This is a genomic window from Brevibacillus humidisoli (assembly GCF_020923435.1).
Taxonomy (GTDB): Bacteria; Bacillota; Bacilli; order Brevibacillales; family Brevibacillaceae; genus Brevibacillus_E; species Brevibacillus_E humidisoli.
In genome coordinates this window covers 229030-459715 of record NZ_CP087263.1, presented here as the reverse complement: position 1 = coordinate 459715, position 230686 = coordinate 229030, and the positions used below count along the sequence as shown (strand labels likewise).

227 protein-coding genes, 13 tRNA genes, 3 rRNA genes, 6 pseudogenes and 2 riboswitches (1 of these 251 cut by a window edge) are annotated in these 230686 nt (G+C 49.7%); of the genes and pseudogenes, 82 read left to right on the top strand and 167 right to left on the bottom strand.

Annotation, left to right across the window (positions count from 1 at the left end):
• Window positions 1-75: the beginning of a hypothetical protein gene (locus tag LOK74_RS02375; protein ID WP_230045033.1), read on the bottom strand. The gene continues 1092 nt to the left of window position 1, outside the view; only the first 75 of its 1167 coding nucleotides appear in the window; the start codon lies at window positions 73-75; its stop codon lies off the left edge, out of view.
• Window positions 76-294: 219 nt separating this feature from the next.
• Here LOK74_RS02375 and LOK74_RS02370 point away from each other — a divergent pair, with 219 nt between their 5' ends.
• Window positions 295-1770 carry a potassium/proton antiporter gene (locus LOK74_RS02370; RefSeq protein WP_230045032.1) on the top strand — a complete coding sequence of 492 codons (1476 nt, stop codon included), beginning with the start codon at window positions 295-297 and terminating at the stop codon, window positions 1768-1770.
• A 109-nt stretch (window positions 1771-1879) separates the two neighbouring features.
• Here the strand turns inward: LOK74_RS02370 and LOK74_RS02365 are convergent, their stop codons facing one another.
• The 12 genes from LOK74_RS02365 to LOK74_RS02310 all read right to left on the bottom strand — a co-directional run bounded on the left by LOK74_RS02365 (window position 1880) and on the right by LOK74_RS02310 (window position 12396).
• Window positions 1880-3157, bottom strand: a complete 1278-nt coding sequence (locus LOK74_RS02365) for a TRAP transporter large permease (RefSeq protein ID WP_230045031.1) — start codon at window positions 3155-3157, stop codon at window positions 1880-1882.
• Window positions 3154-3651, bottom strand: coding sequence for a TRAP transporter small permease (locus LOK74_RS02360; protein ID WP_230045030.1), 498 nt, complete (start codon window positions 3649-3651; stop codon window positions 3154-3156). The genes LOK74_RS02365 and LOK74_RS02360 overlap by 4 nt, the downstream gene beginning before the upstream one ends.
• 8 nt (window positions 3652-3659) lie before the next feature.
• Window positions 3660-4727, bottom strand: a complete 1068-nt coding sequence (locus tag LOK74_RS02355) for a TRAP transporter substrate-binding protein (RefSeq protein WP_230045029.1) — start codon at window positions 4725-4727, stop codon at window positions 3660-3662.
• 90 nt (window positions 4728-4817) lie between these two features.
• Entirely contained in the window at window positions 4818-5162 is a 345-nt protein-coding gene (locus LOK74_RS02350) for a cupin domain-containing protein (RefSeq protein WP_230045028.1), read from the bottom strand.
• Between the two features lie 2 nt (window positions 5163-5164).
• On the bottom strand, window positions 5165-5842 hold the full coding sequence (locus LOK74_RS02345; RefSeq protein ID WP_230045027.1) for a DUF2848 domain-containing protein: 678 nt from the start codon (window positions 5840-5842) through the stop codon (window positions 5165-5167).
• 28 nt (window positions 5843-5870) lie between these two features.
• Window positions 5871-6641, bottom strand: a complete 771-nt coding sequence (locus tag LOK74_RS02340; protein ID WP_230045026.1) for a carbon-nitrogen family hydrolase — start codon at window positions 6639-6641, stop codon at window positions 5871-5873.
• 53 nt (window positions 6642-6694) lie between these two features.
• On the bottom strand, window positions 6695-8182 hold the full coding sequence (locus tag LOK74_RS02335; RefSeq protein ID WP_230045025.1) for a 4-hydroxyphenylacetate 3-hydroxylase family protein: 1488 nt from the start codon (window positions 8180-8182) through the stop codon (window positions 6695-6697).
• Window positions 8183-8351: 169 nt separating this feature from the next.
• On the bottom strand, window positions 8352-8804 hold the full coding sequence (locus LOK74_RS02330) for a PNPOx family protein (RefSeq protein WP_230045024.1): 453 nt from the start codon (window positions 8802-8804) through the stop codon (window positions 8352-8354).
• Complete coding sequence (locus LOK74_RS02325; RefSeq protein ID WP_230045023.1) at window positions 8804-9481, bottom strand: GntR family transcriptional regulator; 678 nt, start codon at window positions 9479-9481, stop codon at window positions 8804-8806. The genes LOK74_RS02330 and LOK74_RS02325 overlap by 1 nt, the downstream gene beginning before the upstream one ends.
• 355 nt (window positions 9482-9836) lie before the next feature.
• Window positions 9837-10739: a fumarylacetoacetate hydrolase family protein gene (locus tag LOK74_RS02320; protein ID WP_230045022.1), complete on the bottom strand. Its 903-nt coding sequence runs from the start codon at window positions 10737-10739 to the stop codon at window positions 9837-9839.
• 90 nt (window positions 10740-10829) lie between these two features.
• Window positions 10830-11603 carry an SDR family NAD(P)-dependent oxidoreductase gene (locus LOK74_RS02315; RefSeq protein ID WP_230045021.1) on the bottom strand — a complete coding sequence of 258 codons (774 nt, stop codon included), beginning with the start codon at window positions 11601-11603 and terminating at the stop codon, window positions 10830-10832.
• A gap of 31 nt (window positions 11604-11634) precedes the next feature.
• Window positions 11635-12396, bottom strand: coding sequence for an IclR family transcriptional regulator (locus LOK74_RS02310; protein WP_230045020.1), 762 nt, complete (start codon window positions 12394-12396; stop codon window positions 11635-11637).
• Window positions 12397-12765: 369 nt separating this feature from the next.
• Between LOK74_RS02310 and LOK74_RS02305 the strand changes: the two genes are divergently transcribed.
• From LOK74_RS02305 to LOK74_RS02265, 9 genes are all read left to right on the top strand, one after another.
• Window positions 12766-13668 (top strand): fumarylacetoacetate hydrolase family protein, encoded by a 903-nt coding sequence (locus tag LOK74_RS02305; protein ID WP_230045019.1) that lies wholly within the window; start codon window positions 12766-12768, stop codon window positions 13666-13668.
• A 72-nt stretch (window positions 13669-13740) separates the two neighbouring features.
• Window positions 13741-14049, top strand: a complete 309-nt coding sequence (locus LOK74_RS02300) for a UxaA family hydrolase (RefSeq protein WP_230045018.1) — start codon at window positions 13741-13743, stop codon at window positions 14047-14049.
• Window positions 14039-15208 carry a UxaA family hydrolase gene (locus LOK74_RS02295; protein ID WP_230045017.1) on the top strand — a complete coding sequence of 390 codons (1170 nt, stop codon included), beginning with the start codon at window positions 14039-14041 and terminating at the stop codon, window positions 15206-15208. The genes LOK74_RS02300 and LOK74_RS02295 overlap by 11 nt, the downstream gene beginning before the upstream one ends.
• Before the next feature lie 51 nt (window positions 15209-15259).
• Complete coding sequence (gene gucD, locus LOK74_RS02290; RefSeq protein ID WP_230045016.1) at window positions 15260-16726, top strand: alpha-ketoglutaric semialdehyde dehydrogenase GucD; 1467 nt, start codon at window positions 15260-15262, stop codon at window positions 16724-16726.
• Window positions 16727-16896: 170 nt separating this feature from the next.
• On the top strand, window positions 16897-18198 hold the full coding sequence (locus LOK74_RS02285; RefSeq protein WP_230045015.1) for an ABC transporter substrate-binding protein: 1302 nt from the start codon (window positions 16897-16899) through the stop codon (window positions 18196-18198).
• Between the two features lie 136 nt (window positions 18199-18334).
• Window positions 18335-19294 (top strand): carbohydrate ABC transporter permease, encoded by a 960-nt coding sequence (locus tag LOK74_RS02280; RefSeq protein WP_420908715.1) that lies wholly within the window; start codon window positions 18335-18337, stop codon window positions 19292-19294.
• Window positions 19295-19307: 13 nt separating this feature from the next.
• Window positions 19308-20129, top strand: a complete 822-nt coding sequence (locus LOK74_RS02275; protein WP_230045014.1) for a carbohydrate ABC transporter permease — start codon at window positions 19308-19310, stop codon at window positions 20127-20129.
• Window positions 20129-20896 carry an HAD family hydrolase gene (locus LOK74_RS02270; RefSeq protein ID WP_230045013.1) on the top strand — a complete coding sequence of 256 codons (768 nt, stop codon included), beginning with the start codon at window positions 20129-20131 and terminating at the stop codon, window positions 20894-20896. Before LOK74_RS02275 ends, LOK74_RS02270 begins: the two co-directional genes overlap by 1 nt.
• Window positions 20897-21067: 171 nt before the next feature.
• Complete coding sequence (locus LOK74_RS02265; protein ID WP_230045012.1) at window positions 21068-21448, top strand: VOC family protein; 381 nt, start codon at window positions 21068-21070, stop codon at window positions 21446-21448.
• A gap of 228 nt (window positions 21449-21676) precedes the next feature.
• Here the strand turns inward: LOK74_RS02265 and LOK74_RS02260 are convergent, their stop codons facing one another.
• The gene (locus tag LOK74_RS02260) at window positions 21677-22240 is read right to left on the bottom strand and encodes a CGNR zinc finger domain-containing protein (RefSeq protein ID WP_230045011.1); all 564 of its coding nucleotides are present in this window, start codon (window positions 22238-22240) and stop codon (window positions 21677-21679) included.
• Window positions 22241-22402: 162 nt separating this feature from the next.
• On the opposite strand from LOK74_RS02260, the gene LOK74_RS02255 reads away from it, so the two are divergent.
• The 3 genes from LOK74_RS02255 to LOK74_RS02245 all read left to right on the top strand — a co-directional run bounded on the left by LOK74_RS02255 (window position 22403) and on the right by LOK74_RS02245 (window position 26816).
• On the top strand, window positions 22403-22897 hold the full coding sequence (locus tag LOK74_RS02255) for a DinB family protein (RefSeq protein ID WP_230045010.1): 495 nt from the start codon (window positions 22403-22405) through the stop codon (window positions 22895-22897).
• Window positions 22898-23078: 181 nt separating this feature from the next.
• Window positions 23079-24614 carry a Ppx/GppA phosphatase family protein gene (locus LOK74_RS02250; protein ID WP_230045009.1) on the top strand — a complete coding sequence of 512 codons (1536 nt, stop codon included), beginning with the start codon at window positions 23079-23081 and terminating at the stop codon, window positions 24612-24614.
• A 78-nt stretch (window positions 24615-24692) separates the two neighbouring features.
• Window positions 24693-26816, top strand: coding sequence for an RNA degradosome polyphosphate kinase (locus LOK74_RS02245; RefSeq protein WP_230045008.1), 2124 nt, complete (start codon window positions 24693-24695; stop codon window positions 26814-26816).
• A gap of 195 nt (window positions 26817-27011) precedes the next feature.
• On the opposite strand, the gene LOK74_RS02240 is transcribed toward LOK74_RS02245, so the two are convergent.
• The 4 genes from LOK74_RS02240 to LOK74_RS02225 all read right to left on the bottom strand — a co-directional run bounded on the left by LOK74_RS02240 (window position 27012) and on the right by LOK74_RS02225 (window position 28456).
• The gene (locus LOK74_RS02240; protein ID WP_230045007.1) at window positions 27012-27242 is read right to left on the bottom strand and encodes a YozQ family protein; all 231 of its coding nucleotides are present in this window, start codon (window positions 27240-27242) and stop codon (window positions 27012-27014) included.
• A gap of 133 nt (window positions 27243-27375) precedes the next feature.
• The gene (locus tag LOK74_RS02235; RefSeq protein ID WP_230045006.1) at window positions 27376-27945 is read right to left on the bottom strand and encodes a manganese catalase family protein; all 570 of its coding nucleotides are present in this window, start codon (window positions 27943-27945) and stop codon (window positions 27376-27378) included.
• 15 nt (window positions 27946-27960) lie between these two features.
• Window positions 27961-28230, bottom strand: a complete 270-nt coding sequence (locus LOK74_RS02230) for a spore coat protein CotJB (RefSeq protein ID WP_230045005.1) — start codon at window positions 28228-28230, stop codon at window positions 27961-27963.
• Entirely contained in the window at window positions 28223-28456 is a 234-nt protein-coding gene (locus LOK74_RS02225; RefSeq protein ID WP_277613416.1) for a spore coat associated protein CotJA, read from the bottom strand. The genes LOK74_RS02230 and LOK74_RS02225 overlap by 8 nt, the downstream gene beginning before the upstream one ends.
• A 212-nt stretch (window positions 28457-28668) precedes the next feature.
• Here LOK74_RS02225 and LOK74_RS02220 point away from each other — a divergent pair, with 212 nt between their 5' ends.
• Complete coding sequence (locus LOK74_RS02220) at window positions 28669-29820, top strand: hypothetical protein (RefSeq protein ID WP_230045004.1); 1152 nt, start codon at window positions 28669-28671, stop codon at window positions 29818-29820.
• 68 nt (window positions 29821-29888) lie between these two features.
• On the opposite strand, the gene LOK74_RS02215 is transcribed toward LOK74_RS02220, so the two are convergent.
• On the bottom strand, window positions 29889-30485 hold the full coding sequence (locus LOK74_RS02215; RefSeq protein ID WP_230045003.1) for a TetR/AcrR family transcriptional regulator: 597 nt from the start codon (window positions 30483-30485) through the stop codon (window positions 29889-29891).
• A gap of 142 nt (window positions 30486-30627) precedes the next feature.
• Between LOK74_RS02215 and LOK74_RS02210 the strand changes: the two genes are divergently transcribed.
• From LOK74_RS02210 to LOK74_RS02195, 4 genes are all read left to right on the top strand, one after another.
• On the top strand, window positions 30628-31482 hold the full coding sequence (locus LOK74_RS02210) for an ABC transporter ATP-binding protein (protein WP_230045002.1): 855 nt from the start codon (window positions 30628-30630) through the stop codon (window positions 31480-31482).
• Window positions 31479-32195: a hypothetical protein gene (locus LOK74_RS02205; RefSeq protein WP_230045001.1), complete on the top strand. Its 717-nt coding sequence runs from the start codon at window positions 31479-31481 to the stop codon at window positions 32193-32195. Before LOK74_RS02210 ends, LOK74_RS02205 begins: the two co-directional genes overlap by 4 nt.
• Window positions 32196-32210: 15 nt before the next feature.
• On the top strand, window positions 32211-33155 hold the full coding sequence (locus tag LOK74_RS02200; protein WP_230045000.1) for an ABC transporter permease: 945 nt from the start codon (window positions 32211-32213) through the stop codon (window positions 33153-33155).
• A gap of 72 nt (window positions 33156-33227) precedes the next feature.
• The gene (locus LOK74_RS02195; protein ID WP_230044999.1) at window positions 33228-33440 is read left to right on the top strand and encodes a PLDc N-terminal domain-containing protein; all 213 of its coding nucleotides are present in this window, start codon (window positions 33228-33230) and stop codon (window positions 33438-33440) included.
• A gap of 92 nt (window positions 33441-33532) precedes the next feature.
• Here LOK74_RS02195 and LOK74_RS02190 read toward each other — a convergent pair whose 3' ends face one another.
• From LOK74_RS02190 to LOK74_RS24335, 5 genes and pseudogenes are all read right to left on the bottom strand, one after another.
• Window positions 33533-33736, bottom strand: a complete 204-nt coding sequence (locus LOK74_RS02190) for a hypothetical protein (protein WP_230044998.1) — start codon at window positions 33734-33736, stop codon at window positions 33533-33535.
• Between the two features lie 484 nt (window positions 33737-34220).
• A pseudogene (locus tag LOK74_RS02185) lies at window positions 34221-34598 on the bottom strand (AraC family transcriptional regulator); the annotation flags it as partial.
• 35 nt (window positions 34599-34633) lie between these two features.
• Window positions 34634-35545 carry a DUF4355 domain-containing protein gene (locus tag LOK74_RS02180; RefSeq protein WP_230044997.1) on the bottom strand — a complete coding sequence of 304 codons (912 nt, stop codon included), beginning with the start codon at window positions 35543-35545 and terminating at the stop codon, window positions 34634-34636.
• 480 nt (window positions 35546-36025) lie between these two features.
• Window positions 36026-36817 (bottom strand): helix-turn-helix domain-containing protein, encoded by a 792-nt coding sequence (locus LOK74_RS02175; RefSeq protein WP_420908772.1) that lies wholly within the window; start codon window positions 36815-36817, stop codon window positions 36026-36028.
• A 104-nt stretch (window positions 36818-36921) separates the two neighbouring features.
• Window positions 36922-37029, bottom strand: coding sequence for a helix-turn-helix domain-containing protein (locus LOK74_RS24335; protein WP_420908771.1), 108 nt, complete (start codon window positions 37027-37029; stop codon window positions 36922-36924).
• Between the two features lie 381 nt (window positions 37030-37410).
• Here LOK74_RS24335 and LOK74_RS02170 point away from each other — a divergent pair, with 381 nt between their 5' ends.
• On the top strand, window positions 37411-38319 hold the full coding sequence (locus tag LOK74_RS02170; RefSeq protein WP_230044995.1) for a class I SAM-dependent methyltransferase: 909 nt from the start codon (window positions 37411-37413) through the stop codon (window positions 38317-38319).
• A 77-nt stretch (window positions 38320-38396) separates the two neighbouring features.
• Here LOK74_RS02170 and LOK74_RS24330 read toward each other — a convergent pair whose 3' ends face one another.
• The 5 genes and pseudogenes from LOK74_RS24330 to LOK74_RS02155 form a co-directional block, all read right to left on the bottom strand.
• On the bottom strand, window positions 38397-38534 hold the full coding sequence (locus LOK74_RS24330) for an IS3 family transposase (protein WP_420908714.1): 138 nt from the start codon (window positions 38532-38534) through the stop codon (window positions 38397-38399).
• Between the two features lie 269 nt (window positions 38535-38803).
• Window positions 38804-41419 carry a phosphoenolpyruvate synthase gene (gene ppsA, locus LOK74_RS02165; RefSeq protein WP_230044994.1) on the bottom strand — a complete coding sequence of 872 codons (2616 nt, stop codon included), beginning with the start codon at window positions 41417-41419 and terminating at the stop codon, window positions 38804-38806.
• Window positions 41420-41747: 328 nt separating this feature from the next.
• Window positions 41748-42560: a DUF4367 domain-containing protein gene (locus tag LOK74_RS02160; protein WP_230044993.1), complete on the bottom strand. Its 813-nt coding sequence runs from the start codon at window positions 42558-42560 to the stop codon at window positions 41748-41750.
• A gap of 268 nt (window positions 42561-42828) precedes the next feature.
• Window positions 42829-42949: pseudogene (locus LOK74_RS24150) on the bottom strand (VOC family protein); the annotation flags it as partial.
• A 240-nt stretch (window positions 42950-43189) separates the two neighbouring features.
• Window positions 43190-43339 (bottom strand): annotated as a pseudogene (locus LOK74_RS02155) (sporulation protein YhbH); the annotation flags it as partial.
• Window positions 43340-44293: 954 nt separating this feature from the next.
• Here LOK74_RS02155 and LOK74_RS02150 point away from each other — a divergent pair.
• On the top strand, window positions 44294-45514 hold the full coding sequence (locus LOK74_RS02150) for an IS256 family transposase (RefSeq protein WP_230042332.1): 1221 nt from the start codon (window positions 44294-44296) through the stop codon (window positions 45512-45514).
• A gap of 224 nt (window positions 45515-45738) precedes the next feature.
• On the opposite strand, the gene LOK74_RS02145 is transcribed toward LOK74_RS02150, so the two are convergent.
• Both LOK74_RS02145 and LOK74_RS02140 read right to left on the bottom strand, forming a co-directional pair.
• Entirely contained in the window at window positions 45739-46401 is a 663-nt protein-coding gene (locus LOK74_RS02145; RefSeq protein WP_230044992.1) for a DUF2290 domain-containing protein, read from the bottom strand.
• On the bottom strand, window positions 46394-48487 hold the full coding sequence (locus LOK74_RS02140) for a DEAD/DEAH box helicase (protein ID WP_230044991.1): 2094 nt from the start codon (window positions 48485-48487) through the stop codon (window positions 46394-46396). The genes LOK74_RS02145 and LOK74_RS02140 overlap by 8 nt, the downstream gene beginning before the upstream one ends.
• A gap of 533 nt (window positions 48488-49020) precedes the next feature.
• Here LOK74_RS02140 and LOK74_RS02135 point away from each other — a divergent pair.
• The 4 genes from LOK74_RS02135 to LOK74_RS02120 all read left to right on the top strand — a co-directional run bounded on the left by LOK74_RS02135 (window position 49021) and on the right by LOK74_RS02120 (window position 52034).
• Window positions 49021-49242, top strand: coding sequence for a hypothetical protein (locus LOK74_RS02135; RefSeq protein WP_230044990.1), 222 nt, complete (start codon window positions 49021-49023; stop codon window positions 49240-49242).
• Window positions 49243-49261: 19 nt separating this feature from the next.
• The gene (locus LOK74_RS02130; RefSeq protein ID WP_230044989.1) at window positions 49262-49771 is read left to right on the top strand and encodes a type II toxin-antitoxin system PemK/MazF family toxin; all 510 of its coding nucleotides are present in this window, start codon (window positions 49262-49264) and stop codon (window positions 49769-49771) included.
• A 117-nt stretch (window positions 49772-49888) separates the two neighbouring features.
• Window positions 49889-50059, top strand: coding sequence for a hypothetical protein (locus LOK74_RS02125; protein WP_230044988.1), 171 nt, complete (start codon window positions 49889-49891; stop codon window positions 50057-50059).
• Window positions 50060-50369: 310 nt separating this feature from the next.
• Complete coding sequence (locus LOK74_RS02120; RefSeq protein ID WP_230044987.1) at window positions 50370-52034, top strand: IS1634 family transposase; 1665 nt, start codon at window positions 50370-50372, stop codon at window positions 52032-52034.
• A 116-nt stretch (window positions 52035-52150) separates the two neighbouring features.
• Here the strand turns inward: LOK74_RS02120 and LOK74_RS02115 are convergent, their stop codons facing one another.
• The 38 genes from LOK74_RS02115 to LOK74_RS01930 form a co-directional block, all read right to left on the bottom strand.
• Window positions 52151-53029, bottom strand: a complete 879-nt coding sequence (locus LOK74_RS02115) for a DUF3991 domain-containing protein (RefSeq protein WP_230044986.1) — start codon at window positions 53027-53029, stop codon at window positions 52151-52153.
• A gap of 43 nt (window positions 53030-53072) precedes the next feature.
• Entirely contained in the window at window positions 53073-53450 is a 378-nt protein-coding gene (locus LOK74_RS02110) for a hypothetical protein (RefSeq protein ID WP_230044985.1), read from the bottom strand.
• The gene (locus LOK74_RS02105) at window positions 53447-54595 is read right to left on the bottom strand and encodes a hypothetical protein (protein WP_230044984.1); all 1149 of its coding nucleotides are present in this window, start codon (window positions 54593-54595) and stop codon (window positions 53447-53449) included. Before LOK74_RS02105 ends, LOK74_RS02110 begins: the two co-directional genes overlap by 4 nt.
• An 18-nt stretch (window positions 54596-54613) precedes the next feature.
• On the bottom strand, window positions 54614-55531 hold the full coding sequence (locus LOK74_RS02100; protein WP_230044983.1) for a M23 family metallopeptidase: 918 nt from the start codon (window positions 55529-55531) through the stop codon (window positions 54614-54616).
• Entirely contained in the window at window positions 55531-57213 is a 1683-nt protein-coding gene (locus tag LOK74_RS02095; RefSeq protein WP_230044982.1) for a VirB4 family type IV secretion system protein, read from the bottom strand. Before LOK74_RS02095 ends, LOK74_RS02100 begins: the two co-directional genes overlap by 1 nt.
• A 115-nt stretch (window positions 57214-57328) precedes the next feature.
• Window positions 57329-57967: a TraC-like domain-containing protein gene (locus LOK74_RS02090; protein ID WP_230044981.1), complete on the bottom strand. Its 639-nt coding sequence runs from the start codon at window positions 57965-57967 to the stop codon at window positions 57329-57331.
• 2 nt (window positions 57968-57969) lie between these two features.
• On the bottom strand, window positions 57970-58200 hold the full coding sequence (locus tag LOK74_RS02085) for a hypothetical protein (RefSeq protein WP_478213053.1): 231 nt from the start codon (window positions 58198-58200) through the stop codon (window positions 57970-57972).
• 81 nt (window positions 58201-58281) lie between these two features.
• Complete coding sequence (locus LOK74_RS02080) at window positions 58282-59133, bottom strand: conjugal transfer protein TrbL family protein (RefSeq protein ID WP_230044979.1); 852 nt, start codon at window positions 59131-59133, stop codon at window positions 58282-58284.
• A gap of 16 nt (window positions 59134-59149) precedes the next feature.
• A complete protein-coding gene (locus LOK74_RS02075) occupies window positions 59150-59479 on the bottom strand; it encodes a hypothetical protein (protein WP_230044978.1) in 330 nt (109 codons plus the stop codon).
• Window positions 59480-59482: 3 nt separating this feature from the next.
• Window positions 59483-61384, bottom strand: coding sequence for a VirD4-like conjugal transfer protein, CD1115 family (locus tag LOK74_RS02070; RefSeq protein ID WP_230044977.1), 1902 nt, complete (start codon window positions 61382-61384; stop codon window positions 59483-59485).
• Between the two features lie 3 nt (window positions 61385-61387).
• Window positions 61388-62650 (bottom strand): MobP3 family relaxase, encoded by a 1263-nt coding sequence (mobP3, locus tag LOK74_RS02065; RefSeq protein ID WP_230044976.1) that lies wholly within the window; start codon window positions 62648-62650, stop codon window positions 61388-61390.
• Window positions 62647-63033, bottom strand: a complete 387-nt coding sequence (locus LOK74_RS02060; protein ID WP_230044975.1) for a hypothetical protein — start codon at window positions 63031-63033, stop codon at window positions 62647-62649. The genes mobP3 and LOK74_RS02060 overlap by 4 nt, the downstream gene beginning before the upstream one ends.
• A 321-nt stretch (window positions 63034-63354) precedes the next feature.
• Window positions 63355-64119: a helix-turn-helix domain-containing protein gene (locus LOK74_RS02055; RefSeq protein WP_230044974.1), complete on the bottom strand. Its 765-nt coding sequence runs from the start codon at window positions 64117-64119 to the stop codon at window positions 63355-63357.
• A 511-nt stretch (window positions 64120-64630) separates the two neighbouring features.
• Window positions 64631-65008 (bottom strand): hypothetical protein, encoded by a 378-nt coding sequence (locus LOK74_RS02050; RefSeq protein WP_230044973.1) that lies wholly within the window; start codon window positions 65006-65008, stop codon window positions 64631-64633.
• Window positions 65009-65020: 12 nt separating this feature from the next.
• Window positions 65021-66076, bottom strand: a complete 1056-nt coding sequence (locus LOK74_RS02045; protein ID WP_230044972.1) for a ParM/StbA family protein — start codon at window positions 66074-66076, stop codon at window positions 65021-65023.
• A gap of 237 nt (window positions 66077-66313) precedes the next feature.
• On the bottom strand, window positions 66314-66772 hold the full coding sequence (locus LOK74_RS02040; protein WP_230044971.1) for a JAB domain-containing protein: 459 nt from the start codon (window positions 66770-66772) through the stop codon (window positions 66314-66316).
• Between the two features lie 17 nt (window positions 66773-66789).
• Entirely contained in the window at window positions 66790-67326 is a 537-nt protein-coding gene (locus LOK74_RS02035; protein ID WP_230044970.1) for a JAB domain-containing protein, read from the bottom strand.
• 87 nt (window positions 67327-67413) lie between these two features.
• A complete protein-coding gene (locus tag LOK74_RS02030; RefSeq protein ID WP_230044969.1) occupies window positions 67414-69030 on the bottom strand; it encodes a hypothetical protein in 1617 nt (538 codons plus the stop codon).
• Between the two features lie 20 nt (window positions 69031-69050).
• Window positions 69051-69551 carry a restriction endonuclease gene (locus LOK74_RS02025; protein ID WP_230044968.1) on the bottom strand — a complete coding sequence of 167 codons (501 nt, stop codon included), beginning with the start codon at window positions 69549-69551 and terminating at the stop codon, window positions 69051-69053.
• A 295-nt stretch (window positions 69552-69846) separates the two neighbouring features.
• Window positions 69847-70377, bottom strand: coding sequence for a hypothetical protein (locus LOK74_RS02020; protein ID WP_230044967.1), 531 nt, complete (start codon window positions 70375-70377; stop codon window positions 69847-69849).
• A gap of 258 nt (window positions 70378-70635) precedes the next feature.
• On the bottom strand, window positions 70636-71034 hold the full coding sequence (locus LOK74_RS02015) for a prepilin peptidase (RefSeq protein ID WP_230044966.1): 399 nt from the start codon (window positions 71032-71034) through the stop codon (window positions 70636-70638).
• 8 nt (window positions 71035-71042) lie between these two features.
• Entirely contained in the window at window positions 71043-71435 is a 393-nt protein-coding gene (locus tag LOK74_RS02010; protein WP_230044965.1) for a hypothetical protein, read from the bottom strand.
• Window positions 71436-71712: 277 nt separating this feature from the next.
• Complete coding sequence (locus tag LOK74_RS02005) at window positions 71713-71925, bottom strand: hypothetical protein (protein ID WP_230044964.1); 213 nt, start codon at window positions 71923-71925, stop codon at window positions 71713-71715.
• Between the two features lie 94 nt (window positions 71926-72019).
• Window positions 72020-72721 (bottom strand): hypothetical protein, encoded by a 702-nt coding sequence (locus tag LOK74_RS02000; RefSeq protein WP_230044963.1) that lies wholly within the window; start codon window positions 72719-72721, stop codon window positions 72020-72022.
• Between the two features lie 195 nt (window positions 72722-72916).
• On the bottom strand, window positions 72917-73777 hold the full coding sequence (locus LOK74_RS01995; RefSeq protein WP_230044962.1) for a type II secretion system F family protein: 861 nt from the start codon (window positions 73775-73777) through the stop codon (window positions 72917-72919).
• 17 nt (window positions 73778-73794) lie between these two features.
• The gene (locus LOK74_RS01990; protein ID WP_230044961.1) at window positions 73795-75162 is read right to left on the bottom strand and encodes an ATPase, T2SS/T4P/T4SS family; all 1368 of its coding nucleotides are present in this window, start codon (window positions 75160-75162) and stop codon (window positions 73795-73797) included.
• Window positions 75159-76379 carry a CpaE/TadZ family protein gene (locus LOK74_RS01985; RefSeq protein ID WP_230044960.1) on the bottom strand — a complete coding sequence of 407 codons (1221 nt, stop codon included), beginning with the start codon at window positions 76377-76379 and terminating at the stop codon, window positions 75159-75161. Before LOK74_RS01985 ends, LOK74_RS01990 begins: the two co-directional genes overlap by 4 nt.
• Entirely contained in the window at window positions 76379-77194 is an 816-nt protein-coding gene (gene cpaB / locus LOK74_RS01980) for a Flp pilus assembly protein CpaB (RefSeq protein ID WP_230044959.1), read from the bottom strand. Before cpaB ends, LOK74_RS01985 begins: the two co-directional genes overlap by 1 nt.
• Before the next feature lie 39 nt (window positions 77195-77233).
• Complete coding sequence (locus LOK74_RS01975; protein WP_230044958.1) at window positions 77234-77665, bottom strand: hypothetical protein; 432 nt, start codon at window positions 77663-77665, stop codon at window positions 77234-77236.
• 24 nt (window positions 77666-77689) lie between these two features.
• Window positions 77690-79489 carry a hypothetical protein gene (locus tag LOK74_RS01970; RefSeq protein ID WP_230044957.1) on the bottom strand — a complete coding sequence of 600 codons (1800 nt, stop codon included), beginning with the start codon at window positions 79487-79489 and terminating at the stop codon, window positions 77690-77692.
• 468 nt (window positions 79490-79957) lie between these two features.
• Window positions 79958-81436 carry a hypothetical protein gene (locus LOK74_RS01965; protein WP_230044956.1) on the bottom strand — a complete coding sequence of 493 codons (1479 nt, stop codon included), beginning with the start codon at window positions 81434-81436 and terminating at the stop codon, window positions 79958-79960.
• Window positions 81436-82389, bottom strand: a complete 954-nt coding sequence (locus tag LOK74_RS01960; protein WP_230044955.1) for a copper amine oxidase N-terminal domain-containing protein — start codon at window positions 82387-82389, stop codon at window positions 81436-81438. The genes LOK74_RS01965 and LOK74_RS01960 overlap by 1 nt, the downstream gene beginning before the upstream one ends.
• Window positions 82390-82658: 269 nt before the next feature.
• Entirely contained in the window at window positions 82659-86078 is a 3420-nt protein-coding gene (locus LOK74_RS01955; RefSeq protein WP_230044954.1) for a hypothetical protein, read from the bottom strand.
• A gap of 57 nt (window positions 86079-86135) precedes the next feature.
• Window positions 86136-87083, bottom strand: coding sequence for an S-layer homology domain-containing protein (locus tag LOK74_RS01950; protein ID WP_230044953.1), 948 nt, complete (start codon window positions 87081-87083; stop codon window positions 86136-86138).
• A gap of 60 nt (window positions 87084-87143) precedes the next feature.
• Window positions 87144-88175, bottom strand: coding sequence for a CpaE/TadZ family protein (locus LOK74_RS01945; protein WP_230044952.1), 1032 nt, complete (start codon window positions 88173-88175; stop codon window positions 87144-87146).
• Entirely contained in the window at window positions 88090-88737 is a 648-nt protein-coding gene (locus LOK74_RS01940; protein ID WP_230044951.1) for a hypothetical protein, read from the bottom strand. Before LOK74_RS01940 ends, LOK74_RS01945 begins: the two co-directional genes overlap by 86 nt.
• A 1017-nt stretch (window positions 88738-89754) precedes the next feature.
• Window positions 89755-89970 carry a hypothetical protein gene (locus LOK74_RS01935; RefSeq protein ID WP_230044950.1) on the bottom strand — a complete coding sequence of 72 codons (216 nt, stop codon included), beginning with the start codon at window positions 89968-89970 and terminating at the stop codon, window positions 89755-89757.
• Window positions 89971-90065: 95 nt separating this feature from the next.
• Entirely contained in the window at window positions 90066-90320 is a 255-nt protein-coding gene (locus tag LOK74_RS01930) for a helix-turn-helix domain-containing protein (RefSeq protein ID WP_230044949.1), read from the bottom strand.
• A 155-nt stretch (window positions 90321-90475) separates the two neighbouring features.
• Between LOK74_RS01930 and rghR the strand changes: the two are divergent.
• A pseudogene (gene rghR / locus LOK74_RS01925) lies at window positions 90476-90691 on the top strand (transcriptional repressor RghR); the annotation flags it as partial.
• Window positions 90692-91708: 1017 nt separating this feature from the next.
• Here the strand turns inward: rghR and LOK74_RS01920 are convergent.
• On the bottom strand, window positions 91709-92944 hold the full coding sequence (locus tag LOK74_RS01920; protein WP_230044948.1) for a helix-turn-helix domain-containing protein: 1236 nt from the start codon (window positions 92942-92944) through the stop codon (window positions 91709-91711).
• 328 nt (window positions 92945-93272) lie between these two features.
• On the opposite strand from LOK74_RS01920, the gene LOK74_RS01915 reads away from it, so the two are divergent.
• The 3 genes from LOK74_RS01915 to LOK74_RS01905 all read left to right on the top strand — a co-directional run bounded on the left by LOK74_RS01915 (window position 93273) and on the right by LOK74_RS01905 (window position 96547).
• On the top strand, window positions 93273-94835 hold the full coding sequence (locus tag LOK74_RS01915; protein ID WP_230044947.1) for a recombinase family protein: 1563 nt from the start codon (window positions 93273-93275) through the stop codon (window positions 94833-94835).
• Between the two features lie 86 nt (window positions 94836-94921).
• A protein-coding gene (locus LOK74_RS01910) for an IS3 family transposase (RefSeq protein WP_230044946.1) occupies window positions 94922-96045 on the top strand; the annotation gives its coding sequence in 2 pieces (ribosomal slippage) (window positions 94922-95174 and window positions 95174-96045; 1125 coding nt in all).
• 196 nt (window positions 96046-96241) lie between these two features.
• Window positions 96242-96547 carry a hypothetical protein gene (locus LOK74_RS01905; protein WP_230044945.1) on the top strand — a complete coding sequence of 102 codons (306 nt, stop codon included), beginning with the start codon at window positions 96242-96244 and terminating at the stop codon, window positions 96545-96547.
• A gap of 119 nt (window positions 96548-96666) precedes the next feature.
• Here the strand turns inward: LOK74_RS01905 and yhbH are convergent, their stop codons facing one another.
• From yhbH to rnhA, 10 genes are all read right to left on the bottom strand, one after another.
• Complete coding sequence (yhbH, locus tag LOK74_RS01900; protein ID WP_230044944.1) at window positions 96667-97686, bottom strand: sporulation protein YhbH; 1020 nt, start codon at window positions 97684-97686, stop codon at window positions 96667-96669.
• Between the two features lie 89 nt (window positions 97687-97775).
• The gene (locus tag LOK74_RS01895) at window positions 97776-99674 is read right to left on the bottom strand and encodes a PrkA family serine protein kinase (RefSeq protein WP_230044943.1); all 1899 of its coding nucleotides are present in this window, start codon (window positions 99672-99674) and stop codon (window positions 97776-97778) included.
• 832 nt (window positions 99675-100506) lie between these two features.
• On the bottom strand, window positions 100507-101238 hold the full coding sequence (locus LOK74_RS01890; protein ID WP_230044942.1) for an HAD family hydrolase: 732 nt from the start codon (window positions 101236-101238) through the stop codon (window positions 100507-100509).
• A 79-nt stretch (window positions 101239-101317) separates the two neighbouring features.
• On the bottom strand, window positions 101318-101788 hold the full coding sequence (trmL, locus tag LOK74_RS01885) for a tRNA (uridine(34)/cytosine(34)/5-carboxymethylaminomethyluridine(34)-2'-O)-methyltransferase TrmL (RefSeq protein WP_230044941.1): 471 nt from the start codon (window positions 101786-101788) through the stop codon (window positions 101318-101320).
• A 34-nt stretch (window positions 101789-101822) separates the two neighbouring features.
• Window positions 101823-102107 (bottom strand): hypothetical protein, encoded by a 285-nt coding sequence (locus LOK74_RS01880; protein WP_230044940.1) that lies wholly within the window; start codon window positions 102105-102107, stop codon window positions 101823-101825.
• A 109-nt stretch (window positions 102108-102216) separates the two neighbouring features.
• A complete protein-coding gene (locus LOK74_RS01875; protein WP_230044939.1) occupies window positions 102217-102924 on the bottom strand; it encodes a DNA alkylation repair protein in 708 nt (235 codons plus the stop codon).
• 575 nt (window positions 102925-103499) lie between these two features.
• Window positions 103500-104465: an amidase domain-containing protein gene (locus LOK74_RS01870; RefSeq protein ID WP_230044938.1), complete on the bottom strand. Its 966-nt coding sequence runs from the start codon at window positions 104463-104465 to the stop codon at window positions 103500-103502.
• 80 nt (window positions 104466-104545) lie between these two features.
• A complete protein-coding gene (locus LOK74_RS01865; protein ID WP_230044937.1) occupies window positions 104546-105085 on the bottom strand; it encodes a methylated-DNA--[protein]-cysteine S-methyltransferase in 540 nt (179 codons plus the stop codon).
• A 29-nt stretch (window positions 105086-105114) separates the two neighbouring features.
• Window positions 105115-106275, bottom strand: a complete 1161-nt coding sequence (queG, locus tag LOK74_RS01860; protein ID WP_230044936.1) for a tRNA epoxyqueuosine(34) reductase QueG — start codon at window positions 106273-106275, stop codon at window positions 105115-105117.
• Complete coding sequence (gene rnhA / locus LOK74_RS01855) at window positions 106272-106706, bottom strand: ribonuclease HI (RefSeq protein ID WP_230044935.1); 435 nt, start codon at window positions 106704-106706, stop codon at window positions 106272-106274. Before rnhA ends, queG begins: the two co-directional genes overlap by 4 nt.
• Before the next feature lie 131 nt (window positions 106707-106837).
• Between rnhA and LOK74_RS01850 the strand changes: the two genes are divergently transcribed.
• Window positions 106838-107512: a B3/B4 domain-containing protein gene (locus tag LOK74_RS01850; protein WP_230044934.1), complete on the top strand. Its 675-nt coding sequence runs from the start codon at window positions 106838-106840 to the stop codon at window positions 107510-107512.
• A gap of 36 nt (window positions 107513-107548) precedes the next feature.
• Here the strand turns inward: LOK74_RS01850 and LOK74_RS01845 are convergent, their stop codons facing one another.
• The 4 genes from LOK74_RS01845 to LOK74_RS01835 form a co-directional block, all read right to left on the bottom strand.
• Window positions 107549-108889, bottom strand: coding sequence for a purine/pyrimidine permease (locus LOK74_RS01845; protein WP_230044933.1), 1341 nt, complete (start codon window positions 108887-108889; stop codon window positions 107549-107551).
• Between the two features lie 161 nt (window positions 108890-109050).
• Window positions 109051-110016 (bottom strand): alpha/beta fold hydrolase, encoded by a 966-nt coding sequence (locus LOK74_RS01840; protein ID WP_230044932.1) that lies wholly within the window; start codon window positions 110014-110016, stop codon window positions 109051-109053.
• 169 nt (window positions 110017-110185) lie between these two features.
• On the bottom strand, window positions 110186-110440 hold the full coding sequence (locus LOK74_RS24325; RefSeq protein WP_420908713.1) for a class I SAM-dependent methyltransferase: 255 nt from the start codon (window positions 110438-110440) through the stop codon (window positions 110186-110188).
• A gap of 350 nt (window positions 110441-110790) precedes the next feature.
• Window positions 110791-111972 (bottom strand): aminotransferase-like domain-containing protein, encoded by a 1182-nt coding sequence (locus LOK74_RS01835; RefSeq protein ID WP_230044931.1) that lies wholly within the window; start codon window positions 111970-111972, stop codon window positions 110791-110793.
• A gap of 425 nt (window positions 111973-112397) precedes the next feature.
• On the opposite strand from LOK74_RS01835, the pseudogene LOK74_RS01830 reads away from it, so the two are divergent.
• Window positions 112398-113589, top strand: a pseudogene (locus tag LOK74_RS01830) (IS3 family transposase).
• A 64-nt stretch (window positions 113590-113653) separates the two neighbouring features.
• On the opposite strand, the gene LOK74_RS01825 reads toward LOK74_RS01830, so the two are convergent.
• The 17 genes from LOK74_RS01825 to LOK74_RS01745 form a co-directional block, all read right to left on the bottom strand.
• Window positions 113654-113740: transfer RNA gene (locus LOK74_RS01825), tRNA-Leu, on the bottom strand.
• A 25-nt stretch (window positions 113741-113765) separates the two neighbouring features.
• Window positions 113766-113840, bottom strand: a tRNA-Cys gene (locus LOK74_RS01820).
• Window positions 113841-113851: 11 nt separating this feature from the next.
• A tRNA-Gly gene (locus tag LOK74_RS01815) sits at window positions 113852-113927 on the bottom strand.
• Between the two features lie 6 nt (window positions 113928-113933).
• A tRNA-Gln gene (locus LOK74_RS01810) sits at window positions 113934-114008 on the bottom strand.
• 22 nt (window positions 114009-114030) lie between these two features.
• Window positions 114031-114106, bottom strand: a tRNA-His gene (locus LOK74_RS01805).
• A 29-nt stretch (window positions 114107-114135) separates the two neighbouring features.
• Window positions 114136-114209 (bottom strand) — tRNA-Trp (locus tag LOK74_RS01800).
• Between the two features lie 11 nt (window positions 114210-114220).
• Window positions 114221-114296: transfer RNA gene (locus tag LOK74_RS01795), tRNA-Phe, on the bottom strand.
• Between the two features lie 15 nt (window positions 114297-114311).
• Window positions 114312-114388 (bottom strand) — tRNA-Asp (locus tag LOK74_RS01790).
• A 90-nt stretch (window positions 114389-114478) separates the two neighbouring features.
• Window positions 114479-114555: transfer RNA gene (locus LOK74_RS01785), tRNA-Met, on the bottom strand.
• A gap of 27 nt (window positions 114556-114582) precedes the next feature.
• Window positions 114583-114658 (bottom strand) — tRNA-Val (locus LOK74_RS01780).
• 71 nt (window positions 114659-114729) lie between these two features.
• A tRNA-Glu gene (locus LOK74_RS01775) sits at window positions 114730-114806 on the bottom strand.
• Between the two features lie 7 nt (window positions 114807-114813).
• A tRNA-Ser gene (locus LOK74_RS01770) sits at window positions 114814-114906 on the bottom strand.
• An 8-nt stretch (window positions 114907-114914) separates the two neighbouring features.
• Window positions 114915-114989 (bottom strand) — tRNA-Asn (locus tag LOK74_RS01765).
• A 93-nt stretch (window positions 114990-115082) separates the two neighbouring features.
• Window positions 115083-118143: ribosomal RNA gene (locus tag LOK74_RS01760) — 23S ribosomal RNA — on the bottom strand.
• A 121-nt stretch (window positions 118144-118264) separates the two neighbouring features.
• A 5S ribosomal RNA gene (rrf, locus tag LOK74_RS01755) occupies window positions 118265-118381 on the bottom strand.
• A 184-nt stretch (window positions 118382-118565) separates the two neighbouring features.
• Window positions 118566-120115, bottom strand: a 16S ribosomal RNA gene (locus LOK74_RS01750).
• The 16S, 23S and 5S rRNA genes sit together here with 13 tRNA genes alongside, the layout of an rRNA operon.
• 329 nt (window positions 120116-120444) lie before the next feature.
• Window positions 120445-121314 carry a nucleotidyltransferase-like protein gene (locus LOK74_RS01745; protein WP_230044930.1) on the bottom strand — a complete coding sequence of 290 codons (870 nt, stop codon included), beginning with the start codon at window positions 121312-121314 and terminating at the stop codon, window positions 120445-120447.
• A 148-nt stretch (window positions 121315-121462) separates the two neighbouring features.
• Here LOK74_RS01745 and LOK74_RS01740 point away from each other — a divergent pair, with 148 nt between their 5' ends.
• On the top strand, window positions 121463-121819 hold the full coding sequence (locus LOK74_RS01740) for a DUF2614 family zinc ribbon-containing protein (RefSeq protein WP_230044929.1): 357 nt from the start codon (window positions 121463-121465) through the stop codon (window positions 121817-121819).
• Between the two features lie 80 nt (window positions 121820-121899).
• Here LOK74_RS01740 and LOK74_RS01735 read toward each other — a convergent pair whose 3' ends face one another.
• The 3 genes from LOK74_RS01735 to nth form a co-directional block, all read right to left on the bottom strand.
• Window positions 121900-123591, bottom strand: coding sequence for a glycosyl hydrolase family 18 protein (locus LOK74_RS01735; RefSeq protein ID WP_230046884.1), 1692 nt, complete (start codon window positions 123589-123591; stop codon window positions 121900-121902).
• A gap of 345 nt (window positions 123592-123936) precedes the next feature.
• Window positions 123937-124374 carry a Fur family transcriptional regulator gene (locus LOK74_RS01730; RefSeq protein ID WP_230044928.1) on the bottom strand — a complete coding sequence of 146 codons (438 nt, stop codon included), beginning with the start codon at window positions 124372-124374 and terminating at the stop codon, window positions 123937-123939.
• Between the two features lie 181 nt (window positions 124375-124555).
• Entirely contained in the window at window positions 124556-125254 is a 699-nt protein-coding gene (gene nth, locus LOK74_RS01725) for an endonuclease III (RefSeq protein ID WP_230044927.1), read from the bottom strand.
• A gap of 143 nt (window positions 125255-125397) precedes the next feature.
• On the opposite strand from nth, the gene LOK74_RS01720 reads away from it, so the two are divergent.
• Window positions 125398-126303: a complex I NDUFA9 subunit family protein gene (locus LOK74_RS01720; RefSeq protein ID WP_230044926.1), complete on the top strand. Its 906-nt coding sequence runs from the start codon at window positions 125398-125400 to the stop codon at window positions 126301-126303.
• A 79-nt stretch (window positions 126304-126382) separates the two neighbouring features.
• Here the strand turns inward: LOK74_RS01720 and LOK74_RS01715 are convergent, their stop codons facing one another.
• Genes LOK74_RS01715 through bcp form a run of 4 tightly spaced genes read right to left on the bottom strand, consistent with a single transcriptional unit; the run spans window position 126383 to window position 129330 of the window.
• Window positions 126383-126952 (bottom strand): cob(I)yrinic acid a,c-diamide adenosyltransferase, encoded by a 570-nt coding sequence (locus tag LOK74_RS01715; RefSeq protein ID WP_230044925.1) that lies wholly within the window; start codon window positions 126950-126952, stop codon window positions 126383-126385.
• Between the two features lie 43 nt (window positions 126953-126995).
• Window positions 126996-127763: a class I SAM-dependent methyltransferase gene (locus LOK74_RS01710; RefSeq protein WP_230044924.1), complete on the bottom strand. Its 768-nt coding sequence runs from the start codon at window positions 127761-127763 to the stop codon at window positions 126996-126998.
• Entirely contained in the window at window positions 127760-128827 is a 1068-nt protein-coding gene (locus LOK74_RS01705; protein WP_230044923.1) for a M42 family metallopeptidase, read from the bottom strand. The genes LOK74_RS01710 and LOK74_RS01705 overlap by 4 nt, the downstream gene beginning before the upstream one ends.
• A 35-nt stretch (window positions 128828-128862) precedes the next feature.
• Window positions 128863-129330 carry a thioredoxin-dependent thiol peroxidase gene (gene bcp, locus LOK74_RS01700; protein WP_230044922.1) on the bottom strand — a complete coding sequence of 156 codons (468 nt, stop codon included), beginning with the start codon at window positions 129328-129330 and terminating at the stop codon, window positions 128863-128865.
• A gap of 202 nt (window positions 129331-129532) precedes the next feature.
• On the opposite strand from bcp, the gene LOK74_RS01695 reads away from it, so the two are divergent.
• Window positions 129533-130168: a winged helix-turn-helix domain-containing protein gene (locus LOK74_RS01695; protein ID WP_230046883.1), complete on the top strand. Its 636-nt coding sequence runs from the start codon at window positions 129533-129535 to the stop codon at window positions 130166-130168.
• 177 nt (window positions 130169-130345) lie between these two features.
• On the opposite strand, the gene LOK74_RS01690 is transcribed toward LOK74_RS01695, so the two are convergent.
• From LOK74_RS01690 to LOK74_RS01675, 4 genes are all read right to left on the bottom strand, one after another.
• On the bottom strand, window positions 130346-130948 hold the full coding sequence (locus LOK74_RS01690) for an ECF transporter S component (protein WP_230044921.1): 603 nt from the start codon (window positions 130946-130948) through the stop codon (window positions 130346-130348).
• 306 nt (window positions 130949-131254) lie between these two features.
• Window positions 131255-131400, bottom strand: a riboswitch (FMN riboswitch).
• An 82-nt stretch (window positions 131401-131482) separates the two neighbouring features.
• The gene (locus tag LOK74_RS01685; RefSeq protein WP_230044920.1) at window positions 131483-132271 is read right to left on the bottom strand and encodes an ABC transporter permease; all 789 of its coding nucleotides are present in this window, start codon (window positions 132269-132271) and stop codon (window positions 131483-131485) included.
• A 4-nt stretch (window positions 132272-132275) separates the two neighbouring features.
• The gene (locus tag LOK74_RS01680; RefSeq protein ID WP_230044919.1) at window positions 132276-133070 is read right to left on the bottom strand and encodes an ABC transporter permease; all 795 of its coding nucleotides are present in this window, start codon (window positions 133068-133070) and stop codon (window positions 132276-132278) included.
• On the bottom strand, window positions 133063-134073 hold the full coding sequence (locus LOK74_RS01675) for an ABC transporter ATP-binding protein (RefSeq protein WP_230044918.1): 1011 nt from the start codon (window positions 134071-134073) through the stop codon (window positions 133063-133065). Before LOK74_RS01675 ends, LOK74_RS01680 begins: the two co-directional genes overlap by 8 nt.
• A 172-nt stretch (window positions 134074-134245) precedes the next feature.
• Here LOK74_RS01675 and LOK74_RS01670 point away from each other — a divergent pair, with 172 nt between their 5' ends.
• Window positions 134246-135538 carry a glutamate-1-semialdehyde 2,1-aminomutase gene (locus LOK74_RS01670; RefSeq protein ID WP_230044917.1) on the top strand — a complete coding sequence of 431 codons (1293 nt, stop codon included), beginning with the start codon at window positions 134246-134248 and terminating at the stop codon, window positions 135536-135538.
• Between the two features lie 223 nt (window positions 135539-135761).
• Entirely contained in the window at window positions 135762-135920 is a 159-nt protein-coding gene (locus tag LOK74_RS01665) for a hypothetical protein (RefSeq protein WP_230044916.1), read from the top strand.
• A gap of 68 nt (window positions 135921-135988) precedes the next feature.
• Here LOK74_RS01665 and LOK74_RS01660 read toward each other — a convergent pair whose 3' ends face one another.
• From LOK74_RS01660 to fabL, 7 genes are all read right to left on the bottom strand, one after another.
• A complete protein-coding gene (locus LOK74_RS01660; protein WP_230044915.1) occupies window positions 135989-136966 on the bottom strand; it encodes a sporulation protein in 978 nt (325 codons plus the stop codon).
• Window positions 136967-137049: 83 nt separating this feature from the next.
• Complete coding sequence (locus tag LOK74_RS01655) at window positions 137050-137781, bottom strand: DL-endopeptidase inhibitor IseA family protein (RefSeq protein ID WP_230044914.1); 732 nt, start codon at window positions 137779-137781, stop codon at window positions 137050-137052.
• Window positions 137782-137862: 81 nt separating this feature from the next.
• Complete coding sequence (locus tag LOK74_RS01650; RefSeq protein ID WP_230044913.1) at window positions 137863-139077, bottom strand: MFS transporter; 1215 nt, start codon at window positions 139075-139077, stop codon at window positions 137863-137865.
• A 58-nt stretch (window positions 139078-139135) separates the two neighbouring features.
• Window positions 139136-140923, bottom strand: coding sequence for an ABC transporter ATP-binding protein (locus LOK74_RS01645; RefSeq protein ID WP_230044912.1), 1788 nt, complete (start codon window positions 140921-140923; stop codon window positions 139136-139138).
• A 162-nt stretch (window positions 140924-141085) separates the two neighbouring features.
• Window positions 141086-141622 (bottom strand): DUF402 domain-containing protein, encoded by a 537-nt coding sequence (locus tag LOK74_RS01640; protein ID WP_230044911.1) that lies wholly within the window; start codon window positions 141620-141622, stop codon window positions 141086-141088.
• Window positions 141623-141706: 84 nt separating this feature from the next.
• Window positions 141707-142120 (bottom strand): GNAT family N-acetyltransferase, encoded by a 414-nt coding sequence (locus tag LOK74_RS01635; RefSeq protein ID WP_230044910.1) that lies wholly within the window; start codon window positions 142118-142120, stop codon window positions 141707-141709.
• Window positions 142121-142205: 85 nt separating this feature from the next.
• Window positions 142206-142964: an enoyl-[acyl-carrier-protein] reductase FabL gene (fabL, locus tag LOK74_RS01630; protein WP_230044909.1), complete on the bottom strand. Its 759-nt coding sequence runs from the start codon at window positions 142962-142964 to the stop codon at window positions 142206-142208.
• Window positions 142965-143181: 217 nt separating this feature from the next.
• On the opposite strand from fabL, the gene LOK74_RS01625 reads away from it, so the two are divergent.
• The 4 genes from LOK74_RS01625 to LOK74_RS01615 all read left to right on the top strand — a co-directional run bounded on the left by LOK74_RS01625 (window position 143182) and on the right by LOK74_RS01615 (window position 144563).
• A complete protein-coding gene (locus LOK74_RS01625) occupies window positions 143182-143403 on the top strand; it encodes a hypothetical protein (RefSeq protein ID WP_230044908.1) in 222 nt (73 codons plus the stop codon).
• Between the two features lie 247 nt (window positions 143404-143650).
• Window positions 143651-143785 (top strand): hypothetical protein, encoded by a 135-nt coding sequence (locus LOK74_RS24015; RefSeq protein ID WP_255679487.1) that lies wholly within the window; start codon window positions 143651-143653, stop codon window positions 143783-143785.
• A 282-nt stretch (window positions 143786-144067) separates the two neighbouring features.
• The gene (locus tag LOK74_RS01620; RefSeq protein WP_230044907.1) at window positions 144068-144220 is read left to right on the top strand and encodes a YrzI family small protein; all 153 of its coding nucleotides are present in this window, start codon (window positions 144068-144070) and stop codon (window positions 144218-144220) included.
• 181 nt (window positions 144221-144401) lie between these two features.
• Window positions 144402-144563 (top strand): YrzI family small protein, encoded by a 162-nt coding sequence (locus tag LOK74_RS01615; RefSeq protein ID WP_230044906.1) that lies wholly within the window; start codon window positions 144402-144404, stop codon window positions 144561-144563.
• A gap of 158 nt (window positions 144564-144721) precedes the next feature.
• Here the strand turns inward: LOK74_RS01615 and mutY are convergent, their stop codons facing one another.
• On the bottom strand, window positions 144722-145843 hold the full coding sequence (gene mutY / locus LOK74_RS01610; protein WP_230044905.1) for an A/G-specific adenine glycosylase: 1122 nt from the start codon (window positions 145841-145843) through the stop codon (window positions 144722-144724).
• A 5-nt stretch (window positions 145844-145848) separates the two neighbouring features.
• Window positions 145849-146151 carry a hypothetical protein gene (locus tag LOK74_RS01605; RefSeq protein WP_230044904.1) on the bottom strand — a complete coding sequence of 101 codons (303 nt, stop codon included), beginning with the start codon at window positions 146149-146151 and terminating at the stop codon, window positions 145849-145851.
• A gap of 242 nt (window positions 146152-146393) precedes the next feature.
• On the opposite strand from LOK74_RS01605, the gene LOK74_RS01600 reads away from it, so the two are divergent.
• Window positions 146394-147395 (top strand): metal-dependent hydrolase, encoded by a 1002-nt coding sequence (locus LOK74_RS01600; protein WP_230044903.1) that lies wholly within the window; start codon window positions 146394-146396, stop codon window positions 147393-147395.
• A gap of 440 nt (window positions 147396-147835) precedes the next feature.
• On the opposite strand, the gene LOK74_RS01595 is transcribed toward LOK74_RS01600, so the two are convergent.
• Window positions 147836-148735 carry a cation diffusion facilitator family transporter gene (locus tag LOK74_RS01595; RefSeq protein WP_230044902.1) on the bottom strand — a complete coding sequence of 300 codons (900 nt, stop codon included), beginning with the start codon at window positions 148733-148735 and terminating at the stop codon, window positions 147836-147838.
• 336 nt (window positions 148736-149071) lie between these two features.
• Between LOK74_RS01595 and LOK74_RS01590 the strand changes: the two genes are divergently transcribed.
• From LOK74_RS01590 to LOK74_RS01580, 3 genes are all read left to right on the top strand, one after another.
• Window positions 149072-149695, top strand: coding sequence for a TetR/AcrR family transcriptional regulator (locus LOK74_RS01590; RefSeq protein WP_230044901.1), 624 nt, complete (start codon window positions 149072-149074; stop codon window positions 149693-149695).
• Between the two features lie 35 nt (window positions 149696-149730).
• Entirely contained in the window at window positions 149731-150390 is a 660-nt protein-coding gene (locus LOK74_RS01585; RefSeq protein ID WP_230044900.1) for a DUF2306 domain-containing protein, read from the top strand.
• Between the two features lie 73 nt (window positions 150391-150463).
• Complete coding sequence (locus LOK74_RS01580; protein ID WP_230044899.1) at window positions 150464-151258, top strand: class I SAM-dependent methyltransferase; 795 nt, start codon at window positions 150464-150466, stop codon at window positions 151256-151258.
• A gap of 102 nt (window positions 151259-151360) precedes the next feature.
• Here the strand turns inward: LOK74_RS01580 and LOK74_RS01575 are convergent, their stop codons facing one another.
• The 3 genes from LOK74_RS01575 to LOK74_RS01565 form a co-directional block, all read right to left on the bottom strand.
• On the bottom strand, window positions 151361-151753 hold the full coding sequence (locus LOK74_RS01575) for a RidA family protein (protein ID WP_230044898.1): 393 nt from the start codon (window positions 151751-151753) through the stop codon (window positions 151361-151363).
• Between the two features lie 113 nt (window positions 151754-151866).
• Window positions 151867-153243, bottom strand: a complete 1377-nt coding sequence (locus tag LOK74_RS01570; protein WP_230044897.1) for a PepSY-associated TM helix domain-containing protein — start codon at window positions 153241-153243, stop codon at window positions 151867-151869.
• Between the two features lie 248 nt (window positions 153244-153491).
• The gene (locus LOK74_RS01565) at window positions 153492-154100 is read right to left on the bottom strand and encodes a superoxide dismutase (protein ID WP_230044896.1); all 609 of its coding nucleotides are present in this window, start codon (window positions 154098-154100) and stop codon (window positions 153492-153494) included.
• Window positions 154101-154351: 251 nt separating this feature from the next.
• Between LOK74_RS01565 and LOK74_RS01560 the strand changes: the two genes are divergently transcribed.
• Entirely contained in the window at window positions 154352-155119 is a 768-nt protein-coding gene (locus LOK74_RS01560) for a TSUP family transporter (RefSeq protein ID WP_230044895.1), read from the top strand.
• A gap of 8 nt (window positions 155120-155127) precedes the next feature.
• Here the strand turns inward: LOK74_RS01560 and LOK74_RS01555 are convergent, their stop codons facing one another.
• The 3 genes from LOK74_RS01555 to LOK74_RS01545 form a co-directional block, all read right to left on the bottom strand.
• Window positions 155128-155745 (bottom strand): LysE family translocator, encoded by a 618-nt coding sequence (locus LOK74_RS01555; protein ID WP_230044889.1) that lies wholly within the window; start codon window positions 155743-155745, stop codon window positions 155128-155130.
• A gap of 255 nt (window positions 155746-156000) precedes the next feature.
• Complete coding sequence (locus LOK74_RS01550; RefSeq protein ID WP_230044888.1) at window positions 156001-156180, bottom strand: hypothetical protein; 180 nt, start codon at window positions 156178-156180, stop codon at window positions 156001-156003.
• Between the two features lie 15 nt (window positions 156181-156195).
• Window positions 156196-156417, bottom strand: a complete 222-nt coding sequence (locus tag LOK74_RS01545; RefSeq protein ID WP_230046882.1) for a YneF family protein — start codon at window positions 156415-156417, stop codon at window positions 156196-156198.
• Window positions 156418-156599: 182 nt separating this feature from the next.
• Here LOK74_RS01545 and LOK74_RS01540 point away from each other — a divergent pair, with 182 nt between their 5' ends.
• The gene (locus tag LOK74_RS01540; RefSeq protein WP_230044887.1) at window positions 156600-157373 is read left to right on the top strand and encodes an N-acetylmuramoyl-L-alanine amidase family protein; all 774 of its coding nucleotides are present in this window, start codon (window positions 156600-156602) and stop codon (window positions 157371-157373) included.
• 20 nt (window positions 157374-157393) lie between these two features.
• Window positions 157394-157774 carry a hypothetical protein gene (locus LOK74_RS01535; protein ID WP_230044885.1) on the top strand — a complete coding sequence of 127 codons (381 nt, stop codon included), beginning with the start codon at window positions 157394-157396 and terminating at the stop codon, window positions 157772-157774.
• Here the strand turns inward: LOK74_RS01535 and prpE are convergent.
• From prpE to LOK74_RS01500, 7 genes are all read right to left on the bottom strand, one after another.
• Window positions 157765-158622, bottom strand: a complete 858-nt coding sequence (gene prpE, locus LOK74_RS01530; protein ID WP_230044883.1) for a bis(5'-nucleosyl)-tetraphosphatase PrpE — start codon at window positions 158620-158622, stop codon at window positions 157765-157767. The two genes, LOK74_RS01535 and prpE, sit on opposite strands and share 10 nt — an antisense overlap.
• A 73-nt stretch (window positions 158623-158695) precedes the next feature.
• Window positions 158696-159325, bottom strand: coding sequence for a response regulator (locus tag LOK74_RS01525; RefSeq protein WP_230046881.1), 630 nt, complete (start codon window positions 159323-159325; stop codon window positions 158696-158698).
• Window positions 159300-160451 carry a sensor histidine kinase gene (locus LOK74_RS01520; protein ID WP_230044881.1) on the bottom strand — a complete coding sequence of 384 codons (1152 nt, stop codon included), beginning with the start codon at window positions 160449-160451 and terminating at the stop codon, window positions 159300-159302. The genes LOK74_RS01525 and LOK74_RS01520 overlap by 26 nt, the downstream gene beginning before the upstream one ends.
• Before the next feature lie 15 nt (window positions 160452-160466).
• On the bottom strand, window positions 160467-161417 hold the full coding sequence (gene liaF / locus LOK74_RS01515; RefSeq protein ID WP_230044880.1) for a cell wall-active antibiotics response protein LiaF: 951 nt from the start codon (window positions 161415-161417) through the stop codon (window positions 160467-160469).
• Between the two features lie 35 nt (window positions 161418-161452).
• Entirely contained in the window at window positions 161453-162007 is a 555-nt protein-coding gene (locus LOK74_RS01510; RefSeq protein ID WP_230044877.1) for a class I SAM-dependent methyltransferase, read from the bottom strand.
• A gap of 94 nt (window positions 162008-162101) precedes the next feature.
• A complete protein-coding gene (locus LOK74_RS01505; protein WP_230044876.1) occupies window positions 162102-162791 on the bottom strand; it encodes a PspA/IM30 family protein in 690 nt (229 codons plus the stop codon).
• 58 nt (window positions 162792-162849) lie between these two features.
• Window positions 162850-163257: a LiaF transmembrane domain-containing protein gene (locus LOK74_RS01500; protein WP_230044875.1), complete on the bottom strand. Its 408-nt coding sequence runs from the start codon at window positions 163255-163257 to the stop codon at window positions 162850-162852.
• Window positions 163258-163546: 289 nt separating this feature from the next.
• Window positions 163547-163685: riboswitch (cyclic di-AMP (ydaO/yuaA leader) on the top strand.
• Window positions 163686-163688: 3 nt separating this feature from the next.
• On the opposite strand from LOK74_RS01500, the pseudogene LOK74_RS01495 reads away from it, so the two are divergent.
• From LOK74_RS01495 to map, 5 genes and pseudogenes are all read left to right on the top strand, one after another.
• A pseudogene (locus LOK74_RS01495) lies at window positions 163689-164114 on the top strand (C40 family peptidase); the annotation flags it as partial.
• A 411-nt stretch (window positions 164115-164525) separates the two neighbouring features.
• Window positions 164526-165245, top strand: coding sequence for a response regulator transcription factor (locus LOK74_RS01490; protein WP_230044873.1), 720 nt, complete (start codon window positions 164526-164528; stop codon window positions 165243-165245).
• Complete coding sequence (locus tag LOK74_RS01485; RefSeq protein ID WP_230044871.1) at window positions 165246-166586, top strand: sensor histidine kinase; 1341 nt, start codon at window positions 165246-165248, stop codon at window positions 166584-166586.
• A 265-nt stretch (window positions 166587-166851) separates the two neighbouring features.
• Window positions 166852-167520, top strand: coding sequence for a TetR/AcrR family transcriptional regulator (locus LOK74_RS01480; protein ID WP_230044870.1), 669 nt, complete (start codon window positions 166852-166854; stop codon window positions 167518-167520).
• Between the two features lie 16 nt (window positions 167521-167536).
• Entirely contained in the window at window positions 167537-168253 is a 717-nt protein-coding gene (map, locus tag LOK74_RS01475; protein ID WP_420908769.1) for a type I methionyl aminopeptidase, read from the top strand.
• A gap of 13 nt (window positions 168254-168266) precedes the next feature.
• On the opposite strand, the gene LOK74_RS01470 is transcribed toward map, so the two are convergent.
• Both LOK74_RS01470 and yhfH read right to left on the bottom strand, forming a co-directional pair.
• Complete coding sequence (locus LOK74_RS01470; protein ID WP_338148638.1) at window positions 168267-168845, bottom strand: hypothetical protein; 579 nt, start codon at window positions 168843-168845, stop codon at window positions 168267-168269.
• Between the two features lie 157 nt (window positions 168846-169002).
• Window positions 169003-169155, bottom strand: coding sequence for a protein YhfH (yhfH, locus tag LOK74_RS01465; protein WP_230044867.1), 153 nt, complete (start codon window positions 169153-169155; stop codon window positions 169003-169005).
• Between the two features lie 289 nt (window positions 169156-169444).
• Between yhfH and LOK74_RS01460 the strand changes: the two genes are divergently transcribed.
• Complete coding sequence (locus tag LOK74_RS01460; protein WP_230044866.1) at window positions 169445-170050, top strand: YdcF family protein; 606 nt, start codon at window positions 169445-169447, stop codon at window positions 170048-170050.
• A gap of 104 nt (window positions 170051-170154) precedes the next feature.
• Here LOK74_RS01460 and LOK74_RS01455 read toward each other — a convergent pair whose 3' ends face one another.
• Complete coding sequence (locus LOK74_RS01455) at window positions 170155-170496, bottom strand: hypothetical protein (RefSeq protein ID WP_230044864.1); 342 nt, start codon at window positions 170494-170496, stop codon at window positions 170155-170157.
• 214 nt (window positions 170497-170710) lie between these two features.
• Between LOK74_RS01455 and rlmD the strand changes: the two genes are divergently transcribed.
• Entirely contained in the window at window positions 170711-172105 is a 1395-nt protein-coding gene (rlmD, locus tag LOK74_RS01450) for a 23S rRNA (uracil(1939)-C(5))-methyltransferase RlmD (RefSeq protein ID WP_230044862.1), read from the top strand.
• On the opposite strand, the gene LOK74_RS01445 is transcribed toward rlmD, so the two are convergent.
• Window positions 172102-173640, bottom strand: coding sequence for a recombinase family protein (locus LOK74_RS01445; RefSeq protein ID WP_230044860.1), 1539 nt, complete (start codon window positions 173638-173640; stop codon window positions 172102-172104). The genes rlmD and LOK74_RS01445 overlap by 4 nt on opposite strands.
• Before the next feature lie 240 nt (window positions 173641-173880).
• Here LOK74_RS01445 and LOK74_RS01440 point away from each other — a divergent pair, with 240 nt between their 5' ends.
• The 5 genes from LOK74_RS01440 to LOK74_RS01420 all read left to right on the top strand — a co-directional run bounded on the left by LOK74_RS01440 (window position 173881) and on the right by LOK74_RS01420 (window position 177426).
• Entirely contained in the window at window positions 173881-174063 is a 183-nt protein-coding gene (locus tag LOK74_RS01440) for a hypothetical protein (RefSeq protein WP_230044852.1), read from the top strand.
• Window positions 174060-175010 carry a hypothetical protein gene (locus LOK74_RS01435; protein ID WP_230044850.1) on the top strand — a complete coding sequence of 317 codons (951 nt, stop codon included), beginning with the start codon at window positions 174060-174062 and terminating at the stop codon, window positions 175008-175010. The genes LOK74_RS01440 and LOK74_RS01435 overlap by 4 nt, the downstream gene beginning before the upstream one ends.
• Window positions 175011-175163: 153 nt before the next feature.
• The gene (locus LOK74_RS01430; RefSeq protein ID WP_230044847.1) at window positions 175164-175802 is read left to right on the top strand and encodes an HNH endonuclease; all 639 of its coding nucleotides are present in this window, start codon (window positions 175164-175166) and stop codon (window positions 175800-175802) included.
• Window positions 175803-175807: 5 nt separating this feature from the next.
• Window positions 175808-176650, top strand: a complete 843-nt coding sequence (locus tag LOK74_RS01425; protein WP_230044846.1) for an abortive infection family protein — start codon at window positions 175808-175810, stop codon at window positions 176648-176650.
• A gap of 236 nt (window positions 176651-176886) precedes the next feature.
• Window positions 176887-177426, top strand: coding sequence for a cupin domain-containing protein (locus LOK74_RS01420; protein ID WP_230044845.1), 540 nt, complete (start codon window positions 176887-176889; stop codon window positions 177424-177426).
• 229 nt (window positions 177427-177655) lie between these two features.
• Here LOK74_RS01420 and LOK74_RS01415 read toward each other — a convergent pair whose 3' ends face one another.
• From LOK74_RS01415 to LOK74_RS01410, 3 genes are all read right to left on the bottom strand, one after another.
• The gene (locus tag LOK74_RS01415) at window positions 177656-178513 is read right to left on the bottom strand and encodes an MFS transporter (RefSeq protein ID WP_338148637.1); all 858 of its coding nucleotides are present in this window, start codon (window positions 178511-178513) and stop codon (window positions 177656-177658) included.
• Between the two features lie 68 nt (window positions 178514-178581).
• A complete protein-coding gene (locus LOK74_RS24145) occupies window positions 178582-178872 on the bottom strand; it encodes an MFS transporter (protein WP_338148636.1) in 291 nt (96 codons plus the stop codon).
• Window positions 178873-179078: 206 nt separating this feature from the next.
• Entirely contained in the window at window positions 179079-180062 is a 984-nt protein-coding gene (locus LOK74_RS01410; RefSeq protein WP_230044843.1) for a helix-turn-helix transcriptional regulator, read from the bottom strand.
• 218 nt (window positions 180063-180280) lie between these two features.
• Between LOK74_RS01410 and LOK74_RS01405 the strand changes: the two genes are divergently transcribed.
• The gene (locus tag LOK74_RS01405; protein WP_230044841.1) at window positions 180281-181108 is read left to right on the top strand and encodes a MerR family transcriptional regulator; all 828 of its coding nucleotides are present in this window, start codon (window positions 180281-180283) and stop codon (window positions 181106-181108) included.
• A gap of 25 nt (window positions 181109-181133) precedes the next feature.
• A complete protein-coding gene (locus LOK74_RS01400) occupies window positions 181134-182156 on the top strand; it encodes a serine hydrolase domain-containing protein (RefSeq protein ID WP_230044840.1) in 1023 nt (340 codons plus the stop codon).
• Between the two features lie 46 nt (window positions 182157-182202).
• On the opposite strand, the gene LOK74_RS01395 is transcribed toward LOK74_RS01400, so the two are convergent.
• Window positions 182203-183324: an NAD(P)/FAD-dependent oxidoreductase gene (locus LOK74_RS01395; RefSeq protein WP_230044838.1), complete on the bottom strand. Its 1122-nt coding sequence runs from the start codon at window positions 183322-183324 to the stop codon at window positions 182203-182205.
• 228 nt (window positions 183325-183552) lie between these two features.
• Here LOK74_RS01395 and LOK74_RS01390 point away from each other — a divergent pair, with 228 nt between their 5' ends.
• The 6 genes from LOK74_RS01390 to LOK74_RS01365 all read left to right on the top strand — a co-directional run bounded on the left by LOK74_RS01390 (window position 183553) and on the right by LOK74_RS01365 (window position 189764).
• Window positions 183553-184224 carry an Imm41 family immunity protein gene (locus LOK74_RS01390; protein WP_230044836.1) on the top strand — a complete coding sequence of 224 codons (672 nt, stop codon included), beginning with the start codon at window positions 183553-183555 and terminating at the stop codon, window positions 184222-184224.
• Complete coding sequence (locus LOK74_RS01385; protein ID WP_230044834.1) at window positions 184224-184784, top strand: delta-aminolevulinic acid dehydratase; 561 nt, start codon at window positions 184224-184226, stop codon at window positions 184782-184784. The genes LOK74_RS01390 and LOK74_RS01385 overlap by 1 nt, the downstream gene beginning before the upstream one ends.
• A gap of 161 nt (window positions 184785-184945) precedes the next feature.
• Complete coding sequence (gene cyoE / locus LOK74_RS01380; protein ID WP_230046879.1) at window positions 184946-185860, top strand: heme o synthase; 915 nt, start codon at window positions 184946-184948, stop codon at window positions 185858-185860.
• 188 nt (window positions 185861-186048) lie between these two features.
• Window positions 186049-186864, top strand: a complete 816-nt coding sequence (gene speD / locus LOK74_RS01375) for an adenosylmethionine decarboxylase (protein ID WP_230044832.1) — start codon at window positions 186049-186051, stop codon at window positions 186862-186864.
• Window positions 186865-187286: 422 nt separating this feature from the next.
• Window positions 187287-188825: an ABC-F family ATP-binding cassette domain-containing protein gene (locus LOK74_RS01370; protein ID WP_230044830.1), complete on the top strand. Its 1539-nt coding sequence runs from the start codon at window positions 187287-187289 to the stop codon at window positions 188823-188825.
• A gap of 111 nt (window positions 188826-188936) precedes the next feature.
• On the top strand, window positions 188937-189764 hold the full coding sequence (locus LOK74_RS01365) for a pirin family protein (protein WP_230044828.1): 828 nt from the start codon (window positions 188937-188939) through the stop codon (window positions 189762-189764).
• 62 nt (window positions 189765-189826) lie between these two features.
• Here the strand turns inward: LOK74_RS01365 and LOK74_RS01360 are convergent, their stop codons facing one another.
• Window positions 189827-191050: a dicarboxylate/amino acid:cation symporter gene (locus tag LOK74_RS01360; protein WP_230044826.1), complete on the bottom strand. Its 1224-nt coding sequence runs from the start codon at window positions 191048-191050 to the stop codon at window positions 189827-189829.
• 285 nt (window positions 191051-191335) lie between these two features.
• Here LOK74_RS01360 and LOK74_RS01355 point away from each other — a divergent pair, with 285 nt between their 5' ends.
• The gene (locus LOK74_RS01355) at window positions 191336-192577 is read left to right on the top strand and encodes a branched-chain amino acid ABC transporter substrate-binding protein (protein ID WP_230044825.1); all 1242 of its coding nucleotides are present in this window, start codon (window positions 191336-191338) and stop codon (window positions 192575-192577) included.
• 165 nt (window positions 192578-192742) lie between these two features.
• On the top strand, window positions 192743-194269 hold the full coding sequence (locus LOK74_RS01350) for a LysM peptidoglycan-binding domain-containing protein (RefSeq protein WP_230044823.1): 1527 nt from the start codon (window positions 192743-192745) through the stop codon (window positions 194267-194269).
• Window positions 194270-194337: 68 nt separating this feature from the next.
• Here LOK74_RS01350 and LOK74_RS01345 read toward each other — a convergent pair whose 3' ends face one another.
• From LOK74_RS01345 to LOK74_RS01330, 4 genes are all read right to left on the bottom strand, one after another.
• Window positions 194338-194565: a hypothetical protein gene (locus tag LOK74_RS01345; protein ID WP_230044822.1), complete on the bottom strand. Its 228-nt coding sequence runs from the start codon at window positions 194563-194565 to the stop codon at window positions 194338-194340.
• A gap of 166 nt (window positions 194566-194731) precedes the next feature.
• Entirely contained in the window at window positions 194732-195478 is a 747-nt protein-coding gene (locus tag LOK74_RS01340) for an SDR family NAD(P)-dependent oxidoreductase (protein WP_230044820.1), read from the bottom strand.
• A 26-nt stretch (window positions 195479-195504) separates the two neighbouring features.
• Window positions 195505-196899 carry an MDR family MFS transporter gene (locus LOK74_RS01335; RefSeq protein WP_230044819.1) on the bottom strand — a complete coding sequence of 465 codons (1395 nt, stop codon included), beginning with the start codon at window positions 196897-196899 and terminating at the stop codon, window positions 195505-195507.
• 209 nt (window positions 196900-197108) lie between these two features.
• Window positions 197109-197534 carry an acyl-CoA thioesterase gene (locus LOK74_RS01330; RefSeq protein ID WP_230044817.1) on the bottom strand — a complete coding sequence of 142 codons (426 nt, stop codon included), beginning with the start codon at window positions 197532-197534 and terminating at the stop codon, window positions 197109-197111.
• Window positions 197535-197705: 171 nt separating this feature from the next.
• Here LOK74_RS01330 and LOK74_RS01325 point away from each other — a divergent pair, with 171 nt between their 5' ends.
• Together LOK74_RS01325 and LOK74_RS01320 are read left to right on the top strand one after the other, a co-directional pair.
• The gene (locus tag LOK74_RS01325) at window positions 197706-198155 is read left to right on the top strand and encodes a DinB family protein (RefSeq protein ID WP_230046878.1); all 450 of its coding nucleotides are present in this window, start codon (window positions 197706-197708) and stop codon (window positions 198153-198155) included.
• A gap of 173 nt (window positions 198156-198328) precedes the next feature.
• On the top strand, window positions 198329-199249 hold the full coding sequence (locus LOK74_RS01320; protein ID WP_230044815.1) for a DMT family transporter: 921 nt from the start codon (window positions 198329-198331) through the stop codon (window positions 199247-199249).
• Window positions 199250-199360: 111 nt separating this feature from the next.
• Here LOK74_RS01320 and nrdJ read toward each other — a convergent pair whose 3' ends face one another.
• The 4 genes from nrdJ to LOK74_RS01300 form a co-directional block, all read right to left on the bottom strand.
• Window positions 199361-201616: a ribonucleoside-triphosphate reductase, adenosylcobalamin-dependent gene (gene nrdJ / locus LOK74_RS01315; RefSeq protein ID WP_230044813.1), complete on the bottom strand. Its 2256-nt coding sequence runs from the start codon at window positions 201614-201616 to the stop codon at window positions 199361-199363.
• A gap of 280 nt (window positions 201617-201896) precedes the next feature.
• A complete protein-coding gene (locus tag LOK74_RS01310; protein WP_230044811.1) occupies window positions 201897-202829 on the bottom strand; it encodes a DNA-3-methyladenine glycosylase family protein in 933 nt (310 codons plus the stop codon).
• Window positions 202830-202846: 17 nt separating this feature from the next.
• Window positions 202847-203791 carry an S-layer homology domain-containing protein gene (locus tag LOK74_RS01305; RefSeq protein WP_230044809.1) on the bottom strand — a complete coding sequence of 315 codons (945 nt, stop codon included), beginning with the start codon at window positions 203789-203791 and terminating at the stop codon, window positions 202847-202849.
• A 236-nt stretch (window positions 203792-204027) separates the two neighbouring features.
• A complete protein-coding gene (locus LOK74_RS01300) occupies window positions 204028-204948 on the bottom strand; it encodes a proline dehydrogenase family protein (RefSeq protein ID WP_230044807.1) in 921 nt (306 codons plus the stop codon).
• Window positions 204949-205506: 558 nt separating this feature from the next.
• On the opposite strand from LOK74_RS01300, the gene LOK74_RS01295 reads away from it, so the two are divergent.
• From LOK74_RS01295 to LOK74_RS01285, 3 genes are read left to right on the top strand one after another with little or no spacing between them, the layout of a single operon-like run.
• Complete coding sequence (locus LOK74_RS01295) at window positions 205507-206916, top strand: sigma-54 interaction domain-containing protein (RefSeq protein WP_420908768.1); 1410 nt, start codon at window positions 205507-205509, stop codon at window positions 206914-206916.
• A gap of 5 nt (window positions 206917-206921) precedes the next feature.
• Window positions 206922-208070 (top strand): winged helix-turn-helix domain-containing protein, encoded by a 1149-nt coding sequence (locus LOK74_RS01290; RefSeq protein WP_230044803.1) that lies wholly within the window; start codon window positions 206922-206924, stop codon window positions 208068-208070.
• A gap of 57 nt (window positions 208071-208127) precedes the next feature.
• The gene (locus tag LOK74_RS01285; protein WP_230044801.1) at window positions 208128-209408 is read left to right on the top strand and encodes an MFS transporter; all 1281 of its coding nucleotides are present in this window, start codon (window positions 208128-208130) and stop codon (window positions 209406-209408) included.
• A gap of 12 nt (window positions 209409-209420) precedes the next feature.
• Here LOK74_RS01285 and LOK74_RS01280 read toward each other — a convergent pair whose 3' ends face one another.
• Window positions 209421-210524, bottom strand: coding sequence for a PQQ-dependent sugar dehydrogenase (locus tag LOK74_RS01280; RefSeq protein ID WP_230044799.1), 1104 nt, complete (start codon window positions 210522-210524; stop codon window positions 209421-209423).
• A gap of 184 nt (window positions 210525-210708) precedes the next feature.
• Between LOK74_RS01280 and LOK74_RS01275 the strand changes: the two genes are divergently transcribed.
• Window positions 210709-210882 (top strand): DUF5325 family protein, encoded by a 174-nt coding sequence (locus LOK74_RS01275; protein ID WP_230044797.1) that lies wholly within the window; start codon window positions 210709-210711, stop codon window positions 210880-210882.
• Here LOK74_RS01275 and LOK74_RS01270 read toward each other — a convergent pair.
• Window positions 210879-211976 (bottom strand): tetraprenyl-beta-curcumene synthase family protein, encoded by a 1098-nt coding sequence (locus LOK74_RS01270; RefSeq protein ID WP_230044795.1) that lies wholly within the window; start codon window positions 211974-211976, stop codon window positions 210879-210881. The two genes, LOK74_RS01275 and LOK74_RS01270, sit on opposite strands and share 4 nt — an antisense overlap.
• 163 nt (window positions 211977-212139) lie before the next feature.
• On the opposite strand from LOK74_RS01270, the gene LOK74_RS01265 reads away from it, so the two are divergent.
• From LOK74_RS01265 to LOK74_RS01255, 3 genes are read left to right on the top strand one after another with little or no spacing between them, the layout of a single operon-like run.
• Window positions 212140-213138, top strand: coding sequence for a TAXI family TRAP transporter solute-binding subunit (locus LOK74_RS01265; protein WP_230044793.1), 999 nt, complete (start codon window positions 212140-212142; stop codon window positions 213136-213138).
• Between the two features lie 18 nt (window positions 213139-213156).
• Entirely contained in the window at window positions 213157-213693 is a 537-nt protein-coding gene (locus LOK74_RS01260; protein ID WP_230044791.1) for a DUF1850 domain-containing protein, read from the top strand.
• Window positions 213694-213728: 35 nt separating this feature from the next.
• Window positions 213729-215630 carry a TRAP transporter permease gene (locus LOK74_RS01255; protein ID WP_230046877.1) on the top strand — a complete coding sequence of 634 codons (1902 nt, stop codon included), beginning with the start codon at window positions 213729-213731 and terminating at the stop codon, window positions 215628-215630.
• 60 nt (window positions 215631-215690) lie between these two features.
• On the opposite strand, the gene LOK74_RS01250 is transcribed toward LOK74_RS01255, so the two are convergent.
• From LOK74_RS01250 to ribD, 6 genes are all read right to left on the bottom strand, one after another.
• A complete protein-coding gene (locus LOK74_RS01250) occupies window positions 215691-216464 on the bottom strand; it encodes a YobA family protein (protein WP_230044789.1) in 774 nt (257 codons plus the stop codon).
• A gap of 164 nt (window positions 216465-216628) precedes the next feature.
• Window positions 216629-217543: a CvfB family protein gene (locus LOK74_RS01245; RefSeq protein ID WP_230044787.1), complete on the bottom strand. Its 915-nt coding sequence runs from the start codon at window positions 217541-217543 to the stop codon at window positions 216629-216631.
• Between the two features lie 125 nt (window positions 217544-217668).
• Entirely contained in the window at window positions 217669-218136 is a 468-nt protein-coding gene (gene ribH / locus LOK74_RS01240) for a 6,7-dimethyl-8-ribityllumazine synthase (protein WP_230044785.1), read from the bottom strand.
• A 5-nt stretch (window positions 218137-218141) separates the two neighbouring features.
• Window positions 218142-219344, bottom strand: coding sequence for a bifunctional 3,4-dihydroxy-2-butanone-4-phosphate synthase/GTP cyclohydrolase II (locus LOK74_RS01235; protein WP_230044778.1), 1203 nt, complete (start codon window positions 219342-219344; stop codon window positions 218142-218144).
• Window positions 219345-219379: 35 nt separating this feature from the next.
• Window positions 219380-220039, bottom strand: a complete 660-nt coding sequence (locus LOK74_RS01230) for a riboflavin synthase (protein WP_230044776.1) — start codon at window positions 220037-220039, stop codon at window positions 219380-219382.
• Between the two features lie 3 nt (window positions 220040-220042).
• On the bottom strand, window positions 220043-221155 hold the full coding sequence (gene ribD, locus LOK74_RS01225; RefSeq protein WP_230046876.1) for a bifunctional diaminohydroxyphosphoribosylaminopyrimidine deaminase/5-amino-6-(5-phosphoribosylamino)uracil reductase RibD: 1113 nt from the start codon (window positions 221153-221155) through the stop codon (window positions 220043-220045).
• 242 nt (window positions 221156-221397) lie between these two features.
• Between ribD and LOK74_RS01220 the strand changes: the two genes are divergently transcribed.
• Window positions 221398-222180: an undecaprenyl-diphosphate phosphatase gene (locus LOK74_RS01220; protein ID WP_230044768.1), complete on the top strand. Its 783-nt coding sequence runs from the start codon at window positions 221398-221400 to the stop codon at window positions 222178-222180.
• 83 nt (window positions 222181-222263) lie between these two features.
• Here the strand turns inward: LOK74_RS01220 and safA are convergent, their stop codons facing one another.
• The 7 genes from safA to LOK74_RS01185 all read right to left on the bottom strand — a co-directional run bounded on the left by safA (window position 222264) and on the right by LOK74_RS01185 (window position 226389).
• Complete coding sequence (safA, locus tag LOK74_RS01215; protein WP_230046875.1) at window positions 222264-222851, bottom strand: SafA/ExsA family spore coat assembly protein; 588 nt, start codon at window positions 222849-222851, stop codon at window positions 222264-222266.
• A 70-nt stretch (window positions 222852-222921) separates the two neighbouring features.
• Window positions 222922-223137, bottom strand: coding sequence for a hypothetical protein (locus LOK74_RS01210; RefSeq protein ID WP_230044756.1), 216 nt, complete (start codon window positions 223135-223137; stop codon window positions 222922-222924).
• A gap of 231 nt (window positions 223138-223368) precedes the next feature.
• A complete protein-coding gene (gene spoVAE / locus LOK74_RS01205) occupies window positions 223369-223719 on the bottom strand; it encodes a stage V sporulation protein AE (protein WP_230044754.1) in 351 nt (116 codons plus the stop codon).
• 13 nt (window positions 223720-223732) lie between these two features.
• Entirely contained in the window at window positions 223733-224737 is a 1005-nt protein-coding gene (gene spoVAD, locus LOK74_RS01200; RefSeq protein ID WP_230044752.1) for a stage V sporulation protein AD, read from the bottom strand.
• A gap of 3 nt (window positions 224738-224740) precedes the next feature.
• The gene (gene spoVAC / locus LOK74_RS01195) at window positions 224741-225214 is read right to left on the bottom strand and encodes a stage V sporulation protein AC (RefSeq protein WP_230044750.1); all 474 of its coding nucleotides are present in this window, start codon (window positions 225212-225214) and stop codon (window positions 224741-224743) included.
• Between the two features lie 20 nt (window positions 225215-225234).
• Window positions 225235-226095, bottom strand: coding sequence for a DUF421 domain-containing protein (locus LOK74_RS01190; RefSeq protein ID WP_230046874.1), 861 nt, complete (start codon window positions 226093-226095; stop codon window positions 225235-225237).
• Window positions 226096-226182: 87 nt separating this feature from the next.
• Window positions 226183-226389, bottom strand: coding sequence for a DUF1657 domain-containing protein (locus LOK74_RS01185; RefSeq protein ID WP_230044742.1), 207 nt, complete (start codon window positions 226387-226389; stop codon window positions 226183-226185).
• A 312-nt stretch (window positions 226390-226701) separates the two neighbouring features.
• Here LOK74_RS01185 and LOK74_RS01180 point away from each other — a divergent pair, with 312 nt between their 5' ends.
• The 4 genes from LOK74_RS01180 (at window position 226702) to LOK74_RS01165 (ending at window position 230605) form a co-directional block, all read left to right on the top strand.
• On the top strand, window positions 226702-228090 hold the full coding sequence (locus LOK74_RS01180) for an ammonium transporter (RefSeq protein ID WP_230046873.1): 1389 nt from the start codon (window positions 226702-226704) through the stop codon (window positions 228088-228090).
• Window positions 228068-229165 carry a DUF294 nucleotidyltransferase-like domain-containing protein gene (locus LOK74_RS01175; RefSeq protein WP_230044741.1) on the top strand — a complete coding sequence of 366 codons (1098 nt, stop codon included), beginning with the start codon at window positions 228068-228070 and terminating at the stop codon, window positions 229163-229165. The genes LOK74_RS01180 and LOK74_RS01175 overlap by 23 nt, the downstream gene beginning before the upstream one ends.
• Complete coding sequence (locus LOK74_RS01170; RefSeq protein WP_230044739.1) at window positions 229162-229893, top strand: exonuclease domain-containing protein; 732 nt, start codon at window positions 229162-229164, stop codon at window positions 229891-229893. The genes LOK74_RS01175 and LOK74_RS01170 overlap by 4 nt, the downstream gene beginning before the upstream one ends.
• 145 nt (window positions 229894-230038) lie before the next feature.
• Entirely contained in the window at window positions 230039-230605 is a 567-nt protein-coding gene (locus tag LOK74_RS01165) for a thioredoxin family protein (protein WP_230044737.1), read from the top strand.
• Window positions 230606-230686 lie beyond the last annotated feature (81 nt).

The window sequence follows — 230686 nt, the reverse complement described above, 5'->3', positions numbered from 1 at the left end:
ACTACTCGTTATTCCACATCTCCCGTCAAAGGGACTCGGATTGCTGGCACCCCATCTCTCACTGGTCATGCTCATGCGCACACCCTACCTTTTCTGCTATACTCTTAGGAAGAGGAGAATATTTGTCACCTTGCTAAGATTGTACTTTAGTAGGGAATATTCTGTAAACAGGGGGCTGTGAGGTCCGATAGCGGATCAGACGGTTGACAAACCTTGCCTACTGGCGGAACAAAATTGTTTTATAATAAAGACATTGGTTCGTACCGAAGATGCGACGGAAAAGAGGGTGAAGCGTTGTTGTTCACAGTTAATGATGCCATATTATTGTTCTCCATGCTTCTCATCATCGGTGTTCTCACTACCAAGTTCTCCTCCCGCATCGGGCTGCCGTCGCTTGTGTTCTTCATCGCGGTCGGTATGGTCTTAAGCGAGTTTATTTATTATGACAATGCCTATTTGACCCAGCTTTTCGGTACGCTTGCGCTGATCGTTATTTTGTTTGAAGGTGGATTGCAAACCAAGTGGGGTTATGTTCGTAAAGTGATAGCTCCCTCTCTCTCATTGGCCACCATCGGCGTTTTTCTTACAACGGTGATCATCGGCGCATTTGCGAAGTTTATTTTGGATGTTTCCTGGTTGGAAGGCATGCTGTTTGGAGCGATTGTTGGTTCTACCGACGCTGCGGCAGTGTTTGCTGTTCTCGGCAACAAGAACATCCAACGAAAACTGACCTCAACGCTGGAAGCAGAGTCCGGAACCAACGACCCGATGGCCATCTTTCTAACCGTTGCGCTGATCGAGCTGATCCAGTATCCTGAGACAAATTATCTCCATCTGCTTTTGGATTTTGGCTGGCAGATGGGCTTTGGGCTTGCGATGGGCTGGTTGATGGGAAAATTATCGGTGTGGAGCATAAACAAAATCAACCTGGATTCCTCTGGGCTCTATCCTGTTTTATCGATGGCATTTGCCATCTTAACCTACAGCAGCACATCGGTTCTTGGCGGCAGCGGCCTGCTTGCCGTTTACGTGATGGCGGTCATGGTAGGAAACTCCGACTTGACCTATCGACATTCGATCTTCCGTTTTAATGAAGGATTCGCCTGGATGATGCAGATCTTGATGTTTGTCCTGCTGGGGCTGCTGGTGTTCCCGGCGCAGCTGCTGGACATCATCTGGGAGGGCATTGCGTTATCGCTGCTGCTGATGCTGATCGCCAGGCCGATCGGTGTTTTCGTCAGCATGATGTGGATGCGCTACAGTACAAAAGAGAAAATGTTTATCTCATGGGCCGGATTGAGGGGGGCAGTCCCGATTGTTTTGGCCACCTATCCCATGCTCGCTGGTCTGGAGCACAGCCAACTCCTGTTTAATGTTGTATTTTTCGTCGTGTTGACCTCCGCTTTGATTCAAGGAGCGACGATTTCCCCGCTGGCCAACAAACTGGGACTCTCAGGGGAAAAGAAAACCCCAGTTCCCCACAGTCTGGAACTGGTTTCGATCGGCAAGACCAATGCAGAAATTATCGAAATCGAGATTGTGGAAGGAGCCAAGATTGCAGGTGAAGAGCTTCGCCTACTGCGCCTGCCGCAAGATGCGCTTGTGACTGCGGTGATACGAGGGGATAAGTTGATTACCCCTCGAGGGAAAACGAAGATCCACACAGGCGATGTCTTGTATGTCCTTGTCCCCCAAAACAAACGGCAGCAGGTGAAAAATATCATCCTGGAGATGGCCGATCCAGAGCAACAGCAGGAGAGTGACGTGTAGAGGAAAAAGGGGCAGCAATGAAAAACAGTTGCTGAGCACATGGCGCACATGGCTCAGCAACTGTTTTGTTATGCAGACGAGGTAGTGCAGGAATTCTGTCATCCTGCTCCTACTGCGGATTGAACATACCGGGAATCCACTGGGTGAGCCACGGTACGTAAGTGATCAGGATCAAGATGGCAAACGAGATCGCCAGGAAGGGAACCAGGCGGCGAACCAGATGCTCAATCTTGACCTGGGCAATGGCTGATGCAATAAACAACACCGTCCCCACCGGGGGCGTCAACAGTCCCAGCGTCAGGTTGATCACGATGATCACCCCGAGGTGTACAGGATCGACACCAAAGCTGGCAGCAGCCGGCAGTAGAATCGGTGTCAGCAGGATCAGCGCCGCCACGCCTTCCAGGAACATTCCTACAACCAGCAGCAGGATGTTCACCAACAACAGAAAGACGATCGCATTATCGGCCACAAACAGAAAGGCATCAGTGATCAACTGCGGGATCCGCTGGAAGTTGAGCACCCAACCAAAGATATTGGATGTAGCCAACAAAAAAGTGACGGTGGATGTCGTAATAATCGTCCGCAGCAGGATTTGCGGCAGATGCTGCCACTTCAGTTCCCGATAAAAGAAGGCTCCCACGATCAGCGCGAAGAAGGCAGCAATTGCCGCTGACTCAGTGGCCGTAAAAGCTCCCGTCGTAATACCGGCCATGATCAGAATCGGGATGCTCAAGGCAGGCAGCACATACAGAGTTGACTTTACCGCCTTGTTCCAGCCGACTCGTTCCGACTGTGGAAAGTTTTCCTTCTTGGCGATCAAGTAGATATACAATCCGAATCCGATGGCAAACAGGACACCTGGCAAAATACCGGCCAAAAACAGACTGCCAATCGAGACGCCTGCTGTCACCCCGTAAATGATAAACGGCATGCTTGGCGGTATCAGCGGACCCATGATCGATGATCCGGCCGTCAACGCCGTACTAAAATCGCGTTTGTATCCCTCTTTCTCCATCGATGGCACAACCACTTGGCTCATCACTGCGGTCTGGGCGTTGGCCGATCCGATAATCGAGGCGAGAAACATGTTGGCGACAACGTTAACATAGGCAAGCCCGCCTCGCAAATGCCCGAAGATCACCTTGGAAAATTCGATCAGCCGATTGGTAATTCCCCCTCGGTTCATGATCTCTCCCAACAGGATAAACATGGGGATGGCCACCAGCCCAAAGTTTTGCAGTCCGTTAAACATCTTGGACGGCATCGACTGCAGGATGGCGATGTTGCCGGTAGAGTAGACGTACAGTAGTGCGGTGATGCCGAGTACAAATGCAATCGGCACCCCGATGATCATCAGCAGAAAAAATCCGACGCCTGAAATCATTTCTGATTCTCCCCTTCCCCAGACTTCCTGTTTTTCACCAAATCCACGATATGTTCCAATGCAAACACCATCATGCAGAACATTCCGACAGGAAGGATGGAATACAGCATGGACAACTTGATCGGGATGGTCGGGGAGTACTGATCGACACTTGGACTCATCACCCAGATGATCGAGTAATAACCGATCACTGCTGCGAACAACAGGACACAGACGTGAATCACCAGTTGAACGACAAAGCGAGCTGCAGGAGGCAGGCGGTCAAGCAAAACCGTGACCGCCGCCATATCGGAACGCTTTACGGCGAGACAAGCTCCCAGGAATGTCGCCCAGCAAAAGAGATAGAGCGAGAGTTCGTCCGCCCAAAAAATGGCGTGATTGATCACGTAGCGGAAAAATACCGCTACAACCATGTTGATTGTCAGTGCAGCTCCGGTTGCGATACTTAACCAGACCAGCAGCTTATCCAAAAGGCCAGCGATGATGGAGATCACATTACCACCTACTCAGCTGCGATTTGTTTTGCCTTCTCCAGGAACTTCCCGATTTCCGGTGCCTTTTGCACCCAAGCGTCGATAACAGGTTGGACTTGCTGTTGCAGTTGTTCCTTATCTTTCAATTCGTACACGTTGGTAATGCCGTATTTTTGTTCGTAGTTGGCCAACAGGTCGGCTTCACTCGTTTCCAGGTATTCAATGTTTTCTTGCATCGCCGTATCGACCGCTTCTTCAATCAGCTTCTTGTCTTCATCGGACAAACCGCTCCAGCGATCCTTGTTGATCAACACGCCGCCAGCCCAGTACATATGCTTGTCCGGCGTCATATGCTTGGCGATTTCTGTCAGCTTCTCATTAACCAGTGAGTCAGAATCGATGTCGATCGCATCAATCACACCTGTTTGCAAGGAGGTGTAGACTTCGGTCAGCGGCATCGGAGTTGGGCTTGCCTTTAACGCTGTCCAGTAATCAAGGATCGTTGGGCTTGGAGTAGTCCGCAACTTCAGCCCTTCCAACTGCTGTTTACTTTCAATCGGCTTGGTGGACAACATGTAGCGGAAGCCGGTTGTCAGGTAGCCTAATCCATGGACGTTTTCTTTGGTCAGCGTGTCAAACAAGGCATTGGCCTCGTCACTTTTCATCAGCTTGTAAGCCTGCTGGTGGGTATCAACGACAAACGGCATCAACCATGCTCCAAATGCCTCAGAAGAACTGCTCAGCTGAGCTGTCGTAATAATTCCCATATCAACACTTCCTGTGTTGATCTGCTGCATCATGTCCGTTTCGTTCCCCAGCTGTCCACCCGGGAATAGTTCGACAGTAATGCGACCGTTCGACTTTTCCTTGAGAATGGAGTTGATCCGCTCAGCGGCCAGATGCCAGGCACTATTTTCCTTGGTGATATAAGCCATCTTCAACTTCAGTGTCTCTTGTGCCGCTTCTCCGCTTCCGGAATCAGTCGGCCCTCCTTGCGTGGAGTCAGCCGGTGCTCCACCGCCTCCGCAAGCCGTCAAGAGCGCAGCGGAGAGCAGACCAGTCGCAATTGCTTGAAACATCTTCTTTGCCTTGTTCATGTTTTTTTACCCCCTACGGAACCTGTTAGTTAGATGATCTATGGAAAGGCAGGAGTGCAGCATGGCTCCCCTGTCCGGTTCCCTAAACGGTCACTTGGCGTAGTAACGAACTTCAAAAATTTTGCAGCCATTCGGCGATTTCCACGGGCCGTGTTTCATGCCCGGAGGGCGACATGCCACCATTCCCGCAGAGAATTCTTCATTGAGGTTAAGGTCGATGATAGAGCCTTCGATGATGTACAGCTCCTCCCAGAAGTCGTGTATCTGAACGCCGTTTGGTGAGGTATCGGTTCCTGGTTCAAACTGCAGGATGCGAGTCGCTACTTTTGTCTCGGGATCGGCAGCGATCACTCTCTCCGACAACCCCTCCACTTTGCTGAACGGTTTTGCCTCAAACTTGCGGTAGTCGGTAAATTCCAGTTCCGGTTTTGCCATGATTATTCGTCCTCCTCTGCATTTTTCAGCTGTTTTACCTCGTAGGAAAGGCTGATTGAGCGGTTGGTTTTGTTGTCTAGCAACTCGGCGCGAAACGCCTCGCCATATTGGAATTGCCCATCGATCAAGGCCAGTGTGCCACAAAACAAGGCCATGTTAGGCGCCGCATAGTCACGCTGCCGGACGATATCGAGCAGATCCTGCGGTGCCAGAAAAGCGTCCAGCCTGCCAGATTGGTAAAGCTGCTCTTCACCGTTGATGGTGACCCAACTACGGAGTTCAATCTCGTCCCAGTGATCAGCAATCGAATCAAGGGGCCATACTTCTCTGGCCATCGGCTTGGCGCAAACCTGTTTTGATTTTTGGACCGAGACAGCCTCCAATACGCGATCGGTGTGGTCGCTGCCTAGCCCCACATACCAACTCCCGTCGACATCCAGCAGGACGACTTCCGCTTCGCCGCTGGAATCATTGCAGACCACGGAAATCTCCTCTGATGTCCGCAGCAGTTCCGGGGAGAGATCGTAGATCATCGGAACCCGTCTGGGCGCCGGCACGCCAAGTTCCAATAATTCATCGATGTGTTTTTTGACAGCCTCTTGGTCTCTTCCCGTATACCCGGCAATTACAAGCCGCTGTGGTTTCCAGTCCAGTGTAAAATCGGCCGTGTAGAGCTTCATCTGCTTCCCTCCCTGGTGTGTTCTCTGGTCATAGGACACGGTGCTTCAATTGTGGGAAGACCTCCCGAATCCGCTTGATTTGTTCCGTGTCGATCTCCGTCCTCACGATGGTCTCGTGCTCTCCACCCGATGCAACCGTGATCCCCCACGGATCGACAACCTGACTGTGACCGCCCAGAAGTACATTTCTCGTAGTTCCGACACAGTTGCTGGAGATCAAAAAGCACTGGTTTTCCAAGGCGCGCACAGAATTGAACAGGTTCCAGTGAGCGAGTCGCTGATGCGGCCAGGCAGAGGTGATCAGCAGGATTTCTGCCCCGAGATCCACTTGCTTGCGAAACAGTTCCGGGAAACGCAAATCATAACAAGTGGCCAGCCCTACTTTGCCAAAAGGCGTGTCAAATACGGAGATCTCCTCCCCTCGCGTCAGCAGCTCACCCTCGGCAGAACCATAGCGGAACAGGTGGATCTTGCGGTATGTCCCGACTATGCCACCCTCAGGGTTAAACAAGACACTGGTGTTGTAGTAACGATCCCCTTGCCGCTCTACAAAACTGCCAGCGAACAGGTAGGTATGCAGTTCTTTTGCTTTGGCCGACATCCGCTGGACAAACGGACCGTCCAGCTCTTCTGCTTCTTCATGATAGCGATCAAAGGAGAAGTATCCGGTGGCCCAGATTTCCGGCAGAACAACCAAATCACAGCCTGCCACTTCTCCAAGCATCGATTCGACGCGAGCAATCCGCTGCTCTTTCGACTCCTGATCTTTGATTTCCAACTGAATGGATGCTACCTTCATTTCCTATTGCCTCTCTTTCTCTGTTTGAAACTTCTTTTTTTGTTTTTTTGTGGTTACATCTGCTCTACCTTGTCCGAAGTTTCGGAGTTTTCTTTCCCTGGCAGTCCGTAGCTGGCCAAGAAAGCATCGACCAACTCAACTGTCTCCTGGTATCCGTAGTTGCGGAACGAATATCCTTTCACAACAAACGGAGCCCCGTTGTAAAACAGCTCGTATTGCTGGTGTCGACCGCCAAACTCTGAGCCGATCACATCCCATGCCAGTTTAAACAATTGGATCCGCTGTTCGGAATCTCCGTTGGATGAGCGAATGTAGCGGCGGATATCGTCTTTGGTCTCCGGATTCACCATCTCCTTGTACGACGAAGGGACCTGGAGTACGCCGCCACCGGCCAGCTCACGCAAGATCTTGATAACGGTCGGATACAGGTAGTCCTGCATTCCTACCACACCATACAGGAAGCGAGGATTGGGTCGAACCATGCCATTCTTGTCGGTGATGCAGCTGTATTCCGAAGCGAGCAGTGCTGCTTCTACGGAAGAAGCAAGTGAAGCCAATTCCCCCAGCTTTTCCTGAACTTGCGGAAATCTGTCCGTTCCGTTCATCTCCGTGATTTTACGCGCGATCCCCAGCAAGAACTTTAGCTTGGTCGTAAAGCGCGTCTGCGCTTGATTGTTCCCCCAGATGTGGGCTGGCGTCTCATGGAATTGAGCGCGGCACAAATCGATATTTTTATAGACAAACACGTTTTCCCAAGGGATAAATACGTCGTCAAACACCAGCAGCGAGTCACTTTCATCAAAGCGGGTAGACAGCGGATAGTCAAAGGTACTCGGCTTGTCTGCTGCAAAGCTGGGACGAGCATACATCTTCAACCCTGGTGCGTCCATCGGTACGACAAAGGAAACGGCATAATCTTCATCCCCCGGACGGAGCGGGGTGATACAGCTGACGAACAGGTAATTGCTGACCGCTGAACTGGTTCCCAACATCTGTGAGCCGCGCACGACAATTCCGTCCTGCTTTTCTTCATACACACCTACAGGCAGATATTTCTCCTCTTGTTCATGAGCCGCTTTGCTGCGATCGATCTGTGGCGGAATGATGACGTAGGTGACAAACAGGTCGTTGTCACGAGCATATTTGTAGAAACGCTGGACATTCTCCTGATACCGTTCTCCACCACGCGCAAACACTTCCGGATGGCTGGCGAATCCGGCAAGAAAACTGGCGACGTGGTCAGGACTTCTACCAGCAAAGCCACACGTCTGCCTCGCCCATTTGGCAATTGCTTCTCGGCGTACCGCCAGGTCTTCCCTGCTTTTCGGCATCATGTAGATCTTGTTGGCGACCGTTCCATCCTCCGTAATGTAGGTCATGTCGTTCTCAGGGTTTGCAGCGTAATCGTACAGACCGGCGAAGCTCTGTGCAATACCGGCAAAAGCGGGATGGGTGGTCACATCTTCGACCCGTTCCCCGCCGATGTACACACATCTGTTGTCCTTCAGAGAGTCCAAGTACTGTTTTCCGGTTCTTGTCATAGCCAATCCCCTTCCTCGGTGTTTCCCGGATACCGGGAATATTGAATATTGTATTGTGTATACACAAACTGGCCAAAAAAAACGACAATTCACAGTAATGCCAGTTTTCTGCCTCGTGCACTTGCGGGCGACCGGCGCTGATGGCCGGCCGCTGCTGTTCCCTGATCGGTTACAGGGCGTACAGCGCCTCTTTCATTTCGTTATCCAGCTTCTTGGCCAAATCGGCATTATAGGTCTTGATAAAGCTAGGCTCCTGTACGATTTTCCCACCATAGAACATGATGTTACGCACTTCTTCCACCGCAACTTCGAGCAGCGCCATTTTTAGCGTCAAGTCCTCCGTCTTGCGTACTTTGACCGTCGCATTTCCGTAGACAGCGTAAGCGCTCTCATCTGCAATAAAGCTGAGTGTAATTTTCGGGTCTTTTTCCAGGATGGCAACCATTTCCGACTTAGTGTCGATCGCAAAGCGGATCGTCTTGTCGTCAGTGGCAAACACCCAGGAAAGCGCTGACGTGTACACCTTTTTCGACTCAGGCTCAATGACATTGACGAAAACGACGGTCTGTCCCTGCAGTGCTTCAATCAGTTGCGGCGAAAGCTCGTTGGTTGGTTTGCTCATTACGATGTCTCTCCTTTTTCCTGTAGTTTGATCGACTTGTTCGTCAGTCTGAGATGCTCAATCATGCGGCGGGCAGCCTGTTCAGGATCCTGTGTCTCCATCGCTTCGATGATGGCCAGATGTTCCTGCAGGACTTCATTCATGCGGTTTTTCCGCTTTACCGCCTGCAACCCAATCAGCGTGCTCAGATCATGCAGGTTGAGCAAGACCTGCTCGACCAGTTCATAGCTGGCAAATCGGGTTAAAGTTAGATGGAAGTTCTGATCGAGGTTGATAAACACGGCTCCTTCGTCGTTGTTCATCGCCTCTTCCTGGTCTTGGCAGATCTGTTTCAGCTCTTCCAACTGCTTTTGGCTGATCATGCCGGTCAGCTTCTTGATCACTTCACTTTCAATGGAGATGCGCAGCATAAAGATCTGCTCCAGCTCATTTTCCGTGATCTTTCTGACCGTCAATCCTTTGCGGGGGATGGCGATCACCAATCCCTCCTTGATCAAATCCTGAACCGCTTCCCGAATCGGCGTTCGAGACGTATTCAGCGATTCTGCGAGCTGCACTTCCGTAAAAATCTCGTCATAGGAAATATAGCCATTGAGAATGGCGCTCTTGATTTCCTTGTACGCTCGCTCTTTCGTTGTCTCTTCTTTTACAATCGGTTTTAAGTTATATTTCGGCATTGTTTAACACCTTTTATGATTTGAATGTGCTTTATGTATACACAATACTATACACATTACTCTCCCGTCAATCGTTCCATTGCTTTTTTGATAGAATTTTCTTTCGTTTTCATTCTTTCTCTTATATCATACCTTATTTACCAAGATTTTAATATCATTGTGCATCTCTTCCAACAGCCCTTTCCCTTTTCTCCTGCACCTATTCGTGTTGTTTCTTATATTAATGAAGAAATACATATGCCAATACGAAGCGGGGGTCTTGCCGCCGCATCTTAAAAAACGACGCAGCGACACTTTCTCGTCCGCTTCGCATTGGCTTTTTGAACAAGTCTGTTTTCTTGGAGGTCGGCTATGTCTACAGCCGCTCTTCTCTCATCCGATTGGTCAGCTTCCCCAGCTTTTCAATCTCAATTGTCACTTCATCTCCGTCTTTGAGCCAGACCTGTTTCTCTTTTGGGTATCCCATGATGACGCCTTCTGGTGTTCCGGTCAGGATGACATCCCCTGGTTCAAGCGTCATGTAATGAGAGAGATAGCTGACGATCTGATCGCAGTGGAAGATCATATCCGAAGTATGGGAGTGCTGTCTCAGCTCGCCATTTACGAACGTCTTGATTTCAAGCTGGTTGGGATCTCCCACTTCGTCTGCGGTCACCAGGTAGGGACCGATGGGACTAAACCCGTCACAGCACTTGCCAAGCAGCCACTGGTTGGTGCGGAACTGCAAGTCGCGGGCCGACAAATCATTGGCATTGCAGTATCCTGCCACATAGTTCAGGGCAGCTTCTCGCGCCACCCGCTTTGCCTGTCTGCCGATCACGATCGCCAGCTCCGCTTCGTAATCGACCTGTTTTGCATCAGGCGGCAGGAAAATCTCCTCTCCGTGTCCCGCCAGTGTGTTGATATATTTGTTGAACAGCACCGGGTATGGGGGAACGGGCATGTTGGATTCTTCCGCATGCTTTCGGTAGTTTAAGCCGACACAGATGATTTTGCCTGGATCAGGGACACAAGGTCCAAAATGCAGACTCGCTTCCTGCAGAAACAGTTCATCTTCGCCGGTCTTCTCGGCGGCCTGGATGTAGTTGGCCAACTGGCGGTGGGCAGCTTCTCCTCCGTCAAGATACTGGCGGACAGTCTGCGGCAACTTGGGATGGTCAGTGTCCCCCACTGTTGTGTTTGCAGTGGATAAGACCCCTCGCTCTGTTTTTACTCCTAACTGCCAATCAGATCCTGTGTGAAATGTTACGATTTTCATTGTAGAACCCCTCCGATTCGCTATGTAAGCCTGGCTTATGCTGAAACTGATGAAGGAATCAGAGCCGGTCGCTGGATGTGACCGGCTCCTTCATGCCATCTTTCCAAACGTCGCGCCGCCATCAATGTACAGCGGTGAGCCCATCATAAATCTCGACTCATCGGAAGCGAGGTAAAGCGCTGCTTGCGCTACGTCTTCCGGGCGTCCCAGATCACCGCTCAGTTGGCGCTGCTTCAGGCTCTCCATCGCTTCCTCTGGATTATCGTAGGACTTTCGCAGATATTCCTCGACAAACGGGGTGAGAATCGTCCCCGGCAACAGCGCATTGACTCTGATGTTGTAGGTGGCGTAATCCACCTGCATCGACTTGGTCAGGGCCAGAACGGCTCCCTTGCTGGCCGAGTAGACCGCTCTGCGCTGCAAGCCGATCTCAGCGATACAGGAGGACATGTTGATGATGCTTCCTGTTCGGCGTGCCATCATGTGGGGCAGGACGGCTTTGCTGACCAGAAAGACCCCCTTGATGTTCACATTGACTACCCGATCCCAGAGGTCTTCCGCCGTTTCATGGACGGCGCCTACTCCGGAGATGCCAGCGTTATTGAACAAGACGTCAATCTGCCGGTATCGCTCAATCGCTCGTCTCGCAATCGCCTCCACTTCTTCCGCCTTTGTGACATCCCCCTTGAGAAAGAGCCCCTCCCCTCCCTGCCGTACAATCTCCGCGACGGTGTCGCTACCTTGTGCATCGGAGATATCGTTGACGATCACTTTCGCCCCTTGGCTGGCGAACAGGAGGGCGGTGCTTCTGCCGATGCCCGAGCCCGCCCCGGTAATCAAGGCAACTTTCCCCTTTAATCTCATCTGCCTCCCCCTCTTTTCCTTACTGCACCACTTATCTTGTGTGTCCCGCATGAGTGGAGAGCCGTCTGGCCAGATCGATGATCTCCGTCGTGGCTAGTTCCGATTTTTCCAGCCATCTGTTCTCCAGCATCGTGAAACTGACGGCAGCGATGATGCGGTTTTCGTGATTAAAAATCGGCGCGGCGACACAGTAAAACCCTGGCGTCGCTTCCTGCTGTTCGCTCCCGTATCCTTGTCCCCGAATCTGCTCCAGCTGCTGCCACAATTGATCCACATCTTTTACGGTAAAAGGGGTTTTCGCCTCCAGCTTCGGCTCAGGATAAAGCGTTTTTAGCTGGTCATAGCTGAACTGCGACAACTGTACTTTGCCCATCGCAGTCGCATAGGCAGGGTAGCGCATACCGGGATCGGTCACCACTCGTACCGGACCGGCGCATTCCCGTTTGGCCAGATAGATGATGTCTCGCCCATCCAGGATTGATAACTGCACCGTCTCATCGACGCGTTTTACAGAAGAGACCGCTTCCAAATAAAAAGACTCCAAAATACTAAACTGTCTGAAATACGAAGCGCTTAACGCGCCAAGAGACGGTCCCAGCGAATAGGTATCCCCTTTTTCCTTTACGATCCACCCCAGCGTTTCCATGGTGTGAAGAAGCGAAAACATCGAGCTCTTGTGTATCCCCAGACGGTTGGACAAATCCATCAATCGGAGTTGGGAAGGTTCTGCGGCCAAAAGGTGGAGAATCGCATCTGCCCGCTCAACCGCCGGCACCCAATACTTTTTTTGCATGAACACACCAACGCCTTTCCGGTTTCTTGCTGCTGAATGGAATAGATCATACGGAGTGGTTTAGTATAATAAACCAAGTTTTACATATTAGGTAAACCCACTATAACACGCGGGCATAAACCTAGACAACAGCAAATTTTCTGAACAGTTTTTATTAAAAAAATCGTTGATCATTTCTTGATCTGTATACTATAGTAAGATTATCCATCCGAATGTCGTAATAGTAATACTAAGTTTTATAATGTAAAACAATTGCAAGAAACGTCGTCCAATAGCGGAAACAGATCGGCGGCCATCGTCACGGGACTAGCTGCCGCTTCTCCACCGCTGTGGGATAAACTGCAAAAACATGTATGAAGGAGGCTGGCGATGCGCGTCATTCGATTTGTTGATTCAGATGAGAAACCGAGATGTGCCGCACTTACAGATGACGGACAGGTATATCCCCTGCCGTATCAGGAGTTTATGGAGCTGATCCGAGAGGCTGACCGGCTCAAGACCACTCCGCTTACATTGGTAAAGCGGATGATCAGCGATGTGGAGCCGTTAGCGCAATCTCTGGAGCAGCTGCGATTGTTGGTGCCGATCGTGGCTCCAGAGATCTGGGCATGCGGCGTCACCTACGAGAAGAGCAAGGAAGCGAGGAATTACGAGGCAACTGCCGGGAAGCTGGATGTGACCACATTTTACGACAAGGTGTACGATGCCTGGCGGCCAGAGATTTTTTTCAAGTCGACGTCGGCCAGGACAGTGGGGCCCGATGCTCCTCTCTCCCTGCGCAGTGATTCCAACTGGCAGATCCCGGAGCCGGAACTGGGACTCGTCCTCGATCAGCACGGGACGATTGTTGGCTACACGATCGGCAATGACATGAGCTGCCGCGATATCGAAGGAGAAAACCCGCTCTATTTGCCACAGGCAAAAATCTGGAAAGACTCCTGCTCGATCGGCCCCGCCATCCGCTTGGCCGAAACGGTACCCGATCCCTACAGCCTGGAGATCATCTGCCGCATCTATCGCGACCAGCAACAAGTGGTCGAAGGCTCGGCCAGTACCCGTCAATTAAAACGACGACTGGATGAGCTGGTTTCGTTTTTGATACAGGACAATCAAATCTTTGACGGTACGGTTCTCTTGACCGGTACCAGCATTGTTCCTCCTAACGACTTTACCCTGGCAGACGGCGACCGGATCGAGATTCAGATTCCAGGGATCGGCATTTTGCGCAATCCCGTTCGCGCCTTGCGCAAGACGATGACAGCGCTTTCGTAGCCGTCTCTTCTCTATCAATCGTATGCCGCTGTCATTGCCGCATTAGAAACTGCTAGCCCAGGAGGTGGTTCCATGAGTACGGAATACCGTTCGATTATGATGAAGCCGCAGGACCAGGTGGCGGTGGCGCTGATGGAGATCCCGGCAGGCAGTGTCGTCCACATCACCTGTCAGGATACCCACTACACGGTTGAACTGAAGGAAACGATTCCGTTTGGACACAAGTTCGCCGTCGTGCCGATCCGACAAGCGGATGACATTTTCAAGTACGGGGAAGTGATCGGCGCAGCCTCGCGGGACATACAGCCGGGAGAACACGTCCACGTCCACAATCTAGAAGGAAAACGCGGGAGAGGAGATAGGGCTGTCCATGAAAACTGAGCGTACATTTTGGGGTTATCGACGTCCAGACGGCCGCGTCGGCATCCGTAATCACGTCCTGATTCTGCCTACCATCACCTGCGCCACACAAGCGGCTAAGCAGATTACGGAACTGGTGCAGGGAACCGTTTCGTTCATTCACCAGCATGGCTGTGCCCAAGTGGGCGTTGACTATGAGCAAACGTTTCGCACCTACGTCGGGATGGGCACCAATCCCAATGTATACGGAGTGGTCGTCCTCGGGCTGGGCTGCGAGACACACCAGGCCAGAAGCGTTGCCGGCGAGATCGCCAAGAGCGGCAAACCTGTCGAAGTCGTATCGATTCAAGATCACGGCGGTACACTGATGGCCATCGCCCAAGGAGCCAGACTGGCCGCCAAGCTGGTCCAAGATGCTTCGGCCCAACAGCGGGAGTTGTGCGGTTTCAGCGAACTGATCGTCGGGACAGAGTGCGGCGGTTCCGACGCCTGCTCCGGTCTCTCCGCCAATCCGGCGGTCGGGGTGGTCAGCGATATGATCGTCGATTGCGGTGGCACCTCCATCTTGGCCGAGACGACCGAGTTGATTGGGGCGGAGCACCTGTTGGCCAACCGGGCTGCCGACGAAAAGGTAGCCAAACGCGTCTACGAGGTGATCCAGGCGATGGAAAACCGTTCGATCATGATGGGCGTTGACATCCGTACCGGCAATCCGAGCCCAGGCAATATCGCAGGAGGGATCAGTTCGCTTGAGGAAAAATCACTCGGGGCAGCCAACAAAGCGGGTACCCGACCGCTGCAGGAATTGATCGACTACGCCCAAATGCCAAGCAAAAAGGGGCTAGTCTGGATGGATACGCCTGGACATGACATTGAGCAGTTGACCGGAATGGTCGCCGGCGGTGCACAAATCGTACTCTTCACCACTGGGCGCGGCACACCGACTGGTTCGCCGATTGCACCCGTGATCAAGATCGCCACCAATACGACGATCTATGAAAAGATGGGCGATAATATCGATGTCAACGCAGGCACGATTATCGAAGGCAAGGAGTCGATCGAAAGCGTCGGGCAGCGTATCTTTGACGAAATCGAGCAGGTGTGCTCCGGCAAGCTGACCAAGGCGGAGATTTTAAAACAGTTTGACTTTGGCATTTGGCGCGTTGGTCCAACCTTCTAAGAGCCGCAATCAGAGCGCCACGTCCTATTTCTATAAAGGGGTGAATCGATGATGAGTGTGGAAACAACCGCTAAAACGTATCTCAACTATATCAATGGCGAATGGAAGGAGTCTGCAAGCCGCGAGGCAGAGGCAAGCATCAATCCCGCCAACAAGCAGGAGATCGTCGGGTACGTACAAAAATCTGTACGCGAAGACCTGAACCAAGCTGTGCAAGCAGCCTGCCAGGCACAGCGACAGTGGCGCAAACTGTCTGCCCCGGCCAGGGGGGAGTACCTCTATCGGATGGCCGACGTACTGGAGCGCAACCTCTCCCAAATCGCTGAAACGATGACCAGGGAAATGGGTAAAACGCTGCCTGAAGCAAAAGGAGAAACCGCCCGCGGCGTCGCGATCCTCCGCTACTATGCGGGCGAAGGCATGCGCAAGACGGGTGACGTGATCCCCTCTACCGACGCGGAGGCCCTTATGTTTACCAGCCGGGTCCCCCTTGGCGTCGTCGGTGTGATCACGCCCTGGAACTTCCCGGTTGCCATCCCGATTTGGAAAATCGCACCGGCGATCATTTACGGCAACACCGTCGTGTTTAAACCTGCACAGGAGACAGCTGTAACAGCAGCTAAAATCGTCGAATGCTTCGCCGAAGCGGGTCTGCCCGCCGGGGTTGTAAACATGGTCACGGGTGCCGGTTCGGTGATCGGACAGGGAATCGTTGAGCATCCTGACATCGCCGCCATCACATTTACCGGTTCTGACCAGGTGGGCAAGGCAGTTGGCCAAGGGGCGCTGGCTCGCGGCGCCAAATACCAGTTGGAGATGGGCGGCAAAAACCCGGTGATTGTGACCAATGATGCCGACCTGGATCAGGCAGTCGAGGCGACGATCAGCGGCGGACTCCGCTCCACCGGCCAGAAGTGTACCGCCACCAGCCGGGTGATCGTGCAAAGTGGAGTGTACGAGGCGTTTAAGGAAAAACTGCTGGCTAAGGTAAAAGAACTGCAGATTGGAGACGGATTGGCAACGGGAACCTGGATGGGGCCATGCGCCAGCGACAAGCAGCTCAACACCGTCCTCTCCTACATCGAAAAAGGGCGCTCAGAGGGAGCTACTCTGCTCTACGGCGGACAGCGGCTGACAGATGGGGAGTGGAAAAACGGTTTTTACGTCCAACCCACCATCTTTGAAAACGTCTCTCCGCAGATGACGATCGCGCAAGAAGAGATTTTCGGCCCTGTCCTCGCTTTGATCAAAGTGGAGACGCTGGATCAAGCGCTAGAGATCGCCAACGATTCCCAGTTTGGCCTCTCTGCCTCGATCTTTACCAAGAATATTGGCAGCATGCTCTCCTTTATCCAGAAGATGGACGCCGGTCTGGTCCGGGTCAACGCCGAAAGCGCAGGCGTCGAACTGCAGGCGCCGTTCGGTGGGATGAAACAGTCCAGTTCCCATTCACGCGAGCAAGGCCAAGCCGCAATCGAGTTTTTTACCGCCATCAAGACCGTCTTCGTCAAGCCATAAACAGAGCCCGGGGCAACCGCCTCGGGCTCCTCTTTTTAAAATTTCAAAAACTTCTTGAATTAATATTTCATAAAAATTATAATAAATCTGAAATAAAATTACATAAATATTCCTTTTTTCAAAGGGACGCAGGTTCATCATTCAACGAATCGCAGGGAGGAGAAACAGAAATGAAAAAGATGGGAATGCAGCTACTCTGCGGGATGTTTGCCGCAGCTCTGCTTTTGTCCGGATGCAGCAGTTCGCAATCCGGTCAAAGCGGCAGTGGCTCCGGTGGCGAAGGAGTAGGCAATACGCAAGGAGAACAGGTTGAGCTGATCATGTACAGTTGGCGGCCTGAAGACAAGAAAGCGTATGAAAAGTTTATCGCAGCGTTTGAGAAAGAGAACCCAACGATCAAGGTTACGTTTAAGCCGTTTAAGTCCACAGAGTACAACACGATTCTGACCAATACGCTCACCTCGGGCACCGGGGCCGATATCGTACAGCTTCGTCCGTATCAAGGGACCAAAACAATGGCCGACGCCGGCTACCTGGTTCCGCTGGACGATGTAAAAGGGGTGAGCGACATTCAACAAGCTTACCTGGATGCGGCACGCGGCAGCGACGGCAACGTATACGGTGTCCCGCTGTTTCTCAATAACGGCGTGATCTTCTATAACAAACAGGTGTTTGAAGAGAACAATGTACAAGTACCACAGACCTGGGACGAGTTCCTCGACGTCTCCAAGCAGCTGCAGAGCAAAGGGATAGTTCCCGTCGCTCAGTCCGGCAAAGCCGCCTACCTGCTGTCGATGACCCATAGCGTGATCGGCACAACCGCTTACGGCGGCAACGATTTTGTCGAAAAAGCACTCAAAGGGGAAGTCAATCTGAAAGATCCTGCCTTTATCCAATCCATCCAGCGGATGGCCGATATGGAGTCCTTCTTCCCCAAAGATTTCATCGGCATTGATGATAAAGATGCCCAAGCGTTGTTCCTGACTGGCAAAGCGGCCATGTACATTAACGGCAGCCACCGTTTGCAGACATTTGAGAAAAACAATCCAGACCTGCCCTTGGACGTCATTCCGACATTTGCCGCTGAAAAAGGCGGTACTACGCCGATGACGACATGGGTTGACGGTTCGTTCGGCGTGGTAAAATCCTCCAAACATCAGGAAGAAGCCAAGAAGTTCATGGAGTTCCTCGCCTCCAAAGAATTCGGGCAGATGTACAGTGACGAACTAAACCGCGTCAGTGCGATCAGCGGTGTTGTACCGAAACACCCGCTGGTCAAAAAGATGACGGAGCTGACCGAAAAAAGCAATACTCCTTATCTGATGCTGGTCCATTTTGGCGATGGAACCCCAACTACCAAAACTACGTTTGAAAACGCTCTGCAGGGTATGTACATCGATCAGCTCACTGTCGAGCAGGTGGCAGACGAAGCACAAAAATCAGCTGACAAGTGGTTTACTCCACAAAAATAGAATGGGATGACAAACATACAGTCAAGTGAGTGATCTCTTGGCTGTATCCTGTTTTTCCCGCTTATTCCGATCGTTCTTTCATGTTGAATGTTTCTGTCCGTATGACTTAGCACAGTTCAGATAGGAGATTTTCGTCATGACAACCTTGGAAAAAGGAACCGAAGTAAAAATGACCCGACCCGCCGCAAGAAAGCGCGGTTACAAAAAGCATCTGGTTCATCTCTTTTTACTGCCAGCGATGATTTTCTACGTCGGTTTTCAGGTGTATCCGATCTTTACGGCTTTCCTGAACAGTTTTTACTCTTGGGACGGCATGCAGCGCGATCAGTTTGTTGGTCTGGAGAATTTTGTGCGGCTGTTTACAGAATCACCGTTTCAGGAGATGTTCGCCAATGCATTCGGTCACAACGTAATCTTTTTTATCGGCACAGTCGTGTCCAAGATGGTGATTGCCTTTTTGCTGGCGTTGTTAATCAACAGCAAGATTCGCGGCAAAGAGTTTTTCAAAACAGTGATTTTCCTGCCGAAGCTGTTGTCTGTGATCGTGGTTGGCTTCCTGTTCAGCTTGATTCTCAATCCTACCTACGGTGCATTAAATACGTTCCTCAGCTTCATCGGGCTGGAGTCGCTGACGCGACCGTGGTTGGGCAGCCCGGATACAGCCTTGTACACAATCATTCTGGTCAACAGTTGGTACGGATTGGGCTTTGCCGTACTGATCTTTTTGGCGGGATTGCAGGCCATCCCGTCCGAGATATACGAAGCGGCGAAGATCGATGGCGCCTCCGGCCTGCGCATGCTGTTTCGCATTACAATCCCGATGGCGATGCCGTCGATCATGGTGATGACCATCCTCACCTTTATCGGTTCCTTTGAGACGTTTGAGTTGATCTTTGCGATGCAGGGCTCAGCAGCAGGGCCTTACTACTCTACCGATGTGCTGGCCACCTATTTTTACCGGCTGGCTTTCGGAACCGTAGAGGGAGGCGAGTCGATCGGTCTTGGCTCGGCACTGGCCATTGTCCTGGTCCTGATCATCGCCAGTGCCACCGCAGCCATGCTCTTCTTCTTCAAACGCAAGGAATTCGAACAATAAGGTGGGATCGTACATGACTATGCGAGCCGGACAATGGCTGAAGTATCTGGTGCTAGGTCTCTTTGCCTTTCTGGCCCTGTACCCGATCTTTTTGATGATTGCCTCTTCGTTCAAAACCAATATGGAGATTTTGACTTCGCCGCTGGGGCTGCCCAGCCAAATCTCACTAGACAACTACTTTCAGGTCTGGGACGAGGTGAACTTTAAACAATACGTCTGGAACAGCATCTACGTAAGCGCCATGTCTGTCTTCCTGATCCTGTTCGTCTCTTCACTGGCCGCCTTTTATCTGTCGCGCTACAGCTTCCGGTGGAACATGTTTATTCTGTTCTTTTTCATGCTGGGACTGATGCTGCCGATGAAGCTGGCTATCTTGCCGCTGTACATGTTAATGTTAAAACTGAACTTGCTGGATACGCTTCATTCGCTCGTGATCATCTATGTGGCCGGGAACATTCCGTTTGCTGTTTTCGTCTTTTACGGCTTTTTCCGCACGCTGCCGAAAGATCTCGACCTGTCGGCGCGAATCGACGGCTGCAACGGGTTTCAGGTGTACTACAAGATTATCCTGCCGCTGATGAAACCGGCGCTGGCTACCGTGGGGATCGTCAACCTGATCGGCGTGTGGAACGATTTCTTCTACCCGCTGATTTTCCTGAAGAGTACCGAGTTGAGCACGATCCCGCTTGGCGTGCTTACCTTCTTTGGCGAGTACGATACGGAGTGGAACCTGTTGTTTGCCAGTCTGGCCATCTCTTCGCTGCCGATGATTATCGCGTTTTTGTTTGCTTCCAAGCAGTTTATTGAGGGATTAACCTCAGGGGCGGTGAAGTGATGAAAAAGTGGATCAGCTTTGACCTGGACGGTACCCTGATGCAGAATCCGTTTGGCAAAGCGGTATTTCCGGAAGTAGCAGCCATCGCTGCCAAGCACCTCGGTCGACCGTATGACACCACAGCGGCGCTGGTAGCGGAGCATGAGCGGCGGTTCGCCGCCCGTCAATGGGTGGCCGCTTACGACTGGGATGACATCGTCCGACAATTGTTCAGGCGTCTCGGTCTGTCCGTAGAGATTGACATCGCGGCACTGGTTACAGCATATGCTGTGCATCCGTATAGCTATCTGCTGGAAGAAACAGTGATTCATGTGTTGGAACAGCTTCGGGAGCGCGGCTACTCGCTGGCAGCGGTAACCAACGGATTCCGCAAATACCAGTTCCCCGTGATGGAAGCGTTAGGATTGGCGGAACAGTTTGAACGAATCATTACACCGGAAATGGTGGGCTGCGCCAAACCGGAAACGGAGATCCTGCGGCCGTTGCAGTTAGAGGGAGAGATCGTGGCCCATATCGGTGATCGCCTGGACCACGATGTTCAGTTGGCCAATCGGGTCGATACGCTGTCTGTCTGGATTTACCGCAGATTGCCGAAGGAGGCTGTCTCGTTGGCACCACAGACCCGCGCCAGCCATCCAACGGTGATCGCGGCCTGTGAGCAAAAGTGGGCCGCAGAAAACAGGAGGAACGAGTTCACCGCACTTTCGCCGGAATGGACTCCGAAGATTGTCATTCACTCTCTGCAGGAATTGCTGCTTTGTTTGTAGGGTACATGATCCCATGCAAGGGCTCTTCATTACCTACGTAGGAAGACAGACCCTTTCTCCGTTGCACAAAAAAAGCTTTGAATGTCCGAAAATGCGCAATTGAAAAGAAATCATTACGGATTTCACTTGTTATAATATAGAGAAACACCTATCGAAGGAGTGTAAAAGTCTATGATCAGCAAAGTCGGTCAAATCATGTTATATGTAAGTAACCAAGATGAGGCTGTAACATTTTGGACAGAAAAAGTAGGATTTTCTGTCATTTCTGATGAAAACAACGGTCAAGGAATGAGATGGATTGAAATCGCTCCTAGACAGGGCGCAGAGACAAGCATCGTTCTGCACAATAAGGAATTGGTTGCTAAGATGCAACCTGAGTTACATCTTGGTACGCCTTCTTTACTGTTTTTTACGGAGCATCTCGACGAACTACATAGCGACTTATCCAATAAAAATGTCAAAGTCGGAGAAATTGTACAAATGCCTTCCGGCAGGGTATTTAACTTTGCAGATCATGAAGAAAATTACTTTGCTGTAATAGAAAAAAAATAAATCCTCGATATACGCAACAATGTTCAACCATGGCTTAACGTACCTTTGTGGAGCTTGAGCACCGAACATATCCTTTATAGGCGGCTGACCGGAATAGGCAGCCGCCTTTTCAGCGAATAGTCCCGCTTCCTTGCCTTGAAGGGTGGCCTTGAGCGACCGCAGGAAAAGGATTGTTCTCCCCCGCGCGCCTCTGTCTGTTATTCTGCACTCGGCGATTGCCCGGCTTGGTTAACCATCCTTCGTCCCCTTCGCCTTCTGCCGCTCCCGAAACCGGCGTACTTTCATCAAGTTGCCGCACATCCGGTCATCACACCATCTAGCTGTGCGATTCCGGCTCTGATCAAAAAACACCCAACGGCAGTCCTCGTTTGCACAGATCTTCAATCGGCGAAGATCTTCTCCCGCCAGCATATCGGCAAAGGAAGCAGCGATCCGCCCCATCACAAGAGGCCACCCCCGGGCTAACGCAACCTGTTCTTGGGAATACGCTTCACCGCTGCGGATCAGCCGAGAGTAGGTCGGCACCTGCTCCAGCAGCAGATTGATTGCCTCCAGATCCGCATCCTCAACAGGCCCCCCCTCGACGATCGCTTCCACCATGCCGAGCATCCTCTGCCGCAGTTCACCCAGACGGCTCCGCATCTCGGGATCTGGCGGCAGTGGTGCTTCCAATCCCCACTTCCCCAGAAACTGTGTAAGCCAGCCAAGCTGGTCCAGCCGATCTTCCTGGCGGCCCGAGCCCCGCCAGTCGCGCCACTCACTATTGAGAAAATCGAGACATAACCACTCCACGATGTAACCTCCTAAAATGCCGTTGACCATTACCACGAGAGATGATATTCTTTTTTTGTAACCACTATATACGATTTAGATCGTTACTCAAAACATTTGTGTTACTGCTATTATAACTCTCCTGCCAACCGGTGGGTAACAAAGAGATAAGGAGGCATTGCCATGAATCGGATGGAATTGCTGCTGCATCAACTGGAGATTACATACGACAAGGAGGACTGGTACCCGCCGTTGGTTCCTGCTCTGGCAGGCGTGACAGCGGAACAGGCCAGTTGGCGACCACCCGGAGCAGCCGTCAACACGATCGGGGAGACGGTGAATCATCTGCTATTTTATAAAGAACGTGTGCTCCAGCGACTAAGAGGAAGCGAACCGACATCCACGGCAGCAAACAACGATGAGACGTTTTCCGCTGGGGCAGCAGCCGACGCCGAACAGAGCTGGCAGGAGACGCTTAACCGCTTGCAAGACGTGCATCAACAGATTCGCGAGACTTTGGCGGGAATGGATGATAACAGTTTTGACCAACCTATACCGCAAACACCAATGGGAATCTTGATGACCAGTATTTTATTGCATGATGCGTATCACACTGGTCAAATCATTCAGCTTCGCAAGCTGCAAGGCTCATGGCCGACCAGTCGAACCTTTGCGTAATCAGACGATCTCCAGAACACCGACCCTAACGTGGTCGGTGTTGCTTTTTCCCACCGTGGATTCCCCCTCTCCCCTCTTTTCATCGGCAGAACTGTCGGGTATGCTGGTAAGAAAGCTATCAGGACATACTGGTACAGTCACCGTTTTTCCTTTTCGATCTAGAAACAAAGTAGGGATAGGCATGGAGAGCTACATCGGAATGATTGACCTGGGTTCCAATACGGCCAGGCTGGTGGTATATCATCAGGATAACCAAGGGTTGTTGTATGAGATCGACAATATGAAGCGTACTCTGCGTCTGAGCAATTACCTGCACGATGGGTACCTGGCCAAAGAAGGGATCGATCAAACCCTGTCTGTGATGCGTCAGTTTCGATCACTGCTGGAAGCCCGGCAGGTGAAGCATGTTGTGGGAGTAGCCACAGCCGCCGTCAGACAGGCCCGCAATGGATTAACACTTTTGAAAGAGATTGAACACGAGACCGGTATCAGCATCCGTCTGTTAAGCGGGGAACAAGAAGCCCGCTACGGTTTCCTCGCGGTTGCAAGCAGTATGAACCTGGAGGAAGGGATTACCATCGACATCGGAGGCGGCAGTACCGAGATCACCTATTTTACTGACCGGCGGCTGCAAGAATGTATCAGTTTGCCGTTTGGGGTGGTCACGCTAAGCAAGCAGTTCCTGCAGCACGATCCTCCTACATCAGAAGAGCTGGAGCAGTTGAGGGCATATGTGGCCGAGCAGTTGGCTGCCTGTCCATGGATATGGAGTAAACGCTGCCCGGTCGTCGCCATCGGTGGAACCGCTAGGAATCTGGCCAAGATTCATCAGCGTCAGATCCATTACTCGATGGCCAGCTTGCATCATTACACAATGTCCGCCGCGCAAGTTGACGAGATGTTGGAGTTGACCGGCAGCCTGCCGCTGGAGCAGCGGAAACAGCTCCCCGGATTGTCAAAGGATCGGGCCGATGTGATCATCCCAGGCATCATTGTTTTTGAGCAGCTGTTGAAGAGTGCTGCTGGTACGCGGTTGTTGATCAGCAACAAGGGACTGCGCGACGGATTGTTGCATGAAAAAGCGGGGCACAATGAACATGTTCCGGCAGCACGGACCGTCCGACAGACCAGTATCGAGCAGTTTATGACGCGCTACCAGATGAACCGATTGCATGCTTTTCACGTTCGTCATCTGGCATCCAGCCTGTTTGACCATCTGAACCAACTAAATCTGATTGATCTGGGGTCAGAAGAGAAAGACTGGCTGGAGGCGGCTGCCCTTCTGCACGATATCGGTCGATCGATCAATGTATACGAGTCTTCGCAACATACGTTTTATTTGCTGTCACACGTACTCTTGCCAGGATTCAGCCACCGGGAGCGCCTGCTGATCGCGATGATTTCGTCCTACAAGAACAGCAAACAACTGCAAGCCCAGCTTAGCCGCCATTCGGACATTGTGGACAAGTCCGACAAAAAGATGATCGAGCTGCTAGGATATATTATCCTGCTGGCCCGTGCATTGGATCGATCGATGACACAACAGATTCAAAACGTTCTCCTGCGCATGAACGGGGAAAACCTGGTACTGGAATGTGTGGGAACGAAAAAGGAGCTTATTGAGTATTCGCTGCTGCAAGAAGTGCTGGTCAAAATGTCAAAACTACTGAAGCGTCCTGTTACCTATTTGGCGATACAGAATCCTGCCAAAGATTAACACAAGCTTAATAATAGATTGGTATACTGTTGCATATTTGAACGACATTCCACTTTACAAGGAAAAGGTTGAGTCAGAATGAATGATTTCAGTCTTCCGCAATACTATATCAATCGGGAGTTAAGTTGGGTTGCTTTTAATGAGCGCGTGTTAGAGGAAGCGGCCAATCCTGACAACCCGCTGCTGGAGCGACTAAAGTTTGTCGCAATCGTCAACAGCAACTTTGATGAATTCTTCATGGTTCGGGTAGCCGGGCTGAAAGATCAGGTCAAAGCAGGGTTTGAGGGGCCTGACAACAAATCAGGGATGACGCCAAAAGAACAGCTGGCTGCGGTCTGGGAGCAGACGCATGCCGTAACCAACAGGATGTACGAGATACTGCGGGATGAGATTTATCCCGAACTGGAACGAGTAGGGATTCGTTTTTTGACCGCAGATCAATTGAATGCAGAGCAGGCCGCTTTTGTCACGGATTTCTTCGATTACCACCTCTATCCTGTACTAACTCCGATGGCCGTCGATGCTAGCCGTCCATTTCCGATGCTGCTGAATAAAAGCTTGAATCTGGCAGTCCTGCTAGATAACGAGGAAGATGAAGACCCGTTGTTTGCGGTCGTTCAGGTGCCTGCCGTCGTCCCTCGCTTCCTGCCGCTTCCGTCTCCTGAAGGCGAGTCTCACTTTATCTTGCTGGAAGACGTGATACGCAAGCATATGGAACGTCTGTTTGAAGGGTACAGCATCCTGGAATCGAGTCCGTTTCGCATCACCCGCAACGCAGACTTAACCATTGATGAGGACGAAACAGAAGACCTGCTGGAAGCGATTGAACAAGAGCTGAAAAAGCGGCGAATGGGAGAACCGGTCTGCTTTGCCGTAGACGCAGCCATGAGCGATTTTTTGACCAACACACTGCAAGACTGGCTGGAGTTGGAGGATTGGGAGGTGTACCGGATCGACGGTCCGCTTGATCCCACTTTTTTCTTCAAGTTTTCCACTCTGCCCGGGTATGAACACCTGCGTTTTGAGCAGCATGTTCCCCAGACGCCGAAAGATCTGCTGGGTGTGAAAAACATCTTTGATGCGGTGAAAAAAAGCGATATCCTGCTCCACCACCCGTACGAATCATTTGATCCGGTTATCGATTTTGTCCGGGAGGCGGCGGAAGATCCAAAAGTGCTGGCCATCAAGCAGACATTGTACCGGGTGAGCGGCGATTCCCCTGTCGTCAACGCTCTTTTGCGGGCGGCCGATAATGGAAAACAGGTGACGGTGCTGCTGGAGCTAAAGGCCCGCTTTGACGAAGAGAACAATATTGTCTGGGCCAAGAAACTGGAGCAGGCCGGCTGTCACGTCATCTACGGGCTGGTTGGGTTAAAAACACACAGCAAGATTACCTTGATCGTCCGTTCGGAAGGCGACGGCATTCGCCGCTATGTTCACTTGGGCACAGGCAACTACAACGATACGACTGCTCGAATCTACACAGACATTGGGATGTTGACAGCGAGAGAAGATTTTGGGATCGATGCGAGCCATTTCTTCAACCACCTGTCCGGCTATTCCCGTCCTCCGGCCTGGAAGGCGATCGCTACGGCTCCGGTGGAACTGCGCAAGACATTTCTCAACCTGATCGAAACAGAGATCATCAACAGTCGAGCGGGTAAACCAGCCCGCATCATTGCCAAGATGAACTCGCTGACGGACAAGCAGATTATCGAGGCCTTGTATCAAGCTTCATGTGCTGGGGTCGAGATTGACCTGATCATTCGTGGAATCTGCTGTCTACGTCCTGGCATCACAGGTGTTAGCGAAAACATCCGGGTCATCAGCATTGTGGGACGTTTTCTCGAACACAGCAGGATTTACTACTTTCTCCATGGCGGGGAGGAAAAAATTTATCTCTCCAGCGCCGACTGGATGACGCGAAACATGATTGCGCGGGTGGAGATTCTCTTTCCCGTCCTGCAAAACAACTTAAAAGACCGGTTGATGACCATCCTCGATATCATGCTGCAAGACAACGTCAAGGCTAGCATCCTGCAGTCCGACGGTACCTACAGGAGAGCCGCGTCCAGTGATGCGGCACCGCTGGACAGCCAGATGTTTTTCCTCGACGAAGCGTTCCGAACCGTCCAGGAGCAAGAACCAGATGCGGCTCCTTATCGTCTGCAGCCGATTATCAGTCCTCCAGAGGACTTTTAAAAGCATGACCACTCTCCCCCACACAGATCACACTTGGGAGAGAGTGGCTTTTTTGTCACTCCTGCATACACAAAAAACAGCCACACTTCTTTTAGAAGCTGGCTGCCTCTTATGGCACCGTTGTTTTCGCAACTTAAAATCCCCCGATCGAGAAACGGGAGGTGCACCATCAACGTGGAGCATACAGGACCCCTGTTATGACTTAAACATGCCTTGATACCCTTTTCGAGGAATCTCCACGTTATCCTCCCCGGCATACTGATCAATATGTCCGTCGTTTGTCCCCTCCATGTAATCGTCAGCTACCTGCTCATGTGTGGTGGCAAGACCACGAGATACGGGATTCTTGCTTTGGTTGTCGGATGGATCATACGACTCGCTTGCAATCCGTTCTGCTGCTCGTTGATCGACGTTGGTCTGACGCATATTCTCCTCCGTACGTTTATTTTCCGCTGTGAAAGCTCTTGTGATCACGCTTGTGGTCAGTTCAGACATAGTATGTTCATCTTGCCTCTGTTGCATGCAATCCCATGTGATCCATCATCTCATCGACACAGACCTAGAATACTTTTTTCCTGTCCTGTTCTTCCTTGAGGATCTCAACAGCTTCCCGAAACCGTAGTGAATGGACAACTTCTCTCTCTCGCAGGAAACGGAGACCGTCTTTCAAATCAGGATCATCTGTCATATCGATCAGCCATTGATAGGTTGCACGAGCTTTCTCTTCAGCAGCGATGTCTTCATACAGGTCAGCGATTGGATCTCCTTTTGCTTGAATGTAGGTTGCCGTCCAAGGTACACCTGCTGCGTTATTGTAAAAGAGTGCCTTGTCGTGGTTGGCATAGTGTGCTCCTAAGCCGGCGGCCTCCAATTGCTCGGGGGTTGCGTCTTTGGTTAGCTTGTAGACCATGGTCGCAATCATCTCCAAGTGGGCAAACTCCTCTGTTCCGATATCAGTAAGAAGGCCAATCACTTTGTTGGGGATGGTGTATCGTTGATTCAGATAGCGCAGGGCTGCTGCCAACTCTCCGTCGGCTCCTCCATACTGCTCCATCAAAAATTTAGCCATTTGAGGATCACACTTGCTGACGCGAACCGGGTATTGCAGTTTTTTCTCATAGATCCACATAATTATCCTCCTGTACTAAACCTGCCATGGCCAGGGTAGATCATCCCACTGCCAGGGGTATCCAGAGTAGCTGTGTCCAAAGTGCATCAGAGGACCATACCGTGACTCGTACTCATGGGCCAACTGCCATCGCTGCTTCACCAGTTGGTTGTACTGGTGGAGTGCATCCGCATCCTTATTGTGGGTGTCGAGGTACAGATTGAGCTCTACCAAGGCAAAATCAAGCGCCTGCAGTTGGTGCAGCAATTCATAATACCTCTCGTCAACCTGTCGCGTATCACTCATAGCAATCCTCCAATCCTTCTTGATCTCCTCGACCTTCATAAGGACTGTACAGGGCTGGCCATAACACTCCACGTCTCAATGCTTTATGTGGAGAATACTGGGCCAGATTCTCCGGTTGGAAGCCAAGGAACAGCTGAGGCGGAACGACATACGTTTTGACTCGCATCGGCGGGCAAGGATCAAACGGACTGACATAAGGGTAGTAGATCCTGATTTGGGAGTGCAAAACTTGAAACCTCCTAACCATTGGGTTTTTGACCAGACACAATGTAGCCTATGATAAGAACCCATGTTAGGTAATGGATAACCGCCTATTTTGCGAAAATTTGTTTTGCGTCTGCTATACGGCTCACTACCCTAAACAGCGGAAAAAAATATGAAAAGCGATGTATAGGGGAATCGCGGAATGACCATTTTAATCGGTAGGAGGTGAGGAAAATGTCTGCAAACTATCAGCAAGCAAATGGAGTTCAGGCCGTATTTCAACCTGGGTTTGCCGGTACCAACCCGCAACAGGTAAGACAGGACATCGCACAAGAAGGTGGCTTTGCCAGCAACGCTTTCGCGCAAGCTCCTCAAGCCGCTTTTGGCGGGGCGCAAGCTTCCCAGGCTGCCTTTGGTGGAGGAGCACAAGCTGTGTTCCAACCTGGTTTTGCCGGTACCAATCCGCAGCAAGTGAGACAGGACATCGCTCGTGAAGGCGGATTTGCCAGCAACGCTTTCGCGCAAGCTCCTCAAGCTGCTTTTGGCGGCGCTCAAGCTTCCCAGGCTGCCTTTGGTGGAGGAGCACAAGCTGTGTTCCAACCTGGTTTTGCCGGTACCAATCCGCAGCAAGTGAGACAGGACATCGCTCGTGAAGGCGGATTTGCCAGCAACGCTTTCGCGCAAGCTCCTCAAGCTGCTTTTGGCGGCGCTCAAGCTTCCCAGGCTGCCTTTGGTGGAGGAGCACAAGCTGTGTTCCAACCTGGTTTTGCCGGTACCAATCCGCAGCAAGTGAGACAGGACATCGCTCGTGAAGGCGGATTTGCCAGCAACGCTTTCGCGCAAGCTCCTCAAGCTGCTTTTGGCGGCGCTCAAGCTTCCCAGGCTGCCTTTGGTGGAGGAGCACAAGCTGTGTTCCAACCTGGTTTTGCCGGTACCAATCCACAGCAAGTGAGACAGGACATCGCTCGCGAAGGCGGATTTGCCAGCAACGCTTTCGCGCAAGCTCCTCAAGCTGCTTTTGGCGGCGCTCAAGCTTCCCGGGCTGCCTTTGGTGGAGGAGCACAAGCTGTGTTCCAACCTGGTTTTGCCGGTACCAATCCGCAGCAAGTGAGACAGGACATCGCTCGCGAAGGCGGATTTGCCAGCAACGCTTTCGCGCAAGCTCCTCAAGCTGCTTTTGGCGGCGCTCAAGCTTCCCAGGCTGCCTTTGGTGGAGGAGCACAAGCTGTGTTCCAACCTGGATTTGCCGGTACCAACCCGCAGCAGGTGAGACAGCAGATCGCTCAAGAGGGCGGATTCGCCAGCAATGCTGCTCAAGCAGCCAACAGAGCTGGTCAAGCAGCCTTCGGCGGCGCCCAAGCTTACCAAGCAGGGTTTATCCAGTAACGCTTCATTCGATGAGTAAAGGGAAAGGCTTCTCCGCGGAGAAGCCTTTTTTGCTGACCAGCCAATGCTCAATCGTTTCGTTTTCCAGAAATGCCGTAAAACAAAATATCAAAAATTTTTTCATGATCTTGTGAGAGATCGACAGTGGATAACAGCAGGCTGTCTTTCGAGGCAAGATCTTGGCGAAACAGTTCAAAAACACTCATGATCAAAGAGACATTCAGCTCCGGATTGATGTAACCGGCTCTCTGTCCTTGTTCGATCAACCGCTGAATCATCCCAGAGCTGCTCACTTGATGGACCGCAGTCAGATAGTCCCGAATGTCAGGCTGCAGCATCATAAAGTTGGCAAACTCGGGATGAAAGTCGGCTAGGGTCTCTGTCTTGTTGAAAAGCAACGCTTTCCATTTCTCTGGAAAGGGATCGTCACTCTGCAAAATGGTCTCGAAACATGCTAATTGTTCCTCTACTACTTGTCGCACGATTTCCAAAATCAAGCGATCTTTGCTCCCGAAATGATTGTAGATCGTTACGACAGAAACATCCGCCTCCTCTGCAACGTCCCGAATGCTCACTTTGTTGGGAGGATACTGCCGCAATAATCGCTTCGTCGCCATGAGAATAGCGGTTTTTTTCTTTTCTGTCCGCTCTTGGAACCCATCCATGTACGCAGCCCCTTTTTTGAAACAAATGATTCTTTTTGTTTTATATATTGCATTTTACTTTTGCATAGTATACCATATACTCACGAAATGAAACAAATATAATATTACGTTTCAAAAATTATAAAAGAAGGTGATCAGTTACATGGACGCCATTCAGGTAAATGACCTTGCGTTTTCCTATGATCGGAAAACCAACGCCGTCGATCATCTCAGTTTTTCCGTGACAGAAGGTGAAATTTTCGGGTTTCTAGGGCCGAGTGGAGCCGGCAAGTCTACAACCATCAAGCTGCTGACCCGACTTTTGGTCCCGCCGGTCCAAAGCGTATTTCTGTTGGGTCAAGATATGGCCAAGGCGGACCATCATTTCTTCCGAAACATCGGCATTGCCTTTGAAAATGATGTTCTGTACCCCACGTTGACCGGTTTTGAAAATCTCTACTTTCATGCCAAGCTCTATGGCATAGGCAGAGCAGAAATCGAGCAGATCCTAAAAACGATGGACATCTACGACGCAAAGGATAAACGAGTCTCCGACTACTCCAAAGGAATGAAGACCAGACTGGTCCTGGCCAGAGCGATCGTGACCAAACCACGTATCCTCTTTTTGGATGAGCCGACGTCAGGGATGGACCCGGAAATCGCCGCCTATGTCCGGGAAGTCCTGCTTTCCTTGAACCAAGAGGGTACAACCATGTTTCTGACGACCCATGACATGCATGAAGCGGAAACCCTTTGCGATCGCATCGCTTTCTTTCACAACGGCCGGATCGTGGACATCGACTCTCCCGAGCATTACCGCAAGAAATACGGTCAGCAGCAGGTCATCGTGGAGTTGGCAGGCGAACAACTTTGTTTGGATCGTTACCGCGATTGGGATCGATTAAACAAGATTTGGACAGAGCAAAAGTGGAGCAGCATCCGCTCCAAAGAGGCAACACTGGAGGAAATATTTATCAAGGTCGTCGGACGTGGTTTGCGAGGAGGCGAATCGGAATGAGTATGCTGCGGATGGAGCTGCTGCGGCTCCTCAGAAACAACTTGTCTTCCCTTATCTTTGGATATATCGCGACAATGGTTGCCGCCTTCAACCTGCTTACCATCATCTTCGGTCAAACCGATTGGATGGAGCAATGGAACGGAAGGATCGCCATCTTTCTCGTCACGATTATGCTGGACATGATTTTCTGGTTGACAGCCCTCCCTATCGCAGAAGATGCGCAAACACAGATGATTCAGGTGATGCGCACAAGCAGAAGCATCGTTCAGTATTTCATCGGCAAACACGCACTCTTGCTTCTGCTCGCAACCATGTTTGCCTTTGGTTTGATGGCGTTGCGCCTCCATGACCCCGGGGTTGTTTTCCGGTTTGTCCACCTCACAATCCTGATCTCGCTTACGATGATCGGGTTCGGCGTGGCGATCACCACTCTCTTTAAACAGCAGACGGCGATTCTGACGATCGGCAGCTTTGTCAATGTATTGGCCTTGGCTGTTTTACTGCGTATGATCCTGCCAACCTGGAACATTCCGCCGATCCCGTTTAATCCGTTTGAGTATCTGATCCAACCCTTTTATGATCTGCTCGATCCGCCGCTTGGGATCGCGGCGCCGCTGCCACTACTGCAGCTCAGCCTGTTTGCCGTCGTTTTCTATTTGACCTGCCTGACTTTGTTTTACCATCTCACCTACCGTCAAGGGTATCGGTTGTGAGGAGGAGGGATCATATTGTTTCTCACGTATTTGAGAAAAGAATGGCATCTGTCGGTCCGCAACTTCTTTATTGTCATGATAGCTTTGTTTCCCCTGCTCTTTTCCTGGGCAACACTGGCGCTCACTACAGCCTATTCACCTTATCCCAAAATCGTCGTGCTCGCCGGGCAAGCACCGGTTGTGAACTTTCCGGAACAAGTAAGCGTGGAGGTTGCAGCTACGGCTGAATCGCTGCGCGCGAGAGTGAGCGACATCGATACTGCCATAGGGGTACTGCCGAACAAACAATTGGTCATCGACGGTCGGGAAGGGAAAGAAGCGGTGGAGCAGGCCAAAGCATTAGTCCAAGGGAAGCTGCACCCGGCAACGGAAGAGGCCAGGCAAACCAGAGCCGTCCCATTTTTCGCTTTTGCCCTGTACAGTTCATTTCTGGCTGGCGGCATCCTCTTGTTCAAACTGGTCGAGGAACGAGAGTATCAGACGATCGATCTGCTGAAAACCCAACCCGTCCCGCAAATCGTGCCGCTGGCAGCGAAGATGGCCATCGTCAGTTTGCTGGCGATCTCAGGGTTTCTATTTAGTCTGCTCATCTTGGGCGGACCGCTGCGGGTGGGGGATGCCGCCCTCCTGCTGCTCGTTGGGGTCCCCCTGTGTCTGCTGCTCGGACTATGTACGGCTTACTATGCCACAAATCAAGCGCAGGCGATCGCTCTGTTGAAGCCGGTTATCACGGTCGTGATCATTCTCCTGCCTCTGCTGGGACTGCTCTTGGGCGGCATCATGCACACGATTGCCTTGTTTAATCCTTTCTACTGGCTGCTGCAAGCGATTTACGGCTACTATCTCAATCAACCGATCACTGCTTATCTGCTCGCCATCTCCGGTTTTGTGATCATCTCCAGCATCTTGATCGTATTCACCTGGCACAAATCACCCTATGCCATACAACAAGCGGAATAAAAACGTTGCATTGAAACTCTAGCCCGGTTTAAACGTATGATAATGAAAGAGCCGTAGTCAGGAGGGTGTATGATGATAGATTTTATGGTCCCTTTTGGATTTGCCCTAATTCCGCTTTTGATCATCCTTTTCTTGTATCTGCTAAACATCATTACCAGCATATGGGCCTACCGTGATGCGCGACGTCGCGGGAACAGCAAGGAGTACGCACTGATTGTCCTCGTCGGCACTCTGATCTTTCCGATTGCAGGATTGATTGTATACCTCGTCATCCGCAATGATTAGCCACCATGTTTGGGCGTTGAACGTACTTCATGAAAAGAGACCTTCAGCCGGGAAGGTCTCTTTTCGTATGTTTGATTCAACTGCCGGTTACGTCAGCTTTGCTTTCCTTGATGCTGTTTGTCCGGCAGGCGTTTATACATCTCAAACAAGTCATGCATCGTCTTCTCAACAACTTGGATGCCCCCGGTTCCGTTTATGGCCGTGTCAAGTCTTGCATAAATGATCATCAACAAGCTTTTGGCATCTGTTTCGCCCAGGTTTTCGATTTTTTTCCTGACCTGTTCAATCTGCAACATCAATGCATCCTCCTATCGCTTTGCGATGACGCAAGAACGTCCGTACGTCTCATTTCGTGATCAAGTTTTACTATGTGTCTCCTCTCTAATATAGAACATTTGTTCGGTATTTTCAACTGCCGCTGATCCCTCTCTCATCATCAATATTAGAAAACTTGGTTTTTCCATGCCTCTGAGCAAGCAAAGCCTTAGTGTCACTTATGCTTTCACCGATAAGAAATTTTCTTTCTGATAACAAAAAAAGGCCCCTCTCTGAGAGGAGCAAATACAGGATAGGAGTGGAGAGAAACCTCATATGTTAATTATACTAACACAAAGACAAGTGTAGTCAAGCAAAAATAATAATTATCCTATTTTTGTGTTATATTATATGACATATCCTCGCGGTGAAAATGAAGAATCAAGCCTACACACCCGGTCTGCTCTTAATATCCTTTTTTGTTAACGCAACCACCTTCCGTCCAACTATTCCCTTTTGTCACACCTAACGTACACTACTTTGCATCACTCGACTGAGAAATCTATGCATCAGCAAAGGAAGAGAGATCAGGATTGGCGGATCATCGATACGCGGAGGATAGAGCATCACCTGTCGAGGCGGGACAGAGGCGTAGGGCTCGACGATGATCGGCTCCTTCGAACGAGTGCGCAAGGTTTTGTGCGGCAGCAGGATGTCGACGGCCTGCATTCCCCACGGAACCGACGTAGCCATCAAGTAGTAAGTGCCAGGTTTGACGTCGGTAAAACAGAAGGGCCCCAGAGATGGAAGCAGGGTACAGTATAGAGGAAGCCCTTCTGGGATCGGTTTGGCAAACAGCCCGATCAGAATCACACCATGGAAAGGAGCAGCCGCGTGGACGGTGGAAATCTTAGCTGTTGGGTAGCCAAAAGGCGGCATTAGTTATAGTTACTGTACCTTACCTCAAAATGATCCTCTACCTGAGATCCACGGCGGAAAAGTTCACTTGTGATCATATGTCTATTATAGGGACCACCCTCACTATATAGAGCATCCCAATCCGTATAGTTACCATTAAATTTATATGTGTAGGTATTACTGCTATCTTTCCAACTCGGAGTAAACACCGTACTATAGGATTCATATTCTCCACGATCATTACTACATAGCTCATTTGCAACAAGATAGAATTGAAATTCTGCATTTTTCACTGTGTATTCGGTATTCGTTCTCCACCATTTCGCAGTACTTTCTACTGGGTGATGGACATATCTAAACCAACCATCTGAATACTCATCAATTGTAAATGTTAAATATACTTTCGCCTCTAAAACGGAGCCAGCAAAATAGTTAGAGCTGATAGTTGTCGTTCCCCCGCCAGTAGGATTATTACAGATAGCACATGCTTCGGGTAGTAATATATTGTTTATTTTTTTCGTGAAGGAAGTTGCATTTTTTCTTTTCGTATACTCATCGTTATACTTCCAATATTTTAAATCCTCTACTTGGATCACTATTTTTTTGTTGTCCTGTAATTTGACTTCTTTTTTTAAATCTTCTCCAAATTGTTTGATTAGCTTTTTCCCAAAGTCGGTTTTTTTGGGATCTTCAACTAATTCTGCACCCTTTGGTATCTTTTTTGCCTCCTCCATGGGGTCTATTTCAACAATTTCAATATTCACATCAGTTGGCAATTGATTTTTATCTTTTAGTACATTGTATTCTTCTTGCGTCAAGGCAACACTTGGTTTCTGGACAGTCTGAGAATTATCATTTTCTGCGAAGGACACCATTGGTAGAATAAACAGTACGATCGACATCATGATTGTCACAAACAACTTAAGTTTCATTTTGCTCACCTCTTTTTCTAAGTTTATACAAGAGAAAAACAACACTAAGTCCAACAAAAAAGTGAACGACTAACTTACTCTGCACACCAAAAAAGAATACACTAAACCTTCCGAATATTTCACTTGCAGGAGTCGTCAGAAGAAGCAGAGGTAATGTAAAGCCAATTAAGACCGATACAGTGGAAGCCTTCATTGTTAAGACATAAAGCAGGAGTACTAGAATGGCAACGAGGTACGGACATAGATAAAGCAAAATAACCCAGATCCATGTTAATGACTGGAACTTTAATCCTACATTAAATAAATACTGCCAAAGAACAACCAAAAAACAAACTAAGATGGAGAGTGCGAACGGGTAAAAGTGCCTTATCTTGAACGCTCATACACCCCTCTCAACCTTTTTTAATTCATGGAATATTTTACTATTTATATCCTTTTTTGTCAATACAACCACTGCTTAGCCTTTCCCTTTTGTCACACCTAACGTACACTACTTTGCATCACTCGACTGAGAAATCTATGCATCAGCAAAGGAAGAGAGATCAGGATTGGCGGATCATCGATACGCGGAGGATAGAGCATCACCTGTCGAGGCGGGACAGAGGCGTAGGGCTCGACGATGATCGGCTCCTTCGAACGAGTGCGCAAGGTTTTGTACGGCAGCAGGATGTCCACGGCCTGCATTCCCCATGGAACCGACGCAGCCATCAAGTAGTAAGTGCCAGGTTTGACGTCGGTAAAACAGAAGGGCCCCAGAGATGGAAGCAGGGTACCGTATAGAGGAAGCCCTTCTGGGATCGGTTTGGCAAACAGCCCGATCAGAATCACACCATGGAAAGGAGCAGCCGCGTGGACGCTCCCTTCTATTGTCGCGTTGCGGTGATACGAAGGTTGCGACGGACGCCAGTCGTTGAGCTGCTGGAGAGAGCGAAAAAGGTCGTCCGCATGCAGCATGGAGTTGCGAAAGGCAGACGGCGTCACGCCTACCCGCTCGGTAAAGCGAGTGGTAAAGGTTCCAAGACTCTGCTGCCCAATCTCCAAGCCAATATCGCGAATACTCAGGTTTGTCTGCAACAACAAGTCCTTTGCCTTTTGCAGCCGGAGAGAAGACACATAATACTGAGGCGAGAGTCCCATTCGGTCTTTGAACAAGCGCGCAAAATGATACGGACTATAGCCTGCATATCGGGCCAATTGAGCCAATGAAAGCGGCTCATCGATATGCTGATGAATATATGTAATCACCGCGTCGATCGCTGCATAACGATCCATCGTCATCCCTATCCCCTCCTTGCCGCTGCGTTTTCGTGAGATGGGAAAAGCTTTCTTCAAGACAGGAAGCTGCGTGGCATCAGTACGGTACGCCAAGCCCTTCCCTACTGCTGGGCAGACTGATTTCTCTCTTTCCAAAAGTAATGAAACACCGGGCGACAGCATCCAAACGTTTGCCAGGAAAGCTGCTTTTGTCCATCGTTGGGACAGATGCAAAACGAAACGCTTTATAGTGCAACACGCGAAATTGATCCACCACCGATTGACAATTGCTTCTTTCATTGTAGCACATATGTTCGTGATATTGCACCATGTCAATTCATCTCCCTCTCCCGGAAGAGGGCATCTCTTCCGGGAACTATGCTAAAATGCACTTAAAAATGGGTCAGTTATGGAACAGCAAGCAAATAAACCGCGAGTTATAGATCGGAGAATTCCACTCCACACGTTCATAAAACAAAATCCTTGACAAAATTTTATTTTTATGGTAATATTAAATTTTAATTGTTTGAAATTAGTGGTGTGTTTGGTATACTCTTTTTAGGTCGCCTCTCAGTCGCTGAGAAGATTGGATCGAAAAGGAGGATATCCATATGAATGAAAGTCAAGTTAGTCTTACTGCCATCATGACTGCCTACTTACGTGCCCACCATGCCATAGGCGATACCCCCAAAATTTTTGATGACTTTCTCGCCCATCGTTTGATCCCAGAGGAAAGACGTGCACTGATTGAACAAGGATTTTCCCAGGCTCAGCAGATGAATGTTCCTGCAAGCAGCATACAAAACGCAGACCAGACCACGAATCCAAATGCCTTGCTCTCTTTTTTGCAATCCATCGGGTTGCCCAATGTCCTTAGCCGTTCCCGGTATACCGAAGACAATCTTGAGCAGGCTGTAAAGCAAGGGGTGGAGCAGTACGTAATACTTGGAGCCGGACTGGACACCTTTGCTTTTCGTCGTCCGGATCTCCTCAGCAAGATTCGGGTATTTGAAGTGGATCACCCGGCCACACAAGCTTTCAAACGCGATCGACTGGCCGAGTTAAAGTGGGACATCCCTGCAAACCTTCACTTTGTACCTGTTGATTTCACACAGGAGAGCCTGGCTGATGCTCTCAAAAGAACGCCGTATGACGAACAGCTGAAAAGCTTCTTTAGTTGGCTTGGCGTCACCATGTACTTAACCAGTGACGAAGTGTTCGCTACCCTGCGATCGATTACCGATATTGCCTGTGCAGGCAGCTCAGTTATTTACGATTACTTTTTGCCTGAAGAAGGTACGCCGCATATGAAAGAGATACGAGAGGAGTTACGCAAGATCGGCGAGCCGATGAAAACGACCTTTGATCCGTCAACACTGGCTTCTGAACTGGAACGGATAGGGCTCCGCCTCCAAGAGAACCTGAGTCCGTCCGATATTCAAGAACGCTATTTTCAAGGTCGAACCGACGGGTATCATGCGAATGAAAATGTGTGCCTGGCGTGGGCGGTAGTAGAGTGAAGGATATGTGCTTCCGCGTTGGAAAATAATTGAAGTCGGGTTGAGTGGTCTGAACCCCTTTAGCGGGACACAGAAAATCAACTAGACGAGTTTACCTGTTGCCTGTGTTCTGCAGGCGACAGGTGATTCAATTCACTCTGATTACGTTCATTGTTGTAATAATCCGTAAAGCCCCCAAAAGTCCAGAATTGAGTTATAGACTTTTTGAGGGGCATCCTTCAACTCATTTTTCGCATTAAGTTAACGGGGTATCATCATACTATCTACGAATTCCCCCAGTTCATGTCACAACGAGGACAAATGAGTGCATAGGAAGTGGTTCGAGTGGATCAAATTTTCGAGGACTCTTGGTGGAATGATAAGGAGAACAGAGACAGGTTAAAAATTGCAATGTATGGCGTCGCTGATGTGGCTAAGTATCTATGACAAGTTGCATACAATGCCTACCATTATGACAGAGGCTCTTACTAGACGTATTCAGCCCTTACAATATTTCGATATACCCTTCTGTTCCATGCACGCGAATTCGTTGCCCATCTTTTATCAGTTTGGTAGCATTTTCTACTCCGACAACTGCTGGCAAGCCATATTCACGTGCGATAACTGCTCCATGAGTCATTAGTCCACCAACTTCAGTGACCAGACCTTTTATGGATACAAACAACGGTGTCCAGCTAGGATCAGTAAAGGAAGTGACTAATATATCTCCATCTCCCAGATCAGCATCTTCCATGTTTAAGATGACACGTGCTCGCCCCTCTACAACTCCGGAAGAAACAGGCAGACCTACAATAGCTTCGGCTGGGAGATTTTCTCGTTTGTACTCACCTACAATGATTTCACCATCAGACGTCATAACACGTGGCGGAGTTAGTTTTTCATATAATTTGTACTCGTCTTTTCGTTTGCTGATGATTTGGTAATCCAGTGTATTTGTGCGTACGACTTCGTGAAGTTCTTCAAAAGTGAGATAGTATATATCTTCTTTTTCATGAATAACGCCGGCTTGTACGAGTGGTTCGGCTTCTTTCAGTAAAGCCTGCTTATAAACGAAGTAGCGATGAACCATGCCGTATTTGGGATATTCCCTATACCCGCTGAAATTCCGGATCAGGTCGATCATTCGTTTTGTTTCTTTGGCTTTTTGTTCACCATCCGGCAATTGCTTCAATCGATCTAATATCTCTTGTTCTTTTTTCAAAGCTTCCTGTCGCCCTTGCTCAAATTTCCGATTGCTGGCATTAGGCTCAAAGTTTTTGATGTTACCCAGAATCATCGGGACAAGTGTAATTGGTTTTTCACTCCATCGAGCTCTAGTAATGTCGATTTCTCCGGCACAACGCATACCGTATTTGTTGAGATAAGCATAGATAGCGTCTTGGGCTTCCTTTCCACCATCAAACTTAACCAGATCATCCAAAAAGTTATCGTCTTTTACATGTTGTAAATATTCAATTACTCCCGGATAAGGACGAATCACATCTGCGACATCCAGTAACGCAAGACCCATTTCCGAAGTAATATTGTTTGGTACAGATTGAGAAAGCGTGTCTGCTACATTTTTTTCACCTAACCACTCGTTCATCTTTTCATTGACCCATGATGAAGCATTCATAGCAGTCATAATCACAGCCGAACTTTGTGGATCAAATAAAATCTTCTTTAATTGTTGGATATCTTCTAGAATAAAATCAAATAAATCCGATCCTGATTTCGTTTGGATGTTATGCTTCAACTCTTCTATCGATGTTTGACTGCGCTTCATCAAATCAGAAACGATTGTCGGATCGTTTTCGAGTTGTACTTGAAAACCGGGGAACGACATGTCTTTATTGCTTTTACCGAGACTCGGTTCTTTTTTATCATTCGGTAACGATTTTATAAAATCTCCCCGCTCTATTATGGTCATGAGTGCGTCTTTTATGAGCGGATCGGATTGTCCCAGGGTATCTAATAAAATTTCTCTGCTGACAGGGGAAGCCAGATTATTTGTAACATCAACAAACAACCTTCCACCAGCTTTACGCATGGGTGCAGGAGTCGTTAACAGGTAAAAAGACAATCCCAATGGTTTCATGGGATCGGTCATCATTTGTTGGTGACCAACAGATACATAAACGCGATTTCCCTGATCATTTGCTTCAGGAATGGGGTATACAGTAGTGATTGGCCGACTCTGGACAATATAAAATGTATCATCAACCAAACACCATTCGATATCTTGTGGGCAACCAAAAGAAGTTTCGATCTGCCTTCCAATACGTGCCAGTTGTAAAATTTGTTGTTCAGTAAGTGTTTGAGTCTTTTGCTGATCAGGATCGATCTGCCGCGTCTTTGTTCCGCCTTCTTTTCGTCCATAGATAGCCATTTTTTTGGTTGCTATCCTCTTTTCGACGATTTGCCCTTCCTGTACTTTATAACAATCGGCAGATACCAAGCCAGAGACCAGTGCTTCACCAAGTCCAAAACTGGCATCGATTGATAGCAACTTTCGGTTAGAAGTAATTGGGTCAGCGGTAAATAAAATCCCTGAAGCCTGCGGGAAAACCATCCTTTGAACGATAACGGATAAATAAACTTGACGGTGGTCGAAGCCGTTTTGCATACGGTAGATTACCGCGCGATCCGTAAATAGAGAAGCCCAACATTTGCTGATATGCTGCAAGATCGCTTCTTTACCGATGATATTTAAATAGGTGTCTTGTTGACCGGCAAAAGAGGCATGTGGTAAATCTTCAGCAGTCGCACTTGAACGCACTGCATAAGCATGTTCATCGCCATACCGGGACAGATAGTCGGTAACTGCACTCTCAACATCGGAAGGAATTTCTACCTCCATAAGGATTTGCCGAATCTTCCTGCTGATTTCACCAATTTGGTCTCGATCTTCTACTTTTAGCATGGTTAGTCGATCCAACAATGCTTGAAACGTTTCGTTTCGTTCGATGGCTTTTTGATATCCCACTGTTGTCACACAAAATCCTTCTGGTACTTGTATGCCCTGAATTTTTGATAACTCCCCTAAATGTAACCCTTTTCCGCCAACGAGCAAAAGCTGTGTTTTTTCCATTTCCTGAAAACCGAGAACCAAAGAACTCACTTCTGCATCTCTCCTAACCATTAAAAATGAGAAAAAACATTTGACAAGAGTTTATCGGCGTGGTACACTTAAAGTGTAAGATGCAATTATTGTGCGCATTAAATTGTAAGCAGTCGTGATCTGATTATATCATCGTATCTGTTTATTTGCAATATAAAAAGAGCCTGGTGAAACTATCCAGGTTCTTTTTATATTTCCCGCTATGGTCCGGATTCCAAGGTTTGTTCCGTAAAAAACAGTGCCCTCCACATCACGAATGGAGAAGGATGATATTCCATCAACCAGGAGGGCGAGGGTCGTCAAACGCCCCCCTGGCTGATTCGCGAATTTACTGCTGCAGGTACGCTTTGGCCATTTCAATCAATTCTTCCTTGCTGACCGGATTGCCGGTTTCGATATGGTAGCGGATTGTTTGCCCGGTGCCGGGTACGTCGTAGATCCACATCACGTTTTTCCCGGCCCCGAAGTCCGTGTACCAGATATCGACTCCGTTTACAACCAGTTTTTCCCGTTGGAAGTCCGTATCTTCGCTGAAGATAAGCGTCTCTTTGCCGCTCGTGCGTAACATCGAAACGCGGACGTCTTTTCCGTTTTGCGTATACGTGCTATTGATCTGCCAATGATCTTTCGACAGCTCCACAGGCTGCATCGCATAATCCTGTTTCGATTCCTCGGCCTGCTTCTTCAGCTTTTCCGCCAGTGCCGCCTTTTCTTCCGGAGAAAGAGGGTTCACATACGTCATCGGGGTGAACGTGACGGCGGCATCCTTGAACGCGTATCCCCCATTCAAGCTGTCCAAAATTGTCACGTATTGCCCTTCCATCTTGGCCCGCAGTGCGGCAGAATCAGTAACGTGCAAGGACTTGTCCTGGGTGTACAGTTTCATATCCGGCAAATCGGAAACGATGTAAAAGATGGCGGCTGTCCCCTCTTTCAACAGCTGATCCGCATAGTCAAAGCTTTTTCCCTTGCGTTTCATCTCTTCCATCGTAGGCGGCGTGTAGTTCGCCTGTTCCGGTGTTATTTCCTCAAAGACGACTCTCCCTTCCTTGTCCGTCAGGGTAAAGTTCGTCGCCGCAAACGCGGTGGATACTGTCAAAAGCATGCCTGCTGCTGCCAATACGCCTACTTTGAATTTCACAAAAATCGCTCCTTTTTTTCTGTTCTGCGTACAGTTGCTTCATCACGGTTCCGGTCAATTCGACCTCGGGAATGCGCGGGTCATGCTGCCTGCTGTAGATCAGCCACTTCCAAACTCCTCATCCCTCTCACCCTATACAACGAACCAGCCTCTACGAAACGTGACAGAAAAAAAAGTAAGGTCAGCGGAACTGGAGACTACTTGGGAAAATGGTTATCGAAGCCAAAGACAGCCTCATAAACATACAATATCGCTCAGCATCTTGTTCGGGCGCATAACGGCTATCGATCAGGCCCACTTGTGATGATAGCCGCCGAGTCGAACCTCGACATATCCCGGGCGTTCGAAATATGGGACGATATCAACAACTCAACGTACCACTTCTTTGCCGTGGGTGTCCCAAAAGCAATTTACTGGTTTATCCAGCCCCGCTTTCCTGTTGAAATAATCCTAATAGCAAACATCCCGTCCCACTATTATTAGTGAAACGGGATGATTTCGTTCATTTTTGGGATTCAGTCATTTGGGACTACCCTTTTGGGACAGCCTCTTGTTTGTTGATAACAACTGCTTCCGTATAGGTCATTTGGCCATTTTCCAAGTGATCGTCAACAACTATTCTGATTGGTTTACGCCGATACTTCCTTCTTCCCAAAAAACGTCCTGAACGCCTTATACACCTCACCCTTCTCCCGGATCACACAATGCATGAACTTCGGCTCCTTGATGTGCCGATAGGCGGACATCAGCGTGCTGTGCCTGTTGTATTGGTTGACCTCTTGAGGATATATACGTTCTAAATCCTGATCCGTTCAGTTAAGCTTCTGTCCGGACAACACTGAAAGACTTTTCTTCCATTACCCATTGGTGAATTTATCCATAGCCCCTTCCCCCATGTTACAATATCCACGGTGGGGCCGCTCGATGTTATAGTGTACCACCATGCTTCGAGATTTCGTAATTATTCACGAAACTTGATCCGGAAAAACTCATCGAACACGGTACGATTAAAACGTTCTACGAGTCCGTTGGTTTGGGGACATCTCACTCGTGTTTTTCTGTATTCGATGTCGTTCACAGCCAAGTACAGCTCATACGGATGGGTATCCCGACCGCAGAACTCCCGGCAATTGTCCGCAGAACAGCCGATTCCGTAAGACCGTGTTCCGATAAAACGGCAGCACGTCGTTATAGAGAATGGTTACCGTACATTCAGGCAGTTTCCGGTATGCAGAAACCCAAATGCATAACTGCCGGTACGTATCGATGATCGCTTACAGGTAGATTTTGCTCACTCCCTTTAAAGATCCCGACAAAAAACTTATTCGAGCCAGCAACTCTCCTAGACGGCCGATTTTCACATGGCGTTCGCGATAAACAGGGATTCGCCTTTTCAATCGGGACCGCTTGCTCCGCTGTCAGCTCCATAGGGGCTGCAACACTTTTTCTTCCATCCGTTCGCATTGGGTACCCATGCCGTGCTTGTTGAGGATGTTCTGAATCGTGGGAGGACTGACTTAGGTTCCTTGCAGAATGAGCATATCACTCAGCCGGGTACAACTCCATGTAGGTTACTCGGGCTCATCTCCAACAGCTTGTTCACCACCTCCGGCGGAGTGGTCCGGAGAAAGGATTGGCGGATAGGTGGAGATCTTTCAGCGAGTCTATAAAATATTTTGTGTAAACTCTCAACCTACTCATTTACAATTAACTTAGAAAGGTTGGGATTTTTTATGAGCCTCATACCAAAAGAGCAACTCAGGCAGTGGATTAAGGAAAAGAACATGAAGTCGATGGAGGATGTGCAATCAGCTTTAAAAGAGCTGTTCGCTGACACCATCCAGGAGATGCTGGAAGCCGAATTGGAGACTGAACTTGGCTACGCGAAGCATGACTCCAAAAACAAACGAACCACGAACAGTCGCAATGGATACAGCAAGAAGACCGTTCGTTCCGAATATGGTGATATCGACATTCAGGTACCACGGGATCGAGAGGGAGAGTTTGATCCCGTTATCGTGAAGAAACACCAGTCAAACGTTACAGGGATCGAAGATCAGATTCTTGCCATGTACGCCAAAGGGGTATCCACTCGCGACATTCAAGATCACCTGCAGCAGCTCTATGGCATTGAGGTCTCGCCAACACTCATTTCCAACGTAACGAACAAAATCATTCCCTTGATTAAAGAGTGGCAGAATCGTCCCCTGCAATCGGTGTACGCTGTCGTTTTCATGGATGCGATTCATTTTAAGGTAAAGCAGGACGGAGCCATCGTCAATAAGGCTGCGTATATGGTCATTGGCATCGATCTGGATGGCCACAAAGATGTCCTTGGCATCTGGATCGGGGAAAATGAATCCGCGAAGTTTTGGCTCCACGTACTTAACGAGTTGAAGAACCGTGGTGTCCAAGATATTTTAATCACTTCCGTTGACAACCTGAAAGGCTTTACAGAAGCCATATCGGCATGTTACCCGAAGACAGAAATTCAGAAGTGCATCATCCATCAGATTCGGAATTCCATCAAGTATGTGTCATACAAGGACTTGAAGAAGATTACGTCAGAGCTTAAGCCGATCTATAAGGCTCCAACGGAGCAAGCAGCCTTAGAAGAACTCGATCATTTTGAACAGTCCTGGGGTAACAAATATCCCTTGTTGGTACGTTCCTGGCGGAACAATTGGGCCGAAATCGCCACCTTCTTCAAATACCCACCAGAGATTCGAAAACTCATTTACACGACGAATGTCATTGAGAGTTACCATCGACAATTACGGAAAGTTACGAAAGGAAAAGCTGTATTTCCAACGGACGAAGCCCTTCTCAAAATGCTTTATCTCGTGACGATGGATGTCTTACGGAAATGGACGGGACGAGTCCAAAACTGGGGACAGATCCTGTTACAACTATCCGTATTCTTTGAAGAGAGAGTACAACCGTACATTCGTTAAAATGAAAGGCTTCATCCCCAAAAAGATTGTCTTTCTCTTCGCCAATCAGGTCAAGGGTTTGCTACGCCTTACGCCCTTGACCCCCATTGGCTACGAGAAAGATGTTCCGATTATGGGATGAAACCTTTTCATATATCGGTTGATTAAGTTTACACAAAAATCTTGACAGACCCCTTTCAGCCCCTCAAACCCTCCACAGAAGGACTATTATTCCTTTATTATTATTAGAAATTGAAGTGAACAAGCTTTTCTTCATCAGATGTAATCGTTCGACCAAATGAGATATTGCTCTCATAATCATTTCGATACTCTCGATAAGCACTCGAATAGAAGTTCCTCAATATGAAATCAATGAACTTTGAAGGAGTTAAGGGTGAGCAAACAGGTATTCGGCAATTTTTATACTGACCAAATGAAGCATGGGACATTGCATGCATCTCGTCATGAACATCCGCATTAAAGTCAAATCTAATAGGTACCGGGACTATATTTTTAGCAAGTATATCTGCATAAAGGTCTGCCTTCTCATATATTTCTGGATCGTTCTGAAACTTCTCTAAGTAAGGATTGGGGAAGAAAGCTAATCTATGGGAAACAATTTCATTCCTCTTAGCCTTATACATTAGTTGAATCAATGCACCATCAATCATTTTAATATTGAAATTCCTACCATTGTTCAATTCATCGTATATTACCTTGTATTCGACATTCTTAAACACTATCGATAATGTATCTGTCTTACCCCAGTCTATTACTTCAAAGACTGTTCCTTTATCCACTATTTCACGATTAGATGGAAAGTTTTGATCGATACTTAGATTAAATGAGATCAGCAAAGTTGTTACATCCATCACTTCTGTATACAACAATTGTGAAATACTACTCATCGAAAATCACCTTCAAAGCCTCCCTTAATTCTTGGGGCAAGTCTTCAAGGTAAATTTCCTTGCGGCGAATTGCTTTAACAATCTCAGTGAGGTTCTCAATACTGGACTCAACGAACCTCTTTTCATCCCTTGTCATATCGCGATGAATAATATTCATTTTCTTTCTCATATCAGCTGTGGGATATGTGAAATGGAGTTCGAAATTTCTATCCTTTGTTTCTTGATACTCTCGAGTCAGTTTTAACATATCTTCACCGTAACCAGTCACACGAACCCAACCTTTACTCCTAGTTATTGCGGTGAATAAAATGTTCCTCTTTTTTGACAATTCCATCCCACTGTAGCAGTTCTGAGCATTTATTACATACACCATCCCTGCTTCATTTCCTTTTGCACGATAAATCCCAGTAAATGTTACCGAATCATCTTTATTAAACAAGTCAGGATTTGCTGCACCTGCCAGATGTGTATTGATGCCCATTTCAAATAATCGTCTGCGCATATTCCCCACCGCATCTTGGGTTGTTAATGGGTCAGTGTGAACAACCATGATATCCTGTGGACGCAACTCATCCTGGGTCAAATTCTTGTATATTTCTTGAACAATCCACTCTTCTTGTCGGTGAACATCTTCGAAACATTTGAACTGAATTAAATCATCAATGGGTGAATGATTTTCCAAGAACTCTGGGCTAGAATCAGCGTTCCTCCCCAGTTTTACTTTTTCTCCATCATTTAATGCGCCGTCAATAACTTGGTAGCCAACATCAAGCCATAGTGACTTATCTCCAAACATTTGAACCATGCCGTCTTCTCTGTATACCCCAAAGCCAAGAGCATGTGCAGTTGCGAGAACTGGTCTTGAGTTCCGATAACACACCCTCAAAATGATGTCTTGCTTCGGTTTATTTCGTTCATTTCGCAAAACAACCCTGGGTCTATCTCTTTCATCACACCCAAAAATTTCCTCCGTTGGTGGCATAGAATTACGACTTAATGTTTGAAGTTCGTCATAAGCAAATATTAGCCTTTTTGGTGGTGTCAAGATTTCGTAACAAAGCGTCAAGAACTCCCGCGAAAAATCTTGAGCCTCATCGATTAAAATCACATCGTACATCGGGATAAATTTTTGAATATCCGATAATGCTTTCCTGCAAACGGCCGCAAAACTCCCCTCATAAGCATTTTTGGCAGCAGTATAGTCAAAATACTCAATATCATGTTGTTTACAAACTTCGTAGTATATTCCCTTATTCGATGGACTTCCCCACCCCTGCATTATCTTGATCTTATCCCAGTCGGGTTTATCCCTTTTGTGTTCATACGTAAATCGAGTTATTAAATCTTCAAATTGCTTTTTCAATGAACGAGTATTAAATGTTACTGCAATATTCCACTCAGGATTTTTAGAATGTAAGTAAGCAACTTTTAATGCAAGTACGATTGTCTTACCTGATCCTGCTAACCCGCGTATCCTTTGAACACTATCAGAAGTTTCTATAACTGCTGCACTCTGGTTACTATCCAAGTTAGCTATAGAATCTTCTAACGATTTAAGGATTGCTCCCTTGGAGTTGGGTTTTGTTACATTTTCTCTTTTAGGTGTACTCTTGATATTTGTAACTGCTTGTATCGCCTGCAATAATACTCTATAATACTCATTGTTCTGCCAAGTTATATCGCTTAAGTAAGTATCCAAAGCTTCATGAGAAGTAACCACTTCAGGTTCATCCTCCAGCCGAGTACTCCAACCCGAAGCATAGGTAGCAACGCTTATTTTCACTTGAAGTTTTCTTCGAACACTAAGTGATTTATAATCGATTAACTTTGAATATATCTTTGTATAAAGGTCATCTCGGATCTCAGTTCGATCTTCAAAGTTGATTCCCTCAACAAGGTCAAATATAATCATCCCAAAGCTAGGGGAAACAAGCATGGCATCGATATTAATCGAACCATCAACACTACCTATGATCGGGTATCCAAGATACAAAATACCTTCTAAATCAGAACGTTGCTCAAAATAATCCACTAAGTGTTGGCTTGATATGGGTTTATTAGAACTACCGCGGATAATGGTAATCATACTGTTCCTCCAATATTCGAATCCGTCCATTTACACCTACATTTTACCATAAGTATTTTACGATTGGGATTGTCTTTATACCCCTCACAAGCGCAAAAGGCTGCATGCTTCAGACACGTTGCTTCGTATCGCATACCGTTCCATAAGCGATCCATCTGTTAGAGGCAACCTTGGTAACTGTTCCGACGATTATACCGTTTCTCTTGATATCTTAATAACCTGGCTCGTTCCTGATACATACTGTTTTCGGATTATCTGGCACCCGTTATCGCTGCGAATACTTAACCCTTGCACGTTGGAAACGGATAATCAATGGCCATGTTCACTGCTTGTAACAATTCATCCGTTCGGCAGAAACGAGAAAAGCTGTAGCCAACAATCTCTCGATCATAGGCATCAATAAAGGGGTCAGTATCTATGCTTTCCTTCATCAATATTTGGTATTAAATTGACTGGGTACCATCATACTATCTACTAATTCCCCCCAGTTTAGGTTATAATAATGACAAATGAGAGCATAGGAAGTGGTTCGAGTGGATCAAAAAATCATTCCGTTTCGAGCTAAAAGATTGCAAGCTAACCGTATGCAACTTGCTGAACAAGCAGCCTCACGTTCTTCAATGGAGAAAGCCGTTTCAAAACTATATAAGCAAACTGGTATCGACTTCTCCAAGGTTGCAATCGGTGACGAGAAAGAAAATCAGCGGCTAAGGTTTAAGCACTACCAAGACGCTGTTAGACTCTCATCTGAATAGCAGACTGGGGGGAAGGTTATTGAGAAATCCAGAATGGAACCAAAAACGTACCTTTAAACGTGGCGAGGTTTTCTTCGTCGATCTACCTGCAGAACCACCTGTAGAGCCAGATCCTTCACGTATTTTAAGGGGATCTCATCGTTGTGTTGTTCTTTTCGATAGTGATTTTCCAAGAAAGACAGTTACCATTCTACCTATCACTTCTCTTTATAATCAAGAGGGAGAGAAGAAAGAGACCACCCGTACTGATCTTATTCTATCTGCAAAAGACTATGCTGCCGCTGATAATACATACAGAGGAACCATTGTAAAAGATAGCTTTATCAAAACGGAGCAAATTCGGTCCATCTCGCGGCACCTCTTGGAGAGGAAGGTCGGGGAGTTATTGCCAGAAGATATGATCAGTTTAGATTTGCTGCTCATCTCATCACTGCAGCTGCAGAAGACCATCAGTCAACTTATCGAATATGAAGTTGAAAAGCGTTTGTTGTCAGGGGCACAAAGAAAGGATATAAATATGGAGCGATAAAAAGTTCCTGAAACGGGCGATCCCGTTAAGGAGCTTTCTTTAATTTTTCTCGATCCACTGTATTGTTTTTTGTCCCATTCCTCAATGGTACACTCAGTATATAAGGAGGGTGTTGGAATGAAAACATCATTCGTACTGGTCAAACGGGAGTTTTCGGCAGGATTGTTTGAAGAAGTTCTGCACCTCAACACTCCATTTCTCGTTGAGGCACAGGAGAACCAAGTCGGTTTCTGCTTCGCGAATCTTCCCATAAGAATCTACGACCAGGTACGAAAGATTTTTGGGTGATAGAGAAAGTTGTACTAATGGTCACTCTCCCCTACTGTACAGAGATAATAAAGTTTTAGGCCTCCATGCCGCGTAAGCGGCATGGAGGCCTAAAACAAAATTTTCATCAGACACTTACAGTCGTCCCGCCATTTTTCTGTTAAACCCGAGTTCGACAGTAAATCGGCATTTTGGGGCACATGAAAAATCAAGAATCGCATAATAGCAAGGGTCTTCGGGTTTGCCAATAGAAAAAAATACGAATTTTCATAGGCACACGTTTTGGTTTATATTTCTTGTATATAGCGATTTGTTATGATATTATATAGGCATGTATATACGTCGCGTTTCTCGAAAAAATAAAAATGGATCCACAACCGCTTACCTCCAATTAGCACACAATGAATGGGATCCCATCGCTAAACACGCCAAAGCCAAGGTCATTTACTCGTTCGGTCGCGAAGATGAAATCGATCGCTCAGTCCTGGAACGCTTGGTGCAAAGCATCGCCCGCTATCTTACGCCGGAAGCGGCTTTGCAAGTACAGAATGCGATCGGCGAAACGGCGCAGTTCCTGTTCCAGTCCAGCAAACGTCTGGGTGGGGCCTGGTTGCTCCATCAACTGTGGCACAAGATCGGCCTGGATGTGATCCTCGAGAAACTGTTCAGCGATCGCAAGCATCAAGCGTCGATTGAACGTCTGATCTTCGCCATGGTGGCGAATCGGGCGCTGAATCCCTCGAGCAAGCTGGCCATGGAAGATTGGGTGAAGGAAGATGTGTATCTGCCAGGCATAAGCGAGGTAAGCAGTCAGCAACTGTACCGGGCGATGGATGAACTGCTGGACGTTCAGTCGGAGCTGGAGCACCAGGTGTATTGCTCTGTCTCAGATTTGCTGAATCTGGAGGTCGATCTGCTCTACTTCGACACCACCTCCTCTTACTTCGAAGTCGATCCGTTCGATGTACCGGAAGACGACACCTTGCGTAAGCAGGGATTTTCGAAGGACAAACGTCCGGATCTGGTTCAGGTCGTCATCGGATTGGCTGTCACCCGTCAAGGCATTCCGATCCGCTCGTGGGTATGGCCGGGCAATACGTCGGATATGTCCGTCGTCGATCAGGTCAAGCGCGACTTGGTCGGCTGGAAACTCGGCAGAGTGATCAGCGTCATGGATCGGGGATTCTCCTCCGAAGACAACTTGCGCACATTGCAGCGCACAGGCGGTCATTATATTGTTGGGGAGAAAATGCGATCCGGCAAAGAAACGACGGACGCAGCGATGAGCCGCAAAGGCCGATACCATCATGTTCGCGAGAATCTGCAAGTCAAGGACATCGTCGTCGGTGATGGAGAAGCACGCAAGCGCTATGTCTTGGTTCACAATCCCAGGGAAGCTGAGCGGGATCGCCTTCGCCGTGAACAGATGATCGACCACCTGCAAGTGGAACTGGATGCACTCAAGCCGTTGAGCGGCCAAGCCCATACGAAGGCAACGTGTAAGTTGCGCTCCCATACGACCTACGGAAAGTATTTGCGCCAGCTCAAGGACGGGACGCTCAAGCTGGATAAGCAGGCGATCCGCGATGCGGAGAAGTACGACGGCAAGTATTTGATCCGAACTTCGGATGACACGCTTTCCGCGGAAGATGTGGCGCTTGGCTACAAGCAACTCGTCGATGTGGAGGATGCGTTCCGTACGCTGAAGACGACACTAGAACTTCGCCCGATGTTTCATCGTCTGGAGGAGCGCATTCGCGCGCATATTCTACTCAGTTGGCTGGCGTTGCTGTTGGTGCGCATTGTCGAGGTGGAAACCGGCGAAACTTGGAGTGCATTGCGCAAGGAACTGGATCGCATCCATCTCGGACATTTTTCTTCGAAAAACGGAGACGTGTACCAGAGCACCGAATTGACCGCCAAACAACGAAAAACCTTTGATACGCTTGGGATTGAGGCTCCTCCGAGGTTCCTCGAAATCCAACCCAAGTCATAGATACACGCCGTTTTACATGCTTATGCCCGAAAACCCAGACTGCACAAGGGATGACGGGCATTTCATTTACCTAGCAACTGTCGAACTCGGGTTAAACCAGCTACATCTTTATTTACTTATCTTTCCAAACATTGAGTTCCACTTTTATGAGTTAATAAGTGTTCATTCCAATCCTCCGCAGAAGGTAAAAACGCCTTGACCTCCACTTGGTGGCCAAAGCGTTCCGTAAATCGTTGGACAGCTTCTCTTCCTGGTCGATCATTATTAAAGGACAAGACAAGCCGCTTAATCAGATACTGTTCAAGTAGTTTTTCTACACTACTTATGAAATCAATCCCACCTAAGGATACCAAGATAGACTGACGGCTTTCAGGATAGAGTGTCGCAATAGAAAGAGCCTCAATAGGTGCTTCCGTTAGCGTTAAAGTTGTTTTTCCTACTGCAGCTCCCCAAATAAAGGGAAATTCTCCGCTACCAATCCGTTGTTTAAAGCTCTTGCCGGTTAGGGTTCCCCGGATCATCGCCCCTCTTGCCTCACCACTTTCATCCCGGCAAATAAAAACGGCATTCCCTTTGCAATCCTGATACAGCAGCTTCTCTCTGATTAACTCCTGGATCAGTGATACCGGAATGCCTCGCGTACGATGCAAATATGCAAATATTCTTCTGTAATTTTCAGCACGTTCGGGCAACACAACCGGCTGTTCTTGCTTGGCCTCTTTTGACAGGGATTCAGGCAATTGTACTCTCGCACCATACTTGTTTAAAGCCTCAACCGCCTCATGAAAAGGTAAGTGGAGCACCTGCATGCAGAAGTCAACGGCATTTCCACTTTTCCCATTCGCAAAATCCGTATACATATTGTCCCGCACGAGGACACCACTGTAACTGGTGAGCCGGTAATTCTTTCCCTCTTTCTTCAGGTCAAATCCCATCGAACACAAAAAAGAAGGGAGATCCGTCTGCCGCGCCTGAAGAATGACGTCACGCTCCACCATTATCACATCCTTTACTTTTTTTCTCTGGTCAGGAAAAACCTCACTCTTTGATCGGGACCTTCACAACAGCGTGTATATCATCGGGTACTTTCTTGCAAGTACCTTTCAAAATTACAATGATGCGGTAGAGATCACCTCCTTCAAGTTGAGACAACCTCATCACGGATTTTCTTTTCAATTGAGAGTCAACCTCAATTGCCAAGACTTCCCCATCCCGATGTGCCATGACATCAACGCGCTCCTGACGTCCGTCCAGGTGATAAATGGTATGTTCACACTCACAAAAGAACGATTCTTGCTCCAAAAAATCCACCAGCTCGTAATGTGCTTTGCCCGCATGGTTCGACAAAGGAACCTTAGCAATTTTTTGTAGAAGACTCACCAGGTGTTCGGGAACAAACTTTGTGCCCAACATCATGAGGATCTCCACCAAGGAAATCGAAAGGTTATTCTCTTCTTCGCTACCGACTGTGGTAAGGTTTGATGAAATGCGGATTGAAGTACACCTGCGGTTTCATCAGATAGAGAAAATACCTCCGGTTGATACGGTAACGAGTAAATCGGCAGACAATATTCTGCCATGTCCTGCTTAATCTTTTTTTCCTGACCCGCCGATGGGTGTTGTAGCAGCAATATCCAATCCTGCCGGTGTCGTGAAATAGAGTCCATCTGTTTTAGATACTCAAAATATCCCCAGGGAGAAGGAGCAACCGTCACACATCCAACAGTAGCTCTTTCCCACTCGTCTATGGTGTCATCCGACCGATCTTTCCAGTACCCGGCATCCACCACAATCCAGTCATATTTTTTCTGTTTTGTTACGTCTGTCGTCCTTTTTACGTAAGCAAAGTCGATATGCGGCATCCCTTTTACCTGAAAAACACCTTCCACATGTTCCGTTGTCAATAACGGCAAACTCCCTGCAGAGTCACCATGCTGCAGCTCCAAGCATGCCACTTTCCCGAAGTTCTGCAGCAACTGTGCTAATTGGATAGCAGCATACGTGCAGCCACTTCCTTTCGTCGCACTTGTTATCACGATGACGGGCGTTCCGATCAGCCGCTCTTTAATCACAACGCTTTTGATGTTCGCCCCTTCTGTTCCAATAGATTTTACTGTCTTGTTCACGCGAGAAAAGGGGCTGTCGTAAATATCCCATCTGGCTGCATCGGCATAGGTTGCAGCCGGTTGTGCCAGCTGTCTCTGTAACGAAGAAAGGATGAGAGAACGTACTTGCTCCTCATCCTTTCCGTCTGTTTCGATATTGACAACATCGTAGATCCCCAGGGATACACATCTAGCCAAAACCGAATCACCCGGCACCCTATTTATCCCTAACAGAATAATGCGGGTGTGAGGTCTTCTTCGCCGGTAGCTTCTAAGTGCCATCAACCCCTCGTCCTCTGCTAAGCAATCCAAGTCAATGACTAATGTTCGGATGGCAGCTCTAGCAGCAGCATCGAGTTCATCACGGATGGACGAACCATCTGATTGAAAGATAGGCGGTTCCCCTATTGCCTCCTGAATCAAACCATCCAAATTAGCGGATACGATTCCAAACACCTTTCCTCACTCCTTCGTTCAGTCATTTGAGAATAGATAAAAAGCTGGATCTACTGGTCTACCATTTACATGAAACTCAAAGTGAAGGTGAGGGCCAGTCGAGCGTCCGGTGGATCCAACACTGCCAATGAGCTCTCCTGCTTCTACGAACTGCCCTCTTCGCACCATAATGGAATCCAGATGGAGATACCTTGTTTTCGTGCCGTCACCATGATCGATTTTCACTTCGTTACCCGCGCTGCCATTCTCATCTGCAAAAACAATTTTCCCTGCCCTTGCAGCCACCACAGGTGTACCGCTCTCTGCAGCCAGGTCAATCCCACGGTGGAATTCATATCTCCCGGTAACCGGATTGATTCGCTCATGAAAACCGTCTGTGACAACCCATTGCCCTACTACAGGAAACACCAGTCCACCCTCACTAGGAACCGGCACATACCCATCAGGGAGAGAACCAACACCTCCCGTATCCCATGGCAACAATAGATATTGCTTGATTCTTTGTAGGTCACCTTCGACCAGCAGACCATCTTGTATCATTTCCTCTACGACTGTTTCGAGAGATTTCTTGTAGTAATGGGTTTCAACCTCTCCCTTCTCATTGGTCTCCTTTTCAATTCGGATGAACTTACGAGCCAATCTCCTGGCGCCAGTGGGAGATGCCTTCTGAAAATCCTGGTTGAACCGTACAGCATCAATCGCAACAAGTTCTTGCCATTCAGTCCTGACCCCTGTATCCTTTTGTATCGCGTCCACTGCATTTTTATAAAAATCCATCTGACTCGGTTCAATCGCCGGCACGTGTAAGACCGATATGGCAGATGAAATCATCACATAAAACAGCACGAACGGCAGGAAGATAAGCCCGATCACACCTGCCATCGCGTTTCGATTCTTCGGTAAAAGAAAGAGTAAAACCCGGATGGCAAGTGGCATTACAAGCCACCCGCCGAACCGAAAATCTCCAACTCCTCTGTCGTCGGCTCGATCTTCACATACAGCCTCCGGTTACCTGCGATGAGGAGAGCATCCCCACGCCCTCCTTTTTCGAGCAAATCCACTTCCTGCTCGGATAAATGCAGAAGGGGAGTCAGGATCTGAATGTCCTTCTCCCCTTGCGGCATGATGACCTTATACGTTGGGTTATCGATAAGTGACTGACCGTATAGTCGTACATCATCATGGAGCAAATCTTCAAAGTTATGAGTGATGAAGAATAGGCCCCCTCTGTATTTCCTGATTCGTTTCGAGATATTTCGGACGGTCCGTAGAGCATCGGGTGCTTTCGGATCCGCAATGAGATATCCCTCGTCCATTCCAAATAGAACTTCTATATACCGATTAAACGCGATTTCGTTCCATGCCCACGTGAGCATGTTGAAGTATTGGGCTGCAATGACATTCTGACTTCCATCCATTAAATTCTTGATGTCCAGAACGGTAAATTCTGCTTGATCCGTTATCGTGGAATGCCCTGCCCACAAAGCCGAATCGGCTCCTTTTGCGGCACTGCGCAGGCGTAGTCCAAGTCGCTCCCATTCCGCTGCCTTCCTGCTACTTTGTTCAATCCACTCATGTAGATGTCCAATATGTGGCCAAGAGTCGTTAGGCACGTCTTCGGGTCGTGTGGTCCATTGAATGTCAAAACGGTGGTACACCTCCTCCAACGCCATTTCCAACCGAGCCTGATCCTCCCCAGTCAAGTCACGTAAGTAGAGAGAAAAAAACGTTCGCAACGTTTGGAAGTGATGCGCAAGAGGACGGTACTCTGCCAACCCATTTTCAATGGCTTCCTCCTCTTCATCGTCCAACGGTACGATGCGAACTTGCAACGGATTAATGCGACCACCGGCTCCTCCTCCGCAATTAATCCAGTTGCCTTTTACGTACTGACACAAGTCTTTGTACTCTCGTTCTGGATCAATCTTGATGACTTTTCTGCCTTGACCGTATTCGTTGTAAATGATTTTTTTCACGGTTGTGGATTTTCCGACACCCGGACGACCGGTGAGCAGCATGTTCGAGTTTGTGCGACTTCCCTCGCGCTTCCAAATATCCAGAAGAACGACACCATCTGATCGATCCGTTCCCAAAAGGATACCCCTGCCATCGTTTAAGTTACTTGAGGTAAATGGGAAAGAACCAGCTACACTTTCAGCAGGCATATTTCTAGCACCCATTTCACGGATCGACTTTGGCAACGTTACCCAAGGACCCGCTGCCTTATATCCATCTTCCTGCCGATACACAGCTGTACGCACTCGCAGCTGTAAACCAGCTAACGTCTGCTCTACATTTTTCACTCTTGCTCGTAGTGTTTTTTCATTAGGAGCAGTTACCCCAAGAACAACGGTTACGTGGAAAACACATTGCTGCTCATCCGTTATTTTTTTGACCAGTTCCTTCGCGTGGTTAAATTTCTTTTCCGTCATCATCGAAGAGTATGGATTACCGCCTTGCAGGAGTTTTCCTTGCAGTTCTCCCATGGCTACTTTCAAATGGTCCAACAGGTCTGCAGAGGATGTGGATTCTACGTGGATGCTGCATACCACACCAGGGAGATTGGCGACACGGGAGAGCCAAGCCACTTCTACACTCTCCGGGTAATCGACGATCACCAGAATCTGTTGATATTGGTCACCCACTACGACCCGCCTTTCCTCAAATTTCAAAGCGGATGGGCTGATCAAGTCAAGAAAGTTTCCCATGGCCGGAGCCGTTTTTTTCGGATTCTTAGCCAAGTGCTTTCATCCTTTCCGGATTCAAAAATTGTGGCGGTAAATAATCTTTGGTATCTTCCGGTATCCGTTCGTAAGCGGCCTGAACAGGATGGGTGAAGACAAATTGCATGTCCATCAACTCCTTGTGATCACACACGTAACAGCCGATTCCCTTGTTTCGCAGTTCCGTTACCAGATGCTTGACGAGTTCGATCAGCTCCGCTTTGTGTTCTGCGGCAAATAGAATAAAAAATAGCGTTTCCAGTGACTCGCCGGAAATCGCCGTTTGTGCAGCTTGTTTAATTTGTGACTGAAGAATTTTCTTTCGAATCGGATCCTCAGTTTTGGCCTTTATCTCTTCCAAATGGGACATGTACCCATCCAAATCTACTGAGCGGCCAACACAATAGATCTGATAGTGACCACGGAGTCCGTTTTGCACTTCCTTGAGATGGTGGATTAATCTTTTCCGCTCTCGTTGACTTAATAAATCAATATTTTTTGGAGAAACTCGTATTCCTGCAACATGCCAGCGATCCTGACGAGTCATATGGTGCTCTGCCACGTCCTGAACCGGTATCCAGGATTGGACGCTTCCTTTCTGATGATGTTGCGTTATCTTGCGAGGGAGGAACTCCTTCAGCTTATTCAAGTTCATACCCGATCTCCTCCAAACTTATACAAGTATCGTTTCTTCGAGCGACGAAAACGATGAGCCATCCACAACGTATCTAGAACCGATTGTTTGGTCATTGGGTGCGGCTGGATGAGGAAAAACGCCCCGATAATCGGGGCAGCCAAAAGGATCAGTCGAATAAACAAACCAGTAGAGAACAAACCCAGTAGAAAAAAGAGGATCAGTCCGACTCCCACACCAGCCAGCATGACCACTATCTCTTTCCATCCTACCCCGTCCCGAAATTCGAATCGTGTGTTCACATTTTTGGGGATTAGGTACATTCCCTATCACCTCTTCATCAAGAGTTTTGTAAGCACCGTTTGCGCCATATTCACCGTTGTTCTCCCAACTCCGCTGCTCGAATATGCTACATACATTTGTATTCGTTGCGGTAGCCTATAAGCGACAAACATCAATAAGATAAACAGAAGTAATTTTAACCCAGGCGTCCCGTTTACATCAGTCCAGAAGACAAAGGCACCCTTCAAAGTCAGTAATTGTACCCCAGGCAATAAGGTGGTACCCAGTAGGTCTTTCCACCATATTTGAAATGAACTGGATTGGGGATTCGTCAACCCCAATGCCATCCACATACCAATTAACACCAGGATGCTGGTTTCAATGGCAAAGATAATACTTTGAAACACAACAAGTAGATAAATCAGCAGAGCGGCTATGACCCCTAGAAAGAGGGTACCGGGTAGAGTAAGGCAATTGAGAAAGAAGTTCAGGAGCGCATCTTGCTCAAACCCCAAATCTGTCCCTGGTAACTGCGTAATGTCTCTCTGAATAGATAGACCAAACATCCACACCTGTTGTACAATCCACGGAGCTGTCGCGATTATTGCCCCAGACGCAATCCCCCCCTTTAGCAAACCTTCTGGATCCGCATCCGGATCTCCGTTTAATCGCAGGATGTGAGTACTCCAGGCTTCAAAGGAGATTTTTACCACCAATACTAAAGCAGCGATCCCCTGAACGTAGAGGATCGCTTGCGTAAAATAATGGCTTGCTAACAGGTCAAGGATGATTTCACGCAAATACACGAGTGCTCCCATGTATTCGTTGACGATTGACTCCACCTGTTTCTGCATGGAGTACATCACGGATTCATGGATCAGCTGTTTTATCCAATCCAAGTGAAATACCCCCTTCTTATATGTCCGCAGTCACACCGTAATAGCTCAAAACGAGTTTGACAATAGCAGCCGAACACTCACCAATTATCGCAGCCCAGATATACTTTTTGATCAGCTTGTCCTTGGCTGCGATCTCTGCCGGTTCTTCCGTTCCTTTCTTTTGAAAATTTGCCCATGCAATGGCTACGGCAGCTGCAACGGGAATCAGGATCAGAATCCAAAACAACGCATCATTGAGCAGAGCTTTCGTTCCTGTCACTAAAATATTGTCTTTGGCGGCATAAACAGCATATGTCGTCATAAGTTGACTGACAAACAGTATGATAGCGGCAAGATATTTCTTCATGTGTTAGTCCTCCTTATCTTCATCGAAGATTGATTTTTTCTTTCTTTCTGGCTCATCCGGATATTCGTAGAGGGGAGTTTCGTCTGACTCTTCCATTCCCGGAATCCATACCCGAACCGGTTCGGACGTTATGGGTTTGTCGTAATGATCGTCCGCCTCTTCCAAGTCTCCATCTGCTGGCCAGAAAGAAAGGTCAGGTAATGGAGTAATCGCCGGAAATTGCCTCGCTTGCAGCACCAACGCCTGATCTTGGGGAAATCGCAGGATCTCATCCGGCATCAACAGCGGGCGGCTTGTTAAGCCACTTGAATAGCCAGTTGAGATGCTCTTCGTCTGCACATTGGCCGAGTGATTTTGTGTCGCAACCGTATATTTTCCCGTCATCTCACTCAACTGCTTTGCTGTATCAATATCCCGTGTCAAAAGGTATATCCATGTCTGGCAGTTCCCGATGATCGTCGTGTAATCGTCTTTATATTTTTTGCGGATTTGACCAAGATCCTGAATGATGAGATTAAACAGAATCCCCCGTCCCGCTGATACCGTAATCTTCGTACCGAAGTCAGGAACCGGTGGTAGGTTTCCAAATTCGTCCAAGAGATAGTGCACACGGACAGGCAGGCGTCCGTGGTTCTGGTTTGCCAATTGGACTAGAGCCTCATAGGTTTGCGAAACGTACAAAGTTGCCAGCACATGCCTTGTTGATTTCTCGTCCGGGATGATCATAAACACCGCCGTTTTTTGTCTTCCAGGGCCCGCGAGGTCATGGTCTTGTTTACTCGTCATCCGAGCTATAGATGGATCCGCAAAAAGTCGAAGGTCAACGGTCGCCCCACCCAAGAAGCTAGAACGCATTTTCTCTGGAGAGACTCGAGCAGTTGCTAACGCCATTCGTGCCACGTGCCCCATGGGAAGATTCCTCAAATACTGCAGCAAGGGATTATAGTCCATTCCATTGGGGAGCTGAATCGTTTCTCCCATTTCTGACAGGATGGTGTAAACAGAATGAAGGTGTTTCTCCTCATCCATTTGGGCTTCTGCGGCAACTAATTGCATGAGTGCAGCAATGATACTCTCTTGCCCGTTTGCCCAAATCGGATCACCATTATGCTGCTTTTGATGGACGATGGTATGAGCGATATCCCAGGCTGCCTCGGAAGCTCGGGCATATTCATCTTCTTCCATCCCCCGGATGATGGGATCCATCAGGTTCCAGTAATTTCCCCTTTTTGGATTACGGAAATCAAGCATTACCACTTCGTATCCACGCTCCCGTAAATATTTATGGGAACGTGCGTACAGCTCCCCTTTTGGGTCTGAGAGAATCATGCTCTCCCCTTTTTGGGCAATGCTCCATATACTCGGCAATACCAACCTGCGAGACTTCCCAGACCGAGTTGCCCCGATGATCAGGTTGTGGCCATCTCTGGTGATTTTCCAGACCTTCAACTTTTTTCTCCCGGCGTTCCTCATGCCGATAACTAATCCGGTTTCTTGTGGTGGCTTATTGGTATACCAAACCGTAGTCGAAGCATCCAGCTCCTCCTCGGTTTGCCACCGACTTGTACCGTGTTGTCCATCACCTGCTGCTTCTGGACCACCGACTCCCTCCCGCAACCGTCTCTTTTTTTGCCGGAGGACCTTGTTCTCTGGTCGCCAAAGAAATTGGAGGAGAAAGGCCCCCACGATGACCTGAAGCAACAAAAAAGTTTTGAGCAAAGTCGGATCGCTCAAAACGTTTAGGTATGTGCCGATCGGTTCAGTTGTCACGTGTGATAACCACACATCCTGCAAGCCACGAATCGTTTGGGTTTCTTTCAGCAACCACAAGAACGCCAGCAGATACGGAAGAAGTACCACTTCGAGCGAAATCAATGAAAACGCAAACCGAGCTTTCTTTGACACGGGTCATATCCCCCTTTCCTTGCTCCTTTTTCTCTTTCTTCCGTTCTTTCGCTGTTTCCATGCTGCTTTCGCTTCGGCTTTATCCCTCTCCCGTTGGATGGTACGAAAGATGCTGCCGAACACAAATTGGGAAACGGATACCGAAGCTGATATCGTATGTACCGGGTCATGGACCACCTGCAAGCTCTCTTCCTGCTCTTGATTCCTACCCCGATCGATATCCGCTGCCGCTTTTAGCAAGACCTGACTTACCCGTTTTTGGAGATCCTCATAAGCACTTTTCTGCGCTTCTTTGCGTTTATCTGGATGTAGTACATGGATTCGTGCTAGTCCCTCATGAGCCTGTAAATAGTTCCGAACATGCTGCTTTACTCCAGGTTGTTGTAAAACCCAATCGGCCATATCCATTACTTTCTGCTTGACCTCTTCCGGCATAAACTTGAACACGATCCGTCCTCTCGTCGGCATCTGCTGCGCTAGCGCATCAAGTCTCAATTGCAATTCACGGGCGAGTGCAGTGGGGGCACCAGGCGCAATCTCCTTGCCTCCCTGTCCCGTCATCTTGAGCTCCAGGACCACATCCTCTCGGTGTTGTTGTAGATCTTGCCGTAATGACAATATCTTGTCCACGTCTTCTTTGACCATCTCGCGGACAAGGTCTCGTTCCGCTGTTTTTTCTCGGCTGAGGTGCAATCTCTCTTCCGCATAGATTTCTTTAGCCAATGTGCGACGGACGTCCTTTCGTTCTGCATGTGAAAGTTTCCCTCTTGTTCTCTTCGGTTCCTTTTCCCACAGCATGACGTGTACATGCGGATGACCAGGTTCTTTATGAAACGCGGCACACCACCGAAGGTTTGAAAGTGGTATGCCCATTTTGTCTGCAACATCTGGAAGAGCGGCACGTAATTTTTGTTCCCACTGTCGGCGGGTCGTCATATCCAAACGTTTGGCATCTTCCTCACGTAGGCTAACGATGAGCCTCCAAACAACACCTTGATGTTTTCCTAACTCCTTTTTGATGTCATCCAGATGCGTTTCCTCCGTAGGTCCAAATAATCCGTGACTCCCCGGACGCTCCTGGGCGTATTTAATGTGGCCAACAGCTGTCCCCGGATCGATGAAATCTTCGTAAAGGGGCTCTACTTCTTTTACAGCTCCCGGCCTGGTCGCAATGTAATTGACGTGTGCTTTGTTTTTGGCTGTATTCGCCTTAGTGGACGTATAAAAGCCAATCTTCACGACGAGTGGGCTTGCAACCCGGCTCACAACGTGTCACCTTCACGTTCCTGCAATAGAGCGACAGCTTTCTTTCGTGCCTTGGTGTAGATATCCTGTGAATCATAACCGGCCTCCTCGATGACCTGCATGGACATGTACATCGACGTTCCGGAGGTGACAGCAACCTTCGCGTTGATTTTTGCCAATCTGTCTTCTAGGGGTTTGAGTGAATCCCGAAGACAATCTCGCAAGGTAGCCGCTACGTAATCCATCCCGTCTTTAGCTGCCTCTTCGGAGACTGAGCGAACAATAATTTTTCTTGCGACCTCGGCCATCGTCTCCCCTCTCCGATCTGCTATTTTCTTCAAGATCTCGTAAATGTCTTCCGTCACCACAAAACGAAGTTCTGGCTTTTTCTTGTAACGCGGCACGTTCCCTCTCCTTTCCCCAATGATGTGTAGACGGAGGTCAAAACCCTAGTTGCATCAAGCGTTTTTATGCAAAAACGGATGAAAGATACAACATCTGATCTTTCCTCCGCCACCTTACGGATGTTTAAAAATGTATTGTTGCAGGCTTTGTCTGCAATCTGTGGATGACGGGGCGGAGCCCCCTTATCCTGCCTTCTAAATCTACATAGGGAGGCCCTCTGTTTGGGTGGATTCTCCCTGGCGGACCCACCTTCTTGACCAGCTTTGTTTGACCTTCTGCAGCATACATAGTCTCCTCATCTCCCCTCTCCTTCAGTTTTTTTACGAAACGGATTTGGACGAACCTTTCCTCACCTCGTTCTGCAGAACAGACATGAAGAAGTTAGGGACATGGACAACCTTCGACTTAGAGATACAATCAAGGGTTTTGACCAAAGCTTCCCCCAAGGTGTTATATGTGAGAGCAAAGTCTACCCTATGTAGCAGTTGTAATATGTCTCTCACGTAATCAATGTGCAATCCTCGACTTTCCGCATAGTGGCTAAATTCTTCTACGATTCGCTTATTTTGTTGCAACTGGGTAGGGGAGAGCCCTGCTTTTATTTCTAAATCCTCATCAAATTCATTATTAGTTAAATAATTATTAGTTTTATTATTATTAGTAGGGTTGGATTTTCCGTTTACGGTATTTCCGTTTAGGGATTTTCCGTTTACGGTATTTCCGTTTACCGGACTGTCATCCCCTTCCAACCTTACCGTAAACGGAATTTCCGTCTGCGGTAACTCGAATACATGGTACTCCATGGATCCGAACTCCCCTTTATCCTTACGCCGTTGGTATCGCAACAGGTAGCCGTTCTGTTCGAGTTCTGTTAGACCGGTACGGACAGAATCGCGACCGTCTTTGGCATGTTTGACCAGGTCATCGATCATGATGGTCCAGTCATCCGGTTTACTCAGCAGATACACCAGCAACCCTTTAGCCTTCCAGCTCAACCGCTTGTCATTTATCGGGGTTTTGTCGATTTGTACAAAGTTGTTCTCTCGTTTCACGACTCGAACCAGAGTTTTTGATTTACTTTGCACGATTTGCACCTCCTCCTGTTTCCAGCCATTAACGTATGACACTTGTCCGACATTGTGTCGGACATTTGTATGACATGCTCAATCCCGCGCCATTCCTGGCTTCTCGGCGGGACAGGGAAAATCGGCTGACGCCTATTCTTCAATTTCCAGCCATTAACGTATGACACTTGTCCGACATTGTGTCGGACATTTGTATGACATGCTCAATCCCGCGCCATTCCTGGCTTCTCGGCAGGACAGGGAAAATCGGCTGACGCCTATTCTTCAATTTCCAGCCATTAACGTATGACACTTGTCCGACATTGTGTCGGACATTTGTATGACATGCTCAATCCCGCGCCATTCCTGGCTTCTCGGCAGGACAGGGAAAATCGGCTGACGCCTATTCTTCAATTTCCAGCCATTAACGTATGACACTTGTCCGACATTGTGTCGGACATTTGTATGACATGCTCAATCCCGCGCCATTCCTGGCTTCTCGGCAGGACAGTAAGTATCGGTTAGCAGATGATTAGAAATTCAAAATACCTTTGGCCAAATCACGAAAAAGAGGTTCTTGTTCTTCCGTGCCTTGCCCATTAGCGACAGGTTGTTGATTGGGACCTCGCAAACCGATTGAACTTGTAACTACTTGTTCTGTCTTGGCATCTACTTTTCTCTCCAGTTGTGCAACAACATCCTGCAGTTGCTGGATCATCTGCTGTAGTTCCGTTGCCCAAACAGGCCGTGTAACTAGTGGTCCCTGATCATACACAGGTTGATGATTTTCCCCAAAAAGATACTGATTCAAAGCATCCAAGATCGCCTCATTTTTATTCTCATGTTCATCTAACCAGGCTGCCAGTTGCTCATCCGAACTACGTAACCGCAACGACACACGATAGTTCATAAACCATCACACTCACATAATGGCCAACAAATAAAAGGAGATGGCATTTTCAAAGATCACCTCGTCCGGATCGTGATCCAACCATACGAACTCGCTGTACGTCCTCTCCTGCAGCTCTATCAAGTAGGGCTTATAGGCAATAGCACCACCTCCGAAGATAAAAAAGCGAGCAGTCGAGACTCCTTTGGGATGCTCCAGGATCTCCGTTATTGCCTGAGCAATTTGTCTGGAATAGGGTCGGAAATGTTCTTCGATGACATCTGAGATGTCAATCTCTCTGATACCAAGTTGCATCTTTCCGTTATCTTTCGTGACGATCTCATCGATCATATGCCTGGTGAAATTCACTCGGTATTCTTTATTGATTCTCTCTCGAATGCTCTCCAAAGCACTCGCGGTACCAATCTGCAAACCTTGACATAACTCCGGGATCGGTTCGAATTCTCGGTCTAAAACCGAGATGTCCGTTGAAAACGCCCCGATATCAATTGCCCCCATCGTCTGGAGATTCCATCTTCCCATGTTTTTTTGAATCTGCCGGAGAGTAACAGCCATTCCTTCCGGCTTGACCTCAATGTTGAGGTGCAGCTGCACTTTCCATCCCTCTCGCCCTGCTGTAGAGACGAATTCCACTTGAAATCTGCCGTTCAACCGTTGTCGGTATTCTTCCTTTAGATCTGCAATCAGATACTCATCCATCGGTAAACCCGCATATCCACTTACCTGAATCTCATCTTGTTCCGACTCGGCATGTGCTGCCAATGCTGTCAAAAACGGAACTAGAACCAAAGGATTCCTTGCTTTTTTGGTTTGCGGATCAATCTCATGCTCTCCGTTCCCGATGGCGAGCTTACCAACAAAAAAACGCTTCCCGTGAAGTTCAGGAACATGAGGGCAGCGCAGAATAACATCAAATGTGTTTTCCATTTTTTCATTATTGCTGATTCGTTTTCTTTCCGTCGGAATTGGAACTTCCCTCACCACATTAGGGATCTTCGCTCTTTTCCCTTCTAAAACCATTTTCAACGCGTTATTCCCTAAGTCAAATCCTCCTTGAACACGTCTCATTAACGGTATACTCCCTCCTCTTCAAATACTGCCTTTAGCTACTAAAAAGGTTGCTCTTTATTCTCTGTAAATTTCACCTCCACAAACTCTGATCTGCGGGTGGACCATTTCGTCTCCCCGTAATGGATACACAAGCAAGGCATATCCGTTACGCGAGGACGAAACAAGGGCGCTCTCCCTTCTTCCAAAAAGAGCACCCTATACTTTCTAAAGCCCACATCAAGCGTCTATTAGAAGCTACGTGGTGGGTAATTGACTCTCCTTACTACCATCATCCATCAGTGAAAAATATTGTTTGTCGGTAATAATGATAAAATCTTTTACAGCGATACCAAGAAAGTCGCCTGCTTTTGTCAATCTTATCGCCATCCATTCATCAGACGGACTTGGCATTAGATCAGACGTAGTAAACCGACCAATCTTAATCGCGTTAGCTTTGCGAAGTATGGAACCGGCAAAGACCTCCGAAGCACGAAGTGGTTGACTCTCTTTTACCGGGATGACTTCCATGCCCAGTAATCGGTTATCTTCATCCAAGCTCATAACCAGCAATATTTCCTGCTTTCCCCTATGGAAGATCTCCGCGAAAGTTCGGAATAGATAAACGGCCTCAACCGAATCCTTAATCCGCTTGTTCGATGATGAAAACTGGGTAATCTTCACGAACGTTGGCCGATAAAAGCTCATTCGATTCATATCTTCCTCTCCCTTCATTACCTTTCCATACCCTCTGTGTTTCTAAACCGGACTGTCTCTTTTACTACTCGATTTTCCCATACGAATCCACCCATCGCTTGCGTATTATTCATGTAGCCCTGTTCCTTAAACGAAATGAAACGGTCTTGACCGATAATGATGTGATCTAAGACAGCAATATCCAAGATTTCTCCAGCTTGTCGAAGGGTTTTTGTGACCTCAATGTCTTCTCTACTCGGTGAGGGATTCCCGCTCGGATGATTGTGACACAGTATGACAGACGCAGCCTTATGGAGCACTGCATCGGTATACACTTCACGAGGATTAACAAGACTAGCGTTCAACGATCCAATGTGGACAGTGGACAAACCCACCACCTCATTTTTTACATTCAAGTACATCGCTATAAAGTTCTCACGATCCGTGTGGCAGTAGTGCTCCAAGTATGTCTGAAATATAGATACTGCATCCTTGGGTGCATGAATGGGTCTCCATTCAAATGATACATCGCCAACCTTTTGCAATTTAACCTGGTAAACCGATATGGTGTTCATACCCTTCTTTCCTTTCTCATTAGTAACCATTTCGCACAGTCAGAACAACGAAAGAGACGCATTCATTTTGATGCGTCTCCTAATGTGTTACCGATCTAGCACCTGCTTATGTGTTAACCTCCTGTTGAATTGATGATCGTGTGCTAAAGATCCGGATTTATTTGTCTCCTCCGCTTGCTGTCTCCTCTTGGAGCTCAATGGATTCAATTGCACTACTTTTTGTACATGATGTACCGCAGCCGTTTTCACATAAACGTTGTAGACATTCTCATTTTTCCGGAAAGCTGCAAATCGGATATTAGATCGTTTGAGCTCTTCAATTTGTCCCTGCGTAACGAACGGTATTAAAAGATTTTTCCCGGGCTCTTTAACAAAATCCGCATATTTTACCGTTCCTGCTTCGGGATCGATTTGAAGGGATCGACCCAAAACTTTTTCAATGGTAGGGATCTGCTCACGTGCAAAGGCTACTTGGATCCCTTTGTACTCTCGATCTTCAATCAATCCTTTCTGCTCCAGCACAGCATACCCCTTGTCTTTTTCTTCTACCATCCGGAATTCGATCTTTGCTTCTCGTAACTTGGTAATATCGTCGGGATCCAACCGAAGCAATCTTTCTTTGATTGAATCAACTTTCTGTGTCTGTTGCGTCCGATCAGCTGCGTTGGACTGTACCCAAGACTTTGTTATTTTAACTGATTCCCGTTCAGTTTTAGCTCGATCACTTGTCTCTCGAAGGGTAGACCACTCTCGTTCTCTCTGCAATTGCTGTTTTTTGATCAGCTCCTTTTGCCAATCTGCTATCTCTTCTCCTAAGCGGTAAGCTACTCTTTCTGAAGGGACCTGCTTTTCATACAAGGATAGCCTTTTTTGAAGATATTCCGCTTGTTTAAGGTACACTCCTTCCGGATGCAAGATCGTTCTCCAGAACGAAAATTCTCTTAATTCCCCCTTTATGTTATGATTTGCTTGGATGTCATCGGCTTTTTGCAAACGTTGTTCTAACGCCCTTCCACTTAGACGCTCTATTGCGTGTTTGAATATCAACTTCAGACGATCCAATCCCTTTACAGAGGCTTTTTCTTGATAGAACCGAATTAAAGCGCGTTCTAGATCTGCCTGGCGAAAAATGTTTATTTCTTTTTTCATTTCGCGGATGTCACGCTTAATATCTCGCTCAGACTTTTCAGTGAAATGTTTACTAAGCGATTTCTTTAAGGCTTTTACTTGCCTGGGACGCGGTGCGGCCAATCTTAACCGATGTATTTCTCTCTCGCTATTGATCAGTTGGTTATGAAGTTGTTCAACTTGCTTGCGACGAAAAAGACTTGTGAGAAGCCCTTGCATACCTTTTGATGGAATTTGCTCACGTTGTTTTTGAAGCTTTTCATAACGAGTAAGCTCTTTCTGAAGTTTTTCGGAAAGAGATAGTTTCTCACGTATGATCCTAATCTTACCTGTCACGTTCTGACTTCGTTCATAGTCTTTTATTTCTTTCTGAAGTTGACGCAAATCCCTACGTAATCCTTTAATCTCGCTCGGCTGGGCAGCCATTGTTCTTAGCTGATCCACCCTGTTAAGCGTTTCCTTCCCTGCTTCTTGTAGTTCATGCATCATAGCTAGTGGCAAAAGGTAGTAGCTTTGAAGTTTTTGTTGGATTTCCGCTATCTGCAGTAACTTATCTGCATACTGTTCATGCTTCATTTATTTTTCCCCCTTTCTTTTCATGCTTTTCGTGATAGAGTGTAGCGGCATTTTGGAAAGCGAGAACAACCGTAAAATAACCCTGATGCGCTCTTACGTTGAACCATTTTGGCTCCACAACGCTCACAGATAATCTCTTTTGCAGGTATGTCTCGTAGAACATTTCTCGGAATCGGAACCAGATCCGGGTGTACCGAAAGGATCAGTTCTGTTAAACCCTTTCGATCTATTAGACGTACATCATTAGAGCTTGCCAATTGACGAGCTGATACTGTAAAATCATCGTTTGTAATAACCCAGGCTTCTGTTGCTTTGTAGTATCTCATGGATGCTGCGACTTCTTGGACTGCACCGATCCCTACAGATTTGCGATGACGTTTGACTTGAACAACGATTTTCTTCTCTCCCTTGATTAACAAGAGATCAGCACCGTAATCCTTGCTCTTTGGGGTAACACTGACTTGGTATCCTAGTGCTTTTAGCAACAGAGCTACGTACTGTTCAAATTGGTAACCATCCATTCGATCAATGTCCGACAATCCATATGAGCGGAGCCGTTCTATCATTTTCTGTTGATGGAACCGCCTAGATGCCATCAAGCTCAAAATGGAACAAAGCGAAAGAAAACCAATCAGCACGATGATCGGTTCAGTAACATAGGAAGCTCCGATGTTTAGATCCCCCCTTTATTTTCTCATCAACCAATACGCATCCCCTTTCTTTTAAATAGTTTCTGGGCAGGAAAAAATCGCTCCCCCCCACTATAGATACACACCTGCTGTATCTATTGCGCGAAGACCAGTTGTCTACGCTCGTTCAATACTTCGAGCTCATCTCAAACGGAAGATACAGGAACCCCTGTCCCATATTTCCTCCAATTTGCTTTGCCTCCTCCTCAATATCCTTTGACTCAATGTGTTCCAGAACGATTGGTTTCCCCTTACGCTTCACTTCGTTAAAGAAACGCGGAAATTGTTTAGCTGTCTTAATGTGGACCTTGTACCCGTCGACGCCATAACATTTCCATTTGTTCCAGTCAGCAGGACTGAGATCATCAACCCAGATCTCTAAACCTTTTTGGCGTATTGCTACCGCATATCGACCAAACGATTCCAGATTACTTAACCCCCACTCGACAATCTCAACTCCTCCTATCCATGACCACGATGTTTGCAGGAAATAGGGCACAGAAGATAATGTCAAATTGTTGGTTCGTGGAACGGAAGACTTCATTTGTAAAGTTTCTTTAATACACAATGCCTCACGTTCCCACAGTTCTCCCGGATCCTTCGTGCAGAAGAACTCCGAAAGCGATAGGGATACGGGTCGGCATAACCATTCCTCCATGATGGCTTGCCTACTCGCCAGATTGACGATAGGTTGAAATCTTTCGAACCGGTACTGTCATGCTTCTTTCCTTAGTGACCAGTAGGTCTCTTTTCGCCTGTCAACTTCAATGGCTCCACTGTTAACGTTTACCCGCAGCATAGCCCGGAAAGGTTTCTGTTGCTTTTCTAGAATAAAAGATACGAGCTCGTCCTCTACATGGATCTGCTGAAAATTCTTCTCCCGTTTTCTTCTCATAACAATCACCTCACTACTCGGTTACATATTTGTCATCATCAAGATGGCATAGCCAACAAAAATAGGTGGAGCAAGTGGGATACATCCATTCCGTTTTCGTAAGATCAAACTCCAGGCAAACGCAACCAACAGGGCAAGTAGAACCAGCAAATGACTTGTTGGAAAACCAACTACCATGGCTAAGAAGGTGAGGAGGTAGACATCCCCACCCCCGATCCCACCACCAGTTAGAAACAACAGTAGCAGTAAGGATGCAAACATGATGGCGCCACTTATTACTGCAGCCATTCCGTTCCCATGTAGAAACGCAACGATAAGGGCTACTATGATAGACGGTATGGTAAGGATGTGAGGGATGATGAGCTTTTTGTAATCGATCCATGCAGCTATAATCGTGACGACCAATGCATACCAGGCCATTGATTGACTCACCTCACCCAAAGTTGTGACGTAAAGGTTGATGAAGCGCCTATCGGCATTTCCACATGTAACCCGATGAAATTTAACGAGAAGAACTGATACGTTGAGCTAACGGCCACGACTCCTTGTCCCCCTTTTAGAATAGGTCCTTGCGTGATCGTTAGATCCCATTCAGCCGGATCTAAACCCGCCTTCTCAAATCGTTCTTGCAAATAGGATATGGTTTCACTGGTTCCTCCTCCGTGCTCTCCCATGAACTGAGAGGTGTCATTGATCACCACTTGTGCACTGTACCATGTTCCACCCCAAAGCATTAAATCTGGCAGCAACATGACAAAGGCGAAGACGAAGAAAAAAACCAGAAGGTATTGAATGGCTGTAAACCCCTTCTGATTTCTCAACGAACACCGTATTCTCTTCCATCTGTTCATTGGTATGTCACACTCCGGAAGGAGTTATTTTTCCCATGTTGTGCCACGTCGTTTGTATAATCATCAAAGTAGGTTTGTAACCATGGAAACAAGTACATGGCAATACCGAAAATCAACACAACGCCAATCACTAGCACCGCCTGATACTGCATCAACATAGATCCCGACTGATTACATAACGATTTCAAACTCCCCCTCCTTTCCATATCAATGGCCGGGCAAACTCGGCCCGGCCTGAACAACTGCCTTACCACTCTACTGACGTGTCAATCGTGCTTTTTTCTTCGATTGTCTCCAATCGATTCTGTGTGTACTCCTGGATGAAAGGATACACAATAGCGGTAATACCAAAAATCGCGATGACGGACACCACAAGAAGCAGCTTGTTTTCAATCAGTGGTCCACCTCTTTCACCTTTCAGCACAGACTTTACGGCAATCCAGTTGATTGCTTTTCCCATTCTTTCATCTCTCCTTTTTGAATTTGTTTGCTGTCCCAATAAAGAACCCCCCAAATGGTTGGGGGATCTCTCATCCTTCTGATCTCATGATCAATCATCCAAATGTCACCCCTTTCTGTAGCGCAGACATGAGGTACAGTATCAGCAGTGTCCCGATAAAAAGCACACCATTGATCATGATCACGAAATTCATTCCCTTCACTTTAGCTGGCCGCACTTCCTTTTCGCGCTCTAACAACTTCTTGTCCAGCTCCCGGAACGTTTGCTCCATTTGCACCAAGATTTTTTCCCCTTCTTCACCGGCTCCTATCGTCATGTACTGGGCCAACGAGGAACCAAACTCAATCAACTCCGGTACTTGTGTTCCCCAAACAAATTTATAAAGCGCATCAGTTGGATTGAGATAATCCAGATCCTCTCTCAGTGCTTTCGCATAAGGGAGAAGAGCAGGGTTTTTTGCATAATCACATGCCAACTTCAAAGCATCCACGACTGTTTTTTGCCCTTTGATGAGCAGTCGAACCGTAATGACAAAGTTTGGCGTTTCCTTCCGGATCTCTTCCTGAAGCTTTTTAAACTTCTTTATTAATTCACGCCGCGGCTCCTGAAAGAAATAAATACTCAGTCCGATTCCTAGCCCAATTAACATCCAGGACGGATGGATGAGATACACAACACAAAAGATGAACAATATACCAACCGAGTAAACAAACTGCTCAATCACGATTTGTTCCACTGTACGGGAGTCTTTGGCGTTTTGTAATTCCTCTTGAATCTTGCTCTGGAACGTTCGCATGTATCGGTTACTAAATTGCGGAAGAAACCGAAAGGCATGATGCCAGGTCTTCTGAGGTTTTACTTCCTGTAAAAACAAACCGGCTTTATATCTTTCCTTTGGTTGGAGCGAAAAGGAAACCAATAAAAAGAGGAGAAAGGCTGTCAGGCCCCCTCCTACTGCCAATATTAACATCATTTCCACCTTTCCTCTCCATCAAATTTCCTTTCGCATTATGAAAAAGCTAACAATGGGTACCACCAGTGCGATGGTCATATACAAGGCCAGAAAAAATTTGCCGAGTATGTTATCTGTGTATACGGAGAATAAGTCAGGCTTCAGAAACCGGAAGAAGAAAACCACCCCGATAAACGCATACATGAGGTATCGATTTTCCTTCACTGCGTTCATCATGGCATTTGCCAGATCCGCCATCGCAATCCTGCGGGTTTGAAAATATGCTCCGGCAACCAAAACCCCTTCGGCTGCATCTTCTCCAATCTCTTCACTGATTTCCGCCATGGTGACAAACAACTGCATTTCAGGCACTTTCAGATTGGCCATCATCCGTTGAAACACTTCTCCAATTGCTACACCGGTGTTATGGAGCTGATATGCCCTTTGAAATTCACTTTTTAGTGGCTCCTGCAATACTGGAATAACCGTTTCCAGTGCACGTTTCCAATTGCGCTGCATTCGGTAGGCGGACCCAAGGTTTTGCAGCGCGGGACCTAGTTGATCCTTCGCCTTCTCCCGTATCATTCTCTCTTTCTGATAGACGTATATCTTGAGCGCGAAAAAGTTTACGCCTACCATCAAAGCTAACAAAAGAGGATTAGAAAATAGCAGGGAGAGGGTAACCCCACTCCCTACAGCTGCGGACCACCACACGACATAGGTTCGAAAGGAAAGGGAGACCCCTTTTTTCTCTGCATCCTCCAGGAATTTCAGCCGTGGTGTGGTCTTCGGTTTTTGAACCTCTATCCACTTGATCCTTTCTCTTTTTTTGAATACGACATGCAGCAGAAAAAGATAAACCAAGGTTGCCATACACAAGGCCAAAATGATTTCACTCAATCTTCATCCCCCACTCCTCACACACTGAGATACCGTTCGTATCGTTCCCTGGGGATCTCGGCATGACGAAATTTTTGGATGAGCCGCTCAGAGATCGGATGGAGACGAAGAAACGTCTTGAGATCCCAGTCGTACTCAAAGATCTTCCGAATGACAAGTTTGCCTTTCTCATCTGTCCCCACAACCTCAGCAATTTCAAAGATTCGTCTTTTGTTTTCTGTCTCAAAATGTTTCTGCATGATAATGATATTCATAGATTTGGATAAGAGAGCGTAGGCGTCCGTTTTCGTCATCTGAAAGCCCAGTAGCATGGCCATTCGTTCCGCTAAATCTTCCGCCGAGTCCCCGTGCATCGTGAACCAGACAGGATGCCCCGTGAACGACGCTTCAATCGCACTGAGCAGGTCATTAGACTTTCGGATCTCTCCAATAATGATCCGATAAGGCGTTTGTCGGAGACTGGCGACAATCAGTTTTTGGATCGTGATATCCGTTTTGTCATCTCCAAAAATCCGGCATTCCTCTGATACAAAGTGATATCTTTCTGCATACGGATACAGTTTGTGTAACCGCATCTCTGCAGTATCCTCAATTACGATAGTGCGTTGCCCTTTCTTGATGAATTTGGCCATCAGCTTAAAGGTGGTGGTTTTTCCGGACCCGGTTGGACCACCCATACAAATGGTACAGCCCCCCTCTACGATTAAGCGGATAAAGTCAAACATTTCCTCACTTGCTGTTCCCTTGTCCAGAAACTCTTCCGGCGTAAGAACGATAGGAGGAAACTTACGGATGGTTAATATCGGTCCCTTCATTTGGGATGTCGGCTGCCAAACGATGCTAACCCGGCAATCGCCAACCCTGGCATCCACAATTGGATCTTTTTCCGACACCTGCTTACCACATGAGTTGAGGATCTTCGTCTGGATCATCGTCTCATAGTGCTTCACATGATCGAACTTGATCAGATGGTCAGCCGGTTTGTTTTGTCCGTCTTGCTTCACCCATGGTTCATCGAACCCGTTGATCATGATTTCCGTAATGGAGTGATCTTCCAGCACCCCATCAAGTGGACCGAGTGAAAACAGGTCCTTCCATATCCGTTCTACCAGCTCGTCTATCATCATCCCTTTGACAATAATCCGTTGAACCTGAATGTACGTCCGAACGACCCGCTCGATTTCTGCTTTTCGCTTTTTATTAAACACGCCTTCCTTTAAAAGCGTGGGGTGTGATTCGATCAGAAAGGAACGAATTTCGTTTTTCACATGTTCATATTTGGTACCGTCCGCACTCAATTCTTGACCGGTTGTCGTTTCGGGAACTACCCGCTGACTCTGGATTTGTTGCAGATCCACCCGATTCCGTGCAATGAACTGCTTCATTGTACTCCTCCTGGAACGGCATATGTACCGACAACTGCCGATTTACCCTGCCTTTCATTCTTTGAAAACCACCGAGTCAAAATCGAGTCCTTACCTTTTTCAGCCGGTTTCAACCCTAGTAAAGGAACGGCCACTTTCTCAATCCCTTTGCGAAAGGAGGATCCCCCCAGTGAGTTAAGGTTGTTCAGCTCCTTCACCATATTTGGATCGTAATCGATAGACAGCGGCAGTGAATGCCGCAAAAACTCCTCAAGGGATGGCAACGTTACCTCATCTGGCACCTTGTTGACCAGGATCTCCGTATTCTCCATTTGCACGCCGCTATTATGGAGAAGAGGCATCCGCTGCTGATACAACCGCAACGCGCATGGACTTGTGTCAATAACGAAGATCCGCTGATCGCAAGCACGAAGAGCTGCCAAATTGACCATGTCATCTGGATCACTTCCCATGGATACGATGATGTTTTGAAAATACGGCTTTGCCCCTTCAAGGATCGTTTTGATCAAGTGTGTTGCCTCTTCCATGTCAGTACCCACCCCCGGAAAATACTCCATCCCCAGATCGGGAGATGGAGATAGAACGTAAAGCTCGTCCGGTAGGGCTTCTATATGTGCAGCTTGCTGCTTTGTCAGGTTCACCTGGTTTGACTTATGCAAAAAGTACGATTCCATCACTGGAGTTTCTTTGTTCAGTAGTGTTTGCAGCAGGTTTTCCAGTGTGTTCTGTGCATGCTTATAGCCGATGATGTAGGGCGACTTGGGGAACCGATAATCCAAGTCAATGTACAAGGTCTTGACTCCCCGCATGGCCGAGTAGAAGGCCAGTCCGCGAGCAACACTTCCAGCTCCCACACCAGGTATGATCCCGTAAAATGCGATTGTGCGTTTGACCTCTAACGTTACCGCTCTGGTTTTTTGGGTGGATCCTTGCGCTTGTTGAATCCAATTTTCAATTTCCATCCACGTCACTTTCTCTCCGGACAGGATCATAACCGATGGAGATAAATGAACAGGGGGCTCATAGGCTACATAAAGTACCTGAACCCCCGTACTGACGAGTGTATTAGCAATCTCCCCTGTCGGATCCGACAGTTCATGGTCCGATAAGATCACCGGATCCCTGACATTCCCCAATTCATATTTTTCCTCACACGCAAACCCATGCTTCCGTGCCAGTGAAGTGATTTGCTCGATTCTACTAGCATTAATAATCATTATTCCACCCCTTTTGCCGTTTGACCCATTTGGGCTTTCATCCACTCTTGAATCCGTTCAACGGACCAGATGGCATCTTTCGTGACCGCACTTCCGCCTTCAACGGTCTCTTCGTATCCAATGCCTGTGATATTGATTTGTCCCAACTGCTCCGCTACCTGAATGTAAGCTGCTTCATCGTTCGTCACGGCCAGCAGCAGCGTTTGTGGCACCGTGTTGGCCCCAATCGTAATGGGTCTATTCTCTTCTTTGACCACCACATCCGTTGTCGATCTGGACTTTTGTGAACTCGTTGCGTACGTCCCGATCACCTTAGCCTTTTCAAGGAACGGTCCCACAATCGGTTCATCATCCTGGCTTTCGGCCACAAGCCAAAGATCAATGTATGCGCCAGGAAGAATTTGAGCGGCTAGGGAAGAACGAAGGTTGACAGAGATGGAGATCATACGCTTTCCCTTATCAATTAACATGGCTGCTCCATCCTTCATCTCCTCTGCCGGTAAGACTTTTTCCTGGAATAGGAAGCTGTTCTTTGGCAATCCGTAGTTGGTAACCGTGTACTTACCAATCACTTCCTTCGGTGAACGGAACACGTTCGGCGGGACTGCCCGCGCCGGTAGTTCCTTCAAAACAATTTTCCCTTCATCAAACATCGTAGGGGTGATCATCGTACGTGGAGGTATCTCTTCTCGCACTACTAAGACGTGAACCGTCTCCCCTTGGACTTTCGCGTATGCCTCGAAGCCAAAATAGGTCGCGCCGCCAACAGCCAAGGCTAGCAAAAAGCTAATGATGATTCTACCTGCTTTTCTCATGTGAAAAAGGCGCTTGTTTTTGCGCCTTCCCCCCTTTCCTTAGTTATTTTCTGTTGTGTATTTCGATTCGATTATCTCTGTAACACGAACGGGGATAAGAGCACGCTCCCCCTGATCGTAATCGCTTAGCTCCAAGAACGAACTTGGATAGGAACCCTCCACAATCAAGGACAACACCGCTGGCGTCGATCGGGCATGATACTCAACTTCCAGTTCAACGCCACGAAAGTTTGTGCTGGTCTCGATGACGTTTTCAATCGTTTCGTCAATTCCCTCTGTTAAAAGGTATGGAGGCTGCCCCACTCGAAGTGCTGCCCAATCCATATGCCTAATCACTGCATTCTTCGCTGCCGACACAGCTGAGCTGCGCAAATCCTCCTTTGAAAAGGAAATGACGGCGATATCTACAAAGTAAGCTACAAAAACCGTTAAGAAGAGAAAAAAGGCGATAAACTTGGCGATCCCAGGCAATACTTCCTCCCTCCTAAGCCATCATCAATACCAGCTCGATTCAGTTATATTCAGTGAATACGTGTCCAAGAATGGATTCTCTTTCCCGTAACTGTTCCAGAAGGGAGCGATTTCGTCAAAAACATGCCTCTTACCCTTCCAATCCCATCCTGGTTCCGTATCAAATGGATAAGGATTGTTCGGATCCACACGCCTAAAAATGTAGTCATCATGTGGACTCCCCTCGATCTCATACATTCCTGGTGTGCAAACCGTCAGACGAGGTGACGTTGACCGTTGGATACTTGTAATGCCATTAATGTCGGTGTAGGTAATCTCACGCACGCCTGCTCTTCTTCCTGTCACGCTGAAAGGGTACATACCATCCTTTTGATAAAAACTTGTGTAGTACTGGTTGCCGCCGTCAACATGCTCACTTTCATTGAGTTGGAGCTGTTGCAAGGTCGGGATATATTCGATCATTTCGAGATCTCCCTGGCCACGCTGAATTTTGGCCCTTGGCATTGACCAGGTCTCGAATGCCTGGGGCGTTGGTAGAGTAGGAACAAGCCCCACAGTCGGCAGATCCTGATCCTCGTCAAATCCAGCTTCAACTTCTTGAAAACCATGTTCGTCCCCGTTATTCGGGTTATCATTGTGATAACGAACAACATATTGATATTCAAATCCCATTCCAGCTTTGACGGGTGTTGGTGTCGGTCCAATGGGTGTCACCGTTATGGACTCATGGTACTTCCCAACACAGATTGAACACCCCGTCGGACCGCAATTGCAATAGTATTCATAGTAACCGGAAACAGCCGATGTCCTGTTTGCAATTCGCGGGCAAGTCTTTCCTTCAAACTCCGGAAGAATGACTTGAGTCGCTTTCACGACATTGTTGTTGTACGTCACTTCCTCCAGCTCTCGCGGTTCTGGATTAATCTCTGCTTCCAGCTGCTGTGTGACCGGCTTTCCTTCTCCCGTTTGTGGAGCCTCCCATGTAAAGGAAACATACTTTCCCTGATCGGGTAAGATATGAACCGGTTCCCGTCCGATTTCTTCTCCATTCAGACGGAGCACAACATCCACCTCTCTGTCCATCGTACCCATCACATTGGCGACCTTCACAACGGTCGTTACTTCTTCTTCCTCGTATGCTGGTGGTGATTCGATACTGATCGCCGCCAGATCCAGGTTATTGCCTAAGTAAAGATGTGATGGTGTAACATTATTTTCTTGGTAGGGCTTTGCTTCCACCACCTCCATCGGCTTATTGATGGAGGCGACAAACATCACTTCTTCCCCCGGAAAGCGAGGCAACTGGATCCTGACGGTCTCTTTTCCTCCCGCGATGACCGAGATTGGGACTCTTCCGTATGAGTACGAACCGTATCCATACCGGATATGCGTGTGAAGTTCCTCTCCTTCCGGTACATTTCTCTCTTCCACAATCGTTAAAAGAAGCTCCACTAAGCTGTCTGACGTGGTGGTTACGTCAATCCTGCTAATGCGTAAGTCCGGGGTGTTGTACTCAATTGGTACCCGTATCTCGTTGTCATCCTCGTTCAATTCAGCTGTGTTTTGGTTTGGATCAATGGCAAACGCTAGCGTGCGTAATTCTTCTGATTGGATGGGGATCTCAAATGTGACCGTTTGTCTTCCCCCATCGACATACATACCGGGGAAATCAATAACTTGCACATCATACCATACATCCTCATCTTCCCATCGCCAACCGACTTCGGAAGAATGCTCCTCCGGCAACCTGTTTTGAAAGGTTACCTGTACGGAAGCCTTCCGACTTCCTGGTTCAAGTAGGATCGGATTCGGATTTACCTCCACTACACGGAAATCCTGCTTGACCCCTACAATGATCCGAACCGTGTAAGGAGTTGACGTTTGTCCATCTTCATCTGTTGCGGTTACGGTAGCCTCATAGACTCCCTCATCCAAAGTAAAGGTACCGGAGTTCGGAGTGTTGGATAACCACTGTGTATACACCTCCGTTACTTGATTCGTGTCCAGATTTGTGATGGAGAACTCTACATTCGCCTTTTCATCTTCTGAATAACTTTGGCCAAGAATGGTGTACGAAATCTCACCTGCCGGAACATATACCGTATTCGTTGTATACCCGTCTATCGACACGAACAGGATGACAGGAGGTTGTGAGGCGTTGACTGTTAACGATCCTGCACTCATAAACACCGCCGAAAGTAGGATGACAATCGCAAGCAGCGGCGAGGTCTTCCCTCTCAACAATGATTCCTCCTTTCTTCATGAAATGAAAAAGTAGACGTCTGCTAAGGTCTACTCATTAAACTGAAGCAATTCTTGCATTGGTGCTTGCAGAACTTCCGGATATGCTCTTGTCGCAGGAGAACCATCTAACGTCAGGTCTGGATGATCCCAGTCACCTGCCAACTCCGTTGGTGCAGGAAGTGCCAGGTGATACCGACCTGAAAAATCTTTTACAGGCAAGGTAACATCGACCGATTGCCCCTTATCAACGGAAATGGTTTTTACCCGCTGATCCGTGTTCCCGTCAACCAGATAGAAAACCAGCGGTCTGCTTTCTGTTGATTCGTTTTTCAAAACCAATCCATCTTTCGTTTTTAGGAGTTTAAACTCCCACTTTGCAAGGGTATAAAAGTATTCATCCCCAAACTTTGTTGCTTTTCCGGGACTATAGTTCTCAGGATTCATGGTCATCCACTCCGCAGCTACGCATCGATCTGGGCTATATTCTATCGACCATTTCACGATGCCCCCAATTCCTTCAAGACCTTCAACAAACGAAATACCTACAACGGGAAAAGCCCGATAGGGGTAAATCAGGACAGTGTTACACGTTCTTGTTTGGTTTAGTGTAATTGTTTGTTCGACCGAACGGCCAAATGGATCACTAACTTTCAATGTCAGCTTATCCTCCCCACCCGAAAGACCAACAATATCCGATAACGGGATGTTCGCTTCATAGGTAACAGAGTGGTTATTTACAGGGCTGTTTCGTCTGAAATACTCCTTTGACAGGTTTGGATCATCGTTCACCGTTATTCGCCCAATGATCTCCGTATCATAATAGGAGTAGGCAGTCGCTTTGATCTTGATACTGCGATCTGGATTCTGCTTGAATTCGTGAATCACCGGCCAGTTGGTTGATTGAGCTGTTGCATGGAACAACGGTGAGTTGATACCGTCTCCATTTTCATTCTCGACCATTTGTGGATCGCCTCCACCCGACAAATAAAAAACAGCCCCGATGTTGAGATAAGGCTGGTTGTTAACTTTATATGAGTACAGCTTGTTAGGAGAGTTTGGATCATTGGGATTTAACGAAACCCACATATTGGGACTGGACTCAGCTTGTGCGTATAGGCTGTTGATCCTACCCCAAACATATTCAGCACTACCGTTTGCTTTGGTCGCCAAGTCTTTGATCAGTTCTTCATCAAGAGGTATAACATGGTATCCGCTTCTTCGGCTAAATTTATCGTCTGGTTCGTTAACATTTGGCTGAATGTCATATTGTACAGTTTGGAGATACTTGTTCCCTTCGGGCATGTATTCTCCTGTGTTGACATTATAGAACCGTAGATCGTGGCGGTGTTTGATTGAATACCTCTCGTCAACTCCTTCAAGACCCGATTTCTCTAAATTCCCTCGAAACAAAATGTTATCCTTTCCGAAACTACCTTCACCATAAGGATAGAGTGTGGCAGCATTAGCTACCACACTCAGCAAGAGGAGAAAAACCATTGATACTAACATTATTGTCTTTCTAGTCATTACCGCTCTGCACTCCATTCTGCTGTCATTGATGGTACTTGTACAAAAACACCATTTTTAACAGCGCCGGTATTATCTGCCAAGCTAAAAGAAATTTGCCCACCTACTCCTTCAAGTGGAATTGAGAAAGTTACTCCTGGTTTCAATTTGGTATATTGTATATCGTTATCAGGGTTCCCCCATTTTCCATTCCTATCAGTGTAGTCAACCACATACTTGTATCCATCAGGAATCTTCGGGATCTTCCCGGTAACAACTCCATCGCCAAGTTTCAGGCTGGCCAAGAATTCCTCCACTGCCGGTTGGGTTTCAGGGCTAGCTGGAAGCAACCAGTTTTCGTTGTCCGGATTTTTTATGATGACGTCACCGATTTTTTCTCCCTCATCTGGAGTTTGTGGAGTTTCCCCTCCATTGGCTGGAGGTTGAGTGGTACCCGGTTGACCGCTCCCCACATCGCCTGTTCCCGGCTGATTCCCCGTTCCAGCTCCATCATCCGTAGTGATGACTACAAGTCGCTGATCTGCAATCCAGTCTACATCTGCCCCAAAGGATTCTGAGACAAAACGGAGTGGAACAAACGTCCGATCATTCTTGATGACAGCTTTTGCGTCGAAAGTAACTACTTTCCCGTCAACCTCTGCCTTATTCTCCCCTACCTTGAGGGTGACAATAAAGCCCTTGCCACCAACCATCTTGTGGATGATTACTTTCCTTGTAGCCTCGTTCCAAAACACCTGATAGCCAAGTGCTTCGGAAACAAAACGGGCTGGCACCATCGTCCGGCTGTTCGATTCGTCGATGTATGGTTGTGCATCAGGGAAATTGACCAGGCTGCCATCGACTTTCACCTTTACCTGAGCAACTTGTGCAGCTACGGTCGGTGCAGATTGTATCCCTGCTGTTAATAATAGAGACATGCAGATCCCGAATATCAGCCCTCTTATTTTGTTCATGCCACATCATCTCCTTATACCGAATTAATCTGGACTTCGCTGAATCCAGGGTGGGGATGGCTGTTTTTGCGGCTGACCAGATCGAAAATCTCAGAGGCTCCATGTCAAGATGGAGCGCCCTACTGGACGAACGATCTTGACATGGAGGATTTCGATCTAAGCTATGCAGCGAACAGCCACGATATTTTCATCTGCAGAAGCCCAGATTCTCCATTTTTCCTGGATGTGCTTTCTATTGTAGTATTGATCGAGATTTCAAAAAAGTAGTTTTAGTGTTTTATTCCATTCTTTGAGATGACCTCAAGAATAAAGTCATCTTGCTGAAGGTAAACCTTCTCCACTTTTGGCGGAGTTCTATTTGGAGTTGTAATCTTGTATTCCCGGCTTTCAGTGAACTCACCGTCAGAGTAAGACACAACAAGAGTGTACTCCTCATTGTCCTCTAATTCTTCAATGCGAACAGGTGTAGTGGAGACATTTACACTCTTTCCGTTCGCCCCGTTCACTGTAGCCGTAACTGTCAGGTTGGTGGAACCAATCTTCATCTCGATATATGCCTTGCCACTGTTCGGTTCCCCATCCGTTACATAATCAAATGTGCCGGCAGCTGCTTGTACCTCCTCTTGAAACTTCTGTTCTCGCTCGTCAGGAGTCGGCTGAGAACTTGGTGGCGTAACAACTGCCTCACCTTGTGTCTTAAACGCCACCGATCCGATGGACATCCAAGTGCTGTCCGGTCGCATGACTTTTATCTGTGCTGTATAGGCTGTTCCAGCATCCAGGCCGTTCAATTCTACTTGATTGGTACCTGTTCCCTGCTCCGAATCGACTGTCACCTGATACACCGAACCTACTGGATTGCCGATTTGTGACAAGTCAATCGTTGCTGTTTCTTCCGTTACTACAACCGTCACATTTTCCTCCGTCACAAATGCTGGTGGAGTAATCAAAATAATTGTCTTTTCAACCCTAGTAGAAGCATCGCTTCCCTTTTGTGCTCCAAAGACAATCTCATATTTAGTGTTCCTCTCCAATTGCTCTTCCAGCCAATCTTCGAGTTCGGTGATAACAGCGACCAATGGAGAAGTAGCAATTACATTACCTGATTTTTTTACGGCAATGCTATATCGCAACTGATCGTTCGGATTTTTAATTCCTCCAATATCAATGTTTCCGTCATCACCCATGTCCACTGTGACATCCTTCACCGTATCGTAGGTAGGAGCAAGTGGATCTGCTGTTGTTTGAACCTCTTTTGTCACCCATGCCGTATACTCATTGTTTGCTGATTTCAGGCGTACCTCATAGGTATAAGAAGTGTTAGGTTTAAGACTCGTTTCGGAAATTTCGGTTCCATTCACAACCGGATTTCCGCCCTCTCTCCTTACCTCTACTACAATGTCTGATGGATTGTCTTTCAAATCTACGGCCAGTGTCACACTGCTGTCGTTGACGTTTGCTACCTGTACAGACGGTTCGACCGGCTTGGTCCATAACGTTACAGTATTATGTGGACTTTCCGAACCATTATCTGCCCAAAATTCGTATGTGTATTGACGAGCTGGCAATACGGTATCATCTTGGAAGATTAGATTTTCCAGCGTTTGTACGACCTCGCTGTCTTGTCGCTTGACCTTATAGGTGGAGGCCCCATTCACTTGATTGATCTCCAACGTTACACCGTAAGCCGTACTCTCTTGTGTTTTAAGAGTAGGCATATCTAGTGGATCAGGATCAGAAAATTGGATGCCAAATGTTGCAGATAGATCTTCGTTTGCTCCCGTAACCTTTGACTGGTCAACGATTACTTGAACAGCCGAAACACTATCAGCAGCTCTATGGTTAGTTGCCTTACCCGTGAAGGAGAGCTCCACCTGCGTATCACTGATACGCGCTACGTTGGCCGTTAATCCATTTGGTAGATTGTTTACATGTACACCATCGAGGATATCCGACGCAAATTTTCCATTGGTTACGGTAATGACCTGTTTTTCACTAACTGATCCATCGTTTTCTGTCGCTTCCTGTATCGTTGCTTGGTTCAATGAAATGGTGGCATACGGATCAATAAAGTCGATTCCGAATGCGGCCACCAAATCATTTGCCGCACCAGTAACCTTTTCCTTTGCGATGGTTACCTGCACGTTGGATATATCATTGACATCGCCATGTATTGTTGCACGACCGTCAAAAGTAATCTCCAATTGTGCATCGCTCGCTCTCACAACATTAGTTGTTAAACCGGCAGGTACATTATCAACTGTTACTCCACTTTCAACATCGGTCGTAAATGTACCATCAGAAAGTCTCACGACCAGCTTTTCCGAAACTGAGCCATCATTCGCTACATCTTCTTGAAGAGTAGATTTGTCAAGTGTAATTGTTGGGTCAGGTAAACTTAATGCTGGATCAACCAAGTTATACAACCTGGTTCTGTCTTCCCCATCCCTTCTCACTGTAAAAGGTACCTTTGTAGGATCATTTGACAGAAGATGAAGCTCAAAATATTCAGTTGGAATGACGAAAACTTGCTCTGGAAAAGCTCCCTCTCCTGTTTCGACTACTTGATATCCTTTAATATCACTATCAGTAGCTAAGTAGGCGTTACCAAATACGAAATACCCAGTATTTCCAATCGGGGAAATACCTGAGTCAGTCCAAATGGAATCCCCATAGGTACCTGTTGCTAAATCTACTGACCAAACATGATGACCTGAGCTCTGCACTTCGTCAACAATCAATGTTTGGTCCACCAAGTACATATCGTCATCAAAACCGTACTTCCGTTCCCAGGAAAGTAATCGTTGCGAAGTCGTCAAATCATATAATTCGACCTTTGATTTTATGTTCTCAGCTGTCGAAGATCGGTATCTATGATGAACCGCTAGGTGTTCTCGTTTGGAGTCGAAAGCTACACTTATATCTGGGCCAAGCGTTACATCATCGATACCGTAAACCGTAAGAGTTATCTTACCCTGAACAACACTGTAAACATATACACGTGATGGACTGTCATTCTCATGCAATAGGACAATTGCATGTCCAGCTTCTGTTACTCCTTCAAGCGTAAATTCCCAGTTGTATCTTTTCCCAACAAGATTTTCAACCTGAGCAAGGACATCTACCTCTTCTCCAGTTGGCAGGTAAACAACATGAGTTTGATTCTTTGCTACATATTCTCCAGCAGCATATTTTGGATCATTATATCTGACAGTCCCTGTATACTGGACACCACTTGGCGATACATACGTAACATCAGGTGGATATGGATAGTTACCGTCTGGTAGCAAAATTCCTGGTACGCTGGTATGCACAATAGAAGATTCTTCGCCAGCAGCGTTAACAGCGCTCACTCCGATATCATGTTGCCCAATCTTATGTAAATTGGTTACAACAGATGAGTCAATAGCATATGAATAGGTGGTTGAGCTACTTGACGGCACCGTTCCAACTTTCGTCCCATCAACATAGATGTTAAAGTGAGTAATGCCAACACCGGATTTTTCAAACGTGATCGTCACTTTGGAATGGTCTTCGTTTGAATAGTCACTTACGTACAAGTTAACTGGCGCTGCAGGTGCAGCTGCATACGCTTTCTGGACCTGAAATGATTGAGGGAACCCATAACAAGTTATCATAGAGAGGGTTAGTGCCGGAATCAGAATAAGTTTGCACATTTTTTTGCTCATCGTTTTCATCCTCCTGTTTCTGATATAAAAGAAATAACAAGAAGCATAAACTCCTTGTTATGGGTTATCACCATTTGCTAGCATAAACCGCATCAAAATGGTTACAGCCTCTGCTCTGGTGGCTAGTCCCTGTGGTCGGAATGTATCATCAGGGTAACCCCGCAATAATCCAGCTCCCGCAGCTTCCCGAACTTCCTCCTGGAACCTGATTTGTTCCAAATCTTTATATGCCGGTATGGTTTTCTCACTTGCGACCTCTTTAGCTAACCACAGGGCCATTTCTTCTCGACTAATCGGTTCGTTTGGCTTCAGAAGGCCGTTTGGATACTTGTCGATTGGGATATTCCCCCTATTCTCTAGCCAATTGACCGAAAGATAGTACCAAGATGACTGAGGAACATCTTTAAACCTTGTGTGAGGTTGTTCCCCTTCTTTTTCAATCCCGATTTTATTTAGTGCTCTCTCTAACAAAGCTGCAAACTCTGCACGCGAGATGGGATTGTTAGGGCGAAAGGTACCGTCTGGATACCCTTGAATAAATCCCATATTGGACAGAGCCAAGATTTCTTCTTCGGCCCAATGACCCTTTATGTCCGAGTGATTCGCCGGCACAAAAACAATCCTATCTCCAGAGTCTGTCGACCCTTCTTTACTATTGTTTCTTCTGCCTCTGTCGCTTTTGTCCTTATCGGAATCATTGTCTTTCCCGTTGTCTTTATCATCATCTCGATCATGGTCATCTTTATCGTCACCTCCTTCGTCTTCTTTGGGAATCACAATAACTTCTCCCTCATCGGAGTCAGGGGAGTCAGGTGGCGTAATGACAACCCGAATCTCATCCTCCTCATGATCGAACGTGACCGTGACACTATTCCCATCCTGATCATAGATCGTGTACTGTTCAGTAGCCCCCGGTAATTTGATGACATCCTTCTGTTCTGCAAAGACAGAGATTGGACTGATGAGTAACACTAGTGTCATCCCCATTGCTGTCATACGTTTCATATTTGCACACCTCCATTTTTGGAATAAAAAATATCCTCAGCGTAAGCGAGGATTGATTGGTTATCGTAGCCATCTTTTTATGAATCCTTCTTTCTGCTTCGGCTTCGCGAATATTTCTGGGAAACTTTTCTTTAACACGCCTCCGCAGGCCTTTGTGAAAGGATGTTTCGGTTGTTCATGCACCAACAACTTTCCTTCATTATGGATGCTTCGCATATTATCCGCCTCTGGAAGATATCCCACGATGGAGATTCCTACTTCACGTAACAGTCGTTCGCATGTTTCCCGATTGATCTTATTCCTTCCTTTCCTGCCCCGATCAAAATTGACAAGGGCAAAGACATTATCGGATATCCCTTGCTTCTTCCATAACGCTGTATAGTTACCTACATCTTTGAGTGTCGAAAAATCATAGTCGATGACTACAAAAGTTTTATCTGCTGCTTTCATCACGGAAACCAAGAGATCATGTTGTTCCGGACCCATGTCAACGATGATTAAGTCAAAGTATCTCTTTAACTCTCGGATGATGGCGGCCGCTGCCTCCATTGGACAAGTCTGTCCAATTTCAACTGCCGGAAGTACGTAATATCCTTCTTCTAGCCGTACTACCAGTTTTGATAAAAGTGTCACTTCGTCCAATTCTTGCTGCAGGTACGGCAGCCAGCTCATTACATTTACTTCACTTTTGATTCTCAGCCGAGATGCAACATTTCCGTGCGGATGTTGCAGATCGACAATGATGGTTCTGCCTTTACCTAAATCATGAAGATGGCGTGCTAACGACATGGCCAAAGTCGTTTTTCCTATTCCCCCTTTGGTTGACGTTACTACCATTACGCGACCGTTTCTCATGGTATTAATCGTTAACCCATCCATTTGAATGAAATTGTTCGCACTTCGAACATTGCTTCTTATTGCCGAACCATTAAGAGCCGACTCTATATGGACAATAGACTTCTCATCCAAATCACGGTTTCGCGGGACGGTGTACTCTTCTGGTTCATCAGTCGTCGATAAAATCCCCTTGTCGCGGGGCCGGAGAAAAATCACTTCCTGCTCGTCCTCTTGTTGTAGGTATAATTGAGTCATTTTTAACGCCTTCCTTCCTTATTTCGATTACCCAGGTCTCCCAATTGCGAGGGATCCGAAATTCTGCAGTCCCATACCATTTATGAAAAACACGCAGCCATTCCTTTTCTGCCTTCGGTACATACGGATCGGCAAGACTTTCGACTTTTTTGATTTGTACATCCAGATCCGCCACGGCTTTAAATGTTAGCCGCCAAAGCGCGGTATGAGTCGTTCCGATATACTTGGCTCGCTTTTTCTGCTGCAGAGCTAGTTGATACAAAATCTGATGGTCGCGAATGTACTGACGCAACAGGCGGGTAGGACTGATGGGCTTGTACGGTTCACGTACATGCACCTCCCACCAGATTTCTGTTTTCGTTTCTTTTAATCGTAAAAGAAACATTCGCTGTAACCCGATTTGATTTGAGTACTTTCTTGCCTTCCAAAGAATGAGACGCCTTACGGCCACTCCAGATACAGGAATGATCAGTGCAGCAAACCAGGTACCAACAACCACCTGCAGCTGCAGATTCAAGCAAAACAAAATGCCAGATAACCCGGCAAATGCCACTGCAATCACACAGTCTACTTGCTGCCAAACCCGCAGATGGTGCATGCTCATCTTTCATAGTGTGATCGGGATGGAATTCGTTTTACTTCTTTGACGTTCGATCCTTTCTTTTGAGCCAGTTCGGTAAACATCCCTTGCATGACATCGCATGTCTCCCAGTCACACGTCGCTAACCAGGTTAGCTTTCTTTTCTCCATGTTCGTTAGACTTCTGTTTAGTGCATATTCCATGGTAGCGATGAATGCCTCTGCGCGCTTTACCATGCTCCCAACAATAGCAAGGTTGAAGCCTTGGTCTTGAAGGTAGGTCCTTACGTTGAATGGCACCTGACTACGCATCTTTTGATTATGATTCTTGTCAGAGCGAGATTCCACTATCCTTATCCTCCCTTGCATTATATTGATGACTTTAACCATCCACACATGTCACACAAAATGCGCCATGTGTGCAGGGTTAAAACCCTGCCTAATTCAAAATGATTACAGGAACGAAAAGCAAGACTTCGGCGGAAACAGCTAGGAGTTTCTGTCCCGATCGCTCACCGGTTAATTAATCAAATCGTCACCTGATCAACCTAACGGGTCGTCGCAACGCCGCACTGGTGCCACCCAGGGATGGTGAGCGGCTTTTTCATATCGCTCACTGCACATGCAGGTCTTGGCAACTCTTGAAAAAGCATCACCAGAGCCATTCACGGCCACTGTCTCCTTCATACAGGCTGTGTAGAACAACTTATACATAGCCATTCGGGCCACTATAGAGTGTAGAAACACTCTTTTTTCAAGGATCTAAGGCGGACGCTCGTCCACCCCACAGGCAGCACACTCTAAGCTGTGCTGCCTGTGCGGAGACGAGACTCCGACACAAACAGGAATGTATGTTCTGTTAGTGGCATATAAAGGCACCCAATCCGTATTGATTTCCGGATAATGTTTGAATGATATTCTGAAGAAGGAGTGCCTAATATTTCCTCGAATAAATAATCTCATGATGACTGGCCGCTAGTTACCCCAGGATTTGCCTTTCTTAAGCACTATCGTGATCCCTTGATGCCTCGCCCTTTGCAACCTGGAGCAATGACTGAATCCAAGCTCGTTTGAACATCCGGACCTCTGGTAAATGGTTGTTCTCATCCCACCAACGTTTTTGTTCTTCTGGTGTCATGAAGGGCAAGGCTGAACGAATCTTGATGGTTGTGTTACCAACTTGTGTCACAAAAACCGGGCGCTCATCGTATTTCATACCTGCATCCCTCCCTAGTCTAAGGGTATGCGGATTGTTAAGTGGGACTACCCTGGTCATTTACTGAACTCCTCTCATATGTATAAACTAAGGATTTAAGCCGAGGACTTATCATTACCTTTTGGTAACAGTTTTTCAAAAATAAAAGCATCTTCAAATTTCACATTGCAATGCTTTAAAACACCGGCAATAAACTTGCTTCCAGGCTTTCTTTTCTTGTTAAGCACTCTGTTTAGCATACTATGAGAGATACCAATTAGTTCGGCAAATTCACCTTCAGACATATTATTTTGCTTAAGATAGTTTTGAAAGAACTCTTCTTTAACAGTGATGCCGTCTTCGAAGTGCATTTTATCACCTCCTACGCTTTTACTTTTTGTTACCCTTTGGTAATAATATAACCTTAATTTTTCCTTTTGACAATGATTTTTTCTAAATACATCATAATAGTATTGCCTGCTGGTAATATTGTTTTTAGAATATGAGTTAATAGGTGGTGTGAACGATGCACTTTTTTGGGGAATACCTTCGACAATTACGTGAGGCCAAAGGTATGACGCTAAACCAACTAGCAGTTTATTCTGGTGTTAGTGCTGCTCAAATTTCTCGAATTGAAACAGGCAAACGCGGCGTACCAAAGCCTGAGACATTAAAAAAAATCTCAGAAGCATTAAAGGTTCCGTATGAAGAATTGATGTCCAAGGCAGGTTACATTCAAGACGACAAGGTAATATCCGATTTTCTTGAAACCGCCCCTGAGGATGTGAAACGCGTACTCTCAACTCCTGATATACTAAGTAATCTTGATAGTTTCTTGAAATATGTGTATGACCTTTTTATCGACATAACTGGTCTAACAACGGAGGCAATGATAGAGATTTTTGATGACTACAGAACCGATTTTGCTGGGACACACAAAAAATTAGGAAAGCAAGTAACTCCTGATATGATTTTTGACAATCTTGATCTAAAGACAAAACTAGATATTCTTAAGCATTTCCAGTATACAATTGAAAACGATTCGTTGAATGAATTATTAGCAAACGCGAAGCAACGGTTCATCAAGGAACCTACAGAGAAATATGACTACAGTAATGACCCGACAATTACCCCTGAGGTTAAGGAACTTCTAGATCTTCTTGCTGACATGCCACCAAATGAACGAAAGGATATTATTGAGCAAGCACGTATATATATTGCTGGCAAACAAGCACTTAACCGGTCATCTGACAAGCAGTGACCGGTTCTTTTTGATTCTGTTTATTATTGAATCAGCATCGTTGTATATGCTATGGAAGTATAGCAATTGTTGAATCAAATCTTTTTCCTCCTTCGTAATAACAGGGACTATTGAACTCCTTAGGCTATTCAGTGAGTTCTGCTTTCTCAATTCAACCACCCCTAATCACTGACACTTTCTGTGTTATGATCCTTCGCTCCAAAATAAAAAAGCGATAGAATATTCTCTATCGCCATTCTACACCCACTTTTTTGTCTTGTCTGTCAAACAAGGTTCATTATCGCAAATTTCGACATTGTCCATTTTACATTTCGCGGTAAATCGACACAATATTGTTAACTTGTTTCTCCAGGTCCATATACGATTACTGTATGCTTGGAATCATAAGAGTTGCATGTGTCACATTTCGCAGGGACTATTATCCCGACAGATAGTACTAAGAATAGGCTAATCGCGATCGAGATTACCTTTTTCATCGCTTAACACCTCCTTGTACTTTTAATTTATCATATTGTACATAATTTCCAATTTATCGACAAGATAGTCTTTTGTCGAATCATATTCGTCCTGAAGATAAGTAACTTTCAACTCTTTTATAATCTGAAGTACATTCTTAAGACCAACATCTCCCTTTGTTTCAAATAGTAACATAGCTTTATTCCTACGATGTAACAGTAACTCAGAATTATACATATGCCACCCTTTATTTCGTGCAATTGGCAGAAGATTTTCGGCCTCCTGGATACATTCCTGAGCTTTATCATAGTTTCCCAAACGTAACTCCATGCACGCAAAATCGTTATTAATATTAATCCTACGAAAATCATCATCTTTCAAAGTTCCCAATAGGTTTGTCCATTTCTCTCTCGCCATATCATATTGGCCCATCATGTAATAAGTTCTTCCAAGATTTAGATGACAAAAATCCTTTAGGTCTTGGTCTAAAGTGAGCATCAAGCAGCTATGAAAATGAACCAATGCCTCCTGGTAAGCTTTAAGCTGCAAGCATATTAATCCGCATCTCGAAAATAGCTTTGCCCTTACTGAATCATCGTTAAGTAGATGTTGGCGCTCTAAAGCATTACGTGATGCGTGATACGCCTTCCAGATTTCCCCTTGGTAATACTTTGCATTAGCATACTGGTACCAAAGAACTGCCAATTTCTCATCCTCATTTTTTACTCGTTCTATTATTCGTTCCGCAATTTCAACAAAAGCGCTGAATTGCTTGTTACTCTTGAATGAAATACCGTACAAATAGGCGAGTTGAGAAATGAAGTTATCTTGGTTTAATGAGTTGAAAAATCGGGTCACGTAATTAATCTTCCTACGGTTGACTTTGTTTCCTCTAGCTGACTCCCACGTGATCCATTGGAACAAAGCATTTACCGCTTTATTGGTGTCATTGTTTTGGAGCGACAAACGAATTGCCTTTTTTATTATAGCTTTTGAGAAAGAGGAATATGTATCTTGACATCTTTCTGCCCATTCAATCAATACGGATATATCATTTTGTATTTTGAGGTATTCTTTGAATACACTCTGCGTTTGATCAAGGACTATTGCCACTGATTCTATCGTATCTAGTCGCGGAGTGTTTGATCCCCTCTCCATGTGGTTGATAGTTTGCCTCGTAACACCTGCTTGTGCCGCCAATTCTTCCTGGCTTAGTCGTTTAGCCTTTCTCATCCCTTTAATTATTCTGCCGAAGGTTCTTAATTCATATACTTTCATAATTGGATCCCTCACGACTCTACTACATGTTAACCAAACCGGACTACTAAGATATGTACTTAGGATAATATCTGATTCGCAATCACCTATGGTATTTAGGGCCTATTCCCTTGTTGAAACGAACACTTTTCATGCTGGATATTGACTCTATAGTACTATAAATGCGAAAAGAATCATCATGCTAATAGTACACTTTTTCTGTACAGGGTCTTATTACTCATTATACTTTTATTACACTTATTTCCCATATTATAAGTGGAAAAACATGCGGTAATACCCAAGCGCACCTTGATTTTTTGCCATGTTATAATCGTGAAGAGGTGATTGCATGAGCCGACCTACTAACTTGGATGTATATATTTATCTACGTAAAAGTAGAAAAGACGTTGAAGAAGAACGAAAAGCACAAGAGAACAACACACCATTTGATACATTGGACAAGCATCGACGAGAACTATTGGAGTTGATCCGTCATGAAGGCCATAACGTAATTGGTATTTTTGAAGAAGTTGTTTCTGGAGAACACCTTTCTGAACGTCCTGAAGCTCAGGAAATGCTTAGACAGATCGAGAAGGGATTAGTGAACGGCGTTGTTGTGATGGACCTTGACCGGCTTGGGCGAGGTGACATGATAGATGCCGGTACAATCTTCCGAGCCTTCAAATTTTCAGAAACTTTGATCATCACGCCAACAGAAGTTATTGATTGCAATGCTGAAGGTGCAGAGCTTCTCTTTGGCGTGAAATCGATCATTGCTCGTGAAGAACTTAAGCAAATTAACAAGCGCCTACAGGGAGGTCGGAGACGCTCTGCGAAAGACGGAAAATCTATAACGCGCAAGCCTCCATATGGGTATCTTCGTGACGAAAATTTAAAGCTCATCCCCCATCCGGAAGAGGCACCTATCGTCCGGAAAATTTTTGAGTTAATAGCAAGTGGGCACGGTCGTCAAGCTGTTGTAAAGTATTTGGACTCCCAAGACGTTAAACCTCCAGAGGGTGACCTTTGGGAACAATCTACCGTTTCGAATATCATCAAAAATGAGGTTTACTTGGGCCATATTATTTGGGGAAAAGAGAAACACCTTAAACGAAATGGTAAGAGAGTACGAAAGAAGGTCCCCCCAGAATTGTGGATCCGTCATGAAAATGCGCATGAAGCAATAGTAAGCCGAGAGCTTTTTAATGAAGCAAACACAGCTCTCCGCGAAAGGTGGAGAGCTCCCGCTAGAGCAGGTGTGGGATTGAGTAACCCCTTGGCAGGAATCATCAAATGCGGCGTATGTGAGAGAGCCTTGTATCTAACTCGAACAGTAGATCGACCTAATCCGCAGTTGCGCTGCATTAACCCTAGATGCCAAAGCATTCAGAAGGGTGTATTATTACCCTTAGCAGAACAACGTGTCCTTCAATCTCTTGAGATTCTTGCCAACAAGTTCTCGCTCTCTGAGAAAGAATTGGCTGCTTCTTTACAAGATAAGCCTGAGGATGTAGTGGAAACCAAGGAGAGAAATATCACCAAACTAAAAAGGGAACTTTCAGAGCTAAACTCAATGAGGGAGACTGCGTTTGAGATGCTTGAAAAGAAAGTTTACAGTGAAGAGATCTTTCTGCAACGGCACAAGAGAATAACTGACAAAATCAAAGAGGTGGAAGCCTCTATTGCAAGACTACAAACCGAAATCGAAGAGGAGCTTCACAGAAGGAAGCATCAAAAAACTATTGTCCCAAAAGTCCGTGCTGTCTTAGAAAGTTACTACAGCCTAGAAACTCCCGAGCAAAAAAATCAACTGCTCAAATCGATCATTAAGAAGGTGTTATTCATCCGAAAAAAAGAATGGACAAAAAAAGATCAGTTCGAAATAGAGCTGATCCCGCGGCTCCCGCTTTAACGGGAGTGGATCGGCTACACTAAGTTGGACAGAAAAAATAAGGGCTTGTAGAATAAACCTATCAAGCTAAGGAGCGGATCTCTACAATGCCCAAGCAACAACAACGACGCACGTTTACAACCGAATTCAAAAAACAAATGGTGCAACTCTATGAAAACGGGAAGTCCAGAGCGGCGATTGTGGAGGAATATGACCTCACCGCCTCGGCTTTAGACCGATGGATCAAACAAGCTCAGACAACAGGCTCCTTCAAGGAGAAGGACAATCGCTCATCAAAGGAAAATGAGCTGATCGCTTTACGAAAAGAAAATCAACGACTGAAAATGGAGAACGACATTTTAAAGCAAGCCGCGCTGATCATGGGACGAAAGTAGCTATCATCCGGAACAATCGTGATAAATACTCGGTATCAGCAATGTGCGGCGACCTGCAGATCGCAAGAAGTACGTTCTACTATGAAGCGAAAGAATCACCAAAAGAAGACGAGATCACCGAAGCGATTGTGGAGATTTTCCACAAAAACCGCAAAGCTTATGGCACACGCAAGCTCAAATTCAAGCTTCAAGAACGCGGCTTGGTCGCTTCCAGACGTCGAATTGGCCGAATCATGAAAGAGCAGGGGCTGGTCTCCACTTACACCATAGCTCAGTATAAGCCCCATAAAACGGCTTGCAATGAAGCGACGACGGCGAATGTCCTAGATCGTGAGTTTAAGCAAACGGAATCCAAGCGCTTTGTCGTTAGCGATCTAACGTATGTGAAGGTCCAAGGTAAGTGGCATTACATTTGTGTGCTCATTGATCTGTTCAATCGTGAGATCATCGGCCATAGTGCAGGTTCCAATAAGAATGCTGCTCTGATTTCCCGCGCCTTTGCTACGGTACAGGGCGACCTGCGTCAAATCCAGTGGTTTCATACGGATCGTGGCAGCGAGTTTAAAAATGAAAAGATGGATGAACTTCTAGAGACCTTTGAAATCGGTCGATCTCTCAGTATGAAAGGCTGTCCTTATGACAACGCCGTGGCTGAAGCCACCTACAAAGTCATGAAAACGGAGTTCATCAACCAGATGAGCTTCCAAAGCCTTCGTCATCTGGAATTGGAGCTATACGATTACGTCAACTGGTTTAACAAGCATCGGATTCACGGAACGCTGGGATACTTGACACCTGTTCAGTATCGCCAGACACCCCTTAAAAAAGTTGTCTGATTTACTGTTGACAATCCAGAGTCTTATTATGCAAAAAAGGGGCAACCGATAACCCTCTTGATTCCGCATAAACCCTATAATTGTCTTTGAGCTTTGTATTAAATAGTATGTAGATTTTTCAATTCATCTACCAACCCGAAACTCATGCTCGTGCTAACTGATGATGGGATTGTGAAACGTAAGTGGCTAGAAAAGGATGGACCCTCGAAATACCAACGACGTTAAAAAAACGAGCATTCTCGATCCTTATAAATCCTATATCAAGGCGAGAATGGAAGAAGGCTACTTAAATGCTGTGGTTTTGTTTGATGAAATCAAAGCCCAAGGTTATCCAGGGCAAATTCGGCTGCTTCGCTCATTCATGGAACCGCTCCGCCCGGTTGTATCGACTAAAGCAACGCTCCGTTATGAAACGGCATCCGGAAAGCAAGCTTGCCTTATTGGCAAGACCCTTTGCATGAGTTGTTATTATTTGATCAAGCAGACACTTTTCAATAGGTAAAATCAATGTTCATACTTCCTTTTTACCCTTGTATAAAATTTACAACAGCATATCACTTACTCAACTAAGAAACTCTCCATACAAATGGAGAGTTTCTTTTGTATATATCATAAAGATGTCTATTGATTCACTTCCCCATACCCAAACATATTGCACCGCTCCATCAATTCCTTCACTAGCTTTACACACCGCTCGTTGTCTGATGTCAGGTTGTCACCATCGGAAAAGTGGAACGGATAGATGTTGTACTGGGACGGTGGATAACGGCTGTCGATGATCTCCAACGCCTTGCGATAGGCAGAGGAGCAGATGGTTCCCCCGCTCTCCCCTTTGGAGAAAAAGGCATCCTCTGTCACTTCTTTGGCCTCTGTGTGGTGGGCGATAAAGGCGATCTCCACCTTCTCATAGCGGGTGCGCAGAAAACGCAGCATCCAGAAAAAGAAGCTGCGGGCAATGTACTTTTCAAAAATCCCCATCGAACCGGAGGTGTCCATCATCGCGATAATCACCGCATTGGAGTGCGGCTTGATCACTTCTTCCCAGGTTTTGAAGCGCAGATCCTCATCGGAGATGCCCAATTCCAGATCCTTATACCCTGCCAGTGCATTGCGGCGAATCGCTGCGAGCAGGGTGCGTTTTTTGTCGATGTTGCCCATCAAGCCCTTTTTCCGAACATCGTTGAAGCGTGTCTCCTCGACGATGATCTCATCCCGGTCTTTCTGTTCCAGATTGGGCAGCTCCAACTCGGAAAACAGGATTTCTTCCAGCTCTTCGACGGTGATCTCTGCTTCGTAATAATCGGCCCCAGGCTGATCACCCGCCCCGCTTCCTTTGCCTGCCCCTTGCGCAGGGTCACCGCCCTTGGCGATCACGTCGCCAACTTTGGAGTCTCCTTTTCCCTGCCCGGTGTGCTGCCCTTTTTGATAGTTAAACCGGAAACGGTATTCATCCAGTGAACGGATCGGAATCTTCACGACATCGCGGCCATTTGACATGATGATGCTTTCTTCGCTTACCAGATCAGGCAGGTTTTTTCGGATCGCCTCTCTCACCTTTTCCTGGTGACGGGTCTGGTCCTGGTGGCCTTTGCGGTGCAGGGACCAATCTTCTTTGGAAACCACAAAAGACGCTTCGTCCATAAAAACCCCCCTCCCTTATCCTGACGCAACTCCCATGATGGCGTTATCCCGAATGGCCAGATCCGGGCGCCCTACTTGCAGCGCTGCAACTACCGGTTCAGCAGGCTGCCTACATATCGCAGCAGTTCATTGGCGCAGATCGGACAATAACCGTGTTCCTCGATTAACCGTTTGGTCACCTCATTGATCTTTTTCAGTTGATGCTCATCCGGTGTCTTGGTTGACGTGGTGATCTTCACAACATCTTTCAGATCGGCGAACAACTTCTTCTCGATCGCCTCGCGCAGCCGGTCGTGTGTTTGGTAGTCGAAGCGTTTGCCTTTTCGGGCATAGGCGGAAATCCGGATCAAGATCTCCTCGCGAAACGCCCGTTTGGCATTTTCTGAAATGCCGATTTGCTCCTCGATAGAACGCATCAAACGCTCATCCGGGTCCATCTCTTCGCCTGTCACGGGATCACGCAGTCGGTTCATGTTGCAGTATGCTTCCACATTATCGAGGTAATTGTCCATCATCGTCTTGGCCGATTCTTCATAGCTGTAGACGAATGCCTTTTGCACCTCTTTTTTGGCCAGTTCGTCGTACTCTTTGCGGGCGACAGAGATAAAGTTGAGAAAACGCTCCCGCTGCTCTTTGGTGATGGACGGATGTTGATCGAGACCATCTTTTAAGGCCCGTAAAATGTCGAGGGCATTGATACACTCCGTATCACGGCGGATTAGCGCACTGGAGATCCGGTTAATGACATAGCGAGGGTCGATGCCGGACATTCCTTCATCGGTATGCTCATTGCGCAGCTCTTCCAAGTCGGCGTCCTTAAAGCCCTCTACAGCCTCTCCATTGTACAGGCGCATTTTCTTAAGCAAATCAGCGCCTTGCTTTTTCGATTCTTTCAGACGTGTCAAAATAGAAAAAATCGCAGCGGCACGCAACGCATGCGGAGCGATATGGACATGACCGAGGTCGGACTGTCTGATCAGCTTGGCGTAGATTTTCTCCTCGTCGCTTACCCGCAGGTTGTACGGAATCGGCATCACAATAATCCGCGACTGCAGTGCTTCGTTTTTCTTATTGGCGATAAACGCTTTGTATTCCGCTTCGTTGGTATGAGCCACTATGAGTTCGTCAGCAGAGATTAACGCAAATCGACCTGCTTTGAAGTTGCCCTCCTGGGTCAGGGAAAGCAGGTGCCATAAAAATTTTTCATCACACTTCAGCATCTCTTGGAATTCCATCAAACCGCGATTCGCCTTGTTCAATTCCCCGTCAAAGCGATACGCCCGGGGATCTGACTCGGACCCGTAGGTGGTTACCGTGGAGAAATCAATACTGCCGGTCAAGTCGGCAATATCCTGTGACTTGGGATCAGATGGGCTAAATGTACCGATCCCGACCCGATTGGCCTCTGAAAAGAGAATCCGCCGTACCGGAAAATCTTCAATCCGGCCGCCAAACTCCGTCTCCAGCCGCATCCGGTTATACGGTGTCAACTCTCCCTCGATCTTCACCCCAAGCTCGGCCTCTATCTCCGGACGAAGCTCCTGGGGAATCAGATGAAGCGGTTCCTCATGCATCGGGCAGCCGTCGAGCGCATAGACCGCCCCTTCATCCGTTCGCGTGTAGCTTTCCAATCCGCGCTTCAACAGGGTGACAATCGTTGATTTCCCACCGCTGACCGGTCCCATCAAGAGCAAAATCCGCTTGCGTACATCGAGCCGACGCGCCGCCGAGTGAAAGTATTCTTCGACCAATCGTTCGATGGAACGATCCAATCCGTAGATTTCCTGCGAAAAAAATGTATAGGTCCGGGTACCGTCTTCATTTTCTTCGATTCCCGCGTTTTTAATCATGTTGTACACGCGAGAATGCGCGGTTTGTGCAATATGAGGATTTTTCCGAACAAGTTCGAGGTATTCAGCAAATGTGCCTCTCCACGCCAGTTTCTCTTCACGGGCCCGGTGTTCAGCGATGCGTCTCAAGATATCCATGCAATTCACTCCTCTCAGTTCCGCCCAACATCAGCCTTCGCAGTGTACTGTTAATTATATGTCCTGTGCCAAACCTGCATTCTTCAAAATACTCCGACGGGATGCGCAAAAAGCTTTGTATTGCTCGTATCTTATTTTTATGCGAGCAGGCGGCACTTGTTGCGCCTCAGAACTGTCATAAATCAGGTTGGTAGGTTGTTTGCAAACAGGGAAGGCTACGATATAATGGGAGTGAATCTTCAGGTTGCGAAAGGAGCGGTCCGCATGGGTACATTTCTCGTTGCGTTGGTTTTTGGTGCATTCCTATGGGCCATTCTCACCGCAGGATACAACGAGGACAAGACCTGGAATCTGTAAGGAAAAGGAAGCGGTCACGGCGAGTGGCCTTTTCTTCCCTTTCTTACCCGTTATCCTTTTGGTCTGTTAAAACAATCTGTCAAAACGATCTGTCAGAACGATTACGGACAGCAAACACTCCCGTTGGAAAAACTGGGCTTGTCGCCGATCAGATGGCGGAAGCCGCAGTTTTTCTTGTTTTTTGCACCAGTATCATCATTCTTGCATCAGTGTCATCGATATCGATAGCGGACAAAATGTACATAAAAAAAACAGGGTATCGTCACCACAATTTTTCATCAGTGGCCGATGCCCTGTTTTCTTGTTCTGTCACAGTCTTGACTGTATGTTACATACTCCTGTATCGATTTATGTACTCTCGTCTGGATTTACGCACTCTTTTCTGGGGGTTACGGACTTCTTGTCTGCAACACATCTCTTGTCCTTGGTATGTACCTTTTCTGTGGTCGTACCCTCTCTGTGTTCCGTCTCCTCCCTACACTGCCGCAAACACACCGGTTCTGGCAGCAATCGCCTGATACAACTCTTCGATCGTCCCCCGCTGATCTACGGGATACACGGGCTCACCGCGATCCTCCAGATAATTGGTGACCAAAAACGTCTTCATCCCCAACTGGCTCGCCACCATATCTTCTTGCATATGGTTTCCGACCATGATGCAGTCAGCAGGTGTTACACCCAGCTGATCACATATTTCCTGATAATAGCCTGGATTGGGCTTGGTATGATGAGAATCCTCGTAGACCGTAACCAGATCGAAATGATCCGGTGTGAGGTCGATCCAAGCCAAGCGACTGTATATCGCGTCCCGCGGGAAAACCGGATTGGTGGCCACAGCGGTCCGGTACCCCTGGCTCTTTGCTTCCTCCACAATTCGTTTGGCCCACGGGGATGGATACGTAAGGTGAGAGAGCTTGGGGAAAACATCGCGGTAAAACGATTCAAACAGCGGCCAGATTTGCTCTTTTTGCAGTCCCGATCCACGCAGAAAACTCTCCGTAAATACTTGCTCATTTGTTTTATCCGGTTCCTTGCTGATAATCATCGCTTTGGTTGCGTCCCAGATCAGCGCTAACAACTTCTGCGTATCGTAGCGGTCTCCGATGTATGCGCCTAGCTCCTTCAGGTAACTGGCTACAAAGGGTTCCGTATGCATTTCCAATAGTGTCCCGTCCAGGTCAAACAAAATCGTATGGCGAGTGCTCATGGGTCTACCCCTTCCCTTCTTTCGGTCCAATTTTTCCTAAACATGTCCGATCGATCCCCAGAAATTTTCAGTCGATTTTCTAGGCCATTCCTGGAAAGCCGATTTGCCGCAGCGCCTCGTACACGACGATGGCTGCACAATTGGACAGATTGATCGAACGGGTCGCGTCGCTCATCGGGAGACGAATAATCTGTTCCTGGTACGGCTCCACTATTTCACGAGGCAGTCCCGTTGTTTCCTTCCCCAGAATGATATAATCACCATCGCGATACGCAACATCAGTGTAGCGCCTGCCACCCCAAGTCTCCACAAAATAAAACTGCCCTGAACGGTCTGCATGCCGCTCGGCAAAGTGGGCAAAGTTGTCATAGTGAAAGACATTGACGGCATACCAGTAATCAAGACCCGCCCGCTTCAAGTAACGGTCATCTGTAGAAAAGCCGAGTGGGTGGATGAGATGCAGATGTGCCCCCGTCGCGGCACAGGTGCGAGCAATATTTCCCGTATTGGCAGGTATGAGCGGTTCGTGCAAAACTATATGTAGCGGCATGTGGACGTTCACCTCAAGTGTACTCAACTTCTTATTATACAAGCTGTCTGCCCCATTTGCGAGCCTGTGGGTGCAGCCAATCTGCAAGGAGTGACAAGAGTTTGGTGCATGCAGGTGTTTGGTGCATACACCAATCAAGCATCTGCCGCTTACTCACACCCGCAAAAGTAAGATAGATGGTGGCTATCTCATTTTTTTCAAGCACTTCTTGTTGTTTATTACGTGTGTAAAAACAAAAAACCCCAAAAACAAGGGGTTTCTCTTCAGTCTGAAGCACGCCCATATTGGCGTACTTGGTATTTATGTATGGTGGAGCCAAGGGAGATCGAACCCCTGACCTCATACTTCCAAAATCCAAACTACACTCTATTCCATCACAGCTTGAAATCTTGCCTGCCCCAAATCGTTTCTTGTGGTGAAGCTATAGTTTAACACCTTACATTCTTGCGTTTGAAACCAAGTTGCCCTTTATCTACTGCCTTTTGAATACGTTCGGACGCATGTAGGAAACTGCTTTTTTTCTTGTCCCGTTTGACTTCTACCGGGCCTACTGCTTTTGCGGTCTCGACCGCCTTATCGTGGAGCGGCAAATAAGATACCCCCACTGTGTAGATAAAATTATTCATCGCGTATTTAGTTCGTTCGGGTGAATCGTGAATCGTGTTTTCCACAATTTCAAGCAGGTTGGCAATTTTGCTTTCCGAAAATTCACCGTCCGAGCGATTGCCCAAAAGCCAGCAGTAACAACTCCAGCCCGCTGACATTCTCAGATCTTCGCCGCTTGCGATCCATTTATCGGCAACTTCTTGCGCAATATCTGTTTCTGCCAAGGTTACTGCAACCACAAAATCCGACAGCATATAAAAATAAGCCCCATCTATCCAACGTTCAAAATCCGCTTCAGTCATTGCTTGTGGATCTGCAATGACGCCGGCAAAGTACATGGCGTCGTAGTTCCCTGTGGCGTAGAGCTGCTCAGCCAAAAGTTGATTTTTCTTAATTTTCTTGGCCATTGGCTTCATATCGCCTGTTGCCACGCCAAAAAGCGGCTCGTGCGCACCATTGGATACGTAAATTTTCTTGGTTCGTTCCTTGCCGAGAGCTTCAAGCTCCTGCATAACTGATTCTAGGTTCAATGTTTAACACTTCCTTCTTTAGCATTAGTAAAAGCGACCATCTAGACCCGTACGATAGATACTTTCCTTTTTACTCTTGTCCTTGAGTTTAGAGCAGTGTAAGTGTGCTACGGCGCTGCTTACTGCCCATCCATCCGTATAAGTTTTCCCTTTTGATTAAGCTTTCCCTTTTGATATCGTGCGATCAACGTCGAATCCTGATCACCCTGTTTATACCCAAGCAAAAACAGGAATTTTGCGCTTCGGGATGCTCCTCTTCCAGACTTGTCTCTTTTGTCAGATCAGCATGTTGAACGGGTTGAACGACCGCTTTCACCCTTTGCCCAAATGTTTCATCACGAACCCGTATAACGCCTACGTCTTCCACCGATGGATGATGGATAAGTCAATCCCGCTCGGATAAACATTTTCACCGGCTGAAACAACCATATCATCTGTTCTTCCGCATAAAAAAAGCCCTGTTTGGGCTAAGTGTGTAGATAAAGCAATAGGATGGCCGGTGAGCATCCCGTTTCCAAAGGGAACAACTTTTCCAACCAAGCCTAGCTGGACCAAAAACCCTAGTCCCAGAGGCGCTAAACACTCGCCGCCCCCGCCGGTCGTATCCGAAAAAAACCGTATCGGATATTAGGCGTATAGGCAGTGGAATCCCGATACTCCCAATAACGGTGTCGGCTGTTGGTGGTATGGGCGTTGACCAAAGGCATGTTGTTGGCATCCTTGGCGACCACGATTGTGTTGTGCTGCCAGCGGCCGTCTCCATCAAAATCGTAGCAAATCACGTCGCCAATCTCCAACTGCGTCGGATGGTCTACCTGTCTGGCGTAAAACGGGGCTTTTCCGGAACGCAGCAAGCTGTATAAAGCATGGGCAACCGCCCAGCTATAGCTCCAGTTTGCCCGGGAACCGCCTCGATACCACCAGCCCTTGCTACGGCTGTTGGAAAATGCCATCGGGATTCCACCCGCATGCAAACACTGGGAGACGAAGTTGGTGCAGTCGACATCAAAGTGTCGGTAGGCTGGATTGTAACTGTTCCAGTACGTTTCTGCATAGGAGACTGCTTTTCTCCGGTTGTATCCCCCGCCGTATGCGGTTTCTTGAACATCTGGCTGCAGCGGGCTCACGCTGCCGCTCTCCGTTTCCCTGCGGGAACGGTCAGGGAAAAACGATCCCCATGGTTCAAGAAACAACCACCTGTTATCCTCTTCCCGCTGCATACTGACGTGTTCCACCCAACTTCTCTCTCTCTGGTAGCTGGTCTTCTCTCGCAAAAAGTACAACCGCTGATGCAAGGATAGTACCGCTTCTGCTTTTTCTTCACCCATCAGCGTCAGTCCAAGCGGCACCACCTGCAGTCTGGCAGCAATCAGACCGTTGCCATCATTTTGCTGTGGCTGCCTCTGCCACATCTCCCGAACCTTCTGCAGGGTCTGCTGACCCTTGAAGTAGCGCTCCAGACGCTCGCTGCGCCCGTCTACACATGTCTGGTTGACGTCCGCTAAATACGCTTTCATCTGCTCAATCCAGGTTATCTCCACAAGCGATCTCCGCCTCCGTCCGTTTTTACCAAGTATATGCGGAGACAGTTTCCTACCATGCTCATGATTGCAGAGGCAGGCTAGGCCCCTGCTGCCGTACCGTTTTGAGGGAGATAGCCTTCCAATCGCAGCAAGCTCTCTTTGATCGACAAGCCCCCACCGTACCCGACCAGTGCTCCATTGGAGCCGATCACACGGTGACACGGGATCACTACCGGTATTGGATTCTGGTTATTGGCACCACCGATCGCCCGTACGGCACGAGCTGCTCCAATCGCCAATGCCACATCCTTATAAGAACGAACCTCTCCATAGGGAATATTCAACAACTCAGACCAGACCTTTTTTTGAAAAGGGGTTCCGTACAAATCGAGCGGCAGATCGAAGGTTTGTCTGCTGCCATCAAAGTACTGCTTCAATTGCCGGATAACCTGCCGGTTGCAATCTGAGTGAGCGCCCTCTTTCCTTTTCAAACCCCACCTTTTGCACCAGCGTTCCAGTGAAAGCAGAGCTGCGTCCCCGGTACCGAATTCGATAAAGCACAACCCTTGTTCCGTAGAGGCAATCAACAGTGATCCGATTGGCGACTCCATCACACCATAACCTACGTAACCTGCCATCTGTTCTCCTCCCAGGATCAATCTTTGCGTCAGCCCGTCGACATTGTTCCCGTCAACATTTCCAACCCTTTTCTGATCTCTGTCACCACTTCTGGCATCTCTTCATTCCGTTCCGCCTGTGCTAACGCCTGTACCGCTTCTTCCCCACCGATCTTGCCCAATGCCCAGGCGGCAGTGCCGCGAATCACAGGGCGCGGGTCGTTGACCAACAGCCGGATCAATTCCGGCACGGCCGTCTTGTCTTTGAAGTGGGCCAGCGCCAAGATCGCATTCCTCTGAATCGGTTTTTTGCCTCTCCAGGCTGCGGACGTATGGCCGAACGTTTGCTTAAACTGCTTGTTGCTCATCGATAGAATCGGCAGGAGCAGCGGTTTCGCCACCTCCGGATCCGGCTGCAGGGCCGGCTGATGAGCATTGTGACGTCCTCTGTTCTTAGGACAAACCGTCTGGCAGGTATCGCATCCATACAGTCGGTTTCCGATCTTCCCCCGGTATTCGTCAGGGATAAAATCCTTTACCTGTGTAAGATAGGCGATACATTTCTGTGCATTGAGCTGCCCTCCCTGTACCAACGCCCCCGTCGGACAAGCGTCCACACAGAGGTTGCAATCGCCGCAACCCTCTTCAACAGGCGTATCAGGCGGCAGTGGCAGGTTGGTGAGCAGTTCCCCCAGAAATACCCACGAACCGAACTCCGGCGTAATCAAAGCACAGTTTTTGCCTACCCAGCCAATCCCGGCTCGCTCCGCAACGGCCCGGTCAGAGAGTGCCCCCGTATCTACCATTGACTCGGTTTTGGCATGAGGCTCCAGTTGGCGGATGAACTGAGCGAGCTTGTCCAGCTTCTCGCGCAGCACATGGTGATAATCGGTTCCCCACGCCGAGCGGCTGAGTATCCCGCGATAGGCACCCGGCTGGGATTTGGGGGGATTTTGCATCTTGGAAGGGTAGGCGATCGCAATCGCGATCAGCGACTGCGCCCCGCTGAGACTTAACCCCGGTTCCGTTCGCTTTTCCAGATCGGGTTCTTCAAAACCGGACTCGTACCCTCTTTGACGATGTTCCATCAATCTTTGTTTCAGTTCCACAAACGGGTCGGCCGAGGCAAACCCGATCTTATCAATGCCGATTTGCTTGGCGTATTGGATGATCGCCTGCTTGGTCTGTTCCCAATAGGTCGATTGTGTCACGTCTGTTTGATCGCCCCCGTGGCCAGTTCGTCACAACGATTGTTCCATTCGTTGTCCGCGTGGCCCTTTACCTTGATGTATTCCACTTGATGAACCTCCATGAGGCGCAGCAACTCCTTCCACAGATCCTGATTCTCGACCGGTTGATTTTTGCTGTTCCGCCAGCCATTCTTGATCCAGTTTTTGTACCAGCCCTGCTTGAAACAGTTAGTTAGGTAGGCACTGTCACTATATAGCTTCACCTTGCACGGCTCTTTTAACGCAGACAGCGCCTCAATCGCAGCCTGCAGTTCCATCCGGTTGTTGGTCGTCTGCTCGGCCGCACCGGACATCTCCTTTTTATGATCGCCGTAAAACAGAACTGCGCCCCATCCGCCGGGTCCCGGGTTGCCGGAACAGGCGCCATCTGTGTAGATTGTCACTTCTTTCATCAGCAGTTATCGCCTCCTGCTATTGTTCCCTTTTTATTGTACAAAAGGTTAGAGCCTTAGACAAAAAGAATTGAAGCGAAGCTCCCAAAGAAGCTATACTACAAAAAAAGTGGACGAACGAGGTGTCAAGCATGCAGGTTTCCATTGATCCATCTGTTGCCGAACGCATCCCTAAACTAGCCCTGGGGATCCTTCACTACCAAGGCTGTAGCGTCACTCCTTCCCCCAAACTGCTGCAGGGACGAGTCAATCTGTACGTGGAGTCGCTTCGGCTGGAGCATGAACTCACCAAACTGACCGAAGTGGAAGGAGTGCGCGAATGGAGGGCAGATTTTAAACGGTTGGGGATTGATCCATCGCGCTACCGTCCATCCTCAGAAGCACTGCTCCGTCGGCTGCTGCAGGGGAATCCGTTTCACTGGATCAATACTGCTGTTGACGTGAACAACTTTCTCTCCGTGCAGCAAGCCTTGCCCTATGGCATCTACAACTACAAGCTGTTGGGAGGGGAAGTTGTCTGCCGACTTGGTCGGGAAGGCGACAGCTATCAGGCGCTGAACGGTCGTGAAGTGAATATGAGCGGAAAAATACTGTTGGCCGATGAGAACGGTCCATTCGGCAGTCCAATCGTCGATTCTGTCCGTACATCTGTTACGGAGGAGGCCGTCGACTTGCTGCAAGTGATCTTCTTTCACCAACAGGTATCGGCCGATCAACGCGACAAGATCCTGGGCATGACAGCCCGGATGTTCACCGAGATCAACGGAGGGGAAGCCGTCTTTACAAAGTTGGTCCTCTCTGAATAATGGATACTGGCTTCGCCCGCTTTTGATGGAAAAAAGTCATGAAGCTTCCAGCTTGTTTCTACCTGGACCATCCTTACGTTTGGAGCGGCGGGGCAGGATGATGTGCTCCAAGAGGAGCGAAACCAACACACCAAGCAGCAGTCCGTTTCCCAGCAGATAACTGAGCAGCGGATGCAGGCCCTGCCAAGCTGCCGATGGAACAAACATCACTCCGATGCCGATCAAAAGTGAACTTCCGATCACAGTAATGTTTCGTTCGTCCATCTCCACTTTGGTAAAATCTTTTAACCCGAATCCAAGCAGTTGCGTGTAGGTGACAAACATCGCTGCGTACGCCACAGGCGATGGTACCGATGCCAAAAACTGTGACACCGAGGGCAGAATGCCAATGGCCATCATTGCCAGCATGGCGAGGATAAACGGTCTTCTCGCGGCCATTTTGGTTGTCTCGATAACGGCTGCTGCCAGCGATAAGGGGATCATGCCAACCACTCCGGATGCGCCGGAGATGACATGGGAGACTCCTGTAAACACGCCACCGCGGTTGTACTGCCGACCGGTTGGCTCCTCTTTTGCCGCTTTGCCGACAACAGCTATGCTGGTGATGAGGTTGGTCAAGAGGACGAAACTGGTCAACAAACTGGTCAGCAGTACGCCTCCATTCCAGGCCGGCGGCCCCCAAAAGAGGAGTCCTGGCAGCACGATCGCCTCATCGCTGGCCCTGACGGGTTCGGCCCATCCCAACATGCCGTAACCGACCCATCCCACAATAATTCCGAGCAGGACGGCAAAACTGGCGACCTGCCGAATACGTGTAAATACTAGCACCAGGATCATGATCAGCACCGATGCAATGGCCACCTCAGGCTGAACCGTCTCGGACTGCTGAAAGCCGATCCCCAGCATCCCCTTGATAAATGCACTGCATAAGGAAACCGCCAGCAAGGTCATATAGGTTCCTGTTACGATAGGAGTAAACCAGAGCTGAATCCGCTCAATCAAGCGAAACATGCCCAAAATAAAAAAAAGAAGACCCGCCAGCATCAAACCAGTCTGAAATGACTGTCCGATCATCCGCGCATCCTGACCGATGCTCTGGCCAATCTGGGCCAAGATAACAAAGATCCCCCACCAGAGACCAGCCGGTCCATCCATCATCGGATAGCGATGCCCCCACAAGACCTGCAGGAGAGACGCCAAACCTGCATAGAAGATCGTCTGCTGCATCAGTTTGGCTGTTTCTGAAGCATCCAGTCCATACACGTCCCCTATCACCAGAGGGACCACGATCGTACTGGACAACGTGACAAACAACCACTGCAGCGCCGCCAGCAATGTAATTCCCAGCACAGGTCGGTCCTGTAATCCATATCTCATACCCGTCCGTCCTCTCCAACTGTCTGTTGATACGATGTATGTCTACTTGGGTTCCCGTTCCCGTGTATAGGTGCACATCCGCCAGCCCTGATCCAGGCTGCCGTCGCATCAAACTAAAGGTACCATACGTTTCTACGTCATTATACACGAAAGAAGGGCTGTTAGGGGGGATTACCTGTAGTTGACTTTCGGGAGCGCTCCAAATACGCAAGTGCTTGCAAGATTGCATCAGGCCTTATCTTGGGAATCATATGAGCGACGTCTGGAAGTACAAGCAAGTGAGAATGCGGGATTGCCTCATGTAACGGGTATGCTTGCAAGTGAGGGTTAAAGGGGTCGTCCTCACCAATGACAATCACCGTCGGCAGTGAAATCTGACCGTATCGCTTGCTTATCGCCTCTACTGCCGGACTAAACGTTAAAATATCCTCTCGATTTGCCTTTAATTGAAGCGGTCTTGGCCAAAGCGCCTCCGCAACTCGGAGATAGTCAGCCGGAACCGGATCTGGGGCAAATGTGGCTCTTACCAGTCGTTTCACGATTATTCGTCCCAGCAGTGGCAGTACCGTATGGACCAACATGTCTCCGACCAGCGGAGCCGTGACGATCCGAGAGAGGATAATGTCGGCTACCCCGGCAGGATAAGCCTCTCCTCCGTAAGCACCTGGGGCTAGAAGCACCATCCCGGAAAGTTCATCGGGATAGGCCAACGCGTAGGCAAGCACGAGGGAGCCGCTCCAAGAATGACCGACCAAAACCGGTTTTTCTATCCCCAGCTGCTGAAGTGCGCCATGCAGCAAACGCGCCTGATCGGCCGGTGTCGCCTGCCCTGTTCCTGGTCGCTCGCTATATCCGTATCCCGGGCGGTCAAACGCTATCGCCTGGTAGTTTTGCGAGACCAGCTCCACTGCCTCGATGTAATCGTGAACGGATAGAATACCGCCATGCAAAAACACAACTGGCGTTCCCGTTCCTTTTCGTATATAGTGCAGCTTGATTCCATCGCACTCCAAAAATCGTCCAAGCGGAGGCACCTTCTCCTCCGTCTGTTTTATTTTTAGCTGGTTGATTCCATACAACGCAGCGAATACCACGACAAGTATTCCCAATCCGATAAGCCCGTACATACTCCCTCTCCCTCTCCCAGAACTTACGATTTGTCAGGTTTTGCCCAAATCAGATGAACCATGCCCGCCCAATACTGTTCCGCTCTTTCAATCAAAATCTCAGATGAACGCAGCAATTCCACTATATTGCGGTTTTGATGGCACCCAATCATCCGGTAAACAAAAGGGTCTACTGCTCTCTGTGCGGCTGCAAGCATCGGGTTTGTACTCGTCCATGTTCAAGCAGCAGGATCCGGCCGCCTTTCCTGCACCAACGATGAAACAGCGTCAGTATCTGTTCAGGATTCCGGTAACTGCATAGTGATAACGTGGAAACCACCGTATCAAACGAATCATCAGGGAAAGAAAGATCCGCTGCGTCAGCTTGTATAAACTCCACTTTTCGCCCGTAATCATCAGCAGCTTGCCGAGCTTCCCTGATCATCTCCCCGTGCAGCGGAGCGCAGTAACGTCTTCCTCCAAAACCACAAATCTTGCCGTTTTCGCCGCTTCCCGTACTTCTGCGCTTGCTTGTCAAACGTGTCGATGTGGTCCGCCTGCCTAATATTCGCTCACCTCCTGGGATCATGAAATAGGTAACGAGACCGACCGAGTTGTTTTTCGTTCTTGTTGTTAATTATATTGTTAACGATAATGATATTATCCTTTATCGATGCCCTAACGTCAAGTACAAAATAAACAACTGTCAGCTAAACGTGCATAGAAAAACCCTGAAGTTCAAGAATAATCTTGATACTTCAGGGTTTTGAGAACATGATGATCCATCGAGAATGATCATTGGTCAGTTCGGATCACTGCCGCCAGCCGGACGATCCCCTCGATGATTTGCTCTTCTGTTGGATTGGAAAAGTTGAGTCGAATCATGTTCTGACGCCCTCCTTGAGGGTAAAATGCGTCTCCCGGCACGAAAACGACTTGCTTTTGCAGACAACGAAGCAGCAACTCTTTCGCAACGATCCTCTCCGGCAGCTCTGCCCATACGAACAAGCCACCATGGGGTTTGTTGACGTTGACGAGGTCGGGCATCACTCTACTGATCGCATGCAGCATCGCATCTCTTCGCCGTCTGTACGTGCTGCGCAGTAGTTCAATGTGGGCATCCAGATCATACAACTCCAGATAGCGTGCAATCTCCCACTGCGTAATAGATGAAGAGTGCAGGTCGATCGATTGCTTGACCAGTTGAAACTTCTCCATATACGGTTGCTCTGCAATCATCCAGCCGATCCGAAAACCCGGACACAATATTTTGGAAAACGTCCCCAACTGGACGACGCATCCTGTATCATCTAATGCTTGCAACGAAGTGCGTGGCTCTCCCTCGTAGCGTAGTTCAGCATAAGCGCGATCTTCCACAACGACTACATCGTACTGCTGTACCAACCACATGAACTGACGGCGCCGCTCCTCCGACCAACACCTGCCGGTAGGATTCTGGAAATCAGGATTGACGTAAATCAACTTGACCTCATCCGTGTGATCCAAGGTGTGGCGAAGCTCGTCCAGATCCATACCGTCCTCATCTGTCTCAACCTGTACAAAACGGGGGCAGTAACCACGAAAGGCATTTAGCGCACCTAGGTAGGTCGGGCTTTCACACAGAATCACATCTCCCTCATCCAAGAACACTTTCCCAATCATGTCTAACCCCTGTTGCGAGCCGCTCGTAATGATAATCTCGTCAGCTGTTATCTTTCTTGCCCCGTGACGATTATGACGGGCAGCAATTTGATCACGTAGGGGTCGATATCCTTCTGTAGTAGAGTATTGCAGCGCCTCCTGTCCTTGCTCTTCTAGGATCAAGCGGCGTACTTCAGCTAACTGGGCAAGTGGAAATAGCTCCGGAGCAGGCAATCCCCCTCCAAATGAGATCGTTCCCGGCTGCTCTGTCACTTTTAACAAATTTCGTATTTCCGAAGCTTTCATCTGTGCCATTCGTGCAGCAAGTCTGGGCATCCAGTACAGTCTCCTCTCCCTCTGTTCATCAACGCGTTTGCTGACAGATTCCGTTCTCTCCTCTCTAGATCAATACTCTTCCTATCCTTATACGAATCCGTCAAGCTTACTTGATATTGTATTGCGAGTTCACACAGGTATAAACATCCAATCAGCTAGAATATATCAGGCCAATTTTTTACCTGATTCCAGATTAAAAGGCGTACATACTGTGCAGTTAGGATCAAACGGCGTTAGCGAAGTTATGCGTTCAAGGTATGTGAAGGGCCACCCGTCATCTGGTGGCCCTTGAAGAGTAGTGCGCTGACAAAAACAAAAAAAAGCCCCATAGTGTGATATTTGATATTATCCCCTTTGAGTAGACAGTGTAAAAAAGCCCCCCACCTGGCGGTGGGTGTTACACTATCCTCGGAGGGGATTTTCGTATGGCTAAAAAAGGACAAATATTCCAACGGTACACGGAGGAATTTAAACAGAAAGCTATTACTCTGTATGAACAAACAGGAATGAGCTTCGAAGCGGTTGCCAAAGAATTAGGAGTGCCTAGTTGTACCCAGATCAAGAATTGGGTTAGGAAACACCGTAACGGAGAAGGATTGAAGGATAGAAGAGGTACAGCATCTAAAAGTAATCATCAATTTATAGGGCGTCCGCGCACTAGATTCGCTACTGTGGAGGAAGAAAGGGACTATTTGAAAGCGCAGGTTGAATACTTAAAAAAGCGCTATCCAAATCTACACGGGGAGGGTGGGTTTCAAAAGTAGCACGCTATGGGGTTATTGATCAGTTGACAACGAAGTATCCTGTTACTTGGTTAGTCGATATCGCCAAAGTTTCTCGCGCTGGTTACTACAAGTGGAAAAATAGACAAGAAGCACGGGCTGCAAGGCAACAACATAATCAACTCATTAAGGAACATCTGCTGGCGATACATAAAATACATGCTTATTTCGGCTATCCAAGAATGCAGATTGCATTAAAAAAGAAAGGGTTTCATGTAAATCACAAACGAGAGTATCGTCTGATGAAGGAAATGAATCTTCAGTCGGTTATTCGTAAGAAACGCCGCTTCTTTGGTCGAACAGCATCAGTTGTTAACCCGAACAGGCTTAACCGAGAGTTTAAAGCAGAAAAGCCAAATCAATTGTATGTGACAGATATTACGTTCATTGCCTTGCAAAGTCGCTTTTATTACCTTTCGGTAATTCAAGACCTCTATAACAACGAAGTTGTTGCCTGGCAGCTCTCTCAACGGAATGATTTAAGACTTGTTATAGATACGGTCGAGGAACTAAGCAAAAAAAGAGACGTGCAGGAAGCAGTCCTGCATTCTGATCAGGGCTTCCAGTACACGTCTAAGCAGTACAATGCACGAATAAAGGATCTAGGCATGAAAGGCAGCCACTCTCGCAAAGGAAACTGCCTTGATAATGCCCCCATTGAGTCCTTTTTTTCGCATCTCAAAACAGAAACATTGTACTTTTCTGAGTGTAAAACAGAAGAAGAGCTCTTACAAGCGATTAAAAAATACATTTGGTTTTATAACCATGAGCGTTTCCAAAAAAAAAATTGAACCAGTGTGCTCCGGTTGAGTACCGTAACACACTGGTTGCCTAGGCTTTTTTAGAGCTGTCTACTTGACAGGGGTAAGTCCATCTATGGGGCTTTTTTGTATGTAGTGTGGTGCCGGTGAAGGGACTCGAACCCCCACTCCCTTGCGAGAACTTGATTTTGAGTCAAGCGCGTCTGCCAGTTCCGCCACACCGGCATAGTAAAGAAAGATATCTATCGTATGGAGGAGGTACCCGGATTCGAACCGGGGGATAAGGGTTTTGCAGACCCGTGCCTTACCACTTGGCTATACCTCCAGAAATGCAAATGGAGCGGACAACGGGGCTCGAACCCGCGGCCTTCGCCTTGGCAAGGCGACGCTCTACCAGCTGAGCTATGTCCGCAGCACATGGCTGGGGCGCCTGGATTCGAACCAGGGCATGACGGAGTCAAAGTCCGTTGCCTTACCGCTTGGCTACGCCCCAACGCGAATTTAATTGTGAAAAATGGGGCGATCGATGGGATTCGAACCCACGAGTGCCGGAGCCACAATCCGGTGCGTTAACCCCTTCGCCACGACCGCCATATTTGTCTCCATGTGTTGTGCATAGTTGGCAGGGGCAGTAGGAATCGAACCCACACCGAAGGTTTTGGAGACCTTTGTTCTACCGTTAAACTATGCCCCTACAGAAGAAAATGGTGGTTCGGGACGGAATCGAACCGCCGACACGAGGATTTTCAGTCCTCTGCTCTACCGACTGAGCTACCGAACCAAACGCGAATGAAAATGGCGGAGCTGACGGGACTCGAACCCGCGACCTCCGGTGTGACAGACCGGCGTGAACTCCAACTTCACCACAGCTCCATGAATATGATTATATTTTAGGTGCACCCAGAGGGTACCACTATCTCACCTTAACATTGAAGTATATTCGACGTAGTAAAGGTGATATTTTGGTTGCGGGGGCAGGATTTGAACCTGCGACCTTCGGGTTATGAGCCCGACGAGCTACCGAACTGCTCCACCCCGCGACGGTATGAGTATTCGTTTCGAACGAATGGTGGAGGCTGACGGGATCGAACCGCCGACCCTCTGCTTGTAAGGCAGATGCTCTCCCAGCTGAGCTAAGCCTCCATATAAGACCCCACAAAGACATTATGCTTCAAAATAAGCTCCGATTCCTTTGTGGGGAGACAAATCAAATATGGTGACCCGTAGGGGATTCGAACCCCTGCATGACAGCGTGAAAGGCTGCTGTGTTAAACCGCTTCACCAACGGGCCATCAAAATGGCGGATGGAGTGGGATTTGAACCCACGAGACGAGTTATCCCCGTCTACACGATTTCCAATCGTGCTCCTTCGGCCTCTCGGACATCCATCCGCATAGAGTGGCTCCTCAGGACGGACTCGAACCGCCAACCTACCGGTTAACAGCCGGTTGCTCCACCATTGAGCTACTGAGGAACAGTATGAGGTGCCACGAGCAGGCGATGATGCCTGTGCCAGTCACACCTTCAAAACCGGATAACGGAATGTATAGAACAAGGAAAAGAAAGTGTGGATAAGTCCTCGACCGATTAGTATTCGTCAGCTCCACGCGTTGCCGCGCTTCCACATCGAACCTATCAACCTCATCGTCTCTGAGGGGTCTTACCAGCTTGCGCTGTGGGAAGTCTCATCTTGGAGGGGGCTTCACGCTTAGATGCTTTCAGCGCTTATCCCGTCCGCACATAGCTACCCAGCTGTGCCACTGGCGTGACAACTGGTGCACCAGCGGTGCGTCCATCCCGGTCCTCTCGTACTAAGGACAGCTCTCCTCAAACTTCCTGCGCCCGCGACAGATAGGGACCGAACTGTCTCACGACGTTCTGAACCCAGCTCGCGTACCGCTTTAATGGGCGAACAGCCCAACCCTTGGGACCTACTACAGCCCCAGGATGCGATGAGCCGACATCGAGGTGCCAAACCTCCCCGTCGATGTGGACTCTTGGGGGAGATAAGCCTGTTATCCCCAGGGTAGCTTTTATCCGTTGAGCGATGGCCCTTCCATGCGGAACCACCGGATCACTAAGCCCGACTTTCGTCCCTGCTCGACTTGTAGGTCTCGCAGTCAAGCTCCCTTGTGCCTTTACACTCTACGAATGATTTCCAACCATTCTGAGGGAACCTTTGGGCGCCTCCGTTACCTTTTGGGAGGCGACCGCCCCAGTCAAACTGCCCACCTGGCATGGTCCTCGCACCCGATCAGGGTGCCGAGTTAGAAACTCCGTACATCAAGGGTGGTATCCCAACGGCGCCTCCCCCGATGCTGGCGCACCGGATTCTCAGGCTCCCACCTATGCTGTACATGATGCACAAAGTTCCAATACCAGGCTACAGTAAAGCTCCATGGGGTCTTTCCGTCTTGTCGCGGGTAACCTGCATCTTCACAGGTATTATGATTTCACCGGGTCTCTTGCCGAGACAGCGCCCAAGTCGTTACGCCTTTCGTGCGGGTCGGAACTTACCCGACAAGGAATTTCGCTACCTTAGGACCGTTATAGTTACGGCCGCCGTTTACTGGGGCTTCGGTTCAAAGCTTCGCTTCTACCCACCGAACACAAGCTTACGCTCGCGTTCGGCGGGGCCCAGAAGCTAACTCATCCCCTTAACCTTCCAGCACCGGGCAGGCGTCAGCCCCTATACTTCGCCTTGCGGCTTCGCAGAGACCTGTGTTTTTGCTAAACAGTCGCTTGGGCCTTTTCACTGCGGCCCCCTCGGGCTCAGCCCACCTGACACAAGCTTACGCTCGTGTCAGGCGGGGACCCTCACCCTACCGGGGCGCCCCTTCTCCCGAAGTTACGGGGCCATTTTGCCGAGTTCCTTAGCAAGAGTTATCCCGCGCACCTTAGGATTCTCTCCTCGCCTACCTGTGTCGGTTTGCGGTACGGGCACCTTGTTCCTCACTAGACGCTTTTCTTGGCAGTGTGAAATCAGGGACTTCGGTACTTGTATTTCCCTCGCCATCACAGCTTGTGCTGGATGGTATGCGGATTTGCCTGCATACCACACTTGCTGCTTGGACGGCCATCCAGTAGGCCGCTCACCCTATCCTCCTGCGTCACGCCCTCGCTCAAACGGAACAAAGGTGGTACAGGAATATCAACCTGTTGTCCATCGCCTACGCCTTTCGGCCTCAGCTTAGGTCCCGACTAACCCTGGGAGGACGAGCCTTCCCCAGGAACCCTTAGGCTTTCGGTGGACAAGATTCTCACTTGTCTTTTCGCTACTTACACCGGCATTCTCACTTCCAAGCGCTCCACCGCTCCTTCCGGTACGGCTTCACCGCTGCTTGGAACGCTCCCCTACCCAGTCCGTACGGACTGCCATAGCTTCGGTGGTACGTTTAGCCCCGTTACATTTTCCGCGCAGAGTCACTCGACCAGTGAGCTATTACGCACTCTTTAAATGGTGGCTGCTTCTAAGCCAACATCCTGGTTGTCTGGGCAACTCCACATCGTTTCCCACTTAACGTACACTTGGGGACCTTAGCTGATGGTCTGGGCTGTTTCCCTCTTGACGATGGATCTTAGCACTCATCGTCTGACTCCCGGACATAAGTCATTGGCATTCGGAGTTTGACTGAGTTCGGTAACCCGATGAGGGCCCCTAGCCCAATCAGTGCTCTACCTCCAAGACTCTCACTGGACCCACCGAACCCAAGCTTACGCTCGTGTTCGGCGGGGTCCCATCCGAGGCTAGCCCTAAAGCTATTTCGGGGAGAACCAGCTATCTCCGAGTTCGATTGGAATTTCACCGCTAGCCACACCTCATCCCCGCACTTTTCAACGTGCGTGGGTTCGGGCCTCCAGTAGGTGTTACCCTACCTTCACCCTGGACATGGCTAGATCACACGGTTTCGGGTCTACGGCAACGTACTTGCGCCCTGTTCAGACTCGCTTTCGCTGCGGCTCCGTCTCTTCGACTTAACCTTGCACGCTACCGTAACTCGCCGGTTCATTCTACAAAAGGCACGCCGTCACACATTGATCGTGCTCCGACTATTTGTAAGCACACGGTTTCAGGTTCTGTTTCACTCCCCTCCCGGGGTGCTTTTCACCTTTCCCTCACGGTACTGGTTCACTATCGGTCGCTAGGGAGTATTTAGCCTTAGCAGATGGTCCTGCCAGATTCACGCGGGATTTCCCGTGTCCCGCGCTACTCGGGGTCCGTCTCGGAGAGACGCGCGTTTGGGTTACGCGACTGTCACGCTCTCTGGTCCACCTTTCCAGATGGTTCACCTACGCGCGTCTTTTGTAACTCCACGTGAGACGCCCCACAACCCCGCAAGGATAACCTTGCGGTTTAGGCTCTTCCCCGTTCGCTCGCCACTACTAGGGGAATCACTTTTGTTTTCTTCTCCTCCGGCTACTTAGATGTTTCAGTTCACCGGGTCTGCCTTCTCGCCACCTATGGATTCAGTGACGGATACCATCCCATTACGGATGGTGGGTTGCCCCATTCGGAGATCCCCGGATCAAAGCGTGCTTACCGCTCCCCGAGGCTTATCGCAGTTCGCTGCGTCCTTCTTCGGCTCCTAGCGCCAAGGCATCCACCGTGTGCCCTTAGTAACTTAACCACACGTTTTTCGTGTCATGTCGTGGGACATGCCACGTCTTGCATTTGCCTTGTCTATACTCGTTATCCAGTTTTCAAGGTACGACAATATCTAAGAGTCCAACCTCGCAAGAGGTCAAACCGCCTGGCAGCGTCCTACTCTCCCGGCCCCCTTCGGGGCAAGTACCATCGGCGCTGGAGGGCTTAACGGCCGTGTTCGGCATGGGAACGGGTGTGTCCCCTCCGCCATCGCCACCAGACGACGCACAGGATGTGCTAGTGCCTGCATTGCCACAGGATGTGGCGCCTTTAGCAGGCCTTCCTGTGTCTTTCGAGACAGGATATTTACTTTACCACGTCTGCCTCAGAGAGGCAAGTGGAAGTTGAAGGAAATGCTCCCTCAAAACTGAACAGCGAAAACGTTTGTAGCCGAAAGCTCCATAGAAAGGAGGTGATCCATCCGCACCTTCCGGTACGGATACCTTGTTACGACTTCACCCCAATCATCTGCCCCACCTTCGGCGGCTGGCCCCTTGCGGTTACCTCACCGACTTCGGGTGTTGCAAACTCTCGTGGTGTGACGGGCGGTGTGTACAAGGCCCGGGAACGTATTCACCGCGGCATGCTGATCCGCGATTACTAGCGATTCCGACTTCATGCAGGCGAGTTGCAGCCTGCAATCCGAACTGAGACTGGTTTTCAGAGATTGGCTTGCCCTCGCGGGTTCGCGTCCCGTTGTACCAGCCATTGTAGCACGTGTGTGGCCCAGGTCATAAGGGGCATGATGATTTGACGTCATCCCCGCCTTCCTCCGTCTTGTCGACGGCAGTCTCTCTAGAGTGCCCAACTGAATGCTGGCAACTAAAGATAAGGGTTGCGCTCGTTGCGGGACTTAACCCAACATCTCACGACACGAGCTGACGACAACCATGCACCACCTGTCACCGCTGCCCCGAAGGGAACCTCCATCTCTGGAGGGATCAGCGGGATGTCAAGACCTGGTAAGGTTCTTCGCGTTGCTTCGAATTAAACCACATGCTCCACCGCTTGTGCGGGCCCCCGTCAATTCCTTTGAGTTTCAGTCTTGCGACCGTACTCCCCAGGCGGAGTGCTTATTGCGTTAGCTGCGGCACTGAGGGTATCGAAACCCCCAACACCTAGCACTCATCGTTTACGGCGTGGACTACCAGGGTATCTAATCCTGTTTGCTCCCCACGCTTTCGCGCCTCAGCGTCAGTTACAGGCCAGAAAGCCGCCTTCGCCACTGGTGTTCCTCCACATCTCTACGCATTTCACCGCTACACGTGGAATACCGCTTTCCTCTCCTGCACTCAAGCCAGACAGTTTCCAATGCACACCGGGGTTGAGCCCCGGCCTTTCACACCAGACTTACCTGGCCGCCTGCGCGCGCTTTACGCCCAATAATTCCGGACAACGCTTGCCACCTACGTATTACCGCGGCTGCTGGCACGTAGTTAGCCGTGGCTTCCTCGTCAGGTACCGTCAAGGTACCGCCTTGTTCAAACGGTACGGTTTCGTCTCTGACAACAGAACTTTACAACCCGAAGGCCTTCTTCGTTCACGCGGCGTTGCTCCATCAGGCTTTCGCCCATTGTGGAAAATTCCCTACTGCTGCCTCCCGTAGGAGTCTGGGCCGTGTCTCAGTCCCAGTGTGGCCGGTCACCCTCTCAGGTCGGCTACGCATCGTCGCCTTGGTAGGCCGTTACCCCACCAACTAGCTAATGCGCCGCAGGCCCATCCGTAAGGGGTAGCTTGCGCCACCTTTCCGTTCTCTCCCATGCGGGAGACAACTCTATCCGGTATTAGCATAAGTTTCCCTATGTTATCCCGATCTTACGGGCAGGTTGCCTACGTGTTACTCACCCGTCCGCCGCTAGGCTCTCAGGAGCAAGCTCCCGATCGCCCCGCTCGACTTGCATGTATTAGGCACGCCGCCAGCGTTCGTCCTGAGCCAGGATCAAACTCTCCATTAAAGATAAGAAAGAAATTGATCTCGGTTCAAAAGCATTTGCTTAGGCTTCATATAAACGCTTCGCTGTTCAGTTTTCAAAGAGCATTGTCGTCACTGACGAGTGTCTAACTCAGAACAGCGACATTTTTAAATGTACCATACTCAGCTCATAATTTCAAGTGGTAATGATTTCAAACTTTCTGTCACGATCACAAATTGTAAAGTGACGGAGCTGTTTTTGGCCTGCTCTATCTCATGGTCAGGACAGCAACCTAAAGAAGAGACGCTTGTAAATATAGCATGACTGCCCCCTTTAAGTCAACAGCTTTTTTAAAATGGGATTTTTTAACCTTACCCTGCCAGGATGTACCCCCGTGTCATCACATTGGCGTCATGATTGTGCAGGACAACCTCTTGGATAATCGACCTTGCCGCCATCTTTTCCAACAATAGCGGCAAATCGATAGCCGTATTGGTCAACCGCGGATGCTGCTGTAATTCTTCAAGTGACCATGGACGGGCGCGCGACTGTAAAATCTCTGTTACAAAAGCGGTGCATGCCTTCATCTTAGACATCACGCTAAACTCGATTGGCAGCAGTTGCAATTCAATTCGCTTGGCGAGAGGTTCCTGGCCACAGATCAGTTCTTCGTACAGTTTGCATACGGAGGGTTCAATCGCCCGAACTTGCTGCCACAGCAGTTCCCCCGGTTGTTCTCCCGCCTCGTAAATAACGAGTCGGGCCCAGTGATACAAAGCGTTTGAAACGGATTGGTAGGCATCCAATACCTGATCCAGACGGAGCAGTTCTTTTGCCTCCAGATAACGCCGGAGAAAGCGAGCATACTCCTCGCAGACTTTCTTCTTCTGCACCTGCTTTGGCAGTGGAATCAACAAATCGAGCATTCTCTTGATGTAATCCTCCTTGTCAAACATGATTTCTGCCTGCGACAGCCAGTGAATGATTTTTTCCGGCGTTCCTTGCACGGTCCACCGTTCCACCACCCATTGGCTTACGTAGTGCTCCACAAGCCGACTCCCTTTAAACATGTAGGACTTACTCTCCCAAGCCGGAGTCGGCCGGTTAACTACTACCAGGAACAAAAAGTTGGCACCATCCAGAAACGCACTGTACTTGTCGATACTCTGAAGCAGCAGTACAGACTGCACTGGTCCACGCTGCACGATCCTCGACACGTGATTCTGCAGAGTTGTTTCCACATGAAGCCCCTCCTTTGTTCCGATTACGCTTATGGATTCTACACACTTGATACGTTTCCTGCCACCTGTAAAGAAAATCGTTTGACAACCTGCTCACAGCTTTCCCTTTCTGCTTGTGGTATACTGGTCGTTAGTAGGAGGAGATAGCATGAAACAGACGGATCACATAAGCAAAATCAAGCGCATGCGCACCTGGGCAAACTGGAATATGGGTATTGGTATCGTCGTCATGTACCTCGGGTACGCTTTCTTTGCGGGATATCTTGGTTCGTTCCTGGAACGTTCCTATCTTTTTATGACACTTATGCTCGTCCTGGGTTTTGTCATGATGATGATCAGCACGGTGCTGTTCATGATTTCCGGGATGGTTTCCACTACTTCACCACAAGTAAAATGTCCCAGCTGCGGAAAAGTAACAAAAATGCTGGGCAAGGAAGATGCCTGCATGTTTTGCGGACAGCCGCTTTTCTTAAGTGACGAAGAACGACCCCATCAGCGGGGATGATTCCGCATACCAGCACACATATCAAAAAAGCTAACAACCACCTCGTTCCTTTCCAGGACAGGTGGTTGTTGTTTTCTGCTTCATCGTTTGTGAAGCCCTTCCTCAATCGTTTCCCAGATGGGCGGCTGCTCAAAGCCCCGCCGCCAGGCAGCAATGCCAGCCAGGTCGTACTTGCGCACCAACGCTGCCCGCTTGGCCATGGAACTGCTGTCTTCCAACCAGATCTTATAGGTAGCTCCGTCTGCGGGATCTACATAACTAGCATATAGTTGACCCGATTCGGCATCCGGCTGCGGAGTCAGCTTGCGCTCTGCCAGCCAACTTTCAGCCTTGGCCATAGAGAGAGCCTTTGAAGTCACTTTGAGTGTTCCATCCGGCTGCTTCTCCTCTTTCCACAGACGCGTATAAAAAGGAACACCCAAGAGCAGCTTCTCGTTTGGCACTTCTTCCAAAACTCCCTGCAGCCCTTTCTCCACCCACGGCAGAGAAGCAACTGAACCTGCAGTTGGACTGCTGGCCCAGTGTTCGTCGTAGGTCATCACTGCTATATAATCGACAACTTCAGCCAAAGCGGCCCGATCGTAAAACATCGACCAACGTTCGCTTGTCGATTTAATCGTTACGTCCATCGAGACGGTTAAACCCTGTTCATGCAAATACGGTGTCAGTTCACGAACAAACTGAACCAGCCGCTCTTTATCCGCTAGATACACATTCTCAAAGTCGAGATTAATGCCGTCCAGATCGTAGAGGTTTGCATAATGGAGAATCTGGGCAATCATTTTCTCCCGCTGATGAAAATCAGACAACATCGCCTGCGTCCAGTCAGGATTAAAGCCGTTGGAGACGAGTCCCCATACTTGGTACCCTTGTTTGTGCGCCCATTGGACATAAGCCGGATCGGCTTTGTTGGCCAGATTGGCTTGATCGTCCGACAATTCAAACCAGGTAGGAGAAACCACATTGACTCCTGTCATTGGCGGTATCTTTGATGTGTCAGGCGTTCGGCTCACAACATGCTCCCACACCAGCGTAATCTTCCGACCTAGCGGCTTCCAGGCCGTCTTCTGTGCTTTCTGCGTGTCGGTACCATCCGGGGCTGCGACATTGCGGATATCTGTCAATGTCACGTTCTCCTCAGGGAGATATCCGATCAGTCCATCAGCGGTTTGTACGCGGTACCATCCCGTCTCTTCCTCAAGGATGTCCACAGCGGCCTTTGGCTTCAGCTCTGCCACGATCGGCGCCTTCTCAGTGGCACCGGTTCGCAGCGGCAGCGGTTCTGTCTGCTCTGACGACCCGGCAGTGACCAACCCCTGTTGAATCGTCTCCCCTGCTCGCTCCACCACGACAACATTAGTCTCCGGGATGTACCTTACCTGATAATCGTACAGCTTCTCCAATGGGGCGTACGGAATGTATCGTTTACCTTCCACATCCTTCACCGGTACCCTTAGTTCTACTGGTGTCTTGTTTAAAAAAGCGACTAGTTTCTCGCTTTCCATGCGCAGCACTTTGTCACGGGTGGTAACCACAACCGACTGACTTGGTTCGTCCCAGTAGAGATGCGGGTCCAACTGCTCCTTCACAAAAGCAAACGGGAGCAGTAGTTGATTCTGCTCCATCTGGAACGATCGCGGATATACCTCACCTTGATAAAGAACCACGTTGGATTGTCCATCATAAGGAGCAACCCGCTCTGTTGAAGGTAACTGCAAGAAATACCAAACCATTGAAGCGACCATTACCAAGAATACGAATGTTGCGAACATAGCAGCAAACGGGACTCGCTTCCGCCTTCTGCGCGGAGGGGTACCCAATGGTACAGACACAGCGTTACCTCCTATCTCCCATTACCAGCTTTCTTCTCCCAATCTGATCATAAATCAGAAGATACAGTTTTCACAACCGCTTGTTAATGTTACCAACTCCAAACATTCCTGGAGGTAAGTACCGTCAATGCCGCCGAGCCTAATTCGAATTGTTGGGTTTGCGGCGCCACTTCCCTCTGAGTGTATAAAAAAAGCCACTTTCCACTCCACAGTTGGAAAAGTGCGCTTTTCTCCAGATGACCCGGCATCTCCCCTATGTCAGGGGAAATATCGCAATCCGATGCGTTAATGTGACTGCTGGTTTTGGCAATCGGGGCAAATCCCGTACACTTCCATGCGATGGCCTGTCACTTTGAAACCTGCCGATTTCCCGGCATCCTCTTCGATCTGATGCAGGTACGGGTAGTGAAAATCCCTGATATCACCACACTTCGAACAGATGATGTGGTAGTGTTCTTCCATCGTGTTAGCATCAAATCGGCTGGAAGCATCGCCATAGGTAAGTTCCCGGACCAGCCCAGCTTCTTTAAAAACGCGCAGATTGTTGTAAACAGTAGCCACGCTCATATTAGGAAATTTACCCTCTAACGCCTTGTAGATCTCATCTGCTGTCGGATGAGACATAGTTTCAAGCAAATACGCTAATATGGCATGACGTTGTGGGGTCATGCGGACACCTGTGTTCTTTAATATCTCGACCGCTTTTTCCACACGCTGTGACATGTCGTCATGCACCTCGCAATCTCAAAGGAAAGTTCTGCAACCATGGCTCTCACCCGTATCAACAGTTGGGCGTTCACCAGGATTTTCTTTGTAACAAACATTTGATTAGAATTGTTACAAATAAGTGTACGCCTATTGTACGCATTGTGTCAATATGGTACTGGTGGATTTTTAGACAAAATCAGCGCTTCTTTTTCTTGGATGCCTGTTTGGCATAGCGGCAGTTTTCTTGCAGCGGACAGTCGCCGCATTTCGGGTTACGGGCTGAGCAGATCCGGCGCCCGTGCCAAATCAACCAGTGGTGGGCATCGGACCACTTTTCTTTGGGGATTCGCTTCATCAACTGGTGTTCCGTTTCGTCCACCTGTTCACTGTTGGCTAGCCCCAAGCGATTGGCGACACGGAAAACATGTGTATCGACAGCGATGGCCGGGATGCCAAAGGCATTGGACAACACCACATTGGCCGTTTTTCGGCCAACTCCAGGAAGGGCCTCCAATTCCGCATGTGTCTGCGGCACTTCCCCGTTGTACTTTTCATATAGAATTCGACAGGTCTCCAAGATGTTTTTACTCTTATTTTTGTACAAACCAAGTCCTTTTATCTGTTCTTCCATTTCTTCCTGGGTCAGGTGCAGAAAATCCTCTGGTTTGTTGTACTTTTCAAATAGTGGTGCGGTAATTTCATTTACTCGCTTATCGGTGCACTGGGCGGAAAGAATGGTCGCGATCAGCAGTTCAAAAGGCGTTCGATAATTCAGCTCACAATGTGCATCAGGGTAAGTTTGCTGCAGGGTATCCAATATCTCGTCGACCGGCACTCGTCTGTGTCCAGATCGTTTTTTTACGGTTTTCTTCTGTGGTGTCGTGCTTTTGTTCATCTCTCTTCCCCCCTTCAGTTCTCTATCATTATAACGTTTTGGGTATAGCAGCAGAAGTGGCGCAGTGGAGCGAAAATACTGTACAATATATGGAAAGATCCAAATCCTTCAGGATGATATGTCAATGCCAGGGGGTATAAAAAATGAAAGTGCTGCTAACTGGAGCAACAGGTTATGTAGGGAAAGGAATATTACCCCAGCTCACCGCAGATGGTCACGACGTCGTCTGTCTGATCCGCCCGGGTTCGGAACGAAAGCTAACAGCTGCCGTTGAACATATGGGGGCGGTCTCCGTGCAGACCGGAGATCTGTTTGATCAGGAGTCGCTAGAGGCAGCCGTGGCAGGCTGTGATGCCATCATTCATCTGGTCGGAATCATCCGTGAAAAACCGAAAAAAGGGATTACCTTTGATCAGGTCCACGTGACTGGAACTCGTCATCTGGTGGAAGCAGCGAAGAAAGCAGGCATCAGCCGATTCATCCAAATGAGTGCGCTTGGCGCCAGGGCCAATGCCGTCAGTTCCTACCATCAAACCAAGTTCGCAGCCGAGCAGATCGTGATCGAAAGCGGCATCCCCTATACCATCTTCCGTCCCTCCGTGATCTTCGGCCCTGATGACGAATTTGCCAACATGCTGGCTGACCTCGTCCGTCTGCCGCTGACACCGGTGATTGGCAGCGGCACGTACCGACTGCAGCCGGTCGCCCGACAAACCGTTGCCGAGGTCTTTACCCAGGCGCTCACGCGAGAAGCTGCTGTTAACCAGACTTTTGAGGTGGGAGGGCCGGAACAGCTTACCTATCTGCAGATTCTGGACACGATCGGGCGTGTGCTCGGAAAATCCAAGGTGCGGAAAGTTAAAGTACCGCTCCCTTTGATGAAGCCGGTCATCAACGTCATGGAAGGATTCTCGTTTTTTCCGATAACTAATACACAACTCACCATGCTGCTGGAAGAGAACATCTGCCAGGATGGCGACCGTCTGTACAAAGCCTTTTCTGCCTCGCCCATCCGCTTCGAGTCGGGGATTGCAACCTATCTGCGTTGATATGCCAAGCCGTCAGCGTTTTCCTAAACTCAGGGAAGTTGACTCTCCCATCGGTGGCTCCGATCGTTCCATTCAGCGATTAGGCGTCAGGAGATTTCTCCTCGCCATGAAGCTGCGCTTCCGCTTTTCCCAGCTTGTGGTTGACGTAGCGGGCAGCGACAAACAAGAAGTCGGATAGGCGGTTCAGATACTGGATGACGACCGGATTCACCGCCTCCTGTCGGTCCACTTCGACCGAACGCCGTTCCGCCCGCCTGGCTACGGTCCGCGCCAGATGAAGCCCCGCTGCAGTCGGATGCCCGCCCGGCAGCACAAAATTGGTCAACTGTGGCAGCGCACTGTCCATCTTGTCGATCTGCTCCTCCAGAAAAGTAACATCGTCGGCTTGTATCGGCCAGCCTACTTTTTTGCCGTCTGGTGTGGCTAGCTCTGCTCCAATGTGAAACAGCTTTGTCTGGATGATGTGGAATACGTTCTGCAGGTCCCGCCAGCTTTCATCATCAGGCAAAAAGGAGAGGGCGAATCCGATCGCCGAATTGGCTTCATCACATGTGCCATAAGCCTCCACACGAGGAGAGTGCTTCGGCACCCGCGTGCCGTAGACCAGCGACGTTTCCCCTTTATCGCCAGATTTCGTGTAAATTTTCACACTTCCAGCTCCCTTCCGTTATTTCCTCGGAAATCGACATGCGCTATGCTGCCTGCGCCACAATGATCAGTTCGGAACTATGTTGATCAAAGGGTGTTTTGTCAAATGATCCAAACCGTTCGACCACTTTTAGACCGTGTAAACGGAGCAGATGGTGCAGTTCTGTCGGGAATATATAACGAAGCGTAAATCTGCCAACCACTTTTTCCAGCAGGCGGCCGTCGGAAGCGATCCGCTCATACGTGCGGGTCACCTCAGCCAACTGCTGAAAGTGATCGTAGCGTGTGTAATCCCACATGGCCACTTGCTCTCCGTTGTCCAGTGGATACATACCGCGGAGTGACATTTTTTCATCTTCCTCGTAGAGGTGACTGATCTTGGGAACAAACACGTTCAGCACCAGCTTCCCTCCGGGAGCCAGATGCTTGCGGATACAGGATAGCGCCTTCATCTGTTCCCTGAGGTGCAGCAAATGCAGAAACGACCGGAACGGGATCATAATCAGCGGAAACGTCCGCTTCAACTCGAAGCCCCGCATGTCTCCCTGCAAAAACTGGATGCGTCCCGCTACACCCGCTTGCTCCGCCTTTTCTCTGGCGCTGGTCAGCATCTCCTCAGACAGATCGATTCCTGTGACCGGAATGCCGGCTTCAGCCAGTGGAATACTGATCCGTCCAGTGCCGCAGGCCAGGTCGAGCACTTCCCCGTCCGCCTTCCTGGCATACTCCATATAAAACGGCAGGTCGCCGCTTATACCACGCTGTGTCAAATCGTAATACTCTGTCCAGGCATATAGATTGTTAGTACTCACGAGGTTCCTCCCTGTACAGTCGTGATGGGGGACTGCAGGTAAGCGAGGATCAGCTTGGCCGTGTTTTCGAACGATTCTTGATGTGTCCGCTCATGTGAATGCGACGCGTCGATTCCCGGCCCGATCAGTCCGTGCACCACGTCATATCCGGCACGCAGCGCCGCACTGGCGTCAGAACCGTAAAACGGATACAGATCGACACGATACTGCAAGCCGAGTTCCTCTGCAAGCTGGACAAAATGTTTCCGCAGTCCATAATGATAGGGGCCGGTTGAGTCCTTGGCACAGATGGAGACACAGTGTTCGTCTGTCGTCTGTCCTTCGCCTATCGCTCCCATGTCAACCGCCACGTACTCTACCGTGTTTTCCGGAATGCTGGCATTGCCGCCATAACCAATCTCTTCATTATTGCTGACCAAAACATGGGTGGTATACGGCAGTTGCAGTCCCGATTCCTTTATTTGCTTCAGTACGCCTAACAAAATGGCTACACTTGCTTTATCATCCAGATGGCGTGATTTGATAAACCCACTATCGGTCACCGTGACCCGCGGATCAAAGGACACGAAATCGCCTACGTTGATTCCCAAGGCAAGGACATCTTCTTTACTTGTTACCTTCTCGTCGATGCGGACTTCCATCACCTCGTCAGTCCGCTCCATCTTTTGTGTTTCACGGCTGTACACATGGACAGACGCTTTGGTTGTGAGGATGGTCCCCGTGTAGATACGGCCATCCGCTGTTTCGATCTGACAGTGCTCCCCCTCTACTGCATTCCAGGGAAACCCGCCGATCATCGATAGTTTGAGTCGACCGTTTTTCTTTATCTCTCTAACCATCGCACCTAGTGTATCCACATGGGCCGTAAGCAGGCGACGCTGCTGATCGACAGCACCAGGTATCGTGGCCAGCAGTGCTCCTTTATTGGTGCGAACAGAGGAGACACCCAACTGCCGCAATTCCGCCTCCACCCAAGCAATCGCATGATCGGTATTACCCGAAGGGCTGGGGATGGAGGCGAGTGTGAAAAACGTCTCAATCATATACTGCAACGGAATCTTCATGCGTTCTCCTTCTCCTTCAAGTGATCACCTGTCTGCTACGTCAGGTGTTCTTCGATATACTGCAGCACTTCCTGTACATGGCCAGCCACTTTAACTTTCGGCCATACATACGCAATCCGGCCGTCTTTATCGATTATAAAAGTGCTCCGCTGAATTCCCATATACTCTTTTCCGTACATCTTTTTCAGCACCCATACCCCATACGCTTCAGCAGTCTGGTGATCCGGATCAGCCAACAGCGGAAACGGCAGTTCGTACTTGGCAGCAAACTTGTCATGGGAAGCGACATCGTCCGGACTAATTCCAAGCACGACTGTACCCAATTCGGAAAACTTGGGGTGGTAGTCGCGAAAGTCACATGCTTCCGTCGTGCAGCCTGGCGTCATGTCTTTCGGATAAAAATAGAGTACGACGTTTTTACCGCGGTATTGGTTTAAGGATATCGTTTGACCGTTACTCGCGGATAGCGTAAAATCAGGAGCAGGTTGTCCCACTTCGATCATGTTTTGATCCCTTCCTTCTTTGATTGGTCTTCTGTCTTATTTTAGCAAAAAGCAGAAGCAACTCCAAAGGGTACAACGACTTGGCCATATATTTGTCGGTTGAACACATTGCAGTTTACTCTAGGACAAAGTAAAATGATAAAATGGTGTTTACAATTTTTTATTTACTGACATTTTGAGAGATAGTTGGACGGTGAAAAAGATGAGGGAATTTTACGATGTGAACGACCCTGAGGCGCTCAAATCGTTATCGATACCCGAGCGGGTAAAAATTTTAGAATTATTTGAAGACCTGGAACCACGGACAGCCAAGCAGATTGCGACCGAACTGGGTGAAAACGCGGCGCGGCTGCACTACCATGTCAAAGAGCTGGTGCGTGTCGGTTTGCTGGAACAGGTAGATACACGGGTGAAAGGCTCAATTGTGGAGAAGTACTACCAGCTGGTGGCCAAAGTAATCCAGGTAAACCTGCGGGTCATGATTGAAGAAAATGCCCAGCAGCTTGGTGAGATCATGTTCTCTCCGATTCGCACAACGGAGCGTGATCTGCTGAGAACGATCAACCGCTTTGTGGAAAGTGACGTCGATATGCGCAAGGAATACTCCGACACGTTTGCCTTTAACGTTGGAGAATTGTACATGTCCAAGGAAGAACGCAATCAGCTGATCGACGAATTGAACGCCATCTTCCGCAAATACAAAGACCTGAAAGCGGCAGAAGGACGACGCAAGTACAAACACCTCGACATCTTGTTTCCCCTCTCACCACCAAATCCGGTCGATGACGAAGAGGCGTGGGACGAGTTGGACGAGGACCAAACAAACGAAACATCATGACAGAAAGACCATCTGCGGATGGTTCTTTTTGTATCTCCGTTTCATGATGGATCAACGTCACAGAAGGAACACACAGAACGAAGCGAAGGCTGTTGACGCGGGTTCAACAGCCTTCGCTTTGCTTGGGTTTTCGTTATATCTCGTCATTTCTCCTGCCCGCTTGTTTTCTTCCGCTGCTCAACTGGCCGGAAGACGCGGGATCAGCTTGAGATAAATAGGATAAGCAATCAGCGATAAAACAAGACCTTTGATCAGATTAAACGGAACAATGGCGTAGACGATGTACGACCAGAGGCTGTCCATCTGGAACATCGCCAGCAGATCCTCTACCGAAATCTGATACATCATCGCATAGGCCGGCAGCAGCAGATAGTAGTTGCCCAAGGCCATAAGCAGCGTCATCAGCAGCGTGCCCAGCACAAGACCGGCGACAAATGCTTTTACCGTCTTGTAGCGGCGCTGAATCGCTACTGTTGCAACGATGAAGCTGGCTCCCGCCAGAAAATTGGCAATCTCACCAATCAGCAGGCCGTCAGAGTTTTTGAAAAAAAAGTGGAGGATGTTCTTCAAGAGCTCAACCACCATCCCGGCCACTGGACCAAACATCAGACCGCCCACCAATCCCGGCAGCGTACTGACATCCAGTTTGAGAAAGGTGGGAACCAATGGAATGGAAAACTCCAGGTAGTAGAGCGCAAATGCAATCGCTCCCAAGAAAGCGAGCAGCACCAGCTTTCGCGTCTGCACCTCCTGCATGGTTCGTACTTCCGTTTTGTGCATCTGTACCATCTCCTCATTTTGTGTTCTTTCCTTCTGTAGAGGATTGGCAACAGCTTTGCGGCACGACTTGGCATGGTCAACGCAATGAGAAACAGTTCAAGCAGCAGACAAGATCTGCCTGCGGATCGCATCTTTAGTCTGTCAGTCACAGCCAGACCACAAAAAAAGCCCGAAGAGTATCACTCTTCGGAGCTTTTCGGACCATTTGGCATACGAACGTATAGGAAAGAAAGGGCTTGTTCCCGAAAACAGCCCAACCCAATATACGTCTGCACGTCGAACCAAGCACGTGCCAAGCGTACTGTCCAAATCCTTCTCCCATCCAGACTGTACTGTCGGCTCTGGAATCGCACCAGATCCTGCACTCCGCCGCCATGCGACAGGAGGCTCGCGGGCTTACACCTGAAGTGATCACCGCCGGTCGGGAATTTCACCCTGCCCCGAAGGAAATGTGAAGTTTTTCACTCGTTTATTATATCCTCTTGCCGACCCGGCTGGCAATAGACAAAACGCTTGCGATGCGTTGCCCGTGTGTTACGACCCTGCCCCCTGGTACCGCTTGATGCCCCAATTCCAGATGAACAGACCTAACGCGAAGAAAGCGATGCCCATCACCGGTGTCAACAGGGTATAGGTGTACCATTCTTCTTTTCGCAGAAAATAGGCTGACGGGTAAAACCCGACGAAGGCAAACGGCAAGATCCAGGTGAGGATGAAGCGGATCACCCCATTATAGACGTCCACGGGGTATCGGCCGTAGTTCTGGATATTCCAGATCATCGGCGAGATGCCGGTCCGCGAGTCGGAAAAAAAGCTGATTGCAGCGATCGCTGTGTACACGCCGGCATAGATCAGCACACTGCTGATGACCAGTCCGATGAACAAAAACAGATCATACCAGGCAAATGAGAGTTCCAGCTTAATGGTGGCGTAGCCCATGATAATCAAACCACTGATCACGCCGAAGATCCGATCGGGTGCGATCGACTCCAGACTAACCTGAGCCAGGTTGTAGACGGGGCGGGTCAAAATGCGATCCATCTCTCCACGAATGATGTAGCGTTCGTTGAAATCCCAAAAGCTGAAAAACATGCTGAACAGCGCATAGGGGATCAAGAAGTAGCCGTAGACAAAGATGATTTCATCACGACTCCAATCTTTCATCAAGGGGACGTGTTGGAACACAACAATGATAAACACCAGATTGATCAGTTCAAAGATCAGGTTGGACACCAGCTCGCCAAAAAAATCAGCACGGTAAGCAAGTCGTGTCTTGAAGTATTGGCTCAAATAGTCGGTAAATAACCGTAGTACCTGCAGCATGAGATCACCCTCCTTGCACGACCAAGTTGCGTCTGGCCCGACGCCAGAGTACAGCTAACGGCACCAGCAGTACGGCTGTCCAGATCGCCTGCAGCGCAATCACCTCTCCCGCCTGCTGCGGACCGACCGCTCCAGCGAAGATCATGCTGGGATAGTAGTTGATCGCCTGAAACGGGAGCCAGTTCATCACGGCTTGCGCCCAGCCAGGGAAAAAACTGATCGGCAGGATCAATCCGGACAGAAGATCGACAATCACCCGTTTTGCCCGCATCATGCCATCGTTGCGGAAGAAGAAAAAGGTGATCACTCCGGTCAGCAGGTTAATCTCGGTGTTGATGATGAAAGCGAGCAGAAGGCTGACCGCATAGATCCCCCATACTTCGACCGTCGGCGGAAAGGTTAGCGGCAAGAACAGGCTGACCATGACCATGCCCGGTACAGCAAAAAACAGCAGGCGAAACAGTCCTTCTCCCAGCGCCTGCGCGGTCTTTACAGACAGGTACCGGTAGGGGCGGATCATCTCGATTGCCACTTTTCCCTCGCGCACGTCCTGGGCAATCTCAAAATCGATGTTGTTAAAATAAAAAGCGCGTGACATCCAGGCGATGGAGACATACACCGTCATCTGTTCCACTGACATCCCTGCCAGGGTTTGCTGGCCAGAGTAGATGGCATTCCAGAGGAAGTAGTAAGCTCCGATATTGATCCCGTAGATAATGATGCCGCTGTAGTAATTGACTCGGTAGGCGAGCAAGGTGAGAAACCGGATGCGGATCAACTCTGCGTACAACCTAAGCATGAACGGCGACCTCACTTGTGACCGAGTAGATGTTGCGCACGATTTCTTCTGTACTGGTTTCTTTCACTTTTACATCGCTCACCTCGAAGCGAGCCATGACGGTTGACAGCACGAATGGCAGCATCTCCTGACTGCGAGGGATGCGGATGGCCATGGCGTACTCGTTTTCCGGCGCCAGCTCACAATCCACCTGAGCCAGTGCAGCGCGCACCTCCTCAGGTGTCGTCCGCTGTTTAAACTGAAAGACGACCTCTGTTCCCGAGCCCCACTTCTCTTTTAAATCATGGAGCAGTCCGTCAAATATCAACTTGCCCTGATCCATCACCAGTACCCGCTTGCAGAGCGCTTCGATGTCGGATACATCGTGCGTGGTGAGCAAGATCGTGGTTCTCTCCGTCTCATTTAACCGACGCAGAAATTCTCGAATCTTCTGTTTGACCAGCACGTCCAAACCGACAGTCGGCTCATCCAGGAACAGCAGTTTTGGCTTGTGAATCAGGGAAGCGGCGATTTCGCAGCGCATCCGCTGACCCAGGCTTAACTTACGGACCGGCTGGTGGATAAACGGGCCGAGATCCAACTCCTCGATCAGTCGGTTCAGCCAACGGTTGCCCGCTTCCTCTTCCACTTTGTAGACACGCTGCAGCAGGCGAAATGACTCGGTAGGAGACAAGTCCCACCAAAGCTGTGAGCGCTGTCCGAATACGACCCCGATCGAGGTGACGTATTGTTCCCGCTGCCTGTAGGGAACATACCCGTTGATCACGACGTCACCCGCAGTCGGTGTCAGAATCCCGGTCAGCATCTTGATCGTCGTCGACTTGCCGGCTCCATTTTCACCGATCAACGCAAAAAATTCTCCCTCTTCCACTTGAAACGAAATCCCGTCCACCGCTTTCACTGTCTTGTACTGGCGGTTGAACAAATCGCGAAAGGCACCAGCCAATCCGGCACGCGCCTGGTGAATGCGAAACACTTTTTCCAACTGGTTGACTTGAATCATTTCCTGCACGTCCTCTTTTTTTATAATCATGCAAAGATTCCATAGTTAGTTTATATGAGCAGGACGTTTTCTGCAAAACTGAATGTGCGGAAGAGCGCGGTGAATGTGCTATGATGGAGGGAAAGAGGCTTGGTGCATGAGGCAAGCCAAGAGAACAAAAGGAGTATGAGAGATGAACCGGAAAACGTCGGAACAATTACATAGAGAAGCGACAGAAGTGATCCTGGGGGGTGTGAACAGCCCCTCCCGTTCGTTTAAAGCAGTAGGCGGCGGTGCCCCCGTCGTCATAAAACGGGCTAAAGGCGCCTATATGTGGGATGTAGACGGAAACCGCTACATCGACTATCTGGCAGCGTACGGGCCGATTATTACCGGACATGCTCATCCGCACATCACAAAAGCGATCAGCCAAGCGGCAGAAAACGGGACGCTGTATGGCACTCCTACCCCGTGGGAAATCCAGTTTGCCCGGATGATCCGGGACGCGATCCCTTCGATGGAGCGGATCCGTTTCAACAATTCAGGGACGGAAGCGGTGATGACCTGCATCCGCGTCGCACGCGCTTACACCGGTCGAACCAAGATCATCAAGTTCGCCGGTTGTTACCATGGACACTCCGATCTGGTGCTGGTAGCGGCCGGTTCTGGTCCGTCCACCCTGGGAATTCCCGACAGTGCAGGGATTCCGCAAACCATCGCCAATGAAGTGATCACCGTTCCTTTCAACGACGCGGAGGCATACGCCGAAGCGATCCGGCACTGGGGGGATGAAACAGCCGCGGTGCTGGTAGAGCCGATCGTCGGCAATTTTGGGATCGTACCGCCGCAGCCCGGGTTTCTGGAGCAAGTAAACCAGTTGGCCCATCAGGCTGGTGCGCTCGTGATCTACGACGAGGTGATCACCGCATTCCGGTTCTGTTACGGCGGTGCCCAAAACCTGCTTGGCATCCATCCCGACCTGACCGCACTCGGCAAAATCATCGGTGGCGGCCTGCCGATCGGCGCCTATGGCGGTCGCCGCGAGATCATGGAGCAGGTCGCACCGCTTGGCCCTGCCTATCAAGCGGGTACAATGGCCGGCAATCCGGCATCGATCACAGCGGGGATCGCTTGCCTGGAGGTGTTGCGAGAGCCAGGTGTCTACGAGGAACTGGATCGTCTCGGAAGCCTGCTGGAGCAAGGGATTAGAGAGGCCGCTGCAAGACACGATGCAACCATCCAGCTTAACCGGATGATCGGAGCGCTCGCCGTCTACTTCACCGACCAGCCTGTAACCAACTACGCTGGGGCAGAGAAGGCTGACGGAGAGCGTTTTGGCCGCTTCTTCCGGTTGATGCTGGATCAGGGCATCTGTCTGGCCCCATCCAAATACGAAGCCTGGTTCATTACGACTGCCCACACCGAACGAGATATCCAAGAGACGATTGCAGCTGTGGACAAGGCGTTTGCGAAGTTGAACGATTAACCAGCCAACCCGTGAAGCGGATAAAGCGCCATGTGAAAAGAAGGGTGCGCCATTCTCTGCTCGAATATGCATTTGGGGCCATATATTTCCCCTGCTGGGTTGGATTTATCATCGGCTTCCTGGAGATACTATCGATACCGCTCATCTAAGCGGCATTTCCGCTAACGATCGGAAGCATACGGCCCGGAAGTCGGGTAATCCTCAGACAGGAGTGCGATCTGCCGTGACAAAAGGCGAGAATGCCTATCCGCAGTCCCCTGAAGCAAGAGACCCCAAGATGAGTTCCAAGATGATGGAAGTGGTCGGCTTTGAAAACCCGGACAAAACGGAACACCACAAGCAAGACCAAGGAGCAAACAGGAGCCGTGACGTTGCCCGGTGATGGTGACGAATCGGCAGACGACAAAGGCGCATGGGAATTCCCATGCGCCTGTTTCATATGATATGGTATTAAAAATCTCCAAAGTCGCCGAAGTCGCCAAAGCCACCGTCTCCGCCGAAGAACCCGCCATCGTCTCCACCGTCTCCGCCCAGCAGATCATCGGCACCCATCAGATCCCCGGCACCTTCCATCATCTCGCCCAGCAGCAGTCCGCCCAGCAGCCCGGCAGCCATTCCGCCGATCATACCGCTCATCGGCTGGTATCGCCCTTTGTGTCCCTTCCGTCCATATCCAGGCAGTGAGAAATACGGGATTGCTTGCGGGTTGTTGGCATACGTTTCAATTTTCTCTTGCAGGTAACGGGCCAACTCTTGTTCTTTACCCGCCTCCAGCAAATCGTGCGGCACAGGGATTTCCGCTTTTCGTTCCACTTCTCGTCCTAGGAAGCCGGTTGCCAAATCCAGTTCAACCAGCAAGTGCAGCTGATCCGGAGCATCGAAAAAAATAACTTCCAATTCTTTTAATGGTATGCCCATTGGACGTATAGGAGCGAACGAGAACTCTTGTCCATAAGCGGTCAGCTTGCCCGACCCTGGCTTTTGCCGGAAATCAAGCTGCTCCAATGCCTGAAACACCTTTTCGATATGCAGTGGCGGAAGGATGGCGACGTAATCCTGGTCGGTCGGATCGAGCGCCTGCTCCACATCCAGTCTGGTGTGCAAAAAGTACTGAACCGCCTGTGACGTCATCGCCAGATCATGTGGCAGCGTGAATTGAAAGGGCACTTCCTGGACAAAAGGTTTCTCCTTGACAACAAACTTGCTCAATACCGGGATCATCTGCACCGGCCGCGTCACATGGTTTCCCTTGACGTGAGCGCGCATCATCAAGACCACCTGCAGATCGTGAATCCGCTGCTCCACCTCACCGCCTTCGATCCGAATCGAGCCGGTCATCGTCTCACCCAGCCGCCATTGATCGCGGTCCAACTGCAGGTCCACCGTCGCCGCTCCTACTCCAAACTTGGCCATCAGTTTCTTTAACATGCCTGTTCCCCTCTCTAGTAATAGATTCCTATGTTCTATTGTAACCAACCGTTAGGAAAAGGTCATGTATAGATATTCGTATTTCATCGCAAATCGTGCGGTGTCGTATTCACTCTCCAGCCAACGCCGTCTATTTTTTTCATCTCCACCATTGTTGTTTCCGTATCCCGATGCTCTCCTTCACCAAAAGGAATCGTTAATTCAAACCGCTTGATGTTGTCTTCCTCCGCGATCAGGCGAGCTTGCGCATTCTGCCACTCCAACAAGCTGCCGTAGTCGGCATCGGGCTGTGCGAGGCGCCCCTCGTGCTCTACGATTTTTGCCTGCTGGATGAACGTCTCGATCGCTTCAATGGTGTACCCCTGCTCCAGATAGCGGATCAGTTTTTCCCTGGTATCGAGGTCTTGGCCCATGTATCGATAATGCTGGTCACCGATCAAAAAACCTTGTAGTCGTTCTCCTTCCAGATGGCTATAGTCTCCCCCTGACGATACATGGAAATAGCGACGTATCGCTTCAGCAGCCAGCTTCACGGCAGCTTGTTCATCCATATCCGCTGGCACACTGTTCTCTGCTGCTGAAACATCTCCTGTATTGCCTTCCTCTGCTCCCGCTGCAGCATTTCCTGTATTGTCGTGCTCTGCTGCCGCATTGCTTCCCTCTGCAGCTGTTGGTTCAGCATCGACCCGTTGCTGCATGGGTGGATCGGTCTGATCCGATGTCGCTGATGTCTCCGGTTCCCCTGATTGTGAGCAGCCGACCAACGCCAGCGAAAGGCAGAAGGCAATCAGCCACTTGTTGTTTCGTTTTATCATACTAGATCACTCCTCTATCCCGCTAAGACGGACCGATCGGCAAAACGTTGCATAGGGAAGCAAGAATTGCCCGGGCAAGTCTCACATGCTCACATCGCTTGTTTCATGTATCGGTTTTCTGGCCAGACTATACGCCACCCACACAGCATTGAGAAAGAGAAATGCACTGGTCATCAGAAAAACACCGCTTAAACTAATGTAACCGGCGACCAAACCGCCGATCGACGGCCCCAACATGCTTCCCAAGCAGACAAATGTGTTGTTGTATCCGTATACCCGGCTAACCCTCTCCGGCGGGGTGGAGCGACGCAGCAGTGCATTGACTGCCGGCAGCAGGCCGCCGAGGCAAAGCCCGAGCATAAACCGCAGCACGATCAACTGCCAAACAGTGGTCACCATCGCCTGAGGAATAAAAATCAGTGCAGCGGCGATCAGACAGACAAGCAGTACTTTGTGCGAACCATAGCGATCACCCAGTTTTCCCAATTGGGGAGCAGCCAGCACGTTGGCAAGTCCCATCGCCGCCGCCACCAATCCAGTATAAAACGCTACCCGATCATCCCCTCCCAACAGACTCTGCACGTAGATCGGCAGCACGGGAATAATGCTAAACAGCGCGAATTGAATCATCACGGTGACAAAAAATAACGCGGGCAGCGGACGAGTGGAAAAGATGAGCCGGGCATCTTCTCGAAAACTGGTTTGTTCGCGAGCTGGCGGCGGCGTAAAGCTTTCCTTTACCGTCACCGTGATCAACAGGGTGGCGAGAAAGACCAGCAGACCTGTACAGCTAAAGATCAGCCTAAAGCCAATATGGTCAGCCAACAGTCCGCCAAAAAACGGGCCCATGATCCCTCCTGCCACCGCCGATGACTGCAGCATCCCTTGAGCCCAGCCGGCTTGTTCGCGAGGCGCGCTGGAAGCGACCAGCGCCGTACTGGCCGGAATGATCCCACCGACCGTACCGTTTAGCAGGCGCAGTCCCAACAACTGCCATATGCTGCCGACAAACCCAGTCAAGGTAATGATAACCGACATGCAAAAACCGGAGCGAAGAATCATGATTTTGCGACCGTATTTGTCAGCCAGACTTCCCCAAATCGGAGAGACCAGACCAGCCGTCAAAAAGTTGGCCCCAAACACGATCCCGGCCCAAGCTGTTACCTGGTGCGGATCGCTGATTCCCAGCTCTTGCTGGATAAACAACGGCAAAAACGGCATGATCATGCTCATCGCAACCATCACGATAAACATGGCAAAGCATAACACGTATAAGTTGCGTTTCCAACTCTCCAAGGTGCATCAACTCCTTTCTGCAGAAAAGCAAAAAGCTGCCGACAGTGGATCGTGCAGCCTACACTTCCGTACCAACCTGCACGGAAACGCTAAAATCTTGAACATTCCAAAGTTTGTAATAAACCTGCCGCCTGGCCAACAACTCTTCGTGACTGCCCATTTCGACGATCCGCCCCTCTTGCATCACCACAATCTTGTCAGCATGGGTGATCGTCGACAGGCGATGGGCCACGATGATCGTGGTCCGTCCTTTGGCAAGTTGTGCAAGTGATTCCTGAATCATGTGCTCCGATTCCAGATCGAGCGCTGAGGTGGCTTCGTCCAGGATCAGAATCCCCGGATCTTTCAGAAAAACGCGAGCAATCGCAATCCGCTGTTTTTGTCCGCCGGACAGCTTGACCCCCCGCTCGCCCAGTTCGGTGTCGTAACCATCTGGCAATTCCGTAATAAAGGCATGGGCATTTGCCGCCTGAGCCGCTGCGACAACTTCCTCGTCGGAAGCATCCGGATTGCCCATCAAAATATTCATCCGCGCCGATTCGCTAAACAAAATATTGTCCTGCATCACCATACCGATATGACTGCGCAGATTCTGCTGTTTGACGTCGCGAATGTCTACATCATCAATCAAAATGCGCCCTTCGCTCACATCCCAAAACCGAGGCAGCAGGCTGATCAGAGATGACTTTCCTCCCCCCGACATCCCTACGATCGCCACGGTCTCCCCAGGACGAATGGTCAGGTTGATATCTTTCAACACGTACTCGCCGTCATCCCGATAGCGAAAGGAAACCTGTTCAAACCGGATTCCACCGTTGATCCGCCCAGTCGCGGGATCAACCGGAAGGGTACCAGCCTGTGGCCGATCGATGATGTCATACTGCTCGTCAATAAACTCAAACATCCGATCCATCGACGCAATCGCTTGTGTCAAGGTGGTAGAAGAGTTGACGAGACGGCGCAGCGGCGTGTAGAGACGCTCCAGATAGACGTAAAAGGCAATCAAGGTCCCAATCGTCAAATCTCCCTGAATCACCTCATACCCGGCTACGCCGATGACGAGCAGCGGAGCGATGTCGGTGATCGAATTGACAACAGCAAACGTATAAGCGTTCCAGCTAGTGTGGGCCAGTGCCTTTTGCAGGAAATGGTCGTTTTCGTGGGAAAACCGCTTTTGCTCGTGCTTTTCAAGAGCAAAGCTGCGGATCACCGGGATGCCACTGACACGTTCATGGAGATGACTCTGCAGTCTGGCCAAGGCAGCAGACCGATCCTTGGTCAACTGGCGAAGCCGTTTGTAAAAGTACTTGACCGAGACCCCATAGAGCGGGAACACGATGAGGGAGACCAGAGTCAGCACTGGATCCATGTAAAACATGATGCCGATCGTCAAGCTGATCGTGATCAGGTCGAGCCAGATATTCATCAGCCCGGTCTCGATAAAGCTCTTGGTCGACTCTACATCGTTGACGACCCGCGAGATCACCTCTCCTACCTTGTGATCGTTGTAATAGCGCATCGACAAACGCTGCAGATGGGCAAACAAAGAGTTCCGTATGTCAAACAAGATGCGGCTGGAGACCCACTGGGCAAAGTATTGACGGTAGTACTCGACGGGAGCACGTACCACGGTAAAGATGAAAAACGCCGCCACCATCAGCCAGAGAAGCTGCTGCAGCTTTTCTTCCTGTGGCTGTGGGCCAGGCAGCAGATCATCAATCACATATTTTAAAAGAAGCGGCATCAGCAGCGGGATGCCGAACTTGATAACACCGATAAATACCGTCAACACGATTTTGCCGGAGTACGGTTTGACATATCTCAGGTAACGTCTGACACTGTTCATGTTATCACTCACTTTCTCCTGAGATGCCGTTGGTTGTTCATCGGACTTTACATATTGTACACCTTTCCCCGTGCTTTGTCTTGTAGGGGAAAGCAGCTTCCCGCTGCTCTGTGCACTGGGTCAAGAAAGAAAAATCCTCCTCCCGGGCTGCGGGAGAAGGATTTATTCATTGTCATCACGAACGAGTTGGTAGCGTTCGTACCATCGCTGCACGAATCCGTTTTGAAACGGTCCGCGGCGGGCATCGATCCACTCGATCACTTCCTTGACTGCATCCTGTACGTGTTCGACGATATGCGGCGGGTAGTTCATTTGTCTGGAGTGAAGATCGAACTCCTCTTCATCCAGGATCGTATAGGTTAAGTCGGGGTACACTTTTACATCCAGATCATAATCAATGTAGCTGAGCAAGTTGCCTTTTAAGCTGAACGGAGATCCAATGTTGCAGTAGTAGTAGATGCCGTCTTCCCGTATCATGGCGATGGTGTTAAACCACTGTCCCCGACCAAATGTACAGATGGCCGGTTCCCGCGTCCGCCACTCCCGACCGTCTGCTTCGGTCACTTTTACCCGATCATTGCCGCCGATGATCACCGCATCACTTGTGTGAATCAACGTAGTCTTGTCCCACGATCGGTGAAGTGAATGATCATGTTTAAAACTTTCGATGCGAATCGTTGTGCCTGGAGCTGGCGACATGACTCTCCCCTTTCTTCTCTTCTTTATGTGGAGGGAACGCGCCATTATCATCGTCCCAATGGCTGCTGCATCGGAAAAGGGCGTCTACGAAGAGAGTTTTTTGGAAAGTGTAACATACTTTTGCAGCTTGTAGCCAAGTGAATTGTAAAACGGAAGAACCTTTGTATTCTCTTGGTTCACCATGATGGATACCTGGCTCACACCTCTTTGCCGGAAGCGATTTTCGATCGCTTCCACCAAGAGGCGGCCAATTCCGCTCCCTTGTTTGGCGGGATGCACGGCGAGTCGGTAGAAATAAGCCCGCGTCCCATCAATCGTTCCTACGACCACTCCCACTACCTCTCCATCTTCCTCGGCCACCATGACCAGTTCACTGTCCCACGACAGTTGTTTGGCAAGAGCATCGAGTGATTCCGACTCAGTCTGCTCGAGGCCGGTCTCTTGCCAAATACGGGTGATGGCTGCGTAATCTCCGAGGCGAAACGAACGAATTACCATAGTCGGCCTCCCTTAGATGGCTTCTCTTTATTTATTTTACACTACTGACCAGCGTTTGTCTTGGCGATGCAGTCCAATCAGTATGCTACCCCAACAGGGAGAGTCCGCCGTCTACGATCAGGGTTTGGCCCCGAATCATCGACGCTTGCTCAGAGAGAAGAAACATCACAGCATGGCTCAAATCTTGGGGGTGGACAATCCGACCTGCCGGCGTGCGTCCCGCTGCGTCTGCCAGCAATTCCTCGCGGTTGGGAAAATGTTTCAGCGCATCGGTATCAACCGCACCACCCGAGACCGCATTTACAACAATATTGTACGGTGCCAACTCCACTGCCAGGTACCTGGTCAAAGCCTCGAGAGCAGCTTTTGATACCCCGACAGCCGTGTAGTTGTCCAGCACACGAATAGAGCCAAGACTGGAGATGCTGACGATCTTTCCGCCTTCTCCATGCTTTTTCATCAGCTTGGCCGCTTCTTGGGCACAGAAGAGCAGTGCTTTGCTGTTGATATCCATCGTCCAGTCCCAGTGACTTTCTTCCAATTCCATTAATGGCCTCAGCACACCTGATGCAGCGTTATTAACAAGTATGTCCAGCCTGCCAAAAGTATTGTCGATCTCCTCGAACATCTCTTTGATTTTTGTTACGTCGCCCACATTCGCTTTCACCAGATGCACTCGAGCACCTTTAGCCTCCAACTCAGCAGCTGCTGCTCTGGCTGCCGTCCGGTTCCGCAGATAATTGATGACCAGATCATAACCCTGTTCAGCCAAGGCGTCGGCAATCGCTCTGCCAATTCCACGGGACCCCCCAGTGATCAGCGCTACTTTTCCTCCTCCACTCATATCCTTACCTCCCTCTGTATTCTGCTCTTAGAAACTCATGCCAAGACAAATCCTGTTACATTATACCGCTCTTTTTTTGTGCTCGCCAGAAATCTCTCGGTGTTCAGCAGAAATTGGCACACCCGGGATTAGCTGCATGAATCGCACAGGCTTGCTCATACTATCGGGGAATGCTGATTTTCTCGTCGGAGCATATCATCTGAAAGGGGGAGCACGAATGTACGTCGGGCGTGAGTTTTCCGAGCTGACGATGACACCTGTCGAACACTGGGAGCTAAACGAACTCCTCTACTTTCATCACGCTATGTCAGAATTGGCCGCTTACCTCAATGCAGAAGGTGTCTCTATCCACAGCAAGATCATCCATGAATTGGAATCCCGAGGTCCCATCGGTGATCGGGGTGGATGGGATCACGCCTCGGTTCCAGTATTCGACTAGCCCCTGTCGCTCATGGTCGATACTCGCCCCGGCAGCCAATGCGGCATTCCGCGTTCGGATACCGGGGTCCCCTCCGGATCAAAACGCATCAAACGTTAACCGCAACGCTTTTCCATTGTCAGAATAAACATTTTATTATAAGGTAGGAAAAAATCTCTTTACAATCGGAAGAAAATGCCATACTCTATGGATACAGCAAAAACAGTCTGCAGAATCGCAGAACACCCAATGAAAGGAGGAGCGCAAAATGAATACCAAAACACATTCCGTACTCGTCCATCTAGCGGGATTTCCCATTTCACACGATTTCCAATACAACTTTATACGACAGCGCGCCCTCCGAGAGTTTCGGGTTGGTTCTGCTTCGCTTATATTGATCTGAACCAGAGTGGAACAAGCCGTAGGTCGCTGCGTTGTCAGCTTCATACGGTTTTTCTTTTCTCGCCATCACATGACAGCCTGAGAGATGAAGGCTTGGTGACAGGTCAGTTGTCGCCACCGCAGCCGCTGCAGGGTACTGGCCTCCGTAATCAAGTATTTGATCTGCTGCTGATTCGTCTTCGCCTAGTCGTAGTCAAGACCGTAGGAATGCTACCTGTTCCCACGGTCTTTTTCTGTCTGCAAAACGATAATCGACCACTACCTTGAAAGGAGGTGAAGCAGGATGGTTTTTCACTTTTTGTTCTTTACCGTAAGGATTGAGCGCAGAGTCAAAACGTTTGAAGAGCGTTACGCCCACTACCGACGGGATCAGCAGTTGCGAGAATGGGAAGAGGCTCATCGGATGGAGGCTGCCCGATTGCCGCGCATGTTTTAATCGGCAGTTTTGTCGCCCCGCTTGCTTGGCTTGATCCTGTACATGGGATTGATCTTATACCAAAGAGGAGGAATGTGGGTATGAAAAACAAAGAACGCCGCCAATGGATGAAGTTTGTAGGAATGAAGGCGCTAGACGGTACTTGACTGATTGGTTTTGAAACGATTGGAGGGAGATTGTGATGCAGATCCCTATGATCTTCTTTACGATTACGATTCAACGCAGAATACGAACGCCACAGGAGCTTGAGCAGCGCTATCTGCAGGATAAGTTGATTGCTGAGCTCGAGGAAAAGCGTTTATGGGATACCCTGCCCTATCCGGAATCCTGTAAGCGTCTGTAGGATAAGAGCTAGATAGATGCAGGCGACAAGACAATATGATCTGTCATAGCAAGGCAAGCGACCGCCCACCCGGAGAGGGGAGGCGGTCGCTTGCTGTTTGGGTATGGGGTGACGTGCCCCTCAGCTCGTCATTGGTGGGTTGCCACCCGCGCTCTTGCTCATTCCTTTGCTGAGCAATGACCGGCGTCGACCAAATGCTCGATGATCTTGTTATGAGCCACGGGGAAGGCATACGTTTCCCACTCATCCTGGCTGACCAATCGGACAGAATCAGATGGCGGCTCTCCTTCCAGCCACTCACATAGAAATACGTGCAGGTTCCATTGCAGGTGAGAAAACGTATGCTGAACCGACGGCAGTTCATGACAAACGGCGATGGAGATACCAAATCGGCGTTCCGTTTGCTCTTCCAGCCATTCTTCGTCAGTGTATCGCCGGTCCGGTTCAAACATGGGGAACTCCCACAGACCAGCCAACAATCCCTGCTCTGGCCGCTTGTTGATCAGCCATCGGTCTCCTCGGCGGATCACCGCCACCAACAGATCGACCGGACGCGGCGGCTTCGCTTTGCCTTTTACCGGCAGCTGCTCCTGTACCCCTTCCCTGCGCGCCAGACAATAGTCGAATACCGGACAGGTGAGACAATGAGGCGAGCGCGGCTGACAGACCATGGCGCCCAACTCCATCAGTGCCTGGTTGAAATCTCCTGCCCGTTCTGCCGGGATCGTCTGTCGGACAAGCTGTTCAAATTTTTTGCGGACAGCGGGCTTGGCGATGTCGTCCTCCATCAGCAGCAGCCGGGCAAACACGCGCATCACGTTGCCGTCGACAGCTGGTTCCGGCTTGTCATACGCAATGCTTAAGATTGCGCCGGCCGTATACGGGCCGATTCCTTTCAAGCGGGCGATTTCTTCCCGTGTATCGGGAAGCTGGCCCCCATAAGATGCTTTTACTTCCCGGGCCGCTGCCTGCAGGTTGCGGGCGCGGGAGTAGTAGCCGAGTCCTTCCCACGCTTTTAGCACCTCATCTTCCGGAGCGTCGGCCAGCGCTTCTACCGTCGGAAACTTGGCCATGAAGTTCTCGTAGTACGGCTTCACCGTCTCTACCCGCGTCTGCTGCAGCATGATCTCCGAGACCCAGATCCGGTATGGATCTCGGTTGACCCGCCAGGGCAGATCCCGCTTCTGCTGGTCATACCAAGCCAGCAGATCCCGGTGGAAGCCAAACACTTCAAACTCGTCAGGCAACTTGTAGGAAAGGGTCTGTTCCTTCTTGCTCATCTGCCTCAGGACCTCCTGTCGCCTATGGAAACCGGCTGAAATGCCCAGACATGTATTTTCTCCAATCCCCCTGCAAGATAGGGGGCAAACCGCTCATCTGTTGTTCGCCAATCTTTGATGGACTGATATGTCGCTTCATCGTCCACTTCAAAACTTTCCACAAACAGGCATGGCTGATCCAAGCCTTCGTAAAAACGGTAGCTGCGACCGCCTCTCTCCTTTACCTCGTTTGGCATCCGGGCCATCTCCTGCAGATACGGCTTTCGCTGCTCTGCGTTAACTTTATACTCGATAAACACCATTAGCATGGCTTTCCCCCTCCCCTAGCACGTACTCTACCATCTTACCCAAAGCTGGCTGGTGGGGACAAGACGGGAGAGAAAGCCGGCTTAGGACTTCCTCGTTACTTTTTTTTTCGATCGGTAGGAAATCGCGGGCAGAAAACGATATAATAAACATTGTAGTGTTCATTTCTACTGGGATCACATCTACTTATTGCTGATGTATCAGGCAGACAGAGGCTGCCACGAGAGAAAGGGGAGAGTGCATCATGGATACTGCCACACATTTTGCCATGGGATTCGGATTGGCTGGCCTGGCGCATCTCGATCCGGTCGTAGCAGGTTCACCCGGATTGGCGGAAGCTGTGATGCTAGGGACAGTAATCGGTTCACAGGCGCCCGATCTTGACGGCTTCACCCGGTTTCGCGGAAGTGCTTCCTACATTCGCAATCACCGCGGGCTATCCCATTCGATCCCGGCTCTATTCATCTGGACGCTGCTTATATTTCTGTTCATCCAAACGATCAGTCCGCAGCAGCATTGGCTGCACCTGCTCGGCTGGACCTTCCTGGCCGTCTTCCTGCATATATTTGTCGATCTGTTTAATTCGTACGGCACACAGGGCCTTTCCCCTTTCAGCAAAAAGTGGATTGCCTTGAACCTGATTTTTATTTTTGATCCCCTGATTTTCGGTCTGCATCTGATCGGATTTATGCTGTGGATGGCCGGAGCCAACCCCGGACAACTCTTTTTAACGATCTATCTATTGATTGTGGGCTACTACTATTGGCGTTACAAAGCACACCGGCGGGCCACACAGCTGGTCCGCAGCACGATTGGGATCACGGGAGAATATACGATCCTGCCCACCTTTTTCTGGAACCAGTGGACGTTTATCATCAAAAGCGACACCCACTGGCATGTGGGGGAAGTGAACAGCGGGGAAGTGGTCGTGCTCGACACATTTGTGCGGAAGGCGGAGAGCGACTTGATCGCCCAGGCCAAAAAAGATCACAAGGTGCAAGCGTTTCTCTCTTTCACCAGCTATGCCCATGTGGAAGTACGCGAGCATCATTTTGGGTACGAAGTGAGATGGTTTGACCTGCGTTACCGTTCGCGCAATGATGAAAAGAATCACTACATGCTTGTGGCAGTCGTCTATCTCGACAAGGAGTACCAGAAGCGCGATTCGTTTGTCGGCTGGATCCACCGCGGCGAAGAACAGTTGGCCAAAAAGCTGAATCCGGACAAAGAAATGCAGATGAACTAAATGAATGATGATAAAAAAAACCGTCGGGGAAAAGTTAAGTCACCCTGACGGTCTTTTGCTTTGGACGAGCATAGTGGGGGGCGCAAAGAGAAAAACAGGTTCGCTCGGCTCGTGCCAGTGCCTGCGGGGAAGCCGGGATGACCGTCTCCGCTCCAACAAATCGGTAGGCCAAAAGCCCTCAAGGGGCGAGTGTATTTCAGGGGAGCAGTTGGCCGCCAAGCGTGTACCGCTTTGTTTCCGCTCCGACTCTGTGGGCACTGACAAGGCTTTCGCTCACCTGTTTTTCTCTTTTCGCCTCGTAACTTTTGCTCTATACAAGTACGCTCGAAATCTTGTCATCTATCCATACAATCCCTAATAACAGGCAGATTGTTCTTCATGCTTTGGTTGACAGCATTCCTATACCAATATTTTTGCACAGAATATGCATCATGCGTGCATTATGATTGTCTCCATAACGCCGGCTCTACGTGTACGTAGACCCGTTGGATGTTTTGGTATCCGAGCAGCTTCTGTTCCACCTGCTCGGTTAGGGAATGGCTTTCCACCACATTTAGGTGGTGATCGACGCCGATCGTGACGTCTACGTGTACCGCACTGCCGTGGTAGCGGGCACGCAGGTCGACGATTTCGCGCACGCCCTCCACTTGTTCGATCCGTTCCGCGATTTCATCCAGCTTCTCTTCTTTAAATCCATCCATCAGCGAGTGAACGGCTTCAGCCCCCACCTGCCAGGCTGTCTTGAGAATCACCCCGCTGACGATCAGCGCGACAATCGGGTCCAGCAAGCTCGCCCCCCACTGAGCCGCAGCAATGCCAACTGCGGCCCCGGCACTGACCAGCGCGTCGGAACGGTTGTCATAAGCCGCTGCCAGAACAGCCAGGTTATTGGTCCTCTCCGCTATGGAGCGATTGATCCGGTAGACCCCGTACATGACCAAAGCACTCGCCCCTGCTACGTAAATCGCCAGTGGGTCCGGCTTTTCCATCGGTTGGTCAGACAAAAGCAGTTGGAACGTTCCCTGCAAGAGGTCAACTCCCACAAACGCCATCAGTAGGGCGGCAATCAAGGCTGCCGCCGTCTCGGCCCGGAAGTGTCCATAGCGATGATCGTCGTCTGCCGGCTTCCCAGCAACGTACAGCCCGATCAGAATTGCCAGTGAGGCAAGGACATCGGAAGCACTGTTCCAGCCGTCCGCGACCAACGCACGGGAAGCGGTGTACCATCCAAATCCGAGCTTGGCGCATGCCAACAGCCCGTATACAACGATACTGATCCAGACTCCTCGCTTCCCTTGTTTTAACCGATCTTCAACGAACTGACGACCTTCCATCCGCATCCCTGCCTCCTGGCCTGCCCACGCTTCTCGCTGGCCGAACTGCAAAACTCTTTTCTCTATTATCGTAAAAAGCAAACACCGTGTTAGTCCAGAGAAACGTTTTTGTAACGGGTCAGGATTGGAGGGACGGGGAAAGAATGTTGGAGGGGGTCAAAGCTGCTCGTTCGTTTCGTCCCATGTGCCCCCTCGGATGGGCAACAGCGATCAGGTGAACTTCATATTTCCACCGTTGACATTGTTCGTAGACAGCGGTATGGTAAGAGAAGTGATTAACATCGTTCACTTATTATACATCGTTCATTTTGTGAACGACGTTTTAAGGAAGGAGCACTTCATATGGGCAGCGCAGACAGGCGCCAACGGGAGATTGAGGAGATCAAGAAGAAAATCATTGATGCAGCGACCGAATTGTTTATCCATGAAGGCTATGCTCACGTCTCGATCCGAAAAATCGCGCAGAAGATCGAATACTCGCCTACGACCATTTACAACTATTTTCGCGACAAGGAAGAGATCTTACACCACCTGTTAAAGCAGGGATACGCCCTCTTTTATCAGTACCTAGACACTGCGGTTCAAGAGGAGGCAGACACAGGCAGCGATAGCGTGCATCAACTGCGTTCTGCTTTGCGAGCCTATACGCGCTTCGGACTGGAGCATGCCGATTACTACAAACTAATCTTCATTGAGGACCTTGAGCGGAGACAGCCCTTCGAAGATTGCGAGACCGACCGGCACAGGGGGTTTGCCCTCTTGGCCAGGCTGGTAGAGCAGGCGATAGCGGAAAAAGGATCAGGCCATATCGACCTGCAACAAACCAGCCAACTGTTATGGGCTGCCGTGCACGGAATCACCTCCCTGTTGGTCACATTTGATGATTTCCCTTGGGTAGATGACCGCGAAGAGTTGATCGAATCCCTGATTGAAACGCAAATACGGGGGCTGTTCGCGTCTGTGTAGCGTCGATACGATATGGAGGAAGCGGAGGGAATCAGATGAAGACGGTGGGCAAGCGTTACACTGCAGCGTTTTGGATAGTAGCCTGTTTCTCCTTCCTGGTCGGCTTGTATTCGATCATGGTTTATACCTTTGCGAGTGAACCGGCACCCATGATCGCAACAAAACTGTCGCTGGGGGAAGTACTCGACCAAACGTGGTATCTCTTCTTGTACATTCATGTCTTTTGTTCCTCGCTCGCCATTATGACAGGTCCCTTCCAGTTCATCGGCGGGTTGCGCAAACGATTTCCCGGTTTGCACCGTCGTTTGGGGATGCTGTATATGCTCTGCATCGGGGGAGGTGGCTTGTCCGGTCTTTACCTTGCCTTCTTCGCCACTGGCGGTTGGTTTGCAGGTATGGGCTTCGCAGCCTTGTCCCTGCTCTGGATGTGGACAGCTTGGCGAGGGCTTCAGCACATACGCGCTGCTAACGTCCAGGAACACAGGAAGTGGATGATTCGCAATTTTGCCCTTACCTGCGCCGCCATCACATTGCGCATCTATTTGCCGCTGTCCATCGTCACATTTGGTTTGGCGCCATATGAGACCTACTACACTTGGATTTCCTGGCTGTGCTGGCTGCCCAACCTGTTTGTTGCCGAATGGTACATCCGCAGGAAGTTCTCTATATATAGAAAATACCTATCACAACAATAATATTTATAGATTAGACTTATAACCTCTTCGTTGCTTACAATGAAATCAGACCAAATGATGGAGGCGAGCGAAGATGGCGCAGTATTCAACCAATCGGTGGAACGCAGAACTGTACGATACCAAGATGGGATTTGTCTCAGAGTTGGGGAAAGGAGTGCTCGACTTTCTCGCTGTCCAAGCCGGTGAATCCGTACTTGATCTAGGATGCGGTACAGGCGACTTGACGGCAGCGATTGCTGATGCAGGCGCTCTCCCTGTGGGGATCGACCTTTCTGACGAGATGATCCGGCAGGCACGTGACAAATATCCATCACTCTGCTTTGCTGTGGCAAATGCAGAAACCTACCGGACAGAGCAGAGCTTCGATGCCGTCTTTTCCAATGCCGCTCTGCACTGGATGAAGCGACCGGCCGACGTCATCGATAGCATCTGGCTCGCCCTGCGGCCTGGTGGGCGCTTCGTGGCGGAATTTGGCGGAAAGGGAAATGTACAAACGATTGTTGCTGGTATTACGGAGGTACTTGCCGATTACGGTATAGATGCCTGGCAACGTCATCCATGGTACTTTCCCAGTATTGCCGAATACAGTACACTGCTGGAACAAAGGGGATTTACGGTTGCTTATGCCTGCCTGTTTGAGAGGCCAACACCGCTTGGAACAGAATCGGACGCGATTGCTGACTGGCTCGACTCTTTTGCCGACCCGTTTTTTTATGATTTTTCTGCCAAGGAAAAAGCAGCAGCCTACCGCAAGATCGCGGATAAGCTGCGGCCAAAGCTCTATATGGAGAGAAACTGGGTGGGTGACTACAGACGCTTGCGCGTGGTAGCCTATAAAGAACGAGATAATGGACAAAGCAGAAACTAAGTCACCATAAATGTGATTGGATCTCAGCACGGAAGCGGAGCCCATCTACCTTGACGCCTTTGTCAAGCAATCGCTTGACAAAGGCGTTTTTCGTTCACTCACTCATTCACTGCTCACAATCGCTTCTGCCTCCATCTCGACGAGAAGTCTGGGATCTATCAGCGCTTTCACCTCAACCATTGTGGCTACCGGTTTAATCTCTTTGAAAAACTCTCCGTGTGCCCGCCCAATCTCTTCCCATCTGGCGATATCTGTGACAAACATTCTCGTCCGAACCACATCGGCCAAAGAACCGCCAAGCTTCTGCAAAGCTTCTTCTATTGTTTTGATAATCTGTTTGGTCTGTTCATAGGCATCACCGACGCCAACCACCTCACCATCTCTCATCGCCGTCGTACCAGCCACCTCGATCCGATTGCCGACACGAATCGCTCTACAGTACCCGACGACCGGCTCCCATGGAGAACCGCTACTTACACTCACTCTCTCGTTCACGTCCCATCCCTCTCCCTCGTGTACAATCATACACTGCTCCGTTGACCCCTGCTTTTTTTGGCGATGATGACTGCGGCAAGCAGGAAGTCAGATCAGTCTGGACCGAATCATCTTTAACCAACCCATTGCTTGATCTTAGGGAACTTGCTGATTACATAATAGTCTAAAAGAAGCGCGACTACAATCGAGATGCCTGCGAGCGGCAATACGATCCCTAGCAATAAGATGATCACACAAACCCATCTGGCCACCCGATAGTCCCTTGGCACGGTTGGTGCCCCCAGTTTTCCAGATGGGCGCCGCTTCCACCACATGATCATACCACTGATGACGACTGCGACCAGTCCTATACAAGTAAGCAATCCAATCAATTGATTCCAGAAGCCAAAATAGTGTCCTTCGTGCAAAGCGATCCCAATCGCAATCGCCTTCGCCATGATGCCGTAATCAACGAAGCGCAAATCGGACAACACACTGCCGCTATACTGATCAATGTGCAGTGTCGCCTCATCTTCCGGTCTATCCGATGATACGGATACGGTGTAGACCCCGTGTTCCCCCTCCGGGTAGGTAATGGTGTAACCCGGATGCACGCCTCTCTCCTCCGCAATGCGGATCACATCCTCCAGCGGCAGCGTTTCGTTCGCGACTGTGGATACAGGTACCGGAAGCTGCTCCGCCGCCCACGGCACCTCCGCTATTTCTTTGGCCGGTATGACCGATTCCGGCTTAGGGCCCCAGGCCGTAGCGAAGGGCGGATAGCCGGTATTGGTCGCCGTGGCCAGTTGATTGATTTTTTCTCCCAGCACCCCTGACCAGGGCAGACCTGTCAAAATCAATAAGGCAACAAATGCGGACAGCCAGAACGCCGTCACAGCATGCAGGTCACGCCATAACGTTCGTCCTCCCTTGTTAAGTCGCGGAAGGATCGTCCCCAACAGCGCTTTTTGATCACGTGGCCACCAGAGATAGATCCCGGTGACAAGCAGGATCATCGCCCAGCAGGCCGCTAATTCCACCATCCGATCACCCACAGTGCCGATCATCAACTCTCCGTGCAGTCGTTCTATCTCTCCCATCAGTCGATCTGCATCGGCTAACTGCCCCACAATCTGGCCATCATACGGATTGACGAAAACAGTGAGCGAATCTGTTCCATCCTGAAGTCCCACCTCGGATGTGCGACCAGCTGCGAAACCGGGCTTGTAGCTGGCTATCTCAGCACCGGGATAAGCCTCGCGGACGGCAGCTATTTGTTGGGAGGGCGTCAATTGCTGCTGACCGTCCTGAACGTAGTATAAATCTTGATACATCCAGTCTTCGATCTGCGGCTTAAACAGGTAAATCGCTCCCGTCACGGCCAGCATAATAATGAACGGAGCAAAAATAATGCCAGCGTAGAAATGCCAGCGCCAGACGGCTGTATACAACCACCTTTGATCCCCTTGATCTCTCTTTTTCTCCTCATCGCGTACTGTAGATGCGAACATGAGTCGTCTCCCTCCCATGATTGCGTAGACACGCATCGTTCCTGCTAGGGAGTATAAGCGGGCGGGGAAGAAATGTCATGACTCAAGCGAGCCATTTATTTTTGTCGATCTGATGAACGGTTTGCCATTCCCTACGCCAATCCTTAGTGGGCAGGGCCCATAGCTCGACTGGCGACGAGAACGACATGAGAAAAGCACCGCAGCAGGATTTGCATACGGTGCTTTACATCACTCTTTACCTTGTCATGTTAGCGAGCAGCTTCGAAGCGCTTGCTCACTTCGTCCCAGTTGACGACATTCCAGAAAGCGCCGATGTAGTCAGGACGCTTGTTTTGATACTTCAGGTAGTAAGCGTGCTCCCATACGTCCAGTCCGAGAATCGGCGTCTTGCCTTCCATCAGCGGGCTGTCTTGGTTTGGCGTAGAGGTAACGGCCAGTTTGCCATTGTCAACAACCAACCAGGCCCAGCCGGAGCCGAAACGAGTGGTAGCCGCTTTGGCGAACTCGGCTTTGAAGTTGTCGAAGCTGCCGAACGCGGCATTGATCGCGTCAGCCAGTGCGCCGCTCGGAGCACCCCCACCATTTGGACTGAGGATTTCCCAGAACAAGGTGTGGTTAGCGTGTCCGCCACCGTTGTTGCGAACGGCAGTGCGGATCGATTCCGGAACGGCATCCAGGTTGCCGATCAGATCTTCGATTGATTTGGACTGCAGGTCAGCCTGACCTTCCAATGCAGCGTTCAGATTGTTTACGTATGTGGCGTGGTGGCGATCGTGGTGGATCTCCATCGTTTGTGCATCGATATGCGGTTCCAGTGCGTCAAAAGCATAGGGCAGTGGTGGCAGTTGATGAGCCATCTCAATTCCTCCTTATGTACTATGGTATTTCGTTTCCAATACATATTATAAACCAATCTACGAACTAACACAACAAATCTGTTGTTAAAGTATTGAAAAGAAAAAGTTTACCGCGTGTCTTCACCACAGCATTTGCCCAACGAGTAGTTTTGCCGAACAATGTGGATCCTATACCCCTGCAATTGTAACCCATCGTGCTAGACTTATGGAATATCAATCATCTAATCATACAGAAATCAGGTGACCCAACGTTGGAACTAGAACTCTCCACTATTATCTTGCTTGCTTTTTGGGGCTTCATCGCCGCATTCATCGACAGTTGCGTCGGGGGTGGCGGTCTGATCTCCCTGCCCGCACTGCTCGGCCTTGGCATCCCTCCCTATCTTGCACTTGGCACCAATAAGCTAGCTGGTACGATCTCCTCGGCGACAAGTTCTGCTACTTTTATCGCTCAGGGCAAGTTTGACCGGAAGCTGATGCTGCTGCTTTTCCCGGTGTCGTTTGTCGGTTCCATACTTGGAGCAAAGACAGTCCTGTTCATCCCGCAAGCGGTATTGTCCGTGCTGGTCGTCGTCATGATGGCTGCGATCTTTGTCTACACCTTGGTCAACAAACGATTCGGAACAGAGTCGCGATTTACAGGATTGACACGCCTGTCGCTCGGCTGGGGCATTCCGCTCACTTTTGTGATCGGATTTTATGACGGATTTTTTGGACCGGGTACGGGATCCTTTTTTATCTTTATGATGGTGCTTTTGTTCGGCTATGATTTCGTCACCGCAGCGGGCAACGGTCGGATCTTGAATCTCGCCAGCAACATCGGAGCTCTCTTGCTGTTCCTCTGGGAAGGTCAGGTGATGCTGCTGATCGGGATGGTGATGGGGGCAGCCATGTTGGCAGGAGCAGCATTAGGAGCCCGGATGGCGATCAAGACGGGGGTTCGCTATGTCCGGCCGCTGTTTCTACTTGTATCGCTTTCGCTGATGGGCAAAATCGTGTATGAACTGGTATTCTTATGAACAGGTCATCAATGAGGAATATTTGCAAACGAGAGAGATATGCCTAGTCCTACCAAAACGGTACCAATCAGTTTGTCTACAATGTGCTGATATTGAATCATCTTGACACGAAACCGCTCCTGAGAAAAAAAGACGGCAACTGTCCCGAACCATACCAGATGCACAAGCGAGATAAACAGCCCGTAAGCAAACTGGGTCGATAACGGCGTATCAGGACCAACCACCTGAGTATAGGTACTCACTACAAACAAGGTTGTTTTGGGGTTTAACGCATTTGTCAAAAAGCCTGTTCTAAACGAGGAAAAAGCTGAGGCTGTCGAGCTACCCTGCAGATCGATCGTCAGCTTCGATCTGTTGAAAAACGTTTTCCATCCCATATAGATAAGGTAGATCGCCCCTACCACCTTGATCAGAGTAAACAGGGCAACAGATTGTGAGATGATCACCCCTACTCCCAATACCGTATAAAAAACATGCAGCTGCACTCCAAGTGCTATGCCTAGTGCGGCAAGCAAACCGGGCTTTCTGCCATATAGATAGCTATTCCGTGTAACCATTGCAAAGTCCGGGCCGGGGCTGATAGTTGCCAGAACAGTGATTAAGGCGACAGCGATCAGTTCTGTCATGTTATTTGTCTCCTCATTCTCTACAGAGGCAGCCATACCCTGCAGTTCAATGCAAGAGCTGGCTGCCTTGTGCTCAACTTGTGCTCAAAGTGATACGTTTTTTTCATCCTTGCTCCGCTATTTTACTCATACCAAAAACGAAAAGCACCCGCTCCTATGGTGGCAGTGACCATCCATAACAGACGGTCGTTTTGCCCCTGTCCACTATAGGAAGTGCACTTCCCATCCTCTGAAAGTGCGGGATGCTTTTTCTACCTATTCGTCTTTCCCTCGCTTCTGCTTTATCCGTACAATCATGTTGTCGATTAACAGACCGAGGCCTGCCCCGTAAAAAGGGGCGGCAAAGCGCACGCCAGTCGGCAGAGCTTCCAGGTACACAATGACAACACCAACGATAAAACCAATCATCGTATAACGCAAACGGGTAGGGCCCATCGCACTCCCTCCCGGCTATTTTGGAAATTTGTTTGGCATCTTCATATTCTTCATGTTGCGCTGCATTTGCTTCAACTGTTTCTGATTCAGGTTCATCCCCATCGAACGGGCCATTGCCTGCAGCTGTTTCTCATCCATCTGCATGTTGCTCAACTGTTTGCGCAGATAATACGTACCCCCGAAAAAACCGCCAATCAGTCCGACGATCAGGGTCAGAACCGGTATGATCCAATCCATCATGCTTGTATACCACCCTTTTTGATAAAACGCGCTTACGTTTTCCAAAACGCAGCCGCTTTCTTTTTCACGTCCATTGTACCATAATCACTGCTGCCGTCCATGTCGGTTTTTCCTGATGGGGGCAACAGTTGGGACACACTGATCACTAAAAACATATAACTATTGATGAGGTGATCGATATGGCTCCTTTGTTGATCATTGATCCCGGTCACGGAGGAATTGACCCTGGTGGTGGAAGCAACCAGCTGTTTACGGAAAAGAAGATGGTGCTGGATATCTCGCTTTACCAGTACCGACGGTTTCAAGAGTTAGGCATCGAGGTAGCGATAACCCGCACAGAAGATATTACGTTGGACAGTGAGACGCGCGCTGAGATTGTGCGGAGCAGCGACGCTGACTACTGCATCTCCAACCATATCAATACCGGCGGCGGACGTGGGGCAGAGGCGATTTACTCCATCTACGCCACAGCGGCCCTGCCCAGCACGTTATTAGATCAACTGGAAGCTGTCGGGATGCCGAGACGCCGCGTCTTCACCCGCGCCTATCCCGGTAATCCCCGCCTTGACTACTACTACATGCACCGTGAAACCGGAAAAGTGGAGACGGTGATCCTCGAATACGGATTTGCCGACAACCCACTTGACGCCCAAAAGATCGATACCGATTGGGAGGCTCTGTCAGAGGCAGTCGTACGCGGCTTCTGTGAGCATACCGGAAAGACGTATCGCCCACCGAGCGGATCGGATACGCCAGCCCCCAACCCGCCAAACGGTACTCCTGTCAATTGGGATTCGCTCCCTGATTGGAAAAGAGAGGGAGTCGATTGGCTGTATGAACAGGGGCTTCTGACTAGCGCCGATTGGCGCAGCCAGATCGATCAGCCGTTGCCTCTGTGGGCAGAAGCAGTCGTACTGCGCCGCTTCTATGAAAAACTGCGAGGCAACTCGTAAACGATGGAGGCAATGCGAACATGCAGATGACCCTTGATCTAGCGGCGATCGTGGCGATTGCGCTGTCTGGTACGGCTACTCTGTCTAGGTGGCTCGGTATTCCCAGAAAACTGCGCGGGTGGATTGCTCTCCTGCTGATCGTGGGGCTGCACATCACCACCGAGTGGGGGCTGCAGCCTGACTTGTTCAACTGGCGAACTGCTCTATCAGAGGGTCTGGCTGCCGGCCTTGCCGCTATCGGGATCTATTCCACCAATAAAAACACACGGGAACAGTGGCAGCTCTACCGGGAGAAGATAAAAAATGCTGTCGGCCAAAAACGATCCACGGACCCGGAGACGGAGGACGAATCGCTCCTCTCCCCAAATCGCAATTCAGATAATATCAATCCCTATGTATGATCGGGAGCTGATGAGGCTCTCTTCTTTTTTGCGTAACGAGTCAGCGGAGTCTCTATCTCTCCAGAGTAATTTTCTTTGGCCGGTACGCTGACCAGCTCGTCCTCCGGGAATCGGTAGGCTGTCAGCATACCGCCAAAGACACATCCCTGGTCGATGTTGATCGCTCCTCGCTTACGCTCCGGCTCCGGACGCGGATCATGTCCCCAGACGATGGTGAGCGGACTCTGCTTCGCTTCGGTCCAATCCCTGCGGATCGGGCGGCCGTCTGCCGCCATCCCGGCTACGTCACCGTACCGGCAGAAGTTCTGTACGGCAGGTGAGGATTGGCCGATGTACTCATCGCGAATCCCGGCGTGAACAGCGACCGCCCGTACCTCGCCATCAACCGTCAGCAGGATGTGAGAAGGAGCTGTGATCAACAGCCAGCGACTCTGTTCTTGAAGCTGCCGGAGCGCCTCCGCCCCGAATTGGCGCTCAAAGTCCGCAAACTCAGCAGACACTTTTTCGTCGCCGTGCTTCAGGCTTACTTGCCGTCCGTCCAGCCAGCGGGCGATTTTCCATCCGTGGTTGCTGTCGGTCATCTCGGCCAACCCTGCTTTCACGTGTTTGATGAAAAACTTCAGCATGGGAATCGACTTGGGTCCGCGGCTGGTAATATCGCCAATCGACAGCAGCTTGCGTCCGGCTGGGTGGCGATATAATCCGTCGGTCTGATCCTGCTGATAGCCCAGTTGGCCAATCAACTGGATAAACTCGTCCCAGCAGGCATGGACGTCTCCGATGATATCAATCCCCAGATCGGCTGCGAGCTGATTAGCCCTCAGGTCGTCCCTGCCCCTCCTTTTCATTGTGCTCCCCCTTTTCTCGATGTATGGTTACTAGCCTTTCCACTATGCAAAAAAACCAATCAAACGGTTCAGGTCAGATGAGGTTGTGCTTGTGAACGTAGATGGCAGCCTGCGTACGATCCTCCACACCCAACTTGGATAAAATATTGCTGACATGGGTTTTGACCGTCTTGATCCCGATGATCAGTTCATCGGCGATCTCCTGATTGGATTTGCCCTGCCCGATCAGACGGAGCACTTCCAATTCGCGTGGTGTGAGCTGTTCATGGAGAGCAGGAGCCTGTCCATGCCGAAAGCGAGCCATGATCTTGCTGGCGACGCGCGATTCCAGCACCGGTTCTCCATTGTAGGCGGCGCGGATTGCTCGGGCAATCTCCGATGCGCGGGACGTTTTCAGCAAGTAGCTGAACGCTCCTGCTTCGATGACCGGATACACTTTTTCATCGTCGATAAAACTGGTGAGTACGATCACCTTGCAGGAAGGACATACCTCCCGCACTCTGCGTGTCGCCTCCACACCACCGATGCCGTCCATCACCAGATCCATCAAGATGACATCCGGCTTCAGTTCTTGAGCCAGTTTCACACCTTCCTCACCGCTTGACGCCTCCGCAACCAGCTCAATATCCTCTTCGGTGGATAGATAAGCAGCCAACCCCATTCGCACCATCTCATGGTCATCTACCAACATAACCCGGATCATCATCACCCGACTCCTCTCCTTCACCATCAGCTTCCGTCATCAAGGGAACAATCACTTCGATTTGCGTTCCTTTGCCGACTGCGGTATATACATCCAGCGTGCCTCCTACTTCCGCAACCCGCTCACGCATGGAGATCAGCCCATAGGAGGTCATTTTTTCCCCGTCAGGATTGAAGCCTGCTCCATCATCGGCGATTCTCAGACGCACCTGGTTATTCAAGACAAACAGTTTTACTTCGATTTTCTTCGCACCCGCATGGCGCAGACTGTTGGAGAGTGCTTCCTGCAATATGCGGAACAGATGATCTTCGATTCCGCTGGGGAGGCCGTCCACCTCTTCGATCTCCCAATGGATCTCCAGCGGATGCTTTTGGCACAGTTCTTCCAGCAACTCCACGATCGCATCACGAAGTGTCTTATCCTGCAGAGTGGCTGGACGGAGGTGAAGCAGCAGGGCACGCATCTCCGCCTGCGCAGCCGCTGCCATCTCCTCGACCAGTTCAATCTGCTGACCTGCCCGCAGCGGGTTGCTGTCGATCAGCCGTTTAATCGCAGCCGTCGACATCGCGATGGCGAACAACTGCTGGCTCACAGCATCGTGCAGCTCGCGAGCCAGCCGCTGCCGCTCTTCGAGGACGGCTGCTTGCCGTACTTGTTCGCCCAGTAACGCTTTTTGATTGGACAAGCGCTGCAATGAAGCCACTTGTTCTTCCCACTTGGCGGCAAGCCGGTTAAACTGCCAAGCGATCTCCCCCAGCTCATCATCGCCCAGTTCCGGCACCCGGTAGGAGAGCTGCCCGCGCTCCAGATTCATCGCCGCCTGCGCCAGTGTGTTCATCCGTTTTTTGAGCAGGTTGCCGATCACATAGCCGCTGATCACTCCGATCACGGAAGCCAGTAGCAAGGAAAATACAAAGAGCACAATGTACGTGGTCCAGTCGATCGCGGCTGGAAAGGTGATCCCGAGATAGGTAAGCAGCCAAACACGCAGCGAAGGTTCATTCTGCAAAAAGTTAACGATGAAAAGAAAAGCAGCAAAGAGGACGACGACGATCACACCCGCCAGCGCCCAGCCCTGCCTCACGTACTGCCATTGAATGCTGCTAAGTTTCGTCTGACGATTCACGTGAGCCACACCTCCTTAGATGTACCTCACATCGATATCGCCGACGATAAGCGAAACGATGATTTTTACCTTGCGGGACGTGTCATCGTAGTCTTGCGATTTCATCACAACCTGTCGATTGATGCCGCCTTGGCGATGTCCAAATACGTCGATATCGCCGATCGTGACCTCTGCGGCGACGGAGACGGCCAAGTCAACCGGCACGTAGATCGTGACATCGCCGACCCAACCGTTGACCAGCAGAAACGTCTCTTCCTCCAGAATCAAAGCCCGTGACAAATCGATTTTCACATCACCCACGCCGTGCCAGATGTGTAGATCCCGCAATTCGAAGCGTCCAGACGTGAGATGAAAATCACCGATCAGCGAACTGCGCGACTCATGGGGAGAAAAGACATGGCCTGGTTCAAAAGGCGATTCAAACCGCATCCGATGGCGATTGGCCGTCTGGTCGCTATCGTGCCGCTTCCCTGTTTGCCAGTAAGCTTTGCCCTTCTCCCGATAACTCTTCCACACTCGTTCTGCTTCCTGGAACGTGCGATGCTCTCCTTTCCACCAGGTGCCACGCTGTTTCTGGTACGCCCTGCCTCGGGGCGTTTCCGCCTCGTTTACGGCAGCCGCCGCCTCCGGTTCCTGCTCGCAATATTCCGATTCTGCATCGCGACGGGAGCGGATGAGACGAAAGCCAAGATAAACCAGCCCCACCGCGACCAGCAGACCGATCGCATCATCTACGCTGATATAGAACCATTCTTCCAGTGCAAGCAGGCCGCCCCATCCCAACAAAATGCCGCCTAGAATCCGGCGCTGTCTCAACCAGAACCGCCAGCCAAAATAGATGATCAACAACGGCCATAGGTCCCATACGCTAAAGGGGATTAGACCAATACTGCCCAAAAGCAATTTGACCCCGATAAAGATCACAACGATTCCTACGATCATTTTTTGCAGTCGAGTACTTTTCACAGGAGTCTCCTCCTTAGAGGTGCCACATCAGAATGCTACTTTCCCTTAAAGCAGGTATAGACAAAGGCAGGAGGCACATTTAGCGGCGTAAAGCTGATGTCCACCTGATCAAAACGCTGCTGCAGCTCCGCTTTCATCTGCAGCGAGTACTGAAAGGTGACAAACATCCCGCCGGGTACGAGCGACTCCGTCACATTTTCCAATATGCTGTTCCGCAGTGTTGGCGGGAAAACGGCAAATGGCAGACCGGAGATAATCACGTCGGCTTTGGGCAGATTCATCTGGGTCAGATAGCTGGTTAGCTGCGTCGCTTCGTCGCAGATGATCAGTCCGGGAAAGCGTTCGCGGAGAATCTCCCGAAACTCCGGATCACGCTCTACGACAAAAAACTGTGTATCCTCTCGCTTTCGCGTAAGGATGGCTTGCGTGAATACCCCCGTTCCCGGCCCCAACTCAATCATCACGTTGGCCTTTGACCAGGGAATCTGTCTGGTCATCTGTCGACACAAAAAACGGGAACTGGGGATCACGCTGCCCACCCGTCCTGGATGGGAGACGAAGCGTTTCAAAAACACCATAAAATCTGACACGAATGATACCTCCTAGGGGGAAAGGCAGTCCGGTGGTCGGACTGCCTGGCTGCTTGCGAGATGGATCCATTTTACCGTATATGGATGTCTATCCTTATGCTTGCTGTTCGCTTTCTGCTGCTTTTCCGTTTAGCTTTTCCTTGCGTTCTTTTAGTTCAGCTTCGATCTCATCATCGATCAGCGGCTCAAACGCCCGATCGAGACCATACGAGGTTTTCAAGCGCTCTCCGCTCATCTCCGCCTCCGCTTCCATACGAAGCACTTTTTCTTCCATGCGGGAGAATCCACGGCTGGCCGATTCATTGCCCAGGCCGGTGATCACTTGATTGAGCTGCTTCTGTGTACGAGCTACCTGAGCACGTGAGGTGAGTTCGTACTTTTTGGCGCGCATTTTGTAAAACTCGTCCTTTAATTCGGCTAGCTTCTCCCGCATCTGTTGCGCTGCGGTGCTAGCCGTCTCGTACAGCTTCTGGTACTCATCAGCACGGGCGCTGTACTGTTTTTTCTCCAGCAGTGCGCGACGAGCCAGGTCGTCTTCCCCTTCGCTAATCGCGAGGGTTGCCTGACGATCCCGTTTTTCGGCCATAGCCAGGGCTTCCTTATATTGCTGGCGGAACTTCTTCTCAACCGCTACCTGACGGGCAACGGCCACTTCTACCCGGCCAATCTCCGCTTCCATGTCACGCATGTACTGATTGAGCATGGTCACCGGATCTTCCATCGAATCGATTACGTCATTTACCGATGCCACCGTTACGTCACGCAGTCGTTTAAAGATACCCATTGTGATATTCCTCCTCATTTTATCATTGTTGGATGTGAAGTGAAAAATGTTTCTTGTCCTACAACTTCCGCTCTCTCTCCCGCTCCCAGCGATCCAGCGCGTCTTCCTTCAGTATCGACTTTGCCCACTGTCGTTCGGCAAAACCGGGCATCTCGCTGTCTGATGTCGAACGGCGTCGCAGCAGGCGAAGGCCAAAGTAGATGATCGCTACCGCTACCAGACTGCTGAATAACAACTCCAGTTTTCCGATCAGCATCAGTAAGCCGAACAGGAAGACAAAGATGCCCCAGAACCGATTGCCTGAATGCGCAGAGATCACTCGCTTCGCGCCGTAGACCATGATCGCGGCCGGGATCAAAATTCCTAAGATGTCGCCTATGTCGATCCCGATCAGATCCAGGAGAAGGAGCGCCCCGACAATGAGCAGAACCAGTCCGAGCAGGATCTTCCCTGACCGCTCACCCATCTGGCATCCCTCCATTTGCTTGTGTGATGTGGTGTTGTGGTTACAGCTTTATTGTAGACAATGGCAATGCTTCGCCATAACGGGCGGCCGAATGGTTTTCTTCTCCGTCTGGGGACGGATTCGCTGTCGTTCCAAGACCGGAGCGGGATGCGTCAACCAGAACACGACGTACATACCCCCGCGACGTTTCAGAAAATCCGAACAAAAATTGTGACATTTTTGTGAACGTGATTGGTGCAAACAGGAAAATTGCGATCATGCGCGAATTCTCTACAACTAGCATGATAAATAGCAAAAAAAGCCGAATCCCGTCATCGGGACCGGGGGAACCATTTGTTTGGGGTGAATGGCTGTTCGACACGACTAGCCTAGGGAAGCCTTTCTACCGAACCCTGCAGCTAACCTCGGAGGCTCACGAAAGGAGCAGCCTAGTGCGCACGTTTGTTTGTTCACTCGTCCTTGCAGGCATCCTCGCTCTCGGTTGTTCCGTATCGGCGGCAGAGGACCCGCTCATGACGACCATCAACAAGTTGTATGGTGTCCCGTACAAGACAGCAGGAAGCACGACTAACGGCTTTGACTGCTCCGGTTTTACCAGCTTCGTCTTCAATGCACTGGGTGCGGAGATTCCACGCACGTCGGCCTCCCAGTACTTGGTGGGACAAGCAGTGGCCAAACAAGATCTGCAGCCTGGAGACCTGGTGTTTTTTAACACCAACGGTCGCGGTGTGTCACATGTGGGGATCTACATCGGCAACAACACCTTTGCCCACTCCGCGTCCGGTCAAGGCGTAGTGAAGACCAGCCTCAGCGACCCCTATTATTGGGCCAGTCGCTACGTAGGGGCGAAGCGCATCCCGATTCCCGCTGTAGAAGCGGCCAAGCAAGCGGCAGCAGCAGAAGCGCAAAAAGAAGCGGAAGAGACCGCAAAGCAAGAGGCTTTGGCTCAGGCACAGCAGGATGCAGCAGAGCAAGGAAAGCAGCCGGATGCCGCTCAACAGACAACAGAGGCAGAAGCAGCCGCTCTCGAAAAGCAACCCGAGCAAGCGGCAGCACAATCGTAATCGTAAGGGATCGTCATGTTTAAGACATCCCGCAATAGGAATGACTACGAGAAGCCGAGGCAGTAGCCTCAGGCTTTTTTTGGTTCTGATTAGGACCTGATCTCAAGAGGAAGTACCAAACACTCCTCCTACTTCCACAACCTGAGAAGCTATTTTCATGGTAAGATGGGAACGAGAGAGAATCCTATTTGGGAGGGAATACCGTTGAAGGAGCGCGTGCTTGTCGTCGATGACAATCAGGAGATTATCGATCTCTTGCAAGATATACTGGAAAGCGAAGGATTCCAGATTTCTTCCGCGGAGAGCGGTACCCAGGCCCTTGCCCTCCTGCGTGAGGGGCTCCAACCGGACCTCATCCTGCTCGACATCATGATGCCCAACATGAGCGGTTATGAATTGTGCGCTCAGATTCGCCGCGAGTGGGAGATGCCGATCCTCTTTCTCAGCGCAAAAGGAAAAGCGGTGGACAAAGTGGTCGGTCTGGAGATCGGAGCGGATGACTACATCACTAAACCGTTTGACGCTGAGGAACTGCTCGCCCGCATCCGCGCCCACCTGCGCCGGTACGAGCGCCTGCGCCACAACTCGCAGGCAGCCGATAAGGAGCAGGAGGGGACCAGCGCCATCACGGTGCAAAAGTTCAAGGGGCTGGAGATTCATAAAGAGACATATACGGTCTATGTTGACGGCGAAAAAGTAGAGCTGTCGACAAAAGAATTCCAGCTGCTCACCTTCCTCGCCGAACATCCCGGTATCGTCTTCACCCGCGAACAGATCTACGATCGAGTCTGGGGATATGGATACGGTTCGCTCAACACCGTGACGGTCCACATCAAGAATCTGCGTGAAAAGCTGGAGAAAAACCATACGTTTATCAAGACGCAGTGGGGAACCGGTTACGTCTTTATCGGAGAGAAAGTATAGATGCAAATCGGAAAGAAACTTGTGCTCTCCTTTCTTGCGGTGATCATTATCCATCTGATCGCCTACCAGCTTGTCTTTAAGAATATCATCGTCGAGCAGATCAAAAACGATCGACACGAGGAATTCTTGCAAGAGCGGGAGGCGGCGAAACTGGTACGCATCGGTCAATTGATGCGATCCAGTTCGTTTAAAGATCCGACTGAGGCTCGCTTGCTAAGCGAACGCCTGCCGGAAGACCTGATGTACAAAGTAACCGTACAGGATGGAAATGGGCAGATCATCTACTCCAAAGAGTCCCGCGCCTACAACCTGCAAAAATCGGAGAAACAAGTGGTGGCGGAATACCATTTTCAGCATGAGCCCCCTCGGATGGGAGGAACCGTCGTTCAATTTTTTACCAATGAAACCGACATCCTGGCCAGCAAAGGGGTATCGATGATCATCCTCTACATTTACGGCAGTATCTTTTTGATCGGCCTCGTACTGGTTATTTTCCTGGTCCGCTGGATCCTGCAGCCGATCAACGAACTGTCTGCCGTGATTCAGCAGATCAGAGACGGAAAACGAAACATCACGTTTTCCTATCAGGCCAATGATGAATTCGGACAGCTCTTCCGCTATTTTTCCGACATGGTAGAACAGCTTCGCATCTCGGAAGAACGACAGCATGAATTGATCTCCGCGATCGCTCACGATTTCCGCACGCCGCTGACGACGATCAGGGGGTACGCCTCCTATCTCAGCCTGGGCCGCTTCACCGATCTGGAGCGAATCCAGAAGCAGACAGGCAAAATCGAGCAGAAGGCGATCGATCTGGAGCGGCTGCTGGACGAGCTGCAGGAATTCAGCAAAGTAAGCGACCACGTACCGCTGGTGATCAGCAGGATTCACATCCGCTCGTTTATCAGCAGTATTGTTGAAGAATATACAGAAAGGACCAAAGAAGCAGGCCTCTCCCTCACTACCCGGTTGCGGGTATCACAAGAGCTGCACATCGAGGCAGACGAAACCAAACTGCGACGGGTATTGGCCAACCTGTTGGACAACGCGATCTACTACAACAAGCCGGACGGATCTATTCTGCTAACTGTTGACCAGCGAGAGCATCACGTGTTGTTTTCCGTGATTGACAAAGGGGAAGGGATTGCAGAAGAAGATCTGCCGAAAGTATTCACCAAGTTTTACCGAGCCGACAAGTCGCGAAACCGCAACAACGGCGGTACGGGCTTAGGCCTTTCCATCTGCCAGCGGATTGTGGAGAGTCATGGCGGCGAGATTAATGTGATTAGCCATCTCGGCGAAGGCAGCTGCTTCTGGTTCACCATTCCTTATCATCAATAGAGAAACAAAGTTTACACAGTTTTATCACCACTTCACCATTTTTTTATAAACATTTGGTATCGTTGGTACCAACAAGCTGTTTTTACATTCCCGATTGGGCATCGCTGCTACTCTCCCGCAAATGGGACAGGCAGGGTGCCTTTTTTTCTGTAGCCGTTCAATAAACGGTTATTCTGGGCACACTTGATAGATGGAGATATCCGGATTATAATAAAATGAAGTTTTTTATCAACATGTCAGAATGTCAAAAAATGAGGTGACCCCTATGACCCCCCGGACCAAAGAGCAAAATGAGGAAATCCGAAAGCGGCGGATCTATCAGATACGTCATACTGCCGCAGAAGTCTATTTGGAAAAAGGCATGCGGATGGAGATGGGCGATGTGGCCAAAAAAGCCGGCTTGGGACGAGGTACCATCTACCATTACTACAACAACAAGCTCACCTTGTTGGAAGAGCTGCTCGATGACGCGTATACAGAAGCGTGCAGCATTACGCAGACTGCGTTTCCACCAGCAGAAGATCCGCTGATCTGCTTGGAGCGGTACGCCAAACGTCTGCTCACTGCATGGCTGGAAAAGCCTTTTATCTTTGTTCTGTATCAACACTTCTTCCAGCCCGTTGAGCCCCTGCCGCTTAGGAACCGGGAACAACTACTGCACAATGTTCATCACCATCTCTACTCTCCCGTAGTAAGGACGATCGAAACAGGGATCAGAACCGGTCGATTGGCTTCTGCTGATGCGGAGAGGAGCGCCCGCATCTTCTTCGGTTCGCTCGTCGGCACCGCTAGCTGCTATCTGTTGAAAAACAGCATGTTGGAAGCGCCAAGCGATTCCCGTTGGATGGATGATCTCGTCTGTCTGCTGCACAAAGGGTTGCGGACAAAATCAGAAGAAAAAGGAGTAGCTTGCGGTGATTACTTTGAAAAGTAAAAGAGAGATAGAACAAATGCATGAGGCGGGGAAACTATTGGCACAATGCCATCAGACAATCGCCCAAATGATACGGCCGGGGATTACGACGTGGGAGATTGATGCGTTTGTAGACAGGTTTTTGGCCAAGCACGGTGCTAAACCAGAACAAAAAGGGTATCGGGGGTACCAATATGCCACATGTGCCTCTGTCAATGATGAGGTGTGCCACGGCTTCCCGAGACGCAAACGGCTGGAGAACGGGGATATCGTGACCATCGACATGGTCGTCAATCTGCACGGAGCGCTAGTGGATTCTGCCTGGACCTACGCGGTCGGCACCCTCTCCGATCAGGCCGCTCATTTGCTCACGGTTACAAAAACAGCTCTTTACAAGGGCATTGAACAAGCCGTGGCCGGCAATCGTCTCGGCGACATCGGGCATGCGATTCAACAATATGTAGAGGCAGAAGGCTTCTCTGTTGTCAGGGATTTCACAGGACATGGTATTGGCCCCACGATCCACGAAGACCCGGACGTTTTTCACTATGGCAAACCGGGCAAGGGATTGCGTCTCAAAGAAGGGATGGTGTTTACCATCGAGCCAATGGTAAATGTCGGTGCCTGGCAGTGCAAAATGGATGACAATGGTTGGACGGCCCGGACAGCCGACGGCACACTCTCTGCACAGTATGAACATACAATCGCGATCACAAAAGGCGGGCCGCTGATCCTGACCGAACAAACCAGGTAAGCAAACAGCTGTCTCAACTGCCGCCCATCCCGTCGCGCAGGCGGGCAACCGAAGCGACACAGTGTTCTACCAGTTCATACAAGTCTTCAATGTTCCCTTCGCCAATCTTGCGATGAAAATCAAGCGTCACCTTGTTCTCGTAGCGTTCCGGGGGCCACAGCGACGACCTGTGCTCATCCAGCCGTGTACCGATATACTGGGTGATATGTGGTCGATCCCCCCAGATGCCGTCCAGGACAGAGGTGATCCACCGCGTCTCCCGGTTCCAGTCGGCTACGTGCAACATAAAATGAACACAGATCGTACAACCGATCTGTTCGGCGACCGGCATTTCCAACTGCTCGGAGGCAATATCGAGCAGTGTGGTTCTCAACGCAATCTGAGCAGATACAGCGTCCTTCTTTTCCTTATCCTCGGCCAGACAAAACGTGATCCTGTACTCACGACCATACGCAGCCAGATCGACCAGATCGGCACGAGCCGTCACCGCGATTTGTCCAGCCAAGTCACGGTCATAGACCGCTCCTTCCAAGACTACTTTTATATTGTCAAAGATGATTGGATCAAACATGGGCTGCCCCTCTCGCATCATTGCATTCTACCCCCTAGCATGCCCACTTTTCACTGTTTTTGCAAGCAAGAAAGCGCGCAAAAAAAATCACCGCCCATACTCCTGCGGAGTGTGAATGGTGATGCCGTCATCTGGTGCCATCTCACTTGTGCTCGTGATCCATCTGTGGTTGGAGAGATCATCTTCCCCGGCTAAGTTTGTCTTCTGGTGCCTGTTCACTGCAGTGAAAACATTCTGTCGCATATGATTCTGCCTGTTCCACGATCACATTGCCGCAAACGGAACAACATTTCTTCTGCAACGTCGCAAAAAACTCACTTACTGCCATCATCTCGCTCGCCCCCCTACAACGCTTGTTGCTGTTGATTGTAATACAACAGAATAAAAGGAACAAAACTTGTTATACGACATCCTGATCCGTTTTCTGCTTGATGCTATCGTTCTCTTCTTCTTGCTTCTTCATTCTCTGTATCATAACTTTCCACCATCTATTTATTCTGTTATAAAACAAACAGCTTCACTCATCGAAAACAAGGGATTTGCCCAGCTTCGCAGAATGGTATGAGGAGGGTAACGCCAGTTCCCCTTTTGGCCAGAACAAGAGCAAAGGGTTGGGCATCATGCATGAGATGAAAAAATCACGCTACTATAAGACCGGCTTTGTCATACTTGTCCTGATCGCCGCCTTTGTTGGTTATGCAGCGGTCGATATCTTGTCATTTCGTACCAAGAACCAGCTGGTTAAAACGGACGCAGCTATTGTACTGGGTGCAGCCGTTTGGGGGGATCAGCCCTCACCTGTTTTCAAGGAACGAATCAATCACGCGATCTGGCTCTATCGCAACGGCTACGTGCATCACCTCATCTTTACCGGCAGCAGAGCTGACCCGTCGCAACCTGCCGAATCAGAAGCAGCTCGCACGTATGCGATCAGCCATCAGGTTTCGCCTGCAGATATCCTCATCGAGACAAAATCAAGAACTACAGAAGAAAACTTGCAGTACGCCTATGCGATAGCCACCGAAAACGGGCTGCACACTTTTACGATCGTCAGCGATCCTTTGCATATGAAGCGTTCCATCACGATAGCTGAGCAGGTAGGGATGGAGGTGTACGCTTCCCCCACGCCAACCTCTGCATACAAAAGCTTGCGCACCCAACTCCCCTTTTTCCTGCGGGAATTGTTTTTCTACACAGGGTACCTGCTCACCCTTCCCTTCCGCTGAATCGGCTGGTAAAAACAAAAAAGCTGTCGTCCTCGCTTTCGGACAACAGCTTTTTTGCACGTGCCAACAGCAGCAACGGCCTGAGCGGCCGACTGTCTGGTCTTTTAGACGGCTTCGTAAATTTCTTCGTAACGCTTGCTGATTTCCTCATCGGACAAGCCGAGCTCACGCAGCCGTCTGATCAGCGCAGAAGCCCAAATCGATGAGCGCTCTTCCATCTTTTTGTACTTCTTGGTTTCCTTGGTACGGCGTTTCCCGCGATCTTCACTGTTCGACTTGATGTTATCCAGGATGAACAACATGTGCAGTGTCTCATCCTCATTGAGGTTCGCCCAGTTGTCATTCAGGAAGGCGACCACGTCTTTATAGTAACTGTCGAACTCTTCAAAAGTAATCTCCGTATCCATGTTCAGATATTCCTTCATCTTGTCAAACAATGCCTGCATCCTCTGTCACAACTCCCTCATATTTCTCTGCCCCATTATAACAAAAAGGGGTCGAGGGAGGAAGATTGTCCTGTATATGCAATTGCTGCCTTCGACGATTCAGCATGGAGTGGCTGTGAGCTGATGATGCATGATTGAGCAACACGCCATTGGATGAGAATTCTCCCGGGAAGCGGTATAATAAACGGGATCATGCCTTGAGGTGGTGCAGCGTATGAAACAATCCCGGAAGCAACATGATGTGAACATCGGTGTCGGCCAACAACTGACGCTAACGATAAAAAACCTTGGAATCAACGGCGAAGGGATCGGGTACTACAAGCGAAAGATCGTCTTCGTCGACGGAGCCCTCCCGGGGGAAGTGGTGCGAGCCGAGGTGACAAGGTCAGAAAGAAAGTACGCGGCTGCCCGACTGCTGAAAGTGCTGGAGCAGTCACCTGAGCGGATCGAGCCACCCTGCCCGCTCTACCACGAATGCGGCGGCTGCAGTCTGCAGCATCTCGATTACCAGGCACAGTTGGTGAGCAAACAAGCGCTTGTCGAGGAGTCCCTGCGCAAATACGCTGGTTTAGAGCATCCGCCTGTCGCTGAGACGATTGGGATGGAACACCCGTGGGATTACCGCAACAAAGCGCAGTTTCAAGTCGGACAAAAAAGCGGCAAGCTGATCGCCGGCCTCTATAAACCAGGCAGTCACGAATTGGTCAACCTCTCGGACTGCCCGATCCAGCACCAAGAGACCAACCGCATCGTTGCCAAGGCGCGTGAGATCATGGAGAAGCTGCAGATCCCCGCCTATGATGAACGGAAGAGGAGCGGCGTCGTTCGTACCATCGTAGCCAGAGTGGCCTTTGCCACCGGTGAAGCGCAGCTTACACTGGTCACCGCCGTACCCGCGATCCCTCGCGTCAAAGAACTGATTCTGGAGCTGCGTTATCAGATCCCTTCGCTGGTCAGCATCGTACAGAACGTCAATCCTCAAAAGACATCGCTCGTATTTGGCAGCACGACAAATACACTGTGGGGCAAGCCTTCCATTGTGGAGAAACTGGGAACCCTCTCGTTTGACCTGTCTGCCCGGGCCTTTTTTCAGTTAAATCCGTCACAAACCATCAAGCTTTATGACGAAGTGAAGAAAGCTGCCCAGCTAACCGGGCGCGAGTTGGTCTTTGATCTCTACTGCGGCACCGGCACGATCGGACTCTGGCTGGCGCCTTTTGCCAAAGAGGTACGCGGAATCGAAATCATTCCAGAAGCAGTGGAGGATGCGCGGAAGAACGCTGAGCAAAACAATATCGCGAATATCAGCTTCCACACTGGAAAGGCAGAGGTGTTGATGCCCAAATGGGCGAAACAGGGACTCAAACCTGATCTGGTCGTCGTCGATCCGCCGCGAACCGGCCTCGACGCCGCCTTGATCGATACCTTGCTCGCTGTCCGTCCAGAGCGGATCGTCTATGTCTCATGCAACCCTTCCACATTAGGCAAAGATGTGGGCCGCCTGCTCGCTGCCTACGATTTGCGCAACGTGCAGCCGATTGACATGTTTCCGCATACGGCACATGTAGAGTGTGTAATATTGATGACATTAAAGGGAGCTTCGAGTTAAGCCCCCTTCAACATCGGATTCTTGAAGTTGTAATGAATTTCAATGCGTCCATCTTCATAGACGAGTACCTTGTCTATAAGCTTGTGCAGCACTTGTCGGAGTGTTTCTTCATCAGGAAGCTCCAACTGGGCAAATTGTTGTATTTCCCTCTGAAAGGCACTGAGACTCGTCTCGGTGTCTTTTTCCTTGGAGAGCAGTTCTTCCAGTTCCATTTTTCTTTGGAGTAATGACTTGTAGTCTTTATCAATGAACTGGAATTGATCTTCATATGTCGCCTGGTCGATAACTTGGCGGGTGAGGAGTCGCAATAACTCGTTCTTCTCCCGTCTAACCGACTCAAGCTCCCGTAGGATTCGTTGAAGTTCCTCTGTTGCGCTAGCCATTTTATTCCCTGCCCTTTTTAGTGCAAGCTGTACAAGTGACTTCATATTGAGGGAGTTGGACGCAAGCTCTCGAATATCCGTAAGTACTTTCTCTTTTAGCAGCTCATGCTTGATGTAATGCTTCGTACACTTCCTGCTTCCGTTCTTCTTGTACGTTGCACAGATATAACCTTTTCTGTCATGCATATAGTTTAACCCCGCACCGCAATCTGGGCAGAAAGCAAGGCGGGCAAAGAGTGACTTGTTTCCACGACCTCTAAATACTTTCTCCGCTTTTTTGTTAATCTTCTCTTGGACGGCTTCAAATTCTTCTTTGGTTATAAGAGCTTCATGGGCATTGGGAACAATTATCCATTTATTTTCCTCAATCTCAATCCGCTTCTTATACCCTCTCTGTTGGTTGTATACCTTGTCCTTGAAGTCTACCTTCGACCGCCCTTGAACAAGGTCTCCCGTGTAATTAGGGTTCTTCAAGATGATCTTTACCGCCGTATCATGCCATTTGTCTCCTGCATTTTTCGCACCCAATACGGAGCGGGGGGTGGGGATGTTGTGAGCGTTTAGATAGTTGGCAATCTTTTGCATCCCCCATCCTTCCACGAGATACAGACGGAATATCAGCTTCACAGTAGGAGCATGTATTGGGTTAGGAACGAGCTTTCCCCTAATCTTGTCGTAACCATAAGGCGGGGTACCGTGAAACACCCCTTTCCGTGACTTCTCGGCAATGCCAAAGCTAACATTCGTTGAAATATCTTCACTCTGGCTTTGTGCCAGCATAGAGAAGATAGTTAACCTCAGTTCACCATCATCCTCAGACGAATTGTAACCGTCTTTTGCCGATATTACAGTTACTCCAAGACTCTTTAGCTTCCTGACAAGGGTCAGAGAGTCAACGGTATCCCTAGCCCAACGAGAAATTGATTTAATCAGAACAACGTCAAACTCTCCCCGCTCAGCATCCTTCATGAGCTTTTGGAGTTGCTCCCTTTTCACGATACTTGTTCCGCTTTTACCCTCATCGGCATAAATTTGAACGAGTTCCCATCCTTTTTCCTTTATGAAGTTTTCAAAGAACGATACCTGATTTTCCAAACTGTCTTTTTGACTATCCAAACCTGTACTTACTCGGGCATAAACCGCACATCTCATATAAATCTCCTCCTGCTTCGATCTATACGAGACGCACTACCAACTGTTAAGGGATTGTAGCACTTAACTCCCCGATCTGGAAGTCGTATAGAGAAAACGAAAATATTTTTTGATTTTCCGTACAAGCACCCCCCCCCAGTGTCTAGCATTTAGCACTGCCAAGCCATTAGGAGCGGGGACGTTGCGTTACCAATAGGAAATTTTTTACTAACTTTGGTGCGGAATGGAGGAGGAAGAGTGATGAGTCAAGTAACGAGAGTGTTTAGTGACACTGGAAGCATACAGGATTTGATGGAATCGGCTATCCTATCCTACTGGAATATAGAGAAGAGGAAAAACGACTCTGGCGGCGGGGAGAAAGAGAATACTGTAACACCATCAACAACTACACCAAATTTGAATACAGCAACTGATGAGCCATGATTGATACAGTCAGAATGTACGGAGACTATCACATCGATTACAACAAGATAGATTCCCTGCCATGGACTCACACTTATACTTTTGAGCATCAAGAAGATATAGGGATGCTTGGAGAAGTGCGAGAGTATAAAAAGAAAGACTCGCCGCTCTACATTAAATACTCTGTTGATACTCGCCGCTTAGTTGTTGAGGTCTCCATTCCGAAGTTTTTATACGGGAACAACATAACGATGATTACGGATGGTGATATACCGATTTTCTTCCGTAAGCTGAACAATTATCTTTGGGACAATTTCTATCTTCTCCCCCGCCATGATTCGGCGTATTGGATAGTGACACGCATGGACGTATGCTGGAATTTCCAAGTGGGCGGGGCGGTCAGGGAGTACATTGATGTATTCGGACAAATACACATCCCAAAGTATACGACTAGAGTTTACGGTGATAGAGAGACCGTGGAATGGATGAACAAAAGTATAAGAATGAGCTTTTACGACAAGGAACGGGAGCTAATAGCAAGAAAAGGCTCTAAAGAGATCATTGAATCTGCCAGAGGGGTGTTACGATTTGAGTGTAACGTCAGGAACAGCAACCAACTCAAGAAATATAGCATGAACAGATGGGCGGGGGAGCTATTGTGTGGGAAGGTTGCCAAGCAAATACTAGCAACCTATTTACAGCGTATAGGTGTAGACAAAGCATTGCCAACCTCCAATACATTTGAACAGGCAAAACAGCTTATAGATGCCTATGGAGTAGTAAAAGCTGAGCAATTGATGGGGTTTCTTTTGATGAACGATCTATATGGACAGGAGTTTGTCAGAAAGAGTTATACAACTTCAACATTGACGAGAAGGATGGATGATTTGAAAAAAGCAGGGATAGCTCCTTTCTTTTCAGATAAAGAGCTACCCCCACTTGATCTCAGTTTCTTGAAATTGTCATAGTTTCGCTTTCCCAATTGTGCCTAGAAATCGGTGCGTGGTGCGATTTCTAGGCATTTTTTAAGTATTAAAAGCGCACCAATACACACTATTTCCAATATAAAGGAATTTATATTACCATAGTATTAGTTCATGTTTTGGAGAGGATGATATTTTGTGCCGCAACCAAGACCTTGGTTGGATGAAATAGTTGATGCTCTTAGGGAATTAGGGGGAGAAGGAACACTAGAAGATATTTACACTAGGATATTTGATCGAGGAATAATGGACTTTGCCTCCAACCCATTTTGGAAAGATCGTGTAAGAGGAACTATTTATCAATATTCTAGTGATTGTGATGTATATAACGGAAAAAGAGATATCTTTTATTCGGTAAGCGGGAAAGGGAAAGGACAATGGGGGCTGCGGGACTTTGAACCATCCGAAAACAATGTTAATTTGACTGAAGATGATGAGGTCTTTGCAGAAGGCAAGAAGAAACTACGGCAACATATTTACAGAGAAAGAAACCCGCGGCTCATCAGGATAGCAAAGGAAAGATTCAAAGCCAATCATGGCGGACGTCTCTATTGTGAAGTCTGTGGGTTCGACTTTTATAGAGTTTATGGGGAAATCGGACAAGATTACATTGAGGGACATCACACAATTCCCATCTCTGAGCTTAAAGATGGAGATGTGACTAAAGTAGAAGATATTGCTTTGGTATGTTCAAATTGTCATAGAATGCTTCACAGGAAAAGACCTTGGTTAACAAAAGCTCAACTACAATCATTAATGAATGAAGTAAGGAGATGATATGATTGAAAGTCTCGGAGCGTACGATACAAGCAATAGGTCAGATAGTTACTGGCGACAACGGCATTTCTTTTTATAGGTCAGGCCCAGAATTGGTTCGATTTTTTAATGAATTAGGGTTTGACGATACATATGGAAAGGGATTTCCATCAAGATGGTATTATGCAGAACAGAATATCCGTTCAATCAATGGAACGGTTTCCCTCGTTCAGTTATTAGAATTACAACTGGATCCAAGACAATACATTGGCAGAGAGGACATGCTTGAAGCAATTGTTACACACCTGAATAATTATTTGAAGTTCGATGGGTACGAACTGGTTAAGGTCATTGATTTTTACAAAGTAAAAGAAATAAAAGGCTCCATTGTGGAACTAGAGGTTAGGAGTCAAGAATTGGTGGAGATTAACCAGCTATTTATCGTTGAGCAGATACAGAAATGTGATCACAAAATTCTCACAGGCGACTATGACGGAGCAATAACCAATGCTCGTTCACTTGTTGAAGCCGTATTGATTGAGATAGAAAAAAAGCGAGATTCCAAAGCGCCAGAATATGATGGAGACTTAATCAAGCTTTACAAAAGGGTTCAGAAGTTATTAAACCTTGAACCATCAAGAAAAGACATATCTGAGCCCCTAAAGCAAGTTTTGAGCGGATTAAATAGTATAGTAACTGGCTTATCTGGGATACGGAATAAAATGAGCGATTCGCATGTAATAACATATAAACCATCAAAACACCATGCAAAATTGGCAGTTAATTCAGCAAAAACCTTTGCTGACTTTATCTTTGAAACATTTGAATTTCAGAGGGAAAAGGGACTCATTGAAGTCAGTAGCTCATAGTTGGTAGTGCATCTCGGTTGTTCTAATTGCACACTTTAGTCATGTGGAGTGCTGTTCGCTGTTAGTGCGAAAGGACAAATACGGGGATGCATTGGCGTAAATAGCAAAGAGGGGCGGCGAACCCCTCTTTTTTCAATGTTGTAAACCAGTGGACTTTTGCCCATTTTGCTTACCTGTAACTGGGCAGTTGAATAGGATAAATGGTCAAGAAGAAAATCACTGAGAGGAGCATGATTATGTATTCTAATTCATGGTATCACCATCATTGGTATAATCCAATGCAATGCTACTGGAATAACAAATGGGGTTATGATTGGAATCCCCATTATTACAACCGGAACAACTACTACCATAATCCTTATGGAAACATCCCATTACACGATTATGGAACAAGGCCATTTGTAGTAAATATCGACCAAGCAGCCAAGCAAAACAACAATTATCGCACCGCTCTATGGACAGGGAAATATCTTCAAGTGACCTTGATGAGTATTAATGTTGGTGAAGACATAGGTTTAGAAGTCCATCCGACAACTGACCAATTCATACGGATTGAAGAAGGTCAGGCACTTGTTCAAATGGGTGATAGCAGTGATAGCATTGATTTTCAAGTAATGGCTTACGACGACTACGCAATTATGATACCTGCTGGAAAATGGCACAATGTAATCAATACAGGTAATCGCCCTCTTAAAGTTTACGTTATCTACGCCCCACCTGAGCATCCATATGGTACAGTTCATGAAACGAAAGCAATCGCTCAAGGAACGAGGTAAGTAAATTCTAGCCGCCCATAAGAGGCGGTTATTTACGTCCGACACGTATTTCAGGAATATTTCATAGAAATATAGTAGTCAAGTCATGTGGAGTGTACAGTGTTACTTACCTCAAAAGGGGCGAACGATTAAATGCTGTGAGCATTCTTTTTCTCAACCGATTTCCATTTGTCAAATGTTTCGTCCGTAAAACACTGTCAATCACCGGTTGGACAATATTTGCCATCATCTATGAATTGTTGTCGCTAAAAGCGGGTGCGGCCTCCCGGGCTTTCTGCGGGAGCGCCCGCCTGCGAATCAGCGCAAAGGACAAGGCGATCATCAAGGCAACGGCGAAACCGTACGGAAGATGCTTGTCAATCTGATACAAACCGGTGTTCAGCAAAGGGGGCACAACCGCGGCTATCCCTTGAATCATGCCGACCAGACCGGCGATGCCGCCTTGTTGTTCGGACGTGACGGCAAATGACGCACCCGTCATGATCCCCGGCATCATCAATCCCGCACCGACCCCAAACAGAAAGTAAGCCACGTAATACATGGACAACTTGGCAACAAATAACATGATCAGAAAGCTCAGAACGAGTAGCAGCGCTCCCCACAAAATCTGCGATTGCGGCTCAAGCTTTGACCGCTTCATCAACACCCCCTGCGTGGCGCTCATGGAAAATCCGCAAATCATCAATCCGAAGGAAACGAAGCGAGCAGTCTCCTGCGTGGTGAGCAACAACTGGACCTGAAAATAAAAGCCGCCGACGACCTGCAAGGATACGATGCAAAGACTGATCGCCAGACCCGACAGCAAATAGATGCGGAGTCCCCGCTTCAATGGGTTGATGCGAGGCGGACGCTCATGGATTACAGCCTTGCGTTTCGGTACAACGAGCATCACCGCCACGAACGCGACGACAGGCAACAGCGCTCCGATATACAGCGGCCAGATCAGACCGATCAGCGCGAAGGCTCCCGCGATCGCCGGTCCGAGCACGAGCCCGAGTCCGTTGGCCGCGCCCATCAGAGCCATTCCCGCCGATCGGCCGTGTTCGTCCGTCACGTCGGCCATATACGCCTGAGCGGAAGAAGGCACCGCGGCGGGAATGAACGCGCCGACCAGCGTTCTCGCAGCCACAAGCAAAACGAGGAGAAGGCCTCCGCTCAACAGACGCGAAGTCCCGCGTACATGACAGCGGTAAAGAACGCATAGCTGACGAACATCCCGGCGAAGCCCGCGAGAATCATCTGTCTTCTGCCGAACCGGTCACTCCATCTGCCCCATAACGGCGACATGACGGCCATGGAGACCGAGCCAAGCGAGATGATGATCCCCGAATGCATCTCGCTCAGACCTAATTCCCGTATGAGCGGAGGCATCACGGGGGCGATAATCATCAACCCAACCATCGCAACGAATACGCTGAAAAACATGCCGAACCGAATTCTTCCCATCTGTTTGTCCCTCCAGTAACCCGGCTGCAGACGGCTTTGGAAGCGGGAATACGCTGCCACTTCTCACCCCTCTCGAATAAATATGATTATCATTCTCGTTAAAAGAGGGCAAAAGAAGCGCCGCACTGCGCCTTCATACCTTCATCGTACAGAACGGGACATCGCTCTGCCGCCCCTGGACGGATCTTCTTAAACGGTCGGCGGATTTATCGATTCGTCGCGATCAGCCACTGTCCCCGCCTCTGACATTCGCTCGGATTGTAACCAAATGTCCGGCGGTAGGCAGATGCAAAGTGGCTCAGATTCACGTAGCCGACGCAGGCAGCAGCCTGACTGACGTTGGCTTTGCCCGCCTCCAGCAAACGGCGCGCCTCGTTCATCCTCAAATGCCGGATATAGCCGAACACCGTCGTGCCGAACAGCTCCTTGAAGCCTCGCTTCAGCTTGTAATCGTTGATGCCCACCGACCGCGCCAGTTCCAGCAAGCCGGGAGGTGTTCTCCAACTGCGCGTAAGGATCTCGCGAGCGCGTTGCAGGCAGCGGATATCGTCCGCGGACAGTCCGATGCGAGCTCGTCCAGTCATACCGGCCAACTCGAATTGAGCGAGGTGACTGGCAAGCAGTTCGTAACATTTGCCTTCGAGATACAGTTGCCGCAACGCTCCGATGTAAGCGCAGTCCCGTAATTGCTCGAACAGCTTAGCAACCTGTGGGTTACCGGCCAATTGCCGGCTGAAGAACTGTCCGGACGCCGTGAGCCGCAGCTCCGTCACCATAGCTTCGAAATGACGCAAATCGAATCGAACCTCCAGATGGGACAAATGCTCATCCGGACCGAGCTCCGCACCCACCCGGTGATCCGCCATGTATACGAGAGTCGAGACGCCGGGAGCTAATTCGAGGGCCGGTGCGCCTTCTCCCGACCAACTGCCTCGACCGGATAGCGTGTAGGAAAATTCGAGATGAGGATACATCGTCTGGCAGCGGAGCGGCAGCTGCTTAGTCAGGACGCCTTCGAACGCGCTGATCTCCAGCCCACCGCGCAAGCAGGTACGGTTCACTGTAGCTGAGCCGAACGGAAGCGGCAGCTCGTACAAACACTGGTTTCTGGCCCGATTTTCTTCCAATAGCCGAACGTTGGGACTCTCGTACAACGAGTCCAAACTATGCGTTTTCACTTGAATATTCAAACTATCCCCTCCCTTCACCGTCGTCATGTCTAAATTTTATGTCCGTTATGCAGTTAAATCTTCTACAATACATGAGCAAAAGTCAACGCACGAGTCTGCTATATTATTTTTGCATTTGACTTTGCCCTTAGGGAAAGGTGTATTAGTTAGTATGGAAGCAAGCATCGATATGTCATTACTTGGAGTCCGTATAAAACAAAAGAAGTGGAGGTGGCCTCTTGCTATCGATTGGAGAATTCTCAAAGATGTGTGGAGTCTCTACAAAAACGCTACGATATTATGATGAGATTGGATTAATGAATCCTGATCAGATTAAGCCTGAAAACGGCTATAGGTATTATTCCGTCAAGCAACTAAAAAAGATGCTCTTTATCAACCGTTTGAAATCTTATCATTTTTCTCTGGAAGAAATCAAAGCGATTTTGGAATGGGAAGAGGATCAATCGGAAGAGCAGCTTTATTCTACCCTTACTCGCAAGAGAAGAGAAATACAGGAAAAGCTAAGGGCTTTTCAGTATACCCTAAAACAAATCAGCAATGAGATTTTACATGTAGAGAAGGGTTTACCCATTATGTCTCACCTTGACCATATCAAAGTACAACTCGTTGAAACCCAGCCAATCCATATTCTTTATAGGCGTCAGATGATTGGTAGTGATGACGATGCTCCAGGATATGAAAAGTATTTTAGCAGGCTATACGAAAAGATGGCGAAAGAAAAACTCACCTTGCTTGGTACGCCCATGACTATTTATCACAGTCCCGAACACAATCCTGAGGGCAACGATACAGAGTTTGCCATCCCTATAGAGGAAGCGGTAAAAGGAACTAGATTGTTCCCCGGAGGTCTTTGTGCGAAGTCTGTGCTACAGGGTTCCTATTCAGAATTGACATCAGTATATGCCAAGCTGATGGAATGGATAGATCAAGAAGGATACGAATTGGCGGCATCACCATATGAAGTATATGTAACCGACCCCAATCAAGCCACTGTTCCTGAGGATATTGTGACCGAGGTGTATTTTCCTGTACAGAGAAAATCGTGACAAAAATAACCCGGAGGTATATATGATGGAAAGATCCTACTGGCCCACTACCCAGTGGCAAGCAGCCGACCCAACAGACCTGGGAATGGACCCGGTAAAGCTCTTGAAACTGGATCCTATGATCCAATCTGGATATAGTAATGTGAACGGTATGATCGTTGTGCGCAACGGCTATGTTGCCTTTGAAAAATATTATAACGGTTACGGTCCGGATGATCCGCACCATGTAGCATCTGTAACCAAAAGTATTATATCTGCGCTCATTGGCATTGCCATAGATAAGGGCCATATCAAAAGCGGAGACCAGAAGGTACTGGATTTTTTTCCAGATTACATATCACATACTGCTGATAGACAGAAAAAAGAAATTACCATACGCCATCTGCTCACCATGACAGTACCATATCCATTTGAGGACTGGCATGAACCACTAGACAAGTTGTGCAAACAGCCAGACTGGGTAGCCTACACTATTGATAGGATGGGCCAAAAAGGAAAACTAGGCGCGTTTAAGTATGCTACCGCAGGGGCACACCTGCTTTCTGCGATTATCACTCGCAGCACAGGTAAAAGCGCCCGCGAGTTTGCCAACGAGCATTTATTCAGCCCTATTGGCATGAAAAAAATCCCCGATTATAAAATGAAATCATTTGGGTTTGATGACTTATTCGGGAAAAACGTGAAAGGCTGGGTTGCAGACCCAACGGGCAATTCCACTGGAGGATGGGGAGTGACGCTAACTCTCCGTGATATGGCGCGTCTTGGCTTTCTCTATTTAAATCATGGTTTTTGGGAGCATAATCAGATTATTTCAGGCGCATGGACCCTTGAATCAACATCGATGAACCCCAATAAATATGGTTATCTGTGGTGGCTGCACGAAGAAGACGGAGTTTTTGCCTACTTGGCAATGGGAGATGGCGGTAATGTTATTTGCTGTATTCCAGAAAAAGACCTAGTAGTAGCCATCGCCTCAACAATCATCATGCACCCCAGGGATAGGTGGCCGCTGATTAAGGAATGTATTATCCCGGCTTTTATCACCTAAACCTCCCTGATCGCAACACTAGACCATCCAACATTTCAGGCAAGAATCAAACGTTTATTGCTCCATCCACCTTGTAATCCTCCAACGCAATATCGATGTCCAGTCCAAGAACCAGTTTTGCTAGTTGAAATCCGATATAGGGCCCCATCGTAAGTCCCGATGCACCTAACCCATTTGCAACAAAGATGCCCTCCCAGCCGGGCAACGCTCCGATGACCGGGAGAAATCCCGGAGTGAAAGGGCGAAAACCTACTCTTGCCTCCAGAAAGGTGCTGTTGGCCAGTCCGGGAGCATGCTCCAATGCCTTACTGAAAATCTCCTGCAAGCCGCCTGCCGTTACGCGGGTGTCGAAACCTTCCGGGTCGTTTTCATGTGTTGCGCCGATCACTATTCTGTTCTCATCAAAAGCCAATATATACTGATCGCCAGGCGGCATGACGACCGGCCAGCTGCCCGTGTCCGCACCTGGTAATCCCAGATGAACGATCTGCGCTTTCTGGAAGGTGACGTTGAACTGTACACCTAATGGCTGCAGCAGTTGATTGGCCCATGCACCAGCACAAACAACGACAATGTCTGAAGCGATATATTCGTCCCCAACTTGTACTCCTGTAACAGAGCTCCCGTTGGATCGGAGGATAGCTTCCCCGTTGCGAAAGGCAGCTCCTTTTCTTATCGCGGCGCGCAGCAGCGCGTCTCGCAGAGCATGTCCATCGACGCGGGCGGCACCACTGACGTGGAGAGCGGCGTAGTCGTTGCCCAGTGGAGGAAACAAGCTCTTTACCTGGCTTGCAGTGATCTGAGTAATCTCGCCAATCTCCGGAGCATCCTCCCTGCGTTTTAGAGCCCGTTTTTCCAGTTCAACGAGCTTTTCTCTTTCCTTATGGATACGGAGAACGCCAACGCGGGCATACCCGGTTTCTGTCTCCCCTTCCCTCTCCAGTTCTTCGATCAAGCCTGGATAAAAACGCGCCCCCTCCTTGACCAGCTTATACCAGGCTTGATTGCGTCGTTGTGACAACCATGGACAAATAATCCCTGCAGCAGCATCAGTTGCTTGTCCTTTGTCTTTTCGATCAACAATAAGCACTTCTGCTCCTCTTTTTGCCAATTGATATGCTGTCGAAGCGCCTAGAATTCCCGCACCAATTACAATACATCGTTGCATGTTTCAGCATCCTTTTCGTTTCTGAGCACACTGCTTGATTGAGGCGACGCGTTTCATTCCTCTTTAGTGTGCGCCTGTATATTTCCCCTACTATTTAAACAACTGGGATCAGACGGAGTCAAATCCAATGAAATAAGATGTATCGGCACCCCGCTCCTCCCCATGTTTGGAAGGTTATTTCCTTTTAGCGTGGAATTTTATGTGTAGTGAATATTCGGAGGAGTTTTTATGAAAAAAGAACGAGACGTGCTGATGAATAATTTTTACTGTGTTGAAAATACCTTTCTCTACAAACTAAGCGAAGCGTCTACTTTTGATTGGCCATTGTTCTGGGACTACTACAATAGCGTGCGGGAAATCATCAAACAAACTCTCGATCAACCGTTAGACAGAGACATTGCTAGAGCCATTAGCTTCACACATGCAAAAATCCTGGAACATTTCATCTGGGAGTACTGTGATAATAGTGTAGGTGAAACGAAACATTTCCCTTTCCATACGCTGCATGATGTGATTGAGCGTCTTGGTTACATGGTCGATGGATACTTTCAAGGTTATCTCATCGATGAACATCACTTTGGCGACGAATTGCAAAATCCAATCATCTCAGAAAATGAGATGGACGTACATCCATCCGTAATTCACCTTGGCTTTTTTAAGGCGGGGCTGGACATCCATGCCGTGGGATTTAAAAGTTCGGACGGTACGTATCAGATCTATCTAAATGAAGAGGATGACAAGTTTTTGGCTGATTCTAAAGTAAGCCGTAGAGAAGTAGCCGGTACATTCCTGTTCTCCGTTTCAGACTGCAGTACAGCGTATCGAGTCTTTCATGAATGGGTGATGAAACACTACTCCCCATATCGTTCACATCAATATGTTAAAGGAGAGATTCAATAGTGAGTAAACCAGCGATCCATGTAGCTTTGGTATGCGGACCGAATTGTGATATGGAGGCACAAGCTATACGTGCCACTCTGGAGTATTTGGGTGCAAGAGTGATTACCTATTGGATTGGCAGGCCAAATGATTTCATCTCCGTATTGTCTGGAGAAGATCTTTATCCTGACACCGAGATGATCATTCTCAGCTTCCACGGTGATGAAGGGAAGTTCATCATGCCGGAATTGGGTGAAGACGTTTATGAGCATGGGGAACCAAAAGGGGACTTTGGCCCAGACGAGATTATACGCTATGCTCAGTTGGACGGAAAGATCGTCTTTGGCAACGGCTGCACGTTAGGCGACCCGGCTCTAGCAAAAGCGTTTTTGGATCGCGGCTGTCAGATCTATATAGGACCAGATGATTATCCAGACGGAAATGAAGCGCTCATGTTCATCGTGCGGCTTTTCTATGAGGTGATTCAACACAACAAGAGTGTGAGCGAAGCTTATCAGATTGCCAGATCGATGAGTGATGAATTGTCCATGTACCAAATCTATCAAAGTCTCCGCTCATGACGACAACCGAAGCGCCCATGAACCCCTTCCTCCTCCATCTCTTGACAGTCATACCATATAGCTTTAACATGCATGCCACATAATCGATATATATCGCTCGTATTGTCATTGAAAATTGTAGTACAATCAGTTTGATAACCTAGCAAGGGAAGCGAGTCATGATGCAAAGGGAAGAACATCTGCCAAGGCCGAAACAGGCTTTGTCAAAGATTTTGGCGCAAACGATCAAGACGGGAATTATCAAATCAAACCTGATTCCAATGTTCGCCGGATTAACATTGGCTCTGTATACCTACCAGATCAGCCCTATGGAAAAGCTTGCAGAAATCATCTACGCTTTGATTGGTTCATTTCTGGTGATTGGCGCTGCCGGTGCTTTTAATAACTTGTATGATCGAGACATTGACTCCATTATGGAGAGAACCAAAAACAGACCAACCGTAACAGGAGAAATCAAGCCTGCAACCGTGTTATGGCTTGCTATACTGATGGCTGTCTTTGGCATCGCTGCGCTTGCGCTAACCACTCCGCTGGCCGCATTCTTGGGGTTTTTCGGCTTGTTTGTGTATCTTGTACCATACACCATGTGGACGAAGCGAAGAACCATCTATAATACTGAGGTTGGAAGCATCTCCGGAGCAATGCCCCCGCTCATCGGCTGGGCTGCTATCTATCCAGACATCACGCATCCCGCCATCCTCGGCCTTTTTGTGATCATGGTGATTTGGCAAATGCCTCATTTCTACGCCATCGCGATCCGCAAGCACGAAGAGTATCGGGCTGCCAAGGTTCCGATGCTTCCCGTAGTCAAAGGTGTCAAACGAACGTATATGCAAACAAATATCTACTTGGTCGTATTAATTGCCATCAGTTTTCTCTTTGGATCTCTAAGTCTGGGACTCATGTTGGTAGCCCTTCTTTTAAGCATCATCTGGCTGATCTTAAGCATTTTCGGCTATAAAGAAATGGATTCCGAGAAGTGGGCAAAAATCATGTTCGTTTATTCTCTGTTTCATATGACCCTTCTTTTTTCTACTGTGATTATCTATTCGCTGATGGGTATTTTCTTCGCTTAGCCAGGCTTATCCCGAACAGGGTAAGCCTTTTTTGTTATCCACCAGCAATGCTCTGCGCTCCTGTACCATCCATTGTGTCTTGACGTCACACAGCCGTTTCCCTCGGACGGTTTTTTATCTGACAGAATGGCAATGATGAAAAGGAAATGATCGTCGTTGCGCATAAAAGCGATAGGGGGAAATGAAGCGTGAAACCGACGTCGGAACAACGGATTACATTGCACGGCTTCAACAATCTTACCAAAACATTAAGTTTTAATAGGTACGATATCTGCTACACCAAAACCAAAGAAGAACGGAAAGCGTATATCGAATATATAAATGAACAGTACAATGCCGTTCGTTTAACAAACATTTTAAAAACAGTCTCCGAGATCATCGGAGCACATGTATTGAACATCGCAAAACAAGACTACATCCCACAAGGCGCAAGTGTTACCTTGTTGGTCTCAGAGGGGCCAGTCGTAGAAGTCCCATCCGAATCGTGGGATGAATCGCCCGGGCCTCTGCCCGAAGGGGTAGTGATGCAGTTGGATAAGAGCCATATCACCGTTCATACTTATCCTGAATACCATCCGTCTGAAGGGATCAGTACATTTAGAGCAGACATCGATGTATCCACATGCGGGGAAATCTCACCGTTAAAAGCGCTTAATTATCTGATTCACTCGTTTGACACAGATATTATGGCCATAGATTACCGGGTCCGGGGATTCACTAGAGATATAAACGGCAACAAGCTATTTATCGACCATGACATCAATTCCATACAAAACTACATTCCAGAGGAAGTAAAAAATGTATACCAGATGATTGACGTCAATGTGTACCAGGAACATATTTTTCATACAAAATGCAAGCTCAAAGCGTTTGATTTAAGCAACTATCTTTTTGGATATTCGAAAGAAGCGTTAACTCCGCAGGAACAGCAAGAAATAACAGAACGACTGCAAAAGGAAATGGATGAAATCTACTACGGCAAAAATATACCGCACAGCGATTAGCAGACGAGATCTGCGATTTGCATTTCCTCAGGAATACACCTTGCCTCCCCTACCAGTTATTGTTATAATCGATGCAATCCATGAGTTGAAGGAGTTCGAAACCATGAATCGCACCATGCCGAATCAGCTTCATCAACTTCATCATCATCACAAGCAGCGTTAGCACACCTGTCAAATAGTCAGGGTGGGCTAACGCTGATCGCGTTGGCCTCCCTGCGGCATACGAGCGCGCAGGACCAAGAGGTCCGGCGCGTTTTTTATTTTATGAAAGAGAAAGGAATGACGATCGTGCAGGATCTGTAATGGGCGAGGAGTGTGTTCTCCTTGCCCATTTTTTATAGGGCGACGATTTGAATTGAATATGCGTGATTTGTCGTTCTCTCGGTTGGCTTTGCAAATGAAGCAAAAAGGAGAGAATGACGATGAGCATCGTAACGGTTGATCAACTTTCCCACATGTATGGGGATAAAAACATATTTCAAAACGTTTCGTTTCGGTTACTGCGAGGGGAACATGCAGGTCTTGTCGGCAGCAATGGATCTGGCAAATCAACTCTGCTGCGCATCCTGGCGGGGACACTTCTTCCTGACGCGGGAAAGGTTGAATGGATTCCCCACGCAAAAATCGGCTTTTTACAGCAGCATGTGGACCTTAAGCCAGGTACAACGACAATCCAATATTTGCGAAGTGCTTTTGCTCACCTGTATGAAGCAGAGCAAAACATGCTGCAAATCGCAGAGAACATCGCCGCAGCAGATGAACACCGGGAACAATGGTTGGTACAATACGGCGAACTGCAGAGTAAGCTGGAACAATCTGACTTCTATCAGATTGACACAAAAGTAGAAGAAGTCGGTGCCGGATTAGGCATTCTGGAATTAGGCAGGGATCGCGATGTGCAGAACCTGAGCGGCGGCCAACGGACAAAATTGCTATTGGGCAAACTTTTGCTGGAGGAACCAGATGTCTTGCTGCTTGATGAACCGACAAACTATCTTGATGAAAACCATATTGAATGGCTGATCGGCTACTTGAAACAATACGAACAAGCGTTTATGGTCGTATCACATGACGAGCGGTTCTTAAACGAAATCACAACTTCGATCTATCATCTGGAACATCAAGCCATCAAACGCTACACCGGTAATTACGAAGCCTTTCTCCGCCATTACGAATTAGGCAAACAGCAATGGCAAGAAGCGTATCAGCGGCAGCAAAAAGAGATTATCAGGTTGGAGCGCTTTATTGAGAAGAACCGAAATCGCAAAGCCAAGCAAGCGAAAAGCAGGGAAAAAGCTTTGGCAAAGATGGAGCGAATCGCGAGGCCAAAGTCCGCGTTGAAGCCTCGGTTCCAGTTTCTCGTCCACACAGATCCGGTGCCTCGCATTTTAGAGGCGGAGCAACTACAGATCGGCTATACAGATCCGTTATTCGGACCGATCCAGTTGCAAATCAAACGAGGCGAAAAAATCGCGATCGTTGGCCATAACGGTATCGGAAAATCAACCATGCTGAAAACATTGCTGGGGTATTTGCCGCCACTCAGCGGCATTGTGCGTCTGGGTGAACGAGTCAAGGCAGCTTATTTTGCACAAGAGGAGCTTGCTTCAAGGCAAACAGCACTGGAACAATTGTGGTCATTTCGTCCCGATATGACACAAAAAGAGATACGGCAGACCTTGGCCATGTCCGGCCTGACAGATGAGCATATCCGGCAGCCGCTCTGCTCACTTAGCGGCGGCGAACAAGCAAAGGTTCGTTTATGTGAACTGATGTTATCCCAAAGCAATGTTCTTGTGTTGGATGAACCTACCAATCATTTGGACCTACAGGCCAAAGACGCCTTAAAACAAGCACTCAAGAATTACAACGGAACGATTCTGCTCGTTTCTCATGAACCGGCGTTTTATCATGACTGGGTATCACAGGTTTGGAACGTACATGATTGGTGCAATAAATAAAGAGAATGTGCTAAAAAGAGCATCAAGCTACTGCCATTACATGCAGAGTATGCTAGACTGATGAATCAAAAGGGGTACCAAGCCATATCCCCTGGCTACAGGAGGTTACGAATGAAACAACGGGGCATCCGCCGGATTCATACTGTACAGTATCAGAAAAACAGCCCGATCCATACCAATGGTTTTATATTGGAGCCGGGCAATTGGAAAGAGTACGACCCATTTCTGATGTTGGCCGAGGATTTCTTTCAAAAAGGCACGTTTGATTTCCATCCCCATCGCGGGATCGAAACCGTCACCTACGTGATTGAGGGAACCCTGGAGCATGCGGACAATAAAGCCGGCTATGGCAAGCTGGAACCAGGCGATGTGCAGTGGATGACTGCCGGACGGGGCGTTATCCATAAGGAAGACCCGGCAGAGGGTTCGACTGTGCACAGTTTGCAATTGTGGGTCAATCTCCCCCGTTCGCAGAAAATGACCGAGCCGCGCTATCAAAATTTGCGGAGCAACGAGATGCCTGTTCGCCAGGAAGAAGGGGCTGTTGTACGTGTCTTTTCCGGTTCTTCCAAGGGGGTACATGCCCCTACCCTCAATCATGTGCCAGTCACGATGGTGGAAATCGTGCTGGAGCCTGGTGCGGTTGTGACACAAGATCTGCCGGGAAACTACAATGGTTTTCTCTATATTCTCGAAGGCAGCGGTACGTTTGGGATCGACAGTATGGAAGGAAAGGCGGGGCAAGTATTGCACTTGAGCTCTGCTAATGACCACTCCGATAGTGAAGTCACCGTGACCGCCAAGGAAAAACTGCGTGTTCTTCTGTATGCAGGCCAGCCTGTCAATGAACCAGTGGTTGCCTATGGTCCGTTTGTGATGAATACCGAGGAAGAGATCCGTCAAGCCTTTGAGGATTATCGGTCCGGCAAGTTTGACTGATCCAAGGCAATCATAAGGAGACGCGTCCGCCATCGGGTAGAATGGTGGACGGGTCTCTATTTTTAACTAGAACTTCCAACGGCCGCTGCTCTGCCTCGCTTCAGTTCCCCCTCCGAGGCAGCGACCACCACTGCCGCTGACGCATCTCCGGTCACATTTACCGCCGTACGGAACATGTCAAGGATGCGGTCAATGCCGGCGATCAGCGCAATGCCTTCCAATGGCAGTTGAACAGAGGTCAGCACCATGGTTAACATCAATAGCCCGGCTCCCGGAACACCAGCCGTCCCGATGGAAGCAAGCGTTGCTGTCAGCACAACCATCAACTGCTGCACCAGTGTCAAATCATAGCCAAAGAATTGAGCGACAAACAAGACGCATACGCCCTGGTAGAGTGCCGTACCGTCCATGTTGACGGTGGCGCCAAGCGGCAGAACAAAACTGCCAACCCGTTTGGATACGCCAAGGTTTTCCTCTGTGTTCCGAATCGTCACTGGCAGCGTACCGGAACTGCTGCACGTGCTGAACGCAACCAGACTGGCCGGGCCGATCCCTTTAAAGAAGCGTACAGGGCTGATCGCGGCAAACAGTTTAACGGCAGCCGAGTAGGTAATCAAGGCGTGCAACAAGCAGCCGATCGCTACCGCGAGGATCACTTTCATCAGCGGCAACAGGATCGATACCCCATATGAGCCCACTGTTGGAGCAATCAGGCCAAACACCCCCAGCGGAGCTACGCGCATCACGATCGATGTGATTTTGTACATCACCTCTGCCAGCCCCTCGAAAAAGCGGTAGACCGGCACCCCCTTTTCCCCGACGAGGGTGATCCCTAAACCGAGAAAAATGGCAAAGAAGATGATTTGCAGCATGTTTCCCTCTACCAGCGCCGCTACCGGATTGGTGGGAATGATCCCCAGCAGGGTTGCGACCAATCCCGGTGCTTCCTGATACTCCACTTTGCTTTCTGGTTCGGTGATCGCAAGCCCCGTCCCCGGTGAAAACAAGTTGCCGATCACCAAGCCTAGCGTCACTGCGATCGCCGTCGTCACGAGGTAGTAGAGAATCGTCTTGCCGCCCATCCGGCCCAGTTTTTTCAGATCTCCCGTACCGGCTACACCAACTACTAGTGAAGTGAGAACCAGCGGCACAATAATAAATTTTATCAAACGTAAGAATAAGTCCCCCAGCGGCTGCACCGCCTGCATGGCTGGTCCTGCGATGACGCCCGCAACCACAGCGATAATAAAGGCGATCATGATTTGTGTCAGCAAGCTAATCCTCATCTCGCCCATCCCCCCTCGCCAATATGTTCCATTCCATGACAGTATATGATGGCTTTTCTACTCTGATGCGCTAGCTATAGGCCCTGAAGAACTTAGAGGGACCAAAAAAGATATGTAGAAAGAGCTACGATTTTGTAAAAGTAAAAATTTTGTTACTTGTAAAATTTCCTATTTATTTTAAAATAAAAAGCGAGTCCAGTTACATCTGCTGCTTCAGACACCAAGAAAGTGAGTAGACGGGGGACCTCATCGCAAAGGAAGATAAGAAAAAGGAGGATTCAGTTCATGAAAAAAGCACAAGTCAAGCTTGCCTTTCTCAGCGCCGTGCTGGCAGTAGGTACCATGCTGGCGGGCTGCGGAGGCACCAACAACGCATCCAATGGAGGAGAGTCCGGCTCTTCGGCCAACCAGGAGCAAAGCGGAGGCGGCTCTGAGGGTGCCGCACAAGGCAAAGAAAAAATCGTCATCGCCTCTGTTGGTCCACTCTCCGGCTCAGCTTCCGACTACGGCAGCACAGCCAAAGCGGGGGCCGAGTACGCACTGGAACAGAAGAAAGCGGAGTTCGAAGAATTGGGCTTCACCGTGGAAATGCTGCCGCAGGACGATCAGGCAGACCCGAAACAAGCAGTTGCCATTGCCGAAATGATGGTCTCCAATCCTGACGTAGTCGCTCTCGTCGGTCACGTCACGACGGGTGCCTCGATTGCCGCATCTGTCAAGTACGAACAGGAAGGACTGGCGATGGTATCCCCGTCCAGCACCGGTTCCAGCTTGACCGAAGAAGGCAAGAAAGTCGTACACCGGATTTGTGCACGTGACGATCAACAAGGCTCCAAAGCAGCCATTTTTGCCAAGAATCAGCTGAACGTCAAATCCGCCTTCGTCATCCATGACAAGCAAGCATATGGCCAAGGTCTGGCTGACGAAGTGAAAAAGCAGTTCGAAAAGGACGGCGTGCAAGTGGTCGGATACGAGGGAATTACAGCTGGTGAGAAAGATTACAGCGCAATCATCAACCAAGTGGTTGCAGCCAACCCAGACATGATTTACTTCGGCGGCTACTATGCAGAAGCCGGTATCCTGATCAAACAAGCCCGCGACAAAGGCTATAAAGGTTACTTCATGGGCGGCGACGGTTTTGACTCTGCCGACATGCTGAAGATTGCTGGTCCGGCTGCAGAGGGTGTCGTCTTCACCTCTACTGTCGGCGACATCGCTTCGACAGAAGAAGGCAAGAAGTGGATCTCCGAGTACGAACAGGCTACCGGAAATAAAGTAGGGATCTTTACTTCGTTCGGTTACGATGCGATGAGCGTCACGCTGAACGGCGTGCTGGAAGCGATTAAAGCCAACGGCGGAAAGAAACCGACCCGTGAAGAGGTATTGACAGCAATCCACAATACGAAGGATTTCCAAGGCCAATTCGTCAAAGTATCTTTCAACGACAAAGGGGATAACGAGCACGCTGAAGTATTCGTCTACAAATACGAGAATGGTGAAAAAGTGTACGTGGGGAAAGCGGAATAGCCTCCTTCGCCGCCGATCCGGCTACGGATGCCCGCACACGATGAACAGCCCGGCAGAGACGCCGGGCTGTTCTTTTTTCTCCTTTTTTCGCTGGGCTCCAGTACCCATTACTGGGCGGGATGAATACGATGGGTATGGAATCTACGAGAAGAAAGGGGAATCACCATGCCAGACGGCCAAACCATCTATCGCGTCCGGCGGGGCGATTCACTGTACAAAATCGCACACCGATTTGGAATTACAGTAGAAGCACTGATGCGGGCCAACAACCTGACATCCCCGACGATTTACATCGGACAGACGCTGCAGATCCCCTCGTCACGGCCGGAAGTGTACACCGTTAAGGAAGGCGATACTCTCTATCAGCTTGCCCAGCAGTTCGAGACAGCCCCGGAGGCGCTCATGATCTACAATCGACTGACCACCACAGAATTGCAGGTTGGGCAGCGATTGCGCATTCCCGTCTATACGGAAGCGATCGTGCAGGTGGACGCAGCCAATGTACGCAACGCACCTGGCACAGAGACGGTCGTGATCGCGCAGATGGTGCGAGGAACGCGAATGCCGGTGGTCGGCGGTGCAGAGGACTGGGTGCAGGTCCGCCTCTATAATGGAAAACTGGGCTGGATTGCCCGCCAGTTGGTCAACATCGTTCCCCACGGCAGAGAAAAGCCGATTCTGGAGATTTTGGGGTATTACACCGAAGAAGAGGGCCCTACCCTGCCCAGTTCCTATCAGTCTTTCACCCAGCATGCTGCTCTCATTTCCGATGTCGGCTTGTTCCATTTCCGAATCGACCGGGAAAACCCGTCGCAGATCGAGAAATTTTTTACGTTTACAGACGAGTACATGAGATCAGTGGTTGCGACCGGACACCGAAACAATATCAAGATGCTGCCTGTCATCCACAATCTGTTGTATGAGCGGGGAAATCAAGAAGTAAACAAACAGGTGATCCACGTAATGCTGGAATCACCTGAAAACCGTCAGGCATTCATCAATGATGTGATCGAGTTGATTCAACGCTACAACTTTGACGGTGCACACCTCGACTTTGAAGACGTCAACTATGAGGACCGCAATCTGCTCTCCACCTTCTACCAAGAGCTGGGGCGGACCTTGAAACAGCGCGGCTACTATTATGCGGCTAGCGTGCCCGCACGCACGTCGGACCGGCCGACCAATCCTTTCTCTGCTCCGTTTGACTATGCGGTCATTGGCGCAGCAGTCGACGAATTCGTCGTGATGCTGTACAACGAACATGGCTGGCCAGGGAGCCCTCCAGGCCCCCCGGTGTCAATCGGCTGGATGGAACGGGTCGTCCGGTACACTCTGACGAAGATGCCAGCCAGCAAGATAACCGCCGCAGTATCGGTATTCGGATTTGACTTCAACCTGACCACCGGACGCAATACCTATGTCACCTATCAGATGGCCGTCAATCTGGCCCAGCGCTACAACGCCCAGATACGCTTTGATGAAGAGACGCAGACGCCAACCTTCTCCTACCAAGACGAGAGAGGGAACCGACACGAAGTCTGGTTCGAGAACGCCGCCTCCATCCGCTCCAAGCTGATGCTGGCCAATCGACTCGGCATCCGCGGTCTTGCCTTGTGGCGGTTGGGTATGGAAGACCCTGCGATGTGGGACATGATTCAGCGGGAGATTGTGGTCCGAAAGAGTGTAGTCTGAGGTCGGGCTATGCAGACAAACCGTCAGGGGTGAACGGCACACCAATTATTGGACTTTGGAGGTGCCGTTCACTCCTGACGGTCCTTTCTTAGGAGGAGCATAGTGGTTGGCGAAAGAGAAAAACAGGTTCGCTCCGCTCGTGCCAGTGCCTGCGGAGAAGCCGGGAAGACCGTCTGCGCTCCAACAAAGCGGTACGGCGGCCAAAAGCCCTCAAGGGGCGTTGGCATTTCAGGGTAGCAGTTGGCCGCCAAGCGTGTACCGCTTTGTTTCCGCTCCGACTCTGTGGGCACTGACAAGGCTTTCGCTCACCTGTTTTTCTCTTTCGCCTCGCAACGTTTACATGCGTACGCAACATTTCCTTGCGAACGTCTGAAATCTTGTCTTCCTACCCATGCAATTCCTTACAACAGGTCGATTATTCTTCCCATGCCTTGTTGCAAAAACAGTCCAATGCTGATGTTTTTATGGCTCGTAAATCATCTTTTTCGTCATTCCGCCATCGATCACCAGATTGGTGCCGGTGATGAAATCACTGTCCGATCCGGTCAGGAAAAGGCAAGCTTTGGCGATGTCCTCTGGATTCCCGACACGGCCGACTGGATGCTGAGCGTGATCCAGCGGACGCAGCTGCTGATAATCCCCCGTCTCAATCCAGCCAGGGCTGATCGCATTGACCCGGACCCCGTCCGGCCCCAGTGACACCGCCAGAGCATGTGTCAGCGCCACAATCCCTCCTTTGGAGGCGGCATATGCCTCCGAGTGGGGCTCAGACATCAGCGCCCGGGTGGAAGCGATGTTGACAATCGCTCCCCCGCCGCGCTGTTTCATCCAGCGAGCCGCTTCCCGCGAGCAGAAAAAGACAGACCGCAAGTTGGTGTTCAAGATCCGGTCCCAATCGGCAACACTTAGCTCATAGGGGTCTTTCCATTCTGATACGCCCGCATTGTTAATCAATATGTCAATCTTTCCGTACCTTTCCACGACGTTCTGCATCAAAGAGACGATCTGCTCGGGCTGGCTGACATCGGTGCGGGCCACCCATCCACTGCCACCTGCATCCTCCACCGCTTGTTTTGTCAGTTGACTCTCTTCTTCATCGCGGTCAGCGATGACTATCTGGGCACCTCGGCCGCCATAAGCAAGCGCAATCGCTCGGCCAATCCCTCTGCCTGCTCCGGTGACAACAACAACCTTGTTACGATACTCCAAACCTACCTGCCTCCTCGACCTAGAGGTTATGATTCCGGCTCGGCCTGCTCCGCCTCCCTAGGCAATAACCAGGAGAGGGCAAATCCGAGCAGGGCCGTGCCCATCATCACGGTAAACACTCCCATCAGCCCATGCGCCAGTGGACTGCTGCCGGACTGCGCCAGGTACCAGTTCAGCACAGCACCTAACAGGGCAACCCCCACCGTTTGGCCGATTGTCCGCATAAACTGCAAAGCGCCGGTGACAATCCCCCGCTGCTGCCAAGCCACACTGCTCTGTACCGCAATCGTTACGGAAGTGGTCGCAAACCCAAACCCCACTCCCAACACAAACACAGCGATCGGAATCGCCCACACAGGACTATCTGGCGTCAGCAGCGACAAGAAAAAGGTAGCGAGCACAAGCGTCGCCATCCCCACTACCGTCACCAGCTTGTAGCCCGCTTTGATCAGCATCCGTCCACCGACAGAAGCAGCGATCGGCCACCCTAGCGACATCGGCAGCACGGCCAATCCGGCAAAGGTGGCAGAATGCCCCTGCACATCCTGAATCCAGATCGGCAGATAGGCAGACGAACCGATCAGGATCGCTCCTTGAATAAAAGAAACGATTTGTGACACAGCGATCAGCGGGCGTCTAAAGAGCTGTATCGGCAGCATCGGCTCTGCCACCTTTTTCTCCACTCGTAAAAAGAGCAGGAACAACAGTGCACTGCCGATGAGCAGCCCAAACGTGACTGGCTCCAGCGCAATCCCGCTCCGCTCTCCACCCTCCAGCAGGGTGTAGAGAAACGTACCGATACTTAGGGTAAACAAAGCAGCCCCGGCGTAGTCGATGCTCACTTGTCTGGACACCAGCTTCTCATGAAAAAAGAGGTAGATCAAGATGATGGAGACCAACCCGACGGGGATGTTGATATAGAAGATCCACTCCCACGAAATGTAGTCGACAAAGAAACCGCCGACCAACGGGCCGACGATTCCGGCCACTCCCCACATAGCACTGAATAGCCCCATCAGCCTGGCCCGCTCTTCCTGGGTAAACACATCACCGATAATGGTCAAGGTCATCGGCTGAACAGCCCCGGCCCCTAATCCTTGCACGGCCCGAAAGATCATCAATTGGGTCATCGAACCGGACAGACCACAGAGAAAAGAACCCACCAGAAAGACGGCCGCTCCAAAGATAAAAATCCGCTTCCGCCCGAACAAATCAGCTAGCTTGCCGTAGATGGGGGTTGTCGCAGCAGTGGTCAACAGATAGATTGAAAAGACCCAGGAGATCAGTTCGCTGCCTCCCAGGTCGCGGGCGATGGCGGGCATCGCGGTGCTGATTACCGTGGTATCGATCGCAGTTAGAAAAGTAGCTACCATCAGGGCAAAAATAATATTACGTTTGGAGCTATTCACGGCACTCGTCATGTTGGCTACACACTCCTCTATTCTCTCATGCAGCATCGAATCAAGCCGGTTCGGGGCATGAGTCGTCCCTAAAATCCATTTCTATTATCCATCATTACCAACACTTTGTAAATAAAAATGTTTATAAAGCAATTAAAGAAAAACCGGATCGGCTCTCCGCCCGGTTTCCCCTCATGCAAAGACGATAATTTTCACTACGTCTTTTGTTCTTACCGTACTGATGGTTGATTCACGGATAGTTGATCCGCATAGAGTCTGCTAATCTCCTCCGGAGGTACAGTCGCCCGGCGCGTTTTAGCGTCGATCATCACCATCGTCGCATCTGCATCACAGACCATCACACCCGCTTGGTTAAACAGCTCATGGCGGATCACGAAGCTCTTGCCTCCACAGCGAAGCGGTCTGGAGACCACTTTTATCCTTTCACCCAGCAGCACCTCTTTACGGTAATTGACATTGATGTTAACCACAACCGGCAGAATCCCCCGCCCTTGAATCTCTTGCAATGACAGGCCGGCTTGACCCATCCAGTCAACCCTGCCCCATTCCATGTACTCCAGGTACTTGGCGTTGTTCAAATGACCGATCATATCGACCTCGGTTGAACGTACGATCGTCTCAAAAACATGCTCCATCGGATGTCCTCCTTTTCCTCAACACGTTGCTCTTGCTTCCTATTATACCATCAACTGCATAGTGAGTGAGTATTCATTCATATAATACAGGATGTTTTTTTCATCTGGAGCCACTATAATAAGAGAATATTCTGTTTTTACTGGAAAGGGAGGGAATCCAGCGTGCCGTTTATGGAACTATTGCCAATCTGGCAAAAGGCGCGCAGTCGCTATCAGGATACTTTAGACGGTTTGCGCTCTGATGAACTGACCTGTCGGCTGGTGCCAGGCAGCAACTCGATTGGCTTCCTGCTACGTCACAATGCGGAAGTGGAGTATCGCTTTGCCTTGATGTTTTTTGGGCGGGGGCTTCCCGAAGATGTAACACTGGAGACCATCGGACCTGTCAAGGACGACGGTCGCTACACGGATCTTACCCAGCTTTTGCCGTTTATGGAGCAGGCTAATGCCCACCTGGTAAACGCGATGCACTCGCTGCCGGTTGACAAGTGGGATGCGCCTGCCGAAGCGCCGATCGGCACGATGACACCACGGGAAGCTATAGGGCGACTGATCTACCACATGGGGCATCATGGCGGACAGATTGCCCTGATACGGAAATACGCCAACACGTCGTATTGAGGAGGTGACGCAACATGCAACGTACGCTGTTTGAGTGTGACGTACCCGGCGCTCTCCTTTCCTAGCCGGATGGGAATGGAGTTGGGCGGCTGACGATATTCCCCCCGGCGTAGGAGAAGATGCTTGTGCCCTTTGGGCAAGCAAAACAATCCTGACCGGGAGGGTCTCTACAGATGAACGAAACAGTAAAACGCAAGATCTGGGGAAGCGTATGCCTGTCAGCAGCAGCTTCCATCTGGGGTGGTGTATACGTAGTCAGCAAAGTAGTGCTCGACGTGATCCCCCCATTTACCCTGTTGGAAATCCGCTTTGCGATTGCCCTGTTGATCCTGGGCGGAATGGTGGTAGCCAGCGGTCGCTATGTCGCGCTGAAAGACATCCCGACGATGATGGCGATCGGGTTTGTCGGTCCGACGATCTCCATCGGTGCACAGTTTCTCGGAACAAAGCTCTCTACTGCCCATATGGGAGCGCTCATTACTTCCGCCTCGCCCGCTTTCATCGTGCTGTTTGCTTTCTGGCTGCTGCGCGAGCGGTTAAACCTGTATCAGCTAGCTGGGATTGTGCTGGCCACAGCAGGTGTCCTGATTGTCGTTGGCATCCCTGATGCAGCCGGAAGCTCATCCTCTTTTCTCGGCAACCTGATTTTACTTGCAGCAGCGCTAAGTTGGGGATTATACACGGTATTGGGCAAACGGGCAACAACTGTCTATTCCTCACTGGTGGTCACGGCTTACGCCTCTTTTTTCGGACTGATTTTCTCCAGTCCGCTGATGTTCTGGGAGTTGTCTGTGACCTCTGTCGAATGGACCTTTGACTGGAAGATCTGGCTTGGCGTTTTGTACATTGGCATTGTTTCCACTGCGGGAGCCTTCTATCTGTGGAATAAAGGCTTTGAACTGATGAGTGCAGGCAGTGGAGCCGGCTTTTTCTTCTTTCAGCCGATCGTGGGGACGTTCTTTGGTTGGCTGCTGCTGGGAGAATATCTGAGTCTCGGCTTTTTTGTCGGAGCATTGTTTATCCTCGCAGGTGTAGCCTTGTCCAATCTAACCGAAGAGAAACGAACCAAAGATACGGTGGAAGCTGCTAATTAGCAGACTGCAAAAAAAGCTCCTCCTTGTAGTAAACAGGTTTTACGATTTCAACTGTCTACTACAAGGGGAGCATATCAGTTGCCTCGGGCCTTGCTGTGGTTCCGTCTTGTTTTAGCGAATCGGGCAGGCGCCTGCCTCGCACGCCTCTGCATCAGACAAGTCGGAATCCTCTCCTTTTTCGTATTGCTGGAGGATCGCTGGGTCGAATGGTTTCATGATCGCCTGCAATTCTTCGTACTGCTCCTTGGTGCAGGCTTCGTACGGAGCAAGCTGATAGGTTCCGCCGTCCAGCTGCAGGAACGATACCCCAACGAAGTTGTCCCACCCACCGTAGACGATCTGTTCTACCTCATCCCACTCTTCGGGACGCACCGTGATGGTGTTGGAGGAGTTGTGTTCCGTATATTCCTTTTGGAAGCGGAAATAGGTATCAAACTGGCGCTTGGCGCTAACCTCGTTTTTCGTCTCCTTGGCCGCAGATGCGATCGGAAAGTCGATCACGTAGGTACGGGCGTTGGCCATCCGCTCCTCATACGTTTCCCCTGGTGTGCCCACTTCCGGGTGCACACGCCAACCCAGAGCTTGTACCGCTTTTGCCAGCGGATCGTTGGCGTTGATGCGAATCCGACGGATGTAATACGGGGAGTGTGACCAGTGCAGTCCGCTGGATACCCCGCCGGCTACCTGCGAAAGTGTCCCCTCTGGCTTGACAGTTGTCACCAACAGCGGTGAATTGACACGCAGTTCATAGGCATAGCGGTTCGCCTCTTCACGGGCTGCGCTGCCAAGCGCCTTTAGCAGTTCGATTTCCTGCTCTTCGGTGTATTCAACCGCTGCCAGCGCATCTTTTACACCCGTCAGTGATGTGCCTAACAATCGGTCACGCTGCTGCACGAAATCCCAATGAGGAAGTTCCAGCGTAACCAGCGTCATCCGCAGGGCAGCACGAGCCGACTTGCGCTGTGCTTCCAACAGCCCTTCCAGATCCAGATAGTTGGAGCCATCAGCACTTTCCTTGACGAACTGCATCAGATTGACCGTCGTCAGGTTGCAGACACCATACGAGTCGAGCAGGATTTCCGCGCAGGGGTTTAATCCCTCGGCATTGGGTCTGCGCCGATTGGCTTCTTCCAGATTGATAAAGCCAGGCTCCCCTTCCATCCGCATCATCGTAAACAGCAGATGCAGGAACTCTCTCGACGGCTTGTTGTGGAAGACGATCGAGTTGTTGGACATCCGCCGGTGATCCAATCCAAAGCGGCCGTCCCCCACTTTTTGAATGCTGTCAAACCACGACGGCTTGCGATCTCCCAGCATTTCTCCCACTTTTTTGTGGTGGGCCAGCTGTTCTTCCGTCCAGATCCCGTTAATGCCGTACTTGGCAAACATGCACTCGTAGTCGTCTTCGCCAAACAGGAAAATCTCTGCCGTACGACGCACACCGCCGACCACGACGTTGGCCCCGATCAAGTTGCCGATGTCGAGGATGTGGATGGGACGCACCCGACCGTAACCGGACTCGTCTGTGGCAATTGGCTCAAGGTACGGATCGATTTGGTTTTTCAACACCTTGTCGATGCCTTCAAACATTTCGCGCAGCGGTTCATGGCCGCTCGCCGTTCCGCCAAAAGTCATCAGCCGCTCCCCTTTAGGGCGTACGCTGTTGTAGGAAATTTTCACCGTATGGATGTGCTCGTACTCCCTCTCGGTGAGAATCTGCAAGTAGAGGCGCAGCGATTCAACCCAACCCTCTTTGCTGTCACCCACGTAGATTTTGGCAAAGCCGTTTTCCAGCACTTTCAACTCCGACCGTTCCAGGCGCTGGTGTTTGGGCAAGGGCTTGTACTCCGAAGAGAGAAGCGTCACATTGGTGCGAATCGGCGTGAGCGCTCGAGCCATCTCCGTGGTGCATTTGAAGCCGACACCGGTTCCCACCAGCAGCAGGTAAAACAGATCACACAAATCTTCCCATGACTTGATATTCAAAAAAGAACAGTTGAAGTTAGCCAACGGATACTTGTCCGCCACGCCATTCTCCGCTCCGCCTACCCACAACGTCCGGCCGGACAAAAACTGGCGCAGGTTAAACATGTTGTCAAACAAGCCTTCCGCTTCTTTCTCTAATTCTTGTATGTCAGGCGCCAGGCCGATTTTCTCCATGTGCTGATAGGCCAGCTTGATGTTGAAATCAACGGCACGGCGACATGTTTCTTTCCAGGTTTCTCTTCTCCCCTTTTCGGGTATAAAACGAGAGTATGTACGGTAATAGACAAACTGACCCAACGCATTCATATGCGAGGGAAAATCTGGGTAACGTGCGATAAAATCATCGCTCAAAAACTGGGTTCTCATCTCTGTTGCCAACATATCGCTTCCTCCTTCTTACTGGCGAAACTACGTCGAATCCGCTTCCTTGCGAAGCCAGATCCAGGTGCCCTCGGGTGCTTCTTACTGGCGAAACTACGTCGAATCCGCTTCCTTGCAGAGCGCCTCTTAGATAAAGTTAACTATTTTTTCGCCAAAAAAACAATAGCTAATTTCAATATATTGTGCAATATATTATTCGACAATACAACATATAGTATTGACAAGCAAAATGTCAAGAGGAAACCATAAAATAAAAGGACGAGCCGACGGGGCCCGTCAATCATTGGATCATGATTGATTCCTTTCGTTTTACCGCTCCTACTGCCTCCCAGACATAGAGCGATACATAACTTCGCCAGGGACGCCAGCTTTCGCCAATGCGCCTGATCTCCTTTTCATCCGGCTTGTCCTCCAGTCGGTAGACGAGCTGGATGCCATTTCGCAAGCCAATATCGGCAGCAGGGAGCAGGTCCGGGCGCCCCATGCCGAACATCAGCAGGCACTCCACCGTCCATCGGCCCACTCCTCGCAGCGCTGTCAGGTGGTTGATGATTTCTTCATCCGCCATCTGTTCCAGTCGATCCAGCTCCACTTTGCCATCTACTACTGCGCGGGCAAAGTCGATGATGTACTCGGCTTTGCGTTGGCTGTACTGCAGTTCTCGCAGTTGCTCTACTTGCAGCCGGGCAATCGCCTCCGCGGTGGGAAAGACCAGATACGAGTGCCCGTCCCGGTCTACTACTTGATCGCCGCACAACTGCAGCAGGCGGCGGGCTAACGTCGCAGCAAAGGCAAGATTGAGCTGCTGCCCGATAATCGTGCGCACCATCGATTGAAACAGGTCAGGATCTAGCAGGAAACGGAGTCCGCGAAAGTGTTGGGTTAGCGGACGAAGCCACTTGTCTTCCGTCATACAAGCATACAGCGGGGCCAAATCGACGTCTGCGCTGAACATATGTCGAATCGTGGCTAACAGTTCTGCTTGTCCGGCAGCAGAAAGCGACGCGTCCGTCTCCACTTCGATACGCGGCTGCTCCAGGTCACCGGCAAAGCGAAGCGTCACCACATGCGGTCTGTTGTCGATGCGAAACGCACGCTTCAATATGCGGGATTCCGGCTCCACTCGCAGTTGATCATCCGGGTGAGTCTCCAATCTGCGGAGCAGCCGTTCAAACGAGTAAGGCGGTTTTAACTCAACAACGGCAGAAAACATCTGTTCTCCTTCTCCTTTTACGGTAGATACTGCTCAACGATCTTTACGACTGCCCCGTTGTGCAGGTACAAGTGGTAGGGCGCGCGAAAGCCATCAGCAAACCGTTCTCCTGTCAGGCTAGTCTGGAAGTCGGATAACGTAACCCGTTTGCTGCCATCCGCTGACTCGGGACCCCAGACGAGAATCACTGCCTCTGGTGATAGGGCAACGGGTTCATAGGTTTCGCTTTCATTTTGGATGTAAAAACCATTGGGAGCAGTGCAGGACTCTGTCGCTGCATCACATCGACCGTCTGCGATCATCGCTGTCTTGATCGCTTGTTCATCCGTCAACCATTTTGCCTCATCCAATGAAGCGCTCCATTGCCCCTGTTGCCCAGAGAGTGCAGAGATGTAGCCAAACCGCTGCTGACTCACCAGTTCAAACGCCCGATCCAGCAGCACGGCCGCTTCCGCATAGGTGAGATAAGTGCTGGGGGATAACGTATCACCGGGATAACCCTTGACCAATCCAAGCTGATAAGCGACCTCCCACAAGGCATTGTTTTCCTCGCCGATCTGATCAACATCCGCGTATACCAGGTCCAACTGCGCCTCTTTTGCCGAAAACGAGCCTGGCGCTTTGCCAGCCGCATTGAGCAGTTTGACCAAGCCGCCTACTGCCCATCTGCGTTCGATCTTTCCGTCCTGCAGTTGGAGATGGGTATAGGCATTAATCCAATAGTGGTAGTCTTTGTGCTTTTCTGCCAACACAGGAGCAAAAACAACGGTTACCATCCGCTCCCACTCATCGGCTTCAATCGGCTTGTCCAACGATCCCTCGGGGATTTCTGCACCGATCGCCTGCATCACGGCAGCGGCATCTGCCGCCCAGTGAACGGGGGCTCCTGCTGAGGCGCTGGCAAAGCCCGGCAGTGCCCACATCATACTGAGGCCGAGCACAAGCCACAATATCGTTCTCATGACATCCCTCCATATACGGTACTTGTCCCCACACTGAACAGAGACACATAACATGGCGTACAAAGATCACATTGTCTCAAGTGTACCACTTACAGAAGGGAAGAGGAAATATCATCTGCTCTCCTTTAACCGACCACCGAAGCCAAACCCTCCACCGCAAATGAAAAACAGCCCACTACCGGCACTTTTCTTGCTCGGTAGTGGACCGCTTGATTACACTTACACAGTTCGTACCATTATTTGCTGAACAATCCCTTCAGCACAAAAGCGACGTTAGCTGGCCGTTCTGCGAGACGACGCATAAAGTAACCGTACCAATCGTTGCCATACGGAACATAGACACGCATCCGGTATCCTTCGTTTGCCAGTTCCACCTGTGACTGCGCCCGAATCCCGTACAGCATCTGGAATTCAAACCGATCACGCGGGATATCATACTCTTTCTCCAACTGCTTGACATAGTTGATGATGTTGTCGTCATGCGTGGCGATAGCGGCATAGTTGCCGTTGAGCAGGTGCTGTTTGATGATCTTCTTGTAATTCTCATCGACATCTGCCTTCTCCGGATAGGCTACCTCCGGCGGCTCCTTGTACGCCCCTTTTACCAGACGCAGGTTCACCCGCTTTTCTTTCAATCGTTCGATGTCGTCGGACGCCTTGTAGAGATAAGCTTGAATCACCGTGCCTACATTATCGTAGTCGCGCAGCAGTTCCTCCAGGATCTCCAGGGTTACCTCGTTGTGCGCATAATCCTCCATATCGATCCGCACAAAGTTATTGCCATAGCGCTTGGCCGCATCGAGAATACGCCGCATGTTGTCCATGCAGAGCTCTCGGCTAATGTCCAGTCCTAGCTGGGTCATTTTCAATGAGAGGTTGCAGTTGACACCAGAGGTATGAATCGACTCCAGCGTGCGAATGCAGTAATCTGCTGATTCGTTGGCTTCCTCCACACTAAACACGAATTCACCCAGGTGATCGAGCGTACAGAGCAGCCCCTTCTGGTTTAAGTCGCGTACGGTCTGAATCGCTTCAGCGATCGTTTCTCCGGCAACCACTCGACTTGCCCCAAAGCGAAGTCCCCATTTCTTTGCCGCTGCATTTAACGTTTTGTTTTTCGAAAGGAACAGGAAAAAATTTTTCAACAATTGTTCCATCAGTCCGCTTCTCCTCCTCGTAACATCTGTGTGACATCTAACCAAGCACAAACTGTGCCAAGTTGCTTGTCTCACATTTTCCCGGAAATAACGATACCATCTGCTCAATGAATAAACACATATGTACAGAATTGTGTCTAATGAAGTACACTTATGAGTAAATACATCAGACATGAGTCTTATTTCTTAGGATGTGATCATTTGAAACCATTATTCTCCCTGTATCATCGGCTGGATTCGTTGGCTGCACCGCTCCCCGCAGATGCTGTTATCATACGCAGCAGCCCGCTCAGTCGTGTGTCTACACCTGACGGAGGGGCCACAGACGTATTGATTATTAGCGGCGAGATTCCGTTGATCGAAGCATTCAATCAATTGGTAACGTTCACGCAGCGATCAAACGGTCAACCAACAGAATCCCCCTCCCTCTGGCCTGGTGCTCTGCTTGCCGAAAACCCTGCCGGTGAGAGCGGGCTGATCCCAGTCCCTCACCTGCTCGCCGTGGTCGCAGAAGCAGCAAATAATCAATCGGTGTTGCTGGACACACTGCTGGACACGATGAGCGAGGCGACAACGATTGTAGACAGCGAGAATCAAGTGGTCTACTGGAACCGTGCGGCAGAAACCATCTATGAGATCTCTCGCGAAGAAGTGGTCGGCACGCCACTTGATCGGCACTTCGCCAGCGAATCGATCCGGTTGAAGGACGCACTTGCCAACGGCACGACGGTGCGGCGTGTGTATCACATCCCCCGGCCCGACACCCATGTCTTGATCAACTCCTCGGCCATTCGCCGCCAAGAGACGATCATCGGGGCGATCTCGATTGAGCAGGATATCACGGAGTTGGTGCGGTTAAATGAAGAATTGGAAAATGCCACAACCAACCTGCATCACCTGCAGCAGGAGATGAATCGTTATCAAGCTGCTGACGATCCCTTTTACACGATCAAAGGTCTCTCCGCTCCGTTGCAGACAACGATTCAGATCGCCCGCAAAGTGGCGCAGACGGATGCGACGGTGCTGCTGTATGGTGAAAGCGGCGTGGGCAAGGAGTTGTTCGCCCGAGCGATTCACCAGTCAAGCCGACGGCACGACAAACCGTTCATCGCGATTAACTGCGGCGCGATTCCGGCTGCTCTGTTCGAAAGCGAGCTGTTCGGCTATCAGGGCGGTGCTTTTACGGGGGCTGAGAAGCGGGGAAAACCAGGAAAACTGGAACTTTCAGACGGTGGGACGCTGTTTCTGGACGAGATTGGCGAACTGCCTCTTGAACTGCAGGTGAAGCTGCTGCGGGCACTGCAGGAACGGCAGTTTTACCGTGTCGGCGGAACCGACCCGATCACGGTGAATACCCGTATCGTGGCGGCCACCAACCGGCAGTTGGAACAGATGGTGGCAGACGGACGCTTTCGTGAGGATCTCTACTACCGGTTAAATGTCTTTTCCCTGGAAATCCCGCCGCTCAGACAGCGCAGGGAAGATATCTCCGAGTTGGTCCAGCTCTTTTTGCAGGAGTATTCAGCCGCCCATGGACAGCCAGTGCCGCGCATCGCAACAGAGGTGATGCAGGCACTGCTCAGCTACCCCTGGCCCGGAAACGTTCGTGAACTGCGCAACATTATGGAGCGCCTCTCCATTCTGCAGGAAAACGGCGTGATCCTGCCGGAACACCTGCCGAGCCAGATCTTGTCCCACTCCCGTTCTCTGCCGCTGTCAAACGGGTACACCGCAGAGACAGGCAGAAGACCACAAACGACTGTGGAAACAACCGTTGCTTCTCTCTTTCACGATGCGGCTGCCCTGTCTACTGCTGACGAACGAACGCGCATCATCGCAGCACTTGATCGAACCTACGGCAACAAAAAAGCGGCTGCCCAACTGCTGGGCATCTCCCGCGGCACCCTCTACAACAAAATGCGCAAATACGGACTCTTGATCAACAGCACTGATGAGACGGGAGGCTGAGAGATGTGGCTAGTTTTCACCTGGACGACGGTACATTAACGGTTTCACTGGCCGGTGAATCTGTCACCCTACTCCCGAAAGAATACGCCTTGTTCGCTTATCTGTTGAACCATCCGGATCGGACGCTTTCTCGCGAACAGCTGCTCGATGCCGTATGGCCCTCAGAGCACCCCACGGATCGAACCATAGACGATCATATCTACCGTCTGCGCAAAAGGCTCCGTCATTGGAGTCATTCGATGATGATCGAGACGGTTAGAGGGCAGGGGTATCGACTCAGATTGAACACAGAGCCGTCCTTTTACGGTCTGGCTCAGCACGATCAAGAATTTGTGGAAGGCTTCCGCAAGCTGATTGGAAAGTACCACTTGTACGGGATGGGCAGTGCTATGCTGACCATTGCGGCTCACCAGGACGTTCTGGGAATTAAAATGGATCGGTTTTATGAGGTGTACGTGCGGTTTGTCAGCGGAAAGTTTCACTGGATCGTCGACAATCAATCTCTTTCCTTTTGGGAGGAGAAGCTTCCCTACTTGCTGATTTTGTACAGCTATGTCCAATCTGATCATGAAAAAACGCTGTACTACTATCAACGGGCCCTTCAGTCGGGAAAACTATCCGCCGGCTGGCAGCACGACCTCAAAACCGAATTGGTGAGCTTGTACTTGTTCCTCGGTCGCCTGGAGCAGGCAAAGCAGGGGATTGAAGCGCTCAAGAAACAGTTGGCAACAACCGATGAGGATATCTGCCACTATCTGTTCGTGCTCGCCAATGAACTGAAGTACGGCTTGATCACGAACAATCAGTCCCTGCTAGACAAGGCACAGCAGCAGGTTGACGAGCGGCTTGCCCGTGTGCCCTATCTGCGCGAGCAGGGGACTCACGCCGTGCTCAAAGGCATGATCCTGTTACAGCGCGGAGCACGCGCAGCGGCTGTGTCCCATATCGATGAAGGACTGAACACACTGCGTTTTTCACGGTTTGCCCCTCATCTGATTCAATCTGTACGCAGCCTGTTGTTCTTTTTGGAACAATACCATCACGACCCTCCGCTGCTCTCCGCATATACCGCACTGTGGAACGAGTTGAAGGTAACGTACCGCTTTTTCGATTTGGAACAAAAAATCAGGCGCGAGTTGCATGCCTATCTCTGATATTCTTCTGACATTTCCCCGCTATCCTGCAAGTAGTACCGGATAGGGGGATTTATTATGCTGCAGCAAGCCGATGCGTCACTTTGGAGCAATCGTGTATTTGCCCGGATGTTCGTCTCATACAGTTTATCTACGTTTGGCGACTGGTTTGACTTCGTCGCGATGATGATCCTGTTCGGCTACGTCTGGCAGGCTGACCCCATCATGATGAGTCTGGTGCCGGTGGCCTACGCCATCCCCGGCATACTGGCTGGCCAACACGCCGGGGTACTGGCTGATCGCTATCGCAAGCTCCCGTTGATGATTGGGGCCGATCTGATCTGCGGAGTCCTTACCGTCGCGCTGCTCGCTGCTGACAGCCCGCTGTTGGCCCTGCCGCTGCTGCTGTGCCGCTCTGCCGCCAGCTTGTTTCACGAACCAGCCCAGCAGGCGCTGATTCGCCATATCGTTCCCGAGGAAAAACTGCTGGAGGCTACGACTTGGCTCGGCTCTGTCTTTCAGCTTTCCAAAGTGCTGGGGCCGTTGATCGGATCGGTCGTATTAACATTTGCCTCGGTGCAACTCTGTCTGATCATCAATGCAGCTAGCTTCTTCATCTCAGCCCTGCTGCTGCTCTCTGTGGCGCCTGAAAGTGAATCAGCGGGACAGCCGGAGTCTGATGGAGAAAATCAAGCCCCTGTGCAGATGCAAGGTGCCTGGAGAGAGGGATGGAGGATCCTCGCGACCAGTCGGATGCTGCTGGGCAGCTTTCTGTTTACGATGGTTGCTTTTGCCGCTGTGGAAATGATCGATATCCAACTGCCGATTATCTTCCGGGAGGCGGCTCCCGATCAACCGGAATTGACCGGTTGGTGCGTATCTGCCATAGGAATCGGATCGTTTCTCAGCCTCTTTGCCATCAACAGACGCAAGCGTCTGCGCTCGTACAGTTGGCCGATCGCCGGCGGTACCGTGCTGCTGGGCCTTATGTTTCTCTCCGTCGGGCTGTATACAGCAGGGACCCCGATCATTTGGCCGCTGACGATCGCCTTTGCTGGAGGAATCGGCAATGGGATGTTGTTTGCCGGATTTACCTACCTCGTGCAGACGGAAACGCCCAAAGAGGCAATCGGCCGCATCTACGGGATTATCGAATCAGTCAGAAGCGCCATTTTTATCATAGCTCCCCTGATCGGAGGCGGTTTGGTCAGCCTGCTGGGACCTGCCGTCATGTTTCAGCTGACGGGTGTCTTGATCGTGCTGATCGGTACAGTCGGCTTCATCGGCAAAAAGCGGATCTGGTCCGCTCCTCCCGCCCATGTGAAACAAGCGGAAACGCATTCGCTTCCGCTTAATTAACTCACTATGCTCCTATTTGCTCGTTGGCGGACGCAAACGGATGATGCGGTCGTCATCTCCGGCTGGTCGCCCACGTCCGTCGTGATTGTTGGTCAGCAGATACAGCGACCCGTCAGCCGCTTCGAAAACCGTTCGGATCCTTCCGTACCGCCCGTGCAGAATCGGCTGAACGGTCATATCCTCCACGTCTACAGCCAGCACCTGCTGCCCCCGCAAGTTAGCCAGCAGCAACCGTCCCTGCCACTCCCCCTGTGTGACAAACGTCATGCCCGATGGCGCCCAGGTCTCGGTGCCGCTCTGTACGAGCGGAGCTTGCAGCTGCCGAGCACGTCCTGCTCCCTCGATCAGCGGCCAGCCGTAGTTAGCCCCCGGTACGATCCGGTTCAACTCGTCATGAGCCGACTGCCCGTGCTCGGAACTGTACAGCTCTCCGGTCTGCGGATGCCAGGCCAATCCTTGTGGGTTGCGATGGCCCAAACTGTAAACAGGGGAACCAGGGAACGGATTGTCCCTGGGGATCTCTCCATCGAGAGCAATACGCAGGATTTTTCCGGCCAGACTGGACGGATCTTGCGCCAGATCAGGAACCTGCGCATCTCCAGTAGTGATGTAGAGATAGCCGTCCGGTCCGATTTTGATCCTGCCGCCGTTGTGAAACAGATTACCGGGGATGTCGTCCAGCAGCACATGATCGACTTGCACCTTGTTTCCTGCTTCTTTCAGCCGAATCACCCGGTTTTTCACCTCATCTCCTTGCCGATAGGAATGATAGGCGTACATATAGTGATTATCGGCGAAGTCCGGGTCGAGAGCTAACCCTAGCAGGCCTCCTTCGCCCTCGCTGAGAAACGGAGCCGGAAACGAAATGAGCGCTTCTTCCAGCACTCTGCCATCCTGAATCACGCGAATCGTACCGGGCCGTTCGGTAAAGAAGAGACGCCCGTCAGGAGCAGCAACCAGTTCCCACGGAACGTGCAGCCGCCCGGCGACGATTTCCTCCTGGTAGGGAATTTCTGCTGACGACGGTTTATCTCCGCCTACCCCCAGTTGCCATGGCAGGTCGCAACCTGTCTGCATCAGCAACAATCCGCCTGCCAGCACATGCAGCCACTTCATCCTGCTCTCCACTCTCCTCTCTCGGTACTTTGTGCGACGAGCTTGTTCTTTATCCCCTGCCTACTGATTTGGATGCCGAACCACCGTAGTTCGTTACATTCTACGCCACATTTTCAAAGAAAAAGCACTGTCCAGCCCGTGAATCGGCTATAATGAGGACAGTGCATGCAAGGAGGTAGAAACCATGACCCGCTATCAAGTCGTTACCCTCGGATTCGCCATTGGTGTGGCCGCCAGTTTGATCGGAGTCGGGATTTCCATCGGCGAACGAAGCACTGCCGGTATTGTCCTCTCTCTGTTGGCTGCCACACTGCTCATGGGTGGAGGATTTCGCTACAAAAAGAAACATCAGCGCTAACGCCGGACGAGCAGGCTGTTTAAGTAGAAAAAGAAGGTTGCCATGCTGTTGGCTCGTTTCATCAACTGTTTGGCGATGGTATAGATTTGCGGCTGATCGCGATTCACCTTGCGATCGACCAGGTAAAAAGCAACCAGTCCATTGACGATCAGACGATGGAACACCGGATTGGGCAGATCGTGAACACTCACTGTCGCCTGATCCAAAAAATACTGCAGTCGCTCGATAGCTTCCTCTTGGCTCTGATAGTAGCTGACAAAGTTAAGATCGCCCCCGACACGATCTTCTTCCAAATCGATCAAGTAATCGAGCAGGATGTGCAAGCCGCAGATCCACGGAAAATAAGCAGAGTCGATGGCCTGCGCCTGGCTCTTCGGCAGCTCGGGCTGAGTAGCGAGACAGAACAACGCAAAAATGCCAATCGTAGAGCCGGTCACCGCCGCGAATTCCTGCCAGTGCAGCTGAGGATACATAGGACGGTACTGCTCCCACCAGGCGAGCAGTTTCGCCTCCCGCTGATCGTGAGCGATGTGCTTGTAGACCTGTAAATCACTGTACAAACGGGAGAGTTCCAGCACGCGTTCCTGCACGATCGGATAAGACGGAAGAGACGCCACCTTTTCCTGACAGCTTCGAACGAGGTCAGCCAAAAATCCTCCGTCATCTTTTTGCTCTCGATAGCTATAATAATCCCGCAGTGGTGCCCCTGGCGTAAGGGCGTCCTGCATCGACAGATGAAGCTGTCGAAAATCTGCCGGGTCCAGTGAGGTGCTTCGGTCGCACAGATTATCCAGATAGTCGCTGATCGTCTGGTAAGCCACAATCAGCGGAACCAGGTTATGTACATGTGGAATCGCCTGGGCTGCGTAGACGGCTCCTCCTTGGCAATGGAACTTTTTTGTATTCATACTGGCCAGTGCCTGCTTTCTCAGTTCGGGGTCGGGCATCTGTTCAGCCCGACGATACCAAGCTGAAAAATCCCTCTCCAATTGAGGGTTGACGTGGCGGTATACCCGGTACATCAACTGCCACGGGTTTCTGATCGGCTTCCCCTGCACGCCTTGTGTTCCTCCTTTGTCGATCAATACATTCATCATACCACATTCCCGTCGCCTGTCCTCATCTGCTTCCCTTATCTTTTTCTTTTAACTTTTTGTAGGTTTCTGTAGGTTTACATGAGAAACTCGTATCATATATTTCAGAATGGTTTCTTTATGCTCTTGAGGAACCGCTTAAAGAAAAAAAGGGGGGCTTATCTTGAAAAAAGCAAAACTGATGTTAGCATCCATCGTGATGGCCAGCATGGCTCTGCTCGCTGCTTGCGGCAGTGGTAACGGCGGCGGCAACGCCGGCGGTGGCGAGGGCGGCAACGCCGGAAGCGGCGATCCGTCGCAGATGGTAATCGCAACTGGTGGTACAGGCGGTACGTACTATCCGCTCGGCGGCGCGATGGCAGAGCAAATCAAAGAAGCGACTGGTATCGCCACTACGGCTGAAGTAACTGGTGCTTCCGCTGAGAACATGCGCCTGATCAAAGACGGGGATGCCCACATCGCGTTTGTGCAAGGTGACATTGCCGACTATGCCAGCAAAGGCGTCAACATGTTCCAGGAAGACGGCAAAATCGAGAACTTCCAGGCACTTGGCGCATTGTATAACGAAACCGTACAGATCGTGGTGGCTGCTGACAGCAACATCAACAGCGTTGCCGACCTGAAAGGAAAACGCGTTTCTGTAGGTTCTCCCGGGAGCGGTACGGAAGCCAACGCTCAACAAATCCTGGAAGCGTACGGCATGACCTTCGAAGATCTGGAGCTGCAGCGTCTCTCGTTCTCTGACTCTTCCAAAGCGATTCAGGACGGCCAATTGGACGCCGCTTTCCAAACGGCAGGTGCGCCAACAGCCGCCATCACTGAGCTGGCTGCTACCAAGGGAGTTAAAGTAATCCCGCTTGACGCTGACAAGATCGCATCGCTGATTGAAAAGTATCCGTACTACGTCGAGGAGACTATCCCGGGCAACACCTATCAAACGGTGCCGGATGATGTGAAAACAGTTTCCGTACGAGCGATCCTGGTCGTGAAAAGCGATCTGAGCGAAGATCTGGTATACAAAGCAACAAAGGCGATCTTTGAGAATACGGACAAACTGCCTGCGAAGAAAGAAGCAATCAAGGCTGAAAATGCACTGCAAGGAATCAGTTTGCCGGTTCACCCTGGCGCGCAGAAATACTACGACGAAAAAGGCGTAAAGTAATCCTGCAAGATGGGGCAAATGAGCAACAGGTTTGGAATAAACCGGAAAGGGCGGATGAATGTCCGCCTTTTCTCCTTCATCCTGGCCTTGATTTTTTGTATTATTCTGGCAATGTTTCCATTTGACGATGCTTTGGTCATTCGGGACTCCCAGACAGGGCGGCTGCTGTGGGAAACCCCTGTTGACAACGGTCTATCTTTCGGCATTCGCTGGATTCACTCCATTCACCGAACACCCGTCGTGGAGTTTTTTCGCGTCGAAGGGAGCGAATTGGTGGAGTACCAGATGTCGTTTGAAGACTACGGCATTGGCATGAACAACCAGCTTGCCCCTGGTGAACAATTGGTTAACCGGAACGGAACCTTTTACGTTGAGAACATGCACCGTCTGTTTCCAGAGATCCGTCTCTACATCGGACAGGTACGTGCCAACCACACCCTGCTTTTTCAAGGAGAAGAAATACCGCTGCGCACGCTGGATCGACCAGGTTCATCGATTACGATCCGGGTGGAAAAGCGTTCGATCATCGACAGATTGGAGGGTAGTACATCGTGAGCACACCTAACGCACAACAAGCAGAGCTGAACGAGATGATGGCCAAGTTCGACAAAGAGTCGGCCTACCGCACGTTTCGTGGTCCTCTGCTGAAGATCAGCTTCGGCCTGCTCGTCCTCTTTTCTCTTTACCAGTTGGTCAGCTCTTATTTCTTTACGGTACCTCCACAAATCCATCGCCCGATCCACCTGGCCTTTGGCCTGGGTTTGATATACCTCCTGTATCCTGCCCGGAGCAAAAGCGATAAAACGAAAATCGGGATCGGAGGAATCCTGCTCAGCATCGTCGCCTTTCTGATCCCGCTGTACTGGGTGTACGATTATGACGGATTGGTGCTGCGGACAGGCCGCTACACGGAACTTGACCTGATCATCGGCGGCATCGGCATCCTGCTGGTAATCGAAGCGGCCCGGCGTGTGGTCGGATGGCCGATCACCATCATTGCCTCGCTGTTTTTGCTGTACTCGTATCTAGGCCCGTACATGCCCGGGTTCCTGGAGCACAGCGGCAAAGACCTCGACCGGATCATCGGTCACTCTTTCTTTACCCTAGAAGGGATATTCGGGACACCGATCTATGTCTCGTCCACCTTTATTTTCTTGTTTATCTTGTTCGGTGCCTTTTTGGAAAAGACGGGTGTCGGCCAGTATTTCAATGATTTGGCCTTGGTCATCGCTGGGCGCAGGATCGGCGGTCCAGCCAAAGTGGCCGTTTTCTCCAGTGCGCTGCAGGGCACAATCAGCGGCAGTTCGGTGGCCAACGTAGTTACATCCGGTTCTTTTACCATTCCGATGATGAAGCGATTAGGCTACCGCAACGAGTTTGCCGGTGCGGTGGAAGCTTCCGCCTCCACTGGCGGTCAGATCATGCCCCCGATCATGGGAGCGGCAGCGTTCCTGATGGCGGAATTCCTTGGCATGAACTACTGGGATGTAGCGAAAGCAGCAGCCCTGCCGGCGATCCTCTTCTTCGCCGGTGTTTGGATTATGGTTCACTTGGAAGCGAAGCGTCTGGGACTGCGCGGGCTGCCAAAAGAAGAAGTGCCGGACAAATGGGAAGTCTTGAAAAAGATTTACCTGCTGCTGCCGATCTTTGTGATTATCGGCGTCCTAGCTGCAGGCTACTCCGCAGAACGGGCGGCCATCATCGGGATTATCTCAACTGTGGTCGTCGGCGCATTCCGTCGGGAGACGCGGATGTCGATTCGCGACATCATGGAAGCGCTGGCATCCGGGGCCCGCATGGCGCTTGGCGTCGTTGCGGCAACCGCTTGCGCCGGGATTATCGTCGGCACAGTAACCCTCACCGGAATCGGACTTAAGCTGGCCAACGGTCTGATCGACTTGTCCGGCGGCATTCTGATCCTGACGCTGTTCTTTACGATGATTGCGTCGTTGATTCTCGGGATGGGAACACCGACAACTGCCAACTATATCATCACCTCGACAATAGCGGCTCCGGCGCTGATCCAGATGAATGTGCCTGATCTCTCGGCACACATGTTTACCTTCTACTTCGGGATTGTGGCCGACATCACGCCTCCGGTCTGTCTGGCTGCGTTTGCCGCATCGGGGATTGCCAAGTCAAAACCGATTATGACCGGTGTAGAGTCGACCCGGTTGTCGATCGCCGCGTTTATGGCTCCTTATATTTTTGTCCTGTCACCAGCCCTGCTTTTGATCAACACCACTTGGTACGGGGCACTCCTGGTGATGATTACCTCCCTGATCGGAATGATCGGTGTAGGAGCGGGACTGATCGGCTACTGGATGTCACCGCTCAATCCGCTTGAACGGATCATTTCCGTTATTGGTGGTGTCCTGGCGATCGTACCCGGGGGAACGACCGACTTGATCGGTTTTGCGCTGCTGGCGGCTACCTTCGGAATCTCCATCTATAAATCGCGGAAAAACAAAAGTTTGCCGCTGCAAGCATAATCATGCAAAAAGGCCCGGGGCTCTCCCGGGCCTTTCGATTACATAACCAAAGCAGATCGCTTATTCCACAATCAGGATTTTATCCGCTGCCGCTTGAGCCGGGTACGATAACGCAAACGGTCCTGTCACTACTGCTTTTACGGAGACACCTTTTTTTATGTCCTCCAGGGCGGCCGGCACATAGACATCCCCTTGTTGTTTGACTAGTTTCGTCTCCTCCGTAATGGTCAGCACGATTTTGTCGTAGCTGTCTGTCCGCTCCGGCTTCTCGACGAGTATCGTCGCCAAGCGTTTTGCCTCGCTTGTTGCTCCTTCCTGAGGTTGAATCAGCTTTACCTCTGTGACATTGCCATCGATATTGCTTGCCGCCTCGTCCTCGGTGGTCCAAGTATCATCGTTCCCCACTTTTTTGTTGCTGATTGATTCAACTACCGGTTTATAATCAGCAGGCAAGTACGTGACCGCTTTTGCTTCCGTAATGACTTGTGCATGTAATGTATCAGGCTGCGGGGCAATCAGCTCATAGTAGACGTTAGCTGTGCCATCATCGTTGAAGATGATCTCCCGGATGATCATCTGATAGCCGGCATTCGCCTTCGGCTCGCTTGTTAAGGTGATTTTGTTGACACCATTCGTCACGGCATCTATTTGGACATCAACTTTTTCTGCCTGTTCATCGTCTGTTCCTACTGCCGGTTCCTGAGAATCGACGATTTGTTGGGCAGGGGGTTGCAGCACTGTACGTTCCGCTACTTCTGATTGAGCAAAAGCAGCCCCCACCGAGACACTTATCAAGGCGCTAGACAAGAGCAGCGCTGTTTTCCATTGTTTCATCCATCTCACTCCCAATCGCATTTATGTGGTCGTTCTACACCTTTGGACTGGGGAAGGGGAAAAAACGTTTCAACAAATTTTCCAGACAATCTTCGGTGGGGACAAAAAAAGCTGCCCGATCTTTCCGGACAACTTTTTGTAAAGCGGCAAAACCAGTATTGCGGCTAGTCGGCACGACCTGCTTCGCGTCCCTCGTTGCGAAGCCTCGTCCGCCCTTCGCTCTGCTCGATCAGTCCCTGCTTTAGCAGACGTCCGATCGCCCGTTTAAACGCCGCTTTGCTAAGGCCAAAAGTTTCTCTGATCACTTCCGGTGATGACTCATCCGTGTACGGCATCGTACCATCCCGTTTCATCATGTATGCCAGCAAGCGATCGGCATCTTCTTTGAATTGCTGTTCCTTGGGAGCGCGCAGTGAACCGTTGATCCGTCCATCCTCCCGCACGTAGGTGATCCGCGCGTACACGTCTGCTCCGATCCTCAGCGGTCTGGGCATCTCGTCACGATGAATGAACATCACATGTTCTGTTTCGGTAAAGACAAACGCTCCCTCGGCAATCAGATTGTATACGGTGCCCTCAACCCAGCGCCCCCTCATCTCTGGACTGGCTGGACGTGCTATCGTCAAGATGATCTGGTCATCAGCAGGTTTGGCAAGCAAACGGTCACGTTTGTCACGGCTGAGTGTAACCAGCACCTTGTCCCCCTCTTCTGGCCACTCCTGCTGCCGCTTTGGCAGGTCATCGATGGAAAGCAGCAAGTCTTTGGCCATGCCGTTGTCCAAAAATACGCCAAGTTTTGGAACGACATTAACCACCTCCAGCCAACCGTACTCTCCTTCGCGTACATGAGGCATACGCATGGTAGCAGCCAGCCTGTTTTCCTGATCGCGGTAGAGAAATACATCTACCACGTCTCCTTCTTTGGGCTGAGACGTGACTTCGTTCTGGTGGAGCAGCACATCGATATCCCCGTTGGTCACAAAATAGCCAAACGGCGCTTTCCGGGCGACACGCAGGGGCACTACCGTCCCTGCTTGCAACCTCCTATCCTGTTCATGACGGGAATGACGTTCTTTCATCGGATCACTTCCTCATCGGGCTGTTGGTTCTGTCGACCTGCGTCCGAGCACAGCCTTTGTCGACCTTGTCACTGCTTATGTTTCCCTGTTTCTCCTCCTCTGATGACGATCAAACCAAACAACCTCTAGGAGGAAACTTGTCTGCTCAGGTTGGCCATCTCGATGGCTGCCGTTGCAGCCTCCCAGCCTTTGTTGCCTGCTTTGGTGCCAGCTCGTTCAATCGCCTGCTCGATACTGTCGGTCGTCAACACTCCGAAGATGGTCGGCACTCCAGACGATAAACCGACAGAAGCTACCCCTTTGGCGCATTCGTTGCACACGTAATCAAAGTGCGGTGTCGAGCCACGAATCACGGCACCCAGCGTAATCACAGCGTCGTATCTGCCGGACTCCGCCATTTTTTTGGTGATCAGCGGAATCTCAAAAGCACCTGGTACCCAGGCGAGCTCAATATTTTTCTCGTCTACACCATGTCGTTTCAATGCGTCGAGAGCGCCGCTGACCAGTTTGCCGACGATGAACTCATTAAAACGTCCGGCCACGATGCCGATTGAGAGTCCTGTTCCTACGAGATGTCCTTCATACATACGCATATCGCTCACTCCTTGGTAAAGCTAAGCAGATGGCCCAGCTTGTCGTGTTTGGTTTTGAGATAACGTTCATTTTGCGGATGACTTTCCATCTGAATCGGTACCCGCTCTACCACTTCCAGCCCGTACCCGCTCAGCCCGCGAATCTTCTTCGGGTTGTTAGTCATCAGTAGGATCTTTCTCACCCCGATATCGCGCAGGATTTGTGCCCCAATGCCATAATCGCGCAGATCGGCAGGGAAGCCCAGCTTCTCATTGGCTTCCACCGTATCGTAGCCCTCTTCTTGCAGCTTGTACGCTCGCAGTTTGTTGAGCAGTCCGATGCCCCTGCCTTCCTGCCGCATGTAGAGCAGCACTCCTCTGCCCGCCTCTTCGATCTGCCGCAGAGCAGCATGAAGTTGCGGACCGCAGTCGCAACGATATGAGCCGAATACGTCTCCGGTCAAACATTCGGAATGCACCCGAACCAGCACCGGCTCATCTGGTGTAATCTCCCCCTTGATCAGAGCGAGATGCTCCTTATCGTCCACTTCGTTGGTGTAAGCCGAGACCGTAAACCGTCCGTATTCACTGGGCAACTCCACCGCCACCTCCCGCTTCACCAGACATTCCGTCTTGGTACGGTAGCGAATCAGCTCCTCGATTGAGATCAGTTTCAGGTCAAAGCGTTCTGCTACTTTCACCAACTCCGGCAGTCGGGCCATGCTGCCGTCCTCATTGATGATCTCACAAATCACCCCAGCCGGATAGCTTCCCGCCAACCGGGCCAAATCGACAGCCGCCTCTGTATGTCCGGCGCGACGCAGTACCCCGCCCTTTTTGGCAATCAGCGGAAAAATATGCCCAGGTCGCCGAAAGTGCTCCGGTCCCATCCGCTCATCCAGCATCGCGCGAATCGTCGCCGAACGTTCGTGCGCGGAGATACCGGTTGTGGTTCCGATTTCGTCGATGGAAACGGTAAAGGCGGTGCCTTGCCGGTCAGTGTTTACGTCTACCATCGGCTTCAGGTTGAGTGCCTGTGCCCGTTCCTCGGTGATCGGTACACAGACAAGTCCTCGCCCATGAGTAATCATAAAATTGATTACTTCAGGAGTAGCGGTTTCAGCTAGCGCGACAAAGTCGCCTTCGTTTTCACGGTCTTCATCGTCGACCACAATAACCGGTTTTCCTCGTTTCAAGTCCTCGATTGCTTCTTCGATCGTATGCAACACCTTGGTTCCCTCCTCAGCCTTCCCTCTGCTGCCTTTTATACAAAACCGTGCTGGCGTAAGAAGTCAACATTCATCCCTGACTTGCCTGGTGGTTTTTTTTCTCCCTGCTGCCAGTCAATCAGCCGATTCACGTACTTGGCGATCATGTCGCATTCCAGGTTAACCGTATCGCCTGCCTGTTTCCCCTGTAGATTGGTGTGGGACAGAGTGTGAGGAATAATGGATAGAGAAAAGCCTTCTGCTGTCACATCTGTAATCGTCAGGCTGATTCCGTCAACAGCCACCGAACCCCGCGGTACCATGTAGCGAAGCAGGTCGGCCTCAGTCTTGATCCTAAACAGAATCGCATTAGCGTAAGACTCACGAGAGGCAATCAGACCAGTGCCATCAACGTGGCCAGAGACGATATGGCCGCCAAATCGATCTCCCATGGCCATCGCCCGCTCCAGATTCACCCCATCTCCTCGCTTAAGCGAGCCCAAGTTGGTATTTCTCAGCGTTTCCGGCATCACATCAGCCGTAAAACCACTCGCTGTGTATGACGTAACGGTCAGACAGACGCCGTTTACGGCGATGCTGTCGCCCAAGTGTACATCCTGCAGCACTTCCCTTGCCTCGATCAGCAGTGTACCGGATTTGCTGCCGACATCAATCCGGGCAATCCGGCCCACTTCTTCGATGATCCCGGTAAACATGAACTACTCTCCCTCCCCTTGCACAAAGCGGGGATAGCCGACGATACGCAGATCCTGCTCATTAATCCGCTCTACTTCAACCCTGTCGAGTGGCACCGCCTCGTCCATCGTAGGCAAGCCACTCCCGCCAAAAGGAGTAGGGGCACCAGCACCGCCCACCAACTTGAGGGAGACGTAACTGATTACTTTGTTAATCGCCTGTGCAGTCAGGAACGCACCGTTGATCTCCGCTCCTCCTTCGACGAGAAGCGAGCTGACGCCCCGTTTGCCCAACGATTCAAGGACACGCAGCACATCCACCTTGTGGCTGTCCCCCAGCCGAATCACTTCGACCCCCTGCTGAGCCAACTGTTCCTGCTTGTCCAGCGGCGCTCGGTCCGTCGTGTAGATCCAGGTGGCCGCTTCGCCGTCGGTCACCACTTTTGCCGTAGGCGGCGTGCGCAGCGTGGTGTCGAGGATGACGCGAATCGGATGGCGTGCATGACCATCCGGCAGCCGCACCGTCAGCGCCGGATCGTCGGCAATCACCGTACCTACACCGACCAGAATGGCATCGTACTGGTGTCTCAACACATGAACTTCCTCTCGCGCTTCCCGTCCTGACACCCAGCGGCTGTGGCCGGTTCCGGTCGCTGTTTTTCCGTCCAGGGTACTGGCTGTTTTCACCGTTACGAATGGCCGCCCCGTCGTGATGTAGTGAAAGAAAATTTCATTCAACTGCCTTGCCTGCTCCTCCAATACGCCCACGGTAACGTGGATACCCGCCTCCTGCAGCCGCTTGATCCCTTTCCCTGCCACTTTGGGATTGGGGTCGCATGCGGCTACAACAACACGGGCCACCCCCGCATGGATAATCGCCTCCACGCAAGGAGGGGTACGACCAGTATGACTGCATGGCTCCAAGGTGACATACAAATCAGCGCCCCTTGCCTTCTCCCCGGCCATCGCCAAGGCATGTACTTCGGCATGAGCCTCTCCTGCCCGCAAATGGGCGCCCATTCCAACGATCGCACCGTTGCGCACCACAACGGCGCCAACCATCGGATTGGGGCTGGTTTGGCCGGCCGTTCCCTGCGCCATTTGCAGAGCAACAGACATGTAATCGGCATCCCGCACTTCTCGCCACATCCTTTCAGCCAACATACGCTATCACTCATTATACACAATGTAGCTTTGCCCGCCCATCTTCACAAGGTGCGGAAGTGCAGAACAAAAAATGGTTCTGCCAATTCATTCAAATAAATGGGAATAATGTGGTATCATAGGCAAGTCTGGCATATTCGCCAGCAAGTCCAGCGAGGTTGTACATATATATAGATAACACCGGTTAAATTCTGTAAGGGAACAGGAGCGATCATATGCTTGAGTACGTGCATTCCATCATTCTCGGGATTGTTCAGGGTCTTACCGAGTTCCTGCCAATCTCCAGCACTGGTCATCTCGTCTTGTTCGGCAAACTTTTTGGACTGCGTGAAGCAGGTCTGTTGTTTGATACATTGCTGCACTTTGGAACACTGATAGCCGTAGTCGTCGCCTTTTGGAGCGAGGTCCGCTACATCATCACCCATCCCACCAGCCGCCTCGCCAAACTACTGCTGGTCGGCACCATTCCGACAGCGGTGATCGGGCTGCTCTTCCACGATTTTTTTGAAGAAATCTCCCGCACCGGCGAGACGATCGGATTTGAGTTTTTGGCGACCGGACTGATTTTATGGGCGGTAGAGTCGATCAAAAAAGGGCACCGCACGATTTCTCATATCAACTACGTTGACTCGTTGATTATCGGGACGCTGCAAGGAGCAGCGATCCTGCCGGCGATCTCCCGCTCCGGTCTTACCATCGCCGGGTCGCTGCTGCGCGGCATCGATCGGACGGACGCGGCACGTTTTTCGTTTCTGCTCTCCTTGCCGGCGATTACGGGGGCAACCGTCCTGCAGGCAAAAGATCTGTTGGAGAGTAAAACCCTTGGGATTGCACTCGCTCCCATGCTGGTCGGTGCACTATTTGCTGCCATCGCCGGCTACGCTGCAATCCGCTGGATGTTGAAGGTGATCACGGCCCATTCACTAAAAAGTTTTGCCATCTATGTCTGGGGACTCGGCATCGCGATTATCATGCTGCAAGTCTTGGGGAAATGGTAACAAAAAAAGGTCCACCGAAAACAAGTGGGCTGCTCTCGGCTGACCGACTTGCTCTATAGGAACCCTTCCGTTCACTATTCCGTTTATGGCCGTATAAACATCTGCGTCCAATAGTGGCGGTACGATCCTCCCTGGGCGTAACCCACGCCGATCTCTGTGTACTGCGGACTTAAAATATTTTGTCTGTGCCCCGGACTATTCATCCAGCTTCGCATCACAGCCTGTGGGCTCGTTTGGCCAGCTGCGATATTCTCGCCGGCAGCCATGTAGGAGACGCCAAACGCCTTCATCATCTCAAATGGAGAACCGTATGTGGGTGATTGATGGGAAAAGTAGCGGCGATCCCGCATATCCTGCGATTTAACACGGGCCACCCGTGAGAGTTCCCAGTTGGCTTTGAGCGGCTTGAGACCGTGTTTTGCCCGTTCTTGGTTGACCAACTGAACGACTTGTGCTTCCACCCCTTTTTCTGCTGTCAATAACGGGACGGTCACCCGATCGCCGGGATAGATCAGGTTGGGGTTTTTAAACTGCGGGTTGGCACTGATAATTTCCGATAAGCCCACCTGGTACTTGAGGGAGATTTTCCAAAGCGAATCACCCGGCTGCACCACGTATACGTCGGAATCGGCTGCATAGCCCATCCCACCGGCGTATAAGCTTCCCGCCATGCAGATGCTCAGGAACAACAAGATAACCCGTTTTGCCACAGTTGCTCACTCCTTGTTCGCTGCGAAAATGTTAGTTGATCCTGTCTTTCTCGTCTTCCTCGACATACCGTTTAGCTACGATTTTTAATACCGTCAGTACGACTGCATAGACGGAAGCAGCCAGCAAGGAAGTGGCCAGCCATGTATCCGTCCCCAACAGTACGTATAACAACACATGGGCGATAAAGATGCCGAGCACCCAGCCAAATAGATTCATTCGGTCTATGTAAGTCCAAACATTTGCCATACAGTGACGCTGCCTCCTCACTCTTTCAGGCCGTTCTTGTTGTGAACAGAACGGCTTACATGTCACAAGTATGGTATTGCCATAACGAGACAAACTTATGCCTTGTCAACAAGGAAACGGCCAAAAACAGAACGCTGGGTACCCCATCACGGATGTTACGGATGAATACAAAAAGAAAGAAAGCATAATGCTCGCAGGTACACAGAGGTGCCGGGACAACAGAAAAAAGTGTCAGCCCTTTGCCCGAAAAAACAGAGCCGCAAAGAAGCCAAACACGATTGCCGCCGAGATTCCCGCACTGGTTACTTCAAAGATGCCGGTTATCACGCCAATCAATCCGCTCTTCTCCGCTTCCGCCATCGCCCCGTGCACCAGAGCATTACCAAAGCTGGTTATCGGGACCGACGCACCCGCACCGGCAAACTCGATCAACGGATCGTAGAGTCCCAGTCCGTCCAGTACGGCACCCAACACCACCAGTGTCGACATCGTATGGGCCGGCGTAAAGCGGAGGACATCCATCATGAATTGTCCGATCACGCAGATGATACCGCCGACCACAAATGCCCAAAAAAAGATCATGCTCTCTCCCTCCTTAGTCCGCTTCGATCGAAACCGCGTGGGCGATACACGGGATGCTCTCTCCTTGTTGATAAGATAGTGGTGACAATAGCGCCCCTGTCGCCACAACCAGAATCCGCTTCAACTCTCCTGCCCTCATCCTGTTGAGCAGATGGCCGTAGGTGACCACCGCGCAACAGGCGGCTCCGCTGCCACCCGCCTGAACTGCCGGATCGTCACCGTAGATCAGAACGCCGCAATCGATGTAGCGATCCAACGGGATGGCAATCTGGTGTCGAGGCAGCAGCTCTGACAAGATAGAGTGACCTACGCGTCCCAGGTCTCCGGTCACGACCAGGTCATAGTAATCAAACGGGAGATTGCGGTCGCGAAAGTGTGTTTCGATCGTACTCAAGGCGGCCGGCGCCATTGCTCCTCCCATATTAAACGGGTCAGAAATGCCCATATCAACCACGCGTCCAATCGTCGCTGAGGTTACACGGGGACCTGTGCCCTCAGCCGCTACCACCGCCGCCCCGGAGCCGGTTACCGTCCACTGGGCCGTCGGGGGTTTCTGTGAGCCGTACTCCGTAGGGTAGCGGAATTGTTTTTCTGCTGAAGCATTGTGGCTGCAGGTAGCGGCCAGCACATATTCCGCCGATTGACTGTCAACCAAGAGAGATGCAAGCGCCAATGCTTCCGTCGTCGTCGAGCAAGCCCCAAACAGCCCCAGATAAGGGACAGAGAGCGTCCGAGCGGCGAAACTGGCAGAAATGATCTGGTTCATCAGGTCACCGGCGAGAAAAAACTGGATCTTGTCGTTGGTAAGCCCCGCTTTTTCCACCGCTTTCTCGGCTGCTTCCTCCAACAACACCCGTTCTGCCTGTTCCCAACTGTCCTGACCCAACCAAATATCGCCGTGCAGGGTGTCAAAATCATCGGAGAGGGGATGGCTGGCTTCAAATGGTCCTCCTACCGCCGACGAAGCCAGAATGACCGGCTTGTTTGCAAACCGCCAAGTTTGATGTCCTTCCCGCATGCCTCAGCCCCCCATCTTGATCAGTGTCTTGACAATCCCGATAACAAACGCAGCAAAGACACCAAATACAATGACCGAGCCAGCCAGCTTAAACATATTGCCGCCTACTCCAAGTACATACCCTTCACTCCTGTGCTCAATTGCCGCTGAGGCAATCGAGTTGGCAAAACCCGTCACGGGGACAGCGGTTCCCGCACCGGCCCACTGGGCGATTCTATCGTACACCCCAAACCCGGTCAGCAGGACGGAACTGAAGATCAGGACAGCTACCGTCGGGCTGCTGGCTGTTTTTTCAGTGAAATGAAAGACACGAATAAACATTTCCTGAATCCCCTGTCCGATCAGACAGATCAGTCCGCCAACCAGAAAGGCGCGTGAAAAGTTACGCAGCAGCGGACGAGGCGGTTCGTGCCGCTTGGCCACTTCTTTGTACTGCAGTTGGACAGGGGTCAGCTTTTTTCGTTTTTGATCAGGCACCTTCAATCGTTCCTTTCCGGCTAACGTGTCAACAACGGTTTCACTTGATCGATCACATCCTGCAATTGGCCAGCCATCATCTCGTACTGTTTTTTGGCTGTGTTCGTTTGTGTGGACAACGCAAACAACTCCAAATCGGCCTGACACTTCTTCAGTTCGGCAAACGTCAGCTTGTCCGTTTGCGGGGGCGGCACCTGAATCTTGTCATCGTAAAGATCCAGGTAGAGCTGACCGGTCTCGTCAACCTGACCCAGAAACACATTCTCCTGAGCCACCCCGATTTTGGTTAGTTCCGTCTTTAACCAGGAACGGCTTAAACCGACCGTGGCAAGTGGTTCGTCCATGATGACGCCATCCATAATCACAGTCTGCGGTTCTGTCACGGGAGCCACTGAGAGCCCTGCTTTTTTCGCTGTCAGCGGCTGATTTTCCGCTTTCAGCAGCACACTGATTTCACCGCTCGGTTCCATCACCGCAAACTCCACGTCAGCTACCTTGAACACGTTTTTGGCACGCAGCTGCTCCAACAGGTCATCAATGGTCAGACGCTCCTGTTTGAGGCTGTCCTCCATTACTTTTCCGTGTTTAATCAGCACAGTTCCTCTCCCTTCAAAGAAATCGCGAAGCCGCTTGCTCTTGATCGAGAGCCATTCGGTTACAATCGGGAACAGGCCGAATACGGTTAAAGCAATGATTCCGTGCACCAGATTGCCTTCCAGATCCGTTGCGATAAAAGCGGCAATCGAACCAAAGGTGATACCCACAATGTACTCAATATACGTAACCTGCCTGATTTGCCGCTTGCCGATCACTTTCGCCAGCAAAAACAAGTACGCCAGAGCAAAAAGCGACCGCAGCAAAATGTTGATCCAGTCGGGCACGTCTCCTTCCCCCTCTACACCAGTCAACATACACCTCCGGCAAATGTGCGGAAGAGAGAGGAGGCCCCTCTCCCTTGCCTGCCAGGGTTAGAATCCTTTGTATTGCGGTTCCTCGTTTTCCATTTCCGTCACACGTTGTTCCAAGGTGTTGACAATGGATTGGGTGGTTTGAGCCGCCTGAGTGTAAGCCTGCTTGGCGGTCTTGTTTTGTGTATTCAATGCAAATGTTTCCAAGTTGGCTTGCGCGCTTTTCAAACTTGCCAGCGTTTGCTTTACCTGAGTTGCTACTGTCACTTGCATCACCCCCTTCCAACCGTTAGGGTCAACGTTTTCCGTAAAGTTATACTTCCGCCGATAGAGTATATTTTCCCATATGTAATTTTTTTCCTATGGATAAACCAACAGCAAACGTTAGGTTTGTGTAATATATATCGATAAACACTACACCAAAACCCTCTTTATCACGATGTGTAATATTAAATAACATATTATGAAAAAATTAGTTGCATATAGCTTCCTTCTGTCATATAATCACTCCTATATCAGTATTCATGTCACGTAATCTTACAAAAGGGGAGTGGAGATGTGATGTTTCGGATACTCTGGATGGCAGCGCTGTTAACCTTTGGCTTGCCGCTTGTCGCACTTGCCGCAGAACCAACACCTGCTGAGCTGGCCTCGGCTATCGATGCCACATGGGTGATGGTAGCAGCGGTTCTGGTCATCTTTATGCAGGCAGGATTCGCCTTGCTGGAAGCAGGTGCAACACGCATGAAAAATGCCGGGCACGTAGCCGGCAAAACGATTCTCACCTTTGGTATCTGCAGCATCGCCTTTTGGGCCCTCGGGTTTGGGCTGACGTTTGGTGATGGCAATCAGTTCATCGGATTGTCCGGCTTTTTCTTTGACGGAGCGGACGAATCAGCTTTCTCCTCGCTCTCCGCTATTGCGATTCCCGCCGGGATTAAGTTTTTATTCCAATTAGGCTTTGTCGGTGTATCTCTAGCTATTGCTTGGGGCGGTTTTGCCGAACGTGCAAAGCTCTCCGTCTACTTCGTATTTGGCATCCTGTTCACGATTGTGATCTATCCGGTCATCGGCCACTGGGTATGGGGCGGCGGCTGGTTGGCTGAACTGGGAATGCAGGATTTCGCCGGTTCAACTGTTGTTCACCTGCAGGGAGCCGTTGCCGCACTGGTGGCTACGATGCTGTTAAAACCGCGGATCGGCAAATACAACAAGGATGGTACGGCCAACCTGATTCCTGGACATAACCAGGTGTACACGGTTCTTGGCGTGATCATCCTCTGGGTCGGCTGGTTTGGTTTTAATGCCGGTTCCACATTCGGCTCTGTTTCCGGGATGTTTGGTTATGTAGCGATGACGACTAACCTGGCTGCAGCCGCAGGTGCTGTGGCAGCCCTGGTCATTTCCTGGATTGTGATGGGGAAGGCAGACATCCCCAGCATGCTGAACGGTGTGTTGGCAGCACTTGTCGCCATCACTGCTGCCTGCGCCTTTGTGGAGCCATGGGCAGCCGTGCTGATCGGATTGATTGCAGGAGTGATTACGTTTTTCACTGCGATCTGGTTTGAACGTCGCGGAATTGACGATCCGGTCTTTGCCTTTTCCGTTCACGGGATTGCCGGTATCTGGGGAACGCTTTCTACAGGATTGTTCGCCACACCTGAATTGACCGCACAAGTTGGCATCGGTCAGGCCGGTCTGTTCTACGGCGGCGGACTATACCAGCTTGGCGTACAGGCGCTCGGTGTACTGGGAGCGATGGTCTACGTCTTTATCGTATCGTTTGTCATTCTCGGTATTCTGAAGGCGACGATGGGCCTGCGGGTAACCGAAGAGGAAGAAGTGATCGGACTGGATCTAAGTGAGCATGGTCTCTACGGCTATCCGGAATTGCTTCGTGCAGAGGAACAGCATGTACGCAGTGTCAAGAAAGAAGGTTCCGGGGATGTATCAGGCTCTCTCACCTGATTGGATCAGCGTCATTCAGTCAGCAGCCAATTTCTCCGAGTTGAGTGTGCTTCGGCGTGAACTGCTTGGACGTAGGGACATCGTTGTTCCCGACAGTCCACAGCCCACAGCTGCGCTCAATATGCTGCACCAACTAATCGTCCAACAAGCGATAGAAATTTCGATCCGGTTATGCAACCACTCAGGCATGGGGAATCCCCCCGTGCCTTACGTCTTTCTCGCTTATGGCAGCGGCGGCCGGATGGAACAGTCGCAAACCAGTGATCAGGACAACGGGCTGGTCTATCAAATCCCGGATGGCGCCAGTGAACAAGAGCAGAGGGAAGTGGAATTGTTCTTCTCCCAATTGGCGGATACCCTGGTTGGCGGACTGGCTGAAGTCGGATATCCGGAGTGCAGCGGGGGCGTGATCTGTTCCAATCCACGCTGGCGCCGCTCCCTGGAGATCTGGAAGTCGCGCTATGACGATTGGGCAGAAGATCCTGTATGGGAGCATATCCGCTATCTGCTGCTGTGCGGGGATGCCCGCCCGCTGAGCGGGGATTTCAGACTATACAGTCAGCTGCAGGCTCATTACCAGCATGTGCTGACCAGTCGACCACAGCTGTTTAACCGGATGCTGCATAACACGTTGTACTATCGAGTCCCACTCAACTGGTTCGGCCGCCTGCGCACCGAGGTACGCGGCAGATACCAAGGAGCGCTCAACTTGAAGTACGGCGTATACCTTCCCTATGTCAACAGTGTCCGGCTGTGGGCTCTCGCTGCCGGCATTGGAGCGACTAGTACGCTGGAGCGTATTAGAGGACTGCGTGAAGCGGGTGATTGGTCACATGCCTTTTGTGATGAAATCGAGAGCAATTTTCGCAAGATCCTATTGCTGCGGCTGCTGCCGATAGACCAGTGGCCGGACGATGACTACGAAAGCAACAGCTATCTCAAGCTGGAAGGATTGCCAACAGGACTCAACGAGATAAAATCAATCATCAAGGCGTCCCAACGCTTGCAAAAGCTAACCTGGCACCGCTTTGCCCACTCTCCTGGAATGCCTGGCCAAAAGGGGTGGTTCCGATGAAACAGGGCTGGAATCCGCTAAACCGACTTTGGAATCAACAACGCCGCGAAAATGTGCCAGCCTCTCTGTCCGCCGCCATGCCGGGGGCTGACCTGCAACATCAGGCGTTTTTACGCAGCATGACCAAGGATGTGCAGCAGACAAAAGATGGCAGTCTGTCACTCGATGATCTGGAAGCAGTTGTTGTCGATCTGGAGACTACCGGTTTCCGGGTATCGCAAGGAGACGAAATCATCGCCATCGGCGCGATCGCTGTTCGCGGTACCACAGTTCAGGAAGAAGAGACCTTTTTCACACTGGTTCATACCAACCGCAGCATCCCCGAACATGTCCAAAACCTGACCGGGCTCTCTCCTTCCCAACTGGCTGGCGCACCCACCCTGCTATCAGCACTTTCTGCTTTTTTTCAGTTTGTTGGCGATCGTCCGCTAGTCGCGCATCATTCGCTGCATGAACGCCAGTTTCTGCATGCTGCTTTGTGGAAGACCAGTCGAAGCAGATTTGTCCATCGCCTGATCGATACGATAGTATTGATCCGGATTTGTGAAGAAGCGATCGGAGATACTACCCTCGATGCCTTGTGCGCACGCAACCAGATTCCTGTTCGGAACAGACACCATGCCTACTGGGATGCACACGCCTGTGCACACCTGTGGACCGCCTATATGCGGCGAGTCATTGACCTCGGGTATCGCGACCTGATGGAGCTGTACCGCGAGCTCCGTTAGCGGCAATACCCTTCGCTTGCACCAGAACGAACCTTGTCTGACGGTCGGAGCCAGACTGCTTGCTTAAAGACAACAGGTAAAAAGTAAGGTACGATAGAATAGATTGATGTATAGACCATCTCCCCCTGAACAGGAGGTATGGAAGATGAGCAAAAATCTCTCTCACGAGCTGGGGACTGGGTTGAAGCCACAGCAGTTTATCGACGGTATGAGCAAAAACAAAGAGGATTTTATGTGCTGGTACGAGCAGTTCACGTGGGAAAGAGCTAACGACGAGGCTTTCTTCGCATCGCTCGTTGACCGCTCTCATCTGCGCTGTCTGATACTGGCTGCAGATTGGTGCGGAGATGTCGTGCGCAACGTGCCTGTCGTATTTCGTCTGATGGAAAAAGCGTCTATCCCTACCGAGGTACTGATCATGGAAGAACATCTGGATGTAATGGATCAGTTTTTGACCATGGGCGGTCGGGCTATCCCCATCGTCATATTCACCGATGACCAAGGGAACGTCCTCGGGCAATGGGGCCCACGCCCCAAACGGGTACAGGACGTGATGGTTGCCTTTAAACAAGCCAATCCCGACCGCGATGCACCGGACTACGAGGAGAAGCTCAAAATGGCCAGAGCGGAAATGTTGAACCGCTATGGTGAAGGTACAGCGTATCAGTCTGTCATTGTAAAAGAGTTCCGCGAACTGCTGGTTTCCCTCTAAGCTGTTCGAGGCAGTACAGTACCCTGACAACTGAAAACCGCAGGTGTTGCCGCACCTGCGGTCGTACAACGAATCTCCTCC

Bases quoted from the DNA above. Each gene is read 5' to 3' on its own strand.
- LOK74_RS02365 (WP_230045031.1), bottom strand. From the start codon at position 3,157: ATGATTTCAGGCGTCGGATTTTTTCTGCTGATGATCATCGGGGTGCCG.
- LOK74_RS02355 (WP_230045029.1), bottom strand. From the start codon at position 4,727: ATGAACAAGGCAAAGAAGATGTTTCAAGCAATTGCGACTGGTCTGCTC.
- LOK74_RS02350 (WP_230045028.1), bottom strand. From the start codon at position 5,162: ATGGCAAAACCGGAACTGGAATTTACCGACTACCGCAAGTTTGAGGCA.
- LOK74_RS02345 (WP_230045027.1), bottom strand. From the start codon at position 5,842: ATGAAGCTCTACACGGCCGATTTTACACTGGACTGGAAACCACAGCGG.
- LOK74_RS02340 (WP_230045026.1), bottom strand. From the start codon at position 6,641: ATGAAGGTAGCATCCATTCAGTTGGAAATCAAAGATCAGGAGTCGAAA.
- LOK74_RS02335 (WP_230045025.1), bottom strand. From the start codon at position 8,182: ATGACAAGAACCGGAAAACAGTACTTGGACTCTCTGAAGGACAACAGA.
- LOK74_RS02330 (WP_230045024.1), bottom strand. From the start codon at position 8,804: ATGAGCAAACCAACCAACGAGCTTTCGCCGCAACTGATTGAAGCACTG.
- LOK74_RS02325 (WP_230045023.1), bottom strand. From the start codon at position 9,481: ATGCCGAAATATAACTTAAAACCGATTGTAAAAGAAGAGACAACGAAA.
- LOK74_RS02320 (WP_230045022.1), bottom strand. From the start codon at position 10,739: ATGAAAATCGTAACATTTCACACAGGATCTGATTGGCAGTTAGGAGTA.
- LOK74_RS02315 (WP_230045021.1), bottom strand. From the start codon at position 11,603: ATGAGATTAAAGGGGAAAGTTGCCTTGATTACCGGGGCGGGCTCGGGC.
- LOK74_RS02310 (WP_230045020.1), bottom strand. From the start codon at position 12,396: ATGCAAAAAAAGTATTGGGTGCCGGCGGTTGAGCGGGCAGATGCGATT.
- LOK74_RS02305 (WP_230045019.1), top strand. From the start codon at position 12,766: ATGCGCGTCATTCGATTTGTTGATTCAGATGAGAAACCGAGATGTGCC.
- LOK74_RS02300 (WP_230045018.1), top strand. From the start codon at position 13,741: ATGAGTACGGAATACCGTTCGATTATGATGAAGCCGCAGGACCAGGTG.
- LOK74_RS02295 (WP_230045017.1), top strand. From the start codon at position 14,039: ATGAAAACTGAGCGTACATTTTGGGGTTATCGACGTCCAGACGGCCGC.
- gucD (WP_230045016.1), top strand. From the start codon at position 15,260: ATGAGTGTGGAAACAACCGCTAAAACGTATCTCAACTATATCAATGGC.
- LOK74_RS02285 (WP_230045015.1), top strand. From the start codon at position 16,897: ATGAAAAAGATGGGAATGCAGCTACTCTGCGGGATGTTTGCCGCAGCT.
- LOK74_RS02280 (WP_420908715.1), top strand. From the start codon at position 18,335: ATGACAACCTTGGAAAAAGGAACCGAAGTAAAAATGACCCGACCCGCC.
- LOK74_RS02275 (WP_230045014.1), top strand. From the start codon at position 19,308: ATGACTATGCGAGCCGGACAATGGCTGAAGTATCTGGTGCTAGGTCTC.
- LOK74_RS02270 (WP_230045013.1), top strand. From the start codon at position 20,129: ATGAAAAAGTGGATCAGCTTTGACCTGGACGGTACCCTGATGCAGAAT.
- LOK74_RS02265 (WP_230045012.1), top strand. From the start codon at position 21,068: ATGATCAGCAAAGTCGGTCAAATCATGTTATATGTAAGTAACCAAGAT.
- LOK74_RS02255 (WP_230045010.1), top strand. From the start codon at position 22,403: ATGAATCGGATGGAATTGCTGCTGCATCAACTGGAGATTACATACGAC.
- LOK74_RS02250 (WP_230045009.1), top strand. From the start codon at position 23,079: ATGGAGAGCTACATCGGAATGATTGACCTGGGTTCCAATACGGCCAGG.
- LOK74_RS02245 (WP_230045008.1), top strand. From the start codon at position 24,693: ATGAATGATTTCAGTCTTCCGCAATACTATATCAATCGGGAGTTAAGT.
- LOK74_RS02240 (WP_230045007.1), bottom strand. From the start codon at position 27,242: ATGCGTCAGACCAACGTCGATCAACGAGCAGCAGAACGGATTGCAAGC.
- LOK74_RS02235 (WP_230045006.1), bottom strand. From the start codon at position 27,945: ATGTGGATCTATGAGAAAAAACTGCAATACCCGGTTCGCGTCAGCAAG.
- LOK74_RS02230 (WP_230045005.1), bottom strand. From the start codon at position 28,230: ATGAGTGATACGCGACAGGTTGACGAGAGGTATTATGAATTGCTGCAC.
- LOK74_RS02220 (WP_230045004.1), top strand. From the start codon at position 28,669: ATGTCTGCAAACTATCAGCAAGCAAATGGAGTTCAGGCCGTATTTCAA.
- LOK74_RS02215 (WP_230045003.1), bottom strand. From the start codon at position 30,485: ATGGATGGGTTCCAAGAGCGGACAGAAAAGAAAAAAACCGCTATTCTC.
- LOK74_RS02210 (WP_230045002.1), top strand. From the start codon at position 30,628: ATGGACGCCATTCAGGTAAATGACCTTGCGTTTTCCTATGATCGGAAA.
- LOK74_RS02205 (WP_230045001.1), top strand. From the start codon at position 31,479: ATGAGTATGCTGCGGATGGAGCTGCTGCGGCTCCTCAGAAACAACTTG.
- LOK74_RS02195 (WP_230044999.1), top strand. From the start codon at position 33,228: ATGATAGATTTTATGGTCCCTTTTGGATTTGCCCTAATTCCGCTTTTG.
- LOK74_RS02190 (WP_230044998.1), bottom strand. From the start codon at position 33,736: ATGTTGCAGATTGAACAGGTCAGGAAAAAAATCGAAAACCTGGGCGAA.
- LOK74_RS02180 (WP_230044997.1), bottom strand. From the start codon at position 35,545: ATGAAACTTAAGTTGTTTGTGACAATCATGATGTCGATCGTACTGTTT.
- LOK74_RS02175 (WP_420908772.1), bottom strand. From the start codon at position 36,817: ATGGATCGTTATGCAGCGATCGACGCGGTGATTACATATATTCATCAG.
- LOK74_RS02170 (WP_230044995.1), top strand. From the start codon at position 37,411: ATGAATGAAAGTCAAGTTAGTCTTACTGCCATCATGACTGCCTACTTA.
- LOK74_RS24330 (WP_420908714.1), bottom strand. From the start codon at position 38,534: ATGCCCCTCAAAAAGTCTATAACTCAATTCTGGACTTTTGGGGGCTTT.
- LOK74_RS02150 (WP_230042332.1), top strand. From the start codon at position 44,294: ATGAGCCTCATACCAAAAGAGCAACTCAGGCAGTGGATTAAGGAAAAG.
- LOK74_RS02145 (WP_230044992.1), bottom strand. From the start codon at position 46,401: ATGAGTAGTATTTCACAATTGTTGTATACAGAAGTGATGGATGTAACA.
- LOK74_RS02140 (WP_230044991.1), bottom strand. From the start codon at position 48,487: ATGATTACCATTATCCGCGGTAGTTCTAATAAACCCATATCAAGCCAA.
- LOK74_RS02125 (WP_230044988.1), top strand. From the start codon at position 49,889: ATGAAAACATCATTCGTACTGGTCAAACGGGAGTTTTCGGCAGGATTG.
- LOK74_RS02120 (WP_230044987.1), top strand. From the start codon at position 50,370: ATGTATATACGTCGCGTTTCTCGAAAAAATAAAAATGGATCCACAACC.
- LOK74_RS02110 (WP_230044985.1), bottom strand. From the start codon at position 53,450: ATGATGTTGGGCACAAAGTTTGTTCCCGAACACCTGGTGAGTCTTCTA.
- LOK74_RS02100 (WP_230044983.1), bottom strand. From the start codon at position 55,531: ATGCCACTTGCCATCCGGGTTTTACTCTTTCTTTTACCGAAGAATCGA.
- LOK74_RS02085 (WP_478213053.1), bottom strand. From the start codon at position 58,200: ATGCTGGCTGGTGTGGGAGTCGGACTGATCCTCTTTTTTCTACTGGGT.
- LOK74_RS02075 (WP_230044978.1), bottom strand. From the start codon at position 59,479: ATGAAGAAATATCTTGCCGCTATCATACTGTTTGTCAGTCAACTTATG.
- LOK74_RS02050 (WP_230044973.1), bottom strand. From the start codon at position 65,008: ATGAACTATCGTGTGTCGTTGCGGTTACGTAGTTCGGATGAGCAACTG.
- LOK74_RS02045 (WP_230044972.1), bottom strand. From the start codon at position 66,076: ATGAGACGTGTTCAAGGAGGATTTGACTTAGGGAATAACGCGTTGAAA.
- LOK74_RS02040 (WP_230044971.1), bottom strand. From the start codon at position 66,772: ATGAATCGAATGAGCTTTTATCGGCCAACGTTCGTGAAGATTACCCAG.
- LOK74_RS02035 (WP_230044970.1), bottom strand. From the start codon at position 67,326: ATGAACACCATATCGGTTTACCAGGTTAAATTGCAAAAGGTTGGCGAT.
- LOK74_RS02030 (WP_230044969.1), bottom strand. From the start codon at position 69,030: ATGAAGCATGAACAGTATGCAGATAAGTTACTGCAGATAGCGGAAATC.
- LOK74_RS02025 (WP_230044968.1), bottom strand. From the start codon at position 69,551: ATGGATGGTTACCAATTTGAACAGTACGTAGCTCTGTTGCTAAAAGCA.
- LOK74_RS02020 (WP_230044967.1), bottom strand. From the start codon at position 70,377: ATGGAGGAATGGTTATGCCGACCCGTATCCCTATCGCTTTCGGAGTTC.
- LOK74_RS02015 (WP_230044966.1), bottom strand. From the start codon at position 71,034: ATGGCCTGGTATGCATTGGTCGTCACGATTATAGCTGCATGGATCGAT.
- LOK74_RS02005 (WP_230044964.1), bottom strand. From the start codon at position 71,925: ATGGGAAAAGCAATCAACTGGATTGCCGTAAAGTCTGTGCTGAAAGGT.
- LOK74_RS02000 (WP_230044963.1), bottom strand. From the start codon at position 72,721: ATGCGAACGTTCCAGAGCAAGATTCAAGAGGAATTACAAAACGCCAAA.
- LOK74_RS01990 (WP_230044961.1), bottom strand. From the start codon at position 75,162: ATGAAGCAGTTCATTGCACGGAATCGGGTGGATCTGCAACAAATCCAG.
- LOK74_RS01985 (WP_230044960.1), bottom strand. From the start codon at position 76,379: ATGATTATTAATGCTAGTAGAATCGAGCAAATCACTTCACTGGCACGG.
- cpaB (WP_230044959.1), bottom strand. From the start codon at position 77,194: ATGAGAAAAGCAGGTAGAATCATCATTAGCTTTTTGCTAGCCTTGGCT.
- LOK74_RS01965 (WP_230044956.1), bottom strand. From the start codon at position 81,436: ATGACTAGAAAGACAATAATGTTAGTATCAATGGTTTTTCTCCTCTTG.
- LOK74_RS01960 (WP_230044955.1), bottom strand. From the start codon at position 82,389: ATGAACAAAATAAGAGGGCTGATATTCGGGATCTGCATGTCTCTATTA.
- LOK74_RS01955 (WP_230044954.1), bottom strand. From the start codon at position 86,078: ATGAGCAAAAAAATGTGCAAACTTATTCTGATTCCGGCACTAACCCTC.
- LOK74_RS01950 (WP_230044953.1), bottom strand. From the start codon at position 87,083: ATGAAACGTATGACAGCAATGGGGATGACACTAGTGTTACTCATCAGT.
- LOK74_RS01945 (WP_230044952.1), bottom strand. From the start codon at position 88,175: ATGACTCAATTATACCTACAACAAGAGGACGAGCAGGAAGTGATTTTT.
- LOK74_RS01935 (WP_230044950.1), bottom strand. From the start codon at position 89,970: ATGAAATACGATGAGCGCCCGGTTTTTGTGACACAAGTTGGTAACACA.
- LOK74_RS01930 (WP_230044949.1), bottom strand. From the start codon at position 90,320: ATGCACTTCGAAGACGGCATCACTGTTAAAGAAGAGTTCTTTCAAAAC.
- LOK74_RS01920 (WP_230044948.1), bottom strand. From the start codon at position 92,944: ATGAAAGTATATGAATTAAGAACCTTCGGCAGAATAATTAAAGGGATG.
- LOK74_RS01915 (WP_230044947.1), top strand. From the start codon at position 93,273: ATGAGCCGACCTACTAACTTGGATGTATATATTTATCTACGTAAAAGT.
- LOK74_RS01905 (WP_230044945.1), top strand. From the start codon at position 96,242: ATGGACCCTCGAAATACCAACGACGTTAAAAAAACGAGCATTCTCGAT.
- yhbH (WP_230044944.1), bottom strand. From the start codon at position 97,686: ATGGACGAAGCGTCTTTTGTGGTTTCCAAAGAAGATTGGTCCCTGCAC.
- LOK74_RS01895 (WP_230044943.1), bottom strand. From the start codon at position 99,674: ATGGATATCTTGAGACGCATCGCTGAACACCGGGCCCGTGAAGAGAAA.
- LOK74_RS01890 (WP_230044942.1), bottom strand. From the start codon at position 101,238: ATGAGCACTCGCCATACGATTTTGTTTGACCTGGACGGGACACTATTG.
- trmL (WP_230044941.1), bottom strand. From the start codon at position 101,788: ATGCCGCTACATATAGTTTTGCACGAACCGCTCATACCTGCCAATACG.
- LOK74_RS01865 (WP_230044937.1), bottom strand. From the start codon at position 105,085: ATGGCAGGTTACGTAGGTTATGGTGTGATGGAGTCGCCAATCGGATCA.
- rnhA (WP_230044935.1), bottom strand. From the start codon at position 106,706: ATGAAAGAAGTGACAATCTACACAGATGGCGCCTGTTCCGGCAACCCG.
- LOK74_RS01850 (WP_230044934.1), top strand. From the start codon at position 106,838: ATGCAGGTTTCCATTGATCCATCTGTTGCCGAACGCATCCCTAAACTA.
- LOK74_RS01845 (WP_230044933.1), bottom strand. From the start codon at position 108,889: ATGAGATATGGATTACAGGACCGACCTGTGCTGGGAATTACATTGCTG.
- LOK74_RS01840 (WP_230044932.1), bottom strand. From the start codon at position 110,016: ATGTACGGGCTTATCGGATTGGGAATACTTGTCGTGGTATTCGCTGCG.
- LOK74_RS24325 (WP_420908713.1), bottom strand. From the start codon at position 110,440: ATGATCAGGGAAGCTCGGCAAGCTGCTGATGATTACGGGCGAAAAGTG.
- LOK74_RS01835 (WP_230044931.1), bottom strand. From the start codon at position 111,972: ATGCCCAGACTTGCTGCACGAATGGCACAGATGAAAGCTTCGGAAATA.
- LOK74_RS01740 (WP_230044929.1), top strand. From the start codon at position 121,463: ATGAAACAGACGGATCACATAAGCAAAATCAAGCGCATGCGCACCTGG.
- LOK74_RS01735 (WP_230046884.1), bottom strand. From the start codon at position 123,591: ATGTTCGCAACATTCGTATTCTTGGTAATGGTCGCTTCAATGGTTTGG.
- LOK74_RS01730 (WP_230044928.1), bottom strand. From the start codon at position 124,374: ATGTCACAGCGTGTGGAAAAAGCGGTCGAGATATTAAAGAACACAGGT.
- nth (WP_230044927.1), bottom strand. From the start codon at position 125,254: ATGAACAAAAGCACGACACCACAGAAGAAAACCGTAAAAAAACGATCT.
- LOK74_RS01720 (WP_230044926.1), top strand. From the start codon at position 125,398: ATGAAAGTGCTGCTAACTGGAGCAACAGGTTATGTAGGGAAAGGAATA.
- LOK74_RS01705 (WP_230044923.1), bottom strand. From the start codon at position 128,827: ATGAAGATTCCGTTGCAGTATATGATTGAGACGTTTTTCACACTCGCC.
- bcp (WP_230044922.1), bottom strand. From the start codon at position 129,330: ATGATCGAAGTGGGACAACCTGCTCCTGATTTTACGCTATCCGCGAGT.
- LOK74_RS01695 (WP_230046883.1), top strand. From the start codon at position 129,533: ATGAGGGAATTTTACGATGTGAACGACCCTGAGGCGCTCAAATCGTTA.
- LOK74_RS01690 (WP_230044921.1), bottom strand. From the start codon at position 130,948: ATGCACAAAACGGAAGTACGAACCATGCAGGAGGTGCAGACGCGAAAG.
- LOK74_RS01685 (WP_230044920.1), bottom strand. From the start codon at position 132,271: ATGCTGCAGGTACTACGGTTATTTACCGACTATTTGAGCCAATACTTC.
- LOK74_RS01680 (WP_230044919.1), bottom strand. From the start codon at position 133,070: ATGCTTAGGTTGTACGCAGAGTTGATCCGCATCCGGTTTCTCACCTTG.
- LOK74_RS01675 (WP_230044918.1), bottom strand. From the start codon at position 134,073: ATGATTCAAGTCAACCAGTTGGAAAAAGTGTTTCGCATTCACCAGGCG.
- LOK74_RS01670 (WP_230044917.1), top strand. From the start codon at position 134,246: ATGAACCGGAAAACGTCGGAACAATTACATAGAGAAGCGACAGAAGTG.
- LOK74_RS01660 (WP_230044915.1), bottom strand. From the start codon at position 136,966: ATGTTAAAGAAACTGATGGCCAAGTTTGGAGTAGGAGCGGCGACGGTG.
- LOK74_RS01655 (WP_230044914.1), bottom strand. From the start codon at position 137,781: ATGATAAAACGAAACAACAAGTGGCTGATTGCCTTCTGCCTTTCGCTG.
- LOK74_RS01645 (WP_230044912.1), bottom strand. From the start codon at position 140,923: ATGAACAGTGTCAGACGTTACCTGAGATATGTCAAACCGTACTCCGGC.
- LOK74_RS01640 (WP_230044911.1), bottom strand. From the start codon at position 141,622: ATGTCGCCAGCTCCAGGCACAACGATTCGCATCGAAAGTTTTAAACAT.
- LOK74_RS01635 (WP_230044910.1), bottom strand. From the start codon at position 142,120: ATGGTAATTCGTTCGTTTCGCCTCGGAGATTACGCAGCCATCACCCGT.
- fabL (WP_230044909.1), bottom strand. From the start codon at position 142,964: ATGAGTGGAGGAGGAAAAGTAGCGCTGATCACTGGGGGGTCCCGTGGA.
- LOK74_RS01625 (WP_230044908.1), top strand. From the start codon at position 143,182: ATGTACGTCGGGCGTGAGTTTTCCGAGCTGACGATGACACCTGTCGAA.
- LOK74_RS24015 (WP_255679487.1), top strand. From the start codon at position 143,651: ATGAATACCAAAACACATTCCGTACTCGTCCATCTAGCGGGATTTCCC.
- LOK74_RS01620 (WP_230044907.1), top strand. From the start codon at position 144,068: ATGGTTTTTCACTTTTTGTTCTTTACCGTAAGGATTGAGCGCAGAGTC.
- LOK74_RS01615 (WP_230044906.1), top strand. From the start codon at position 144,402: ATGCAGATCCCTATGATCTTCTTTACGATTACGATTCAACGCAGAATA.
- mutY (WP_230044905.1), bottom strand. From the start codon at position 145,843: ATGAGCAAGAAGGAACAGACCCTTTCCTACAAGTTGCCTGACGAGTTT.
- LOK74_RS01605 (WP_230044904.1), bottom strand. From the start codon at position 146,151: ATGCTAATGGTGTTTATCGAGTATAAAGTTAACGCAGAGCAGCGAAAG.
- LOK74_RS01600 (WP_230044903.1), top strand. From the start codon at position 146,394: ATGGATACTGCCACACATTTTGCCATGGGATTCGGATTGGCTGGCCTG.
- LOK74_RS01595 (WP_230044902.1), bottom strand. From the start codon at position 148,735: ATGCGGATGGAAGGTCGTCAGTTCGTTGAAGATCGGTTAAAACAAGGG.
- LOK74_RS01590 (WP_230044901.1), top strand. From the start codon at position 149,072: ATGGGCAGCGCAGACAGGCGCCAACGGGAGATTGAGGAGATCAAGAAG.
- LOK74_RS01585 (WP_230044900.1), top strand. From the start codon at position 149,731: ATGAAGACGGTGGGCAAGCGTTACACTGCAGCGTTTTGGATAGTAGCC.
- LOK74_RS01580 (WP_230044899.1), top strand. From the start codon at position 150,464: ATGGCGCAGTATTCAACCAATCGGTGGAACGCAGAACTGTACGATACC.
- LOK74_RS01570 (WP_230044897.1), bottom strand. From the start codon at position 153,243: ATGTTCGCATCTACAGTACGCGATGAGGAGAAAAAGAGAGATCAAGGG.
- LOK74_RS01565 (WP_230044896.1), bottom strand. From the start codon at position 154,100: ATGGCTCATCAACTGCCACCACTGCCCTATGCTTTTGACGCACTGGAA.
- LOK74_RS01555 (WP_230044889.1), bottom strand. From the start codon at position 155,745: ATGACAGAACTGATCGCTGTCGCCTTAATCACTGTTCTGGCAACTATC.
- LOK74_RS01550 (WP_230044888.1), bottom strand. From the start codon at position 156,180: ATGGGCCCTACCCGTTTGCGTTATACGATGATTGGTTTTATCGTTGGT.
- LOK74_RS01545 (WP_230046882.1), bottom strand. From the start codon at position 156,417: ATGGATTGGATCATACCGGTTCTGACCCTGATCGTCGGACTGATTGGC.
- LOK74_RS01540 (WP_230044887.1), top strand. From the start codon at position 156,600: ATGGCTCCTTTGTTGATCATTGATCCCGGTCACGGAGGAATTGACCCT.
- LOK74_RS01535 (WP_230044885.1), top strand. From the start codon at position 157,394: ATGCAGATGACCCTTGATCTAGCGGCGATCGTGGCGATTGCGCTGTCT.
- prpE (WP_230044883.1), bottom strand. From the start codon at position 158,622: ATGAAAAGGAGGGGCAGGGACGACCTGAGGGCTAATCAGCTCGCAGCC.
- LOK74_RS01525 (WP_230046881.1), bottom strand. From the start codon at position 159,325: ATGATCCGGGTTATGTTGGTAGATGACCATGAGATGGTGCGAATGGGG.
- LOK74_RS01505 (WP_230044876.1), bottom strand. From the start codon at position 162,791: ATGGGTATCTTTAAACGACTGCGTGACGTAACGGTGGCATCGGTAAAT.
- LOK74_RS01500 (WP_230044875.1), bottom strand. From the start codon at position 163,257: ATGGGTGAGCGGTCAGGGAAGATCCTGCTCGGACTGGTTCTGCTCATT.
- LOK74_RS01485 (WP_230044871.1), top strand. From the start codon at position 165,246: ATGCAAATCGGAAAGAAACTTGTGCTCTCCTTTCTTGCGGTGATCATT.
- LOK74_RS01480 (WP_230044870.1), top strand. From the start codon at position 166,852: ATGACCCCCCGGACCAAAGAGCAAAATGAGGAAATCCGAAAGCGGCGG.
- map (WP_420908769.1), top strand. From the start codon at position 167,537: ATGCATGAGGCGGGGAAACTATTGGCACAATGCCATCAGACAATCGCC.
- LOK74_RS01470 (WP_338148638.1), bottom strand. From the start codon at position 168,845: ATGATGCGAGAGGGGCAGCCCATGTTTGATCCAATCATCTTTGACAAT.
- yhfH (WP_230044867.1), bottom strand. From the start codon at position 169,155: ATGATGGCAGTAAGTGAGTTTTTTGCGACGTTGCAGAAGAAATGTTGT.
- LOK74_RS01460 (WP_230044866.1), top strand. From the start codon at position 169,445: ATGCATGAGATGAAAAAATCACGCTACTATAAGACCGGCTTTGTCATA.
- LOK74_RS01455 (WP_230044864.1), bottom strand. From the start codon at position 170,496: ATGCAGGCATTGTTTGACAAGATGAAGGAATATCTGAACATGGATACG.
- rlmD (WP_230044862.1), top strand. From the start codon at position 170,711: ATGAAACAATCCCGGAAGCAACATGATGTGAACATCGGTGTCGGCCAA.
- LOK74_RS01445 (WP_230044860.1), bottom strand. From the start codon at position 173,640: ATGAGATGTGCGGTTTATGCCCGAGTAAGTACAGGTTTGGATAGTCAA.
- LOK74_RS01440 (WP_230044852.1), top strand. From the start codon at position 173,881: ATGAGTCAAGTAACGAGAGTGTTTAGTGACACTGGAAGCATACAGGAT.
- LOK74_RS01435 (WP_230044850.1), top strand. From the start codon at position 174,060: ATGATTGATACAGTCAGAATGTACGGAGACTATCACATCGATTACAAC.
- LOK74_RS01420 (WP_230044845.1), top strand. From the start codon at position 176,887: ATGTATTCTAATTCATGGTATCACCATCATTGGTATAATCCAATGCAA.
- LOK74_RS24145 (WP_338148636.1), bottom strand. From the start codon at position 178,872: ATGGGAAGAATTCGGTTCGGCATGTTTTTCAGCGTATTCGTTGCGATG.
- LOK74_RS01400 (WP_230044840.1), top strand. From the start codon at position 181,134: ATGGAAAGATCCTACTGGCCCACTACCCAGTGGCAAGCAGCCGACCCA.
- LOK74_RS01395 (WP_230044838.1), bottom strand. From the start codon at position 183,324: ATGCAACGATGTATTGTAATTGGTGCGGGAATTCTAGGCGCTTCGACA.
- LOK74_RS01390 (WP_230044836.1), top strand. From the start codon at position 183,553: ATGAAAAAAGAACGAGACGTGCTGATGAATAATTTTTACTGTGTTGAA.
- cyoE (WP_230046879.1), top strand. From the start codon at position 184,946: ATGCAAAGGGAAGAACATCTGCCAAGGCCGAAACAGGCTTTGTCAAAG.
- LOK74_RS01370 (WP_230044830.1), top strand. From the start codon at position 187,287: ATGAGCATCGTAACGGTTGATCAACTTTCCCACATGTATGGGGATAAA.
- LOK74_RS01365 (WP_230044828.1), top strand. From the start codon at position 188,937: ATGAAACAACGGGGCATCCGCCGGATTCATACTGTACAGTATCAGAAA.
- LOK74_RS01360 (WP_230044826.1), bottom strand. From the start codon at position 191,050: ATGAGGATTAGCTTGCTGACACAAATCATGATCGCCTTTATTATCGCT.
- LOK74_RS01355 (WP_230044825.1), top strand. From the start codon at position 191,336: ATGAAAAAAGCACAAGTCAAGCTTGCCTTTCTCAGCGCCGTGCTGGCA.
- LOK74_RS01350 (WP_230044823.1), top strand. From the start codon at position 192,743: ATGCCAGACGGCCAAACCATCTATCGCGTCCGGCGGGGCGATTCACTG.
- LOK74_RS01335 (WP_230044819.1), bottom strand. From the start codon at position 196,899: ATGACGAGTGCCGTGAATAGCTCCAAACGTAATATTATTTTTGCCCTG.
- LOK74_RS01330 (WP_230044817.1), bottom strand. From the start codon at position 197,534: ATGGAGCATGTTTTTGAGACGATCGTACGTTCAACCGAGGTCGATATG.
- LOK74_RS01325 (WP_230046878.1), top strand. From the start codon at position 197,706: ATGGAACTATTGCCAATCTGGCAAAAGGCGCGCAGTCGCTATCAGGAT.
- LOK74_RS01320 (WP_230044815.1), top strand. From the start codon at position 198,329: ATGAACGAAACAGTAAAACGCAAGATCTGGGGAAGCGTATGCCTGTCA.
- nrdJ (WP_230044813.1), bottom strand. From the start codon at position 201,616: ATGTTGGCAACAGAGATGAGAACCCAGTTTTTGAGCGATGATTTTATC.
- LOK74_RS01310 (WP_230044811.1), bottom strand. From the start codon at position 202,829: ATGTTTTCTGCCGTTGTTGAGTTAAAACCGCCTTACTCGTTTGAACGG.
- LOK74_RS01305 (WP_230044809.1), bottom strand. From the start codon at position 203,791: ATGAGAACGATATTGTGGCTTGTGCTCGGCCTCAGTATGATGTGGGCA.
- LOK74_RS01300 (WP_230044807.1), bottom strand. From the start codon at position 204,948: ATGGAACAATTGTTGAAAAATTTTTTCCTGTTCCTTTCGAAAAACAAA.
- LOK74_RS01295 (WP_420908768.1), top strand. From the start codon at position 205,507: ATGAGCGAGGCGACAACGATTGTAGACAGCGAGAATCAAGTGGTCTAC.
- LOK74_RS01285 (WP_230044801.1), top strand. From the start codon at position 208,128: ATGCTGCAGCAAGCCGATGCGTCACTTTGGAGCAATCGTGTATTTGCC.
- LOK74_RS01280 (WP_230044799.1), bottom strand. From the start codon at position 210,524: ATGAAGTGGCTGCATGTGCTGGCAGGCGGATTGTTGCTGATGCAGACA.
- LOK74_RS01275 (WP_230044797.1), top strand. From the start codon at position 210,709: ATGACCCGCTATCAAGTCGTTACCCTCGGATTCGCCATTGGTGTGGCC.
- LOK74_RS01270 (WP_230044795.1), bottom strand. From the start codon at position 211,976: ATGAATGTATTGATCGACAAAGGAGGAACACAAGGCGTGCAGGGGAAG.
- LOK74_RS01260 (WP_230044791.1), top strand. From the start codon at position 213,157: ATGAGCAACAGGTTTGGAATAAACCGGAAAGGGCGGATGAATGTCCGC.
- LOK74_RS01255 (WP_230046877.1), top strand. From the start codon at position 213,729: ATGATGGCCAAGTTCGACAAAGAGTCGGCCTACCGCACGTTTCGTGGT.
- LOK74_RS01250 (WP_230044789.1), bottom strand. From the start codon at position 216,464: ATGAAACAATGGAAAACAGCGCTGCTCTTGTCTAGCGCCTTGATAAGT.
- LOK74_RS01245 (WP_230044787.1), bottom strand. From the start codon at position 217,543: ATGAAAGAACGTCATTCCCGTCATGAACAGGATAGGAGGTTGCAAGCA.
- ribH (WP_230044785.1), bottom strand. From the start codon at position 218,136: ATGCGTATGTATGAAGGACATCTCGTAGGAACAGGACTCTCAATCGGC.
- LOK74_RS01230 (WP_230044776.1), bottom strand. From the start codon at position 220,039: ATGTTTACCGGGATCATCGAAGAAGTGGGCCGGATTGCCCGGATTGAT.
- LOK74_RS01220 (WP_230044768.1), top strand. From the start codon at position 221,398: ATGCTTGAGTACGTGCATTCCATCATTCTCGGGATTGTTCAGGGTCTT.
- safA (WP_230046875.1), bottom strand. From the start codon at position 222,851: ATGGCGGGAAGCTTATACGCCGGTGGGATGGGCTATGCAGCCGATTCC.
- LOK74_RS01210 (WP_230044756.1), bottom strand. From the start codon at position 223,137: ATGGCAAATGTTTGGACTTACATAGACCGAATGAATCTATTTGGCTGG.
- spoVAE (WP_230044754.1), bottom strand. From the start codon at position 223,719: ATGATCTTTTTTTGGGCATTTGTGGTCGGCGGTATCATCTGCGTGATC.
- spoVAD (WP_230044752.1), bottom strand. From the start codon at position 224,737: ATGCGGGAAGGACATCAAACTTGGCGGTTTGCAAACAAGCCGGTCATT.
- LOK74_RS01180 (WP_230046873.1), top strand. From the start codon at position 226,702: ATGGCAGCGCTGTTAACCTTTGGCTTGCCGCTTGTCGCACTTGCCGCA.
- LOK74_RS01175 (WP_230044741.1), top strand. From the start codon at position 228,068: ATGTATCAGGCTCTCTCACCTGATTGGATCAGCGTCATTCAGTCAGCA.
- LOK74_RS01170 (WP_230044739.1), top strand. From the start codon at position 229,162: ATGAAACAGGGCTGGAATCCGCTAAACCGACTTTGGAATCAACAACGC.
- LOK74_RS01165 (WP_230044737.1), top strand. From the start codon at position 230,039: ATGAGCAAAAATCTCTCTCACGAGCTGGGGACTGGGTTGAAGCCACAG.